The 176,568-nt window shown below is 71.4% G+C and carries 156 protein-coding genes, 1 tRNA gene and 2 pseudogenes; 57 read left to right on the top strand and 102 right to left on the bottom strand.

What is annotated here, in order from left to right; translation table 11 throughout:
- Positions 1–226: 226 nt before the first annotated feature.
- The gene (locus D3272_RS17275; protein ID WP_129220452.1) at positions 227–1,222 is read left to right on the top strand and encodes a hypothetical protein; all 996 of its coding nucleotides are present in this window, start codon (positions 227–229) and stop codon (positions 1,220–1,222) included.
- Positions 1,223–1,493: 271 nt separating this feature from the next.
- On the opposite strand, the gene D3272_RS17270 is transcribed toward D3272_RS17275, so the two are convergent.
- Together D3272_RS17270 and D3272_RS17265 are read right to left on the bottom strand one after the other, a co-directional pair.
- Positions 1,494–1,567 (bottom strand) — tRNA-Gly (locus tag D3272_RS17270).
- 86 nt (positions 1,568–1,653) lie between these two features.
- Positions 1,654–4,677, bottom strand: coding sequence for an SEL1-like repeat protein (locus D3272_RS17265; protein ID WP_129220451.1), 3,024 nt, complete (start codon positions 4,675–4,677; stop codon positions 1,654–1,656).
- A gap of 448 nt (positions 4,678–5,125) precedes the next feature.
- On the opposite strand from D3272_RS17265, the gene D3272_RS17260 reads away from it, so the two are divergent.
- The 6 genes from D3272_RS17260 to D3272_RS17235 all read left to right on the top strand — a co-directional run bounded on the left by D3272_RS17260 (position 5,126) and on the right by D3272_RS17235 (position 11,726).
- Complete coding sequence (locus D3272_RS17260; RefSeq protein ID WP_245496631.1) at positions 5,126–5,467, top strand: MerR family transcriptional regulator; 342 nt, start codon at positions 5,126–5,128, stop codon at positions 5,465–5,467.
- 337 nt (positions 5,468–5,804) lie between these two features.
- Positions 5,805–7,313, top strand: coding sequence for a UbiA family prenyltransferase (locus D3272_RS17255; RefSeq protein WP_165361387.1), 1,509 nt, complete (start codon positions 5,805–5,807; stop codon positions 7,311–7,313).
- On the top strand, positions 7,310–8,635 hold the full coding sequence (locus D3272_RS17250; protein ID WP_129220448.1) for an FAD-binding oxidoreductase: 1,326 nt from the start codon (positions 7,310–7,312) through the stop codon (positions 8,633–8,635). Before D3272_RS17255 ends, D3272_RS17250 begins: the two co-directional genes overlap by 4 nt.
- On the top strand, positions 8,632–9,420 hold the full coding sequence (locus D3272_RS17245) for an SDR family NAD(P)-dependent oxidoreductase (protein WP_129220447.1): 789 nt from the start codon (positions 8,632–8,634) through the stop codon (positions 9,418–9,420). Before D3272_RS17250 ends, D3272_RS17245 begins: the two co-directional genes overlap by 4 nt.
- Positions 9,421–9,431: 11 nt before the next feature.
- Positions 9,432–10,397, top strand: coding sequence for an NAD-dependent epimerase/dehydratase family protein (locus D3272_RS17240; protein ID WP_129220446.1), 966 nt, complete (start codon positions 9,432–9,434; stop codon positions 10,395–10,397).
- Positions 10,398–10,403: 6 nt separating this feature from the next.
- Positions 10,404–11,726, top strand: coding sequence for an NAD(P)/FAD-dependent oxidoreductase (locus D3272_RS17235; RefSeq protein ID WP_129220445.1), 1,323 nt, complete (start codon positions 10,404–10,406; stop codon positions 11,724–11,726).
- Positions 11,727–11,742: 16 nt separating this feature from the next.
- Here D3272_RS17235 and D3272_RS17230 read toward each other — a convergent pair whose 3' ends face one another.
- The gene (locus tag D3272_RS17230; protein ID WP_129220444.1) at positions 11,743–12,648 is read right to left on the bottom strand and encodes an NAD-dependent epimerase/dehydratase family protein; all 906 of its coding nucleotides are present in this window, start codon (positions 12,646–12,648) and stop codon (positions 11,743–11,745) included.
- A gap of 214 nt (positions 12,649–12,862) precedes the next feature.
- On the opposite strand from D3272_RS17230, the gene D3272_RS17225 reads away from it, so the two are divergent.
- The 3 genes from D3272_RS17225 to D3272_RS17215 all read left to right on the top strand — a co-directional run bounded on the left by D3272_RS17225 (position 12,863) and on the right by D3272_RS17215 (position 18,704).
- Positions 12,863–14,905, top strand: a complete 2,043-nt coding sequence (locus D3272_RS17225) for an SDR family NAD(P)-dependent oxidoreductase (RefSeq protein WP_129220443.1) — start codon at positions 12,863–12,865, stop codon at positions 14,903–14,905.
- 187 nt (positions 14,906–15,092) lie between these two features.
- Positions 15,093–15,518, top strand: coding sequence for a GtrA family protein (locus D3272_RS17220; RefSeq protein WP_129220442.1), 426 nt, complete (start codon positions 15,093–15,095; stop codon positions 15,516–15,518).
- A gap of 60 nt (positions 15,519–15,578) precedes the next feature.
- Positions 15,579–18,704 carry a rhamnosyltransferase WsaF family glycosyltransferase gene (locus tag D3272_RS17215; protein ID WP_129220441.1) on the top strand — a complete coding sequence of 1,042 codons (3,126 nt, stop codon included), beginning with the start codon at positions 15,579–15,581 and terminating at the stop codon, positions 18,702–18,704.
- A 133-nt stretch (positions 18,705–18,837) separates the two neighbouring features.
- Here the strand turns inward: D3272_RS17215 and D3272_RS17210 are convergent, their stop codons facing one another.
- On the bottom strand, positions 18,838–19,731 hold the full coding sequence (locus tag D3272_RS17210; protein ID WP_129220440.1) for a peptidylprolyl isomerase: 894 nt from the start codon (positions 19,729–19,731) through the stop codon (positions 18,838–18,840).
- 420 nt (positions 19,732–20,151) lie between these two features.
- Here D3272_RS17210 and secA point away from each other — a divergent pair, with 420 nt between their 5' ends.
- A complete protein-coding gene (gene secA, locus D3272_RS17205) occupies positions 20,152–22,992 on the top strand; it encodes a preprotein translocase subunit SecA (protein ID WP_129220439.1) in 2,841 nt (946 codons plus the stop codon).
- A 150-nt stretch (positions 22,993–23,142) separates the two neighbouring features.
- Here secA and betA read toward each other — a convergent pair whose 3' ends face one another.
- The 6 genes from betA to D3272_RS17175 all read right to left on the bottom strand — a co-directional run bounded on the left by betA (position 23,143) and on the right by D3272_RS17175 (position 29,269).
- A complete protein-coding gene (betA, locus tag D3272_RS17200; RefSeq protein WP_129220438.1) occupies positions 23,143–24,801 on the bottom strand; it encodes a choline dehydrogenase in 1,659 nt (552 codons plus the stop codon).
- Positions 24,802–24,940: 139 nt separating this feature from the next.
- On the bottom strand, positions 24,941–26,044 hold the full coding sequence (locus D3272_RS17195) for a GlxA family transcriptional regulator (RefSeq protein ID WP_245496630.1): 1,104 nt from the start codon (positions 26,042–26,044) through the stop codon (positions 24,941–24,943).
- Positions 26,045–26,211: 167 nt separating this feature from the next.
- Complete coding sequence (locus D3272_RS17190) at positions 26,212–26,877, bottom strand: TenA family protein (RefSeq protein WP_129220437.1); 666 nt, start codon at positions 26,875–26,877, stop codon at positions 26,212–26,214.
- Positions 26,878–26,929: 52 nt separating this feature from the next.
- Complete coding sequence (locus D3272_RS17185; protein WP_129220436.1) at positions 26,930–28,273, bottom strand: 8-oxoguanine deaminase; 1,344 nt, start codon at positions 28,271–28,273, stop codon at positions 26,930–26,932.
- Entirely contained in the window at positions 28,270–28,752 is a 483-nt protein-coding gene (locus D3272_RS17180) for a nucleoside deaminase (protein ID WP_129220435.1), read from the bottom strand. The genes D3272_RS17185 and D3272_RS17180 overlap by 4 nt, the downstream gene beginning before the upstream one ends.
- 76 nt (positions 28,753–28,828) lie before the next feature.
- Positions 28,829–29,269, bottom strand: a complete 441-nt coding sequence (locus tag D3272_RS17175; RefSeq protein WP_129220434.1) for a VOC family protein — start codon at positions 29,267–29,269, stop codon at positions 28,829–28,831.
- A gap of 204 nt (positions 29,270–29,473) precedes the next feature.
- Here D3272_RS17175 and D3272_RS27695 point away from each other — a divergent pair, with 204 nt between their 5' ends.
- On the top strand, positions 29,474–30,139 hold the full coding sequence (locus D3272_RS27695) for a hypothetical protein (RefSeq protein ID WP_207210236.1): 666 nt from the start codon (positions 29,474–29,476) through the stop codon (positions 30,137–30,139).
- Between the two features lie 14 nt (positions 30,140–30,153).
- Here the strand turns inward: D3272_RS27695 and D3272_RS17165 are convergent, their stop codons facing one another.
- Together D3272_RS17165 and D3272_RS17160 are read right to left on the bottom strand one after the other, a co-directional pair.
- Positions 30,154–30,903: a tRNA1(Val) (adenine(37)-N6)-methyltransferase gene (locus tag D3272_RS17165; RefSeq protein ID WP_245496629.1), complete on the bottom strand. Its 750-nt coding sequence runs from the start codon at positions 30,901–30,903 to the stop codon at positions 30,154–30,156.
- A complete protein-coding gene (locus tag D3272_RS17160; RefSeq protein WP_129220432.1) occupies positions 30,896–31,120 on the bottom strand; it encodes a putative signal transducing protein in 225 nt (74 codons plus the stop codon). Before D3272_RS17160 ends, D3272_RS17165 begins: the two co-directional genes overlap by 8 nt.
- Before the next feature lie 147 nt (positions 31,121–31,267).
- Here D3272_RS17160 and D3272_RS17155 point away from each other — a divergent pair, with 147 nt between their 5' ends.
- Complete coding sequence (locus tag D3272_RS17155) at positions 31,268–32,281, top strand: polyprenyl synthetase family protein (RefSeq protein ID WP_129220431.1); 1,014 nt, start codon at positions 31,268–31,270, stop codon at positions 32,279–32,281.
- A 2-nt stretch (positions 32,282–32,283) separates the two neighbouring features.
- Entirely contained in the window at positions 32,284–32,892 is a 609-nt protein-coding gene (locus D3272_RS17150) for an LOG family protein (RefSeq protein ID WP_129220430.1), read from the top strand.
- A gap of 46 nt (positions 32,893–32,938) precedes the next feature.
- On the opposite strand, the gene D3272_RS17145 is transcribed toward D3272_RS17150, so the two are convergent.
- From D3272_RS17145 to D3272_RS17105, 9 genes are all read right to left on the bottom strand, one after another.
- Positions 32,939–33,193: a Txe/YoeB family addiction module toxin gene (locus tag D3272_RS17145; RefSeq protein WP_129220429.1), complete on the bottom strand. Its 255-nt coding sequence runs from the start codon at positions 33,191–33,193 to the stop codon at positions 32,939–32,941.
- On the bottom strand, positions 33,190–33,435 hold the full coding sequence (locus D3272_RS17140) for a type II toxin-antitoxin system Phd/YefM family antitoxin (RefSeq protein ID WP_245496628.1): 246 nt from the start codon (positions 33,433–33,435) through the stop codon (positions 33,190–33,192). Before D3272_RS17140 ends, D3272_RS17145 begins: the two co-directional genes overlap by 4 nt.
- A 125-nt stretch (positions 33,436–33,560) precedes the next feature.
- Positions 33,561–35,117, bottom strand: coding sequence for a SpoVR family protein (locus D3272_RS17135; RefSeq protein WP_129220427.1), 1,557 nt, complete (start codon positions 35,115–35,117; stop codon positions 33,561–33,563).
- A complete protein-coding gene (locus D3272_RS17130) occupies positions 35,114–36,439 on the bottom strand; it encodes a YeaH/YhbH family protein (protein ID WP_129220426.1) in 1,326 nt (441 codons plus the stop codon). The genes D3272_RS17135 and D3272_RS17130 overlap by 4 nt, the downstream gene beginning before the upstream one ends.
- A gap of 29 nt (positions 36,440–36,468) precedes the next feature.
- A complete protein-coding gene (locus tag D3272_RS17125; protein ID WP_129220425.1) occupies positions 36,469–38,406 on the bottom strand; it encodes a PrkA family serine protein kinase in 1,938 nt (645 codons plus the stop codon).
- Positions 38,407–39,037: 631 nt separating this feature from the next.
- Positions 39,038–39,904 (bottom strand): 4-(cytidine 5'-diphospho)-2-C-methyl-D-erythritol kinase, encoded by an 867-nt coding sequence (locus tag D3272_RS17120; protein WP_129220424.1) that lies wholly within the window; start codon positions 39,902–39,904, stop codon positions 39,038–39,040.
- 61 nt (positions 39,905–39,965) lie between these two features.
- Positions 39,966–40,670, bottom strand: a complete 705-nt coding sequence (locus D3272_RS17115; RefSeq protein ID WP_129220423.1) for a lysozyme inhibitor LprI family protein — start codon at positions 40,668–40,670, stop codon at positions 39,966–39,968.
- 101 nt (positions 40,671–40,771) lie between these two features.
- Positions 40,772–44,287: a transcription-repair coupling factor gene (mfd, locus tag D3272_RS17110; RefSeq protein ID WP_129220465.1), complete on the bottom strand. Its 3,516-nt coding sequence runs from the start codon at positions 44,285–44,287 to the stop codon at positions 40,772–40,774.
- Between the two features lie 76 nt (positions 44,288–44,363).
- Entirely contained in the window at positions 44,364–44,648 is a 285-nt protein-coding gene (locus D3272_RS17105; protein WP_129220422.1) for an FAD assembly factor SdhE, read from the bottom strand.
- A gap of 190 nt (positions 44,649–44,838) precedes the next feature.
- Here D3272_RS17105 and D3272_RS17100 point away from each other — a divergent pair, with 190 nt between their 5' ends.
- The 3 genes from D3272_RS17100 to recG all read left to right on the top strand — a co-directional run bounded on the left by D3272_RS17100 (position 44,839) and on the right by recG (position 47,857).
- Complete coding sequence (locus tag D3272_RS17100; RefSeq protein WP_129220421.1) at positions 44,839–45,099, top strand: type II toxin-antitoxin system ParD family antitoxin; 261 nt, start codon at positions 44,839–44,841, stop codon at positions 45,097–45,099.
- Position 45,100: 1 nt separating this feature from the next.
- Positions 45,101–45,415 carry a type II toxin-antitoxin system RelE/ParE family toxin gene (locus tag D3272_RS17095; RefSeq protein ID WP_129220420.1) on the top strand — a complete coding sequence of 105 codons (315 nt, stop codon included), beginning with the start codon at positions 45,101–45,103 and terminating at the stop codon, positions 45,413–45,415.
- Positions 45,416–45,760: 345 nt separating this feature from the next.
- Positions 45,761–47,857 (top strand): ATP-dependent DNA helicase RecG, encoded by a 2,097-nt coding sequence (gene recG / locus D3272_RS17090; RefSeq protein ID WP_129220419.1) that lies wholly within the window; start codon positions 45,761–45,763, stop codon positions 47,855–47,857.
- 24 nt (positions 47,858–47,881) lie between these two features.
- On the opposite strand, the gene D3272_RS17085 is transcribed toward recG, so the two are convergent.
- The 8 genes from D3272_RS17085 to D3272_RS17050 form a co-directional block, all read right to left on the bottom strand.
- Positions 47,882–48,661, bottom strand: coding sequence for a glutamine amidotransferase (locus D3272_RS17085; protein ID WP_165361392.1), 780 nt, complete (start codon positions 48,659–48,661; stop codon positions 47,882–47,884).
- 53 nt (positions 48,662–48,714) lie between these two features.
- A complete protein-coding gene (locus tag D3272_RS17080) occupies positions 48,715–49,566 on the bottom strand; it encodes a BtpA/SgcQ family protein (protein ID WP_129220417.1) in 852 nt (283 codons plus the stop codon).
- Complete coding sequence (locus D3272_RS17075; RefSeq protein WP_129220416.1) at positions 49,563–50,465, bottom strand: PfkB family carbohydrate kinase; 903 nt, start codon at positions 50,463–50,465, stop codon at positions 49,563–49,565. Before D3272_RS17075 ends, D3272_RS17080 begins: the two co-directional genes overlap by 4 nt.
- Before the next feature lie 4 nt (positions 50,466–50,469).
- Positions 50,470–51,537, bottom strand: a complete 1,068-nt coding sequence (locus tag D3272_RS17070) for a phosphotriesterase family protein (protein ID WP_129220415.1) — start codon at positions 51,535–51,537, stop codon at positions 50,470–50,472.
- Positions 51,538–51,574: 37 nt separating this feature from the next.
- Positions 51,575–52,582, bottom strand: a complete 1,008-nt coding sequence (locus tag D3272_RS17065) for an ABC transporter permease (RefSeq protein ID WP_129220414.1) — start codon at positions 52,580–52,582, stop codon at positions 51,575–51,577.
- Positions 52,579–53,439, bottom strand: coding sequence for an ATP-binding cassette domain-containing protein (locus D3272_RS17060; protein ID WP_129220413.1), 861 nt, complete (start codon positions 53,437–53,439; stop codon positions 52,579–52,581). Before D3272_RS17060 ends, D3272_RS17065 begins: the two co-directional genes overlap by 4 nt.
- Before the next feature lie 38 nt (positions 53,440–53,477).
- Positions 53,478–54,419: an ABC transporter substrate-binding protein gene (locus tag D3272_RS17055; RefSeq protein ID WP_129220412.1), complete on the bottom strand. Its 942-nt coding sequence runs from the start codon at positions 54,417–54,419 to the stop codon at positions 53,478–53,480.
- A 116-nt stretch (positions 54,420–54,535) separates the two neighbouring features.
- Entirely contained in the window at positions 54,536–55,117 is a 582-nt protein-coding gene (locus tag D3272_RS17050) for a helix-turn-helix domain-containing protein (protein WP_245496627.1), read from the bottom strand.
- A gap of 137 nt (positions 55,118–55,254) precedes the next feature.
- On the opposite strand from D3272_RS17050, the gene D3272_RS17045 reads away from it, so the two are divergent.
- Positions 55,255–56,352: a M20 family metallopeptidase gene (locus tag D3272_RS17045; RefSeq protein WP_129220410.1), complete on the top strand. Its 1,098-nt coding sequence runs from the start codon at positions 55,255–55,257 to the stop codon at positions 56,350–56,352.
- Between the two features lie 54 nt (positions 56,353–56,406).
- Here the strand turns inward: D3272_RS17045 and D3272_RS17040 are convergent, their stop codons facing one another.
- From D3272_RS17040 to D3272_RS17015, 6 genes are all read right to left on the bottom strand, one after another.
- Complete coding sequence (locus tag D3272_RS17040; RefSeq protein ID WP_129220409.1) at positions 56,407–57,330, bottom strand: ketopantoate reductase family protein; 924 nt, start codon at positions 57,328–57,330, stop codon at positions 56,407–56,409.
- Between the two features lie 73 nt (positions 57,331–57,403).
- Positions 57,404–58,564 (bottom strand): AI-2E family transporter, encoded by a 1,161-nt coding sequence (locus D3272_RS17035; RefSeq protein WP_129220408.1) that lies wholly within the window; start codon positions 58,562–58,564, stop codon positions 57,404–57,406.
- Between the two features lie 103 nt (positions 58,565–58,667).
- A complete protein-coding gene (locus D3272_RS17030; RefSeq protein WP_129220407.1) occupies positions 58,668–58,916 on the bottom strand; it encodes a hypothetical protein in 249 nt (82 codons plus the stop codon).
- Between the two features lie 191 nt (positions 58,917–59,107).
- Positions 59,108–60,181, bottom strand: coding sequence for an ABC transporter ATP-binding protein (locus D3272_RS17025; protein WP_207210235.1), 1,074 nt, complete (start codon positions 60,179–60,181; stop codon positions 59,108–59,110).
- Between the two features lie 126 nt (positions 60,182–60,307).
- Positions 60,308–61,900 (bottom strand): ABC transporter permease, encoded by a 1,593-nt coding sequence (locus tag D3272_RS17020; protein ID WP_129220406.1) that lies wholly within the window; start codon positions 61,898–61,900, stop codon positions 60,308–60,310.
- Positions 61,900–62,919, bottom strand: a complete 1,020-nt coding sequence (locus D3272_RS17015; RefSeq protein WP_129220405.1) for an extracellular solute-binding protein — start codon at positions 62,917–62,919, stop codon at positions 61,900–61,902. The genes D3272_RS17020 and D3272_RS17015 overlap by 1 nt, the downstream gene beginning before the upstream one ends.
- A 313-nt stretch (positions 62,920–63,232) precedes the next feature.
- On the opposite strand from D3272_RS17015, the gene D3272_RS17010 reads away from it, so the two are divergent.
- Complete coding sequence (locus tag D3272_RS17010) at positions 63,233–64,042, top strand: hypothetical protein (protein WP_129220404.1); 810 nt, start codon at positions 63,233–63,235, stop codon at positions 64,040–64,042.
- Positions 64,043–64,126: 84 nt separating this feature from the next.
- On the opposite strand, the gene D3272_RS17005 is transcribed toward D3272_RS17010, so the two are convergent.
- The 5 genes from D3272_RS17005 to D3272_RS16985 form a co-directional block, all read right to left on the bottom strand.
- Positions 64,127–65,488: an NAD(P)/FAD-dependent oxidoreductase gene (locus D3272_RS17005; protein ID WP_129220403.1), complete on the bottom strand. Its 1,362-nt coding sequence runs from the start codon at positions 65,486–65,488 to the stop codon at positions 64,127–64,129.
- Between the two features lie 45 nt (positions 65,489–65,533).
- Entirely contained in the window at positions 65,534–66,466 is a 933-nt protein-coding gene (gene pyrB / locus D3272_RS17000; RefSeq protein WP_129220402.1) for an aspartate carbamoyltransferase, read from the bottom strand.
- Positions 66,467–66,564: 98 nt separating this feature from the next.
- Positions 66,565–67,317, bottom strand: a complete 753-nt coding sequence (locus D3272_RS16995; RefSeq protein ID WP_129220401.1) for a hypothetical protein — start codon at positions 67,315–67,317, stop codon at positions 66,565–66,567.
- Positions 67,314–68,162 (bottom strand): orotidine-5'-phosphate decarboxylase, encoded by an 849-nt coding sequence (gene pyrF / locus D3272_RS16990; RefSeq protein ID WP_129220400.1) that lies wholly within the window; start codon positions 68,160–68,162, stop codon positions 67,314–67,316. The genes D3272_RS16995 and pyrF overlap by 4 nt, the downstream gene beginning before the upstream one ends.
- Positions 68,159–69,064 carry a beta/alpha barrel domain-containing protein gene (locus D3272_RS16985; protein ID WP_129220399.1) on the bottom strand — a complete coding sequence of 302 codons (906 nt, stop codon included), beginning with the start codon at positions 69,062–69,064 and terminating at the stop codon, positions 68,159–68,161. The genes pyrF and D3272_RS16985 overlap by 4 nt, the downstream gene beginning before the upstream one ends.
- Positions 69,065–69,271: 207 nt before the next feature.
- Here D3272_RS16985 and ada point away from each other — a divergent pair, with 207 nt between their 5' ends.
- Positions 69,272–70,351 (top strand): bifunctional DNA-binding transcriptional regulator/O6-methylguanine-DNA methyltransferase Ada, encoded by a 1,080-nt coding sequence (ada, locus tag D3272_RS16980; RefSeq protein ID WP_129220398.1) that lies wholly within the window; start codon positions 69,272–69,274, stop codon positions 70,349–70,351.
- A 10-nt stretch (positions 70,352–70,361) separates the two neighbouring features.
- On the opposite strand, the gene D3272_RS16975 is transcribed toward ada, so the two are convergent.
- On the bottom strand, positions 70,362–71,129 hold the full coding sequence (locus D3272_RS16975; RefSeq protein ID WP_129220397.1) for an isocitrate lyase/PEP mutase family protein: 768 nt from the start codon (positions 71,127–71,129) through the stop codon (positions 70,362–70,364).
- Positions 71,130–71,149: 20 nt separating this feature from the next.
- Positions 71,150–72,508, bottom strand: a complete 1,359-nt coding sequence (locus D3272_RS16970) for a hypothetical protein (protein WP_129220396.1) — start codon at positions 72,506–72,508, stop codon at positions 71,150–71,152.
- A 230-nt stretch (positions 72,509–72,738) separates the two neighbouring features.
- Between D3272_RS16970 and D3272_RS16965 the strand changes: the two genes are divergently transcribed.
- Positions 72,739–74,316, top strand: a complete 1,578-nt coding sequence (locus D3272_RS16965; RefSeq protein WP_129220395.1) for a gamma-glutamyltransferase family protein — start codon at positions 72,739–72,741, stop codon at positions 74,314–74,316.
- A 39-nt stretch (positions 74,317–74,355) separates the two neighbouring features.
- On the opposite strand, the gene D3272_RS16960 is transcribed toward D3272_RS16965, so the two are convergent.
- Positions 74,356–76,170 (bottom strand): aminopeptidase P family protein, encoded by a 1,815-nt coding sequence (locus D3272_RS16960; protein ID WP_129220394.1) that lies wholly within the window; start codon positions 76,168–76,170, stop codon positions 74,356–74,358.
- Between the two features lie 239 nt (positions 76,171–76,409).
- Between D3272_RS16960 and thiD the strand changes: the two genes are divergently transcribed.
- Both thiD and hemH read left to right on the top strand, forming a co-directional pair.
- Entirely contained in the window at positions 76,410–77,228 is an 819-nt protein-coding gene (gene thiD / locus D3272_RS16955) for a bifunctional hydroxymethylpyrimidine kinase/phosphomethylpyrimidine kinase (RefSeq protein ID WP_129220393.1), read from the top strand.
- Positions 77,225–78,313: a ferrochelatase gene (gene hemH / locus D3272_RS16950; RefSeq protein ID WP_129220392.1), complete on the top strand. Its 1,089-nt coding sequence runs from the start codon at positions 77,225–77,227 to the stop codon at positions 78,311–78,313. Before thiD ends, hemH begins: the two co-directional genes overlap by 4 nt.
- A 6-nt stretch (positions 78,314–78,319) precedes the next feature.
- Here hemH and mtgA read toward each other — a convergent pair whose 3' ends face one another.
- A complete protein-coding gene (gene mtgA / locus D3272_RS16945; protein WP_129220391.1) occupies positions 78,320–78,973 on the bottom strand; it encodes a monofunctional biosynthetic peptidoglycan transglycosylase in 654 nt (217 codons plus the stop codon).
- Between mtgA and rsfS the strand changes: the two genes are divergently transcribed.
- Together rsfS and rlmH are read left to right on the top strand one after the other, a co-directional pair.
- Positions 78,893–79,525, top strand: coding sequence for a ribosome silencing factor (rsfS, locus tag D3272_RS28435; protein WP_428978002.1), 633 nt, complete (start codon positions 78,893–78,895; stop codon positions 79,523–79,525). The genes mtgA and rsfS overlap by 81 nt on opposite strands.
- A 9-nt stretch (positions 79,526–79,534) precedes the next feature.
- Positions 79,535–80,017, top strand: coding sequence for a 23S rRNA (pseudouridine(1915)-N(3))-methyltransferase RlmH (gene rlmH / locus D3272_RS16935; RefSeq protein ID WP_129220390.1), 483 nt, complete (start codon positions 79,535–79,537; stop codon positions 80,015–80,017).
- 37 nt (positions 80,018–80,054) lie between these two features.
- On the opposite strand, the gene D3272_RS16930 is transcribed toward rlmH, so the two are convergent.
- Together D3272_RS16930 and dnaA are read right to left on the bottom strand one after the other, a co-directional pair.
- Positions 80,055–80,879, bottom strand: a complete 825-nt coding sequence (locus D3272_RS16930) for a lytic murein transglycosylase (RefSeq protein WP_129220389.1) — start codon at positions 80,877–80,879, stop codon at positions 80,055–80,057.
- A gap of 245 nt (positions 80,880–81,124) precedes the next feature.
- Entirely contained in the window at positions 81,125–82,681 is a 1,557-nt protein-coding gene (gene dnaA / locus D3272_RS16925; RefSeq protein ID WP_129220388.1) for a chromosomal replication initiator protein DnaA, read from the bottom strand.
- 942 nt (positions 82,682–83,623) lie between these two features.
- On the opposite strand from dnaA, the gene copC reads away from it, so the two are divergent.
- From copC to grpE, 4 genes are all read left to right on the top strand, one after another.
- Positions 83,624–84,028, top strand: coding sequence for a copper homeostasis periplasmic binding protein CopC (copC, locus tag D3272_RS16920; RefSeq protein WP_129220387.1), 405 nt, complete (start codon positions 83,624–83,626; stop codon positions 84,026–84,028).
- A 2-nt stretch (positions 84,029–84,030) separates the two neighbouring features.
- On the top strand, positions 84,031–84,969 hold the full coding sequence (locus D3272_RS16915) for a CopD family protein (protein ID WP_129220386.1): 939 nt from the start codon (positions 84,031–84,033) through the stop codon (positions 84,967–84,969).
- A 200-nt stretch (positions 84,970–85,169) separates the two neighbouring features.
- Positions 85,170–87,974: a [protein-PII] uridylyltransferase gene (locus D3272_RS16910; RefSeq protein WP_129220462.1), complete on the top strand. Its 2,805-nt coding sequence runs from the start codon at positions 85,170–85,172 to the stop codon at positions 87,972–87,974.
- 88 nt (positions 87,975–88,062) lie between these two features.
- Positions 88,063–88,680, top strand: a complete 618-nt coding sequence (gene grpE / locus D3272_RS16905) for a nucleotide exchange factor GrpE (protein ID WP_129220461.1) — start codon at positions 88,063–88,065, stop codon at positions 88,678–88,680.
- A gap of 123 nt (positions 88,681–88,803) precedes the next feature.
- On the opposite strand, the gene D3272_RS16900 is transcribed toward grpE, so the two are convergent.
- Positions 88,804–90,615, bottom strand: coding sequence for an IlvD/Edd family dehydratase (locus D3272_RS16900; protein WP_129220385.1), 1,812 nt, complete (start codon positions 90,613–90,615; stop codon positions 88,804–88,806).
- Between the two features lie 167 nt (positions 90,616–90,782).
- Between D3272_RS16900 and D3272_RS16895 the strand changes: the two genes are divergently transcribed.
- Both D3272_RS16895 and D3272_RS16890 read left to right on the top strand, forming a co-directional pair.
- Positions 90,783–90,998 (top strand): hypothetical protein, encoded by a 216-nt coding sequence (locus D3272_RS16895; protein WP_129220384.1) that lies wholly within the window; start codon positions 90,783–90,785, stop codon positions 90,996–90,998.
- Positions 90,999–91,215: 217 nt separating this feature from the next.
- Entirely contained in the window at positions 91,216–92,040 is an 825-nt protein-coding gene (locus tag D3272_RS16890; RefSeq protein ID WP_129220383.1) for an SDR family NAD(P)-dependent oxidoreductase, read from the top strand.
- A 54-nt stretch (positions 92,041–92,094) separates the two neighbouring features.
- Here the strand turns inward: D3272_RS16890 and D3272_RS16885 are convergent, their stop codons facing one another.
- The 8 genes from D3272_RS16885 to rpmI all read right to left on the bottom strand — a co-directional run bounded on the left by D3272_RS16885 (position 92,095) and on the right by rpmI (position 99,337).
- Positions 92,095–93,303, bottom strand: a complete 1,209-nt coding sequence (locus D3272_RS16885) for an acyl-CoA dehydrogenase (protein WP_129220382.1) — start codon at positions 93,301–93,303, stop codon at positions 92,095–92,097.
- A 184-nt stretch (positions 93,304–93,487) separates the two neighbouring features.
- The gene (locus D3272_RS16880; RefSeq protein ID WP_281010965.1) at positions 93,488–93,883 is read right to left on the bottom strand and encodes a type II toxin-antitoxin system death-on-curing family toxin; all 396 of its coding nucleotides are present in this window, start codon (positions 93,881–93,883) and stop codon (positions 93,488–93,490) included.
- Between the two features lie 260 nt (positions 93,884–94,143).
- Positions 94,144–96,621 (bottom strand): phenylalanine--tRNA ligase subunit beta, encoded by a 2,478-nt coding sequence (gene pheT / locus D3272_RS16875; protein WP_129220381.1) that lies wholly within the window; start codon positions 96,619–96,621, stop codon positions 94,144–94,146.
- A gap of 33 nt (positions 96,622–96,654) precedes the next feature.
- The gene (locus D3272_RS16870) at positions 96,655–97,122 is read right to left on the bottom strand and encodes a hypothetical protein (protein WP_129220380.1); all 468 of its coding nucleotides are present in this window, start codon (positions 97,120–97,122) and stop codon (positions 96,655–96,657) included.
- Positions 97,119–97,439, bottom strand: a complete 321-nt coding sequence (locus D3272_RS16865; RefSeq protein WP_129220379.1) for a hypothetical protein — start codon at positions 97,437–97,439, stop codon at positions 97,119–97,121. The genes D3272_RS16870 and D3272_RS16865 overlap by 4 nt, the downstream gene beginning before the upstream one ends.
- 125 nt (positions 97,440–97,564) lie before the next feature.
- Complete coding sequence (pheS, locus tag D3272_RS16860; protein ID WP_129220378.1) at positions 97,565–98,647, bottom strand: phenylalanine--tRNA ligase subunit alpha; 1,083 nt, start codon at positions 98,645–98,647, stop codon at positions 97,565–97,567.
- A gap of 62 nt (positions 98,648–98,709) precedes the next feature.
- Positions 98,710–99,084 (bottom strand): 50S ribosomal protein L20, encoded by a 375-nt coding sequence (gene rplT, locus D3272_RS16855; protein WP_129220377.1) that lies wholly within the window; start codon positions 99,082–99,084, stop codon positions 98,710–98,712.
- 52 nt (positions 99,085–99,136) lie between these two features.
- Positions 99,137–99,337, bottom strand: coding sequence for a 50S ribosomal protein L35 (gene rpmI, locus D3272_RS16850; RefSeq protein WP_129220376.1), 201 nt, complete (start codon positions 99,335–99,337; stop codon positions 99,137–99,139).
- Between the two features lie 278 nt (positions 99,338–99,615).
- On the opposite strand from rpmI, the gene rpsT reads away from it, so the two are divergent.
- Both rpsT and D3272_RS16840 read left to right on the top strand, forming a co-directional pair.
- On the top strand, positions 99,616–99,894 hold the full coding sequence (rpsT, locus tag D3272_RS16845) for a 30S ribosomal protein S20 (RefSeq protein WP_129220375.1): 279 nt from the start codon (positions 99,616–99,618) through the stop codon (positions 99,892–99,894).
- Positions 99,895–100,091: 197 nt separating this feature from the next.
- Positions 100,092–101,699, top strand: a complete 1,608-nt coding sequence (locus tag D3272_RS16840) for an L-lactate permease (protein ID WP_129220374.1) — start codon at positions 100,092–100,094, stop codon at positions 101,697–101,699.
- A gap of 19 nt (positions 101,700–101,718) precedes the next feature.
- On the opposite strand, the gene D3272_RS16835 is transcribed toward D3272_RS16840, so the two are convergent.
- From D3272_RS16835 to glmU, 5 genes are all read right to left on the bottom strand, one after another.
- Positions 101,719–103,254 (bottom strand): cryptochrome/photolyase family protein, encoded by a 1,536-nt coding sequence (locus tag D3272_RS16835; protein ID WP_129220373.1) that lies wholly within the window; start codon positions 103,252–103,254, stop codon positions 101,719–101,721.
- Positions 103,255–103,539: 285 nt separating this feature from the next.
- On the bottom strand, positions 103,540–104,556 hold the full coding sequence (locus D3272_RS16830; RefSeq protein ID WP_129220372.1) for a hypothetical protein: 1,017 nt from the start codon (positions 104,554–104,556) through the stop codon (positions 103,540–103,542).
- A gap of 88 nt (positions 104,557–104,644) precedes the next feature.
- Positions 104,645–105,718 (bottom strand): threonine aldolase family protein, encoded by a 1,074-nt coding sequence (locus D3272_RS16825; RefSeq protein ID WP_129220371.1) that lies wholly within the window; start codon positions 105,716–105,718, stop codon positions 104,645–104,647.
- A 114-nt stretch (positions 105,719–105,832) separates the two neighbouring features.
- Positions 105,833–107,659 (bottom strand): glutamine--fructose-6-phosphate transaminase (isomerizing), encoded by a 1,827-nt coding sequence (gene glmS, locus D3272_RS16820; protein ID WP_129220370.1) that lies wholly within the window; start codon positions 107,657–107,659, stop codon positions 105,833–105,835.
- Positions 107,660–107,795: 136 nt separating this feature from the next.
- Complete coding sequence (glmU, locus tag D3272_RS16815; RefSeq protein WP_129220369.1) at positions 107,796–109,160, bottom strand: bifunctional UDP-N-acetylglucosamine diphosphorylase/glucosamine-1-phosphate N-acetyltransferase GlmU; 1,365 nt, start codon at positions 109,158–109,160, stop codon at positions 107,796–107,798.
- A 207-nt stretch (positions 109,161–109,367) separates the two neighbouring features.
- On the opposite strand from glmU, the gene D3272_RS16810 reads away from it, so the two are divergent.
- On the top strand, positions 109,368–110,933 hold the full coding sequence (locus D3272_RS16810; protein WP_129220368.1) for an OpgD/OpgG family glucan biosynthesis protein: 1,566 nt from the start codon (positions 109,368–109,370) through the stop codon (positions 110,931–110,933).
- Positions 110,909–113,143, top strand: coding sequence for a glucans biosynthesis glucosyltransferase MdoH (gene mdoH / locus D3272_RS16805; RefSeq protein ID WP_428978001.1), 2,235 nt, complete (start codon positions 110,909–110,911; stop codon positions 113,141–113,143). The genes D3272_RS16810 and mdoH overlap by 25 nt, the downstream gene beginning before the upstream one ends.
- An 8-nt stretch (positions 113,144–113,151) precedes the next feature.
- On the opposite strand, the gene D3272_RS16800 is transcribed toward mdoH, so the two are convergent.
- From D3272_RS16800 to eno, 9 genes are all read right to left on the bottom strand, one after another.
- A complete protein-coding gene (locus D3272_RS16800; RefSeq protein WP_129220367.1) occupies positions 113,152–113,376 on the bottom strand; it encodes a hypothetical protein in 225 nt (74 codons plus the stop codon).
- Between the two features lie 6 nt (positions 113,377–113,382).
- Positions 113,383–114,360, bottom strand: a complete 978-nt coding sequence (gene lipA / locus D3272_RS16795) for a lipoyl synthase (RefSeq protein WP_129220366.1) — start codon at positions 114,358–114,360, stop codon at positions 113,383–113,385.
- Positions 114,361–114,446: 86 nt separating this feature from the next.
- Positions 114,447–114,746, bottom strand: coding sequence for a GlsB/YeaQ/YmgE family stress response membrane protein (locus D3272_RS16790; RefSeq protein ID WP_129220365.1), 300 nt, complete (start codon positions 114,744–114,746; stop codon positions 114,447–114,449).
- A 51-nt stretch (positions 114,747–114,797) separates the two neighbouring features.
- Positions 114,798–116,240: a dihydrolipoyl dehydrogenase gene (gene lpdA, locus D3272_RS16785; RefSeq protein ID WP_129220364.1), complete on the bottom strand. Its 1,443-nt coding sequence runs from the start codon at positions 116,238–116,240 to the stop codon at positions 114,798–114,800.
- 103 nt (positions 116,241–116,343) lie between these two features.
- The gene (locus D3272_RS16780) at positions 116,344–117,804 is read right to left on the bottom strand and encodes a pyruvate dehydrogenase complex dihydrolipoamide acetyltransferase (protein WP_129220363.1); all 1,461 of its coding nucleotides are present in this window, start codon (positions 117,802–117,804) and stop codon (positions 116,344–116,346) included.
- A gap of 107 nt (positions 117,805–117,911) precedes the next feature.
- The gene (locus D3272_RS16775) at positions 117,912–119,384 is read right to left on the bottom strand and encodes a pyruvate dehydrogenase complex E1 component subunit beta (RefSeq protein WP_129220362.1); all 1,473 of its coding nucleotides are present in this window, start codon (positions 119,382–119,384) and stop codon (positions 117,912–117,914) included.
- A gap of 27 nt (positions 119,385–119,411) precedes the next feature.
- Positions 119,412–120,446, bottom strand: coding sequence for a pyruvate dehydrogenase (acetyl-transferring) E1 component subunit alpha (pdhA, locus tag D3272_RS16770; RefSeq protein ID WP_129220361.1), 1,035 nt, complete (start codon positions 120,444–120,446; stop codon positions 119,412–119,414).
- 213 nt (positions 120,447–120,659) lie between these two features.
- Positions 120,660–120,986 carry an FtsB family cell division protein gene (locus D3272_RS16765; RefSeq protein WP_129220360.1) on the bottom strand — a complete coding sequence of 109 codons (327 nt, stop codon included), beginning with the start codon at positions 120,984–120,986 and terminating at the stop codon, positions 120,660–120,662.
- 100 nt (positions 120,987–121,086) lie between these two features.
- On the bottom strand, positions 121,087–122,373 hold the full coding sequence (eno, locus tag D3272_RS16760; protein ID WP_129220359.1) for a phosphopyruvate hydratase: 1,287 nt from the start codon (positions 122,371–122,373) through the stop codon (positions 121,087–121,089).
- Between the two features lie 184 nt (positions 122,374–122,557).
- On the opposite strand from eno, the gene sseA reads away from it, so the two are divergent.
- Positions 122,558–123,409 (top strand): 3-mercaptopyruvate sulfurtransferase, encoded by an 852-nt coding sequence (gene sseA, locus D3272_RS16755; RefSeq protein ID WP_129220358.1) that lies wholly within the window; start codon positions 122,558–122,560, stop codon positions 123,407–123,409.
- A gap of 3 nt (positions 123,410–123,412) precedes the next feature.
- On the opposite strand, the gene D3272_RS16750 is transcribed toward sseA, so the two are convergent.
- The 5 genes from D3272_RS16750 to yajC are packed head-to-tail and all read right to left on the bottom strand — an operon-like array spanning position 123,413 to position 127,629.
- A complete protein-coding gene (locus D3272_RS16750) occupies positions 123,413–124,246 on the bottom strand; it encodes a phytoene/squalene synthase family protein (protein WP_129220357.1) in 834 nt (277 codons plus the stop codon).
- 19 nt (positions 124,247–124,265) lie between these two features.
- Positions 124,266–124,655: an Mth938-like domain-containing protein gene (locus D3272_RS16745; RefSeq protein ID WP_129220356.1), complete on the bottom strand. Its 390-nt coding sequence runs from the start codon at positions 124,653–124,655 to the stop codon at positions 124,266–124,268.
- Positions 124,652–125,623, bottom strand: coding sequence for a protein translocase subunit SecF (secF, locus tag D3272_RS16740; protein WP_129220355.1), 972 nt, complete (start codon positions 125,621–125,623; stop codon positions 124,652–124,654). The genes D3272_RS16745 and secF overlap by 4 nt, the downstream gene beginning before the upstream one ends.
- 13 nt (positions 125,624–125,636) lie before the next feature.
- Complete coding sequence (gene secD, locus D3272_RS16735) at positions 125,637–127,226, bottom strand: protein translocase subunit SecD (protein WP_129220354.1); 1,590 nt, start codon at positions 127,224–127,226, stop codon at positions 125,637–125,639.
- Between the two features lie 52 nt (positions 127,227–127,278).
- Entirely contained in the window at positions 127,279–127,629 is a 351-nt protein-coding gene (gene yajC, locus D3272_RS16730; protein ID WP_129220353.1) for a preprotein translocase subunit YajC, read from the bottom strand.
- Between the two features lie 254 nt (positions 127,630–127,883).
- Between yajC and D3272_RS16725 the strand changes: the two genes are divergently transcribed.
- Positions 127,884–128,765, top strand: a complete 882-nt coding sequence (locus D3272_RS16725; protein WP_245496624.1) for an ATP-binding protein — start codon at positions 127,884–127,886, stop codon at positions 128,763–128,765.
- Positions 128,766–128,820: 55 nt separating this feature from the next.
- Positions 128,821–129,441: an acyloxyacyl hydrolase gene (locus D3272_RS16720; RefSeq protein WP_129220352.1), complete on the top strand. Its 621-nt coding sequence runs from the start codon at positions 128,821–128,823 to the stop codon at positions 129,439–129,441.
- A gap of 162 nt (positions 129,442–129,603) precedes the next feature.
- On the opposite strand, the gene D3272_RS16715 is transcribed toward D3272_RS16720, so the two are convergent.
- The 9 genes from D3272_RS16715 to D3272_RS16675 all read right to left on the bottom strand — a co-directional run bounded on the left by D3272_RS16715 (position 129,604) and on the right by D3272_RS16675 (position 137,516).
- A complete protein-coding gene (locus tag D3272_RS16715) occupies positions 129,604–131,271 on the bottom strand; it encodes a LysM peptidoglycan-binding domain-containing M23 family metallopeptidase (RefSeq protein ID WP_245496623.1) in 1,668 nt (555 codons plus the stop codon).
- Positions 131,272–131,401: 130 nt separating this feature from the next.
- Complete coding sequence (locus D3272_RS16710; protein WP_129220351.1) at positions 131,402–132,055, bottom strand: protein-L-isoaspartate O-methyltransferase family protein; 654 nt, start codon at positions 132,053–132,055, stop codon at positions 131,402–131,404.
- 28 nt (positions 132,056–132,083) lie between these two features.
- Positions 132,084–132,848 (bottom strand): 5'/3'-nucleotidase SurE, encoded by a 765-nt coding sequence (surE, locus tag D3272_RS16705; protein ID WP_129220350.1) that lies wholly within the window; start codon positions 132,846–132,848, stop codon positions 132,084–132,086.
- 1 nt (position 132,849) lies between these two features.
- Positions 132,850–134,148: a serine--tRNA ligase gene (serS, locus tag D3272_RS16700; protein ID WP_129220349.1), complete on the bottom strand. Its 1,299-nt coding sequence runs from the start codon at positions 134,146–134,148 to the stop codon at positions 132,850–132,852.
- Positions 134,149–134,190: 42 nt separating this feature from the next.
- A complete protein-coding gene (gene tatC / locus D3272_RS16695; RefSeq protein ID WP_129220348.1) occupies positions 134,191–134,979 on the bottom strand; it encodes a twin-arginine translocase subunit TatC in 789 nt (262 codons plus the stop codon).
- A complete protein-coding gene (gene tatB, locus D3272_RS16690; RefSeq protein WP_129220347.1) occupies positions 134,976–135,566 on the bottom strand; it encodes a Sec-independent protein translocase protein TatB in 591 nt (196 codons plus the stop codon). The genes tatC and tatB overlap by 4 nt, the downstream gene beginning before the upstream one ends.
- Before the next feature lie 244 nt (positions 135,567–135,810).
- A complete protein-coding gene (locus tag D3272_RS16685) occupies positions 135,811–136,089 on the bottom strand; it encodes a twin-arginine translocase TatA/TatE family subunit (RefSeq protein WP_129220346.1) in 279 nt (92 codons plus the stop codon).
- Between the two features lie 166 nt (positions 136,090–136,255).
- Positions 136,256–136,768, bottom strand: a complete 513-nt coding sequence (gene ldtR, locus D3272_RS16680; RefSeq protein ID WP_129220345.1) for a transcriptional regulator LdtR — start codon at positions 136,766–136,768, stop codon at positions 136,256–136,258.
- Between the two features lie 277 nt (positions 136,769–137,045).
- Positions 137,046–137,516 carry a DUF6163 family protein gene (locus tag D3272_RS16675; protein WP_129220344.1) on the bottom strand — a complete coding sequence of 157 codons (471 nt, stop codon included), beginning with the start codon at positions 137,514–137,516 and terminating at the stop codon, positions 137,046–137,048.
- Between the two features lie 93 nt (positions 137,517–137,609).
- Here D3272_RS16675 and hemB point away from each other — a divergent pair, with 93 nt between their 5' ends.
- The 4 genes from hemB (at position 137,610) to D3272_RS16655 (ending at position 141,465) form a co-directional block, all read left to right on the top strand.
- Positions 137,610–138,665, top strand: a complete 1,056-nt coding sequence (hemB, locus tag D3272_RS16670) for a porphobilinogen synthase (protein ID WP_129220343.1) — start codon at positions 137,610–137,612, stop codon at positions 138,663–138,665.
- A 128-nt stretch (positions 138,666–138,793) separates the two neighbouring features.
- Positions 138,794–140,122 (top strand): branched-chain amino acid ABC transporter permease, encoded by a 1,329-nt coding sequence (locus tag D3272_RS16665; RefSeq protein ID WP_129220342.1) that lies wholly within the window; start codon positions 138,794–138,796, stop codon positions 140,120–140,122.
- Positions 140,123–140,180: 58 nt separating this feature from the next.
- Entirely contained in the window at positions 140,181–140,645 is a 465-nt protein-coding gene (locus tag D3272_RS16660; RefSeq protein WP_129220341.1) for an RDD family protein, read from the top strand.
- A 73-nt stretch (positions 140,646–140,718) separates the two neighbouring features.
- A complete protein-coding gene (locus tag D3272_RS16655) occupies positions 140,719–141,465 on the top strand; it encodes an arginyltransferase (RefSeq protein ID WP_129220340.1) in 747 nt (248 codons plus the stop codon).
- A 16-nt stretch (positions 141,466–141,481) separates the two neighbouring features.
- Here D3272_RS16655 and D3272_RS16650 read toward each other — a convergent pair whose 3' ends face one another.
- Together D3272_RS16650 and parC are read right to left on the bottom strand one after the other, a co-directional pair.
- Entirely contained in the window at positions 141,482–141,937 is a 456-nt protein-coding gene (locus D3272_RS16650; protein WP_129220339.1) for a hypothetical protein, read from the bottom strand.
- Between the two features lie 378 nt (positions 141,938–142,315).
- Entirely contained in the window at positions 142,316–144,565 is a 2,250-nt protein-coding gene (gene parC, locus D3272_RS16645; protein WP_129220338.1) for a DNA topoisomerase IV subunit A, read from the bottom strand.
- 352 nt (positions 144,566–144,917) lie between these two features.
- Here parC and D3272_RS16640 point away from each other — a divergent pair, with 352 nt between their 5' ends.
- Entirely contained in the window at positions 144,918–145,133 is a 216-nt protein-coding gene (locus tag D3272_RS16640; RefSeq protein ID WP_129220337.1) for a hypothetical protein, read from the top strand.
- A gap of 26 nt (positions 145,134–145,159) precedes the next feature.
- Here the strand turns inward: D3272_RS16640 and recO are convergent, their stop codons facing one another.
- Positions 145,160–145,897 carry a DNA repair protein RecO gene (gene recO / locus D3272_RS16635; protein WP_129220456.1) on the bottom strand — a complete coding sequence of 246 codons (738 nt, stop codon included), beginning with the start codon at positions 145,895–145,897 and terminating at the stop codon, positions 145,160–145,162.
- 127 nt (positions 145,898–146,024) lie between these two features.
- On the opposite strand from recO, the gene D3272_RS16630 reads away from it, so the two are divergent.
- Positions 146,025–146,624: a L,D-transpeptidase gene (locus tag D3272_RS16630; protein ID WP_428978003.1), complete on the top strand. Its 600-nt coding sequence runs from the start codon at positions 146,025–146,027 to the stop codon at positions 146,622–146,624.
- A gap of 8 nt (positions 146,625–146,632) precedes the next feature.
- The gene (locus D3272_RS16625) at positions 146,633–147,133 is read left to right on the top strand and encodes an OmpA family protein (protein ID WP_245496622.1); all 501 of its coding nucleotides are present in this window, start codon (positions 146,633–146,635) and stop codon (positions 147,131–147,133) included.
- A gap of 39 nt (positions 147,134–147,172) precedes the next feature.
- Here D3272_RS16625 and era read toward each other — a convergent pair whose 3' ends face one another.
- From era to rpoZ, 6 genes are all read right to left on the bottom strand, one after another.
- Entirely contained in the window at positions 147,173–148,114 is a 942-nt protein-coding gene (gene era, locus D3272_RS16620) for a GTPase Era (RefSeq protein ID WP_129220334.1), read from the bottom strand.
- Entirely contained in the window at positions 148,111–148,854 is a 744-nt protein-coding gene (gene rnc, locus D3272_RS16615) for a ribonuclease III (RefSeq protein ID WP_129220333.1), read from the bottom strand. The genes era and rnc overlap by 4 nt, the downstream gene beginning before the upstream one ends.
- Complete coding sequence (lepB, locus tag D3272_RS16610) at positions 148,851–149,699, bottom strand: signal peptidase I (RefSeq protein ID WP_129220332.1); 849 nt, start codon at positions 149,697–149,699, stop codon at positions 148,851–148,853. Before lepB ends, rnc begins: the two co-directional genes overlap by 4 nt.
- Positions 149,700–149,848: 149 nt before the next feature.
- Entirely contained in the window at positions 149,849–150,253 is a 405-nt protein-coding gene (acpS, locus tag D3272_RS16605; protein WP_129220331.1) for a holo-ACP synthase, read from the bottom strand.
- Positions 150,254–150,280: 27 nt separating this feature from the next.
- The gene (locus D3272_RS16600) at positions 150,281–152,548 is read right to left on the bottom strand and encodes a RelA/SpoT family protein (protein WP_245496621.1); all 2,268 of its coding nucleotides are present in this window, start codon (positions 152,546–152,548) and stop codon (positions 150,281–150,283) included.
- A 125-nt stretch (positions 152,549–152,673) separates the two neighbouring features.
- Positions 152,674–153,075, bottom strand: a complete 402-nt coding sequence (gene rpoZ / locus D3272_RS16595) for a DNA-directed RNA polymerase subunit omega (protein ID WP_129220330.1) — start codon at positions 153,073–153,075, stop codon at positions 152,674–152,676.
- Between the two features lie 459 nt (positions 153,076–153,534).
- Between rpoZ and D3272_RS16590 the strand changes: the two genes are divergently transcribed.
- Positions 153,535–154,149, top strand: a complete 615-nt coding sequence (locus tag D3272_RS16590) for a LabA-like NYN domain-containing protein (protein WP_129220329.1) — start codon at positions 153,535–153,537, stop codon at positions 154,147–154,149.
- A 30-nt stretch (positions 154,150–154,179) separates the two neighbouring features.
- Complete coding sequence (locus D3272_RS16585; RefSeq protein ID WP_129220328.1) at positions 154,180–154,866, top strand: uracil-DNA glycosylase; 687 nt, start codon at positions 154,180–154,182, stop codon at positions 154,864–154,866.
- A 12-nt stretch (positions 154,867–154,878) separates the two neighbouring features.
- Here D3272_RS16585 and smpB read toward each other — a convergent pair whose 3' ends face one another.
- Positions 154,879–155,355: an SsrA-binding protein SmpB gene (gene smpB / locus D3272_RS16580; protein ID WP_129220327.1), complete on the bottom strand. Its 477-nt coding sequence runs from the start codon at positions 155,353–155,355 to the stop codon at positions 154,879–154,881.
- An 87-nt stretch (positions 155,356–155,442) separates the two neighbouring features.
- Positions 155,443–156,345: a 4-hydroxy-tetrahydrodipicolinate synthase gene (gene dapA, locus D3272_RS16575; RefSeq protein WP_129220326.1), complete on the bottom strand. Its 903-nt coding sequence runs from the start codon at positions 156,343–156,345 to the stop codon at positions 155,443–155,445.
- A gap of 238 nt (positions 156,346–156,583) precedes the next feature.
- Here dapA and D3272_RS16570 point away from each other — a divergent pair, with 238 nt between their 5' ends.
- The 5 genes from D3272_RS16570 (at position 156,584) to D3272_RS16550 (ending at position 163,987) form a co-directional block, all read left to right on the top strand.
- Positions 156,584–158,938, top strand: coding sequence for a lytic transglycosylase domain-containing protein (locus tag D3272_RS16570; protein ID WP_129220325.1), 2,355 nt, complete (start codon positions 156,584–156,586; stop codon positions 158,936–158,938).
- Between the two features lie 108 nt (positions 158,939–159,046).
- Positions 159,047–159,976 carry an alpha/beta fold hydrolase gene (locus D3272_RS16565; RefSeq protein WP_129220324.1) on the top strand — a complete coding sequence of 310 codons (930 nt, stop codon included), beginning with the start codon at positions 159,047–159,049 and terminating at the stop codon, positions 159,974–159,976.
- A 113-nt stretch (positions 159,977–160,089) separates the two neighbouring features.
- Complete coding sequence (hemC, locus tag D3272_RS16560; protein WP_129220323.1) at positions 160,090–161,034, top strand: hydroxymethylbilane synthase; 945 nt, start codon at positions 160,090–160,092, stop codon at positions 161,032–161,034.
- 5 nt (positions 161,035–161,039) lie between these two features.
- Positions 161,040–161,741, top strand: a complete 702-nt coding sequence (locus D3272_RS16555) for a uroporphyrinogen-III synthase (protein WP_129220322.1) — start codon at positions 161,040–161,042, stop codon at positions 161,739–161,741.
- Positions 161,738–163,987 carry a primosomal protein N' gene (locus D3272_RS16550; protein ID WP_129220321.1) on the top strand — a complete coding sequence of 750 codons (2,250 nt, stop codon included), beginning with the start codon at positions 161,738–161,740 and terminating at the stop codon, positions 163,985–163,987. Before D3272_RS16555 ends, D3272_RS16550 begins: the two co-directional genes overlap by 4 nt.
- Before the next feature lie 227 nt (positions 163,988–164,214).
- Here D3272_RS16550 and D3272_RS16545 read toward each other — a convergent pair whose 3' ends face one another.
- Positions 164,215–165,126, bottom strand: coding sequence for a LysR family transcriptional regulator (locus D3272_RS16545; protein WP_129220320.1), 912 nt, complete (start codon positions 165,124–165,126; stop codon positions 164,215–164,217).
- Positions 165,127–165,233: 107 nt separating this feature from the next.
- Here D3272_RS16545 and D3272_RS16540 point away from each other — a divergent pair, with 107 nt between their 5' ends.
- Positions 165,234–166,025 carry an SDR family NAD(P)-dependent oxidoreductase gene (locus D3272_RS16540; RefSeq protein WP_129220319.1) on the top strand — a complete coding sequence of 264 codons (792 nt, stop codon included), beginning with the start codon at positions 165,234–165,236 and terminating at the stop codon, positions 166,023–166,025.
- Positions 166,026–166,097: 72 nt separating this feature from the next.
- Positions 166,098–167,084, top strand: coding sequence for an aldo/keto reductase (locus D3272_RS16535; protein ID WP_207210234.1), 987 nt, complete (start codon positions 166,098–166,100; stop codon positions 167,082–167,084).
- A 407-nt stretch (positions 167,085–167,491) separates the two neighbouring features.
- Here the strand turns inward: D3272_RS16535 and D3272_RS16530 are convergent, their stop codons facing one another.
- Entirely contained in the window at positions 167,492–167,887 is a 396-nt protein-coding gene (locus D3272_RS16530; RefSeq protein ID WP_129220317.1) for a helix-turn-helix domain-containing protein, read from the bottom strand.
- Complete coding sequence (locus tag D3272_RS16525; RefSeq protein WP_207210233.1) at positions 167,884–168,138, bottom strand: type II toxin-antitoxin system RelE family toxin; 255 nt, start codon at positions 168,136–168,138, stop codon at positions 167,884–167,886. The genes D3272_RS16530 and D3272_RS16525 overlap by 4 nt, the downstream gene beginning before the upstream one ends.
- Before the next feature lie 294 nt (positions 168,139–168,432).
- On the opposite strand from D3272_RS16525, the pseudogene D3272_RS16520 reads away from it, so the two are divergent.
- A pseudogene (locus D3272_RS16520) lies at positions 168,433–168,714 on the top strand (primosomal protein N'); the annotation flags it as partial.
- 300 nt (positions 168,715–169,014) lie between these two features.
- On the opposite strand, the gene D3272_RS16515 reads toward D3272_RS16520, so the two are convergent.
- The gene (locus tag D3272_RS16515; RefSeq protein ID WP_129220316.1) at positions 169,015–169,608 is read right to left on the bottom strand and encodes a hypothetical protein; all 594 of its coding nucleotides are present in this window, start codon (positions 169,606–169,608) and stop codon (positions 169,015–169,017) included.
- 1,212 nt (positions 169,609–170,820) lie between these two features.
- Here D3272_RS16515 and D3272_RS27985 point away from each other — a divergent pair.
- Complete coding sequence (locus D3272_RS27985) at positions 170,821–171,330, top strand: glyoxalase superfamily protein (protein WP_245496620.1); 510 nt, start codon at positions 170,821–170,823, stop codon at positions 171,328–171,330.
- Here the strand turns inward: D3272_RS27985 and D3272_RS16505 are convergent.
- From D3272_RS16505 to D3272_RS16495, 3 genes are all read right to left on the bottom strand, one after another.
- The gene (locus tag D3272_RS16505) at positions 171,327–171,944 is read right to left on the bottom strand and encodes a class II aldolase/adducin family protein (RefSeq protein ID WP_129220453.1); all 618 of its coding nucleotides are present in this window, start codon (positions 171,942–171,944) and stop codon (positions 171,327–171,329) included. The genes D3272_RS27985 and D3272_RS16505 overlap by 4 nt on opposite strands.
- A 26-nt stretch (positions 171,945–171,970) precedes the next feature.
- Positions 171,971–172,852: a transglutaminase-like domain-containing protein gene (locus D3272_RS16500; protein ID WP_129220315.1), complete on the bottom strand. Its 882-nt coding sequence runs from the start codon at positions 172,850–172,852 to the stop codon at positions 171,971–171,973.
- Positions 172,853–173,023: 171 nt separating this feature from the next.
- Positions 173,024–174,079, bottom strand: coding sequence for an MBL fold metallo-hydrolase (locus D3272_RS16495; RefSeq protein ID WP_165361385.1), 1,056 nt, complete (start codon positions 174,077–174,079; stop codon positions 173,024–173,026).
- 166 nt (positions 174,080–174,245) lie between these two features.
- On the opposite strand from D3272_RS16495, the gene ilvA reads away from it, so the two are divergent.
- The gene (ilvA, locus tag D3272_RS16490) at positions 174,246–175,823 is read left to right on the top strand and encodes a threonine ammonia-lyase, biosynthetic (protein WP_129220313.1); all 1,578 of its coding nucleotides are present in this window, start codon (positions 174,246–174,248) and stop codon (positions 175,821–175,823) included.
- A 37-nt stretch (positions 175,824–175,860) separates the two neighbouring features.
- Here ilvA and D3272_RS16485 read toward each other — a convergent pair.
- Positions 175,861–176,493 (bottom strand): annotated as a pseudogene (locus D3272_RS16485) (methyl-accepting chemotaxis protein); the annotation flags it as partial.
- Between the last annotated feature and the right edge of the window lie 75 nt (positions 176,494–176,568).

Genomic DNA, 176,568 nt, shown 5'->3' with positions numbered 1-176,568 from the left:
CAGACCCGATCATCTAAAACCAGCGCGCAGCCCACCGCAAACGCATCACCGTCGACCCCACTCCGACAGGCTGCTAGGGGAGTGCTGCCGTGCGGCACGCCACCGGCATGTAGCGGGACGACACGGTTATCTTCCGCTCTGCAATCAGCTGTGGTTAGGTTCATTCCTGTCGAGCACAGCTTGTGCGCTGATTCGACCCCCCGATAGGGGGCGAGCGGGAGAGCGGATGGCACATTGGCAGATCGCCGCCGGCTCGACCGGGCGTGACTATAGCTCGCGCTTCGTGCGGCACGGCTTGGCCTTCGTCGGGGGCGAATGGCAGTGCGATGCCATGGCGCAAGTCCAGCCCGGCGATGTCGTGATTCTCAAGCGTGGCAGGGGCCAGATCATCACCGTCGGCACCGTCGTGACGCGGGCAGGGCAGCACCGGGGTCAAGGTGACAAGCCCTGGCTCAGAGACTTCGATGGCTGGGATCTCGCCGCGTGGTGCAACGTCGACTGGCACGTGCCGCCGACACCGATCGCCGTCACTGGACTAACGAGGGCGACGATCCAGGGCGTCGGTCAGCAGCACCTAATCAAAATCGCGGATCGCGTGCTCACCGACACTCCGGCGCGCCTGGACTATGAACCCGAGCCTGTCCCTACCCAGGAGGTGAGCGAAGAGCACATGATCACGCATCTTGTCAGGCTCGGTCTACGACCGGGTGACGCCGACGAGCTGACGCAGGCCATGCGGCGGATTAGGCTGCTTGCCCGATTCTATCTCGGGCGCGACTGGGGTCTCACCAAGGAACACGAGACGCGCACGTTCCTGGTCGTACCATTGCTGATCGCCTTGGGCTGGGCCGAGCAGCGCATCCAGGTCGAGCTCGCGGTACCGGGCGTGGGACGTGCTGACGTGGCCTGCTTCCGAGTCCCTGTGACCCACGTCGATCAGGCAGGCGACTGCGTGATGCTGATCGAGACCAAGGGGCTGAGCCAGGGTCTCGACTACGCACCCAAGCAAGCTCACCGTTACGCGGAGAAATTCCCATCTTGTCAGGTCGTGCTCGTGACGAACGGGTACTGCTACAAGGCGTACAAGCGTGCGATCGACGGCACCTTCGCGCTTCATCCCTCGGCTTACCTGAACCTCATGCAGCCAAGGACGCGGTACCCGATCGACCCCGTGAACGTCGGCGGCGCACTAGACGTGCTCGAGATGCTCCTCCCTCGGTAGCGTCGGATGCCCCCGTCCCTCTCGCTTCGAAGCCGTCCCCGAGGGAGAAGCAAATGACCCGTACCGAGGATCATTCCGCAGCTTTTTTTCAGCCAGCCGCGATCGCTCTCCATCTACGCGAGCGTGGCGCTCGTCACGTCGAGGAAGGCATGGTGGATTTAGAGCGGCTGCGGATCTCGGCAAGACAACCTATAAGCGCAGAGCCTATAGAACTCCACCTGGTCCAGCCGATGGTTCGTTTGTCCACCGGGATGATTCGCGGCACAAGTGCTGGAGCGGGTGAAGGGAATCGAACCCTCGTATGCAGCTTGGGAAGCTGCCGTTCTACCATTGAACTACACCCGCGCGTCCCCACCCATAGAGGAGGCGCCCCGTCGTGGCAAGCGGTTCCGGATTCGGTGCACGGGCCCGCTTGCGTCAGACCGGCCCCGTCAGAGCTGGCTGACCTTCGAGGCCGTGCCGGAGGGGCGCGGGGCGAGGGCGGCGTCCCAGCCGCCAGGTGGCGGCGTGACCTCGTTGGCGGCGGGAGCCGCGGCCGCGGCGTGGTAGGCCTCGACCGTCGCCTTGGCGGCGGCCAGCGCGGACGGGTCGAGCTTTGCCGCCACCTCGTCGCGCTTCTTGCCGGCGTCGTCGTCGCCCCCGTTCGCCGCCACTGCGAACCACTTGTAGGACTGGGCGAAGCTCTGCTCGACCCCGAGGCCGCGGGCATAGAGGATGGCGAGGTTGAACTGGCTGTCCCGCACGCCGAAGGCCGAGGCCTTGCCGAACCACAGGGCCGCCTTGGCGTAGTCGGGCTTGCCGGCCGCACCCTCCGCCGACATCACGGCCAAGTTGTGCATGGCGCGGATGTTGCCCGCGTCGGCCGCCTTGGCGTACCAGCGCATCGCCAGCGCCGGGTCGCGGTCGGCCCCGACGCCCTTCTCGTAGGCCGAGCCCAGGCGGTACTGGGCCGGTGCTGAGCCCCGGGCAGCGGCCTTCTCGAACCAGGCCACAGCCTGGCGCGGATCGCGCGTCAGTCCGCGCCCCTCGGCATAGCGCAGCCCAACCTCGTACTGGGCGGCGGGATCGCCGGCATCGGCCAGGCTGCGCAGGCCTTCGCCGATGCCTTCGGCCGGCGCCGCGGCGCGCGCCGGGCCGGCCACGAAGGTGGGCAGAGGCGGCGCCGAGGGGGCGACGGCCGGCGGCAGGACGGCGGCGGGCGCCGCGGCGGCACGGGCCGGCATCGCGGGCTCGGAGACAGGCGCCGCCTCGCCGGCGGCGACGCGGGTGCGGGACGGGGCCGCGCCGTCCGAAGCACCGAGGCGCGGCGCGTCCGCCGGAGCGACGCTGAGCTTGACGACCTCGAGCGCCCCGACGAGCAGCACCAGGGCGGCGAGGCCGAGCAGGATCGGGCGGCGCTGGCGGGCGAGGAAGCTCCTGGCCCGGGCCACCGTCCCGACCCCGGCCGCCACCCCTGCCCCTGCCGGTCCGCCCGCGCCGTCCTTGCGGCGGCGCGCCGCCGAGGCCCGGGGAGTCTGGCGCCGGTCCGCGCCGGTGAGCGTGGCGGCGGAAGCCGCCGAGGCTTGGGCGGCCTGGGCGGCCCGGCGCGCCGCCGCGATGAAGCTGGCCGGGCCGTCGCCGTCCGCCGCGGGTGGCACCGCGCCCCCCGCCTGTGCCGAGGCCGGTCGTTCCTCGAGCTCGGGCTCGGCCGCGAAGCGCGGTTCGGCGCGACGAGCCTGAACGGGGGCGTCGCGGCCGAGACCGGGCTCGATCAGCAGGTCGGCCGGATCGGTCGCCGGCCGTGCCGCTTCCGTGAGGCCGGGCTCGGACCGGCGACGGCGTGGCTGATCGGCGGCCCTGGGGCCGGTTCCGGCGACCGGCAGCCCGAGCGCCAGCCGCTCGATCATCGCGCGGATGTCGGCCAGCGTGGTCTGGGTGCGCTCTTCGGCGGAAGCCTGCTTGGCCCGAAGGTCGTCGAGGCCGCGCGCGACCTGCTCGGCCAGCACGGGGCCATCGGCGCCGCGCGGCGCGAGACCGGGGTTCTGCATCGCCGCCCGCAGCGTGTCGCGGGCCGCCGTGCGGGCCGCGGTCTCGGCCGCGTCGATGGCGACCTGGCGGGTGACCTCGAACTGCGAGAACAACTCGCCCAAGGAATGTTCGACGCCGTCGAGCGCCTTGAGGCTCGGCTCGGACCGGTCGAGCCGCTCCGACAGGCGGGCGAGCTGGGTTTCGATGGCCTGCACGCCGCGGGGGTCGTTGCCGCCCGTGTCGAGCCGCGCCGCGACGTCGCGCACCGCGGCCTCGAGTTGCTCGACGTTGGCCGAGACCGCCCTGGCCTGCCCGAGCCGGTCGAGCACGCTGCGCACCAGGCCTTCCAGGGGCTTGGCGTCGAAGGGCGTCTGGTCGAGGCGGGAACGCAGGGACGTGTGGATCTCGTCGACGCGCTGGCTCAGGGTCTCGATCAGCCCCGCGGGGCCCTGGGCGTCGAGGCCGCGTTCCAGCCTGTCGGTGAGGTTTTCGAGCCGGCTTTCCATCGCGGCGAGCGTGGCGCCGGGCTTGAAGCCGTCAAGCAGCGCCCGCACATCGGCCATGGTCTCGGCGAAGCCCGGGGGCACGGCGGCCGCGGCCGGCTCGGACGGGCGACCCGCCCGGACGTCCTGCGCCGGGACTGCGGCGGGGCGGGTTGAGGCCAGCAGCAGGTCGCGCATCTCGCGCGTCTGATCGGACAGCCGCGCCACCGTGTCGGCGGCCGGCAGGGTGCCCACCGCCTTGCCGATCTCCTTCACCTGCCGGCCCAGCGCCGCGACGTCGGGCCGGGCGTCGGTCGCCAGGATGGCGGCGTGAAGGTCCTGGGAGAAGCGCGCGAAGGTCTGCGACACCTCGGAAGACAGCTCGCGGCCGGTCGGGGCGGGGCCGCGGGCCTCGCTCCGGGGCGGCGCGTCAGGGAAGGCCCGGCGCAGCATGCCGCGCCCATCCAGCGCGGACTCGCCGGGACCGCCTCGCCCGCCCGGCGCGAACTCGTCCGAACCGCCTCGCCCGTCCAGCGCGAACCCGTCCGGACCGCCGCGCCCGTCCAGCGCGAACCCGTCCGGACCGCCGCGCCCGTCCAGCGCGAACCCGTCCGGACCGCCGCGCCCGTCCAGCGCGAACCCGTCCGGACCGCCGCGCCCGTCCAGCGCGAACCCGTCCGGACCGCCGCGCCCGTCCAGCGCGGCCTGGCGCCGCGCGATCTCGGCCACGGCGTCACGGACCGCCCCGCGGGCGTCGAACCCATCCAGCGGGGGGCGGCTCCGGCTTCGCCGCGTGCCCTGGGCGGACTCGCCGGGCTCCGACAGGCGGGTGAGCTCGGCCGCGATGGCCTCCATGTCGGCGGAATGGTCGGCGCCGAGGATGCGGTCCGGTCGCGGCGACGCGGAAGCGGCGTCGCGGTCGCCGAAGTCGCCGTGGTCTACGCTTCGCGGAATCAGTGTGTTCATCGTCGCACCCGCAGACCGGAGCCTGTCAAAGAAGCCGCAACCCGTCACGGCTGCCGGACCTGGCCCCGTCACCCTTCGCCCCGATGGGGCCGATGCGCGAGCAGCCGGCCCCACACGAGCCCCTGTGGCCAGCCAACGTTTCGAATCGGGGTGCAGCCCCGGGCCGAAACACCTCTCTGTCCGCGCCACCGGACTTTCGTCCGACAGGGTAAACGCAGAGTTAAGTCGACCCGCCGGTCCGACCGGAAGCCGCCGCCGCCGTAGATTCGCGAGTTCCCCTTGCGGCCCCCTCAAACAATTGATAGTTGGAATCGTCACCTTCGTCCCTCGCGCCACAGAGGGGGCAACAGCTCCTCGCCCCCCATTGCAGGTTGAGTGCATGAGCATCATCGATTTGTCGCTCGTCCGGGAACCCCAGTCCCCCCAGGCCGCAGTCGGAGACGGCCTGATGACCATCGGCGACATGGCCAAGGCGTTCAACGTCAGCCAGCGCACGCTGCGCTTCTACGAGGACCGCGGCATGCTGAAGCCGAAGCGCGACGGCTCGTCGCGCCTCTACGGTGCGCAGGACCGGCGCAAGCTCGGGCTCATCCTGCGCGGCAAGCGCCTGGGCTTCACCCTGACGGAGATCATCGGTTTCGTGGCCGACAACGGCTCGGGGGCCAATGCCCTGGCGCTCGACCAGAACCAGATCAACCTGCAGATCGCCCACCTCGAACGGCAGCGGGAAAGCCTCGACACCGCCATCTCGGAACTGCGGGCGACGCAGGACAAGCTCGCGACGCCGTGACGTCTCGCGGCCTGCGCGCCGAGGCCCCACCCACCAGGGTCGCGGCGCGCGCCGAGGTCTGATCCGCCAAGGCCGCGGCGCGTGCGCCGCGGGCGCATCCCCAAGGGCCGCGGCGCGTGCGCCGCGGGCGGGCGGCCCGCATCGCCCTTTCGGTGCCGCGAGCCTTGGTGTATGTCGACGCGATCAGGGGCCTGGGCGGCACCGCTCGCGTCCTGAAGAACTGGGTCGCGGACCCGCGACCCGGCGTGGGCGCGGCACGCCTCCGAGGAGCGAGCGGGCGAGGGCCGCGGCTGCGAGCCCGGCGGGTCCGGACCCTGGCGTGGAGTTGCAGCGACCCGTGCAGACGACCGAAACCAGGGACACGGCCCAGACCATCGCCGGCCGGGACGCGGCCTCGCTGGCCATCGCCGTCCCGATCGCCGCCCCGGCCCTCGTGGTCGACCTCGACGGTGCGCTGTTGCGCGCCGACCCCTTGCACGAGCGGCTCTTCGCATTGCTGAAGGCCAAGCCCCTGGCGGTTCCCGGCCTGGCGGCGGCCGCGCTGCGCGGCAGGTCGGCGCTCAAGGCGGCGGCGCGGGACGAGGACGCGGACTTCCGGATCGGCACCTGCCCGCGGCGCCCGGCCGTCGAGCGCCTGGCCCGCGAAGCCCGGGATGCCGGCCGCAGCGTCACCTGGCTGACGCGCGAGTCCCCCGCCACCGAGGCCGACGACGACATGACGGACGCGCTCGGCCGCGACACCGAACGGCGCCGCCCCGAGCCGTCGCCAGAGGCGGAAGCCCGCTCGCTGGCGGCCCGCCACCCGGACGGATTCGCCTATGTCGGCCGCTCGGAGGCCGACCTGCCGCTGTGGCGCGCCGCCCGCGAGCGCTTCGGCGTCGACCTCAGCCCCGGCCTGCGGCGGCGCGCCGAAGCCGAGGGCCTCGGCATCGTGGAGCTGTCGCGTGCGCCCTCGCTCGGCCGCGCTGTGTTGCGCTCCATGCGGCCGCACCAGTGGCTGAAGAACCTCCTCGTCCTGGTGCCCTTCGCGCTGTCCATGGGGGCATTGCACGCCGGCGACGCCGGGCTGGCCCTCCTGGCCTTCGCCTGCCTCTGCGCCCTGACGAGCGGGACCTACCTGCTCAACGACCTCTTCGACATCGACGCGGACCGGCGCCACCCCCGCAAACGCAACCGCCCGATCGCCAGCGGCGACCTGCCGGTGGTGGTGGCGGTGGCGGCCAGCGCCGCGCTGGTCGTCGGCGCGCTCCTGTGCGCCTGCGCCCTGCGGCTGGCCTTCGCCGCCGCCCTCGGCAGCTACCTCGTCATCACGCTGGCCTATTCCTTCCGGCTGAAGCGCATGGCGCTGGTCGACGTGGTGGTCATCGCCATGCTGTTCACGCTGCGCATCCTGGCCGGCATGCTCTTGGTGAGCGAGAAGCCGTCGCACTGGCTGCTGATGTTCTCGATCTTCTTCTTCCTCAGCCTCGCCTTCATGAAGCGCGAGGTCGAGTTCAACGTGGTCAGCCAGGCCGGCCGGTCGACGCTGTCGGGGCGCGGATACGACCTCGCCGACCGGCTCTACGTGGTCTGCTGCGGCATCTCCTCCGGCATCGCCGCCGTGGTCATCTTCTCGCTGTTCATCACCGCCACCATCGAGCGCTCGCAGCTGAACTACCAGGCGCCCGAACTGCTGTGGGGCGTGATGGGGCTGGTGGGCTACTGGGTGCTGCGCATGTGGATGCTGACGACGCGCGGCCTCATGAACGACGATCCGATCCTGTTCGCGGCCCGGGACCGCACGAGCGTGCTGCTCGGCGCCGTCTGCGCCGTGCTGGCGGTCTGCGCCCAGGTCGTGCACCTGTGACGGAGGCGCCCCGCGTCGCCACGACGTCCTGGGGCCGCGTCGCGCGGTCCGCCAGCCACGTCGCCGAGCCGGCCTACCTCGACGACCTCGGCCCGGCGGTCCGGGCGGGCGCCACCCCGGCCCTGGCCCATGGGCTGGGGCGGTCCTACGGCGACGTGTGCCTCAACGACGGCGGCCGGCTGCTGCGCACCGGGCGGCTCGACCGCATCATGGCGGCGGACTGGTCCACCGGCGTGGTGCGGGCCGAAGCCGGGCTGACGATCGGCGGCCTGCTCGCCGTGGCGGTGCCGCGGGGCTGGTTCGTGCCCGTCACGCCCGGCACCAAGTTCGTGACGCTGGGCGGCGCCGTCGCCAACGACGTGCACGGCAAGAACCATCACGGGGCCGGCACCTTCGGCTGCCACGTCCGGGCGATCGGGCTGATGCGCTCGGACGGCGCCGTGCTCAAGATCGGGCCCGAGGCGCGCCCCCACCTCTTCGCCGCCACCGTGGGCGGCCTCGGCCTGACCGGCCTCATCGCCTGGGTCGAGATCCAGCTCCAGCCCGTGGCGTCGAGCGACTTCGAGGTGCAAACCTCCCGCCTCGGCGACCTCGACGCCTTCTTCCGCGTCGCCGGCGAGAGCCATGCCTGGCCCTACACGGTCGCCTGGGTGGATTGCCTGGCCTCCGGCCGGAAGCTCGGCCGGGGCCTGTTCAGCCGCGGCCGGCACGCGGCGGACGGCGCCCTCGTGCCCCATGCCGAGGCCGCCCGCCTCAAGGTGCCGCGCGACGCGCCCTCCGCCCTGCTGGGCCCCGCCACCGTGCGGCTGTTCAACGCCGCCTATTCGCGCCAGCCCGCGACCGGCGAGACGCGCCGCGTTCCCTACGGCAAGTTCCTGTATCCGCTCGACGGCATCACGGACTGGAACAAGCTTTACGGCGGCCGGGGCTTCTTCCAGCACCAGTCCGTCGTGCCGATGGCGGCGGCGCCGCGGGCGCTCCAGGCGCTGCTGGAGCTCACGTCGAGCGAGGGCCAGGGCTCCTTCCTGGTGGTGCTCAAGCTGTTCGGCCCCCGCCCCTCCCCCGGCATCCTGTCCTTCCCGCGCGAGGGCGCGACCTTCGCGCTCGACCTGCCCAACCGCGGGCCCGACACGCTGCGCCTGCTCGGCCGCATGGCCGAGGTGGTGCTCGAGGCCGGCGGACGCCTCTACCCCGCCAAGGACGCCACCATGTCGGCCGACCAGTTCCGCGCCGGCTTCCCGCGCTGGCGCGAGGTCGAATCCTATCGCGATCCCGGCATCTCGTCGGACTTCTGGCGGCGCGTCACCGGAGACAGACCATGACGACCCTCACGCCGACGAGCCGGGGCGGCGCCCCGGCCGCGGGCCGCACCGTGCTGGTGCTCGGCGCCACCTCGGCCATCGCCTCGGCCTTCTGCCGTACCCGGGCGGCGGCCGGCGGCCGCCTCGTCCTGGTGGGGCGTCACGAGACGCGGCTCGCCGCCATCGCGGCGGACCTCACGGCCCGGGGTGCCGCCGAGGTCGCCACCGTGACGACGGACCTCGGCGACATGGCGGAGGCCGAGGCCCGCTTCGCCGCCATGATCGCCCGGCTCGGGCCGCCCGACGAGGTGCTGCTGGCCTATGGCGTGCTGGGCGAGCAGGCCGCCGCGCAGGACAGCGCGGAGGAGACGCGGCGCGTCATCGACGTCAACTTCACCAGCGCGGCGCTGTGGCTGCAGCTCGCCGCCAAGCACCTCGTGGCGGACGGGCGGCCCCGCACGCTCGTGGTGATCGGCTCCGTGGCGGGCGACCGCGGCCGGCAATCCAACTACGTCTACGGCGCCGCCAAGGCCGGCCTCGACGCCTTCGCCGAAGGCCTCGCCCATCGCCTGCACCGCACCAACGTCAAGGTTGTCACGGTGAAGCCCGGCTTCGTCGACACGCCCATGACGGCGCATCTCGACCGCTCCGGCCCGCTCTGGGCCAAGCCCGAAGCCATCGCGAGCGCCATCGACCGCGCCGTGGCCTCCGGACAGCGCATCGTCTACGCGCCGTGGTTCTGGCGACCCATCATGACGGCGGTGCGGTTCGCGCCGCGCGCCGTGTTCTACAAGACCAAGCTCTAGGCGCCGAAGATTTGACCGATCAACAGACAGCGGGCAGCACGGGCCGGCGCGGGCGCGTCGTCGTGACGGGCGCGGCCGGCCTCGTGGGCCAGAACCTCATCCCGCGCCTCAAGGCCCGCGGCTATGCCGACATCGTCGCCATCGACAAGCACCGCGCCAACACCCGCATCCTGGCCGGCCTCCACCCCGACATCCGCGTCGTCGAGGCGGACCTCAGCCGCCCCGGGGGCTGGGAGGACACGTTCGCGGGCGCCGAGGCCGTCGTCCAGCTCCACGCCCAGATCGGCGGCCTCGACGCCGCCGTCTTCGACGCCAACAACGTCGTAGCTACCCGGCTGGTGCTGGCGGCCGCGGCGGCGGCCGGCATCGGCTACCTGGTCCACATCTCGTCGTCCGTGGTGAACTCGGCGGCCGTCGACCTCTACACCGAGACCAAGAAGGCGCAGGAAACGCTCGTCGACGCCTGCGCCATCCCCCACGTGGTGCTGCGCCCCACGCTGATGTTCGGCTGGTTCGACCGCAAGCACGTCGGCTGGCTGGCCCGCTTCATGAAGAAGGTGCCGGTCTTCCCCGTCCCGGGCGACGGCAAGTTCCGGCGGCAGCCGCTCTACGCGGGCGACTTCTCCAACATCATCATGAGCTGCCTCGAACGGCGCCTCACCGGCAGCTACAACATCTCGGGGCTGCGGACGCTCGACTACATCGACATGATGCGGGCGGTGAAGAAGGCTTCGGGCGCCGGCGCGCGCATCGTGAAGATCCCCTATGGCCTGTTTCGACGCCTGCTGCTGACCTATGCGCTGGTCGACAAGGATCCCCCGTTCACCGCCAACCAGCTCGCCGCCCTGGTGACGCCCGACCTCTTCGAGGTCATCGACTGGCCCGGCATCTTCGGCGTGATCCCCACGCCGCTCGACGCCGCCTTCCACGAAACCTTCAACGACCCGCGCTTCGCGTCGGTCGTCCTGGACTTCTAGATCACCATGCGCGTCGTCGTCGTCGGAGCGGGGGCCATGGGGCTCGCCGCCGCCTATCATGCCGCCAAGGCGGGCCACGCCGTCACGGTCGTCGAGGCCGGGACGGAGGCCGGCGGCATGGCGGCCCATTTCGACTTCGGCGGCCTGTCGCTGGAACGCTACTACCACTTCGTGTGCCGGCCCGACGCCCCGACCTTCGCCCTCATGGACGAGCTCGGCATCGGCGACCGCATGGTGTGGCGGCCCACCACCATGGGGTATTTCATCGACGGCGCGCTGCACAAGTGGGGCGACCCGGTCTCGCTGCTGCGCTTCCCGAAGCTCGACCTCGCCTCCAAGCTCCGCTACGGCGCCCTGATGTTCCTGTCCGCCAAGCGGCCCCGCTGGGACGCGCTGGAGCGCGTCTCCGCCAGGGACTGGATCACCCGCTGGTGCGGCCGAGCCGTCTACGAGAAGCTGTGGCGCCCGCTCTTCGCGCTGAAGTTCTACGAGCATGCCGACGACGTGTCGGCGGCCTGGATCTGGACCCGCATCCACCGGCTCGGCAACTCGCGCCGCTCGCTGATGCAGGAGGAACTCGGCCACATCGCCGGGGGCACCGAGACGCTGGTGACGGCGCTGGTCGAGAAGATCCGCGCCCTCGGCGGCACGGTGCGGCTCGGCGAGCCCGTCGACGAGGTGGTGGTCGAGCGCGGGCGCGCCACCGGCGTCCGGACCGCGGCGGGCACGATCCCGGCCGATGCCGTCATCTCGACCGTGCCGACGCCGCTGGTGTCGCGCATGATCCCCGGCCTCCCGGCGGAGGCGAAGGCGCGCTACGACGCCATCCAGAACATCGGCGTCGCCTGCCTGGTGTTCAAACTGAAGCGTTCGGTGACGCCGCATTTCTGGGTGAACATCGTCGAGCCCGACATCCCGATCCCCGGCATCATCGAGTTCTCGAACCTGCGCGACACCGGCGACACCATCGTCTACGTGCCCTACTACATGCCGGTCACCAACCCGCGCTGGTCGTGGTCGGACGAGGCGCTGGCGGACGAGGCCTTCGCGGCGATCCGCCGGGTCAACCCGGCCCTCACCGACGCGGACCGCATCGCCGTGCATGTGGCCCGGCTGCGCTACGCCCAGCCGATCTGCCCACCCGGCTTCGCCGACATGATCCCGCCCGTGCAGACGCCGGTGAGCAACCTGCAGGTCGCCGATACCTGCTTCTACTACCCCGAGGACCGGGGCATTTCGGAAAGCGTGCGCTACGGCAAGATGATGGCCGATGCGCTGGGCTACAACGTCCCCGAGCTCAAGAGCGAGATCGCGGCCCGGGCCGGTTGACCGGGCGCCGCTCGCGTCACCCGCCGCCCCAGCGCGGCGGCGCGAACCGGCGCGGCGCGTAGCCGAGGACATCGAGGCCCTCGGCCACGTCGAAGACGAGGTCCTGGTTCATGCGGGCGAAGACGGCGCTGCCGAAGCCGGTCTCGCGCAGGATGCCCACCCGCGCCGCGGCCGCGAAGCCCAGGCGCAGCCACGGCACCGGCAGGCTGACGAAGCGCGGCACGAGGCCCTGGCTGCGGAACACCCGCTCCGCCATGGCCCGGTAGGTCAGCACTTCGCCGCCCGCGATGTTGAAGGACCGGTCCGCGGCCCGCGGATTGTCGAGCGCCCCCAGGATGGCGCCCGCGACGTCGCCGGCGTGGATCGGCTGCCGCAGCCCCGAGGAGGGCCGCGCGATGGGCAGGACCCGGATCCGACGCACGAGGCGGATCATGCGGGCGACGTTGCGATCCCCGAAGCCGTCGTAGACCAGCGTCGGGCGCAGCACCGTCACCGGCACGCCATGCGTCCGGCCCCAGTCTGCCAGGGTGGCTTCGGCCCGTTCGAGCTTGCGGGCCGTGGCCCGGTCGGCGGCGTCGTCGCTGTCGGCCTTGGAGAAGAGGCTGGTCGACCCCACCGCGACGACGGCCCGCGCCCCCGCGAGGCGCGGCAGCGCGGCCGCCAGCAGCGCCAAGGGCAGCACGCTCACGACGGCGGCACCGGCGGGGGCGCGCCAGTCGCCCGGATCCTCGATGTCGACCCGGGCGAAGGCGACCCCGTCCGGCAGCGACACGTCGCGGCGCGCCACCGCGAGCGTGTCGAACCCCGCCGCGACGAGGCGGGGCATGAGCAGGCCGGCGATCATGTTGCCGGCGCCCAGCACGACGACGGGGCCGCCGGAGCGGGCCGGGCCGGATGTGTCGCCCTGCTGGATGAAAGCCATGCCGCGCCCGAACTCCCCGCGCCGTGACGTGCCGGCTGCCGGGCGCTTATAGAGAGGTCGCCCAGAGCCGGCCAGCGCCAAGAGCCTGCCGGCGCCCGCCGGGCCGGACCGGGCGAACACGGGATGCTTTCACCGGCGAGATCCGCTAAACCGGCGCTCGACGCTTGACGCCTCGGAGCCCTCGCCTGCGCTCCGGGCAGCCCCCAGGGGATCGATGACGACGCAACGCAACACGCCGGCCCTGTCGCAGTTCCTGAAGCGCGGCATCATCATCGCCCACGACCTCGTGGCGACGGCGCTGAGCTTCGGCGGCTGCCTGATCCTGCGCTACCAGTTCTGGCAGTTGGCGCCGATGGCCGACGAGATCGTCTGGATCATGCCGTTCTTCGTCGCGGTCGCGGCGGTCGTGTACCGCGTGTTCCCGCTCTACGCCTCCAAGTGGCGCTTCGCCTCGCTGCCGGACCTGTTCAACATCTTCAAGGCCGCGAGCCTGCTCGCCCTCATCATGCTGGTCGGCGACTACGTGCTGCTGGCGCGGGGGCTGACGCCCTGGCTGATGTTCGGCGAGAAGACCGTGGCGATCTATTGGCTGCTGCAGATGTTCCTGCTCGGCGGCCCGCGCCTCGCCTACCGCTACCTCAAATACATGCAGTCGCGCCGGGCGGGCGACCGCGAAAGCGCCAGCAGCGTCGTCATCCTGGGGCGTGCCACCGAGGCCGAGGTGGTGCTGCGCGCGCTGGAGACGGGGCTGCGCCGCCGCTTCGTGGCCCGCGCCATCCTGTCCCCGCAGCGCACCGACATCCGCTCCTCCATCCGCGGCGTCCCGGTGCTGGGCAATTACGGCGAACTCGAGCGCGTCGTCTCCGAAGCGCAGGACGGCAACCAGCCCATCGCCCGCATCATCGTGGCGCCGAACGAATTCGTGCCGGAGGCGGAATCCGAACTCCTGCTGGCGACGGCCAACCGCCTCGGCATCCCGCTGTCGCGCATGCAGACCGTCGAGGAAGGGGCGAGCGTCGCGGCGGCGCTCAAGCCCGTCAACATCGAGGACCTGCTGTTCCGGCCCAGCGTGGAGGTGGACCGCGCCATGCTGGCCGACCTGCTGCAGGGCAAGCGCGCCATCGTGACGGGCGGCGGCGGCTCGATCGGCTCGGAAATCTGCGCCCGGCTGATCGCCTTCGGCATCTCGGACCTGCTGATCCTCGATCATTCCGAGCCGGCGCTCTACAACATCCTGGAAGCGCTCGCCCCGCTCTGCACCGGCGCCGTGACGCTGGCGGGCAAGATCGCCGACGTGCGCGACCGGGACCGCATCTTCACCCTGTTCCGGGACTTCAAGCCCGACCTCGTGTTCCACGCCGCGGCGCTGAAGCAGGTGCCGTTCCTCGAGGTCGACTGGACGGAGGCGATCAAGACCAACGTCTTCGGCTCGGTCAACATCGCCGATGCCGCCGCCCAGACGGCCGCCGCCGCCGTGCTCATCTCGACCGACAAGGCCGTCGACCCGGTCTCGATCCTCGGCGCCACCAAGCGCTTCTGCGAGATCTACGCGCAGCTGCTCGACGCCGAAGCCGCCGCCGCCCTGAAGCCGGTGCGGCTCCTGTCGGTCCGCTTCGGCAACGTGCTGGGCTCGGTCGGTTCGGTCGTGCCGCGCTTCAAGGCGCAGATCGAGCGCGGCGGCCCCGTCACCGTCACGCATCCCGACATGGTCCGCTACTTCATGACGGTGCGCGAGGCCTGCGACCTCGTCCTCACGGCCTCGGCCCATGCGCTCGGCCGCAAGAACGCCCAGGCCGAACGGGCGTCGGTCTACGTGCTCAAGATGGGCCAGCCGGCCCGCATCGTCGACCTCGCGACCCGCATGATCCGCATGGCCGGCTTCGAGCCCGGCCGCGACATGGAGATCACCTTCACGGGCGTGCGCAAGGGTGAGCGCCTCAACGAATACCTCTTCACCGGCGACGAACCCGTGCTCGACATCGGCGTCGACGGCGTCACGGCGGCCCGCACCGTGGGCTACGACCGCGGCCGCATCACCCGCTGGCTCGAAACGCTGGCGGGGGCGATCGCTTCCGGCAGCCGCGCCGAAGCCGACCGCGTCTTCGCCGAAGCGATCCCGTCCTTCGCCAAGCTCCTCAAGGAGCGCGCCGGCGGCGTAGTGGTCGACCTACAGGCCGCGCGCGCGCTCGGGGGGGACCGGGCGCTCGGCGCCGAGCCCGAGGCCGGCACCGGCCTGGCGGGCGCGGCCCGCACCTGAGGCCGGTGACGGGTTCGCCGCTGGCACGACCGGCGCGACGCGGGGTTCCCGCGAGGGAGCAGCGGCATCGCGGTGCGGCGCGGGGCCACATCGAGGTGCCGTTGCGGCGTTGCATCGTTGCAACCCTCGTGCAAGGTGACTATGCGACAAGCCCGCGAACGCCTGCAACGCCGATGGGAGCCGCCCGATGAACCGCAAGTCCCTGGTCCACCGGTTGCGCCGGCCCGAGACGAGCCGCTTCGCGGCCTTCCTGCTCACCGGCGGGGTCGCGGCGGGCGTCAACGTGGGGAGCCGTCTCGTCTTCGGCCTCGCCATGCCCTACGAGGCCGCCGTCGCCCTGGCCTATCTCGTCGGCATGACCACGGCCTTCGTCCTCGCCCGCCTCTTCGTCTTCGCGGGCTCGGGGCGCAGCCTCCACGTGGAATACGGCCGCTTCGCCCTGGTCAACGTCGCGGCGTTGCTCCAGGTGCTGGCCGTCAGCGTCGGCCTCGCCAAGCTGGTCTTCCCGGCGATCCACTTCACCTGGAACGCCGACCTCGTCGCCCACGTCATCGGCGTGCTGAGCCCCGTGGTGCTCAGCTACCAGGGTCACAAGCGCTTCTCCTTCGCTTGACGGGCCGGGCCCGGTCGGCTTTCTGCCCGTTCCGGTCGATACGGGGCAGGTCCAGGCACGATGGTTGACAAGAACAGCGGTGCGCGGGCGCGCCTCGACGCGCTCGCCCGGCATCCGCTCGGCCGGCTCCTCGCGCGGGTGATCGGCAGCCCCGAAGACTGGGCCGACCTGCTCCAGGCCGGCCGGCGCCGGTCGCGCCGCGCGCTGCGCCTCGAAGCCCGGCGCCTCGCCGCCGCCGGCCTGGTGGCGCCCCGGTGGTATCGCGGCAGCCGGCCCGGCCTGTCCGGCCCGGCCGCCGAACACTACCTCCGGCACGGCGCGGCCGCGGGCCACGATCCCCACCCCGATTTCGACGCGCGCCGCTACGGGGTGCTGTTCCCCGAGGCCGACGCCGCGCCGGCCGCGCATTTCCTCGCCCGCGCGGAAGCGCAGGATGCCCTCCTGCCGACCGTGCTGCGGGCCGAGGTGGAACCGCTGCCGCCCTCGCTGCACACCGGCCTCGGAACCGCTCTCTTCATGCGGGGCTGGGCCTATCCGACGCGCGGCCGCACCCGCTTCCTCGACCTCTTCATCGGCGACGAGCGCCACCCGATCGTCGACCTCGGCCAGCCGCGGCCCGACGTGCTCGACGCCGAGATGGCGCACGACCCCGAAGGCAACAGCTTCTTCGGCGGCTTCGAGGCCGTGGTGGCCCTACCCGCCGTGACGGCCCCGTCGACGCGCGCGCTCCGCCTGCGCCTCGTCACCCATGACGGCACCGTGCTGGAGCGGGGCCTCGGCACTCTGACGCTGCTGCCCGGCACCGGCCGGGCGCCGGTCCCGGTCGTCTGGCCGGACAAACGCTCGGGCGAGGGGCCGCGCGTCGCCATCTGCATGGCGACCCACCAGCCGCCGCTCGACCTCTTCGCCGCCCAGGTCGCCTCCATCAAGGCGCAGACGCACGCCAACTGGATCTGCATCGTTTCCGACGACGCCTCGCCGGACGTCGTGGTCGCCCGGATGGCGCCGCTGCTCGACGACCCGCGCTTCGTTCTGCTGCGCAACCGCGACAGGCTCGACTTCTACGGCAATTTCGAGCGGGCGCTGCGCGCCGTGCCGGCCGATGCCGACCTGGTGGCGCTGAGCGACCAGGACGACAGCTGGCATCCCGACAAGCTCGCGACGCTGATCGGCGCGCTCGACGAGGGGGCCGAGCTCGCCTATGCGGACGTGCGCATCGTCGACGCCGAGGGGCGCGCCCACTCCGACACGTTCTGGGTGACGCGCCGCAACAACTTCACGTCGCTGCCGAGCCTCATGGCGGCCAACACCATCATGGGCGCCGCCAGCCTGTTCCGCACCGCCCTGCTGGAGCAGGTCCTGCCCTTCCCGGACCGGCTCGGCGCCGCCTACCACGACCACTGGATCGGCCTCAACGCCCTGGTGAAGGGTGGCATCCGCTACGTCGACCGGCCCCTGCACGACTACATCCAGCACGGCGGCAACGTCATCGGCCACAAGCGCGACGCCGACGCGCCGGGCCTCGCGGCGGCGGGCCGGGCCGTGCTGTCGGCGCTGCGGCACCGCGGGCCGCTCGGCCACACGCTGCGCGACATGACGGCGCGAGCCACGCAGGACCGCCAGTCGCTCGTGGCGCAGAAGGTGGTGCTGTCCCGCGTGCTCCTGATGCGCCATCCGGGGGCGCGGCCCGAACTCCGCCGCGTGCTGACCCGCCTCGCCGGCCTGACGCGCCTCGCCCCCGCGCTGCGCGAACGGCTCCTGTCCGCCCTGGAGAAGCGCCCGACGCTGAACCACGAGGGCCACTTCCTGCGGGCCGTGCTGATCTCGCGCTCGCGCCAGGCCGCCTATCGGGCGCTGCGGGGCGTGCAGGCGCGGCGCATCCGCCGCAAGCGCTACATCCACGGCCTGCGCCACCTGCTGGCCGGCGGCGATGCCGCCGCCCCGATCGACTTCCGCCATTCGGGGACGGGACGGGACATCGCCGCCATGGACTTCGGCCATGTGGGCTGGATCTTCCACAACGTGTCGCCGCTCGCGCTGCGGCCCTCGCCGGCCCATCCGCGCCGCGTCAACCTCCTGCTGGCGACGATCAATTTCGATTACCTCTTCGGCGGCTATATCGGCATGTTCAACCTCGCCTTGAGGTTGCGCCGGGACGGCCACACGGTGCGCATCGTGCTGCTCGACGAGACCGACGTGCAGCTCAACGCCTGGCGGAGCCGCATCGCCCGCTATCCCGGCCTCGGCGACCTCTTCGACGCCGTCGAGGTCGCCTACCGCCACGACCGCTCGCTGCCGCTCGACGTGTCGCCCGAGGACCGCTTCGTGGCGACCAGCGGCTGGAGCGCCCATGTGGCGCACAAGGCCGAGGCGGCGCTCGGGCGGGACAAGTTCCTGTTCCTGATCCAGGAATTCGAGCCCTTCTTCGGGCCGATGAACACCAACACGGCGCTGCTGCGGCAGGCCTACGACTTCCCGCAGTTCGGCCTCTTCTCGACCGGCATCCTGCGCGACTATTTCCGGCAAAACCGCATCGGGCTCTTCGAAGCGGAGGGCGGGGAGGACCGGTCCGCCGTCTTCTCCAACGCCATCCAGCGCTTCGCGCCGACCCGCGCCCAACTCGGGCGGCGCAGCCGCCGCATCCTGTTCTACGCCCGTCCCGAGGACCACGCGGCCCGCAACATGTTCGAGATGGGCATCGCCGCCCTGGTCGCGCTCTTCTCCGACCCCGCCATCGTGGCGGCCGGCTGGACGGCGCACGGCATCGGCTCGATCGCCACGGCGGACCGGCTGGAACTCGTGCCCGGCACCTTCCTGCGGATGGTGCCGAAGACCAGCCTGCAGGGCTACATCGACATGCTGCCGGGCTTCGACGTGGGGCTGTCGCTCATGCTCACGCCCCATCCCAGCCTCGTGCCGCTGGAGATGGCGGCGGCCGGGCTGCCGACCGTGACCAACACCTTCGCCAACAAGACCGCCGCGGCCCTGGCGGCGATCTCGCCCAACCTCGTCGGCGTGCCGCCCACGCTCGACGGCATCGTGGCGGGGCTGCGGGCCGCCATCGCCCGGGTCGACGACGTCGAGGGCCGGCTGGCCGGGGCCGAGGCCATGACCTGGCCGACCGACTGGGACGCGGCCTTCCCGCAGGACACCATGGACCGCGTCAACGCCTTCCTGCGCGGCTAGCAGGTGCCGAACTGCCGACACACGCCGGTTCGAGCGCGCCGGCGCCTTGCTTAGGGCTGTCTCGGGGAGCGCGGAGCAGCGTGAGCAGGCGGGGGAGCGGGCCGTCGTGGCCCGCTCCCCCGCCCGCACCTCGTCAGGGCTTCGGGGCCGCGGGAGCCGGCGTCGCGCCGGCGGGGGCGGGAGCGGCGGGAGCCGGAGTTGCCGGGGCCGGAGGCGCCGGGGGCGGCGTCATGCGCTCGATCTTGGCGGCCTCGCGCAGCTTGGTGATGTCGTCGCTCTGGGCCTTCTGCGCCACGTAGCGGGCGACCTGGTCCTTCACCTGCTCGAAGGGCGGGAAGGCCTTCTCGCGCTTGCCCTCGACCTTGATGACGTGCCAGCCGAACTCGCTCTTCACCGGGTCGGAGATCTGGCCGGGCTCGAGCTTGAAGGCGGCGGCGGCGAATTCCGGCACCATCTTGTCCTTGGTGAACCAGCCGAGGTCGCCGCCCTGGGAGCCCGGGTCCTTCGACACCTCGTCGGCGACCTTGGCGAAGTCCTCGCCCTTCTTCACCCGTGCCAGGGCGGCCTTGGCCTCCTCCTCGGTCGGCACCAGGATGTGGCGGGCGTGGATCTCGGTCTCGGGCGGCTGCGCCTTGGCGGCGTCGTCGTAGACCTTCTTCTCGGCCTCCGGCGTCACGGCGCCCTTGGCGATGTTGCCGAGCAGCGTCTCCATCAACACCTTGTCGTGGTAGTAGGCGAGCTTGCGGGCGAAGTCGGGCGCGTCTCCGAGCTTCTGCTGCGCCGCCTGCTGGGCGGCGAGCTTCAGGTCGATCAGGTAGTCGACCACATAGGCTTCCCGCGCCGGCCCCTGGAGCTGGGCCGGCAGCGAGGGGCCGAGATCGGCGGTGGCGACGCGCACGTCGTCATCGGTGATGTCCGAGCCGTTGACGGTGGCCAGCACCTTGGCGGAGGCCGGGGCCATCGCGGCGAGCGAGATGAGGGCGGCGGCCGCGAGGCTGCGCAGCGGGGCGTCGTATCGTTTCACCATGGGGACAGGTCCTCGGAGGATGGATGAGGGGGAGATGAGGCGCGCCGCCCGCGCGGGCAACGCTGCCGTGATGGATTTCCGGGCTCCCCGCGCCGTCCCGGCTGGCTTGCGCCACGCTCGCTCCCCCCGCGCCGCGGGCGGGATCGTCGTCCCTCGAACCTCCATGAGCGGCATGCTCGGCGGGGCGGCCGAGGGCACGACCCGCGATTGACGGGGTCCGGGGCGGCTCTTATCCGCCGGCGGCCCCGAAGGCTACCGGATTCTCGCCCCGCCGGCCCGGGCCGGCGCGGCGCCGTTGCAGGCGGCGGCCGCGCGGCTTACATGCGGGACGCCGTCCGGATCGTGCTAGAGAGTGCTCCGGATGGCAGGATCAGCCGCGCGCCTTCGGCGCCGTGCGGCGCAGACTGAGGTTTTCGACGGATGCTCGGCTCGCTCGCAAGCAAGATTTTCGGCACGGCCAACGGGCGTCGGTTGAAGTCCTACACGCCCAAGGTCGCCGCCATCAACGCGCTCGAGCCGGAGGTCGCGGCCCTGTCCGACGCCGACCTCGCGGGTCGCACCGGGATGTTCCGCGAGCAGCTCGCCGCCGGCAAGAGCCTCGACGACCTGCTGGTGCCGGCCTTCGCCACGGTGCGCGAGGCCGCCAAGCGCGTGCTCGGCCAGCGCCACTTCGACGTGCAGCTGATCGGCGGCATGGTGCTGCACGAGGGCGGCATCTCCGAGATGCGCACCGGCGAGGGCAAGACGCTGGTCGCCACCCTCGCCACCTACCTCAATGCCCTGCCGGGCAACGGCGTCCACGTCGTCACGGTGAACGACTACCTCGCCCGCCGCGACGCGGACTGGATGGGGCGGGTCTACAACTTCCTCGGCCTCAGCTACGGCGTCATCGTGCACGGGCTCGACGACGCGCAGCGCAAGGCCGCCTATGCCGCCGACATCACCTACGGCACCAACAACGAGTACGGCTTCGACTACCTGCGCGACAACATGAAGTACGAGCTGGACCAGATGGTCCAGCGCGGCCACACCTACGCGATCGTCGACGAGGTGGATTCCATCCTCATCGACGAGGCCCGCACGCCGCTGATCATCTCGGGGCCGTCGGACGACAAATCGGACCTCTACAATTCCATCGACACGCTGATCCCCGGCCTCGTGAAGGAGGACTTCGAGGTCGACGAGAAGCAGCGCACCGCCAACCTCACCGAGGCGGGCAACGAGCACATCGAGGCGCTGCTCGCCGAGGCGGGGCTGCTCACCGAGGGGACGCTCTACGAGGCGCAGAACGCCACGCTGGTGCACCACGTCCAGCAGGCGCTGAAGGCCCACAAGCTGTTCACCCGCGACAAGGACTACATCGTGCGCGGCGGCGAGGTCGTCATCATCGACGAGTTCTCCGGCCGCATGATGCCGGGGCGCCGCTATTCGGAAGGGCTGCACCAGGCGCTCGAGGCCAAGGAGCACGTCGCCGTCCAGCCCGAGAACGTCACGCTCGCCTCCATCACGTTCCAGAACTATTTCCGCCTCTACAAGAAGCTCGCCGGCATGACCGGCACGGCCTCGACCGAGGCCGACGAGTTCGCCGAGATCTACAAGCTCGAAGTGGTGGAGATCCCCACCAACCGGCCGGTGTCGCGCGTCGACGAGCACGACGAGGTGTACCGCTCCGGCCCCGAGAAGGTGCGCGCCATCGTCAAGGAGATCGAGGCCGCCAACGCCACCATGCAGCCGATGCTGGTGGGGACGACCTCCATCGAGAAGTCCGAGCAGCTCGGCGAGATGCTGGCCGAGGCGGGCTTCCGGCGGATCGACTTCTCGGATCCCTCGGCGGCGCTGAAGGGCCTCTATGCGGCGGCCCGCGCTGACGGGAACGAGCCGTCCAAGCTCTTCGCCATCCTCAACGCCCGCTTCCACGAGCAGGAAGCCTATATCGTGGCCGAGGCCGGGGTGCCCGGCGCCATCACAATCGCCACCAACATGGCGGGCCGCGGCACCGACATCCAGCTCGGCGGCTCCGTCGAGATGCGGGTCGCCCAGGAATGCGCCGACCTGGAACCGGGACCCGAGCGCGACGCCCGGGAGGCCGAGATCCGCGCCGAGGTGGCGCGCTTCAAGGAGAAGGCCATCGCGGCCGGCGGCCTCTACATCGTCGGCACCGAACGGCACGAGAGCCGCCGCATCGACAACCAGCTGCGCGGCCGCGCCGGCCGCCAGGGCGACAAGGGCCGCTCGAAGTTCTTCCTGTCGCTGCAGGACGACCTGATGCGCATCTTCGGTTCCGACCGCATGGACATGGTGCTGAAGCGCCTCGGCCTGCAGGAGGACGAGGCCATCGTCCATCCCTGGATCAACAAGGCCCTCGAGAAGGCGCAGCAGAAGGTCGAGGCCCGCAACTTCGACATGCGCAAGAACGTCCTCAAATACGACGACGTCATGAACGACCAGCGGCGCGTCGTCTTCGAGCAGCGCCGCGAGATGATGGGGCAGGACTCGCTCGAAGAGCTGATCGCCGAGATGCGCCAGGGCGTGGTCGACGACCTCGTGGGTCGCCACATGCCGCACGACGCCTATCCCGAGGCCTGGGACATCGCCGGCCTCAAGGAGGCGCTGCGCGACGGCCTCGCCATGGAGCCGCCCGTCGAGGATTGGGCCAGGGAAGAAGGCATCGCCGACGAGGAGATGCGCGAGCGGCTGCAGAAGGCGGTCGACGACCATTACGCCGCGCGCGTCGAGAAGAACGGTGCCGAACTCAGCCGCTACGTCGAGAAGCAGATCGTCCTGCAGGTGCTCGACCACCTGTGGCGCGAGCATCTCGTGGTGCTGGACCACCTGCGCCAGGTGATCGGCTGGCGCGGCATCGCCCAGCGCGACCCGCTGAACGAGTACAAGTCCGAAGCCTTCGACCTGTTCGACGGGCTGATCACCAAGCTGCGCGAGATCGTGACGGCGCAGCTGATGCGCGTCGAGGTCGCCTTCGAGCAGCCCAGCATCGGGGGCGACCTGCCCCCGATGTTCGCCACCCACCAGGACCCGCTGACGGGCGACGACGACATGGCGATCGCCGACATGAACGCGCGCCTCGCGGCGGGCGACTTCGGCGCCGTCTCGGCCGGCGGCCTGCTCACGACGCTGGAGCGGACCGAGCCCACGACGCGCGACCCCGACGACCCGGCCTCATGGGGCAAGGTGTCCCGCAACGAGGCCTGCCCGTGCGGCTCGGGCAAGAAGTACAAGCACTGCCACGGCACGCTGGCCTGAACCGCCGGCGCGGAGCCGCGGCGCTCCGCGCCAAGCCCCTCGCCGCCGGTCAAGCAGTATCGGTCGTCTCCGCCTCGCCTTGCGACTCCAAGCCCGTGGAACTGCCCTCGGTCCGGAAGCTGGAGCGAATCCCCCGAAGGCGAAAGCGCTTTAGCGCTGCGCCGTTTCCCAATCCGGCGCGCGGAAGAACGGCAGGTTCGACGGCGGCAGGAGCTGGCGGCCGCGGATGTGGTCGGAGGCCTTCTCGGCCAGCATGATGGTCGGGGCGTTCAGGTTGCCGGTGGTGATGGTGGGCATGATGGAGGAATCCGCCACCCGCAGCCCCTCGACGCCGATCACCCGCGTGTCCGGCCCCACCACCGCCAGAGGGTCGTCGACCGCCCCCATGCGGCAGGTCGAGCAGGGATGGTAGCCGCTCTCCACGTGGTCGCGGATGAAGGCGTCGATCTCGTCGTCGGTCTGGACCGCGGCCCCGGGCTGGATCTCCTCGGCGCGATAGCGGTCGAAGGCCGGCTGGGCGAAGATCTCGCGGGTCAGCCGCACCGCGGCGCGCATCTCCACCCAGTCGTCGGGGTGGCTCATGTAGTTGAACAGGATCGACGGCCGGGCCTGCGGATCGGCCGAGCGCAGCGCGATGCGGCCGCGGCTCTTCGAGCGCATGGAGCCGATATGGGCCTGGAAGCCGTGCTGCTCGGCGAGGTCCTTGCCGTTGTAGGAGATGGCGGCCGGCAGGAAGTGATATTGCAGGTCCGGCCAGGCGACGCCGGCCCGCGAGCGGATGAAGCCGCAGCTTTCGAAATGGTTGGTGGCGCCGAGACCCTCGCGGGTCAGCAGCCATCGCGCGCCGATCAGCGCCTTCGGCACGAGACCCATCGTGCCATAGAGCGTGATGGGCTCCCGGCAGGCGACCTGGAAGTAGAATTCGAGGTGGTCGGTCAGGTTGGCGCCGACCCCCGGCCGGTCCGCCACGACGGCGATGCCGTGCTGGCGCAGGTGGTCGGCCGGGCCGACACCCGACAGCATCAGGAGCTGGGGCGAGTTGATGGCGCCCCCGGCCAGGATCACCTCGCGGCGGGCCGTCACCGTCACGGGCTGGCCCTTGCGGCGGCAGGCGAGGCCGGTCGCCCGGCGCCCCGCGAAGGTCACGCGCTCGACCGCGCAGCGCGTCCAGAGCGTGAGGTTGGCGCGGCCGCGCGCCGCGTCGAGGTAGGCCCGGGCCGCGCTCCAGCGCACGCCCCCGCGGATCGTCCGGTCCATGCGGCCGAAGCCTTCCTGCTGGAAGCCGTTCACGTCTTCGGTCACGGGATAGCCGGCCTGCCGGCCCGCCTCGACGAAGGCCGCGAACAGCGGGTTCTCCATCGGGCCGTAGCTCGTGTGCAGCGGGCCGTCGAAGCCGCGGTAGCCGTCCCCGCCCTCCTCACGGGTCTCGGCCCGCTTGAAGTAGGGCAGCACGTCGGCATAGGCCCAGCCCCGGGCGCCCGCGCGGTCCCAGGACTCGAAGTCCATGGCGTTGCCGCGGATGTAGACCATGCCGTTGATCGAGGAGGAGCCGCCCACGACCTTGCCGCGCGGGCAGGTGATGCGGCGCCCGCCGAGATGGGGTTCGGGCTCGGAAAGGTCGTTCCAGTTGGTGCTCTTCGTCTCCATCGCGATGGCGAGCGCGCTCGGCATGCGGATGAAGGGCGACCAGTCGCCGCCCCCCGCCTCCACGAGCAGCACGGAAACGGAAGCGTCCTCCGTCAGCCGGTTGGCCATGACGCAACCGGCCGAGCCCGCGCCGACGATGATGTAGTCGTATTCGGTGGACACGTTGCATCGACCTCGCGGAGGGGCGATCGCGGCGCGTGGGAGGCGCCGCGGGCCACGATCATCCCGCGGCCGTTGCCGGCCTTCTGTTGTGCAGGCGACGCGTTCTGGCCTGCGCTCCGGCTCTGCGGTCGGAGCGGCGTTAACGGTTGCAGCGGCGTTCCTGGGAGGGCGTGCGGTCGAAATGCTCCGAGTAGCATTTCGAGAAATGCGAGGCCGAGACGAAGCCGCAGGCGAGCCCGATCGACAGGATCGGCATGGACGTCTGCAGCAGCAGCTGGCGGGCCCGGGTGAGGCGCAGGCCGAGGTAGTAGCGGGTGGGCACCTGCCCGATGTATTTGCGGAACAGGCGCTCGAGCTGGCGGGTCGAGAGCCCCGCCCCTTCGGCGAGGTCGACGCAGGACAGCGGCTGCTCGATGCAGCGCTCCATCTCGCCCACCACGCTGATGAGCTTGGGATGCGCCACGCCGAGGCGGGAGCGCAGCTCCATGCGCTGGCGCTCGTCGCCGTCGCGCATGCGGTGGTGGATGAGCTGGTCGGTGACGCCGGAGGCGACCTCCTGGCCGAGCTGCCGGGCGATGAGGGCCAGCATCATGTCGATCGCCGCCGTGCCGCCCGCACAGGTGAAGCGCGTGCGGTCGATCTCGAAGAGCTCCTCGGTGACGTCGATCTGCGGGAACTGTTCCCGCAGCGAATCCTGGTTCTCCCAGTGGATGGTGCAGCGGTGGTCGTCGAGCAGGCCCGCCCGGGCCAACACGTAGGTGCCGGTGCACACCGCCCCGACCGGGACGCCGCGCGACGCGAGGCCCCGCAGCCGGGCGGCGAGCTCGCGGTGGTCGAAGGTTTGGACGTCGACGCCGGAACACACGATGGCGGCCGTGGCGCCGCCGAGGTCGGCGAAGCTGCCCTGCACGGCGACCTCGACGCCGTTGGAGGCCGCGACCGGACGCCCGTCGGCGGACAGGACGCGCCAGGAGAAGGTGTCGTGGCCCTCGATGCGGTTGGCGAGCCGCAGCGGCTCCATCGCCGACGAGAAGGCGATCATCGAGAATGAGGGCACCAGCAGGAAGGCCACCGAGGTGATGTCCGCCATGGCGCGGGCCCTGGCGGCATCGGGACCCCGGCCGGCCGCCTCCTCGCCGCCGCGGCGGCTGCGGGCCGGCGGCGGCAGCGGGACGGAGCCCGGCGGGCGGCCCCGCCCCGTCCTGATCGACACCGCGCCGGCTTCCGCTTTGCTGATGGACATGAGGTGAACCGGGGGTGCAGCCTGGGGACGAGCGCGACGGGACCCGCGACGCTGGGCCGGATCTGCGTCGCGACTCTGTCCGGCGAGGATGGCCCAGGCCGGACGAATGTCAAATGAGCAAAAGGCTTGCCACCATGCGCCGGCCCCGGGCCGCGGCCGGCGGACCGTCACACCGGCCAGGACAGCCGGCGGTAGGCCGAGTCCCAGAACATCCATTCGAGCTGCATGGCGCGGGTGAAGGCGCCGTGCATGGCGGCGACGACAGGGGGCGCGGCGGCGGCGGCCAGCGCGTCGGTGGTGGCGATCATGGCGTCGACGGCGGCGGCGAAGTCTTCGCCGGCATAGGTGTCGATCCAGGCGCGGTAGGGATTGTCGGCCGCCGCGGTGGCGTGGATGTGGTGGCCGACCTCGCGGTAGACCCAGAAGCAGGGCAGCGCCGCCGCCGCGATGACCGGCAGGGGTTCGCGGAAGGCCGTGGCGAGCAGGAAGCCGGTGTAGTGGTGGCAGGCCGGCGACATGGGCTCGGCCGCCACCGCGGCGGCATCGAGCCCGAAGCGACCGAAATAGTCCTCGTGCAGGGCCCGTTCCACCACCACGGCCTCGCGCGCCGCCCCGGCGAACTGGACGATGTGGTCGGGATCGTCGGCCTTGGCGGCCGCCACCGCCAGGGCCTGGCCGAAGGCGACCAGGTATTTGGCATCCTGCACGATGTAGTGCCGGAAGGCGTCGAGCCCGAGGCGACCCTGCGCGAGCTCCCGGTTGAACGGCAGCGCCAGCGTCGCGTCGTAGAGCGCGCGGTTGCGCGTCCAGGCGTCGGCGGAGAAGGTCGACATGGGCGGTCCATCCATTGGGCCGGCTCCCGCGGCGCGGGAGCCGTCGGGCGTGTCAGGCGAAGCGCCGGGCGGCCTGGCGCTGGTCGGCGATCATCTTGGCGAGATCGAGCCCGACCGGCTGCCCGTCCTCCACGCGCCAGCGGCCGCCCACCATGACCCGGTCGGCCCGGTGGGCGTTGCACAGGATCAGGGCGGCGAGCGGGTCGTGGGCACCGGCGAAGCGCGTCTCGTCCAGCGTGAACAGCGCCAGGTCCGCCTGCAGGCCCGGCGCGATGCGGCCGATGTCGTCGCGCCCGAGGCAGCGGGCCGACCCCTCGGTCCCCCAGCGGATCACGTCGTGGTGCGTGACCTTCTCGGCGCCGTAGCGCAGGCGCCCGATCATCAGCGCCTGGCGCAGCGCTTCCATCATGTTGGAGGCGTCGTTCGACGCCGAACCGTCGACGCCGAGCCCGACCTTGACGCCCGCCGCCTCGAGCTCGACCGTGCGGCAGATGCCCGAAGCCAGCACCATGTTGGAGGCGGCGCAGTGGCACACGCCGACGCCGTGCCGGCCGAGCCGCGCCACCTCGGCGTCGTCGAAATGGATGCCGTGCGCCATCCAGGCGCGCGGCACGAGCCAGCCGTTGCGCTCCAGCAGGTCGACGGGGCGGCAGCCGTAGCGCGCCACGCAGAACTCCGTCTCGTCGGCGGTCTCGGCGAGGTGGGTGTGCAGCGGGCAGTCGAAGCGCTCGGCCAGCGCCGCCGTCTCGCGCAGCAGCCGCTCCGTCACGGTGAAGGGCGAGCAGGGCGCGAGGCCGATCTGGATGTCGGCGCCGGGCTTCGGATCGTGGAACAGGGCGAGCACGCGCTCGCTGTCGCGCAGGATCGTGTCCTGGTCCTGCACCACGGCGTCGGGCGGCAGGCCGCCATCCTTCTCGGACAGGTTCATGGAGCCGCGCGTCACCGTCATGCGCAGGCCCACCTCGCGGGCCGCCTCCACCTCGATGTCGACCGCCTGTTCGAGCCCGGCGGGGTAGAGGTAATGGTGGTCGGCCGCCGTGGTGCAGCCCGACATCAAAAGTTCGACGAGGGCGATCCGCACGGCGGCGCGCAGGTCGTCGGGCGTGAGCCGCGCCCAGAGCGGATAGAGCGCCTTCAGCCAGGGGAAGAGCGGCTTGTTGATCGCCGCCGGATGGGCGCGGGTCAGCGTCTGGTAGAAGTGGTGGTGGGTGTTGACGAGGCCCGGCAGCACGACGTGGCGGGACGCGTCGAAGACCGCGCAGGGCGCGCTCGGCTCGCCGCCGGCCGGGACCAGCTCGGCGATGGTGCGACCCGCGACGACGAGGCCGCGTTCGGCGCCGGGCGCCGCGACGGCCAGCGGATCCTTGATCCAGAGGCGGGCGGGCGCGGCGCTCAATACGACACCTTGTCGGTCTTCTCGGCCCAGGCGTGGAACGTGGCCTCGGCTTCGGGCATCGGCAGGTGGCGCGTCGGCAGGCGGCGGTCGAGCGGCGCCTTCGGCACCTCGTCGTAGAGGAAGGCGTCGTCGAAGCCGATGGCGGCGGCCTGATCGCGCGTGTTGGCGTAGACGAGCCGGTCCAGCCGCGCCCAGTAGATGGCCGACAGGCACATGGGACAGGGCTCGCAGCTCGAATAAAGCGTGGCGCCGGCGAGCGAGAAGTCGTCCACCGCCGCGCAGGCCCGCCGGATGGCGGTGACTTCCGCGTGGGCCGTCGGGTCCTTGGCGGAGGTCACGGCGTTCCAGCCCTCGGCGAGGACCACGCCGTCGCGCACCACGACGGCGCCGAACGGCCCGCCGTGGCCCGCTTCCATGCGGGAGCGCGACAGCGCCACCGCCTGGGCCAGGAAGGCCCGATCCTCGTCGTCTCGATCCATGCCGGTGATCTCCTCGCCCGCCACCGTGGCGCAGGACGGGCCGAGGCGCAATCGCCGGACGGATGCCGCCCTCAGCTCACCATTCGCCGGTGTTCTGCATGGAAGCCCAGGGCTCGGCGGGGGCTTTGGGGCCGCCCTTCTGCAGCAGTTCGAGCGAGATGTTGTCGGGCGTGCGGACGAAGGCCATGTGGCCGTCGCGCGGCGGGCGGTTGATGGTGACGCCGGCATCCATCAGCTTCTGGCAGAGGCCGTAGATGTCGTCGACCTCGTAGGCGAGGTGGCCGAAGTTGCGGCCGCCGGTGTAGGATTCGGGATCCCAATTGTGGGTCAGCTCGACGAGGGGCGCCTGCTCGGTCCGGCCGCTCTCGACGTCCTCGGAGGCGGCGAGGAAGACCAGGGTGAACCGGCCCTTCTCGTTGTCGATGCGGCGGGTCTCGGTCATGCCGAGCAGGGTCTCGAAGAAGTGCAGCGTCTTGTCGAGATCCGTCACGCGGATCATCGTGTGCAGGTAGCGCATGGGGCGGGCCTTCTGTCTGGGCCACGCCGCCCTTTGGAGGACGGCGCGGCATGGCGGACCGCAAACGCCGGCCGGGGACGAAAGGTGCCCGGGGGGTGAATGGAGGGTGAAAGCGCGCCTCAGAGGGCATTCAGGCGGCGGAGCCCACAACCGGCCCGACGATGCGGGCGGCCATGGGGGCCGCCCGCGCCACGGGACAGCGCCATGCACACCTTCACCACCTCCGCCCGGGGCGCCTTCAAGACCGTCACGACGGCCGGCGTCCTCGCCCTCACGGTGGCGGGCGCCACCGTCGCCACCGCCGAGCCGGCGGCCGCCCACCCGCGCCGAGGCGGCGCCTTCCACCACGGCGGCTTCGCGCACGGCGGTTTCGGCCACGGCGGCTTCGGGCACGGCGGCTTCGGGCACGGCGGCTTCTACCATGTCGGCGGTCGCCGAGGCGGCTTCGCCTATGGCGCCGGCCGGGCGTTCGGGGGCTACGGCTTCCGCCATCGCGCCGCCGGGTTCCGCCCCTTCGGCTTCCGCCGCTTCGCCTACGGGGTAGACGTCCCGTTCGGCGGCTACGGGCTGCGCCGCTGCGGCACTGCCCGCCACTTCGTCCCGGGCCTGGGCTGCCGCCTCGACGTCGGGTACCGCGCCGTGCCGCGCTTCGTGGGCACCCGGATCGGTTCTCGGCCCTTCGCCATCGGCATCCGCCGCGCCGTCCGCCCCTACGGCCTCCAGCGCCACGCCGGATACGGCTTCGGCCGCTTCGCCTACGGCCCCGGGCGGGACTTCGGCGGCTATCGGCACGGCTTCCACCTTGCCGGGTTCCACCATGCCGGCTTCCACCATGCCGGTTTCCGGCCCGGCGGGTTCCACCGCGGCTGACGGGCGCGCCTCCGTCAGAGCGTGACGGCGGCCTCGCCGCGGTGCACGGCTTCCGCCTCCGGCGTGAAGGCGCCGTCGGGCCCATGCAGCACGAAGGGCGGCGCGAGGCGCAGCGGCGCCCGGCTCCCCTTGGTGCCGGCGAGCAGGATGCGGATCGCGTCCCCGCCCGGCCGGGCCAGCACCGGGCGCAACACGAGGGCGCCGAGGCGACCCGTGCAGGCCGCGAGCAGTTCCGGCAGCGCGTCGGGACGGTGGATCGTGACGAAGCGACCGCGCGGCGCCAGGAGCGCCACGCAGGCCGCGAGCCAATCGCCGTGGCCCTGCCCGCCGAGCACATGGGCCCGGGCGCGGTCCGCGTCCGGCGAGGCCCTGACGACTTCGCGGGCGAAGAAGGGCGGGTTGGTGAGGACCAGCGCGGCGCGCTCGGGCGCCAGCGCGGCGGGCCTGTCGGCGGCCCGCGCGAAGAGGTCGGCCTCGACGACCTCGACCCGCTCGGCGAGGCCGTTCTCGACGCAGTTGCGCCGCGCCAGCGCGGCCGTGGCGCCGTCGACCTCGACGAGGAGGCCGCGCGCCCCGGGGCAGCGCCGGGCCAGCATCAGCCCGGCGCTGCCGACGCCCGACCCCACGTCGACGAAGTGGCCGTCCGCCGGGGCGTCGGCCGCCGCCGCCAGCAGCACGGCATCGGTGCCGGCCCGGTGGCCGCCCGGCCTCTGCAGCAGCGTGAGCCTCCCTCCCAGGAGCCGGTCGGCGACGGGTTCACCCACGTCGCAGCTCCTCGCCGAAGCCCGCATCGGTGAGCAGGCGGCGGGCGCGGGACTCGGCGTCCCGCTCGACCATGATGCGCCGGGCCAGGAACCCCGACGACCCCTCGATCACGCTCATGTACTGGTCGGCGACGAAATGGGCGATGCCCGACTCGTCGAGCAGCGACGCCACCACCGAAATCAGCACGATGTCGTTGGTGCGCATGATCTCGATCATCGGGAAGGCATCGTCCTGTCGGGGGGGGATCGGCGGCATGCAGGGCAGGCCTGCGCGGGGCGGCCCGGCCGCGCGGAAAGGCATGTTGCGGCTGGGCCACCCCGGCCTTATGGTCCGCGCGCGCAGCAGTGACAAGGAAGTGTGCCTTTGGGCGTGGTGATCCCCCTCGGTGAAGCGGCGTCCGACGCCGGCATCGGCAAGCTCTGGTCCCTGGTGCGGACCGACATGGACCGGGTGAACCAGGCCATCGTGGCCCGGACGGGGTCCGACGTCGCCATGATCCCGGAGGTCGCCAACCACCTGATCGAATCCGGCGGCAAGCGCCTGCGGCCCATGATGACGCTGGCGGCCGCGGGCCTGTGCGGCTACAGCGGCGACGGCCACGTGAAGCTCGCCGCCTCCGTCGAGTTCATGCACACCGCGACCCTGCTGCACGACGACGTCGTGGACCAGAGCGACATGCGCCGCGGCAAGCTCGCGGCCCGCATGCTGTGGGGCAACGAGGCCTCGGTGCTGGTCGGCGACTTCCTGCTCGGCCAGGCCTTCCGCATGATGGTGGAGGTCGGCTCCCTGCCCTGCCTGTCCGTGTTGGCCGATGCCGCCGCCGTGATCGCCGAGGGCGAGGTCATGCAGATCTCGGCCGCGAAGGACACCGCCACCACCGAGGACGACTACATCGCGGTGATCCGCGCCAAGACGGCGGCGCTGTTCGCCGCCGCCTGCGAGGTCGGGCCCATCCTGGCCGGGCGGCCCAAGGCCGAGATGGCGGCCTGCCGCGCCTATGGCACGAACCTCGGCATCGCCTTCCAGCTCATCGACGACGCGCTCGACTACGGCGGCTCGAGTTCGACGCTCGGCAAGAACGTCGGCGACGACTTCCGCGAGGGCAAGATCACCCTGCCGGTGGTGCTGTCGTTCCGCCGGGGTTCGGCCGAGGAGCGCGCCTTCTGGTCGCGCACGCTGGAGAAGGGCGAGATCACCGATCCCGACCTCGACACCGCCATCGCCACGATGCGGCGCCATCGCGCCATCGAGGACACGATCGAACGCGCCCGCCACTACGGCGCCATGGCGCGCGACGCGCTGGAGCTGTTCCCCGCCTCCGAGCACAAGGCGGCGCTGCTCGACGTCGTGGACTTCTGCATCCGCCGGGCGAACTGAGCGTGGCAGCCGCGACGGCGTCGCCGTCCCTCCGGCGGCTCTGCGTCTTCTGCGGCTCGAACCCGGGCCGGGACCCGCGCTTCCTGGCGGGGGCCCGGGACCTCGGCGCCCACCTCGCAAGCGAGGGGATCGGCCTCGTCTACGGCGGCGCTTCGGTCGGCCTGATGGGCGCCGTGGCCGATGCCGCGCTCGAGGCCGGTGGCGAGGTGATCGGAGTCATTCCCCAGGCGCTCGCCGACAAGGAGGTCGCCCACAGGGGCCTGACCGAGCTGCGCGTCGTCGGCTCCATGCACGAGCGCAAGGCGATGATGGCGGACCTGTCCGACGGCTTCGTGGCCTTGCCCGGGGGCGCCGGCACGTTCGAAGAACTCTTCGAGGTTTGGACCTGGGCGCAGCTCGGCTACCACGCCAAACCCTGCGGCCTGCTGGACATCGCCGGCTTCTACGGGCAGCTGACGGCGTTCCTCGACGGTGCGACCGCACAGGGATTCATGAAGGCCGAGCATCGCGACATGCTCGTGGTGGCCGAGGCGCCCGGCGACATCCTGACGCGCTTCCGGGCCTATGTGCCGCCCCGCGTCGGCAAGTGGATCACGGCCGACGAAAGCTGAGCGACCCCTCTACGGTCTGCCCGGTCACGACAGCAGTGTCGCAACGTCAGTAATGGTAACGGCATTGCGCCACGAGCAGCGTGTCATCCTCGACGCGGTACACGAGACGGTGTTCCTGATCGATGCGGCGAGACCACCAGCCTGAATATCGACCTCTCAGTGGTTCGGGCTTTCCGATCCCGGTGAAGGGGCTTCTCGTACACTCGCGCAGGAGACCGTTGAGGCGCGCCGTCATCTTCCTGTCCACTGCCTGCCAGTGGAGATAGTCGTCCCAGGCTGCCGCCTCGAACAGAAGCTTCAATCGATGATCTCGCGCTCTGTCCCCAGGCCTCTTTCCAGGTTCTCGATCGATCTCGCCAGTCGATCTGCGTTTTTCGGGCTCCGCAGCAAATAAGCGGTTTCCTCGAACGAGGCGAAGTCCTCGACGGAGATCAGGACGGCCGCCGGTTTCCCGCGGTCACGCGTCACCATGACCGGCTCATGATCGGCGTTCACGCTGTCGATGGTCTGGGCCAGATTGCGGCGAACTTCGCTGAACGACATGGTTCTCATGGTCGTCAGTGTACCCGGATGAGTACGCCGATACAAGGGCCTTTCCGAACCCGCGGTCGCGCGTCGGGCTCTGCCCTGAGCCCGCCCGCCGAAAGCTCGCCGACCCTCGGAAACCGTCATCCCCCCTGCAGGAAGGTCGCCCGCGCGCTGGCGCTGTGCTCCTTGAGCAGCTTGCCGGAGGCCTGGTCCACCTCCCGCATGTGCACGTCGTAGCCCCACAGGTCGGCGAGGTGCTGGAGCACCTCGCGCGTCTCGCGCTCGCTCATCAGCACGCCGTTGAGGACGTTGTGCTGCACCATGAGCCGGCGGTCGCCCGCGAGGTCGACGTCGATGACCTGGATGTCCGGGTCCTGCCAGGCCACGTCGTAGTGGCGCGACAGGGCGCGGCGCAGGCCCCGGTAGCCGCGCTCGTCGTGGATGGCGGCGACGCGCAGGTCCTTCTTGGGGTCGCCCTCGTCCTGCACGTGGAACAGCTTCCAGCGGCGCATCAGGTGCGGGCTGAGGAACTGCGACACGAAGCTCTCGTCGCGGTAATTGGCCCACACGTCCGCCAGCACCGCATAGGGGTCTCCCCGCCCGGCGATGTCGGGGAACCATTCGCGGTCCTCGTCGGTCGGCGCCACCACGATGCGCTCGATGTCCTGCATCATGGCGAAGCCGAGCGCGTAGGGGTTGATGCCGCCGAAGCGCTTGTCGTCATAGTCGGGCTGCATCACCACGTTGGTGTGAGAGCCGAGGAACTCGAGGTAGGAGCCTTCCGAGATCTGCCCCGTCTCGTACAGCTTGCCCATGATCTGGTAGTGGCAGTAGGTGGCGCAGCCCTCGTTCATCAGCTTGGTCTGGCCCTGCGGGTAGAAGTACTGGGCGATCAGGCGGACGATGCGGATGATCTCGCGCTGCCAGGGGGCGAGCCGGGGCGCGGTCTTCTCGACGAAGTAGAGGATGTTCTCCTGCGGCAGCTCCAGCAGCGCCTTGCGGCGCTCGTCGGACAGGTTGCCGGCGGCGCCCTTCTCCTTCTCGGGCACGGTGCGCCACAGGTCGTTGAACATCTGCTCCTGGTGTTCGCGCCGGTCGCGCTCGCGGCGCTGCTCGGAGGCGAGGTCGGGCTTGCGCTTGCGCGGGTAGCGGTGGACGCCGTGGCTCTGCAGCGCATGGGCGGCGTCGAGCACCCGTTCGACCGCCACATGGCCGTAGCGTTCCTCGCAGTCGGCGATGAAGGTCTTGGCGAAGTCGAGGTAGCCGAGGATGCCCTCGGCCTGCGTCCATTGCTTGAACAGGTAGTTGTTGCGGAAGAAGTGGTTGTGGCCGAAGGCCGCGTGGGCGATGACCAGCGTCTGCATCGTGGCGGAATTCTCCTCCATGATGTAGCTGACGCAGGGATTCGAGTTGATGACGATCTCGTAGGCGAGACCGCGCAAGCCCTTGCGGTAGGAGGCCTCGTGGTGGGCGAAGCTCTTGCCGAAGCTCCAATGCCCGTAGAACAGCGGCATGCCGACCGAGGAATAGGCGTCGAGCATCTGCTCGGTGGTGATGATCTCGATCTGGTTCGGGTAGGTCTTGAGGCCCATCTCGCCGTGGGCGATGGTTTCGCAGGCATCGTTGATGCGCTGGATGGTCTCGTAGGTCCAGTCGGCGCCGGTGAAGAGCAGGCGGTCGGGCGTCATGACGGTCATGCCGAGGCCCCCCTGGCGGGTTCGGAGCGCGCACCCCGCTCCTTGCGCTCGAAGAGCTTGCGGAACACGGGATAGATCTCGGCCCGGTGGCGGACCTTGCACATGGCGAAGTCCGATCCGGATTTCGCCACAGCCTCGTAGGTGCGCCACAGCTCGGTCTGGCGCTGCACGAAGCCCATGTGGGGCGTCTCGTTCTCGCGGCCGACCTCGAGATAGGCGAAATACTGGCACAGCGGCAGCACGCCGTCGCGCAGCGTGGTGGCGGTGCGCTCGGTGTCGCCCGACGAATTGTCGCCGTCCGACGCCTGCGCCGTGTAGATGTTCCAGTCGGCCGCCGGATAGCGCGCCGCCGCGACCCGCATCATCTCGTCGAGCGCCGACGACACCACGGTGCCGCCGGTCTCGGGCGAGGAGAAGAACGTGTCCTCGTCGACCTCCCTGGCCTCGTGCGTGTGGCGGATGAACACGATGTCGACGTTCTTGTAGCGCCGCCGCAGGAAGATGTAGAGCAGCGAGAAGAAGCGCTTGGCCAGGTCCTTCATGTGCTCGGTCATCGAGGCCGACGTGTCCATGAGGCAGAACATGACGGCCTGGGCGACGGGCTTGGGGACCGGGTTGAAGCGGCGGTAGCGGATGTCGATCGGGTCGACGAAGCTGACGCGCCGCGTGCGCTCGCGCAGCCGGGCCAGTTCCGCCTCCAGCACCGCCAGCCGGTCGGGATCGAGGCCCGAGGCCGCCAGCGCCTCGACCTCGGCCTCGATCTCCCGCACCTCCTCGCCCTTCGGCCGGCGCAGCGCGATGCGCCGCGACAGCGAGTTCCGCATGGTGCGGGTGAGCGACATGTTGGCGGGCGAGCCCGCCGTCGAATAGCCGGCCCGGGTCAGCGACACCGATTCCGCCGTCGCCAGCTTCTTCTTGGCGAGGTCGGGCAGTTCGAGGTCGTCGAAGAACAGGTCGAGGTATTCCTCGCGCGAAAGGACGAAGCGGAAGTCGTCCTCCCCCGAGCCGTCCTCCGCCCCCTCGTTGCCGCGCCTGCCCCCGCCGGAGGGGTCGCGCGGGATGGTGTCGCCCTCGACGAACCTCTTGTTGCCGGGGAACAGCCCTTCCCGCACGCCGCCCTGGGAGGAGCGGCGCAGGCGCGGCTCGCGGACGCCGTCGAGCGGGATGGACACTTCCCCGCCCTGGTCGAGGTCCTTGATCGAGCGGTCCTTCGAGGAGTTCCGCACCGCCTGCCGCACCAGGGTCTTGGCGCGGCGGAGGAAGCGCTGTCGGTTGGCGAGGCTCTTGCCGCTCGCATTCAGGCGACGGTCGACGATGTGCATGAACGTTCCCGCATCCCAGGGAGGGAGGATCAGCCGGCCTTCTTCACCCTCATGTACCATTCGACGAGGCGGCGCACCTGCCGCTCCGTGTAGCCCCGCGCCACCATCCGCTCGACGAATTCGCCGTGCTTCTTCTCCGTCTCGCTGTCGCGCTTGGAGGTGAAGCTGATGACGGGCAGGAGTTCCTCGACCTGCGAGAACATGCGCCGCTCGATCACGTCGCGCAGCTTCTCGTAGGAGGTCCAGGACGGGTTGCGCCCCGAATTGTGGGCGCGCGCGCGCAGCGAGAACTTGACGACCTCGTTGCGGAAGTCCTTCGGGTTGGCGATGCCGGCGGGCTTCTCGATCTTGGTGAGCTCCTGGTTCAGGAGTTCGCGGTTGAGCAGCTGGCCGGTGTCGGGGTCCTTGAAGTCCTGGTCCTCGATCCAGGCGTCGGCATAGTCCACGTAGCGGTCGAACAGGTTCTGGCCGTAGTCGTGGTAGGACTCGAGGTAGGCCTTCTGGATCTCGTGGCCGATGAACTCGGCGTAGCGCGGGGCCAGGTCGGCCTTGATGAACTCGCGGTAGCGCTTCTCGACGTCGTCGGGGAGCTGCTCGCGGCGGATCGACTGTTCCAGCACGTACATGAGGTGGACCGGGTCGGCGACGACTTCGGTCGTGTCGTGGTTGAAGGTCGCCGCCAGCACCTTGAAGGCGAAGCGGGTCGAGATGCCGTCCATCCCCTCGTCGACGCCGGCCGCGTCCTTGTATTCCTGCATGGAGCGGGCACGGGGGTCGACCTCGCGCAGGCTTTCGCCGTCGTAGACGCGCATCTTGGAATAGGTGTTGGAGTTCTCGTGCTCGCGCAGCCGCGACAGCACCGAGAACCGCGCCAGCATGTCGAGTGTGCCCGGCGCGCAGGGCGCCTCGGCGAGTTCGGACGAGCGGATCAGCTTGTCGTAGATCGCCTTCTCCTCCGTCACGCGGAGGCAGTAGGGCACCTTGATGACGTAGATGCGGTCGATGAAGGCTTCGTTGTTCTTGTTCTGCCGGAACGTCTGCCACTCGGCCTCGTTCGAGTGGGCCATGATGATGCCGGTGAACGGGATGGCGCCGATGTTCTCGGTGCCGACGTAGTTGCCTTCCTGCGTCGCCGTGAGCAGCGGATGCAGCATCTTGATGGGCGCCTTGAACATCTCGACGAACTCGAGCATGCCCTGGTTGGCCCGGTTGAGGCCGCCCGAATAGCTGTAGGCGTCGGGGTCGGCCTGGGACAGGCTTTCGAGCTTGCGGATGTCCACCTTGCCGACGAGGGACGAGATGTCCTGGTTGTTCTCGTCGCCGGGCTCGGTCTTGGCCAGCGCGATCTGGCGCAGGCGCGACGGGTTGACCTTGACGACGCGGAACTTGCCGATGTCGCCGTTGAACTCGTCGAGCCGCTTCAGCGCCCAGGGGCTCATCAGGCCGGTCAGGCGCCGGCGCGGGATGCCGTAGCGGTCCTCGATCTGTTCGCCCAGCGTGTCGGGGTCGAAGAGGCCGAGCGGGCTCTCGAAGACGGGCGACATCTCGTTGCCGGCCTTGAGCACGTAGACGGGGTGGTGCTCGATCAGCGCCTTCAGGCGCTCGGCGAGCGACGACTTGCCGCCGCCCACCGGGCCCAGCAGGTAGAGGATCTGCTTGCGCTCCTCGAGCCCCTGGGCGGCGTGGCGGAAGAACGAGACGATGCGCTCGATCGTCTCCTCCATGCCGTAGAATTCGGAGAAGGCCGGGTAGAGCCGCACCGTGCGGTTCATGAAGATGCGGCCGAGCCGGGGATCCTTGGCGGTATCCACCATCTCGGGGGCGCCGATGGCGGCCAGGATGCGCTCGGGCGCACTGGCATACATCATGGGGTCGGAGCGGCAGCCCTGCAGGTACTCGGCGAGCGACATGTCGGCCGCCCGCCGGGCATCGTAGGACCGCGCGAAGCTCGTGAACAGGTCGTCCATCAAAGGGCCCTCTCATCCGCGGACCCGGGGCGAAGGCCCGAGGTCGAAGAGTTGTCGAGATACGAACCAGACTGCAGACCGTGTGCCAGTTTCGGAGCGCCCCCGCCCGATCGGCACACCCATCAGTTAATGCGCGACGGATGTCCGTTCTATGGCGTGCCCCCTGCGATGTCTGAACGTTGCAGGGAGTGTGCGCTCCGTCGCGGCGACCATGCAAGGACAGTCTCGGCGCCCTGGCAAGCGCGAAGCTTGCCGGAAAGGCGACGCGTCGCGCGGCAAAAGGTGCCGCGGCGGCGGCGGCCGCATGGCCGGCACCGGCCGTCGCCTCAACTGATGCGGGACGCGAAGCGCCGCGCGTAAGCGGCTGATCCGGCCGCCGAAGCCTCGCCGGGCGGCGCCGCGGCAGTGGGGTCGAGCGCGCTTCGGGCCGCCCGCATCGCCGGGCGGCTCCCCGGCTCCCGCCCGGCGATCGGGACGGCGACGGCCGTCCGGCCCAGACCCGGAGCGGCAGTGTTACCGCGCGACTGCGACATGGGTGCAACAGCCGCGGCACCCGGCGCCGACCCGCGTGGCGGCGGCGCGGCGATGCTCAGGAATGAGGCAGGATGGGTGGGTGCGGGCTCCCCCGCCGTCAGCGCAGCGCCGTCGCCCGGATCCACCAGCCGGAACGGGCGCCGGCCAGCAGGTGGGCGGCGGCGCGGGCGCGGCGGCGGTCGTCGTAGAGGGCGAAACAGGTCGAGCCCGAGCCCGACATGCGGACGGTGCGGTGCCCCGGCGTGGCGGCGAGGGCGTCGATGGCGTCGCCGATCGCCGGGGCCAGCGACAGGGCGGCGGCTTCCATGTCGTTCCGCCCCCCCCCGACCAGCGCCAGGAACTCCGCGTGGCTCAGGTCGTCGTGCGGCACCGGATGGTCGCCGAGGTCGCGGCTTTCGCCGGGCTGGAAGCCCATCCGGGCGAAGACGGCGGGCGTCGGCACGTGGATGCCGGGGTTGGCCAGCACGGCATAGATCGGGCGGGCCATGAGCGGCCGGCCGAGCCGGTCCCCCGTGCCCGCCATCATGCGCGAGCGCGGCTCGACGCAGACCGGCACGTCGGACCCCGTGGCCCGCGCGGCCTCGACGACGCGGCCGTCGCCGGCCGGCAGGCCGTTCAGCCGCGCCAGCAGGCGCAGCGCCGCGGCGGCGTCGGAGGACCCGCCCCCGAGCCCGGCGCCGACCGGCAGGCGCTTGACGAGGTGGAACGCGCCGGTGCGCAGCCCCGGGACGCGCGCCGCGAGGGCGCGCGTGGCCTTGAGCACCAGGTTGCCGTCGGCGTCGCCGGCGGCGGTCGCGGTCGGCCCCGACACCGACAGGCCGAGCGGCCGGCCGGGGTCGAGGGCGAGGATATCGGAGACGCCGCCGAACACCACCAGGCTTTCGAGGTCGTGGAAGCCGTCCGGCCGACGCCGCACCACGTGGAGCGTCAGGTTGATCTTGGCGGGGGCGCGGGTCAGCAGCATGGGGTTCCATGGCCCGAAGCCGCGAAACACGTCAAGGCGCGGCGAAGCACGCCGGACCGCGTCAGGCGCCGCCGCAGCGGTGCTCGGCGTCGCCCTCCGACCAGCTCTTGCCGGTGCGCAGGTTGGTCGACGTGAAGTTCCGCCCGCGGTCGTCGCCCGGCGGGCAATGTTTGGGGAGCGCCGTCAGGCAGATCAGCACCGGGTCGCCGCGCCGCGACGTCACGATGCCGGGCACCTTGTCGTAGCTGACCTGGGACCCGCCGTTGGCGAAGTCGACCGACGCGCCGCTCGAGAAGGTCGTGTCGCCTTCGAGCCTGCCGCCGATGCCGGTGATGCGGCTGAGGGCGCATTCTCCCTCCCGCACCGGCATGGCCTTGCTTTCGGGCGGCACCCCCGCCGTCATGTCGGTGGCGGCGACCCAGGCGGGCACGGCGACGGTGGACCCGTCCACGGCGAGGTCTTCGAGCGCGCCGACATGGGCCGCCATCAGGCAGGCCACGTCGGCGCCGCAGCGCTGCTTGCGGGCGTTGAAGCTCCTGGCATCCGCCAGGGCATGGGCCTTGTCGGTCGGGTCCCCGGCGGCGCCCGGCGCCTTGTGGGCCTCGCCGTAGGCGCGGTCGACCAGCACGTCGAGGGCGGAGAGCTTGTCGTTCCGGCAGATCGCGACCTCCTCGAGCGCCGACGCCCGGGTGCAATCGAAGCTCGCGGCCGCGGCGGGGCCGGCCGAGACGGCGAGGCAGAAGGCGAGGAACGGGGCGAATCGCATCGATCGGTGCTCAAGGGCGCGCGGCGGAAGGCCACTATGGCACGAAGGCTGCCGGCCGCCGGCCGCCATGGCGCGCCGCTTGCGCGGCGATGCCGCGCCCGTCACGCCGCCTTCTTCTTCTCCCCGATGGCCACGAGCTTGCGCAGGATCTCGCGCGTGCCCTCCAGCCGGTCCTCCGGCCGGTCGAACTCGCGGGCGAAGGCGACGCGCATGTCGGGCCGCACCTTGGCGTAGTAGCGCGGGTCCTGGATCAGCCGCACGAGGGCGGTGGGGTTGGTGAAGCTGTTGTTGCGGAACCCCACGATGACGCCCTTGGGGCCGGCATCCACCTTCTCGACGTTGGCGCGCCGGCACAGGCCCTTGACGGCCATGAGCTTGAGGAGCTGGCGCACCTCGTCCGGCATGGCGCCGAACCGGTCCACCATCTCGGCCCCGAAGGCCGCGATCTCGTCCTCGTCCTCCAGGGACGACAGGCGGCGGTAGAGGTTCATGCGCAGCGCGATGTCGGGCACGTAATGCTCGGGGATGGTGACGGGGACCCCGATGGAGATCGCCGGCGACCAGGCTTCCTCGACGAGTTCGCCGTCGTCGCCCGACTTCAGCGCCTCGATGGCGTCCTTGAGCATCTGCTGGTAGAGTTCGAACCCCACCTCCTTGATGTGGCCCGACTGCTCGTCGCCGAGCAGGTTGCCGGCGCCGCGGATGTCGAGGTCGTGACTGGCGAGCTCGAAGCCGGCGCCGAGCGTGTCGAGCGACTGCAGCACCTTGAGCCGCTTCTCGGCCTGGGCCGTCGGGGGCTTGTTGGCCGGCAGGGTGAAGAGCGCGTAGGCGCGCGTCTTGGAGCGGCCGACCCGGCCGCGCAGCTGGTAGAGCTGGGCGAGGCCGAAGAGGTCGGCGCGATGCACCACCAGCGTATTGGCGCGGGGGATGTCGAGCCCCGCCTCCACGATGGCGGTGGCGAGGAGCACGTCGTAGTGGCCCTCGTAGAAGTTCGACATCTTCTCCTCGAGCTCGGTCGCCGACATCTGCCCGTGCGCCACCACCACCTTCACCTCGGGGACGGCGCGGGCCAGGAAGGCGGCGGATTCGTCGAGGTCCTCGATGCGCGGGCAGACGTAGAAGCTTTGGCCGCCGCGGTAGCGCTCGCGCAGCAGCGCTTCGCGGATCATCAGCTCGTCGAAGGGGAAGACGGAGGTCCGCACGGCGAGCCGGTCCACCGGCGGCGTCGCGATGATGGACAGGTCGCGCACCCCCGTCATGGCGAGCTGCAGGGTCCGGGGGATGGGCGTCGCCGACAGCGTCAGGATGTGGACCTCGGCCCGCATGTCCTTCAGCCGCTCCTTGTGGGCGACGCCGAAGCGCTGCTCCTCGTCGACCACGACGAGGCCGAGATCCTTGAACTGGATGCCCTTGCCCAGCACCGCGTGGGTGCCCACCACGATGTCGACGGTGCCGTCGGCGAGGCCCGCCTTCACGCGCTTCTGCTCGGCGGCCGGCACCATGCGGCTGACCTGCCCGACCTCGATGGGCAGGCCGGCGAAACGCTCCGCAAAGGTCTTGTAGTGCTGGCGCGCCAGCAGCGTCGTCGGCACCACGACGGCGACCTGCCGGCCGTTGATGGCGGCCGCGAAGGCGCCGCGCAGCGCCACCTCGGTCTTGCCGAAGCCGACGTCGCCGCAGACCAGCCGGTCCATCGGATGGCCCGAGGCGAGGTCGCCCAGCACCGACTCGATCGAGTTCAGCTGGTCTTCCGTCTCGTCGTAGGGGAAGCGGGCGCAGAACTCGTCGTAGAGCCCGTCGGGGGGCACGAGCTTCTCGGCCGCCTTGAGGGTGCGCTCCGCCGCGATCTTGATGAGGCCGTGGGCGATCTCGCGGATGCGGTTCTTCATCCGGGCCTTGCGGCCCTGCCAGCCGGCGCCGCCGAGCCGGTCGAGGAGCGCCTCGGAATCTTCCGAGCCGTAGCGCGACAGCAGTTCCAGGTTCTCGACCGGGAGGAAGAGCTTGGAATTGCCCTCGCCCGCATATTGCAGCTCGAGCAGGTCGTGCGGCACGCCGGCCGCCACCAGCGTCCGCAGCCCGATGAAGCGGCCGATGCCGTGGTCAACGTGGACCACGTAGTCGCCCGGGGCGAGGCTCGCGACCTCCTGGAGGAAGTCGCTGGCCCGCCGGGTCTTCTTGCGGGCCCGCACCAGGCGGTCGCCCAGGATGTCCTGCTCGCCGATGATGTCGACGTCGCCGGCCGAGAACCCCTGCTCGAGGCCCAGCACCGCCAGCGCCACGGCGGCCTGGGGCACGCCGAGCGCCTGGCCGAGCGAGCCCACCGGCTCGGTCTTCTTCAGGCCGTGCTCGGCCAGCACGCCGCGCAGCCTGTCGCGCGAACCCTCGCTCCAGGCCGCCACCACGACGCGCCGCCCCTGCCCCATCAGGTCGCGGATATGCGCCACGGCGGCGTCGAACACGTTGGCGCCCTCCTGCGCCCGCTCGGGCGCGAAGGAGCGGCCCGGCCGGCCGTCGCAAGCCACCGTCACGGCCGTGCCGAGCGGGGCCTCCTCGGGCGTGATGCGCGCCACCGGGGCGTGGTCGAGCTCGAGGGTCCAGTCGTCGCCGTCGAGGTAGAGGGCGTTGGGCGGCAGGGGCTTGAAGCCGTTGGCCTGGCCGGGCTGGCGGCGCGCCTCGACGCGCGCGTCGTGGTGATCGGCGACGACCGAGAAGCGCTCCGCGACGGCCTGGTCGTCAAGCGGGTCGAGCACGATGGGGCAGTGGCCGAGGTAGTCGAACAGCGTGCCGAGCTTCGGGTAGAAGAGCGGCAGCCAGTGCTCCATGCCGGGGTGGCGTCGCCCTTCGCTGACCGCCGCGTAGAGCGGGTCGTTGTGGGCGGCGCCGAAGGCCGTGACGTAGTTCTGGCGGAAGCGGCGGATGGAATCCGTGGTGAGCTGCACCTCGCTCATCGGCACGAGGTCGAGGGAGCGCAGCTGGCCCACCGAGCGCTGCGTCTCAGGATCGAAGGAACGGATGGATTCCAGCGTGGCACCGAAGAAGTCGAGCCGCACCGGCAGCGGCATGCCGGGGGCGAAGAGGTCGACGATGCCGCCCCGCACGGCATATTCGCCGGTGTCGCGCACGACGTCGGAGCGCAGGAAGCCGTTGGTTTCCAGCCAGGCGGCGAGGTCGTCGGTCGAGACGGAATTGCCCGGCGCGGCCGAGAAACTGTCCTTGGCGACGCTGTCGCGCGGCGGCACGCGCTGCAGGATGGCGCTGACCGTCGTCGACAGGATGCGGGGCTTCTCCGCCGACGAGCGCGAGCGGGCGAGCCGCGACAGCACCAGCATGCGCTTCGCCGCGATGGCGGCATTGGGCGACACGCGGTCGTAGGGCTGGCAATCCCAGGCCGGGAAATCCAGCACCTCGATCTCGGGTGCGGCGAAGGCCACGGCATCGCGGAAGGCCTGGGCGCGCTGGCTTTCGCGGGCCACATGCACCAGCACGGCCGGCCGTTCGGTGCCGGTGCGGGCCAGGGCGCGGGCGAGGTCGGCCACGACGAAGCCGTCGAACCCGTCCGGCACGCGGGCGAGCGTCACGTGCGAGTCGCCCCGCAGCGCCGCCACGGCGCGGGTCATCTCGGCCAGGGGCGCCGGGGGGCGGACGACGGGGGCGGGGTTCTTGGGCGGCGCGACGACGCGCCCCGCGACGGCCTTAGCCACGCAGCGCACCCGAGTTGGCGTGGAAGTCGCGGATGCGGGCCAGAAAGGCGGCATCGACGTCCGGCGGCACCGGCGCCTCGCCCGACACCCACTTGTAGAGGTCGGGGTCGGGCTGCTCCATCAGGGCCTCGAAACTGTCGAGCGCGGCGGCGTCGAGGCTGGCGAGTTCCGCATCGGCGAAACGACCCATGATGAGGTCCATCTCGCGGGTGCCGCGATGCCAGGCCCGGAAGCTGATCTTGCGGCGGCGGACCGCGTCCGCGTCGAGGGTGGTCATGGCTATAGGTCGCGCTCGCTCGTCGGGTCTTTGGCTTCGGGGATGGATATAGCCGGAGCGCAGGGGGCGTGCCAGATGGCGGACCAGCGCATTGCGGCGGCCAGCGGCCCGAAGGTTCGCCAGCATCGGTCGGGGCACGGTTGCCCGCTTCGGCGGCCCTCGCCATAGTGGCGGCGCGGAGATGCAGCCCATGGACATGATGGTTTCTCTCGATGACGAACTCGCGCGTTTCGTCGAAGGCCAGATCGCAACCGGGCGTTTTCGCTCGTCCAGCGATCTGGTGCGCGAGGCGCTGCGCCTGATGGAAACGACCGAACGGCGAGATGCCGACAACCTCCGATGGCTGCGCGAGGCGTGGCAGGACGGCCTCGACAGCGGCGACGCGGGCGAGATCGACTTCACCGCACTGAAGGCCGAAGCGCGCGGGCGGCGAACACCTTCGATATCGTGACGTGGGACGCGTGCGCTTCACGCGACGGGCAAGGCTCGACCTGCTCGACCTCTGGAGACATGTCGCGGCCCACGATTCTGGTCGTGCGGATGACCTCCTCGATCGCATCGAGGCAAGCTGCCGCGTTCTGCGGGATCATCCGCGCTTCGGTCGTGCCCGGCCGGATGTCGGCGAAGGGGCGCGGATGCTCGTGATCGAACGGTGGATCGCGTTGTACCGCATCGTGGGAGACGACGTGCAGGTGGTCCGCATCGTCGATGGCGCGCGCGACCTCGGACAGCTCGGATGGGCCGCAGCGGCCCCGCGCGGGGAGTGACGATGCCGGTTCGATTTGGGTCTTGAGACCCTCTATCTCAGACGAAATTGTCGAAGCGAACCAGTCACAACGAAACGGCGCGGAGATCGATGCGGCAGCTGACGACGGCCGGAAGGATCATGCGGCCCACACCCATCCATCACGCTCTTTGATCATGCCCGACAAAACGCCGGAGCGAGGCGGTTTCCGCATCTCGGCCGGTTCGTCGTCGAGCTTTCGCCACACGGGTTCGACCGGGTCAGGAAGCGACCGAGGCATCGACCGGTCGACTTTCAGGCCGGAACGGGGACCGGAGGCCGGCCCCCTTCCCGCCCCCGCGCCGGCTTTCCGTGCTATGGCGCCCCCATGCGACCCGAACTGCTCAACCCGCTTTTCGTCGAGGCCACCAAGCTGCGCGGCGTCGGCCCGAAGGTGGCGGCGGCGCTCGACCGGCTGCTCGGCGCGCCGTCCCGGCCCGCGCGGGTGCTCGACCTCGTGCTGCACCTGCCGATCTCGGTCGTCGACCGGTCGACCCGGGCGAAGATCCGCGAGGCCCCGCGCGACCAGGTCGTCACGCTCGAGGGCCGGGTGCGCGAACATTTGGCGCCGGCCAACGTCAAGGCGCCGTTCAAGGCCGTGATCGAGGACGAGACCGGCGACTGCACGCTGGTCTTCTTCCGCAGCAACGCCGCCTGGGTCGAGAAGGCCCTGCCCATCGGGGCGACCCGCTTCGTGTCGGGACGGCTGGAACTGTGGGACGGGCGGCTGCAGATGGTGCACCCGGATCGGGTGGTGGACGCCGAAGCCTTCGCCACCATGCCGCTGGTCGAGCCCGTCTATCCCCTGACCGAGGGGCTGTTCCCCCGCGTCCTCGGCAAGGCGGTCGAGACCGCGCTGGAGCGCCTGCCCGACCTGCCCGAATGGCAGGACCCGAACCGCTTCGTGCTGCGCGGCTGGCCGGGCTTCGCGGAGGCGCTGAAAGCCGTGCACCATCCCAAGAAGGCCGGCGACGTCGGCGCCGAGACCCCGGCTCGCCAACGCCTCGCCTATGACGAACTGCTGGCGAGCCAGCTCGCCCTGGCGCTGGTGCGCAACCGGCAGGTCGTCGACGACGGCGTGCCGCACGTGCCCACGGGTGCGATCTCGGCGAAAGTGGAGGCCGCCCTGCCGTTCCGCCTGACCGGCGGGCAGCGCAAGGCGCTCGACGAGATCCGGGCCGACATGGCGTCGCCGCGCCGCATGCTGCGGCTGCTGCAGGGCGACGTCGGCTCGGGCAAGACCGTGGTGGCGCTGCTGGCGGCGGCCTCGGCCGTCGAGGCGGGCACGCAGGCGGCCCTCATGGCGCCGACCGAGATCCTGGCGCGCCAGCACCATGCCCGCATCGCGCCCCTGGCCGAGGCGGCAGGCCTGCGCGTCGCGGTGCTGACCGGGCGCGACAAGGCATCGGAGCGCGCCGCGACGCAACGCGGCCTGGAAGACGGGACGATCGACCTCGTGATCGGCACCCACGCCCTGTTCTCGGAAACGGTGGCGTTCAAGGACCTCGGCCTCGTCATCGTCGACGAGCAGCACCGCTTCGGCGTCGCCCAGCGCCTGACCCTGGCCGAGAAGGGTCGCGCCGCGGAACTGCTGGTGATGACGGCGACCCCCATCCCCCGCACCCTGGTGCTGACGGTGTTCGGCGACATGGACGTGTCGATCCTGGCCGAGAAGCCGGCCGGGCGGCAGCCCATCGTGACGCTGGCCAAGCCCGCCGACGCCATGGAGGAGGTCGTGGCGGCGGTGGGCCGGGCGGTGGCGGGCGGGGCGCGCGTCTACTGGGTGTGTCCGCTGGTGACGGAAAGCGAGCACACTGACCTCGTCGCCGCCGAGGACCGGTTCCGCGCGCTGGAGGCGTATTTCGGGGACCGCGTCCGGCTGATGCACGGGCAGATGAAGGCGGCCGAACGCGACGCCGCCATGGCGGATTTCGCCTCCGGCCGGGCCAGCGTGCTGGTGGCCACCACCGTCATCGAGGTCGGCGTCGACGTGCCCGAGGCCAGCGTCATGGTGATCGAGCATGCCGAGCGCTTCGGCCTGGCGCAGCTCCACCAGCTGCGCGGGCGCGTCGGGCGCGGGGCCGCCAAATCCTTCTGCCTGCTGGTCTACAAGGGGCCGCTCGGCAAGACGTCGGAGGGCCGCATCGAGATGATGAAGCAGACCGAAGACGGCTTCCTGATCGCCGAGGCCGACCTCAGGCTGCGCGGCGAGGGCGAGCTCATCGGCACCAAGCAGTCCGGCCTGCCCGACTTCAAGCTGGCGCTGCTCGACGTGCACGGCAAGCTGCTCGAAGAGGCCCGCCGGGAGGCCGCCGGCCTCGTCGCCGACGACCCGAACCTGTCCGGCCCGCGCGGCCCGGCGCTGCGCATGCTGCTCCACCTCTTCGAGCGCGACGCCGCGGCACGGCTGCTTCAGGGGGGATGAGGCGCGCGCGTCGCGGCCGCCGCGTCAGGCTCCCGGCTTCGCCGTGACCCAGCCGAGCAGGTTCGTCCACAGCCTGGCATAGCCCGGCCAGTCGACGAAGGTCTGGGGCAGCCAGTGGGGGCCGATGTCGGAGGTCCACGCCGCCGTGCGCCCGGCGCCGTGCCGGCCCGTCACCAGCAGCGGGTGCCCGCCCTGGTCGGCCGGCAGGCGCGCCAGGACCTCGACGTCCGGCCCCGGCTTCACCTCCACCTCGTTGGCGCCGAGCAGCAGCGGCCAGTCCGTCCCGAGCCCGTCGAGGATCGGGTGGCCGGCCGGCCCCACGACCTCCGGCTTGAAGCCCTCGGGGATCTCCAGCCGGTCGTCGTAGGGCAGGCAGGTCACCGGCAGCGCCTCCTCGACCGGCGTGCGCCGCCAGCGCGCCTTGCCGTCGATGCCCTGGAAGGAGAAGTAGCCGCCCGCCATCACCAGGCCGCCGCCCCGCGCCGTCCAGTCGCGCAGCAGCTTCAGCCGGTTCGGATAGGTCCGGCCGTGCAGCCACACGTCCGGGTGCAGCAGGATCGAGTTGGCGCCGATGTCGGACAGCAGGATGGCATCATAGGCGTCGAGCCCCTCCGCCGTGGCGGGGAAGGCGTTCACGGCCTCGTGCGCCGGCATGTAGGTCAGGGCGAAGGCGCTGTCCTTCAGCGCCGCCACCAGGGGCTCGGCCCCGAGGTGGAACGTGACGCTGCCGAACTGGTCGAAGCCCTTGTAGTGGGTGGCGGAGCTGACCCAGCTCTCGCCCACCAGCAGAACCTGCTTCTTCATCATGCGTCCTTCTTTGCGCCCGGCGCCGGGCCGGGCTCCCGGGTGAAACGGTGTCAGCGGCCCGCGGCCGCGCGGCCGGCGGCCGCCGCGAAGGCCCGCACCCGCGCGGGCTCCACCGGGTTCCACCACACCCCGCCCTGCTTCAGCGACGAGGCCACGATCACGCCGTCGACGATGGCGAGGATGTCGGCGACATTGTCCGGCGTCACCCCGCTGCCGACCAGCGTCGGCAGGTGCGAGGCCTGCTTGATGGCCCGGATATAGCCGAGGTCGGCGGCGTGGCCGGTGCGCTGGCCGGTGGCGATGACGGCGTCGGCGTCGAAGAAGGCGAGGTCGCGCACCAGTTCCTCCACCGCCCGGTCGCCCGTGATGGCGTGGGCGCCGTGCTTCACGTGGGCGTCGGCGAAGACCCGGATGCCGTTCTGGCGCAGCGCGGCCCGATAGCGCATGGCGGCGGCGGCTTCCCCGTCGAGCAGCCCCTCGTTGGCCACATAGGCGTTGGCCCATTGGTTGACGCGGATGAACCCCGCCCCGCCCGCCGACGCGACGGCGAGGGCGGGGATCGGCGCATTGGCCAGCACGTTCACGCCCACCGGGCAGCCGCAGGCGACGCGGATCCGGTCGGTGATCACCGCCATGTGGGCCGCCACCTCGGGGCCGATGGCGTCGGGCTTGGCGAAGGGAACGTCGCCGTGGTTCTCGACGATGACGCCGTCGAGCCCGTTCTCCACATAGGCGCGGGCATCGGCGAGGCCGCGCTCGTAGATGGCGGCGACGCCGCCGCCGTCGTAGCGCGGCGCTCCCGGCAGCGGCAGCAGGTGCACGACGCCGATCAGCGCCTTGTCGCGGCCGAACAGGGCCGAGACGGCATCGCCCGCGACGGCGGAGACGGGATTCGGGCTCATGGGACGTTCCGGTCGAGGGTGGGGAGGGACAGGGCGGCGATCTCGGCCGCGCCCGGGCAGGAAGCGAGGGCGCCGGCCCGGGTGACGGACAGCGAGGCGGCCGCAACGGCCCGCGCCAGCGCGGTGCCGGTGGCGACGCCGCGCCACATCAGCCCCACCAGCACGCCGCAGAAGACATCGCCGGCGCCCGACGTGTCGCGTGCCGCCACGGCCGGGGCCGCCACCGCGATGGTGTCGTCGCCGGAGCGCAAGAGTGCGCCCTGCGGCCCGAGCGTCACCGCCACGGCGCCGGCGCCCCGTCCGAGCAGCGCATCCGCGCCCTCGGCGGGCTCTCGGCAGCCCGTCAGGGCCGCGAGCTCGCCGCGGTTCAGCACGGCGACGTCGACGGCGGCCCAGTCGAGCGCGCCTTCGGCGAAGACCGGGCTCGGGTTCAGCACCGTCAGCGCCCCGGCCCGCCGCCCCGCCGCCAGGCAGGCGCGGGTCCGCCCGGGGTCGAGGTTGCCCTGCATCAGCAGCACGTCGCCCGGGCCGAGGGCCCCGAGGTCCGGCACGGGATCGAAGGCGCGGGCGCAGGCCGTGGCGCTGACGATGAGGTTCTCGCCGTCGCCCCGCACCAGGATGGTCGACGTGTCGGTCGGCAGGTCGCGGCCGACGAGCCGCAGCGCGAGCCCGCCCTCCCCGGCCAGGGCGGCGGCGAGCGCCGCGACATCGGCGCCCGCCACCGCGGCGTGCAGCGTCGTCGGGGCGCCGGCGCGGGCCGCCGCCACGGCCTGGTTCAGCCCCTTGCCGCCGAGGCCGGAGGCGCTGCCCTCCGCCACCAGCGTCTCGCCCGGCACGGGGAAGCGCGCCACCGCGAGGCTCGTGTCGCGGCACAGGTTGCCCACCACGTGGACCCGCATGGCGTCATCCCGCCTTGAAGACCCGCACGGGATTGTCGCGCAGCATGAGGTCGATGGCGGCCTGCTCGATGCCGTGGCGCTTCAGCCGCGGCACGAAGTGCTTGAGGATGTAGCCGTAGCCGAAGCCCCCGAAGCGCGTCAGCATGATCTTCAGGAACACGTCCTGGCTCATCAGCACGCGGTCGCCGAAGCCCTTGCCGATCAGCGCCCGGATGGCACGGGCGTTCTCCTCGTCCGACGGGGACTGGGCCTGCTGGTCGGCGTAGTAATAATCCATGCCGATCATGTCGTATTCCAGGAAGGCGCCGCGCTTCGCCAGGGCCATCTGATAGTCGAGGTCGTCGTGGCTCGGGTTCATGTGGCACAGAACCGTGTGGGCGAGGTCCGCGCCCTCACTCTCCACGACGTCGAGAACGCGATGCGCCAGCCGTTCCCAGCCCGGGAGGTGGATCGACAGCGGCACGCCGGTGATGCGCGAGGCCCGGGCGGCGGCGCGCAGCGACTTCTCCTCGGCCGGGGTGAAGGATTTCGAGACGCCGACCTCGCCGATGATGCCGGCCATCGCGTCGGGCTGGGTCGGGCCGCCGCCGACGTCCGCGACGATGAAGGCCGTCGCCTCGTCGAGGTCCATGGCGGTGAACCAGGCCGGATGCGAGGGCTCGAGGTAGAAGCCCGATCCCATCACGATGTTCAGCTTCGTGCGGCGCGAGATGCGCTGCAGCGCTTCGGGGTCGCGCCCGATGCCGAAGTTCGTCGGGTCCACCACCGTGTCGCCGCCGAGTTCGGAAAACCGGCCGAGTTCGCCCGCCGCGAGGTTCACGTCGAGCAGGAAGCAATTGTCGCGGCTGAGGAACGGGTTCATCCGCAGCTCGCCGATGGTTTCGATGCTGACGGGCGCTTCCGCGATGGCCATCTCGGAAGCCTTGCAGGGGCATTGCCACAGCTTCGAGGCGTCGAGCAGGATGTGCTCGTGCATCAGCGTCACGCCCATCCGCTCGGCCGGAATGGGGCCCAGCACCGTCATCACGGTGCCGCTCTTCACCCCGACGGGATGGCGCTTCGTGTCGGTCATGGTGTGGCGCTCGCCTGCCGTCTTCGGGGACCGGACCTCACCGTTTGCGGCCCGCGCCGCGAAAGATGCGGAAGTTCATCCAGATCGCCACCAGGATGATCGATCCCGTGACGATGGGGGTGAGGAAGGGCGACAGATGCGCCAGGATCAGCCCGTTGCCGATGGCCGCCACCGTCAGGGCGCCGAGGATCGTCCCCACCATGGTGCCGCGCCCGCCGAAGAGGCTGGTGCCGCCCAGCACCACGGCGGCGATGACGTCGAGTTCGAAGCCCTGGCCGGCGTTGGACGAGCCCGAGCCGAGCCGAGCCGCCAGCACGAGGCCGGCCAGAGCCGCGAGGCTGCCGGACAGCACGTAGACCAGCAGCGTCACCCCCCGGGTGTTGACGCCGGCGCGGCGCACCGCCTCGGCATTGGCGCCGATGCCGGTGACGTAGCGGCCGAACGGCGTCTCGTTGAAGGTGACGAAGCCGACCAGCAGGACGGCGGCGGCGATCAGCGCCGGCAGCGGCATGCCGAGGATCCAGGCGCGCCCGAGGCCGACGAAGGCGATGTCGGAGGGGATCGGCACCGAATAGCCGCCCGTCATCAGCAGGGCCAGGCCGCGGATCACGCTGAGGCCCGCCAGGGTGACGATGAAGGAGGGGATGCCCTCGTAGGCGACGAAGAAGCCCTGGATGGCGCCGACCAGCGCACCGACGAGCAGCATCAGCACCATCACCAGCGCCCAGGGCAGGCCCGCGTGGATCAGGATGGCGCAGAGCGCGCTGGTCAGGGCCAGCACCGAGCCGACCGACAGGTCGATGCCGCCGGTGGTGATGACCAGCGTCATGGCGGTCGCGACGATCAGCAGCGGGGCCGACTGGCGCAGCACGTTGAGGACGTTGTCGAGGCTGAGGAAATCCTCCGTCGTCAGGGAGAACAGCGCCACGACGAAGAGGAAGAACAGCGCGATGGAGCCGACGCTGCCGTTGGCGAGGAACCGGTCCTTCAGGGTGCGGGGGCGCAGCCGCGACGAGGACGCGGCGGCCTGGACCGGGATCGTCATGGCGGGCTCGCTCCGGGGCTGTCGGACGGGCGGTCGGACCGCGCCGGGCGGGCCGTCTCCGCCGAGCGGGCGTGGCCCGCCGGGCGGGCGTGGCCCGCCGAGCGGGCGGTGAACTTGCGGCCGACGATGAGGTCGACGACTTCCTCGATGTCGGTGTCGACGATGGAGCGCTGCGCGATGGCCCGCCCCTCGTACATGACCTGCAGCCGGTCGCAGACGAGGAACAGGTCCTGCAGCCGGTGGGTGATGAGGATGACGCTGACGCCGCGGGCGCTGACGGTGCGGATCAGCTCGAGCACGGCCTCCACCTCCGCCACCGCCAGGGCGGCGGTGGGTTCGTCCATGATCAGCACCTTGGGGTCGAAGGAGGCGGCGCGGCCGATGGCGATGGACTGGCGCTGCCCGCCCGACAGGTTCTCGACCTGCACGGTGATGTCGGGCACCGAGATGCCGAGGCTCGTCAGCATGGCGGCGGCATCGGCCCGCATGCGGGGCTTGTCGAGGAACGGGATGCCGAGCACGCGCCGGCGCGGCTCGCGCCCGAGGAACAGGTTGCCGGCGACGTCGACCGTGTCGCACAGCGACAGGTCCTGGTAGACCATCTCGACATGCTGGGCCCGCGCCTCGGCGGGCGACGCGAAGGCGACGGCGCGCCCGTCGATCTCGATCGTGCCGGCGTCGGGCACGACGGCGCCCGACAGCACCTTGCTCAGGGTCGACTTGCCGGCCCCGTTGTCGCCCACGAGGCCCAGCACCTCGCCGGGCATCAGGTCGAGCGACACGTCGTCGAGCGTCTGGATGGTGCCGTAGCGCTTCGAGATGCCGCGCATCCGGACCCTGGGGACCCCGCCGTCCATCGCTCGCTCCCTGTCGCCCGGACCCGCCCTGCCTCAGCTCACTTGAACATGCCGCTGTACTGGCCGACGTTGGCCTTGGTGACGATCGTCACCGGGACGTGGATGATGGGGTCGACGGTGCCGCCCTTCTTGAGCTTGGCGAGGCTCTCGATGGCGATCTTGCCCTCGGTGAAGGGGTCCTGCTGAACCACGGCCGCGACCCAGCCCTCGTCGATGCCCTTCACGGCCTGGGCGGTCAGGTCCCATCCGAAGACCTTCACCTTGTCCTTGCGGCCGGCCGTGTCGACGGCCGAGACGGCGCCGATCAGCTGCGGCTCGCCGGTGGCGTAGATCGCCGTCATGGACGGGTTGGCGGTCATCAGGTTCTCGGAGGCCGTGAGGGCCACGTCCTGCACGTTCTGCCCGTCGACTGTGTCGGCGAAGGTGACGCCCGCCACCGAGGCGGTCTTCTTGAAGCCGTCGAGCCGCTGGTTCTGGATGAAGGAGTTGAGCGCCCCCACGATGCCGACCTTGGCCTTGCCGCCCATGTCCTTCTTCACGTAGTCGGCGAAGAAGCTGCCGATCTGCTCGCCCGCCTTGGCGTTGTCGACGCCCACGAAGGCGACGTTGTCGCCGCCCGGGATCTGGGCGTCCACGGCGATGACCGGGATGCCGGCCTTCTTGGCGGCCGTGATGGCGGGCTTCACGCCGTTGACGTCGATGGCGACCAGCACGATGCCGTCCACCTTCTGGGTGATGTAGGTCTCGATGGCGTCGTTCTGGGCGGAAGGCACGTTGTTGGCATTGAAGACCACGAGCTTGTCGCCCGCCGCATCCGCGGCCTTCTTGGCGCCGTCGTCGATCTGGTTGAAGAACAGGGCCTGCTGGTTGATGGTCACCACCGCGTAGGTGGCGGCCCGGGCTGCCGGGGCGGCGAGCAGGGCGGAAAGGGCGACGGCGCCCACCAGGATCGGGCGCGGCAGGGTGCGGGAGCGCGGCATGATCGTCGACCTTCGCGAGCCCCGGGCCGCGACCGGCCGGGGACCGGATCCCGCGGCGGAGCCCATCATTCAAGTGACTTGATTTTCTGTCAAGGACCCTGAATGGTCTCGCCATGTCAGAAGGTCGGCGGCGTGTTCACCCAGAAGATGCTGGCGGGCTCGCCCCCGGCGTTCCGGTAGGCGTGCCGCAGGTTCGAGGCGAAGACGAAGCTGTCGCCCTGCGACAGGCGATGGGTGCGGTCCTCGAGGATGAGGTCGACGGTGCCGCGCAGCACGTATCCCACCTCCTCGCCGACGTGCTGGATCGGGCCGGCGCTCTCGCCTCCCACGTCGATGTGGTGGATGTTGCACTGGAGCAGGTGGCCCGCCGCGTAGGGGATGACGCGCTCGAGGCTGATGCCCTCGCCGCGCCGCAGCGGGTCGAGCGCGATGATGGGCCGCTCGCCGGCGCGGAACACGATCCCGTCCTCGCCGTCGTTCTCCTCGAACAGCCAGCCGATGTTGGTCCCGAGCGCCTCGACGAGGCGGTGCAGCATGGGGAGCGAGGGCGAGGACTTCCCGTTCTCGATCTTGGACAGCATGCTTTCCGAGCAGCCGACCGCGTCGGCGAGGCCCTTCAGCGTCATGCCCTGCATCTGCCGCGCCAGCCGCAGCCGCACGCTCACGCCCCCGAGTTTCGGGGCATCTTCGCTTTGCATCGGTCTGATGGCACGCTCCATGGGCGCCGGGCGCCGGCGTATCGGGCCCGTGCCGTCACCTTAATCGCCTGCGTCGTCGCCACAACCACGGCGGTCCGCCGCGCCGGCCCTCGCTTTCCGCGCCACGAGTCCCCCCGATGACCGATGCCCTCGCCCTCGCCCAAGCCCTCGTGCGCCTCGACACGGCGGGGCCGGCCCCGCAGGAGCGTGCGGCGGTCGACCTGCTGGCGCCCCTGCTCGAGGCCGCCGGCTTCGGCGTCGCCGTCCATGACATGGCGCCCGGCCGGCCGTCCATGGTGGCTGTCCACGCCGGGGCCGGCGGGGACCCTCTGGTGCTGTCCGGTCACCTCGACACGGTGCCGCTCGGGGCCGTGCGGTGGCGACGACCGCCGCTGTCGGGCACGGTCGCGGGGGGACGGCTGCATGGGCGCGGGTCGACCGACATGAAGGCGGGCGTCGCCGCCATCGTCACGGCCGCGCTCGCCCACGCGGCTGCGGGCGGGCGCCGCCCCATCGCGCTGGTGCTGACGGCCGGCGAGGAGACGGGCTGCCTCGGCGCCGCGCATCTCGCCCGGCTCGGCGCCCTGCCCCGGGCCTCCGGGATCGTGGTGGCGGAGCCCACCGGCAACCGCGTCGGCATCGGGCACCGCGGGGCCCTGTGGCTGGAAGCCGCCTATGCCGGCGTCGGAGCCCACGGCGCGACGCCGCATCTCGGGCGCAACGCCGTCTACGCCGCCGCCGACGGCATCGTGCTTTGTCGCGACCAGACCTTCGACGACATGGACGACCCGCTGCTCGGCAGCGTGACGCTGAACGTCGGCACGGTGCGGGGCGGCCTCAACGTCAATTCCGTCCCCGATGCCGCGGCCTTCACCATCGACCTGCGGAGCACGGTGCCGGGCAGCCACGCCGGCCTCAGGCGCCACTTCGCCGACCTGCTCGGCCCGGACGCTCGGCTGGCGACGCTGCTCGACCTGCCCGCCGTCCGCACCCCGGCCGATTCGGCGCTGGTGCGGGCCTCGCTCGACGCCGTGGCGGGGGCGGGCGTCGCCGAAGTCCCGCCCCGGGCCCTGCCCTTCTTCACCGATGCTTCCGTGCTGGTGGAGGCTTGCGGGGCCGAAGCCGTGATCCTCGGGCCGGGCGATCCGGCCCTGGCCCACCAGACCGACGAGACCTGCGCGGTGGACGAGATCGCCGCCGCCGTGGCGATCTACGGGCGGCTCCTCGCCAGGTGAGCCTCAGGCGCCCCGCGCCGCCAGGCGCCCCGCGCCGTCAGGCGCCCGGCGCCGTCAGGCGCCCGGCGCGGTGCGCCGCGCGTGAACGGCGAGCGATACCGCGGCCGCGTCGAGGAGCGGCGTCGCCAGGCCGAAGCCGCGGGCCCGGGCCAGGAGATCGCCGAGCACGTGGTCGGCCTCCAGCGGCAGTCCAGCCTGCTGGTCGCGGTAGAGCGAGGACGTCATGGGCGAGCCGGCCGCCGTCAGCATGGCCCGGGTCGCCGCCACATAGGCATCGGCCGGCGGATGGCCGGCGGCCGTCGCCACGGCTGCGGTCTCGCCGACCAGGGCCGCCGCGACGGCGGGACCGCCCGGCGCCGCCGCGATCTCGCCCACCGTCCCGCGCATCAGGCAGGTCAGCGCTCCGAGGGCCGCCAGCATGATCCATTTGTCCCACATGGCCTGCAGGATGTCGGGCGTCGCCCGGGCGGTGAAGCCGCAGCCCTGCAGCGCGGCGTCGATGGCGGCGATGCGGGCCGAGGCGCCGCCGGACAGCTCGCCGAAGGTCAGCTCCTGGCCGGGCGCGAGCTGCCGGATGCGGCCCGACCCGTCGAGCATGGTGGCGACCTTGCAGACGCCGCCGATCACGAGGTCGCCGAACCGCTCCACCAGCAGGTCGATGTGGCGCATCCCGTTGAGGATGGGGAACAAGACGGTGTCGGGCCCCATGGCGGGACCGATGTCGTCGAGCGCGCCCGCCAGGGCATGGGCCTTGACGGTGAGCAGCACGAGGTCGAAGGCGCCGGCGATCTCCGGCCCGAGGACCAGCTTGGGCCGGATCGTCCAATCGCCGGAGGGGGACAGGATCTGCAGCCCGCCGGCGGCGAGTTCCGCGGCACGGCGCGGGCGGACCAGGAAGGTCACGTCGCGCCCGGCCGCCGCGAGGCAGGCCCCGAAATAACCGCCCGTGGCGCCGGCGCCGACGATCAGGATCCGCATGCTACCGCCTCCTCCATCCGGCTCCCCGCGCCCCGGGACGCCGCCCGCCGACCCGCCGTGCCGCCGCGGCGGCTCAGGAGAGCCCGGGCCGGGCGTCCGGGGCCGCCGTGCGGGCCCTGTTCTGCCCCCTGCCCTGCACGCCCTCGGTATATTCGCGCCACAGCAGGACGATCGCCGCCATCAGGGCCGGGCCGACGAAGAGGCCGACGAGGCCCCAGGTCTCGACACCGCCCAGGATGCCGAACAGCACCCACAGGAAGGGCAGCCGCGTCGTGCCGCCGATGAGCACCGGGCGGATGAGGTGGTCGGCCAGGAAGGCGAGGAGGCTGCCGCCGCCCACCACCAGCACCGCCGCCAGCACGCTGCCCTGGGCGAGCAGCACCCCGCCCACGACGATGAACACCACCGTCACGGCGAACGGCACCATGGCGGCGAAGGCCGTCAGCGCACCGAAGAGGATCGGGTGCGGCACGCCCGCGAAGGCGTAGACGACGCCCATGACGAAGCCCTCGCCGAGGCCCACCAGCACCAGCCCGTCGACGGTGCCGTGGATGGAGGCCACGACCTGCCGGGCGACACGCTCGCCCTTGGCGCCGAAGGCCTTCTGGCTCGCGTCGAGCATCTGGCGCACGACCTCGTTGCCCTCCTTGAACAGGAAGAACAGCGTCATCAGGGCGAAGAAGAACAGCACCGTGCGGTGGACGATCTGCCCGCCGAGGTTGCGACCGATCTCCGCCGCCTTGGCGCGGTCGACCCGTTCGGCGATGCCGTGCGCCTGGGCGCCGTTGGCGAGGTTGTCCTGCCACCAATGCGAGATGGCGTCGGCGCCGAAGGGCAGGTGCGCGATGAAGTCCGGCAGCGGGATGCCCGACGTCGTGGCGCGGCGGTAAAGGTCGAGGACCGAGTGGAACTCCCGCAGCGCTTCGAACAGCACCACGACCAGCGGCAGGCCGAAGAGCAGGCCGACGCCGAGGGTGAAGAGGCTCGGCATCAGCACGTTGTGCTTGCCGGGCGGGAAGCGCCGCAGGGCCTTCTCGTAGAGCGGCCAGAACGCCACGGCGAGGACGGCCGCCCAGGCCAGGGCCGGCAGGAAGTCGTGGATGGTCCAGAGCCCGAGCGCCACCAGCACCACCGCCAGCAACACGCGGGCGTTGCGCTGCCGCGCCCCCGGCACGGCTCCGTCACCGTCGCCGGCGAGCGCGTCGCGCCGCGGGGCCGTCTCGATCGCAGTCATGAGGGAGGCACAGTCATGATGAAGCTGAAGTCATGGGGAAGGCACCTCGGGACCGATCGGAGACGCTCGGGACCGCGCCGGACCCTTGTCCGGCGCGACCGGTTCAGCGGACGGTGCGGGTGGTGGTGACGGTGCGGCCCATGGGACCGCGGCGCATCACGCGTTTCGTCACGACGCGGCCGCCGAACGGCCCACGGCGCACGGTCCTGGTGACCACCATGGCGGCATCGACGACGGGCGCCTGGGCGGCGGCCGGGATGGCGGCGGCGGGGGCGAGCGGAAGGGCTTCCGCCGTGCCGGCGAGGCAGATCCCGGCGAGGCCGGCGAGAGCGAGGGTGGCGGCGAACTTCATGAGACGTTTCTCCTGCGTGACGGTCCGACGATCGGACCTGCCTGCGGGCCGATCCGTCGGCCTGCGACGAACCATCCCGCCCTGTCCGGCCCACCGGCCAGAGGCGAAACCACGGCGTCGCCCTGGAACGGTGTCCCAAATTCCCCAACGCCAATGGCCGCGTTCAAGTTTCAGCTTCACCGCCGTCGGCGTCACTCCGGCGGGAACACCATGGCGTCGCCGCGCACCTCGATGAGGACGGCGGAGCCCGCCTCGGGCGGCGCGGCCGCGACCCAGCAGGCCTGCAGCGCCACGGCGCCGCCCTCGGTCTCGAGATCGAGCCAGGTCAGCGGGCCCAGCATGGCGGCGTGGCGCACCGTGACGCGCAGGCCCGCGCCGGGCGCGGCGGCGACGACCTGTTCCGGCCGCAGCATCAGGGCGACGGGCCCGTCGGGGACGCCGTGGGGGTTGCGGACCGGCAGGCGGCCCAGCGCCGTCTCGGCGCTCGCCCCCGTCAGGGTGCCGTCGAGCAGCATGGCGGCGCCGGCGAGGCGGGCCGTGTCGAGGTCGACCGGCGCCCGGTAGAAGTCCGCCGGCGTGCCCCGCTGGACGATGCGGCCCGCCCGCATGACGGCGATCTCGTCGGCGACCGTGAAGGCCTCGTCGCGATCGTGGGTGACCATGAGGGCCGCGGCGCCGCCGCGCTTGAGGATGGCGCGGACTTCGGCGCAGAGCGTGCGGCGCAGGTGGGCGTCGAGGGCGTTGAAGGGTTCGTCGAGCAGCACCACGGCGGGCGACGGCGCCAGCGCCCGGGCGATGGACACGCGCTGCTGCTGGCCGCCGGAGAGTTCGTGCGGCATGCGGCGGCCGAAGCCCGCCATGCCGACGAGGTCCAGCATGGCCTCCACCCGTCCGGACCGCCGCCCGGCCGGCGACAGGCCGAAGCCGACGTTGGCGGCGACATCGAGGTGGGGAAACAGCACGCCGTCCTGCGGCACGTAGCCGATGCCGCGCCGGAAGGGCGGCACCCAGCAGCCCCGCCCCCCGGCCGGGCCATCGGCCACGGGCCGCCCTCCCAGCGTGACCGAGCCGGAATCGGCCCGATCGAAACCGGCGACGAGGCGCAGCAGCGTCGTCTTCCCGCAGCCGGAGGGGCCGAGGAGCGCCACGACGGCGCCGGGCGCGACGGCGAGGTCGATGTCGCGCAGCACGGGCGTGTCGCCGTAGGATTTGGCGAGGCCCGAGACCTGCAGGGCGGCGGCGTTCAGGATCGGGCACTCCGGCACGGCGTGGGCGGGAACGCTTCGCCTTCGGCGATGCCGCTCCGGCCCGGGGTCCTCAGGGCTCTGCCCTGAAACCGCCGGGACGCCAAGGTGTTTCCGGCGGCATCGCGGCTCCGGCGCCCTGCCGCGTCAACGGCGGCCGCGGCGTTTCTGCAGCTCGACCGTGGCCCAATAGGCCGGGGCGCCGGACACGAGGACGAGCAGCGCCGCATAGGGGGCGGCCGTGCCGTATTTCATCTGCGACGACTGGGCCCAGAGTTCCATCGCCAGCGTGCGGACGCCGGTCGGCGCCAGGACCAGCGTGGCGGTGAGCTCCTTCATGAGCTGCATGAACACCAGCAGGGTCGCGGCGCTGAGGCCCGGGAGGATGTTGGGCAGCGTCACGGTGAGCAGCACCCGCCACGGCGCCCGGCCCAGCGCCAGCGCCACCTCCTCCATGGCGGGCGGCACCTGCTCGACGGCGGGGCGCAACGCCGTCTGGGCCAGGGGCAGGAAGAGCAGCGCGTAGGCGACGAGCAGCAGCGCCGTGGTCTGGTAGAGGACGGGCGCGACGCGCAGGCAGAAATACACCAGCGCCAGCGCCACCACGAGCCCCGGCAGGGCATGGACCACGAAGGGCAGCCGTTCGGCGAGGACCGCCATGCGGCCCCGCCGCCGGAAGGCCGCCAGCACCAGCGACAGCCCGACCGCCGTGGTGAGCACGGCGCCGAGCGCCGCGAGCTGCACCGAATCGCCCACGGCCGACAGGATCCGGTCGAGCGGCAGCGCGGCCCGGCGGGCCAGCAGCAGCCAATAGGCCAGCATGGCGACCGGCAGGCCCAGGGCCAGGCCGAGCAGGGCGGCGAGGCCGGCGAAGGCCGGCAGAGTCGCGTGGCCGAGCCGCGCCGGCGCGTGGGCCGCGATGGCGCCGGACGCGGCGCGGGAGAAGCGGCGCCGGCCGCGCAGCAGCAGTTCGGCCGCCATGACGCAGAGACACAGCGCGATCAGCACCGCCGACAGCATGGCGGCGGCCGCGCCGTCGTAGCTCAGCTCGTAGGCCTCGTAGATGGCGGTGGTGAAGGTTTCCACCCGCAGCAGCGCCAGGGGGCCGAACTCGACCAGCATGTGCAGCGTCACGAGCAGCACGCCGCCCGACAGGGCCGGCACCAGCTGGGGCAGCACGGTGCGGCCGAAGATGCGCCAGGGGCCGTGCCCGACCGAGCGCGCCACATCCTCGAGCGCCGGGTCCATGCCGCGCAGCGCCGCCGCCACCGGCAGGTAGACCAGCGGATATTCGGCCAGCACCAGCACCAGCACGGCGCCCGCCATGCCTTCGACCCGCGGCGTCAGCGACAGCCAGGCGAAGGCCGAGACCAGGGCCGGCATGGCGAGCGGCAACGGCACCAGCACGCGCCACACGGACCGGCCGGGGAGATCGCTCCGCTCGACGAGCCAGGCCGCCGCCGTGCCGACCAGCACCGAGCCCAGCGTAACGGCGGCGGCGAGTTCGAGCGTGCTGGCGAGCAGCGCCGCCGTGAAGGGGCGGAACAGCAGCGCGGCCGAGCCAGCCCAGCCCACGGCCGCGGCCTGCCACGCCACATAGGCGAGCGGCAGCGCCGCCAGCAGCGCGACCGCGACCAGGGGCAGGACGAGCCAGGACGGCGCCGCGGAAGATCCGCGGCGCGCCAGCGCGGAGGACCCGCGGCGCCGCAGCGCGGAAAGGCTGAAGGCCGCCTCGGCCATCAGTTGATGCCGACGGCCCGCTCGAGGTCGAGGGCGGAGGCGGCGTCGCCGATCTCGGCCGCCGAGACCGGGGAAGGATCGAGCGACGCGAAGGGCTTGAGCGCCGTCGGCGAGACCACGCCCGGCCGCAGCGGAACGTCGCCGGCCGCCTCGGCCAGCACTTTCTGGCCTTCCTCGCTCACCGCATAGGCGGCGAAGCGCTCGGCCTCCGCCCTGTGGGGGGCGAATTTGGGGATGGCGAGGCCCGAAACCGTGAGCAGCGCGCCCGGATCCTTGTTGCCGATGTAGTGGACGCGGGCGTCGAGCGTGTCGGCGCCGCGCTCCTTGGCCACGGCGAGCCAGTAATTGTCGGCATTGACGGCGAGTTCGACCTCGCCCCGGTCGACGGCCAGCACCATGGCGGTGTTCTTGGGGAAGGCCTTGCCGTTGGCCTTGAGCCCGGTGAGCCAAGCCTTGGCGGCCTCGGTGCCCTTCTGCTTCTCGACCGCCACGACCATCTCGAGGAAGGCCGCGGCCCGCGGGTTGTAGGCGAACTTGCCCGCCCATTCGGGCTTGGCGAGGTCCATGATCGAGGCCGGCAGCTTGTCTTCCGCGATGAGCTTGCGGTTGAAGAGGAGCACGAAGCTCCGCGCCGTGACGCCGACCCAATCGTGCTTGGCGCCGTTGAACTGCGCCGGGATGGCGGCGGTGACGTCGCCCGGCAGGGGCGCCAGCAGGTTCTTGTCGGCCAGCGTGACGAGCGCTGTGGAATATTCGGCGTAGAAGATGTCGGCCGGGGTGTGGTCGCCTTCGTCGACGATCTGGCGCGCCAGCGCGGGCGCGCCGTTGTCCCGGAACGCCACCTTGATGCCGGTCTTCTTCTCGAAGGCGGCCGCCAGCGCCTCGACGGGCCCCTCGTCCTGGCTGTTGTAGATCGTCAGCGTCCCGGCTTCGGCCGCCCGACCCGGAGCCGCGCCGAGGAGGGACGCCAGGAGCAGGCCGCCACCGGCGACGGCTCGGCGCGAGCGCGACAACATCATGCAATCATCCCCTGGCCGCCGCGCCGAACCGCTCGTCTCCCGTCATGGGCCTGTATAGACCCCGGTCGAACCGCAGCGGCGACGCGCACGATCTATATCGAGAGCGGCCTTCATCGGTCAATTGCTTCGCCGCATGGCAAGCCTGCATTCGGATTGCTGTGTTTTATAATTATTCCATTGTGAAGCACCGTGCCGGGGGGACTTCGGCGGTCCATCGCGGCCCGGCGGGCCCGGGCGGGGCTTCACCGGGTCTTAACCAATCCGGGCTCCAATCGGGGCAAAGCGCGATCGGGCAGCGACGGACCGCACCACCATGAGGCTTTCCATTCCCTTCGGCGGCATCGCCGTCGCCCTCGCCCTCGCGCTGCCGGGCCCCGCCGCCGCCCAGGACGATTGCGGGCTCCTCTGCCAGCTCAACGGATACCTGTCGGCCGACCACATGACGGCGAGGCCCGGCGAAGCGAGCCCCACGCCGAACGCCCCGAAGCCGCACCGATCCCACGCGGCCGCCCACAAGCCGACCGCCAAGCCCGTCGCGGCGGGGCCGGCCCAGGCGGGTCGCGAGCAGGCCAGCGTCGAACACGCCAAGGTCGAGCCGGCCAAGGTCGAGCACGCCAAGGTCGAGCGCCCCACCCCCACACCGGTCCGGTCGGCGCAGGCCAAAACCGATGCCGCCAAGCCCGAGCCTGCCAAGCCCGAGACGCCGAAACCCGCGCTCGCCGAAGCTCATCCGGACAAGGCTCATCCGGAAAAGGCTCATCCGGAGAAGGCGCATCCGGTCCGGGCGGCTTCGGCCGTCAAGGCGGCCCCCGCGGTCGAGACCGCGACCGCGTCCGAGCCCCGCGCGACGAGACCCGTCCGGGCCGCGGCGGCGTCCGAGACGGCGCCGGCGCATCGAGCGGTCGCCCATGCCGGCGTGACCGTGCCGGCCGTCGCGGCTCCGGTGGCGGTGGCCTCCGGCACGCCGGCACCGGCCCACTCCCGGTCCCATCGCGTCGCCGCCGCCGCCGCCGATCCCGCCGCGACCCGCACGATGACGTTGACCGCCCTCGCCGCCATCCCGGGCAGCGCTCCCGCCATCTCGGCGGGCTTCCAGCCGCTCTCGAGCCCGGGCTTCCACTGAGGCCTGGCGAACCAAGGCCCTTGGCGCCGAAACCGCACGGGAAGCTCCCGCGGTTTCGGCGCCGTCAGGCTGCCCCGAGGGGCGTCACGCCGCCGGCGGCAGCACGGGCCTGTGGGCCGCGATCTCGTCGAGATGGGCGAAGTCCCGCCGCACCTGCGGGTCGATGGCGGTGATCAGGCGCGCCCCGCGGCCATAGGTGAGCCAGGCCCAGACCCAGTTCAGGTAGACGGTGATGCGGTTGCGCGCGCCGATCAGGAAGAACAGGTGCACGACGCTCCACAGCAGCCAGCCGACGAGGCCCGTCATCTTGACGCGGCCGCCGAGGTCGGCGACCGCGGCCGAGCGGCCCACCATGGCGAGCTGGCCCTGGTCGTCGTAGCGGAACGGCTGCGGCAGGGGCTCGCCGATCAGGCGCTGCATCAGCACCTTGGCGACATGCGCGCCCTGCTGCTTGGCGACCGGGGCCACGCCCGGCAGGCGGTGGCCCGCCGCATCCTCCATGTAGGTGCAGTCGCCGACCGCGTAGACGCCGTCGAGCCCCGGCACCGCGCAGTGTTCGTCGATCTTGATGCCGTTGCCCTTGCCGGTCTCGGCCCCGACCCAGGCGGCCACGGGCGTGGCGGCCGTGCCGGCGGCCCAGAGCACGTTGGCGGCGAAGATGCGCTCGCCGCCCGCCACCACGCCGTCGCGGTCCACCGTTTCGACCTGCGCGCCGGTCTTGACCTCGACGCCGAGGTCCTCGAGGTGGTGCCGGGCATAGGCGGACAGCTTGTCGGGAAAGCCCGCCAGCAGGCTCGGGCCGCCCTCGCAGAGAACGATCCGGGCCGAGTTCGGCCGGATGCGGCGGAAGTCGCGCGCCAGCGTGGCATGGGCGAGTTCCGCGATGGCGCCGGCCATCTCGACGCCGGTCGGCCCGCCCCCCACGATCACGAAGGTGAGCAGGCGCCGGATCTCGTCCGGGTCGGTGCGACTTTCCGCCCATTCGAAGGCGGCCAGCAGGCTGGAGCGCAGCGCCAGGGCCTGGTCGAGCGTCTTCAGCGTGAAGGCGTGGCGGGCCCAGTCGTCGTGGCCGAACCAGGAATAGACCGAGCCCGTCGCCAGCACGAGGTGGTCGTAGGGGATGTCGGGCACGCCCTTCACGTGGACGAGCTTGTTGTCCGTATCGACGCCCGTCACCTCGCCCATGAGGGTGCCGACCCGGGGCATGTCGGTGAACAGGCTGCGCACCGGCACGGCAATGTCGGAGGGCGCCAGCGCCGCCGTGGCCACCTGGTAGAGCAGCGGCTGGAACAGGTTGTGGTTGGTCTTGTCGATGACGGTGACGACGGCCGGCGCGAGGTTCAGCCCCCGCACCACTTCGAGGCCGCCGAAGCCCGCCCCGATGATCACGATGCGCGGGAGGCCCCTCGGCTGATGCGGGTCGTGCGTCATGGTGCTGGTCGGCATGCCGGTCCTCGTCGGGGGTCGGTCGGAAGAAGCGCCGCGCGCGCCCTATCCGCAGACCATCTGGAACAGGGCGGTGCGCAGCGGCGGGCCGTAATCGGCCTGGCGGAAATAGGCGGCCTGCGGCAGAGGATCCACGGCCAGCGCGATTTCCTCGTTGCGCGGCAGCGGGTGGAGGATGCGGGCGCCGGGCTTCATGCGCCGCGCCGTCGGCAGGTCCAGCACGAACCGGTCCTTGACGGTCTGGAACATGGCCTCGTCGGTGAACCACTCCTTCTGCGGACGGGTCATGTACAGGATGTCGACCGTCGGGACCAGGTCTTCCCAGTCGTCCGTCTCGGTATAGGGCACGCCCGCCCGGTCGAGGGTGTCGCGCACGTCGGCACCGACGCGCAGTTCCGGCACGGACACGAAATGCACCTTGGCGCCGGGGCAGCGGGCCAGCAGCGTCACGAGCGAGCGGACGGTGCGGCTGTAGCGGCAGTCGCCCACGAAGGCGACCTCGACGTCGCTGGTGCGGCCGAGCTCGCGCTGGATGGTATAGAGGTCGAGCGCCGCCTGGGTGGGGTGCTCGCCGGCGCCCGAGCCGGCGTTGAACACCGGCATGGCGAAGCCCAGGCGCTGCATGTTGCGGTCGACCACGACGGGCGCGTCCTCGTCGTGGTGGCGCAGCACGAGGGCCTTGGGGCGGTAGCCGGCGACGATGCGGGTCGTGTCCTCGAGGATCTCGCCCTTGGCGGCGGAGGAGAACTGCCCGGCATCCTCGGTGTAGATGACCTGCGCGCCGAGGCGGATGGCGGCGAGCTGGAACGACATGCGGGTGCGGGTCGAGGGCTGGTAGAACAGCATCGCCACGACCTCGTCGCGGAAGATCGGCTCGGGCCGGGCGTCGAGGAGCCGGGTGGTCCGCTCGGCGAGTTCGGCGAAGACGTCGGGCGTGAAGATCCCGGCATCGAGGATGGATCGTCCCTTGAGCGACATGTGAACTCCCGCGGCGTCTCGGCTGGCGGCCCCCTCTGCCACGGCGGCGGGCAAAAGGACACTGCCGGCGGGGCGAAAGGGCGGGACCGCGAGGGCCGTCACGCCCCCCTGCGCGCCGCCCCCATGGCGGCCGCGAGGCGCGGCCAATCCTTCTTGGGCGACCAGACGACGTTGAGCCGCGCCACGTCCTCGGCCACGGCCGCATCGCCCTGGGCGTACTGCCCGAAGGGCTTGTGCACGACCGCCACCACCGGCAGCACCAGGCCGGGGCGCGGCGCGTAGCTGTCGCCCACCGTCTCGGAGCGGTTGAGGAAGCACAGGATGCCGGCGACGCGGGCGCCGTGGCCCTCGATGAGGTCGACGAGCTTGGCCGTGGTCGAGAAGTTGTTGCACACGTCCTCGACGATGAACCAGCTTTCGCCCGCCTCCGGCTCGTGGCGCGAGAACACCATCTCGGAGGCCTCGCGCGCCGTCGCCGAGGCGGCCGCCGTGGTCCTCTTCTCGGGATAGATATAGCCCTTCCCGGCCTCGAGGCCGAGCTGGTAGGCGAAGGCCTTGCCGCCCTCGGGCGCCCCGATGAAGCCCGCGGCGCCGTCGAGGTCGAGCCCGCGCGCCCGGGCCAGGGCGACGAGCCGGCGGGCGAAGACCTGCAGCAGCGCCGGCCGGCGCTCGGCCCGGGCGAAATTGACGTAGATGTCGCCGACATACTGCCGGCCGTCCCCGTCCTTGCCGGCATAGCCCACCAGCGGCCCGGTGCGACGGCCCGCCTCGTCGCGCGGCGCCTCGTAGAAGGCGCCGGCGTCGCGCATGAGGTCGAGCGGGTCGAAGGCGGGGTCGGCGGCGTCGGTCATCGGTTGCAGTCCTGGATCTCGGCGGTCAGGCGCTCGGCTTCGGCGCGGGCCGCCACGGCGAAATCGTCGCCCTCCGAAGCGTAGAGGATGGAGCGGGACGCGCTGACGATCATGCCACGTCCCCGCGCGTCGCGCCCGGCCGCGACGGTGCGGCGGAGGTCGCCGCCCTGGGCGCCGATGCCCGGGATGAGGATCGGCATGTCACCCACGATGGCCCGCACCGCCGCCATCTCGTCGTGGAACGTCGCCCCCACCACGACGGCGCAGTTGCCGTTGCGGTTCCAGTGCTGGGCGACGCGCCGCGCCACGACGCGATAGAGCGGCTCGCCCGCGACGGTCAGGTCCTGGAACTCGCCGCCGCCGGGGTTCGACGTGCGGACCAGCACGATCGTGCCCTTGTCGCGGCGGCCGAGGAAGGGCCGCAACGCTTCCTCGCCGAGATAGGGATGGACCGTGACGGCGTCGGCGCCGAGCTGCTCGAAGGCGTGGTCGGCGTAGCCCTGGTTGGTCGAGCCGATGTCGCCGCGCTTGGCGTCGTAGACGACCGGCACGTCGGGCGCCACGGTCCGGATGTGGCGCATCACGGTCTCGAGCGCGGCGAAGCCCGGCGCGCCCTCGGCCTCGAAGAAGGCGGCGTTGGGCTTGAACGCGCAGGCGACGTGGGCGGTGGCGTCGACGATGGCGCAGCAGAACCGCGCGATCGCCGCCGCCCGGGCCTCGCGCGACGGGTGCGATCCCGCCGGTGCCGTGACGGCGACCGGCAGCCGGTCCCAGACGGGATCGAGCCCGATGCAGGCGAAGAGGCCGGCGTCCCAGCGCGCTTCGAGGCGTGCGCGGAAGCTCATGCCGCCACCCGCGAGGTGTGGGCCTCGCCGGCACGGCGGGCGAGGTCGCGCTTGACGATGCGGGTCGGCAGCCAGGGCGCGCGGAAGTGGATGGCGCCGTAGGAAACCGCGCGGGCCCCGAGCGCCCGCACGCGGTCGAGGTCGTCGAAGCCCATCACGCTCGGGGCGATCACCGGCAGCGCGCCCTCGGCGGCGATCTCCTGCACGGCCTTCCAGTTCAGCGCCTGGGCGGGCCGGCCCGACACGCCGCCGCCGCCGCCGCCGACCCGTTTCTCCAGCCGCCACAGGGGGCTGCGCCCCTCCGGATAGATCTGTTCCCAGGGCACGCTGTTGAGCGAAACGGCCTCGGCGAGACCCTTGAGCCCACGCGCGATGCCGAGGTAGTCCTGGCTGGTCGAGACCTTCACGATCACGGGGTGGCGCGAGACGCGCTTCACCGCTTCCACGCCCTGCACCACCTGGCCGGCATTGCCGAGCGCGTGGCCGGTGTTGGGACAGGACGGGTTCACCTCGAGCGCCGCCAGCGGGAAGCGGTTCAGCGCCGACGCCATGGCGGCGAGCTCGTCGTCGTCGCCGAAGATCGACACGGCGGTCCTGACGCGCTCCCAGTCGAGCTTCGGCCCGATGTCGCGGAGCCACCAGTCGAAGCCCGGGTTGGTGAGGCCCACCTTGTTGACCGAGCCGCCCGGCACGAGCCGCACGCAGGTCCAGGGCCGGTAAAGCTTGAGGTTGCCCTCGCGCGGCGCCCGCGTCAGGGTCTTCAGCACCACGGTGAAGAGGTCGGGGCGGATAAGGCCGGAGGCCACCATGGCGCGCTGCCAGGGCCAGCCGCGGCCGTCGAAGGCGAGGGAGCCGCTCGACACGACGTGGTCGAGGACGTGGCCGTTGGACAATCGGATCATCGCGGCCTCCGCGGCGGACGGGTTCGACGGCGCGGGCCTCGGGACGGATGAGGGTCTCGGCCGAACACCCGGTGCTGTAACAGGTCGGCGCCGAAAGTGAAGCTGTCGCGGCCGGCCGGCCCACGATGGATTGGACCGCAAGACCCGGAGTGCGGCGGCCCGCGCCGGGGCCTAGATCCCGAGGCGGGAAACGGGGGAGATGCCGCCATGGAAGCCAGCGCCATGCACCAGAGGGCCGTGCACCACGACGAGGACGCCACCCGCTGGGCCGCCGTGACGGCACGCGACGCCGCCGCCGACGGGCGGTTCGTCTACGCGGTCCGCACCACCGGGGTCTTCTGCCGCCCCTCGTGCCCGTCGCGCCCGGCGCGGCGCGAGAACGTCGGCTTCCACCCCGATGCCGCCGCGGCGCGCGCGGCCGGCTTCCGGCCCTGCCTGCGCTGCCGCCCCGAGGGGGAAAGCGCGGCGGACCGCCAGGCCGCCCTCGTCGACCGGGCCTGCCGGCTGATCGAGGCGGCCGAGCTCGAGCCCGACCTCGCCGCCCTGGCGCGGGACGCCGGCCTCAGCCGCTTCCATTTCCACCGGGTGTTCAAGGCCGCCCTGGGCGTCACGCCCCGGGCCTATGCGGCCGCGCGCCGGGCCGCGCGCGCCGCCGACGCCCTGGCCGGCAGCGAAACCGTGACGGAGGCCATCTACGCGGGCGGCTTCGAGTCGAGCGGGCGCTTCTACGCCGAATCGCCGGCGCGGCTCGGCATGACACCGTCGGCGCGGCGGCGGGGCGGCGCCGGCGAGACGATCCGGTTCGCCCTCGGCCAATGCTCGCTCGGGGCCGTGTTGGTGGCGGCCACGACCCGCGGCGTCGCCGCCATCACGCTCGGCGACGACCCCGGGGCCCTGTTGCGGGACCTGCAGGACCGCTTCCCCGCCGCCGATCTCGTGGGCGGCGACGCCGGCTTCGAGGCGACGGTGGCGCGCGTCGTCGGCCTCGTCGAGGCGCCGCGGGCCGGCTTCGACCTGCCGCTCGACATCCGGGGCACGGCCTTCCAGGAGCGCGTCTGGCGGGTGCTGCGCGCCATCCCGGCCGGCGAAACGCTGAGCTACGCCGAGGTGGCGGCTCGGCTCGGCGCCCCGCGCGCGGTGCGCGCCGTGGCGGGCGCCTGCGCCGCCAATGCCCTGGCTGTGGCGATCCCGTGCCACCGCGTGGTCAGGACCGACGGTGGGCTGTCCGGCTATCGCTGGGGCATCGCCCGCAAGCGGGCGCTGCTGGAGCGCGAGGCCGGGGCGTGAGCGGCCGCCGTCAGGGCAGGCGGCCCTCGGCGACGAGCCGGTCGACGAAGCCGTCGAAACTCGCATAGGTGGCGCTCGCCAGCGCCGCCCCGACGCTGACGCGGCGCACGCCGACCCCGGCGAGGTCCGCCACCGACAGGCCCGTGCCGGTGAGGTTGGCGTTGAGGGGCCGGTCGACCGACCGCACCAGGTGGGCGATGGCGTCGAGCCGCTTGATGCCGGGCGCGTAGAGGCAGTCGGCACCGGCCTCGGCATAGGCCCGCAGCCGCCCGGCGACCGCGTCGAGGTCGAGCGGGTCGACGAGATAGGCCTCGCAGCGCCCGACCAGCACGACGTCGGCCCCGGACGCGTCGATCGCGCGCCGCGCCGCCCGGAGGCGCGCCACCGCCTCGTCGCGGCCGAACAGGCGCCCGCCCTGCTGGTCCTCGATCGAAAGGCCGCTCACCCCCGTCTCGATGCAACGCGCGACGTTGTCGGCCACCCCCTCGGGCGTGTCGGCGAACCCGGCCTCGAAGTCCGCATTCACCGGCAGGTCCGTGACGCCGCACAGGAACCGAAGGTGGTCGAGCACGACGTCGACCGGAAGGTCGCCGTCCTCGCGTCCCAACGCCCAGGCGGCGCCGGCGCTGGTCGATGCCAGGGCCTTGAACCCCGCCCTGGCCAGCCGCACGGCGGTGCCGCCGTCCCACGGGTTGGGGAGCACGAAGCAACCGGAGCGATGAAGCTCCCGGAAGGCGGCGCGGCGTTGCGCCAGGACGGCAGATGACGGCTCCGGCATGGTTTCTCCCGATCGGCGGATCATTGCGATGGTGTGGCGGAAGCCGGCAGGTCCCGGCCCGTGACGATGAGGTCGACGGCCATGCCGGATCCGTTCGGCCCCACCGGGACCCGGCAGGGCCCGGCGACCCGGCAGCGGTCGACGCCGCCGCTCACCGAAGGCCCCGTCATGAACAGGCCCGACCAGCCGGCGTCGATCCGGGACAGGGCCGCATCGCCGAGCGCCATGAAGACCAGCAGGCCGGCGACGACGCGGAGCGACCGCACGTCGGCGCTCGATCCGGCGGCCAGCATGACGATGAGACAGGTGGAGGGGCAGAAGAAGTACCGGGCGCCGGCCCAGCCCCCGAGCAGGTCGTCGGCCTTGCCGAGCTGTCCGAAGGCGTTCACCAGGCCGACTTGCACAGCCGTGGCGGCGAGCGCCACGGCCAGGACGGCTCCGAGGCGATCGCGCGCCAGGACCGTGAGGATGCCGAGCCCCGCAAGACCGACGAGCGTCAGCTGCGCCGCCGAGCCGCCCCAATGCGGGCCGTGGGCGCGCAGGACCGCCGTCATGCTCTCGACGCCGTCGACCGGCAGGAAGCCGGCGAGCACGGTGTGCAGCACGAAGGCCGCCAGCGTCTGCGGCGTCAGCTGGAACTGGCGGTGGACCTGCCCGGCATGGGCCAGGATCACGCCGCATTGCAGGGCGGCGGCCGCCGCCAGGACGGCCGCCAGGGTGAACCGGTACCGGGTCGGCCTCAGCCAGGCGAGCGCCAGGAACAGCGGCAGGAGGATGCAGGACGGCGTGCCGGTCAGACCGCAGGCGGCGAGCGCGGCGTAGCGGCGCCAGGCCGGGGCGCTGGTCGCGCCGACGTCATCCTGCAGCGCCAGCAGCAGGGCGACGGCCGAACACACCCATTGGACGTTGGTGGCACTCAGGAACACCTCGTAGCCGGCGGTCTGCGCGGCGAAGAGCAGGCAGGCCACCGCCACCGACACGGCCGAGCAACCGCTCGACACCAGGACCCGGGCCATGAGGAAGGCGCCGTAGGCCGCGACGAGCAACGGAAGATAGGTCGTCGCCACGGCCGCCTGCCGCGGCGGCGACAGGATCGACAGTTCGACGAAGAGGTTGGTGAGGAACTGATAGTTCCCGTTGGCGACGAAACCCAGGGCGCCGAGCAGCGGCAGGTCGCGCATCGCCCGGAAATAGAGCGCTCCCTCCTCGGCCCAGAACCTCGGATGGCGGAACAAGTCCGGCGTCCGCACGGCGAGGCACAGCACGAACAGCCCCGTCCCCATCCAGGCCAGGGCCGTGCGCTGCGTGGCCGGTGCCGGGACCCTGCGGCTCGAGGAAACCGGGTCGGGTCCGCGCGGGACGCTGCTGGCCGCCACCATGAGACACTCTCGTCGTCGGTCGTTACCGGTCGGTTTCCATCACGCGTGGTGGCCGGGTCAAGACCGCGGCGGCGAGCGGACATGAAATCTCCAGAGATTCACCACAATCCAGGTCGCGCCGCCACCGTCTGGCCCGCCGGCACCGGTCGGGATTGCATGCGATCGTCTGGACAGGGCCTCCGCCGAAGCTAATGTCGCGAGGACCCTCCCGAACCCGGAAAGTCCCGTCCATGCGCGCCTTCAACCCCGTCGACCGTTCGCTCGCCATGGGCTCCAGCGGCATGGCGGCGACCTCGCACCCGCTCGCCACGCTGACGGCGATCGAGACCCTCAAGGCCGGCGGCAACGCCATGGACGCCGCCATCGCGGCCGTGGCGGTGCAATGCGTGGTCGAGCCCGCCATGACGGGCCTCGGCGGCGACTGCTTCGCCCTCTACGCGCCGCAGGGCGGCACCCCGGTGGCGCTCAACGGGTCGGGCCGTGCCCCGGCCGCCGCCACGGCGGACTGGTTCGCCGAGCGCGACCTCACGGCCCCGGCCCCGACCTCGCCCCATGCCGTCACGGTGCCGGGCTGCGTCGACGCCTGGTGCCGGCTCAACGCCGGCCATGGGCGCAAGCCGCTGGCCGAGCTGCTGCAGCCCGCCATCCGCATGGCCGAGGAGGGCTTCCGCGTGACGCCGCGCGTCGCCTACGACTGGGCGACCTTCCGGGACCGGCTCGAGCCCGACCCGGACGCGCGCGCCGCCTTCCTGCCCGGCGGCAGCCCGCCGCGTGAGGGCGACCTGTTCCGCCTGCCGGCGCTCGCCGCCACGCTGCGCCGGGTCGCCGCCGAGGGCCGGAAGGGCTTCTACGACGGCGCCGTCGCCGACGGCATCGTCGCCAAGCTGCGCGGGCTCGGCGGCCTGCATACGGCGGAGGACTTCGACGCGCAGCGGGCCGAGGTGGTGGAGCCGATCGCGACGCGGTTCCGCGGCCACGACGTCTACGAATGCCCGCCCAACGGCCAGGGCCTCATCGCGCTGATGATGCTGCGCCTCGCCGAGCGGCTCGACCTGTCGGGTGCGCCCGAGGCCGAGCGCATCCACCTCCTGGCCGAGATCACCAAGGCGGCCTACCTGGCCCGCGACACCTACCTCGCCGACCCGCGCCAGGTGGCGGTGCCGGTGGCGGAGCTGCTGTCGGACGCCTGGGTGGAGGCGATCCTGCCGCGGATCGACCGCGAGCGGGCGGGGCCGCCCGTCTTCTCCGACGAGGTGCCGCACCGCGACACGGTGTGCCTGTCGGTCGTCGACCGGGACCGCAACTGCGTGTCCTTCATCAACTCCATCTTCAACAGCTTCGGCTCGGGCCTCTACGTCCCGGACAGCGGCGTGCTGCTGCACAACCGCGGCCTCTCGTTCCGCTTCGCGCCCGGCCACGCCAACAGCATCGCGCCCGGCAAGCGCCCCATGCACACCATCATCCCCGGCATGGTGTGCCGCGACGGCCGGGCCCTGATGCCCTTCGGCGTGATGGGCGGACACTACCAGGCGACCGGCCACGTCGATTTCCTCAGCAACGTGCTCGGCCGCGGGCTCGACCCGCAGGACGCCAGCGACACGCCCCGCACCTTCGCCTTCGGCGGCGCGCTGCAGGTCGAGACCACCGTAAAGCCGGCCCTGCTCGACGACCTGCGCCGCCGCGGCCACGTCATCGAGCCCCAGACCACGCCGATCGGCGGCTGCCAGTCGGTGCTGATCGACTGGGAGCGCGGCGCCCTGTTCGGCGGTTCGGACCACCGCAAGGACGGCATCGCGCTCGGCTATTGAGCGGCGGGGGCGCGTGGCCCGGCCGGGGCGAGCGCCCCGTCACAGGGGCCGGGTCGCGCCCTCGAGCCAGGCGCGCACGTCAGGGGCGAGCAGCGGCGCCACGATGTCCCGCACCTCGGCGTGGTAGGCGTCGATCCAGGCCCGCTCCTCGGCGTCCAGCATGGCGACGTCGATGAGGTCGCGCTGGATCGGCGCGAAGGTCAGGGTTTCGAAGCCCAGCATGGGGCGCTCGCCGCCGGGGATGTCGCGCGCCTCGACAAGGATCAGGTTCTCGATGCGGATGCCCCAGGCGCCGGCGCGGTAGAGGCCGGGCTCGTTCGACAGGATCATGCCTTCGGCCAGCGGCGTCGTGCCGGTCTTGGCGATGCGCTGCGGCCCCTCGTGCACCGACAGGTACGAACCCACGCCGTGCCCGGTGCCGTGGTCGAAGTCGAGGCCGGCGCGCCACAGGTGCTGGCGCGCGAAGGGGTCGAGCTGGGCGCCCGTCGTGCCCGGCGGGAAGACCGCGCGGGCGATGGCGATGTGGCCCTTCAGCACGCGGGTGAAGCCGTCGACGAAGGCCGGTTCGGGGGGCCCGACGCAGAGCGTGCGGGTGATGTCGGTGGTGCCGTCCTCGTATTGCCCGCCGCTGTCGATGAGGAACACGCCGGGCCCGACCGGGAGGTCGGAGCCCGTGGTGACGCGGTAATGCGGGATGGCGGCATGGGGGCCGAAGCCCGCGATGGTCGGGAAGGACAGGTCCTTCAGCGCCCCGGTCTCGCGCCGGAAATGTTCGAGCGCCTCGACGCAGGAGATCTCGGTGAGGCCGCCCTTCGGCGCCTCGCCGGCGAACCAGTGCAGGAAGCGCGCGAAGGCGGCGGCGTCGCGCCGGTGCGCCTCGCGCGAGCCCTGCCGCTCGGCCTCGCTCTTCGACGCCTTCATGAGGGCGATCGGATCCGTCCCGACCGTCGCGGTGCCGCCGGCCGCCTCGAGCGCCCGCACGAGACGGTGCGGCACGGTGGCGGCGTCGAAGCGCAGCGCCCGCCCCTCCCGGCCGAGCCGGTCCATGGCGGCGAGCAGGCCGGCCGGAGGCGCCACCTCGGTCACGGCTTCGAGCGCGTCCCGCACGCTGTTCGACAGCTTGGCGCCGTCGACGTAGAGGATCGGCCGGCCGCTCCTCGGCACCAGCGCGTAGGCGAGCGGCAGCGGCGTGTGGCCGACGTCGGCGCCGCGGATGTTGAACAGCCAGGCCACGGCGTGGGGGTCGCTCACCAGCAGCGTTTCGCCCTCGGCGAGCCTGTCGCGGACCGCCGCCACCTTGGCGGCGCGGTCCTGGCCCGCGAGATGCTCGGGGTGGAGCGACACGGCACCGCACGGCGCGGCCGGCCGGTCGGTCCAGACCGCGTCGACCGGGTTGCTGTCGACCGGCACCAGGCGGGCGCCGGCCGCCTCCACGGCGCGCGACAGGCGCTCCACCTGGGGGGGCGTGTGCAGCCAGGGATCGAAGCCGATGGCCTGCCCGGGCACCAGGCGCTCGCCGAGCCAGGCCTCGGGCGGGTGGTCGAGCCAGGGCTCCGGCACGAAGACGGCGAGGTCGACCTGTTCGCGGATCTGCACCGTGTAGCGGCCGTCGACGAAGACCGCCGCCGCGTCGGTGAGGACGACGGCGATCCCGGCCGAGCCGGTGAAGCCCGTCAGCCAGGCCAGGCGCTCGGCCGCCGGCGGCACGTATTCGTTCTGGTGTTCGTCGGCGCGCGGCACCACGAAGCCGTCGAGGCCGCGCCGCGCGAGTTCGGCCCGCAACGCCGCGACCCGGGCGCCGCCCTGCGAAGGGTCGGCCTTCTCGTCGAAGGACTGAAAGCGGGCGTGCAACATGGAGGGCCTCCTCGCGACGGGCTCGGAGCGACGCGGCGGCGCGCGGCCGTCGGCCCCTCCCGGGGCCACGTTGTACCCGACGCGGCGGTGCGGCGCGACGCCGACGCGTCCAGCGAAACGGCAAAGGGGCCGGGACCATCGGCGACTGCCGATGCGCCTCCGCCGCCTCTGGGCGGGATCGCGTTTCCCTCCGGCGGCGGAGTGTTCTAAGGGCTCGACGCAACGAAGCGAGCGAACCCATGATCCCCAACCTCCTCTCCATCGCGGGCTCGGACCCGAGCGGCGGGGCCGGCATCCAGGCCGACCTCAAGACGTTCTCGGCCCTGGGCTGCTACGGCATGGCGGCGCTGACGGCGTTGACGGCGCAGAACACGCGCGGCGTCGTCGCCGTCCACGTGCCGCCGCCGGAGTTCCTGGCGGCCCAGCTCGACGCGATCTTCGCCGACGTGCGCGTCGATGCCGTGAAGATCGGCATGCTGGCCACCGGCGCCATGGTGCGGGTGGTGGCGCGCTGCCTCGCCGACCATCCCGGCCTCCCGGTGGTGCTCGACCCCGTCCTCGTGGCGACGAGCGGCGACAGCCTGGGCGCGCCCGACGTCGTGGACGCCCTGGCGGAGCTTCTGCCCCTCGCCACCGTGCTGACGCCGAACCTGCCCGAGGCGGCGCGGCTCGGGGACGTGCCGGTGCCGGAGGACGAGGACGCCATGCGGAGCGCGGCGGCGGCGCTGCAGGCGCGGGGCGCCCGGGCCGTCCTGGTGAAGGGGGGCCACCTTTCGGGCGGCGAGGCCGTCGACCTCCTGTCCGACCGCGACGGCATCCAGTTCTTCACGGGCGCCCGCATCGCCACGCGCAACACGCACGGCACCGGCTGCACGTTGTCCTCCGCCATCGCCTGCTATCTGGCGAAAGGCCTGGCCCTGGCCGATGCGGTGGGGGCGGCAAAGTCCTATCTGTCGGCTGCCATCCTCGACAGCGCGAGCCTCGACGTGGGGCACGGGCACGGGCCCGTCCACCATTTCCACGCGCTCTGGCCCGCCGGAGATTCAGAGGTCCGATGAACGTCCAGTCTCGAATCGATCCCGCCGCGCAGCTGAACGCCGCTGTGGGCCCGCTGCCGCCCGGCCACCCGGCCGTCAAGCCGCGGCGCATCGGCGTCCTGCTGACCAACCTCGGCACGCCCGACGCCACCGACTATTGGTCGATGCGGCGCTACCTCAAGGAGTTCCTTTGGGACCGCAGGGTCATCGAGGTGAACCGAGCGCTGTGGTGGGTGATCCTCAACGGCATCATCCTCACGGTGCGGCCGGGCCGCAAGGGCAAGGACTACGACACGATCTGGAACCACGAGCGCAACGAGAGCCCGCTGAAGACCATCACGCGCTCGCAGGCCGAGAAGCTCCAGGCCTCGATCGCCGACGGCCTCCTCGGCCCCGACGGCGCCGGCGTCCGGGTCGACTGGGGCATGCGCTACGGCAACCCGTCGGTCAAGTCCGCCCTCGAACGCCTGCAGGGCGAGGGCTGCGACCGCATCCTGCTGGTGCCGCTCTACCCGCAATACGCCGCCGCCACCAGCGCCACGGCCTGCGACAAGGCCTTCGAGGCGCTGATGGCCATGCGCTGGCAGCCGGCCCTGCGCGTCGCCCCCCCTTACGCCGACGACCCCGACTACATCGCGGCCGTGGCCGATTCCATCCGCGACGGGCTGGCGGGGCTGGACTTCGAGCCCGAGGTCGTCATCGCCTCCTTCCACGGCGTGCCGAAGGAATACCTGCTCAAGGGCGACCCCTACCATTGCCAGTGCGCCAAGACGGCCCGGCTGCTGCGCGAAGCGCTCGGCCTCGACGCCGACCGTTTCATGCTCACCTTCCAGTCGCGGTTCGGCGGCGCCGAATGGCTGCAGCCCTACACGGACGAGACCATCAAGGCTCTGGCGGCGCGCGGGGTGAAGCGCCTCGCCGTGGTGACGCCGGGGTTCTCGGCCGATTGCCTCGAGACCATCGAGGAGATCGGCGGCGAGAACGCGGAATATTTCCACCACGGCGGCGGCGAGAAGTTCGCCCGCATCGACTGCCTCAACGACAGCCCGGGCGGCATCCGCGTCATCGAGTCGATCGTCCGCCGCGAGCTCATGGGCTGGGTCTGACCGGCCTCACTCGACGCAGGCCACGTGCGGGCCGGCGATGCCCTGCATGTCGAGGATGCGCCGGGCGAGCTGCCGGTGGTGGCGCGACGGCTGGGTGACGCTGCGCAGGATGGGGTTCGGCAGGGCCGTGGCGAGCAGCGCGGCCTGGCGGCCCGTGAGGGCTGAGGCGCCGACGTGGAAATGGTCCTGCGCGGCGGCCTCGATGCCGTAGATCCCCTCCCCCCATTCGGCGACGTTGAGGTAGGCTTCGAGCACGCGTCGCTTGCCCCACAGCGCGTCGAGCAGGACGGCCAGGGGGATCTCGAGCGCCTTGCGCAGGTAGGAGCGGCCCGGCCACAGGAACAGGTTCTTGGCCACCTGCATGGTGATGGTCGAGGCCCCGCGCGCCGGGGCGCCGTCGCCGTCGGCGATCACCTCGCGCAGGGCCGAGACGTCGATGCCGTGCTCGTGGCAGAACTGGCCGTCTTCCGACAGGATGACCGAGGCGACGAGCTTGGGCGACACGGCCGCGAGGGGCACCCACCGCCGGTCGACCGGCTGGCCGGTGAGCCAGCGCCCCGCCATCAGCGTCGAGACCGGGTGGATGACGGTCTGCAACGCCAGGGCTCCGGCGGCGACCGCCCCGAGCAGGAAGGCGAGCCGCAGCGCCCATCTCACCATGCGGGCGTCCCGTGCGGGCGGGCCGCGGCAGCCGTTTCGGAGGAAAGAATCGTCACGGGATGCGGTCTGCGGATTGAAACGGGCTGGACATTACCGCATCTTCGAGGGGCACAGCCGTGCTTCCTCGGTTCAAACGGGACGGATCCACTGAACTCGACAGTTTTCGCGACAGCGGCGCAGCCGCTCCCCACGGCCCAAGGCGACATCGCCGCGGCCGACCCTCTGGTCCGGACGATACTCGACAGTCTCGACGATGCCAAAGCCGAGGATGTCGTCGCGATCGATCTCAGGGGCAAGACGTCGTTGGCCGACACGATGGTGGTGGCCAGCGGCCGCTCGACGACCCATGTCAGCGCCATCGCGGACCGCCTCATCCGGCAATGCAAGACCAACGGCACGTCGACGCGTGTCGAGGGGCTGAGCAACTGCGACTGGGTGCTGGTCGATGCGGGCGATGCCATCATCCACATCTTCCGCCCCGAAGTGCGCCAGTTCTACAATCTCGAGAAGATGTGGGGCGGCATGCGGCCGGACGAGCACCACGCCGACTGATACCGGCCCGTGAGGCTCCTGTTGGCGGGTGTCGGCCGCATGAAAGCCGGCCCCGAGCGCGACCTCCTGGATCGCTACGTCACGCGGGCCCGGGCGTCGGCCCGTCCGCTCGGCATCGCCGGCCTGGACCTCGTCGAGGTCGAGGAGGGCCGTGGCCGCTCCGCCGAGGAGCGCAAGCGCGAGGAAGCCGCCGCCCTCTCGGCCCGCCTGCCGGCCGGCACCGTGGTGGTGGCGCTCGACGAACGGGGCCGTTCGCTGCCCAGCCAGGATTTCGCGGCCCGGATCGGCGCGCTGGCCGACGCCGGCACACCGGCCCTCGCCTTCGTGATCGGCGGGCCGGACGGCTTCGACGAGGGCTTCCGGGCCGCCGCCCGCGACGTGGTGAGCTTCGGCGCCGCCACCATGCCGCACCAACTGGTGCGCGTCGTCCTGGCCGAGCAGATCTACCGCGCCGTCACGATCCTGACCCGGCACCCCTACCACCGCGCGTGAGGCGGCCCCCGATGCGGGCCGCCCCGCCGCATGGCGTTCAGTGGCTGGCTTCGTCGATCCGGGTCGCCAGCAGGGCGATGGTCTTGGAATAGATCGAGCTGGCGTTCCACTGCTGGATCACGGCGAAGTTGGGCTCGCCCGGCGCCCAGCCCTGGCCGGCCTGCCAGCCATAGGCCTGCAGGTACTTGGCGGTCGACGCCAGCACGTCCGGCACGCTGCGGAGCAGGTCGCGGCGCCCCTTGCCGTCGAAATCCACCGCGTATTTCATGTAGGACGAGGGCATGAACTGCGTCTGGCCGATCTCGCCCGCCCAGGCGCCGTGCATGGTGGCGGGGTTCAGGTCGCCGCGCTGCACGATGCGCAGGGCGTCGAGCAGTTCGGCCCGGAACTTGTCGGAGCGCCGGCAATCATAGGCCAGCGTCGCGAGCGACCGGATCGTGTCGAACTTGCCGATGAAGGAGCCGAAGTCCGTCTCAAGGCCCCAGATGGCGACGAGGACGGGGCCCTGCACGCCGTATTGGCTCTCGATGCGCTGCAGGAGGCTGCCGTATTGCCGGACGAGGGCGGCGCCCTTCTTGACGCGCGGCGGCACCATGCGGCCGGAGAACTGTTCGAAGCTCTGGTGGAAGACGCCCTGCCCGCGGTCGTGCTGGATCGTGTTGCGATCATAGGTGACGCTGTCGAGCGATTCCGAGACCACCCGGGGCGAGATGCCCTGCGAGGCCGCCTCCTGCTTGAACCCGTCCAGCCAGGCCGGAAAGCCGGATGCGTCGTTGCCGCAGGATTGGGCCAGGGCCGGCGCGGCCGGAAGCAGGAGGGCCGCGAAGGCCGCCGCGCGGGTGAACGAAACGAAGGGACGCATGGAACTCCTCGGCTGTGGCGGCCGGGCCGGAGACGGCGGGGTCGCGACTCGGGACGCGAGTCCGGCGAAGCACGCTCCGCCCCCGTCCCGGACCGACCCCTACACAACCGCGGCCGGCTTTGCACGTTCCTTCTGCCCGGGAGCGCCTCGGCCGTCGGCGCCTCCGCCCCGGCTCGGAAACGGGAGCAGTGTCATCGCGTTGGGGGCGCCGGGGCGGCGTCGACCGCCCCGGCGCCGCTTCGGCGTCAGTCCTGGAGCAGCCGCTTCAGCAGTTCGAGCTCCTCGGCCAGCGCCGCCTCCTTGCCGCTCAGCGCCTCGATCTTGCGCACGGCATGCAGCACGGTCGTGTGGTCGCGCCCCCCGAAACGGCGGCCGATCTCGGGCAGCGAGCGCAGCGTCAGCGCCTTCGACAGGTACATGGCGATCTGCCGGGGCCGCACCACCACGGCGGTGCGGCGCGACGACAGGATGTCGGCGCGGCTGACGTTGTAGTGGTTGGCGACGAGCTTCTGGATGTCCTCGATCTTCACCCGCTTGGGCTCGCGCAGGCGCACGAGGTCGCGGATCGCCGCCTCCGCGGTCTCGACCGTGTGGGCCGTTCCCGACAGCGTGGCATGGGCCATCAGCCGGTTCACGGCACCGTCGAGGTCGCGCCCATTGGTGGCGATGGCCCGCGCCACATAGGCCATCACGGCCGGCGTCAGGGCGAAGCCCGGGTGCAGGGCCCGCGCCGCCTGGACGCGGTTCTCCAGGATCTTGACGCGCAGCGTCTCGTCCAGCGTCTCCATCTCGACGCAGAGCCCGCCGGCCAGGCGCGAGCGCACCCGCTCGTCGAGGGATTCGAGGTCCGCGGGCGGGCGGTCGGCCGCCACGATGACCTGCCGGCCGTCGTCGATCAACGCGTTCAGCGTGTGGCAGAACTCGGTCTGGATGGACTTGCCCTGCAGGAACTGCACGTCGTCGATGATCAGGACGTCGATGGCGCGCAGCTTCTCCTTGAAGGCGATGGAGGTCTGGGCCTTCAGGGCCGCCACGAAGCCGTACATGAAGCGCTCGGCCGTGAGGTAGATCACGCGCCGGCCGCCGTCCGTCACGGCATGGGCGGTGGCCTGCAGGAGATGCGTCTTGCCGAGGCCGACGGCGGCGTGGATGTAGAGCGGGCTGTAGACCGGCGCGGCGCCCGGAGCGGCCTCGGCCACGCGCTGCGCCGCCGCGCAGGCGAGCTGGTTCGACCGGCCGACGACGAAGTTGCCGAAGGTCAGGCGACGGTCGAGCGGGGAGCCGCTCAGCGCATCGGCGGGCATCCCGGCCGGCGCGGCACCGCTGGCCTTGGCGTTCGACTCCCACTTGGCCTGGGCGGCGGCGCGCGGCGCCGAGACGGATTTCGCCTCCGGGGCGGCCTCGGCCGCCGCCGCCGAAACCTCGGGCTTCGGCGCGGCGGCGCGCGTCGAGGAGCGCAGCGCCACGATGCAGCGCTTCACCTCGGGGGCTTCGGCGGCCAGCGTGGCGCACAGCTTGTCGACGTAGTGCGACTGGATCCAGGTCTTCAGGAAGTTGGTCGGGACCGTGAGATAGGCGGTGTCGTCCTCGATCCGGTCGAGGTCGAGCCGGGCGAACCAGGCGCTGAACACGGCTTCGCCGAGTTCGGCCCGCAGGCGGCGGCAGGCGTTGGACCATTGCTCGGTACGGGTGGCCGGACTCAGGCCCCCCAGCGATTCACGGGAAGGCTGAAGCGGCGCGACGGTTTCGCGGAGATCGGCGGTCGGGTCCACGAAGCAGGGGGCATCGTTTCGCGCTGTCATGATGGATCGTATTCTTTCTGGCGTGGGATGTTTGCCGCATCTCAAACCGGAAAAGCGTTTGCCCGAAGCCCCTGCCGGGCTCGGGCGCCGTCTGGCGGCCGGGGCGCGCCGCGCATCGTCTCGGGTGGCCTTCCGAGACGGGCGCGGACGGCCCGGAGCCGCGGTCAGGCCAGGGTCGCGCGGGGATGCACCCGTCGGAACCGGCGAAGACGCGGAGCCTGTCGATGATGGACCATGCGCGCCTCCTCACGAATCACTGTCGAGAATCCGGCCTCGGACCTCAAATGATCGATCGACCCCTATCAATAACCCTAGACTCAGAAACGAATCTGACCCTCACCCTCCAACATCGTCCTCACCCGATAGAAGAAACCCCGAGTCATGGTCTTGGCCATGGACTGCGTGGGGCATCGTCACGATTCTGAGAGATCTGCCGTTGCGGGGCGGTGGCCGGCGCCGCGGCGATGAATTGAAGCTACACATGGGTCTGAGGGCAGGCAACCGGATCATGTCACGAATCCGTCGCGCCCGGGACCGCGCCGCCGATTCCCGGAAACCGCCCGCCTCCCGCCACAGTCCCTAACGGCCGCGATTCCAACGGGATAACGGCGGGCTGTGGTTGACATGCGACATTCACTCCCCATCGGCCATTGCGGCGCGGCGGGTCGGCGATTCCCGGCGGTCAATGCCGATCTTGGCGGGCTGAATCCGGCCTTGGCCGTTAACCGTCTGATTCAGCTGGTTTTCCCCTGCGCGGCCGGAACGGTTAACAAATCTTTCCACCGTTATCGTGAACGACCTGTTGATAACCCGCGACGGCCTCTTGGCATCCTCCGGAGCGGTTTCGGCCGGCGCGGCGCGCCGCCCGATCGTGTAGGACCGGCACGGCCCCGAGGGTGCGCCCCGGGCCACGACGCAGCATCGTGAACCCCAGAGCCCCCGATGAGCCTCCGCCATCTCCGCCGCGCCCTCCCCTCCTCCGGCACCCGGGCGGGTTCGCTCGCCCTCGCGGTCGCCGGCGCCGTCGGCTGGGCCGCCCCCGCCGCCGCCCACGCCCACCTCACCGCCGCCATCCCCGCCGCCGGCGGCACCGCGGCGGCGCCGGCCCAGCTCGTGCTGCAGTTCACCGAGGGGCTCGAACTCAGGTTCTCGGGCGTCGCCGTGACGGGCCCGGACGACGCCGCGGTGGCGACCGGGCCGGGACGCCTCGGCGACGGCGATCCCGCTCGCCTCACCGTCCCGGTGACGGGCCGGCTGGTGCCGGGCGCCTACACGGTGGAGTGGCACGCCGTCGCCACCGACGGGCACAGGACCGCCGGCCATTACCGCTTCACCGTCGCTCCGTGACCATGATCGCGTCCCCGACCGCGGCTCTCGCCCTGTGCCGCGCCGTCGGGGACGGGGCCCTGATGCTGGCGTTCGGCGCCGGCCTCTTCGCGACGGCGGCCGTGCCGTCGGCGCTCCGGCGCGACGCGGCGCGGCGGGCCGGACGGCTCGCGGCCTGCACGGCGCCCATCGCCCTCCTCGCCGCCCTGCTCCGCCTGCCGGCGCAGGCGGCCGCCTTCGATGACGGCTGGGGCGCCGCGCTCGATGCCGGGACGCTGCTCGCCGCCGCCTCCGGCACCGCGACAGGGCGGGCCTGGGCTGTGCAATGCGGCGCGACGCTGCTGTTCGCCGCCGCCGTGGCGCTGCGGCGAGACGCGCCCCTCTCGTCCGACCCGGCACCGTCCAAGACGGTCGCCAAAGACATCGTGTCGAGCAGTGCCGCCATGTGGACCCTCGCGGCCGGGCTGGCCCTGGCGAGCCTCGCCCTGTCGGGCCATGCCGCCGCCATGCCGGGCCGGAGCGTCGCCGCGCCGGCGCTGGCCCTGCACCTGCTCGCCGGCGGCGCCTGGATGGGCAGCCTGCCGGAAGTGCTGCGTCTCATGGCGCTGCTCGGGCGCGACCCCGGGGCCGGAGCGGCGGCCCTGGCCCTGCGGCGCTTCTCGGCGGCCGGCCACGGCGTCGTCGCCCTCCTCGTCGCCTCGGGCACGCTCGACGCCGCCCTCATCGGGGGCTGGCCCGGCGACCCGGTGGGCAGCGCCTACGGGCAGGTCCTGACGCTGAAGCTGCTGCTCGCCGTCGCCATGGCGACCCTGGCACTGGTGAACCGCTACCGGCTCGTGCCGCGCCTCGCCGCGGACCGGGATGCGGCGGCGCGCCTGACCGTCCAGACCCGGTGGGTGCTGGCCCTCGGCCTCGCCGCCGTCGCCGCCTCGGGACTGCTCGGCCTGCTCGATCCGCCCTGACGCATCCCGGGCCGGAGCGGCATGGCACGGGCGGCATGGCGCACCGGCACACGGTGTGGGAAGCTGGGGCGGCGGCCCGCCGGCCCGGGCTCCGCCGCCGGCCGGGGGCAACCCTCGCTGGCGTCCGACCCCGCGCTCGGGATAGAGGAAAGACGATGAGCCTCGCCCTGCAAAGCCCGAACGCCTATCCCGAACCCGACATGTCCGGGCTCGACCGCCCCCTCCTCGACGCCGCCATCGCGGCGCTTCGGGCCGAACATGCCGACGACGCCGCCTTCCGGCGGGCGGCGGTGGACAGGTTCCGCGGCGCGCTCGGCGACGGCCGGGCCGCCATCCTCAAGGACTTCGCCGAGGACCATGGCGGGCTCGCCTGCGCGTCGCGCCTCGCCGCCCTCCAGGACGAGATCATCCGCTCGCTCTACGACTACGTGGTGCGGCACGTCTATCCGCTGGAGCGCCCGTCGGCGGCGGAGCGGCTCTGCGTCGTGGCGGTCGGCGGCTACGGGCGCGCCACGCTGGCGCCCGGCTCCGACATCGACCTCCTGTTCCTGCTGCCCTACAAGCAGACCCCCTGGGGGGAAAGCGTGGTCGAGGCCATGCTCTACGTCCTGTGGGACCTGCGCCAGAAGGTCGGCCACTCGACGCGGTCGGTCGACGAATGCGTGCGCCAGGCCAAGGCCGACATGACGATCCGCACCGCGCTGCTGGAAGCCCGCTTCATCCTGGGCGACGCGGCGCTGTTCGACGAGCTGGTGCTGCGCTTCGACCGGGACGTGCAGGCCAGGACGGCGCGCGAGTTCGTGGCCGCCAAGATGGCCGAGCGCGAAACCCGCATCAGCCGCGCCGGCGCCTCGCGCTACCTCGTCGAGCCGAACGTCAAGGAGGGCAAGGGCGGCCTGCGCGACCTCAACACGCTGTTCTGGATCGCCAAATACACCTACCGGGTGCAGAACGGCGAGGCGCTGGTCGAGGCCGGGCTGTTCACCGCCAAGGAGTTCCGGCTGTTCTGCCGCTGCGAGGAGTTCCTGTGGCGGGTGCGCTGCGAGCTCCACGTCGTGTCGGGGCGCGCCGAGGAACGGCTGAGCTTCGACTACCAGCGCCGCATCGCGGCCCGCCTCGGCTACGGCACGGGGCCGAGCCTCAGCGGCGTCGAGCGCTTCATGAAGCATTATTTCCTGGTGGCCAAGAACGTCGGCGACCTCACCGCCATCGTCTGCGCCGCCATCGAGGAGCGCGAAGCGAAACAGCCCGCGGCGCTCGACCGGCTCGTCCAGGGCCTGCGCCGCCGCATGCGCGCTATCCCGGGCACGGGCGACTTCCAGGTGGAGTTCGACCGCATCACCGTGGCGCGGCGCGACGTGTTCGAGCGCGACCCCGTCAACCTGATCCGGCTCTTCGCCATCGCCGACCTCTACGGCCTGCCGATCCACCCCGACGCGACGCGGCTCGTCACGCTGTCGCTGCGCCGGGTGGACCGAAGCCTGCGGGAGAACCCCGAAGCCAACCGGCTGTTCATGGACCTGCTCACCTCGCGGCGCGCGCCCGAGACGGCGCTGCGCCGCATGAACGAGGCCGGCGTGCTCGGCCGCTTCATCCCCGAGTTCGGCCGCGTCGTGGCGCTGATGCAGTTCAACATGTACCACCATTACACGGTGGACGAGCACCTGCTGCGCGCCCTCGGCATCCTCGCCGAGATCGATGCCGGACGGAGCCGGGACGCCCACCCGCTCGCCAACGAGCTGATGCCGACCGTGGTGGGGCGCAACGCGCTCTACCTCGCGGTGTTCCTGCACGATGTCGCCAAGGGCAAGCAGGAGGACCATTCCGTCGCCGGCGCCGCCCTGGCCCGCCAGCTGGCGCCCCGCTTCGGCCTGTCGCCCGACGAGACGGACCTCACCGCCTGGCTGGTGGAACACCACCTCGCCATGTCCAACACGGCACAGAGCCGCGACCTCAACGACCGCCGCACGATCGAAACCTTCGCCGGCATCGCCGGCACGGTCGAGCAGCTGAAATGCCTGATGATCCTGACGATCTGCGACATCAAGGCGGTGGGCCCCGGCGTGTGGAACGGCTGGAAGGGGCAGTTGCTGCGCACCCTCTACACCGAGACCGAGACGCTGCTGGGCGGCGACAGCCCGGATTTCGACCGCAACACCCGCGTCCTCGCCTCGCAGGAGCAGCTGCGCCCGGCCCTGACCGAATTCCCCGCCGAAGAGTTCACCGCCTATGTGGCGCGCCACTACGCGCCCTACTGGCTGCGCACCGGCCTCGCCAACCGCATCCGCGACGCGCGCCTGATCCGCACGCTGTGGCAGGAGGGCAAGGGCTTCGCCAGCGACGTCGCGACCGACAAGTTCCGCTCCATCACGGAGATCACCATCGTGGCGCCGGACCATCCCCGCCTGCTGTCGATCATCGCCGGCGCCTGCGCCAGCGGGGGCGCCAACATCGTGGACGCGCAGATCTATACCACCAAGGACGGGCTGGCGCTCGACACCGTGAGCGTTTCGCGCGCCTTCGACGAGGACGCCGACGAGATCCGCCGCGCCGGGCGCATCGCTGGCGGCATCGAGCGCGCCATGCGCGGGCAGATCCGGCTCGGCGAACTCGTGGCGGCGAAGGATAGCCAGCCCAAGGGCCGAACCGCCTTCGCGCTGCACCCCAAGATCATCGTCGACAACGCGGCGTCGCGCCGCCACACGGTGCTGCAGGTCAGCGGCGTCGACCGGCCCGGCCTGCTCTACGATCTCACGCGCGCCCTCGCCGGCCTCAGCCTCAACATCGCCTCGGCCCATGTGGCGACCTTCGGCGAGAAGGCGGTAGACAGCTTCTACGTGTCGGACCTGACCGGCGCCAAGATCACCGACCCGGGACGCCAGGAGGTGATCCGCCGCGTGCTGGGCGACACGTTCGAGCGCGCGGGCGACCGGCCCGCTCCCGCGACGACCGGAGGGCCCGCGGCGGCTGGAGCACCCGCGGCGGCCGGAGGGCCCGCGGCTTGATTTTGGCCCGTTCGGCCCCGATATCGGGCGCGACCCGAGATTCCGCACCGGGGCGTCGCGCCCCGGCCTTTCCATTGGAGACCGCATGATGACCGACCCCGCCGACACCTTCACGCCCGAGGGGACGGCACCCGAGGCCGAGGACATGCCGCGCGAGGCGCATCGCGCCGAGGCGACCGCTGAGGCCGCCCCGCGCGCCGAAGCCGACGCCGCCGTGGAAAGCCTGCAGGCCGAAGTCGCGTCGCTGAAGGACCGCATCCTCCGCACCATGGCCGAGATGGAGAATCTCCGCCGCCGCACCGAGCGCGAGGTGGCGGATGCGAAGAGCTACGGCGTGACCTCCTTCGCGCGCGAGATGGTGGCGGTCGTCGACAACCTGCAGCGCGCCGTGGCCAGCGTGCCGGCCGAGGCCAAGTCCGAGGCCGGACCCGCCATCCAGTCCTTCCTGCAGGGGGTGGAACTCACCGAGCGCGACCTGCTCTCGCGCTTGGCGCGCTTCAAGGTGTCGCCGGTCGAGACCGTCGGGTCGCGCTTCGACCCCAACCGCCACGAGGCCCTGTTCGAGATGCCCGACGAATCCGTGCCGACCGGCACGGTCGTCCAGCAGGTCGAGACCGGATACGTCATCGGCGACCGCGTGCTGCGTCCCGCCAAGGTCGGCGTGTCGCGCGGCGGCCCGAAGCCGGACGCCGTCACCCAGGGCTGAGCCGCGTCGGAAATCCGTGGCCGAGAAACGAAACGGCGGGGCCCAGCCCCGCCGTTTCGCGTCGTGCAATGGGGGACGGGCCGCCGCCGGACTGCGGGGCGGACCGTCGGGCTCGGTCGCGCGTCAGTGGTTGTCGCGCGGCACGCCCATGCTCTGGGCGACGCGCTGGTACTTCACCGCCGGCTTCAGCACCATGCCCTCGTCGAACTGGTCGACCATGGCGCGCTGGATTTCCTGCCAGGGCGTCTGGTTGCCGGCATACTGGAACCCGCCCTGGCCCTGCAGGGCGGCGCGGCGGGCGTTCAGCTCCTCGTCGGACAGCAGCATGTTGGCGCTGCGCTTGTTGAGGTCGATCCGCACCCGGTCGCCGGTGCGCAGGATGGCGAGGCCGCCGCCGGCCGCCGCCTCGGGCGACGCGTTGAGGATCGAGGGCGAGGCCGAGGTTCCCGACTGCCGGCCGTCACCGATGCAGGGCAGCGCATGGATGCCGCGCTTGATGAGGGCGGCGGGGGGCTGCATGTTGACGACCTCGGCGCCGCCGGGATAGCCGATCGGCCCCGTGCCGCGGATGAACAGCAGGCAGTGCTCGTCGATCTCGAGGGCGGGGTCGTCGATGCGGTGGTGGTAGTCCTCGGGCCCCTCGAACACGATGGCCCGTCCCTCGAAGGCGCCCGGGTCGGACGCATCCGACAGGTAGCGGTCGGCGAACTCCTGCGAGATGACGCTGGTCTTCATCACGGCATTGTCGAACAGGTTGCCGCGCAGCACGATGAAGCCCGCGTCTTCGCGCAGCGGCGTCTCGATGGGCGTGATGACGTCGTGGTCGCGCGAGGCGATCTTGTCGTTGTTGGCGCCGAAGGGCTTGCCGTTGGCGGTGATGGCGTCCTCGTGCACGAGGCCGCGCTTCTTCAGCTCGTAGATCACGGCCGGCACGCCGCCAGCGCGATGGAACTCCTCGCCGAGATACTTGCCGGCCGGCTGCATGTTGACCAGCAGCGGCACCTTGTGGCCCAGCGTTTCCCAGTCGCTCATGTCGATCGGCACGCCGGCGTGGCGCGCGATGGCATTGATGTGGATCGTGGCGTTGGTCGACCCGCCGATGGCCGAATTGACCACGATGGCGTTCTCGATCGCCTGGCGGGTGATGATGTCGGAGGGCTTCAGGTCCTCCCACACCATCTCGACGGCGCGGCGGCCGGTCTCGTAGGCGATCTGCCCGCGCTCGCGGTAGGGCGCCGGGATGGCGGCGCAGCCCGGCAGCGTCATGCCGAGGGCTTCCGCCAGGGCGTTCATGGTGGAAGCCGTGCCCATCGTGTTGCAATGGCCCACGGAGGGCGCCGACGAGGTCACGATCTCCATGAACTCCTCGTAGTCGATGTGCCCGGCCGCCATCTCCTCGCGGCTCTTCCACACGATGGTGCCGGAGCCCGTGCGCTCGCCGTTGTGCCAACCATTGAGCATCGGCCCGCCGCAGAGCACGATGGCGGGGATGTTGACCGTCGCGGCCGCCATGATGCAGGCCGGCGTGGTCTTGTCGCAGCCCGTCGTCAGCACGACGCCGTCGAGCGGGTAGCCGTAGAGCGTCTCGACGAGGCCGAGATAGGCGAGGTTGCGGTCGAGGGCCGCGGTGGGCCGCTTGCCGGTCTCCTGGATGGGATGGACCGGGAACTCCATCGGCACGCCGCCCATCGCCAGGATGCCGTCGCGCACGCGCTTGGCGAGTTCGAGATGGTGACGGTTGCAGGGGCTCAGGTCGTTGCCGGTCTGGGCGATGCCGATGATCGGCTTGCCCGAGCGCAACTCGCCGGGCGTGAGCCCGAAGTTGAGGTAGCGCTCGATGTAGAGCGCCGTCATGCCGGGATTCTCAGGGTTGTCGAACCACAGCTGCGATCGCAATTTGCGCGAGCCGACCGCCCCGTTCACCGTACCGCTCATGGCTTCCTCCAGGATTTGATCTCTTCTAAGCCTGCCCGGTTTGTCAGACAAGTCGCGACATGCCGCGCCGGCCCGGGAGTTTCGGCCACATTTTTGCCCCACGCGGCGAACGGATCCGCCATTCGGGCGTTCGGCCTCCGGGACGTAAACCCGAAGAAGGACTCACCATGCGCAAGCTCATCATCGCGGCGACGGCCGTCACGCTGCTCGGATCCGTTTCGGTCTCGGAGGCCCAGGCCGGCTGCGTCACCGGCGCGATCGTCGGCGGCATCGCGGGCCACTTCGCCCATCACGGTCTCGCCGGGGCTGCCGCGGGCTGCGCGGCCGGCCATTACGCGTCGCGGTATCGCCGCACGCACCGCGTCTATCACCGGGCCTACTGACGTCCGATACGGGGGCGTCGCCGGCACAGTGTCGGCGACGCCATCGGCGCGGGCCGCAGGCCGGGCGAGGCGCCCGGGCTCGGACGGCCCGAGACCCTGAACGGGTCTCGGTTCCGCCCCGCCAGGCTCCGCGACGCGCGAGCCTTCAGCACAGAACGGAGCCGCCCCCACGCGATCGGCGGGGCGCGGGCGAGCGCCGTCGGGGGACTTCGACGCCATGCATTCCTCCCATCACGCCCTCGCCGGGCGCGTCGCCATTGTCACGGGCGGTGGGCGAGGCCTGGGCAGAGCCATGACGCTGGGCCTGGCAGCCGTGGGGGTCCACGTGGTCGCCACAGCCGCGCGAAGCCTCGACGAGGTCGCAGCCGTCGCCGCCGAGGGCTCGGGCGGGACGATCGTGCCGGTCAGGGCCGACGTGACGAAGCCGGACGATTGCGCCGCAGCCGTAGAGGCCACGCTCGCCCGCTTCGGGCGCCTCGACATCCTGGTCAACAACGCCGGTCGCGGCATGAGGCTCGTCAGCGACGCCTTCCTCACCGTGCCGACGCGCTTCTGGGAGGTCGCGCCGGAGGTCTGGCGCGACATCGTCGACACCAACGTCAACGGCCCCTTCCTGATGGCGCGAGCCTGCGCGCCGGCCCTGATCGCCTCGGGCCGCGGCCGGGTCGTCAACGTGTCGATGAACCACGAGACGATGCGGCGCAGCGGCTTCTCACCCTATGGGCCGAGCAAGGCCGCGCTCGAATCCGAGACGATCATCTGGGCGCAGGACCTGGCCGGCACCGGCGTGACCGTCAACGCGCTGCTGCCCGGGGGCGCCACCGAGACCGGGCTGATCCCGCCGTCCGTGGGCCCGGAAGCGCGCGCCGCCATGCTGCGCCCCGCCATCATGGTCCCGCCGCTGCTGTGGCTGGCGTCCGACGCGTCGGGCGGCTTCACCGGCCGGCGGATCGATGCCAAGCGATGGCGCTCCGACATCGACCCGTCCGACGCCGCGGAAGCCGCCTCCGAGGCGGCCGGGTGGAGCCCGGGGTCGAGCTGAGCGGACGGCCAGCGCTGGGGACCCCCGGGCGCCGGCAGCCCTCACCCGAAGGCATTACCCGAAGGCTTGCAGCCCCGTGATGGCGCGGCCGAGGATCAGCGCGTGGACGTCGTGCGTCCCCTCGTAGGTGTTCACGGTCTCGAGGTTCTGGCTGTGGCGCATCACGTGGTATTCGGCCGTGATGCCGTTGCCGCCGTGCATGTCGCGCGCCACCCGCGCGATGTCGAGCGCCTTGCCGCAGTTGTTGCGCTTGATGAGCGAGATCATCTCGGGCGCCATGCGGCCCTCGTCCATGAGGCGCCCGACGCGCAGGGACGCCTGGAGGCCGAGCGTGATCTCGGTCTGCATGTCGGCGAGCTTCTTCTGGATCAGCTGGGTGGCGGCGAGGGGACGGTTGAACTGGTGGCGCTCCAGCGTGTAGCTGCGGGCCCGGTGCCAGCAATCCTCCGCGGCGCCCATCACGCCCCAGGAAATGCCGTAGCGTGCCCGGTTGAGGCAGCCGAAGGGCCCCTTGAGGCCCGACACGCCCGGCAGCAGGGCGTCGTCGGACACTTCGACGTCTTCGAGCACGATCTGCCCCGTCACGGAGGCGCGGAGGGACAGCTTGTCGCCGATGCGCGGGGCCGACAGGCCCTTGGCTCCCTTCTCCAGAACGAAACCCCGGATGGCGCCCTCATGCGCGTCCGACTTGGCCCAGACCACGAAGATGTCGGCGATGGGGGCGTTGGAGATCCATGTCTTGGCGCCCGAAAGCACGTAGCCGCCGTCGACCTTGCGGGCGCGGGTGCGCATGCCGGCCGGGTCCGAGCCGGCATCGGGCTCGGTCAGGCCGAAGCAGCCGATCCAGGCACCGGACGCGAGCTTCGGCAGGTAGCGACGGCGCTGCTCCTCGCTGCCGTAGGCGAAGATCGGGTACATGACGAGCGAGGACTGCACGCTCATCATGGAGCGATAGCCTGAATCCACCCGCTCCACCTCCCGTGCCACGAGCCCGTAGGCCACGTAGGACGCGCCGGCGCAGCCGTAGTCGTCCGGCAGCGTCACGCCGAGCAGGCCCAGCGCGCCCATCTCGGCGAAGATCTCGGGCTCGACGGTCTCGTCGCGATAGGCCGCGAGGATGCGGGTCTGCAGCCTGTCCTGGGCGTAGTCCCGCGCCGTGTCGCGGATCATGCGCTCCTCGTCGGTCAGCTGCTCGTCGAGGAGGAAGGGGTCGTCCCACTGGAACGGCGGCGCCTTCGGCAGGACTCGATCGTGGGCGTTCATGGCGTGTCTCCCGAGCCGGGCTGTGCAGTCGCTCTGCTTCGGAAGCTAGAGCCTGTCAGGCTGGTGTTGAAGCGGAGCTTCGACTCAAGCCAGTGAACAGGCTCGCGGTTCAAAGGTGGCGTATTTCAACAGCAGCCTGACACAGGCTAGAGCCGCCGGGCGCCGAACGCCAGGGCGGGATAGGTCAGTCGATCGAATGCATGCGGGACCGGAGCCATGCCGCGAGCCCGGGCTCGGACAGCGCCCCTGAAGCCAGGGCTATCCAGGTTTCGACGTTGCCGATGTCATCGATCGGGATATCCGAACCGTTCAATCGCAGGAAGGTGACGCAGGCGACGAAGGAGATCCGCTTGTTGCCGTCGACGAAAGCGTGATTGCACGCCAGACCGAAGCCATATGCGGCTGCGAGATCGGCAAGGTCGGGCCGGCCATATGCAGCGATATTCAACGGCCGGGCGAGTGCGCTGTCTAGGGCGCCCTCGTCGCGAATCCCGGGCGGACCGCCATGCTCGGCGAGGAGCCGAGCGTGCATGTCCAGCACGGCACGCTTCGGGAGCCAGACCGATTCGCCTGATCTCACTTCGCCAAGGCGGCGAGAACCGAGCGATGGTCGCGCATGACATCGAGGCACACGGCCATGGCGCGCTCGTAATCGACGTCTTTGGTCTCGCCGCCAGGCTCGACCGTCGCCACACAGGCGACCGCTTCGCCGGGATGATCTGTAGGAGTCAGAGACTCTGTCAGGTCCGTGCCGTGCCCTCTCCCCCTGTCCATCAAGATCTACCTTCAGCTGTTGACTAGTTCCAACTGTAACATGGGCTCGATCGTCCCGACCGCAAATCACCTCGTTGCCGGAGGCGCCGTCGAGATCGTGGCGGACGAGGGCGAATCGGATCGTAGAACCCCGCCGACCTTCTTCGCCACCGCTTCCACGATCTTCGCGCTCACCGCCTCGAGGTCGGCCTCGGCCAGGGTCTTGTCGCGCGGCTGCAGCGTGACGGCGAGGCCGACCGACTTCTGTCCCTCGGGCACGCCCTTGCCGTCGTAGACGTCGAAGACCGACACGCCCGCCACGAGGGCCCGGTCGGCCCCCTGGGCGGCGCCCACGAGGTCGCCGGCCGGCACCTTGCGGTCGACCAGGAAGGCGAAGTCGCGCTCGACCGGCTGCAGGTCGGAGAGGACCAGCTTCGGCCGCGCCTTGGTGGGCCGCGCCTTCGGGGCCGGCAGCGCGTCGAGGACGATCTCGAAACACGCGACGGGGCCGGCGACGTCGAGCCGGCGCAGCACCTCGGGATGGACCTCGCCGCAGAAGCCGATCGTGGTCTTCGGGCCCATGCGGAAGGTCAGCGAGCGGCCGGGGTGGAGCCAGTCCGGCCCGCCCGGCACGACCTGGACGGCGGCCGGCGTGATGCCGAGCGCCGCGATCAGCGCCACGGCATCGGCCTTGGCATCGTAGAGACCGGCCGCCTCGGCCGGGCCGGACCAGTGGCGCCCGGCCCCGGCCGCCCTGGCGGTGCCGCGGCGAAGGCCGGCCGCGGCGATCCGCTGGTCGCCCTCGCCGTCCCCCAGGAACACCTGGCCGACCTCGAACAGCGCCACGTCGCCAGCCCCGCGCGCCGCATTGCGCCCGGCGCCCGCCAGGAGACCCGGCAGGAGGCTCGGCCGCATGGTGGACAGGTCGGCGGCGATCGGGTTGGCGAGCTGCAGTTCGGGCGCGCCACCGCCGAAGAGCCGCGCCTGTTCGTCGGACACGAAGCTCCAGGTCACGGCTTCGAGCAGGCCTTCGCCGGCGAGCACGCGCTTGGCGAGGCGCGTCCGCCTCTGCAGCAGCGTCAGCACTGGGCGCGGCACGCCGGGCTCTCGCGGCAGGGGCTGGGATTCGACGCGGTCGAGCCCCGCGATGCGGAGGATCTCCTCGACGAGGTCGGCCTTGCCGTGCACGTCCGGCCGCCAGGACGGCACCCGCGCCACGATCCAGTCGGCATTGTCGGGGTGGCCGACGAGGTCGAAGCCGAGCCGCTCCAGGATGCGCTGCATGTCGGAGACCGGCAGGTCGAGCCCCGTCAGGCGGTGGACCTCGCTCAGCGGGAAGTCTATGCGGTGGTCGGGCTTCGGCACAGCGCCGTCGAGCGTCAGTTCGGACGCCTCGCCGCCGCAGAGGTCGAGCACCAGCCGGGTCGCCAGATCGATCCCCGGGACCGTGAAGGCCGGGTCGACGCCGCGCTCGAACCGGTAGCGCGCGTCGCTGGACAGGCCGAGCTTGCGCCCCGTCTGGGCGATGGTCGTGGGGTCCCAGAGCGCGCTCTCGATCAGCACGTCGGTGGTGGCCTCGTCGCAGCCCGAAGCCTCGCCGCCCATGATGCCGGCGAGGGATTCGACGCCGGCGTCGTCGGCGATCACCACCATGGAGGCGTCGAGCGCGTAGCTGCGGCCGTTCAGCGCCGCCAGGGTCTCGCCCTCGCGGGCCCGGCGCACCACGACGGCGCCCTCGACCTTGGCGGCGTCGAAGACGTGCAGCGGGCGCCCGCGGTCGAAGGTCATGTAGTTGGTGATGTCGACCAGCGCGTTGATGGGGCGCAGGCCGATGGCGGCGAGACGCCGGCGCATCCATTCGGGCGCGGGCCCGTTCCTGACGCCGCGCACCAGGCGCAGGGCGAAGGCCGGGCACAGCGCCTCGTCGGCCTCGGCGAGCTCGCGCCGCAGCGGCACGGGCTGGGCGAAGCCGCCCCGGATCTCCGGCACCGGCGCCTCCTTGAGTCGGCCGAGGCCGACGGCGGCGAGGTCGCGCGCGATGCCGTGGACACCGGCGGCGTCGGGGCGGTTCGGCGTCAGCGCCACGTCGATCACCGGGTCGTCGAGGCCGGCGAAGGCGCCATAGGGCGTGCCGACCCGGGCATCCTCCGGCAGTTCCATGATGCCGTCCTGCTCGTCCGACAGGCCGAGTTCGGAAGCCGAGCACAGCATGCCGTTCGACGCGACGCCGCGGATCACGCCCGACGCGATCGTCATGTCCTTGCCAGGGATGTAGGTGCCGGGCGCCGAGAAGACCGTGACGAGCCCGGCGCGCGCGTTGGGCGCGCCGCACACGACCTGCACAGGGCTGCCCGCGCCGGTGTCGACCGAGCAGACCCGCAGCCGGTCGGCGTTGGGGTGCTGGCCGGCCTCGATGATGCGCGCCACCGTGAAGCCGCGGAACCGCTCGGCCGGATCCTCGATGCCTTCGACTTCGAGGCCGACGCGGGTCAGGGCATCGGCGATCTCGGCGAGGCCGGCCTCGGTGTCGAGGTGGTCCTTGAGCCAGGAGAGGGTGAATTTCATGGGAAGGGCGCCGGAGTGGGGTGGACGAGCGCGTCAGCGCGGTTTGGTGATGAGTTGGACGGCGAGGAGCAGGCGATCCTCCTTCGGCATGGCTCCGAGCGTTTCTATCGCGCTCTGGGCCTGGACGATGAAGTCGAGCGCCTTGCCGCGCGAGTAGCGGCTGCCGGGATCATAATCGGCGGCGTGACGGGCGGTCTGCAGTTCCAGGAACGCAGTTCCAACCTGCTTCAAGGCCGAAGGCGTCCCGTGTTCCCGGGTGAGGCGTTCGAACACCCTCCGCGCCGAACCATGATCGATCGACCGATGGATCGGGGTGACGATCTCCCAGTAGCGCGAAGAGCGCGGCGATCCCACCAGCCGCGCCACGCATTCTCCCGCCAGCGCATGAAAGACCGCGTAGTAGGCTGTGCTGATCGCCCGATTGATCGTTGCCTGCCGCGGATAGCCCGATCCGATCCGAAGGATGCTGCCGGCGAGTTCGATCAGGTGGTCGGGCCTCATGCGTCAGTCGGGATGTGATCGGGTTCAGGCGACTCGTCCCCTGCCCGTTCCAAGCTCAAATGCGGGAAGCGCTCGTCACCGTGATCGAGCAAAGCGTCACGTAACAGGCGTCTCAACTGCTCGAACCGCTTGGGATCGAAGGGTGCGGGCACGTCGCCCGCGACTCTCGCATCGACGAAGAGGGACGGGCCGTCGTCGTAGACGTCGCGCTGCGAAACCACGACGCCGCCGAAGTCGAGATCGGACATCTCGGCGCCGAGCACCCGATCCGCCAGAGCCTTGATGTCGTCGTTCGACAACCTGTGCGCAACCGCCATGGCTATCTCCTGGATGACGATAGTTCGAACTGCCGCACTCGCCCTGGTTCACGCCGGCGACTCCCGGTCCTGAATGGCGCGAGCGTCCCACGATGTCAGGTGTTTCCACCAGATGCCGATCCGCCCTACCCCGTCAGCCCACCCGCCAGCGTCGGGATGTCGAGCGGGCGGAAGCCGTAGTGGTTGAGCCAGCGCACGTCGGCATCGAAGAAGGGGCGCAGGTCCGGCATGCCGTATTTCAGCATGGCGATGCGGTCGATGCCCATGCCCCAGGCGAAGCCCTGGTACTCATCAGGGTCGATGCCGCAGTGGCGCAGCACATTGGCATGCACCATGCCGCAGCCGAGGATCTCCAGCCAGTCCTCGCCCTCGCCGAAGCGGATCTCGTCGCCGCGGCGGGTGCACTGGATGTCGACCTCCATCGAGGGCTCGGTGAAGGGGAAGAAGGACGGGCGGAAGCGCATCTTGACGCTCTCGACTTCGAAGAAGGCGCGGCAGAACTCCTCCAGCACCCATTTCAGGTTGGCGAGGTTGGCGCGCTTGTCGATCACGAGCCCCTCCACCTGATGGAACATGGGCGTATGGGTCTGGTCCGAATCGCAGCGATAGGTGCGGCCCGGGCAGACGACGCGGATCGGCGGCTTCTGCGCCAGCATGGTGCGAACCTGCACGGGGGACGTGTGGGTGCGCAGCAGGCGACGCTCGCCGTCGGGCTTCGGGTTGAAGAAAAACGTGTCGTGCATCTCCCGCGCCGGATGCCCGACGGGGAAGTTCAGGGCGGTGAAGTTGTAGAAGTCGGTCTCGACGTCCGGCCCCTCGGCGATGGCGAAGCCCATGTCGGCGAAGATGGCGGTGATCTCGTCCGTCACCTGGCTGATCGGGTGCAGGCGCCCGGCCAGCACGGGCGGCTCGCGCACCGGCAGCGACACGTCGAGCGTTTCGGAGGCGAGGCGAGCCAGCAGCGCCTGGGCGGCCAGGGCGTCGCGGCGCGCGCCAAGCGCGGCGGAGACGCGGTCCTTGAGCAGGTTGAGGGCGGCGCCCTTGGTCTTGCGTTCGTCGGGGCTCATGCGCCCCAGCGTCGCCATCAGGGCCGAGACCGACCCCTTCTTGCCGAGCGCCGCGACGCGGACGGCGTCGAGCGCCGCCTCGGTGTCGGCCGCCCCGACCTCGGCCAGGATGGACGTTTCGAGTTCGGCCTCGTCGACCATGGATGTCTCGCTGATCCCTGATGGAAGGGCCGCACCCCTGGTGCGGCCCGGTCTCGTGGCGGTCAGACGGCCGCGGGCGCGGCCGGGAGGGCCGCCTTGGCCTTCTCGACGATGGCCTTGAAGGCCTCGGGCTCCGAGATGGCGAGGTCGGACAGAACCTTGCGGTCGAGTTCGATGCCGGCCTTGTTCAGCCCGTCGATGAAGCGGCTGTAGGTGATGCCGAGCTCGCGCACGGCGGCGTTGAGGCGCTGGATCCACAGGGCGCGGATCGTGCGCTTCTTCACCTTGCGGTCGCGGGTGGCGTACTGCATCGACCGGTCGACCGCCGCCTTGGCGGCCCGGATCGTGTTCTTGCGCCGGCCGTAGAAGCCCTTGGCGGCGTCGAGTGTCTTCTTGTGCTTGGCGTGGGACGTCACGCCGCGTTTTACGCGGGCCATGGATGATCTTTCTCAGGTCTGGAAAGCGAGGATGTGGTGAAAAGCAGGTCGCTCAGGCGTGCGGCAGGAAGTACCGCTTGATGTTGTCGCCGTCCGTCTTGAACAGCACCGCGGTGCCGCGCAGGTTGCGGATCTGCTTGTTGGTCCTCTTGATCATCCCGTGGCGCTTGCCGGCCTGGGCGTAGAGCACCTTGCCGGTACCGGTGACTTTGAAGCGCTTCTTGGCGCCCGACTTGGTCTTCAACTTGGGCATTTGGCTCTCACGGGGCTGCGACCGACTCACGCCGGACAGCCCACCTTGGTTCGAGGACGAGCATAAGGATCGCCACGGCAGCCCTGGCAGGCCGGACGATCCAGTAAGGCGCGCCTTGTAGCGGGAGGTGGCCGGTGGAGCAACCTTTTTCGCGCGTCCGGCAGGTGGCGATTGACGCCGCGGGCGCGATGGCGCTAAGGACAGGGCTTCACGGCGCCACGGCGTCGACATCTGCCGTGGTCCTCCCCTCCGACGGGCCGCAGTTCGGGAACCCAAGAATGGCGAATACCTCCTCGGCCAAGAAGGCCGTCCGCAAGCTCGCACGCCGCACGGCCGTCAACCGCATGCGCCGGAGCGCGATGCGCACGCAGCTTCGCAAGGTCGAAGAAGCGATCGCCAGCGGCGACGCCGCCGCGGCCCGCGAGGCCCTGGTCGCCACGGAATCCGTCGTGATGCGCTCCGCCCAGAAGGGCGTCATCCCGGCCAACACGGCGTCCCGCAAGGTGTCGCGCCTGTCGGCCCGCGTGAAGGCCCTGTCGGCCCAGCCTGCCGCCTGACGCGGGTCGCGTCCGGGGCTCTGCGCGCCCGAGTCGCTTCCCCCCTCATCGGCATCCCATGAAAGGGCGCGTCTCCGGACGCGCCCTTTTGCGTGACGGGCCATCCCCGGCCGGCGCGCCTCGCGCGGCCGAGCCGCATTGCCAAGCCGCCACGCGTCGGACACAATCTCGCCCAAGAAGCTGAAGGGGGAGACACCGTGTTCCATCAATTGCTGACGCCCGTCGGCGACAGCCTCATCCTGTCGTTCCTGGTCGCGGCCCTGCCCATCGCGATCGTTCTCGTGCTGCTGGGCCTGCTGCGCCGCCCCGCCTGGCAGGCGTCCGGGGCCGGGCTCGTCGTGGCCTTCCTGCTGGCGACACTCGTGTGGCGGATGCCCGCAGGCTTGGCGGTCGCTTCCGCGCTAGACGGGATCGTCTTCGCGGTGTGGCCCGTCATGTGGATCGTGGTCAACGCGCTGCTGCTCTACAACGTGTCGGTCTCGTCGGGGCGGTTCGACGCCTTCCGCGACTGGGTGATCGAACACCTCCCCAACGACCGGCGCGTCGTCCTGGTGGTGATCGGCTTCTGTTTCGGCGCGCTGCTCGAGGGCATCTCGGGCTTCGGCACCCCCATCGCCATCACCAGCGCCCTGCTCATCCTGGTCGGCTACGAGCCCATCGAGGCCCTGACCTTCACGCTGATCTTCAACACGGCCCCGGTGGCCTTCGGCGCGCTCGGCGCCCCCGTGACGGTGCTGGGCCAGGTGACGGGCCTCAGCGACGTCACGCTCGGCGCCATGATCGGCCGTCAGTTGCCCTTCTTCGGCCTGCTGCTGCCGTTCTACGTCATGTACGTCTACAGCGGCCGGCGCTCGGTGGCGGCGCTGTGGCCCGTGCTGCTGGTCGCCGGCCTGTCCTTCGCGACCTCGCAGTTCGTCGCCTCGAACTTCGTCGACTACAGGCTCACCGACGTTCTGGCCTCGCTGGGCTCGCTCATCGTGACGATCGCCTTCCTCCAGGTGTGGAAGCCGCGCTTCGACCCGGCCTTCGCCATGGTGCGTCCGGCCGCCATGGGGGCACAAGGCACGCGCGGGCCCGTGGCGTCCTGGCAGGGCTGGATGCCCTGGATCATCGTGGCCGTCATCGTCATCCTGTGGACCAGCTTCGGCGTGCCCAGCATCGGCGCCCAGAAGTTCGAGTGGCCGGGGCTGCACAACGCCGTCTTCATCACGCTCTACGACAAGCCCTATGCGGCCGTTTACGTGTTCCAGCCGCTCACCGGCGGCACCGCCATCCTCGTCGCCACGATCATCACGGCGCTGGCGGTGCGGTTGCCGGTCTCCGAATTCGTGGCCTGCATCGGCCGCACGGCGCGCCAGACCCGGATCGCCATCCTCACGGTGGCGCTGATCGTGGGCTTGGCCTACCTGATGAACTACGCCGGCATGACCTATACGCTCGGCAAGGCCGTGGCCTCGGTCGGCGTCGTCTTCCCGCTGGTGTCGGCCTTCCTCGGCTGGGTCGCGGTATTCCTGTCGGGGTCGGACACGTCGGGCAACGCGCTGTTCGGCAACCTCCAGGCCGTCGCGGCGAACCAGCTCGGCCTGAACCCCGTGCTGATCGCCGCCACCAACTCGTCGGGCGGCGTCATGGGCAAGATGATCTCGCCCCAGAACATCGCCACGGGCGTGTCGGTGACGGACCTCAAGGGCCAGGAAGGCGTGGTCTTCGCCCGCACCTTCAAGCACAGCATCATCCTCACCGTCCTGCTCGGCCTCCTGGTGGTGTTCCAGCAGTACGTGACGCCCTGGATGATCCCGCGATAGGCGAGGGTCGCCCCGCCCTTTAGGCGTAGCCGGTCGGCAGGGCGTCCAGGAAGGCTTCCGCCTCGGCGAGGGTGGCGGCCTTGCGGGCGCCGTCCCAGCCGGCGAGGGTCTGGTACGGCATGGCGAGGCGGGGGTTGCCGGCGAGCGTCTCCGCGTGGCGGATCAGGAAGGCCCAGTAGAGGAGCGTGAACGGGCAGGCGCCCGGGCCGCTCCTCACCTTCGGGCTGTAGCGGCAGCCCCGGCAATAATCCGACATGCGGTCGATATAGGCGCCTCCCGCCGCGTAGGGCTTGGACGCCATCAGCCCGCCGTCGGCGAAGATCGCCATGCCGTGGACGTTGGGCAGCTCGACCCAGTCGTAGGCGTCGGCATAGACGCTGAGGTACCATTCCTCGATCTCGGCGGGGCGGATGCCCGCCAGCAGCGCGAAATTGCCCGTCACCATGAGCCGGTTGATGTGGTGGGCATAGGCCTGGGCGGCGGTGTCGGCGATGGCCTGGCGCAGGCAGTTCATCTCCGTCTCGCCGGTCCAGTACAGGGCCGGCAGGGCCCGCCCGGCGCCGAGCGCGTTGCTGTCGGCATAGTCGGGCATGCGGAGCCAGTAGACGCCGCGCACGAACTCGCGCCAGCCCAGGATCTGGCGCACGAAGCCCTCCACCGCCGCGAGCGGCGCCGTTCCGGCCTCGAAGGACGCGATGGCGGCGGCGCAGACTTCGCGCGCCGTGAGCAGGCCGGCATTGAGGTAGGGCGAGACCGTCGCGTGATGCAGGAAGGCTGCGCCCGCCACCATGGCGTCCTGCGTGGCGCCGAAGTGCGGCAGGCAATCCGCCACGAAATGGTCGAGCGCCGCCAGGGCATCGGCCCGGCTCACCCCCCAGCCGAAGCCGGCGAGCGTGCCGAAGTGCTTCGGGAAGCGCCGCTCGACCAGGGCCAGCACCTCTCGGGTGGCGGCATCGGGGGGGAAGCGCAGGCGCTCGGGCGGCCGCATCCCGGCGGGCCAGGGCCGGCGGTTCTCGGTGTCGAAGTTCCAGCGCCCCCCGGACGGGGCGCCGTCCCGCATCAGCAGGCCGGTGCGCTCGCGCATGGCGCGGTAGAAGGTCTCCATCCGGTACGCGTCGAGGCCCTCGGCCCAGCGGGCGAAATCCACCGTGGTGCAGAAGAAGCGGTCGTCGGGAAGCAGGTGGACCGGCAGGTTGAGCCCGCGGCGCCAGCCCTCGATCATCTCCAGCACCCGGTATTCGCCGGGCTCGGCGATCACGACGGCGTCGGGGAGATGGCGGCGCACCGCCCGCAGGAGTTCGCCCGTGAAGGAGCCGGTATTGGCCGGATCGTCGAGCCGCACATAGTCGACGGCGATGCCCTCGGCGCGCAGGCCGTCGGCGAAATGGCGCATCGCCGACAGGATGAAGGCGATCTTCTGCTTGTGGTGCGGGACGTAGGTCGTCTCCTGCGCCACCTCGACCATCAGGACGGTGTCGGCCTCGGCGTCGAGGCCGCGGAGCGTGGGGATGTCGCGGGTGAGCTGGTCGCCCAGGATGAAGCGGAGTGCGGCCATGAGCAGGGCGGATCCGGCGGGGACGGGTGCCGTCCTGGAGCAGCACGGGCTTCGACGGAACCGCCTTGGCGGTTCCAAGCCGACGAGACTGCTCCCGGATCGGAGCTGGAGCGCATTCGCCGACGGCGAAGCCTCTCAGGCTACCGCGCCGCGGCCTGTGCCGGCTCCGGCACGAGGTCGCAGCCCGGCCCTGCTCCACAGGCGCATGGGACTCGCGCCCGCATGCCCCCTACGTCACTGAGGCCCGCCTGGCTCTCGGCACGAGAGGCGGTCCTCCACGCAGCCTCAGTCGAGCGGCGCCACCGGCACGTCGGCGGGCTTGGGCGGCGCCTTCGCCGGGGTGGCGGGCGCCGGTACCGGACCCGGCGCACCCGTGATGCCGCTCGCGACGGAGCGTACCGGCCGGTTGACGGCCTCCCCGCCGGGGATCGCCAGCGGGTCGGCCATGCGTCGCTGTGCCGGCGCCGGCGCGGGGGCCGGTTCGGCGACGGGGGCTGGAGCGACCGCCGCGGCGGGGGCGCTCGCCACCGCGGGGGCGGGTTGCGGGACGGGAGGCGTCTTGGCGGGGGCGGGTTGTGGGGCGGGCGACGGCGCCGTCGCGACCGGGGACGGCGTCGCGGCGCGGGGTGCCGAGGGGACGAGCGGCGTCGCCTCGACCGCGCCCGGCTCCCGGCCCGGCGACGCCGGGACATCGGGCGTCCTCTCGACGGTGCGGGGGCGCGGCTTCACGGTCCGGATCGGGGGCGGATTGCGCCGCAGCAGGGGTGTTTCGACGCCCTCCGGGTCGGCCTGATCGGGCCTGCCGAGGTCGCCGAGGCGTTGCGGGGGCGCGTCGCGCTCGACCGGCCGGGCGAAGCGGCGGCCCACGTCGGGGATGTCGGCCGGAGGCACGAGCCCGCCATCGTCGCCGCGGGCCGCGAAGCCGCGTTCGGCGTCGCCGCCGCGCCGCATCGGGGCGGCGCCGTTGCCGTCGTCGACGAGGAAGCGCTGGAGGATCTGGGCATCGGCGGCCGCCACGATCAGGCGCTCGCGCTGCCCACGCCCGTCCACGACATCGGCCACGAAGACGCTGCCGTTGCGGCGGAGGGGCGCCAGCACGCGGAAGCCGCGCTGCGCGATGGAGCGGCGGACCTGCTGGGGCGACAGGCCGTCCCAGGTGCCGCCCTCGTCCCAGCCGCCCCAGCCGCCGAAGACCTGCGCCCGGGCCACGCCCGGCACCACGGCGACCGACAGGCCGAGCGCCAGACCGAGCGACAGGACGGCGGCGGCGCGAAGCGAGCGCTTGGCGCGACAATCGATCATGGTTGCGACTCCCTGCGACGCCGGCGACATGACCCGGGACCATGCCCGGGCAATGCGGCGAGGCTGCGATACCCTTTCAGATAGGGCGTCAAGCCTGAACCGCACCTGCACGGGCGGCGACGGCGACGAATTCGTCGACGGCCTCGTCCGCCGTGTCGAAGGCGCAGATCAGCCGCACCATGCGCTCCCCGGCGCCGGGCGCGTCCTGCGCGGCGAGCGAGCGCGTGGTCCAGGGATAGTAGCGCCCGCCCGCGGCCTTCAGCGCATCGTCGACCGCGGCGGGCAGGATCGGGAAGATCTCGTTGGCCTGCACGGGCCAGGGCATGCGGACCCCCGGCACGGCGGCGAGCCCGTCGGCGAGGCGCCGCGCCGCCCGGTTGGCGTGGCGGGCCAGGTCGAGCCAGTGCCCGTCCGTCAGGAAGGCCGCCATCTGGGTGCCGAGGAAGCGCCCCTTGGACACGGTGTGGCCGCCCCGCTTGCGCCGGAACAGCATGTCGCCGGCCCGGGCGGGGTCGAAGAACGTGATGGCTTCGCAGGCGATGGCGCCGTTCTTGGTGGCGCCGAAGGACAGCACGTCGACGCCGGCGCGCCAGGTGATGTCGGCCGGGGCCACGTCCAGCGCCGCCACGGCATTGGCGAAGCGGGCGCCGTCCATGTGCACGGCGACGCCGGCCGCGTGGGCCATGTCGCAGAGCGCGCGGATCTCGTCGGGCGTGTAGAGCGTGCCGGCCTCCGTCACCTGCGACAGCGACAGGGCCGCGGGCTGCACCTGCCGGACGATGCCGCGCGGGAAGCGGGCCAGCGCGGCTTCGAACCCGTCCGGCGTGATCTTGCCGCCCTCGCCCGGGATGCCGACCAGCTTGCCGCCACCGGTGAAGAACTCGGGCGCGCCGCACTCGTCCTCGATGACGTGGGCCTCGAGGTGGCAGAACACGGCCGTGCCGGGGGGCGCCAGCGCCGCCAGCGCCAGGGCGTTGCTGCCCGTCCCGGTGGCGACGAGCACGGCGGCCACGTCGCGCTCGAACACGTCCGACAGCCGCGCCTCCGCCTCCGCCGTCCATGGGTCCATGCCGTAGGGCGCCGCGACGCCCCCGTTTCCCGCCACGATGGCCTGCAGGATCTCGGGGCTGGCGCCCGCGATGTTGTCGCTGGTGAAGTTCATAGGACCCCATGCCGTTGGTCGGGAAGCCGCCGGTGCCGGCCCGGGACGTCGCCGTTCATAGCCGGTTCGGCCGCCCGACGACACCGGGCGTGCCGAACCGCCAGCGACAGCTCGCTATTCGACCGTGACGGATTTGGCGAGGTTGCGCGGCTGGTCGGCGTCCTTCCCCATGAAGACGGCCGTGTGGTAGGCGAGGAGTTGCACCGGCACCGCATAGACGATGGCGGCGAAGGTCGGCGCCATGTCGGGCATGACGATCGACGCGTGGAGCTTCAAGGCGGCGGCCTCGGCCCCGCCCTCGCCGCCGATCAGCACGATGCGGCCGCCGCGCGCCGCCACCTCCTGCATGTTGGACACGGTCTTCTCGAAGACGCCGTCCGGCGGCGCGATGACGATGACGGGGAGGTCCTCGTCGACCAGCGCGATGGGGCCGTGCTTGAGTTCGCCCGCCGCATAGCCTTCGGCGTGGATGTAGCTGAGCTCCTTCAGCTTCAAGGCGCCCTCCAGCGCCAGCGGGAAGGCCGTGCCGCGGCCGAGGTAGAGGACGTCGCGCGCCCGGGCGATGTCGTGGGCCACGCCCTCGATCTGCTTCTCGTGCTTCAGCGCCTCGGCCATCAGGCCGGGGATCGCCAGGAACTCGGCGAGGTGGCGGGCCTCGGCCTCGGCCGACAGGGTGCCGCGCGCCCGGCCGAAGGCCAGGGCCAGGCAGGCCAGCACGGCGAGCTGGCAGGTGAAGGCCTTGGTGGAGGCGACGCCGATCTCGGGCCCGGCCAGCGTCAGGGCCTTGACGTCCGATTCCCGCGCCATGGTGGACGAGGCGACGTTGACGACGCCGACGATCTTCTGCCCCTGCGCCTTGGCGTAGCGCAGCGACGCCAGCGTGTCTGCCGTTTCGCCCGACTGCGAGATCACCAGGGTGACGCCGCCCTGGCTCATGGGCGGCTCGCGGTAGCGGAACTCGGAGGCGACGTCGATGTCGACGGGCAGGCGGGCGATGCGCTCGAACCAGTATTTGGCCGCCAGCCCCGCGATATAGGCGGTGCCGCAGGCCACGATGGTGATGCGGTCGAGCGCCGCGGGGTCGAAGGGCAGGTCGAAGGGCAGCGCGATGCGGCCGGCCGAAAGGTCGGCGTAATGGGCGAGCGTGCGGCCCACCACTTCGGGCTGCTCGTGGATCTCCTTCGCCATGAAGTGGCGATAGTTGCCCTTGTCGATCAGGAAGGCCGAGGCCAGGCTCTTCTGCTTCGGCCGCGAAACGCGGCGGTTCCGCTCGTCGTAGAATTCCACCGACTGGCGCGTCAGCACCACCCAGTCGCCGTCGTCGAGGTAGGAGATCTCGTCGGTGAAGGGCGCGAGCGCCAGCGCGTCCGAGCCGAGATACATCTCGCCGTCGCCGTAGCCCATGGCGAGCGGGGCGCCGCGCCGGGCGCCGATGAGCAGGTCGGTCTCGCCAGCGAAGAGGAAGGCCAGCGCGAAGGCCCCGTGCAGGCGCGGCAGCGCCGCCGCCACGGCCTCGGCCGGCGCCTTGCCGGCGTCGAGCTCGGCCGTGACGAGGTGGGCGACGACCTCGGAATCGGTCTCGGTCGCGAAGTCGTGGCCCTGGGCGGCCAGCTCCGCCCGCAACTCGCGGAAGTTCTCGATGATGCCGTTGTGGACGATGGCGACCCGCGGGGTGGCATGCGGGTGGGCATTGGTTTCGGTCGGCTTGCCGTGGGTGGCCCACCGGGTATGGCCGATGCCGATGGCGCCGCGCAGCGGCTGGTTCGACAGGCGGACTTCGAGGTTCTTCAACTTGCCCGGGGCACGGCGGCGCTCGAGCGCGCCGTCCTCGAGCGTGGCGATGCCGGCCGAGTCGTAGCCGCGATATTCGAGCCGCTTCAGCGCCTCGACGATCTGATCCGCCACCGGGCCCGCGCCCAGGATCCCCACGATGCCGCACATGTCGAACCCTCCGGCCTCACTGCCGACCTGTCTACCCCCGGAAGGCGGCCCGGCGCAAAGTGCAACGGCTGCGATCGTGAACGACCGGTAGCGCCGCGCCCGCCCAGCCCCGCCGCACCGTCTCGGCGGCGGAGCCTCAACCCTGCCGCGCCGCCTTGGCGGCGGCGCGGGCCGCCCGTAGCGCCGCGCCGCGCCCGGCCTTGGTGGTCTGGCGGGCGCGGCCGATCGCGAGGGCGTCCTCGGGTACGTCCTCGGTGACGGTCGAACCCGACGCCACATAGGCGTTGCGGCCGATGCTGACGGGCGCCACCAGCGCCGAGTTCGAGCCGATGAAGGCGCCGGCCCCGATGGCGGTGTGGAACTTGCCGTAACCGTCGTAATTGCATGTGATCGTGCCGGCCCCGATGTTGGCGTCGGCGCCGATGCTGGCATCGCCGATGTAGCTGAGGTGGCTCACCTTGGCGCCCGCGCCGATATCGGCGCTCTTGACCTCGACGAAATTTCCCACCTTGGCGCCCTGCCCCAGCACGGCGCCGGGCCTCAGCCTGGCATGGGGGCCGACATTCGCCTGGGGGCCGACGCGCGCGCCTTCGAGGTGCGAGAAGGCATGGATTACGGCGCCCTCGGCGACGCTGACGCCGGGGCCGAACACCACGTGCGGCTCCACCGTCACGTCGCGCCCAAAGGCCGTGTCGTGGCTGAGGAACACCGTGTCGGGCGCCTGCAGGGTCACGCCGGCCCGCATGGCGGCGAGGCGCAGCCGGGCCTGGAAGGCGGCCTCGGCGGCGGCGAGCTGCACGCGGTCGTTGACGCCCATGGCGTCCCGCTCCGGGCAGGACAGGGCGAGGCAGCGGCGGCCGTCGGCGCGGGTGAGCTCCACGGCTTCGGTGAGGTAGAACTCCCCCTGGGCGTTGTCGCAACCGATGCGGCCGAGCAGGTCCAGCGCGGTCGCGCCGTCGAAGGCCATGGGGCCGGCGAAGCACAGCGTGACGGCCCGCTCCTCAGCGCTCGCGTCCTTGTGTTCGCGGATGGCGACGAGCGCGCCGTCGCGGGTGAGGAGGCGGCCGTAGCCGGTGGGGTCGGCGGCCGAGAAGCCCAGCGCCACGAGGCCGGCGCCCTCGGCCAGCCCGTCCCGCATGGCGGCCAGCGTCCCGGGCGCGATCAGCGGCACGTCGGCGAAGAGCACCAGCACGTCGTCGTAGCCGCGGGCGATCGCGTCCCGCGCCGCCAGCACGGCATGGGCGGTGCCGAGCCGCTCGGCCTGCACGGCGACCTCGGCGCCCGGGAAGGCGCGCCGCGCTTCCGCCGCCACGTCGTCCCGGCCGGGCCCCACCACCACCACCACGGCTTCGGCCGACGCTTCCGCAACCGCGGCGAGCACGTGGGCCAGCATGCTCCGCCCGGCGAGGCGGTGGAGCACCTTCGGCGTGGCGGAGCGCATGCGCGTTCCCTCGCCCGCCGCCAGCACCACCGCGAGGCACCGTCTCGCTTCCGCAACCATGTCGTCGTCCTCCGCGCCGCCGGACCCTTCTTCCCCCAAGGTTAACAGCGGATTGAGGCGAAGCGGGGCCGCCGCCCCGAGGCCGGGATAGGGTGAAGATTCGCCTCGCGGGGCGCGGGATATCGGCTATAGGATGGCCCGTGGCCGGCGGCGCCGGGTGGCGGCGCTCCGTCCGCGCTCGATCCGTGTTCTCCTCACAGATGGCCGATGCTGCTCCGCCGGGATCTCTTGAAATGGGCCGCCTCCGGGCTCGGCGCGGGTTTGACGCCGGCTGCCGCCGAATCGACCGCCGCCCAGCCGCAGGCCGGCACGGCGGTCGCGGCGCCGCAGGGCTCGACGCCCGCCGCCCCCGCCTTCGATTTCGCCGCCGTGGTCGACCGCGCGCGGGCGCTCGCCAAGGCGCCGCACGAGACGGGCGCCGCGCCCCTGCCGGGCGCCTTCGCCAACCTGCCCTACGACCAATACGTGTCGATCCGGCCGCGGGCCGGGACAGCCGTCTGGGCCGACGACAACGTCGGCTTCGCCATCGAGCCGCTGCACCGGGGGTTCCTGTTCACCGCCCCCATGGCCATCAACGTCGTGGAGGGCGGCACGTCGCGCCGCCTCGCCTATGCGGCCCACCAGTTCGATTTCGGCAAGGTGCAGCCGCCGGCCGACCTCGGCGACATCGGCTTCTCGGGCTTCCGCGTGCTCCACGCCCGCAGCGGCAAGGGCCTCGTCGATTCGGCCATCTTCCAGGGCGCGAGCTTCTTCCGCGCCCTGGCCAACGGCCAGAACTTCGGGCTCTCGGCGCGGGCCCTGATGATCCGCACCGCCGACCCGCGCGGCGAGGAGTTCCCGGCGATCCGCGAAGTCTGGATCGAGAAGCCGACCCTCGCCAACGACATGCTGGTGATCAACGCCCTCGTCGATTCGGAGAGCATGACGGGCGCCTACCGCTTCACGCTGCGGCCGGGCGAGATCGCCATCGTGGACACCGAATGCACGCTGTTCTCGCGCAGCGCGGCCGATTTCTACGGCCTCGGCGGCATGACCGCCATGTATCTCTTCGGCCCGACCAGCCGGCGCGGCAGCGAGGACGTGCGCCTCGGCGCCTATGACGTCACGGGCCTGCAGATCCTGAACGGCAACGGCGAATGGCTGTGGCGCCCCGTGTCCAACCCGGCGACCCTGCAGGTGTCGGTGTTCGTCGACGCCAACCCGCGCGGCTTCGGCCTGCTGCAGCGCCAGCGCAACTTCGACCTGCTGCAGGACGACGAGCAGCATTGGGAGCTGCGCCCCTCGCTGTGGATCGAGCCCATCAACGATTGGGGCGAGGGCAGCGTCGAACTGGTCGAGATCCCGACCGACACCGAGAACAACGACAACATCCTGTGCTTCTGGCGCCCGAAGGCGGTGCTGGATCCCGCCGCCGAAGTGTCCTTCTCCTACCGGCAGTTCTGGTGCTGGACGCCGCCCGACAGGCCGCCCCTGGCGGTCGTCACCGACACCCGCATCGGCCGGCTCGGCACCGGCAGGAAGCGGCGCTTCGTGGTCGAGTTCACCGCCGACATGTTCGCCGACCCCGCCCGCATCGTCGACATGAAGCCCGTGCTCACCGCCTCGGTGGGCGCGGTGACGCCGGCCCGGACGTTCCTGTCCCGGGAACACAAGACCTGCCGCCTGCTGTTCGACGTGGATTTCGGCGGCGACACCCTGTCGGAACTGCGGCTGGTGCTGGAACTGGGCGGCAAGCCCGTGAGCGAGACATGGCTGTATCGATGGACGGCGTGATGGACGCGGATCCGGGCCGAGCCGCGCCCGACGCCCAGCAGGACCGGCCCGTGATGGACCTCGATTCGATCCTCGCCGTGCCGGCCATGCCGGAGGAGCGACCGACCGAGATGCCGACGCAGTCGCTGCGGCACTTCGATCGCCGGAGCCGCCGCGGCTGGGCCAACCCCATCCACCGCTCCGTCCCCTGGCTCGCCCGCCTCGTCGTCTTCGGCGGCGGCGCGGCCCTGCTGGGGTTCGGCATCGAGGAGATGTGGCGCGTCGTCAACGTCGGCGAGGTGACGCTGCTGAAGTGGATCCTGGTGGCGCTCTTCGTCGCCAACTTCTCCTGGATCGCGCTGTCCTTCGCCAGCGCCGTCGTGGGCTTCGCCTGGCTGGTGTTCTTCGCCCCGCGCCGGCCGCCCATGCCGACGGCGCTGGGCGGCATGACGGCCGTGGTGATGCCGATCTACAACGAGGCGCCGAGCCGCATCTTCGGTGCCCTGCAGGCCATCTGCGAGGACGTCGCCGCGACCGGGCTCGGCGCGCACTTCCACTATTTCTTCCTGTCCGACACGACCGACCCGGATGTGTGGGTGGCGGAGGAACGCGCGCTGGTGGCGCTGCGGGACCGGCTGCGCGGCAAGGCCGAGGTTTATTACCGGCACCGCCCCAAGAACACGAACCGCAAGGCCGGCAACATCGCCGACTTCGTCACCCGCTGGGGCGGCGCCTATCCCCAGATGGTGGTGCTGGACGCCGACAGCCTGATGACGGCCCACAGCATCGTGACGCTGGCGGCCGCCATGGAGGCCGACCCCGACGCCGGCATCATCCAGACGCTGCCGCTCATCATCAACCGCAACACGCTCTTCGCCCGGCTGCAGCAGTTCGCCGCCCGCATCCACGGCCCCGTCATCGCCGCCGGGCTGTCGGTGTGGATGGGGCGCGACGGCAATTACTGGGGCCACAACGCCATCATCCGCACGCAGGCCTTCGCCGACCATTGCGGGCTGCCGCACCTGTCGGGCAGGCCGCCGCTCGGCGGCCACATCCTCAGCCACGACTTCGTCGAGGCGGCGCTGATCCGCCGCGCCGGCTGGGCCGTCTACATGCTGCCGGTGCTGGGCGGCTCCTTCGAGGAAAGCCCGCCCTCCCTCATCGACCTCGCGGCACGCGACCGGCGCTGGTGCCAGGGCAACCTGCAGCACGCGCGCGTCATGTGGGCCAGTGGCTTCCACCTCGCCTCGCGGCAGCACTTCGCCACCGGCATCATGGGCTACGTGGCCTCGCCGCTGTGGATGGCGCAGCTCCTCGTCGGCATCGTGCTGGTGCTGCAGTCCGCCTACATCCGCCCCGAATATTTCACGCAGGACTTTTCCCTCTTCCCCGCCTGGCCGCGCTTCGACGCGCAGCGCGCGCTCGACCTCTTCGGCATCACCATGGCGGTGCTGCTGGCCCCGAAGCTCTTCGGCCTGCTCATCGCGCTCGGCCAGCGCGACACGCGGCGCGGCAGCGGCGGGGCGCTGGGGCTCATCGTGTCCACGCTGGTCGAGATCGTGATGTCGTCGCTGCTGGCGCCCATCATGATGCTGATCCAGTCGGGCTCGGTGATGCAGATCCTGCTCGGCCGCGATACGGGCTGGAACCCGCAACGCCGCGACGACGGCTCGATCCCGCTCGGCGACATCGTGCGCCGCCACCGCTCGCACGTGATCCTGGGCTTCATCACGCTGGTGGCGGGCTTCCTCATCGCGCCCTCGCTGGTGGCCTGGATGTCGCCCACCATCGCCGGGCTGATCCTGGCCATCCCGCTGTCCTGGGCGAGCGGGCAGCGCTCCATCGGCCTGTTCCTCAAGCGCATCGGCCTGCTGCGCACGCCCGAGGAGACGACCCCGCCCGAGATCGCCGTGAGGGCCAACGTGCTGGCGCGCGAACTCGCCCAGGCCGGATACGACGTGACGGACGGCATCTCGGCGCTCCACGCCAGCCGCGAACTGCGCGTGCTGCACGAGGCCTACCTGCCGGCCGCCGCGCCCCGCAAGCGCGGCACCATCGACCACGACGCCGTGATGGCCCGGGCCAAGCTGGCCGACGCCCGCACGGTCGAGGAAGCCGAAGCCTGGCTGAACCGCAAGGAGCGCACGGCCGTGCTCAACGACCGGGACCTCATCGGCCACGTGGCCCGCCTACCCAGCGCCGACATGCAGGCGGCCGTCGCGGGGGAGTGACGGACCCGTCACGTGGGGCGGGTGATGCGGTGGACCAGGTCGGCACGGTTCCAGCCGAGGTGGACGTCGGCGATCTCGCGCGAACCGGTCGACGAGGCCTTCGTCGACGGGCAGGCGGCGAGCCGGACGGCGGCACCGCTCAGGTTCTGTGGTGGACCCCGACCCGTACATGACGGCCCGCCGGAAACGTCGAGATCAGCCTCGTCGTTTCCCGGAAGCGGGCATTCGCTCACGCCCCCTCAGGCCGCCGCCCGCTCCCGCCGCGCCGCCTGGAGACGCTTGAAGTCGTCGCCCGCGTGGTGGGACGAGCGCGTCAGCGGCGAAGCCGAGACGACGAGGAAGCCCTTGGCCAGCGCCACGGTCTCGTAGGCCTTGAAGGCGTCGGGCGTGACGAAGCTCTTCACGGGGTGATGCTTCCTGGTCGGCTGCAGGTACTGGCCGATCGTGAGGAAGTCGATCTCGGCCGAGCGCATGTCGTCCATCACCTGCAGCACCTCGGTGCGCTCCTCCCCCAGGCCGACCATGATGCCCGACTTGGTGAAGATGCCGGCGTCGAGGTCCTTCACGCGCTGCAGCAGCCGCAGCGAGTGGAAGTAGCGGGCGCCGGGGCGGACCGAGAGATACAGCGACGGCACGGTCTCGAGGTTGTGGTTGAACACGTCGGGCCGGGCCTCGACGACGGTCTCCAGCGCCCCGGGCTTACGCAGGAAGTCCGGCGTCAGCACCTCGATGGTGGTGCCGGGCGCGAGGCGGCGGATGGCCCGGATGGTGCGGGCGAAATGCTCGGCGCCGCCGTCGGCGAGGTCGTCGCGGTCGACCGACGTCACCACGACGTGGTGCAGGCCGAGCTTGGCCACCGCCTCGCCGATATGGTCGGGCTCGGCCGCGTCGAGCGCGCCCGGCAGGCCGGTGCGCACGTTGCAGAAGGCGCAGGCCCGCGTGCAGGTGTCGCCCATGATCATGAAGGTGGCGTGCTTCTTGGTCCAGCACTCGCCGATGTTGGGGCAGCCAGCCTCCTCGCACACCGTGACGAGCCCGTGCTCCTTCACGATGCCGTGGGTTTCGGCGAAGCCCGCCGAGCCCGGCGCCTTGACGCGGATCCAGTCGGGCTTCTTCAGCACGGGCTGGTCCGGACGATGCGCCTTCTCGGGGTGACGCGGGGCGGCCCCGCCACTCCTGTTGCGCGGGTCGCCGTTGAGAAGATCGAGCACCAGCATGGGGAAGCCTCCACCCCTTATCTAAGCGACCGCAAGCGCCGCCACCACCACCACGACGGCGCCGAGCGTCGCCATGACGACGTCCGTCACCAGAGCGCTTTCGCCTTCGGCGAATCCGCTCCAGCTCCAAGTCGAGAGCAGTTCATCGGCTTGGAGCCGCCGAGGCGACCCGGAGAAAGCCGATACTGCTCCAGCGGGTCGCGGAACGGCAGCACGACGCCGAAGGCCCGGAGCAGGACGGCGCCCACCACGGCGCCGACCAGACCCGTGACGAGGTCACGCCACAGGCCCCCGCCGCCCAGGCTGAGGCTGGCGAGCCAGCCTGCCACGAGGCCGATGAGCAGGATGGCGACGACGTTGGTGGTGTGGAGCGAGGCGAACAGCATGGGTCCGGTGGGTCGGTGAGGGCGGGCCGGCGGGGATGCGGCCGCACCCGGTCAGGTGTGGACCACGCGGCCGTAGGCGTCGAGCACCGCCTCGTGCATGGTTTCCGACAGGGTCGGGTGCGGGAACACCGTGTTGATGAGGTCTTCCTCGGTGGTCTCGAGGTTCATGGCGACGACGAAGCCCTGGATCAGCTCCGTCACCTCCGCCCCCACCATGTGGGCGCCGAGGAGCTGCCCGGTCTCGGCGTCGAAGATGGTCTTGACCATGCCCTCGGGCTCGCCGAGCGCGATGGCCTTGCCGTTGCCGACGAAGGGGAAGCGGCCGACCTTGAGCTTGTGGCCGGCCTCCTTGGCCTTGGCTTCGGTGAGGCCCACCGAGGCGATCTGCGGCTGGCAATAGGTGCAGCCCGGGATCATGGCGCGGTCGAGCGCGTGGGTGTGCAGGCCCTTGATGGTTTCGACGCAGATCACGCCCTCGTGCTCGGCCTTGTGGGCCAGCATGGGGGGGCCGGCGATGTCGCCGATGGCGTAGATGCCCGCCACGTTGGTGCGGCCGTGGCCGTCGGTCGCGACGGTGTTGCGCTCCACCTTCACGCCGAGCGCTTCGAGCCCGAGGTTCTCGGTGTTGCCGACGACGCCGACCGCCGAGATCATGCGGTCGGCCGTGATCCGGGACGTGCCGCCCTTGCCGTCGTCGACCGTGGCGGTGATGGAATCGGCGCCCTTCTCGACGCCCGTGACCTTGGCGCCCGTGATGATCTTGATGCCCATCTTCTCGAAGCGCTTGCGGGCGAAGGCCGCGATCTCGGCGTCCTCGACGGGGAGGATCTGCGGCAGGACCTCGACGATCGTGACCTCGGCGCCCATGGCGCGGTAGAAGTAGGCGAACTCGACCCCGATGGCCCCCGAGCCCATGACGAGCAGGGACTTCGGGAAGCTCTTCGGCACCATGGCCTCGTAATAGGTCCAGATCAGCTTGCCGTCCGGCTCGAGGCCGGGCAGCGCGCGCGGGCGGGCGCCGGTCGCCAGGATGATATGCTTGGCCGTGTAGGTGCCGGCCGCCTTGGCGCCCTTGGGCGGGGGCACGGGGGCGCCGCCGAGCGCCGACCTGGTCGCGGGCTTCACGGCGATCTCGCCGACCTTGGCGACCGTGGCCTCGCCCCAGATGACGTCGACCTTGTTCTTCTTCAGCAGGAAGCCGACGCCGCCCGACAGCTGCGCCGACACGCCGCGCGAGCGACCCACCACCTTGGACAGGTCGAAACCGACGCCCTGCGCCGACAGCCCGTAGGCCTCGGCATGCTGCATGTTGTGGTAGATCTCGGCCGAGCGCAGCAGCGCCTTGGTGGGGATGCAGCCCCAGTTGAGGCAGATGCCGCCGAGGTGCTCACGGTCCACGACGGCCGTCTTGAAGCCGAGCTGCGCGGCCCGGATGGCGGTGACGTAGCCGCCGGGACCGGCCCCCACCACGATGATGTCGTATGCGTCAGCCATGGCGTCGCGCTCCCGGGCGATGTTCGGATCGTCGTCGAAGAGATGGAGATGATCGGGGGCCGCTGGGAGACGGCCGGCGCGCGGCGCGCACCGGCCATGCGTCTCAGACCAGCATGCTCATCGGATGCTCGATGAAGTCCTTGAAGGCGCTCATCAGCTCGGCGCCGAGGGCGCCGTCGACGGCGCGGTGGTCGGTCGAGAGCGTCACCGTCATGACGGTGGCGACCTTCGGCTCGCCGCCCTTCACCACCACGCGCTTCTCGCCGGCACCCACCGCCAGGATGGTGGCGTGGGGCGGGTTGACGATGGCCTGGAAGTTCTTGACGCCGAACATGCCGAGGTTCGACACGGCGGTCGTGCCGCCCTCGTATTCCTGCGGCTTCAGCTTGCGCGTCCTGGCGCGGGCGGCCATGTCCTTCACCTCGCCCGAGATGGTCGACAGCGTCTTGGTCTCGGCGGCCCGCACGATGGGGGTGATGAGCCCGCCCGGGATCGACACGGCGACGCCGACGTCGGCGTGCTTGTGCTTCAGCATGGCGGCATCGGTCCAGCTGACGTTGGCCTCGGGCACGCGCTTCAGGGCGAGCGCCAGCGCCTTCATGATGAAGTCGTTGACCGAGAGCTTGAAGGCCGGCTTGCCGTCCTTGTCCTTCGGGGCCGAGCCGTTGACCTGCTCGCGCAGCGCCATCAGGGCGTCGAGCTCGCAATCGGCCGACAGGTAGAAATGCGGGATGGTCTGCTTGGCCTCGCTGAGGCGGCGCGCGATGGTCTTGCGCATGCCGTCATGCGGCACTTCCTCGAAGGAGCCGGCCGGGAACATCTTCCTGACCTGCTCGTCCGACGCGCCGGCGGGCTTCGGAGCGGCCGGGGTCGCGGGCGCCGCAGCCTGGGAGGCGGGCGCCTGAGATGCCGTCGCCTGGGGAGCGGCCGCCGGAGCGGATTTCGGCGGGTTGGCCACGGCGGCGCGGACGTCGCGCTCGACGATGCGGCCGTGCGGGCCCGAGCCCTTCAGCGACGCGATGTCGAGCCCGGCCTCCTTGGCGACGCGGCGCGCCAGCGGCGACGCGAAGACGCGGCCGGAGCTGGCGGCGGGCGTCGCGCCGGCGGCCGGCGCCGCGCCGGCGGCCGGCTTGGCGTCGACGGGCTTCAGCTCGGGCGCGCGCTCGTATTGGTGGCCCTCCGGCACCGTGAGCGTGCCGGCCGGGGCGGCCTGCGGCGGGGCCGAGCCGTTCGCGGCCGGAGTCGAGGCCGCCGCGGGCGCCTTGCCGGCGTCCTTGGCGGCATCCTGGGCACCGCCCGACGCCACCGCCGATACGTCCTCGCCGTCGGCCGCGATGACGCCGATCAACTCGTTGACGGGGACGTCCGCCGTCCCCTCGGGCACCACGATCCTGGCCAGCACGCCCTCGTCGACCGCCTCGACCTCCATGGTGGCCTTGTCGGTCTCGATCTCGGCGATGACGTCGCCGGACTTGATGGCGTCGCCCTCTTTCTTCAGCCACTTGGCGAGGTTGCCCTTCTCCATGGTGGGAGACAGGGCCGGCATCAGGATGTTGGTGGGCATGGAGGCCTCGGACGGAATGCCAAGCAGCCTGGCTGCTGCGAATCGAACGGAGCGGCAGGCCCGGAGGAGCCTGCCGAAGGCCCGGCGGAGGGCGCCGGGCTGGAACCTCACCGGTAGGTGACGGCCTTGACGGCCTCGATCACGTCGCCGACGTGGGGCAGAGCCAGCTTCTCGAGGTTGGCGGCATAGGGCATCGGCACGTCCTTGCCGGTGACCCGCACCACCGGGGCGTCGAGGTCGTCGAAGGCCAGTTCCATCAGCCGCGCCATGATCTCGGCGCCGACGCCCGACTGGGCCCAGCCCTCCTCCACGGTGACGCAGCGGTTGGTCTTCTTCACCGACGCCACCACGGTGGCGATGTCCATCGGCCGGATGGTGCGCAGGTCGATCACCTCGGCATCGATCCCCTCCTTGGCGAGTTCCTCGGCGGCCTTGAGCGCGTAGGTCATGCCGATGGACCAGGACACGATCGTCACGTCCTTGCCGGGGCGCGCCACCTTGGCCACCCCGATCGGCACGGTGAAGTCGTCGAGCTCCGGCACCTCGAAGCTTTGCCCGTAGAGAATCTCGTTCTCGAGGAACACCACCGGGTTCGGGTCGCGGATGGCGCTCTTGAGCAGGCCCTTGGCATCGGCCGCCGAGTAGGGCGCCACCACCTTGAGGCCGGGCACGGAGGAATACCAGGCCGTGTAGTCCTGGCTGTGCTGGGCGCCGACGCGCGCCGCGGCGCCGTTGGGGCCGCGGAACACGATGGGCGAGCCCATCTGCCCGCCCGACATGTAGAGCGTCTTGGCGGCGGAGTTGATGATGTGGTCGATCGCCTGCATGGCGAAGTTGAACGTCATGAACTCCACGATGGGCTTCAGGCCCGCCATGGAGGCGCCGACGCAGATGCCGGCGAAGCCGTGCTCGGTGATGGGCGTATCGATGACGCGCTTGGCGCCGAACTCCTGCAGCAGGCCCTGCGTGACCTTGTAGGCGCCCTGGTATTCGGCGACCTCCTCGCCCATGACGAAGACCTTGGGCTCGCGCCGCATCTCCTCCGCCATGGCGTCGCGCAGCGCTTCGCGCACCGTCATCGTCACCATCTTGGTGCCGGCCGGCACCTCGGGGGCCTGGGCCTGCGGGGCGCCCCCCGCCAGAGCGTGGTCGGCGGCATCGGTCGTGGGTCCGGGTCCTGGCTGGCCTGGGGCCTTGGGCTTGCCCTGGAGGTCGGGCGCGCCGGGCTTGGCGCCGTCCGGCGTCGCGCCAGCCCCGGACGCCCCGTCGGCTTTCGGCGCCTCATCGGCCTTGGGCGACCCACCCGCCTGGGCGGCCGGCGCGGCATCGGCCGCCTCGCCTTCCGCCACGATCACGCCGATCGGCGTGTTCACGGCGACATTGTCGGTGCCCTCCTCGACCAGGATGGCGCCGAGCGTGCCCTCGTCGACGGCTTCGACCTCCATGGTGGCCTTGTCGGTCTCGATCTCGGCCAGGATATCGCCGGACTTCACCTGGTCTCCGACCTTCTTGACCCATTTGCTCAGCTTGCCCTGCTCCATCGTGGGGGACAGGGCGGGCATCAATACGTTGGTGGCCATGTTTCTTCCCTAGGTCGCCGGCGTCGGTCAGAGCGTGATGTCGGTCCACAGCTCCGACGGATCGGGCTCCGGGTCGGATTGGGCGAAATCGGCCGCCTCGGTCACGATGGCGCGGATCTTGGCGTCCACGGCCTTGAGGTCCTCCTCGGTGAGGCCGTGTTCCTTGATGAGCCGCGTGCGGACCTGCTCGATGGCGTCCTGCTGGTCGCGCATCTTCTGCACTTCCTCGCGGGTGCGGTATTTCGCGGGATCCGACATGGAATGGCCGCGGTAGCGGTAGGTCTGCATCTCCAGGATGAAGGGGCCCTTGCCCGAGCGGCAATGCTCGGCCGCCCGCTGGCCGGCGTCGCGCACCGCCCGCACGTCCATGCCGTCGACCTGCTCGCCCGGGATGTTGAAGGAGATGCCGCGGCGCGAGAAGTCCGTCTGCGCCGAGGAGCGCGTCACCGACGTGCCCATGGCGTAGCGGTTGTTCTCGATGACGTAGATCACCGGGAGCTTCCACAGCTCCGCCATGTTGAAGCTCTCGTAGACCTGCCCCTGGTTGGCGGCCCCGTCGCCGAAATACGCCACCGACACGGAGCCGTCCTCCGCATATTGGCTGGCGAAGGCGAGGCCGGTGCCGAGCGCCACCTGGGCGCCGACGATGCCGTGGCCGCCGAAGAAGTTCTTCTCCTTGGAGAACATGTGCATGGAGCCGCCCTTCCCCTTGGAATAGCCGCCCCGCCGCCCGGTGAGTTCCGCCATCACCCCCTTGGGGTCCATGCCGCAGGCCAGCATGTGGCCATGGTCGCGGTAGCCCGTGATGACCTTGTCCTGGGGGGTCGTCGCCATCTTCATGCCGACCACGACGGCTTCCTGGCCGATGTAGAGGTGGCAGAACCCGCCGATCAGGCCCATCCCGTACATCTGGCCCGCCTTCTCCTCGAAGCGGCGGATCATCAGCATGTCGTGATAGCTGTCGACCTCCTCCTGCTTGGTGAAGGCGGCGAATTCGTTCCGCTGCCCGACGACGGCATGAACCTCGTCGTCGGTGCGGGACTGCTGTGCGGCTACGGCCATGAGCGCTCCTACATGCGACTGCGGCGCCACGATGGACGCCGATCACATTTCGAGCGGTAAACTAGCGGAGCCGACGGCCGAAAGCGAGGGGGTGGAGGCCCGTTCCACGGCCATTCAACCCGCTGTTTTGCATAGGCATTCTGCGTCTGCGACATGCTGCGCCGCACCAAATTCCTGTTGCGGTGCGGTCACATGCAGAAACGCCGGACGGGTTCAGCGTTTGCGGTTGGCGTCCGTGAAGATCACGAGGTCGCGCGGGTCGACGTAGCCGAGCTTCAGGCGGATCTCCTCGCTGGCGAGGTCGCGGTCGACGGTGTCGCTGCGCATCAGCGTCACCCGGTGCTGCCACCCCCACCGCTCGGTCTTGAGGCGGTCGAGGTCGGCCCGGAGGTCGGCGATCTGGACCTTGTACTCGTCCTTGGTCCGGAGACCGCGGTCGCCGTGGATCGCCGTCTGGATGAAGTAAGCCGACATCGCCCCCGACACGACGTAGAGGAGGAGCGGCGTGAGGATGGCGCGGAGACGGGTGCGGACGACCATGACGGCACCCTGCCCCGACGAGGTTGACGCCGGGTTAAGCTCGCGGGGGCGGGCGGCCTGGTCGGCCCGGTCGGGCCTCGGTCGTCCAGAGCCCGGCCGATCAGGCTTTGGCGAGGGCCTTGAGGGCGGCGCGGCCGGCATAGCGCGCCTGCGTGCCGAGATGCTCCTCGATGCGGATCAGCTGGTTGTACTTGGCCAACCGGTCCGACCGGGCCAGGGACCCGGTCTTGATCTGCCCGCAGTTCGTCGCGACCGCGAGGTCGGCGATGATGGCGTCCTCGGTCTCGCCGGAGCGGTGCGACATGACCGACGTGTAGCCCGCCGTCTTCGCCATCTCGACGGCTTCCAGCGTCTCGGTCAGGGTGCCGATCTGGTTGACCTTGACGAGCAGCGAATTGGCGACGCCGCGGCGGATGCCGTCGGCGAGCCGCTCGGTGTTGGTGACGAAGAGGTCGTCGCCGACGATCTGGCAGCGGTCTCCGATGAGGTCGGTCAGGGTCTTCCAGCCGGCCCAGTCGTCCTCCGCCATGCCGTCCTCGATGGAGGCGATCGGGTAGTCGGCGGCGAGCTTGGCGAGGTATTCGGCCTGCTGCTGCGAGGAGCGCACCACGCCCTCGCCCTCGTAATGGTAGCTGCCGTCCTTGAACCAGTCGGTCACGGCGCAGTCGAGCGCCAGCACCATGTCGGTGCCGGGCTTGAAGCCCGCCTGCCGCACCGCATCGAGGCAGAAGTCGAGCGCGGCCTCGGCCGAGGGGAGGTTGGGGGCGAAGCCGCCCTCGTCGCCGACGTTGGTGTTGTGGCCGGCCTTCTTCAGCGCGCCCTTCAGCACCTGGAACACCTCGGAGCCCCAGCGCACCGCCTCCTTCAGCGAGGCGGCCCCCACCGGCATGATCATGAACTCCTGGAAGTCGATGGGGTTGTCGGCATGGGCGCCACCGTTGAGGATGTTCATCATCGGCACCGGCAGGACGTGGGCACCGGCCCCGCCCACGTAGCGGTAGAGCGGCAGGCCCACCTCCTCGGCGGCGGCGCGGGCGGCGGCGAGCGACACGCCCAGGATGGCGTTGGCGCCGAGCTTGGCCTTGGTGGGCGTGCCGTCGAGCGCGATCATGGCGCGGTCGAGCTCGACCTGGTGCTCGACCGGGATCCCCTTCACGGCCTCGAAGATCGGCTTCATGTTGCCGATGGCGCGCGTCACGCCCTTGCCGCCGAAGCGGCTCTTGTCGCCGTCGCGCAGTTCCACCGCCTCGTAGGCGCCCGTCGAGGCGCCCGACGGCACGGCAGCGCGGCCCAGCACGCCGCTTTCGAGCCGCACGTCGACTTCCACGGTCGGGTTGCCGCGGCTGTCCAGGATCTCGCGGGCGACGATGTCGACGATGGCGGTCATAGGGGCCTCGGGGGCTGGCACATTCGGTGCCGTCGTTCTAGGCGAGCCGCAAAGGCTTGGAAAGCCCGCGCCCGCCGCCGGCGGGCCGGCGGGCCGGCCGGCCGGCCTGAACCTGCCGGGCCCCGGGGACGTTTCCGCCGGGCGGGGCGCCCGAGGGCGGCGCCCATCGGCCTGGAGCCTGCACATGACGGACGACATCGCCAAGCTGGTGAGCGCGGAGTGGCTGGCCGGAGAACTCGACAAGCCCGACCTCGTCGTGGTCGACGCCTCCTGGTACCTGCCCTCGGCGAACCGGGGCGGCCACGCGGAATACCTGGCCGGCCACATCCCCGGCGCGGTCTTCTTCGACCAGGACAGGATCGTCGATCCGGCGAGCGACCTGCCCCACACCCTGCCCTCGCCCGAACTCTTCGCCGCCGAGGCCGGCAAGCTCGGCATCGCGGCGGACAAGCGCATCGTCGTCTACGACGGTGCCGGCATCTCGGCGGCGCCGCGCGTGTGGTGGATGCTGGGCGTCTTCGGCGCCAAGGACGTCGCCGTGCTGGACGGCGGCTTCCCGGCCTGGATCGCCGGCGAGCGGCCGGTCGAGACGGGCGAGTCGAACCGGCTCGGCACGCATTTCGAGGCGCAGCCCCATCCCGAGGCGGTGGCCGATGCCGCCGCCGTGCAGCGGGCGCTCGAGGCCGGGAGCGCCCAGGTGGTCGACGCCCGCCCGGCGTCGCGCTTCAAGGGCCTGGTGGCGGAGCCGCGCCCCGGCCTGCGCTCCGGCCACATGCCGAAGGCGCTCAGCGTGCCGATGACGGATCTCGTGCAGGACGGCAGGTTCAAGCCGGACGACGCCCTGAGGACGGTCTTCACCGAGGCCGGCGTCGACCTCGCCCGCCCCGTCATCACCACCTGCGGCTCGGGCGTCACGGCGGCCGTCCTGGCCTTCGGGCTGACCCGGCTCGGCGTGCCGGAGGTGAGGCTCTACGACGGCTCCTGGTCGGAATGGGGCGGGCGGGCCGACCTGCCGGTCGAGACCGACGCGGCCTGACCGTCACAGCGCGCCGCCGCTCCGGGCGGCGCGCCACAGCCGCCACTGACGCCGCCAGGCCGCCACCTCCGGCAAAGGCGCGAGCGGGTCCGCGGCGCGCTCCGAGGCGGCGAGGCGCGGCGCCACCGTCGCGGCGCACAGGAAGGCCGCGCCCGCCTCGCCGAAGCTGCCGCGGCGGCCCCGCAGGGCGGCGAGCCGCGCCCGCGCCTCGGCCCTGAGATCGGCGAGCACGGCCCGCAGGGCCGGCGTGGCCTGGCCGGCCTGCGCGTCGGCCCGCCGCGCGCCATGGCGGACGAGCAGCGCTTCGGGCAGGAGGACGGCCTGCTCGCCGACGGCGCCGAGGAGTTCGGCCAGCCCCAGCGCCGTGCCGGCATCGTCGGCGGCGGGGTCGAGCCCCGGGCCGCCGCCCAGCACGCGGGCGGCGAGGCGCATCGGCGTGCCGTGGGTCGCCGCCAGCCGGCGCGCGAGCGCGGGCAGGTCGGCCGGCGATTCGTCGTAGAGGCCAATGCGGAAGGCGTCGATCATGTCGCCGACGGGTGCGGCGGGCAGCGCGGCCCGCGCCATCGTGTCGACCAGCGCCGCCGCCACCGGATGGGCGGCGGCCTCGCCGGCGCGGGTCCCGTCCACCACCTCCTGCCACCATTGCAGGCGGATCTCGCCCGCCACCGCCTGGTGGACGCGCTGGCGCACGTGGCGGAGTTCGAGCGCGAAGGCCGACAGCGCGTGGAGGTGCGGCCGCGAAGCCGCGGGCGCCAGCAGCGCGGCCAGCCAGGCGTCCCGGTCCTCCGCGCGCAGCAGCGCCTCGCAGGCCGCGTAGGCGGGGGCGAGGTCCGTCACGGCACCACCGCCCGCGCCCTCACCCGACCGCGATCAGCGCCACGGCGACGCGGCGGCGTTCGCCGAGCAGGATGTTGTAGGTGCGGGCCGCCGCGCCCGTCGCCATCGGGTCGGACACGATGCCGGCGGCCTTGAGCGCCGCCCTCAGCGGCGCCGGCAGCGGCACGAGATCGGGGCCGGTGCCGACCAGCAGGAGTTCGACCGTACCCTTGGCGGCCGCGAAGACCGGGGCCAGCGACTCCGCCGTGATCTCGGAGGGCCGCGTCGCCGACCAGATGTGCACGCCCTCCGGCACCATCAGGAGGGAGCCGCGATGCGACATGTGGCCGAAGTTGAAGCCGCCCGCGCCGTAGCCGTCGATCGTATATTGCCCGGCCACGTAGCCCGAGCCGAACGAGGGCTCGCTCATCCGGCCGCGACCTTCGGCGAGGGATTGCGGCCGCCTCCGGCGCCCGGCGTGCCGGCCTGGCTCTCGCTCTTCTGCTCGTTGCGTACCCCGAGGTAGATGAGGATCGGCGAGCAGATGAAGATGGACGAGTAGGTGCCGACGAAGATGCCCCACATCATCGCGAGCGAGAAGCTCTTGATCACCTCGCCGCCGAACAGCACCAGCGCCAGCAGCGCCAGGAACACCGTCGTGGCGGTCATGATGGTGCGGGGCAGGACGGCGTTGATCGACATGTCGATCATCTCGGCGGTCGACAGGCGCTTGTACTTGCGCATCACCTCGCGGATGCGGTCCAGCACGATGACGGCCTCGTTGAGCGAATAGCCCACGATGGTCAGGATGGCGGCGATCGAGGTCGTGTTGAACTCGAGGTGGGTGACGGAGAAGAAGCCCACGGTGAGCAGCAGGTCGTGCATCGTGGCGATCACGGCGCCGACGGCGAACTGCCATTCGAAGCGGAACCACAGGTACATCAGCACGGCGAAGATCGACACGACGACGCCGATCGTGCCGGACTGGACGAGTTCGCCCGACACGCGCGGGCCCACGACCTCGACGCGGCGGAACTCGTAGCGGTCGGCGAGGGCCGACTGGATCTTCTTGACGGCGCCCTCCTGGGCGGCGTCGCCGCCGGGCTGCACGCCGAAGCGCAGCGTGGCGTCGGTCCGGTTGCCGAAGCCCTGCACCTCGATGTGGCCGAGGCCGGTCTGCTCGCCAAGGGCGCGGAGCTGGGCCAGGTCGGCGTCGCCCGTCTTGGCGCGGACCTCCATGAGGGTGCCGCCGGCGAAGTCGATGCCGAAGTTCATGCCCACGAGCAGGAACATCAGCACCGACACGATCGAGAGCACGGCCGAGAAGGGGTAGCTCCAGCGCCGGAAGCGCATGAAGCCGAACTTGGTGTTTTCCGGAGCGAGGCGGAGGAGGGGCATGGGGGACGTCTCCTCAGATCGGCAGGCGCTGGGGCCGCTTGGCGCGGTACCAGAGGGCGATCATCATCCGCGTCATGGTGACGGCCGTGACGATGGAGGTCAGGATGCCGAGGCCCAGCGACACCGCGAAGCCGCGCACCGGCCCCGAGCCGAATAGGTAGAGGATGAGGGCCGCCACGAACAGGGTCACGTTGGAGTCGACGATGGTGGCGAAGGCGCGCTTGAAGCCCGAATCCAGCGACGCGATGACGGAACGGCCGGCGTGGTTCTCCTCGCGGATGCGCTCGTAGATCAGCACGTTGGCGTCCACCGCCATGCCGATGGTGAGCACGATGCCGGCGATGCCGGGCAGCGTCAGCGTGGCGCCCAGCAACACCATGGCGGCGAAGATCAGCATGATGTGCACGGCGAGCGCGATGTCGGCGAAGACGCCGAACACCCCGTAGGTCACCAGCATGTAGGTGACGACCAGCACGCCCGCCACCAGCGAGGCCCGCTCCCCGGCGTCGATCGAATCCTGGCCGAGGCCGGGTCCCACGGTGCGCTCCTCCACCACGGTGAGCTTGGCGGGCAGCGCACCGGCCCGGAGCAGAACGGCGAGGTCGTTGGCCTGGGCGACGGTGAAGTTGCCCGAGATCTGGCCCGAGCCACCCGTGATCGGCCCGAGGATGCGCGGGTCCGACACGATCTGGTTGTCGAGCACGATGGCGAAGGGCTTGCCGACGTTCTGCGCCGTCACCTCGCCGAACTGCTGGCCGCCGCGCAGGTTGAAGCGGAAGTTGACCACCGGCTCGTTGGTGCGCTGGTCGAAGCCCGGCTGGGCGTCGGTGAGGTCCTCGCCCTGCACCATGACGCGCTTCTCCACGGCCTCGGTGCCGGGGCGGCTGTTCTTGTAGAAGGGCAGCTGCTCGACGTCGGCGGGGCTGGCGCCGGGGTCGGCGACGAGGCGGAACTCCAACTTGGCGGTGGTGCCGAGCAGGTCCTTCAGGTGCTGCGTGTCCTGCAGGCCCGGCACTTCGACGAGGATGCGGTCGTTGCCCTCGCGCTGGATGGTCGGCTCGCGCGTGCCGGAGGCGTCGATGCGGCGGCGCAGCACCTCGATCGACTGGTCGACGGCGCGGTGGATCTTGTTGGCGATGCCGGCGTCGGTGAGCTGCATCTGCACGAGCCCGTCGTCGGTTTCCGTGACGGAATAGTCCTGCACGGCGCCGGTGAGGGCCGCGCCGAGCGACTGCGACGTGTTGCGCAGCGCCGTGACGATCTTGGCGCGGTCGGCCGCGTCGGGCACGCGGAACTGCACGCCGCGGTTCTGCACGCCGATGCCGCCCGTCAGCCGCACGTTGTTCTCGCGCAGCAGGCGCCGGGCATCGTCGCGCAGGTTGTCGACCTGCTGCTTGGTGAGCGAAGGGGAGTCGACCTCCAGCAGCAGGTGGGCGCCGCCCTGGAGGTCGAGGCCGAGCACGATCGTCTTGGCCGAAACCGGCAGCACGCGGTCGAGCGCCGCGCGCGCATCCGGCGACAGCAGGCTCGGCAGCACGATGAGGGCCGCGACCAGCGTGCCGAGGAGGATCGTGACGACTTTCCAGGTCGCGAAACGCATCATGGCTGTTGTTCTTCGCTGTTGAGGCGGGGCGCCGGTCCCGGCGCCCCAGGGGTCAGACCTTGGCGGCCGGCACAGCGTCCTTCACGGGCTCGCCCTTGGCGCGCACTTCCGTGATCATGGCGCGCGACAGGCGCACCCGGACGTTGGCGGCGATCTCCACCTCGACTTCGGTGGCGTCCGTCGCCTTGGTCACCTTGCCGATGAGGCCGCCGGCCGTCACCACCGTGTCGCCGCGCCGCACGGCGCCGATCATCTCCTGGTGAAGCTTCTGCTTCTTCTGCTGCGGGCGCAGCAGCAGGAAGTACATGATGACCAGGATGGCGGCGAAGGGCGCCACCTGCATGAGGATGTCGGTGCCGCCGCCGAAGGCGCCGGCGGTCTGGGCAAAAGCAGGGGTGAACACGCGGGATCTCCGGGGCCGACGCCCGGCTTTCCCCGGGTTTGGCGGCTGGGCTGCCTCTTAGCCCTCCCGGTGGGGCGAAGCAATGGCGGGCGGCCTGCGACACCGACGGTGGTGGCGGGGCGTTCTGCACCCGAAGGCGGAGCCGGCCGCCCGTCGCCGCGGCGGCGGGGCCTGCCGGGCCCCACCTTGACAGCGCGGCGGGCCGGCCAGCACAAGCCCGCCACCCTCCCCCATTCCCGCACGGAGCGCGCCCCTTGGCTTCCATCCCGTCCGACGCCGCGACCCTGGCGACCCTGGAGCGCATCGCCCTGGCGCTGGAGCGCCTCGCCCCGACCGCCCCGCCCCGCCCCGATCTCGACGGCGCCGACGCCTTCGTGTGGTCGTCGGCCGGCACCCTCACCCCGGTGCCGCAGGTGAACCGCGTCGACATCGCGCTGCTGCGCGGCATCGACCGCGTGCGCGACCAGTTGCTCGACAACACCCGGCGCTTCGCCCGCGGGCTGCCGGCCAACAACGCCCTGCTATGGGGGGCGCGCGGCATGGGCAAGTCGTCGCTGGTGAAGGCGGCCCAGGCCGCCGTCAACGCCGAGCTGCCGGCCGGGGCGCCGCGCCTCAAGCTCGTCGAGATCCACCGCGAGGACATCGACGGGCTGCCGGCGCTGATGTCGCTTCTGCGCAACAGCCCTCACCCATTCGTGCTGTTCTGCGACGACCTGTCGTTCGATTCCGACGACACGACCTACAAGTCGCTGAAGGCCGTCCTGGAGGGCGGCATCGAGGGCCGGCCCGCCAACGTGCTGTTCTACGCCACCTCGAACCGCCGGCACCTGATGCCGCGGGACATGATGGACAACGAGCGCGCTACCGCCATCAACCCGGGCGAAGCCATTGAGGAAAAAGTGTCTTTGTCCGACCGCTTCGGCCTGTGGCTCGGCTTCCACAAGTGTTCGCAGGACGAATACCTCGACATGGTGGCGGGCTATGCCGACCATTTCGGCCTCGGCCTGACGCGACAGGCGCTGACCCCTGAGGCGCTCGAATGGTCCACGACGCGGGCGTCGCGTTCGGGCCGCACCGCCTGGCAGTTCATCCAGGACCTCGCGGGTCGCCTGGACAGGAAGCTGTCTCAAACCTAAGGTTCGCGTCGCCACGGTTCGACCGGATTTCGGCCATGCGGAGCACGATTCACCCATGATGTTGAACCGTTTCGGGCGGGCGCTGGCCGCGGGCCTCCTGGCCTGCGGCTCTGCCTCGCCGCTTCTCGCGGCCGACCTGCCGGCCCGCACGGCGCCGCTCCCCACCTTCGTGGCACCGTCGCTCGTGCCGGCGAGCCCCTACGGCATCCTGTCGGAAGTGCGGTTCGGCGTCCTGGCGCACGGCGTCGACGAGCACGAGTTCGGCACCGTCGACGTCAACGGCGAGATCCTCACCGTCAAGCCCACCCACCTCCAGGGCGCCTGGGACTACCTCGTCCCCCGCTTCCACCTCGGCGGCAACCTCAACACCTCCGGCCGCACCAGCGACGTCTACGGCGGCGTCACCTGGCAGTTCCCGGTCTACGGCCGGTTCTTCGGCGAACTCGGCTTCGGCGGCGACCTCAACGACGGCAACACGTCCAAGGTCTTCCCCAAGGGCAACACCGACATCCGCGTCGGCTGCGTGGCCAATTTCCGCGAATCCGCCTCGCTCGGCTACCACCTCGACGACCATTGGAACGTGATGGCCTTCGCCGAACACGCCTCAAACGCCGGCCTCTGCGCCCACAACGAGGGCATCACGGCCATCGGCGGCCGCGTCGGCTACGTGTTCTGAACCCTTCGGGCCCCGGGCCCGGCGTCGTCCGTCCTGACATGTCGAAAGGCGGCGGGCCTGTCATTGGACCCGCCGCCTCCGATCGCACGCCCAACAGTGTCTCGCGGCTGGGCGGCTTGGCTGGCCCCGGCCTGACGGCGGGGCCGTATCTCGCGGCGCCGGTCAGGTTCCGGCGAGGAAGCCCGTCGGGTCGATCGGCGTCGAACCCTTGCGGACCTCGAAGTGCAGCTGCGGCGACGACACGTTGCCGCTCTGACCCGACTTGGCGATCATCTGGCCGCGCTTGACGGTTTCGCCGCGCTTGACGTCGATCTCGCCGTTGTTGGCATAGGCCGTCACGTAGCCGTTGGGGTGACGGATGAGCACGAGGTTGCCGTAGCCCTTGAGCTCGCTGCCCGCATAGGCCACGACGCCGCCCTCCGCGGCCTTCACGGCCGTGCCCTCCGGCACCGCGATGTTGATGCCGTCGTTGCCGCCGGTGCCGCCCTTGAAGCCCTGGATGATGCGGCCGTGGGCGGGCCAGCGGAACTCGGGACCGGTGGATTCGGCGCTCGCCACCGGGGTGGCGGCGGCCGCTGCCGGCGTCGCGGCGGGCGGGACGCTGGCCGTGGTGGTGGTGTCGACGACCTTCTTCTCCACGGCCGCGACCTGCTCGGGCTTGGCGGGGACGGGCGCGGCCTTGGCCGGCGTCGCCGCCGCGAGCTTGGCGGCCTTGGCGGCGGCCGCGGCGGATTTCTGCGCCTCGGCCTTGGCCTTGGCGGCCTCGTGGTCGGCGGCGAGCTTCTGGGCCGCCGCCTGCTTCTCGGCGAGCGCCGCCTTCTGGGCTTCGGCGCGGGACGCCGCGTCCTTGCCGGCGGCCTTGTGCGCCGTCTCGGCCTTGGCGAGCTTGGCCTTCTCGGCCTCGGCCACCTTCTCGGCCGCGGCGGCCTTGCGGATCGCCGCGACCCTGTCCATCTCGGCCGCCTTCTCGGCCGCCGAAGCCTTCTGGGCCGCCGCGATCCTTTCGGCCGACGCCTTCTCGGCCGCGGCAGCCTTTTCGGCCGAAGCCTTCTCGGCCGCGGCCCTGTCGGCGGCGCGCTGGGTCGCCACGATGCGCTGCGCCTCGGCGTTGCGCTCCGCCAGGGTTTGGGGCTTGTCCGCCACCCTGAAGGGGAGGCTCGGCGCCCTGTGGGCGGGCTCGGCCGGCTCGGCGCGGGCCACCTCGGGCTTGGCCGCATGGGCCGGCGCGGCCCTCACGGGTTCGTCGGGCTCGATCGGCTCGGAGCGGACGGGGGCCGCCTGCGCGACCCGCGCCGATCCCGGCCCGGTCGCGACGGCATTGTAGATCGGCACCACGATCGTGCCGCCCGGCTGCACATCGGCGGCCGCGTGGAGACCGTTCACCTGCAGCAGCACGTTCAGCGGCACGCCATAGCGCTCGGCGAGCTTGGCGGCGGTGTCGCCCTGTCCGACCTGGACGGAAGCGCCGCCCTGGCCGGTCCATCCGCCGAAGGAGGCGCCGGGCACGGCATGGGCCGGCCCGATGGATCCCGTGGTCTCGTGCGACACGGCGAGGGGGGCGGCGCGGACCGGGGCCGCGCTGGCCAGCTGGCCGTTGCGGGGCGGCAGCGCCGAAGCCGTCACGGGCGGGGTGCGCCCGGTACCGACGTTCGACGTGGTGTGGGCCACCTTCTTGGGCTTCTGCACCGAACCGGTGGCGAAGGGGTTGCCGAAGGCGTCGCCGAAGCGGCTCGAATCGGCGGAACAGCCGCTCATGAGTGCCGCCACGGCCGTCATGGCGCAGATCTGAATGGCGATCCGGCAGTGCCCGGGCGTCAACAGCTTACTCATCAGCGGACCATCCACTCAACGCGGGCTCAATAGAAGCCATGTAGAGCCATGCCGGTTAAGGGACGGTTTAAGATGAATCGCGCTGCCCAGATTTCGCCCGGAACCTAAACCCACGGCTTCGCCCCGGCCGTCACAGCCCCAGGGACGGCCCGTCGTAGAGGGGGCGGAGGCGGCAGGGACCGAGGGGCCCGAAGGACCAGTCGCCCTCGCCATCCCGCCGCGCCGCGACGAGCTCCTGGCGGGCGCCGGGGCCGGCCGCGCGCCCGAACACGACCGTGCCGCCGGGCGCCAGCAGGTCGGCCACTTCGGCCGGCACGTCGCCGAGCGCCGCGTGAATCAGGATGCGGTCGAAGGGGCCGCGGTCGGCCGGCACCGCCAGCCCGTCGCCCCACACCACCGTGGCGCCGACCGTGCCGAGCCCGGCGAGCCGGGCCTGGGCGCCCTGGGACAGGGTGCGGAACCGCTCGACGCCCAGCACCTCGGCGCCGAGCCGGGCCAGGATGGCGGTGGCATAGCCCGAGCCGGAGCCGATCTCGAGGATGCGGCAGGCGGGCGTCGCCGCCAGGCCCTCCATCATGCGGGCCACCGCGCTGGGTTCCGCCATGGTCTGGCCGCAGGCCAGCGGCAGCGCCACGTCCTTGGCGGCGAGGTCGGCGTAGCGGTGGGGCACGAAGACGTGGCGCGGCACGGCCTCCATGGCGCGCAGCACCGCGAGGTCCCGGATGCCCCTGGCGCGCAGCCGGAACAGGAACTCCGCCTTGGCTTCGAGGCTGCCCGTGCTCATGCGACCCGCCGCGGCCCCGGGCTGCGCCTCAGCCGAAGGCCTTGACGTAGCGCGCGTGGGTGTCGCGGTCGGTGAGGTCGAGGCGCAGCGGCGTCACCGAGATCCTGCGGTGGCGCAGCGCTTCGAGGTCCGAACCCTCGACCGGCGTGAACGTCCCCCGGGCGAAGCCGATCCAGTAATAGGGATTGCCGCGCCCGTCCTCGCGCGCGTGGACCTGCATCAGCGCCGTGTCGCGCAGGCCCTGGGTCGTCACCTCGAGGCCCGCCACCGCCTCGGCCGGGCAGTTCGGGAAGTTGACGTTGACCAAGGTGCCGGACGGGATGCCGACGTCGAGGATGCGGCGGACCGTTTCGGCCGCATGGGCTTCCCCGCAATCCCAGTGCGGGTTCTGGCGGCCGGTGTCCGGGCCGTAGGCCTGGCTGAGCGCGATCGACGGCACGCCGAGCAGCGTGCCCTCCATGGCGGCCGCGATCGTCCCCGAATAGGTGACGTCCTCGGCGACGTTCTGGCCCCGGTTGATGCCCGACAGGATCAGGTCGGGGCGCCGGCCCTCGAGGATGGTGTTGACCGCCATGATGACGCAATCGGTGGGCGTGCCCTTGATGGCGTAGCGGCCCTCGGAGACTTCGCGCAGGCGCAGCGGGTCGTTGAGCGACAGCGAATGGGCGACGCCGGACTGGTCGGTCTCGGGCGCCACCACCACGACGTCGTCGCTCAACTGGCGGGCGACGCGCTCCAGCACGGCGAGGCCCGGCGCGTGGATGCCGTCGTCGTTGGTGATGAGGATGCGCATCTCAGCCCCTGCCCTTCGCCGGCACGATGCGATCGAGCCCGCCCATGTAGGGGCGCAACACTTCGGGGATCGCCACGGTGCCGTCCGTCTGCTGATAATTCTCCAGCACCGCCACCAGCGCCCGGCCCACCGCCACGCCCGAGCCGTTCAGCGTGTGGACGAAGCGCGGGCCCTTGGCGCCGGCCGGCCGGTAGCGCGCCTCCATGCGGCGGGCCTGGAAGTCGCCGCACACCGAGCAGGAGGAGATCTCGCGGAACGTGTTCTGGCCGGGCAGCCAGACTTCGAGGTCGAAGGTGCGGCGCGACGCGAAGCCCATGTCGCCCGTGCAGAGCAGCATGCGGCGGTAGTGCAGCCCCAGCCCCTCCAGCACGTCCTCGGCGGCGCGCGTCATGCGCTCGTGCTCGGCATCGGAGGTTTCGGGCGTCGTGATCGACACCATCTCGACCTTGGCGAACTGGTGCTGACGGATCATGCCGCGGGTGTCGCGCCCGGCCGAGCCCGCCTCCTTGCGGAAGCTGTGGGTCAGCGCCGTGAAGCGCAGCGGCAGTTCCGCCTCGTCGATCACCCGCTCGCGCGCGAGGTTGGTCAGCGGCACTTCGGCCGTCGGGATCAGCCAATGGTCCTCGCCGGCCCGGAACTGGTCGTCGCGGAACTTCGGAAGCTGCGCGGTGCCCACCATGGCGGCGTCGCGCACCAGCACGGGCGGGTCGACCTCCTCGAAGCCATGCCGGTCGACGTGCATGTCGATCATGTACTGGCCGAGCGCGCGGTGCAGCCGCGCCAGGGCACCGCGCAGCACGACGAAGCGGGCGCCCGACATCTTGGCGGCGCTCTCGAAATCCATGAGGCCCAGGGCTTCGCCGATGGCGTCGTGCTCCCGCGGCGCGAAGCCGTCGGGGAAGCCCGGCTTCTGGCCGGCGCGGTGGATCTCGACGTTGTCGTGCTCGTCGGCCCCGGCCGGGACGTCGGCGTGGGGCAGGTTGGGGATCTCGATCAGGGCCGCGTCGAGCGCCGCGCTCGCGTCGCGTTCCTCGGCCTCCAGCGCCGGCGTCTCCGCCTTGAGCCCGGCGACCTCCGCCTTGAGGCGCTCGGCCGTCTCGGCGTCCTTGCGGCCCATGGCCTGGCCGATCTCCTTCGCGGCGGCGTTGCGCCGCTCCTGCACGACCTGCAGGCGCAGGATGGCGGCCTTGCGCCGGTCGTCGAGCGACAGCAGCGCGGCGCTCAGCGGCTCCAGCCCGCGCGACCGGCGGCCGGCGTCGAAGGCATCGGGGTTGTCGCGGATCCACTTGATGTCGAACATGATCGGCCCAGCCTTGAGCGACGCGGCCGCGTCGCCCCGGCGTCAGATCGCGGGGTCGGCGCTCGCGCGGGCGCGCCGCTTCTCCATCGTCCGTACCGTGACGATCGCGCCTTCGTAGAGAAGCAGCATGGGCAGCGCAAGCGAGCCCATGGAGATGACGTCGGGCGGGGTGAGGATGGCGGCCGCCACCACCACCACCACGATGGCGTAGCGGCGCTTCTCGCGCAGGAAGGTCGAATCGATGATGCCGACCTGACCGAGCAGCGTCAGGACGACGGGTAGCTGGAACGCCACGCCGAAGGCGAAGATCAGCGTGGTGATGAGCGACAGGTATTCGCTGACCTTGGGCAGCAGCTCGATGGCGGCCTGCCCGGGCTCGGGCGTCTGCAGCTGGTGCACCGAGAACTGGATCAACAGCGGCATCACGACGAAGTAGACGAGCAGGCCGCCCATCAGGAAGAACACCGGCGTCGCCACGAGGTAGGGCAGGAAGGCCTTGCGCTCCGTCTTGTAGAGGCCCGGCGCCACGAACATGTAGATCTGCGTGGCGATGACCGGGAAGGCGATGAAGGCCGCGCCGAACATCGACAGTTTGAGGTTGGTGTAGAACTGCTCGAGGAAGTGGGTGGCGATCAGCGTCGCCTTCTCGTAGCCCACGATGCGCACGTAGGGCTCGACCAGGATGTTGTAGATGCCGTGGGAGAAGTAGAAACAGAACAGGAAAGCGACCAGGAACGCCGCCAGCGACTTGATGAGGCGCGACCTGAGCTCGATCAGGTGCTCGATGAGCGGCGCCTTCGAGGCTTCGATGTCGTCGACGTGCTGGTTCATGGACGGGGGTCGCGCCGCGGGGGGAGGAAGGGACGGCCGCGCCCGGCCGCCGCCGCGGGGGCGCCCAGCCGGTCGCCCGGCGCGCGGCGCTTCGGCACCAGGATGCGGCGGCGGCGCCCGGCCTCGCCGTCGGCCTCGACTGCATCCACCGCGCCCGCGAAGGTGGCCGGGGTGACATGGGCGGGTTCGGCGGCTTCGAGCATGACGGGCCCGGCGGCCGGCGCGATGGACGGCACCGTCTCGGCCGCTGCCGGCATGGCGACCGGCGCCGAGGCCGTGCCGCCTTCGAGCGCCGTCGTGGCGCTGCCGACGGCCTTGGTGATCTCGGCCCGGACGTCGGCGAGGGGGTTGAAGTTCACGTCGAGCGACGCCGTATCCTTCAGCTTGGTGACCTCGTTCTTGAGGTCCTGAAGGTCGGCCTCCTTCATGGCCTCCATGAACTGGCCCTGGAACTCACCGGCCATGCGGCGGACCCGGGTGACCATCTGGCCGACCTGCCGGAGCACGCGCGGGAGGTCCTTGGGGCCGATCACGATCAGCGCCACCACGCCGATGATCAGCAGCTTGCTCGCGTCGAAATCGAACATGGGTCCGGGGTCTTGGGCACAAGGCCGAATGGGGCAAAGGGCCGAATGGAGCGAAGGGCCGAACGTCAGGGAGAAGGGCCGGATCCCGGCACGTGCCACGCAGGACCCGCCCACCCGCGGCCGTGCGGCTGCGCGCCGCACGCAAAGGCGCCCGGGGGCGGAGCGGCCCCAGACGCTTCACCGTGGACAGGACGCGTCCCCGTGGACGGGGCGGCCCCGCGCGATGCGGGGCGCCGCGGCCGGATCAGCCGACGCGGCGACCGTCCGTCGTGGTCTCGACCGTCCCCACCGGGCGGTGGTCGATGGTGCGGACCGGCTGCACGGTCTCGCCCACGGGGCGGACCGGCTCGGCCACGACGACCGGCTTGGCCGGCACCTCGTCCTCGTCGGCCATGCCCTTCTTGAAGCTCTTGATGCCCTTGGCGAAGTCGCCCATCAGGTCGGAAACCTTGCCCTTGCCCCCGAACAGGAGCAGCAGCACGCCGCCCACGATGATCCAGTGCCAGATGCTCATGCCACCCATGATGACCTCCATGCCGTCACGGCCGTACCGCCGTCCCCGCCCGTTGGGTGGAACCTATGCGCCGGCCCCCCGGAACACAAGTTGTCCAGCCCCACCAATGCGGCTCATCCCCTGCAAGGGCGGCCCGACGCCGCGGGCGGCGCCACCGAGAACCGGCGGCGGAGGATCAGAGGCGATACTTGATCTGGTCGGTCCAGAACCGCTCCAGCCGCACCAGGGCCTGGTTGACGCGCTGGAACTCCTCGGTCGAGATGCCGCCGATCTGCTCCACGGTGAGGACGTGCTTCTCGTAGAGCGACGCCACGATGGTGTGGACCTCGGTGCCCTTCTCGGTGAGGCTGATGCGGACCGAACGGCGGTCGATGCGCGACCGGGCGTGGTGCAGGTAGCCGGTCTCGACCAGCTTCTTGACGTTGTAGGAGACGTTGGAGCCGAGGTAGTAGCCGCGCGTCCGCAGCTCGCCGGCCGTCAGTTCCTTGTCGCCGATGTTGTAGAGCAGCAGCGCCTGCACGGCATTGACGTCGCCGCGGCCGCGCCGGTCGAACTCGTCCTTGATGACGTCGAGCAGCCGGCGGTGCAGGCGCTCCACGAGGGTGAGGGACTCGAGGTAGACCGGGCGGACCTCGCCCAGGCGCTCGTCCCGATCCTGTGCGGCTTCGACCTTCATGGCTTTGCTCATCTGACGCCCCGTCCGTGGCTGGCTGTCCGCGCCGGTAAGCCGGCCGCTTCTCTGTATGGCCAAGTTAGGGCGGAGCCGATGAAGACGAGTTTAAGCGACAGCCTGAATGGGCGGTTTACTTCTTACCGTCAATGGAAGCTAAAGATCAGAAGGCCCAGCGGGCGTCCGTTCCGAATCGACTTAATTTGTATAAACCTTGCGGCGCCGCGACCTATCCACAGCCGGACTGGATGAGGCCGGCAGTAGACTTGGGAGGATGGAAACCTCCCGTTCACCGTCAGGCCTCGCCCTCGGCCACCTGGGCGGCGAACCACACGAGCGCCAGGTAGGCCGCCATCAGCGCCACGTCGACGAGGCCGGTGGCGAGCGGGTGCTCGAAATAGCCGGGCATCACCACCAGCACGAGGATCTGCGCCCCGACCGCCACGAGCCAGATGACGCCGCCCCAGGGGGCCGCCAGCCACAGGCCGACCGAGGCGATGAAGTCCACCACGGCGAAGAACACGGCCGCCACCATGGCGGCGGGCGCCAGCGCGGCGAAGGGGCTGAGCCCGTCCGGCCCGGTGGTCAGCACCGACGCCCATTGCAGCAGTCCCTGCCCGATCCAGATCGCGGCCGTGACGCGCATGAACACCATGAGGGCGAAGCCGAAGCGCGTCCGGTCGTCGCGACCGCCCGGCGCCTGCAAAACGATGGCGGCCTGGGGGGCCGCGGTGGCCACGCGGCGCTTCGCCGTGGATCTCTGCATGGCGTCTGTCTCGCTGTCGGGCGGCGCCGGCTTTCCCGCCGGGCCGGCGCCGTGATAGCGTTGCCCGACCGACACAGGAAACGTTTTTCAGCCATGGCGCCACCTTCCCCGGGGTTTCCGCAGGCCGACCCGACCGCGTCCCCCACCCCTGCCGCGCCGAGCCTGGGGCTCGTCCACCGCCCCCGCCGCAACCGCAAGGCCGACTGGGCACGCCGCCTGGTGCGCGAGGCCGTCCTCACAACCAACGACCTCATTTGGCCCATCTTCGTGATCGACGGCGAGCGCCGCCGCGAGCCCGTCGCCTCCATGCCGGGCGTGGAGCGCCTGTCGGTCGACGAGGCCGTGCGGGCCGCCGTGCGGGCCGCCGAACTCGACATCCCGGTCCTGTCGCTGTTCCCCTTCACCGAGCCGGGCCTGCGCGACCCGCACGGCTCGGAAGCGCTGCGCGACACCAACCTCGTCTGCCGGGCCTGCCGGGCCATCAAGCGCGAGGTGCCGCAGATCGGCCTGCTCACCGACGTCGCGCTCGACCCCTACACGAGCCACGGCCACGACGGCCTGCTCGAGGGCCACCGCATCGTCAACGATGCGAGCGTGCGGGTGCTGGTGGAGCAGGCGCTGGTCCAGGCGCGGTCCGGCGCCGACATCATCGCGCCCTCGGACATGATGGACGGGCGCGTCGGCGCCATCCGCGCCGGCCTCGACGCCGAAGGCTTCGAGGACGTGCAGATCATGAGCTACGCGGCCAAATATGCCTCGGCCTTCTACGGCCCGTTCCGCGACGCGATCGGCACCTCGGCGGCGCTGATCGGCGACAAGAAGACCTACCAGATGGACCCCGGCAACGGCACCGAAGCGCTGCGCGAGGTGGAACTCGACCTCGCCGAGGGCGCCGACATGGTGATGGTCAAGCCGGGCCTGCCTTATCTCGACATCGTCCAGCGGGTGAAGGCCCGCTTCGGCGTCCCGACCTTCGCCTACCAGGTGTCGGGCGAATACGCGATGATCCAGGCCGCCGCCGAAAACGGCTGGATCGACGGCGACCGCGCCATGACGGAAAGCCTCGTGGCGTTCAAGCGCGCCGGCGCCGACGGCATCATGACGTATTTCGCCCCCCGCGTGGCCGAGCGGCTGCAGCGGGGCCTCTGACCCGGCCGCCGCCGGGCCCGTCCCGGTGGCCCGCGCCGCCTGTCGGCGACGGCGACGGCGCCCGGCGCTCCGGCGGGCTGCGACGTCGCCCCTACCGCCGCACCCCGCATCGGCGCTATCGTAGCGGCATGCGCGGCCTCCGCTCCCTCCTCATGCTGGCGGCCCTGGCGCCGCTCGCCGGGGGCTGCGCCCTCACGGCGGACCGCGACGAGGCCGCCGCCTGCGCCAGTGCGGCAGCCGGCCTCGCCGCGCCGGTGCGGCTGCGCGTCGGCCACGCCACGCCCCTGCCGGCGGATGCCCAGGGCCGCGCCGGCCTGCGCGTCGACCTCGCCCCCGAGGACCCCGACGTCGGCCTGCCCTGGCTGGACTGCCGGTTCGCCCGGACCGGGCGAACCCCGGAGATCGTCGCCCTGGCGCGACCTTCGGGCCCGGTCGACGACACCCACCTCTTCTTCCTCAAGCGGTTCTGGCTGGGGTCGGAGGCGGCGGCCGAGGCGGCGGCGCCGGACGACGAGGCGCCCCTGCCCGACCTGCCCTTCGGGCTGGCCTACGCGCTCCAGCAGGCGCTCGACGCCCTGCCCGACGCCGCCGTCTACGGGCTGCTCGCCGCCGCCTATTCGCTGGTCTACGGCCTGTCGGGCCGCATCAACCTCGCCTTCGGCGAGATCGCGGCGCTGGGCGGCATCGCCGCCGTGACGGGCGCGGTCGCGATGCGCGATGCGGCGCCCGGCCCCCTCCTCGGCCTGGCGCTCGGGCTCGGCGTCTGGACGGCGATGCTGCACGGCGGCGCCGTGGAGGCGACCGCGCTGTGGCGTCTCCGCCGCGCTCCCGGCCAACAGGCGCTCGTCGCCACGCTCGGCGTGGCGCTGGTGCTGCGGGAATATGCGCGGCTCGCCACCGGCGCCCAGCCGAGATGGGTCGCCCCCGTCCTCGCCGAGCCGGTGCGCCTCGCCCGGGCGGGCGCCTTCGTCGTCACCGTCACGCCCATGGCCCTGCTGCTCGCCGCCGGCGCGGCCGCGACCTCGGCGGGGCTGCTGCTCCTGTTCCGGCTGACGCGGTTCGGCCGTGACTGGCGCGCCACCGCCGACGACCCTCTGGCGGCGGCGCTGATGGGCATCGACCCGCGCCGCCTGTCGCTGCAGACCGCCCTGCTGGCCGCCGCCGTCGTGGGGGCGGCGGGCGCCGGCGTCACGCTCCACTACGGCGGCATCGGCTTCGACTATACGACGGGGCTCGGCCTCAAGGCGCTGATCGCCGCCATCGTCGGCGGCATCGGCTCCGTACCGGGCGCCTTCCTGGGCGGCGTCGGCATCGCGGCCTTCGAGGCGCTGTGGTCGTCGGCCCTGCCGGTCGGCGACCGGGACCTCGCCCTCGACGTGCTGCTGGTGGCGGTGCTGACGCTGCGGCCCGGCGGCCTCTTCGGCGCACGCGAGCCTCTGCCGCGGCGCATGCCGTGAAATGCCCTTGCGGGCCGGCCCCGGCGCGCCCAAATTCCCGGGACGGCAGAGGGACGCCATGGCCTACACAACCACAACCACCCAGGATCTCAGGCCCGCCGGCCCCGCCGGGTTGCCGCTCGGCATGGTCGATGGCGTCCGCCGCCGGCGGATCGCGGCCGTGGCCCTCGACCTCGTGCTGGTGTCGATCGTGGCCTTCGGCCTGTGGCTGGCGCTGCTGGTGCTGACCTTCGGCCTGTCGCTGGTCATCCTGCCGCCGCTGTTCCCCTTCGTGGCCTTCTTCTACAACGGGCTGACGGTCTCGGGCCCGTCCATGGCGACGCCCGGCATGCGGCTCTGCGGGCTGGAACTGCGGACCGACGCCACCGGGGCCCGCGTCCCCTTCCTCAACGCGGCGCTCCACGCCGTGCTGTTCTACTTCTCCTGGACGGTGCCGCCCATCCTGCTCGTGTCGCTCGTCACGCGGGACAAGCGCTGCCTGCATGATATGCTGTCCGGCGTCATCGTCGTGCGACGCCTGTGACGGGCGTGGGACGGGACGTTGGGGGAGAGCCCCGGGCCATGATCGATCGCCGTGACGCGCCGGAGAGGCGGGCTTGACGCGGGAGCCGCGCGACGCGCCGCAGTTCTACCTGACGGCCCCGTCGACCTGCCCCTACCTGCCGGACCGTTTGGAGCGGAAGGTGTTCACGCACCTGATCGGTCGGCGCGCCGCCGGCATCAACGACGCCCTCACCCAGTCGGGGTTCCGGCGCTCCCAGACCATCGCGTATCGGCCGGCCTGCGAGATGTGCCGGGCCTGCGTGTCGGTGCGGGTGCTGGTCGACGAATTCGCGCCCTCGAAGAGTTTTCGCCGCGTCGAGGCCCGGAACGAGGACCTCGTCTCCTACCCGGTCGACGCCAAGCCGACGTCGGAACAATATGCGCTGTTCCGCTCCTATCTGGCGGCGCGCCACGGCGAGGGCGGCATGGCCGACATGAGCATCCTCGACTTCGCCATGATGGTCGAAGACTCGCACGTCGAGACAAGGCTGGTCGAATACCGCCGCCACGGGCCCGACACCGCCATCACCAAGCGCGGACAGGGACCCCTGGTCGCCATGTGCCTGACCGACGTTCTGGCCGACGGGCTGTCCATGGTGTATTCGTTCTACGATCCCGAGCAGGCCGACCGGTCGCTCGGCACCCACATGATCCTCGACCACATCGCCCGGGCCCGCGCCCTGGGCCTCCCCCACCTCTACCTCGGCTACTGGGTCGAGGGCTCGCGCAAGATGGCCTACAAGGCGCGCTTCACGCCCCAGCAGCGGCTCGGCATCAACGGCTGGGAGCGCTTCGCGTGACGGACTGCGGGGCCGGTCAGCCGCAGGTGGGATAGTAGCGTTTGAGGATGTCGTAGCGCATGAACTGCGGCCGGCCCGACGGCAGGCCGCCGAAGTTCACCTTCAGCCACTGCCGCACGAAGGGCGGGTAGGTGTCCTCCATGGCGGTGCCGAGGTCCGTCGTGGCGACGGTCCGGGCGTTGCTGTAGAAGGGCTGGTGGAAGCCGAAGGAGGCGTTCGGCCCCACGCAGATCCGGTCGCGCGGCAGCGCCAGCACCAGCGTGCATGCGGAGATGCAGCTCCCCATGACGCGAATGTGGCTCCCCGAATCGCCGTAGTCGATCACCCGGGAGGCATGCAGCGAGACATTGCCGCCGTTCTGGTTCTCGATGGTCACCTCGGCGGCCGCCGGCGGCAGGTCCACGCCCTGGTTTCTCGTGCCGCCGTTCGCCGCCAGGGCGATCACGATGGCCAATGTGTCCGCCATGCTCATGCGACCGTGCCTCGTCCCGGCGACCCCTCGCCATGACACCAAGCTAGAGCACGATCGGATGCGCCGACACCGCAGCGGCGGTTGCAACCCGGTGAAATCCCCCCTTTTGCCGAATCGGAGTGAATCCACCGGCCCGTGTCATGCTGTGGCCGGAACATGCCAGCTTGCACATGCGGGCCTGTTCACAGGGGGGACGTCGAAGCATCGCGTGTCGACTGTGCGACAACCGCTACCACGCGTTCGCCTTCGGCTGATCCGCTCCCGCTCACGATCGAGGACAGTCCCGTCGGCGTCGATCCGGCAAGACGGGTCAGCCCCGACTGTCGCCGGGCGGTCACGCTCCAAGGTCAGGTCCGCCTCGCCTGTCCTGCGGCCGCGTCAGTCCCCGAAGCGGTTGTCGCGCCGGAAGCCGCGCGGCGGCAGGCGCCCGCGGTCGGCGCGGTTGCCCATCCAGGGCAGGATGTCCTTCTGGGCGAGGACGTGGTCCTTGCCCGAGCCGTCCTGCCACGGCAGGCCGTCCGCCAGGGTGAAGACGCGCAGGTCCGACAGGCCCGCGACGGCCCGCTGCAGCTTGACGCCCTTGCCGCGCGCCATCTCGGGCACCTGGCGGAGCGGGAACACCGCCATGTGGCGGTCGTTGCTCACCACGGCGACGTGGTCGCCCCGCGCCGGGACCATCAGCCTGGCCTTGGCGGGGGCGGTCGGCGACATCAGCGCCTTGCCCTTGCGGGTGCCCACGACGAGGTCGGCCATGGCGGCCACGAAGCCGCGACCGTCCCCCGTCGCCACCAGCACGCGCCCGCCCTCCTCGAAGGGCAGCACCGCCGCCACGTCCTCGCCCTCGCCGAGCTCCGCCATCAGCCGCAGCGGCTCGCCGAAGCCGCGCCCGCCGGGCAGCTTGGCGACCTCCAGCGTGAACACCTTGCCGTCCGTCGCCAGCACGACGACGCGGCCCGTCGTTTCCGCCGGGAAGGCGAGGCGCAGCGTGTCGTCGCCCTTGAAGGACAGGGAGGAGAGGTCGGCGCCATGGCCCTTCAGCGTGCGGATCCAGCCCTTGTCGCTGACCACCACGGTGACGGGCTCGCGCTCGACGAAGCTCTGCGCCGAGGCTGTGGCGTCGAAGAAGGGCAGCGCGGCGAAATCCGTGCGGCGCCGGCCGAGCGGCGTGTCGGGCCCGTAGGTCTTGCGCACGTCGCGGATCTGCGCCGCCACCGAGCGCCACTGCTGGGCGTCGCTGCCGACAAGGCCGAGCAGCGCGTCGCGCTCCTTCGTGAGCTTGTCGTGCTCCTTGCGGAGTTGCATCTCCTCGAGCCGGCGCAGGGCGCGCAGCCGCGTGTCCAGCACGTATTCCGCCTGGAGTTCGGTGAGGCCGAAGGTCGCCTTCAGCTGGGCCTTCGGCTCGTCCTCCTCGCGGATGATGCGGATCACCTCGTCGAGGTTCAGGAACACGATCAGCATGCCGGCCAGCACTTCGAGCCGGCGCTCGATCTCGGCGAGACGGTGGCGCGAGCGCCGCACCAGCACGGTGCGACGGTGGTCGAGCCATTGCCGCAGCGCTTCGCCGAGCCCGACCACGCGCGGCACCACGCCGTCCACCAGCACGTTCATGTTGAGCGGCACCCGGACTTCGAGCTCCGTCAGCCGGAACAGGTGCTCCATCATCACGGCCGGATCGACGTTGCGGGCGCGGGGCTCGATCACCACGCGCACGTCTTCGGCCGATTCGTCCCGCACGTCGGCGATGAGCGGGCTCTTCTTCTCGTTGATGACCTCGGCCAGCCGCTCGATCAGCCGCGACTTCTGCACCCCGTAGGGGACCTCGGTGACCACCACCGTCCAGGCGCCGCGCTCGCCGGGCTCGACGGCCCAGCGCGCCCGCAGCCGGAAGGAGCCGCGGCCCGTGCGGTAGCTTTCGGCGATCGAAGCCGCGTCCTCGACGCAGATGCCGCCGGTGGGGAAGTCGGGCCCGCGGACGAAGCCGACGAGCGCGCCGTTGTCGGCCTCGGGATGGGCGATGAGGTGGAGCGCGGCGTCGCAGAGTTCGACGATGTTGTGGGGCGGGATGGAGGTCGCCATGCCCACCGCGATCCCCTGGGCGCCGTTGGCGAGCAGGTTGGGGAAGGCGGCCGGCAGCACCACCGGCTCCTCCTTGTCGCCCGAATAGTTGGGGCGCAGGTCCACCGTGTCGTGCTCGATGCCGTCGAGCAGGAGCTTGGCGAAATCCGTCATGCGGGCTTCGGTGTAGCGATAGGCCGCCGCCGGATCGCCGTCGATGTTGCCGAAGTTGCCCTGGCCGTCGACCAGCGGATAGCGCGACGAGAAATCCTGGGCGAGGCGCACCAGCGCGTCGTAGATGGCCTGGTCGCCGTGCGGGTGGAAGTCGCCCATCACGTCGCCGACGATCTTGGCGCACTTCTTGAAGGCCGTGGCGGGGTCGAGCTTCAGGACCTGCATGCCGTAGAGGATGCGGCGGTGCACCGGCTTCAGCCCGTCACGCGCGTCGGGCAGCGCCCGCCCCATGATGGTGGACAGCGCATAGGCGAGGTAGCGTTCCTCCAGCGCCTCGCGCAGCTTCACCACCACGGGCTCGGACGGCGGTGCGGGCGGTGTGGGGGCGGTCCTGGCCATCGTGTCGCGGCGTCCTTCGGTTCGGGTTCGCGGATGTCACCGCGCAGATGTACTTCTTTTGTTCCCGTCGCAAGGGGCTGTCCCGGCGTCGGGAGTCGAGGCTCGCGTCGAGGCTTTGGGTCGAGCCTTGCCATGTCGGAATTGCGGCAGGCTTGCCACCGCTGTGGGAACTCCGGCGGCGCGGGCGCATTCTGAACCTGAAGCCTGACTGTTGCGGGCCTGCACTAGCCGGTCCCGGTCCCCGGGCCTAGTCAGGTCCCCCACGGTCGACCACGACCCGGTGCGCGAGGCCTTGCGCCCGGGTGCGGGACACCCGGTGCGCCAGGCGGCGCCGTGTTTGTGCGGGAACCTCATGACCAACAAAGCCATCCTCGGCCTGTCTTCGGGCATCGCCGCCGTCGTCGCGACCCTGATCGGCGTGGCCCTCGTCAACCCGCCTCAGGCCGCCGACGCCGCCGTGATCCACGGCACGCTGGTGCCCTGCCCGCTGGCCGAAGTGTCGCTCGATTCGGGCTACGGCGTGAGCTCCAAGGCCCTGCGGCCGGTCTGCGCCCACGCCGTCGACTGACGGGTCGGTGCCGGCCGCCGCGGCGCCTAGGCCGCGCCGGGCCCGGCGCCGAGCGTCGCCAGATAGGCCCGGCGCGACGGGGTCGGGGCGATGTGGCGGGGCCCGAAGACGTCCCGCGACAGGAAGTGATCGGTGAGCCGGAACGCCGCCGCGAGGTCCTCGGGGGGGACCGGGGCGGCCCCGCCGCCGGGCCGCAGGAAGCGCGGCAGCGTCAGCAGCCGGTCGGCGTAGATGCCGGCGGCGCCGAGCGAGACGGCCCGGCCGGTCTTGGGCGACACGAAATGCAGGTCCTCGCTGGCCCCGGTCGCCGCGCAGCTGGCGAGGTCCAGCCCGAAGCCGAGCGCGGCCAGGAAGGCGAGTTCGAACTGCAGCATCTGCAGCGGCAACGCTTCCCGCTCCTCCACCCCCTCCATCATGGCGTCCAGCATGGCGTGCAGCACCGGCTGGGGCTCGCGCTCCGGCAGCAGGCGGGCGAGGCCGCAGAGGTGGTTCACGGCGTGCAGGGCCGCGGCGCTGTCCATGATGCGGGCGGCGCGCAGCGCCAGGCCCTCGATCAGGAAGGCGCCCATGTGGTGGTCGATGCGGGCCCGCCAGGTGGCGGCGACGGCGTTGCCGGGCTGCAGCACCGGGCGCAGGCGGCGCGAGCGCCCGCCCTGCACGAGGCCGAGGTGTCGGCCGTGCTCGGCCGTCAGCAGTTCGACGATGACGCTGGTCTCGCCATAGGCGCGCCCGCCCAGCACGACGCCGCGATCCTGCCACTCCACCTGTGTCCCTCCCGCAACGGCGGTCATGTAACGGATTCTCAGCCACCGTGGCGACACTTTCCGCAGGCGACATGGTGTCGGCGATACGGCTGGAGGAGAACGAATTTTGGCGATCACGCGCCGCGCGATGCTGGGCGGCTGCGCCCTGTTGGGCTTCACGGCGCGCCCCGCCGCGGCCGCCTTCGACCCCAGCCCCTATTTCGCGGGCACGGCCCGCGACCACGGCTTCACCTACAACCGCTCGAACGTGGCGGCCCTCGACCCGGTGTGGCACCGGCAGCTGGTCGAACACCGGCATGACGAGCCGCCCGGCAGCGTGATCGTCGACACCCAGAACCACTTTCTCTACGTGACGTTCGAGAACAACACGGCGCTGCGCTACGGCGTCGGCGTCGGCCTCGAAGGCTTCAAGTGGTTCGGTCGCGCCTCGGTGGCCCGCAAGGCCATTTGGCCGGGCTGGACGCCGCCGCCCGAGATGCTGGCGCGGCGCCCCGACCTGCCGCACCACATGGCAGGCGGCCCCGACAACCCGCTCGGCCCCCGCGCCCTCTACCTGTACCGCGACGGCAAGGACCTCGGCTATCGCCTGCACGGCACGCTGGAGCCCTGGACCATCGGCACCGACGCCTCGTCGGGCTGCGTCCGCATGCTGCCGGAAGACGTGATGGACCTCTACCAGCGCATCCCGGTCGGCACGGCCGTGCTGGTGCTGAAGCACATCCATTGAGGACGCCCGTGAAATCCCTGCCCCGCCTCGCCGCCGCGGCGCTGTCCGCCGCCGCCCTCGCCGGCTGCGGCGCCTTCGGCGGGTCCTCGGCGCCGAGCGTCAACGGCGACACGCCCATCGCGACCCTGCTCGACGCGCCGCGCGGCAGCCCGTCCGACTTCGACGTGAACGTCGGCCGGCGGGTGTTCTTCGCGCCGAACTCGGCGGATCTGTCGGACACGGGCCGCGTCACGCTCGACAAGCAGGCCGCCTGGCTGAAGCGCTTCGCGCCCTACCGCATCGTGGTCGAGGGCTATGCCGACGAGCCGGGCTCGCCCGCCGCGAACCTCGACCTCGGACGCCGCCGCGCCGCCGCCGTCGCCGCCTACCTCGAGCGTCGCGGCATCGGGGCCGGGCGGGTGAAGACCGTCAGCTTCGGCAACACGCGGCCGGTGCGCCGTTGCCCCGACGCCTCGTGCTGGTCGCAGAACCGGCGCGCCGTGACGGTGCTGGACTCCGTCGCGTCCTGAGCGCGGGCCCGGCGGCGGGACGTCGCCGCCGACGGGCCGTCAGGCCTTGCCCTTCGGGAACTCCAACCCCATGCCGCGGAAGCGCTCCGGGTCGTCGAGCCAGTTCTCGCGCACCTTGACGTGCAGGAAGAGGTGGATGGTGCAGTCGGCGGCCTCGCCGATCTCCCGGCGGGCCGCCTTGCCGATGGACTTCAGGGTCTGGCCGCCTTCCCCGATGACGATCTTCTTGTGGCCGTCGCGGGTCACGAAGATCGTCTGCTCGATGCGGGCGGAGCCGTCCGGCAGGGTCTTCCAGCTGTCGGTCTCGACCGTGGTCTGGTAGGGCAGCTCCTCGTGCAGCCGCTCGAACATCTTCTCGCGCGTGATCTCGGCGGCGAAGAGGCGCAGCGGCGCGTCCGTGACCTGGTCGGCCGGGTACAGCCAGGGGCCTGGCGGCATGGCGTCGGCGAGCACGCCGAGGAACTTCGCGATGCCGTGCCCCTTCAGCGCCGACACCATGAAGGTTTCGGCGAAGGGCAGCCGCGCGTTGACGGTCTCGGCCAGCTTCAACAGCTTCTCGACCTCGACCGTGTCGATCTTGTTGAGGACCAGGAAGCGCTTGGCCTTGCTCTCGGCCAGCCGGGCGACGATGCCCTCGTTGTCGGGATCGAGGCCCTTGCGGGCGTCGATCAGCAGCGCGACGGCATCGGCGTCGCCGCCGGCGCCCCAGGCGGCCTGCACCATGGCCCGGTCCAGCCGGCGCTTGGGGGCGAAGATGCCGGGCGTGTCGACCAGGATCACCTGGGCGTCGCCGTCGACCGCGATGCCCCGCACCGGCGCCCGCGTGGTCTGGACCTTGCGCGACACGATCGACACCTTCGAGCCCACCAGGGCGTTGATGAGCGTCGACTTGCCGGCATTGGGCACGCCGATCAGCGCCGCGAAGCCGCAGCGCGTGGGTCCGGTCGGCTGGGGCGCAGCCGCGGGAGTCTGGTCGCTCATGGGTCCTGTCCTTCGGCCGGGGCGGGCGCGGGCGGCAGCGGCCCGAAGCCTTCACGGCGCATGAATGCCTCGGCGGCGTCCTGTTCGGCGAGCCGCTTCGAGGTGCCGACCCCGGCGGCGCCCTCGCAACCCTCCACCGCGACCGTCACGACGAAGCTGGGCGCGTGGGCGGGGCCGCTGCGCTCGGTCTCGCTGTAGACCGGCGTCGGCTTTCCCCGGGCCTGGGCCCATTCCTGCAGCGCCGTCTTGGAGTCCTGCAAGGCGCGGCGGGGCGACAGCATGCGGGGCTCCCAGGCGCGGCGCACCAGCCCGGCGGCGGCCTCGAAGCCGCCGTCGAGGAAGACGGCGCCGATGAGCGCCTCGCACACGTCGGCGAGGATCGCCTGGCGCCCCCGCCCGCCGGACTGGACCTCGCCGGGCCCGAGCCTGAGGTAGGGGCCGACGTCCCACGCGGCCGCGACCTCGGCGCAGCTTTCGCGCCGCACGAGGTCGGCGAGGCGCCGCGACAGCTCGCCCTCCGTGGCATGCGGGAACTCGGCGTAGAGCATGGCCGAGACGGCGAGCCCCAGCACGCGGTCGCCGAGGAACTCCAGCCGCTGGTAGCTGCCCGAGCGGGCATTGGCGCCGCTCAGGCCCGAGATGTGGGTCAGCGCCCGGCCGAGCAGGTCGGGCGTGGCGAACCGGTGTCCGAGGCTCGCCTCGAGCCCCGACCGGTCGGCCCGGCCGGCGTGCCGGTTCATCGAACGAGCGAAAACAGGCGGCTCCAGCGCACGTCCGTCGGCCAGCGCCAGAAGGCCCAGAACGGCGTGTCCTCCCTGATGGAGAAGAAGATGATCTCGGCGCGGCCGACGAAATTCTCGAACGGCACGTAGCCGACGCCGCCCTGCTCCACCGGCACGCGCGAGTCGAGGGAATTGTCGCGGTTGTCGCCCATCATGAAATATTCGCCCGGCGGCACCACGTAGACGTCGGTGTTGGAGGCGAGCCCGCCGTCGTCGCCGTCGAGCTGGATGATCCGGTGGGTGACGCCGCCCGGCAGCGTCTCGTTGTAGGTCGGCACCTCGACCTCGTTGCCGAAGCGGTCCCGGGTGGTGACCTTCTGGGTGGGCTCGCGCGGCGCCACCTGGCCGTTGATGATCAGGCGCGCATGCGTCACCTGGATCCGGTCGCCCGGCAGGCCGATCACCCGCTTGATGAAGTCGGTGGTGTTGTCCGACGGCGTCTTGAACACCGCGATGTCGCCGCGCTTCGGCGAGGTGGCGAGGAAGCGGCCCGACACGAGGTCGCGGTAGTCCGGCGGCCGCGGCACGTGCAGCAGGTCCGAGATCGTGCCGGACAGGTCGGGGAAGGAGTATTTGGAATAGCCGTAGGAATATTTCGACACGAAGAGGTAGTCGCCGATCAGCAGCGTCGGGATGAGCGACCCCGAGGGGATGTTGAAGGGCTGGAACAGGAAGGTGCGCACCACGAGGGCGATGAGCAGGGCCTGGACCACGACCTTGACGGTCTCGCCGAGGCCGCCCTCCTGGGAGGCCTTGCGCCGGCGTTCGGCCTCCTTGCCCTTGAGGCTCACGGGCTCCGTCATCGTGTCTGGTCCGATCGTCCTGTCCGGCGCCGCCGGGTGTCCATCCGCGGCGCGGGAGGCCGCGAGGCGCGCCGCCGCATGCGGGATCGCGTGCATATAGCGGCCCGGCCCCGGGACGCCAAGCCTGACGGGCGTGGCCGGCGCGTCCCTCAGGCGGCGGCCGCCACCGCCTCGATGACCACGAAGGCCTGGGCATAGGGGTGTTCGTCGGTGAGGCTGAGGTGGATCACGGGTTCCATCCCGGCCGGCACGATGGCCATGAGGCGGCGAAGCGCCCCGCCCGTGAGGGCCAGCGTCGGCTGTCCCGACGGCCGGTTGATCACGCCCATGTCGCGCCAGAACACGCCGTGGCGCAGGCCGGTGCCGAGCGCCTTGGCGCAGGCCTCCTTGGCGGCGAAGCGCTTGGCGTAGGTGCCGGCCCGGTCGGCCCGGCGCTCCGCCTTGCCGCGCTCGACGTCGGTGAAGCAGCGGGCGGCGAAGCGCTCGCCGTGACGCTCCAGCACCGCGGCGAGGCGGCGGATGTCGCACAGGTCGCTGCCGATCCCGACGATCATGCCGCGCTCCCGGCGCGGCCGGCCCCGTCATCCATTGACCCGCTCCACGCGCGAGATGGTCTTCTGCGCCCGCAGCTGCGCCATGATGGTGCCGAGCTGCTTCAGGTCCCACACTTCGACGTCCACCAGCACCTCGCGGAAATCCAGCGAGCGCGACATGACGCGGAGGTCGTCGATGTTGCCGCCGTGGTCGCCGATCGCGGCCGTGATGGCGGCCAGCGCCCCGGGCTCGTTGATGGCCGTGACGGCGATCTGCGCCGGGAACAGCTCCTTGCGCGAGGGGTCGATGTCCCAGCGCACGTCGAGCCAGCGCTCCGGCTGGTCGTCGAAGGCCGTCAGCGCCGGGGACTGGATCGGGTAGATGGTGATGCCCTCCCCCGGCGTCAGGATGCCGACGATGCGGTCTCCCGGCACGGCCCCGCCGTTCGGCGCGAAGCTCACCGGAAGGTCGCCGGACTGGCCGCGGATGGGGATGGGCCGCATCGGGCCTTCCGCGTCGCCCGGCGCCTGCGGGGCGCCCGGCACCTTGAAGCGGAAGTTCTCGGCCTTCTCGAGGCCGAACCAGCCCGGCTCCCCCGCCGCCGGCGGGGCGCCGGCCTTGCGGGGCTCGGCGATCTCGGGGTGCACCGCCCGGATGACGTCGCCCGAGAAGATCTCGCCGCGGCCGACGGCCGCCAGCACGTCCTCGAAGGAGGTGCGGGCGAGGCGCGGCAGCGCCGTCCGGAGCTTCTCCTCCGAGAAGGTCTTGCCGTTGCGCTCGAAGGCGCGGGTGAGGATCTGGCGGCCGAGCCCCGAATATTGCGCCCGCACGGCGTCGCGCGTCGCCCGGCGGATCGCGGCCCGGGCCTTGCCGGTGGCGACGAGCGACTCCCAGGCGGGCGGCGGCACCTGCCCCTCGGCGCAGGCGATCTCGACCTCGTCGCCGTTGGCGAGCTCGCTCAACAGCGGCGCCATGCGGCCGTTGATCTTGGCGCCGACCGCCGTGTTGCCGATGCCGGTGTGGATCGCGTAGGCGAAGTCGATGGGAGTGGCGCCCTTCGGCAGCGCGATCAGCTTGCCCTTGGGGGTGAAGCAGAAGACCTGGTCGTGGAACAGCTCGAGCTTGGTGTGTTCGAGGAATTCCTCGGCGCTGTCGGCATCGGCCAGCATGGCGATGGTGCGGCGCAGGCCCGAATAGGCGCGGCTTTCCCCCGCCGCGATGCCGACGTCGAGCGCCCCGCCGTCCTTGTAGAGGGCGTGGGCCGCGATGCCGTTCTCGGCGAGGTCGTGCATGGCGCGGGTGCGGATCTGCAGTTCCACGCGCTGGCGCCCCGGCCCCACGACCGTGGTGTGCAGCGAGCGGTAGTCGTTCTGCTTCGGCGTCGAGATATAGTCCTTGAACCGGCCCGGCACGCTCGGCCACTGGGTGTGGATGATGCCGAGCACGCGGTAGCAGTCCTCGATCGACTCGACGAGCACGCGAAACCCGAAGATGTCGGACAGCTGCTCCAGGGCGAGGTTCTTCTGCTCCATCTTGTGCCACACCGAATAGGGCTGCTTCTGCCGCCCCTTGACGCTGGCCTTGATGCCGCTCTGGGTGAGCCGCTCGGACAGCTCGGTCTCGATCTTGGCGATGAGCGAGCCGTATTTCTCCGTCATGTCGTCGAGCCGCGACACGATGGAGGCGTGGGCTTCGGGCATCAGGGCCGCGAAGGAAAGCTCCTCGAGCTCGTTGCGCATGCCCTGCATGCCCATGCGGCCCGACAGCGGCGCGTAGATGTCCAGTGTTTCCTGGGCGATGCGGGCCCGCTTGGCCACCGGCACGTGGTGGAGCGTGCGCATGTTGTGCAGCCGGTCCGCCAGCTTCACCAGCAGCACGCGGATGTCGTCCGCGATGGCGAGCAGCAGCTTGCGCAGGTTCTCGCCCTGGGCGGCCTGTTTCGAGACGAGGTCGAGGCGCTTGATCTTGGTCAGGCCGTCGACGAGGCTGCCGATCTCGTCGCCGAAGAGCCGGTCGATCTCCTCGCGGGTGGCTTCCGTGTCCTCGATCGTGTCGTGCAGCACGGCCGCCACGATGGTGGCGTCGTCGAGCTTGAGATCGGTGAGGATCGCGGCGACTTCGAGCGGATGGGAGAAGTAGGGGTCGCCGGAGGCGCGCTTCTGCGTGCCGTGGGCCCGCATGGCATAGACGTAGGCGCGGTTCAGCAGGTCCTCGTCGGCCTCCGGATTGTAGCTCCGGACACGGTCGACGAGTTCGTATTGTCGCAGGATCTTCACGGGCCCCGGGCGGCGCGGGGCGAGGGTGGCGAGCGTCATGCCCTGGAGTATCGGCATCGCGGCCGGCCGGGGCAAGCCGGAACGGCGCCGCGAGGGCTAGAGTCGCAAGGGCCGGCGCCGCGAGGCGTGGTGCCTCGAGGGCCGGCGCCGGATGCGTGAGGCGACTACTCGCCCTCGTCCTCGGTTTCGGCCGGGGGCACGAGGCCTTCGAGGCCGCGCAGCAGGTCTTCCTCGGTCATGCGGTCGAACTGGATGTCGGGGCTGGCCTCCGGATCGGCCAGGTTCTTGACGGTGGACGGCGTCATGGCGGGCACGGCCTCGGGCTCGGGCTCGTCGACCTCGACGTGCTTCTGCAGCGAATGGATCAGGTCCTCGCGCATGTCCTCGGGCGCGAAGCGCTCCTCGGCGATCTCGCGCAGCGCCACGACGGGGTTCTTGTCGTTGTCGCGGTCGAGCGTGATGGGCGAGCCGGACGAGATCAGCCGCGCGCGATGGCTGGCCAGGAGCACGAGGTCGAAGCGGTTCTCGACCTTGTCGATGCAGTCTTCCACGGTGACGCGCGCCATGTCGATGTCCTTCGAAAGCGGGATGGGGGGTGTTTCCCGCTGCGGTAGCCCGCGCGATGCCGCGACGCAAGCCCCCTGCACCGATTCGGGCTTGACGCGGGTGCGATGTCCGGCGCAGCCACGGCGGGCCGCGCGGCGGCCGGGCCATGGCGGGCAGATCGTGATGGGCAGGTCGTGATGGGCAGGTCGTGATGGCAGGGCATCGCGTCGGCCCCGCGATGGAGCGGGAAAAAGACCCGCGATTCCAGACTGCGTCACGATGTGGACGCGTTGGCGTGTCGCACTATAATCCCGGGATGGCTGACGGCGCACCGGAGCTTAGGGCTTCGGCAGCGGGGTCCCGAGCGCATCGCGCCAGTACGGACCGATCCGGAGCCGAGGGCATGGTCGCCCGGAGCGTCGGCCCGACCGACCGGACGTCGCCCCATCACTCGATCATCGACCAAGAGCACAACCTGTATGGCCGACCCAGAACGCACTGCCCTCTTCATCGACGGCGCCAACCTTTACGCGACGGCGAAGACCCTCGGGGTCGACATCGACTACAAGAAACTCCTGCGCGAGTTTCAAAGCAAGGGTCGCCTTATCCGTGCGTTCTACTACACGGCCTTGGTCGAGGATCAGGAATATTCGTCGATTCGACCGCTGATCGACTGGCTGGATTACAACGGCTACGCGGTGGTGACGAAGCCCACCAAGGAGTTCGTCGACTCGATGGGGCGCCGCAAGGTCAAGGGCAACATGGACATCGAGCTGGCCGTCGACGCCATGGAGATGGCCGAGAACATCGACCACATGGTGCTGTTTTCCGGCGACGGGGACTTCCGCTCCCTGGTCGAGGCCGTGCAACGCAAGGGCGTGCGCGTGTCGGTCGTGTCGACCGTGACGACGCAGCCGCCGATGGTGGCCGACGAGTTGCGTCGCCAGGCCGACGAGTTCATCGACCTCGTCCACCTCATCGCCAAGGTGGGCCGCGACGGCGAGCGGCCGGAGCGTGCGCCGCGGGTGGAGCGGCGCTCCATCGCCCGCGACTACGTGCCGGCCCCCGAGGACGACGGCTCCGGCGTCGCGTGACGGCGGCCTCCCGATGACCGGGACGGTCCCATGACGTTCGGCGTCACGACGGCGCGGGTCGCCGCCGTCGGGGTCGCCGAGCCGCACCCCGATTGCCCGCTCTGCCCGCGGCTCGTCGCCTTCCGCGACGCGTGCCGGTCGCGCGACCCCGCCGGCTACAATGCGCCGGTCCGGTCCTTCGGGCCCGCGACGGCGCGGCTCCTCGTCGTGGGGCTGGCGCCGGGGCGCGACGGCGCCAACCATTCGGGCCGGCCCTTCACGGGCGACTGGGCCGGGGACCTGCTCTACGAGACGCTGGCTTTGGCCGGTTTCGCGGCCGGCACCTACGACGAGCGGCCCGACGACGACCTCGCCCTCGTCGACTGCATGGTGACCAATGCGGTGCGCTGCGTGCCGCCCGCCAACAAGCCCGTGCCGGCCGAGATCGCCACCTGCCGGACGTTTCTCATCGAGCGCATGGCGGGGTTGCCCGAGCTCACCGCCGTGCTGGCCCTCGGCCGCATCGCTCACGAAAGCGTGGTGCGGGCGCTGGGCCAGCGCCTCGCGGCCGTCCCCTTCGGCCACGGCCGGCAGCACGCCGTGAGCTTCGCCGGGCGGGATCTACAACTCTTCGACAGCTATCACTGCTCGCGCTACAACACCAACACGGGCGTACTGACGACCGCCATGTTCCGCGCCGTCTTCGCGCAGGTGAGGGCCTTCCTGGACGGGGCGTGACGCTCCGGAAAGCTACTCGCGGCCCTTGTCGCGCATCAGGCGAGATTTTTCGCGGTTCCAGTCCCGCTCCTTCTCCGTGGCGCGCTTGTCGTGGAGCTTCTTGCCGCGTCCGATCGCCAGGGTCAGCTTGGCGCGGCCCTTCTCGTTGAAATAGACCTTGAGCGGCACGAGCGTCATGCCCTCGCGCTCGATGCCCTGGGTGAGCCTGGCGATCTCGCGCGACTTCAGCAGGATCTTGCGGGGCCGCTTCGGCTCGTGGTTGAAGCGGTTGCCGTGGCCGTATTCCGGGATGGTGGCGTTGATGAGGAAGATCTCGCCCTTCTCGGCGGACGCGTAGCTTTCCGCGATCGTCGCCTTGCCGGAGCGCAGGGATTTCACCTCCGTGCCGGTCAGCACGAGGCCAGCCTCGTAGACGTCGCCGATCTCGTAATTGTAGCGCGCCCGACGATTGTCGGACACGACCTTGAAGTTCGTCTCATTCTTGGCCAAATTCGGACCCGTTTCCACTCAAGCTTGCGTTGCACCCGACCGTCCTGAGATGGCGATCGGGGCCGACGGGTCAACCACGCGACGGCGTCAGCCGTCGATCGATCCGGCATCCAGCAGACCGGCATGCGCCATGGCGCGGTCCATGAGGCCGCGGGCGGTGGGCGTCGCCGGCAGCATGGGGAGACGCAGCTCGTCGCGGACCCGCCCGAGGCGGGACAGGCCGTATTTCGGTCCGGCGGGGCTCGGCTCGGCGAACATGGCGGCGTGGAGCGGCACGAGCTTGTCCTGCAGGCGCAGCGCCGCCCGGTAGTCCCCGCCGAGCGCCGCCTCCTGCAGCGCCGCGCAGAGCTTCGGGGCGACGTTGGCCGTCACCGAGATGCAGCCGTGGCCGCCCGCCGCCAGGTAGGCCAGCGCCGTCATGTCCTCGCCGGACAATTGCACGAACTCCGGCCCGAGCGCCTGGCGCTGCGTCGACACCCGCGCGAGATTGCCGGTGGCGTCCTTCACGCCGGCGATGTTGTCGAGTTCATAGAGGCGCTGCATGGTCTCGATCGACATGTCGACGACCGAGCGCGGCGGGATGTTGTAGATGATGATCGGCAGGCCGATCGCGTCGTTGATGGCCTTGAAATGCCGGTACAGCCCCTCCTGGCTGGGCCTGTTGTAGTAGGGCGTCACCACCAGCACGGCATCGGCGCCGCAGCCTTCGGCATGGCGGGCGAGCGCGATGGCCTCGGCGGTGTTGTTGGAGCCCGCGCCCGCGATCACCGGCACGCGGCCGCGCGCTTCGCGCACGCAGACCTCGACCACGTGCATGTGCTCGGCGTGGGTCAGGGTCGGACTTTCGCCCGTCGTGCCGCAGGGCACGAGCGCGTGCGACCCTTCGCCGATCTGCCAGTCCACGAGGGCGCGAAAGGCGTCCTCGTCGACGGCACCGTCCTTGAAGGGCGTGACGAGCGCCGGTGCAGATCCCCTGAAAGTCGCAGCCATGGGACGTATCACAACCTCAGACTCGATGCCGCCCTCCACGCCACAGCCCCATGCACGCCGCATTTCGATGGCCTGTGAAGGTGGCGGACGGTCTAGCGCGCCCGAAGGGGCGTGAAAAGACCTTTACAAGAGCGCCGGCCGGGGCGCCCTCGCCCCCGCATGGTTTAGTTTTCGTAAAGCTCGCGCGTGCAGCATCGGCGGCATGACAGCGATCATCTCCCGTCGTCCTGGTGAGTGCATGGCGTATAAGGGTATTGGAACCGTCCTCCTGGCCGGAACGGCTCTGGCCTGCGCGGCGCTTCTCGTCCCCTTCCTGCGGCATGGGCTGGAGCGGACCCCGCACCGCTGGTTCGCGCAGCGGGCGCCCTCGCGCCTCGCCCCGGCGCCGGGCGGGCTGTGGCTCGCCGCCACGCGGCCGGACCTGCACGGGCCCACGGGGGCGGGCAAGGGACCGGGCAAGGGGCCGGGCAAGTCGACGCTGCGGGCCGAACCCATCGCGCCGACAGCCTTCGGCGTCCTGGCCGACGCCATGACGGCGGCGGATCCCCAAGGCGGTGCGGGACAGGGCGGCACGGGACAGGGCGGCATGGGACAGGGCGGCGCGGGACAGGGCGGAGGCGGTGCCCAGCCCGGCCCGGCCGACGGCCCCAGCCAGCCCGGCACCGCCACCGAGACCGGCGCCCCGACCGGCCCGTCGATCGCCGCCAAGGACGCGGATGCGCCGCTGCTGCGCCAAGCCATCGACAGCTATCGCCGCAACGACGTCGCGGGCGGGGACGCCGCCGCGCGGGGACTCACGAACCCGGTGGCGCGGCTCACGGCCGAGTGGACGGCCGTGCGGCTCGACTCGCACCTCGTCGGGCTCGCCCGGCTCGACGCCTTCGTCGGCGCCCACCCCGATTGGCCGGCCCTCGCCTGGGTCAACCGCCGCGTCGAGGAGGCGGTGGCCGCCACGCGCGACCCCGCCCTCGTCACGGCGCGCCTCGGCCCGGCCCCCAAGACCGTCGCGGGCCGCATCGCCCTCGCCCAGGCCGACCGCGGCCTCGGCCAGCCGGAGGCCGCCGCGCGCCTCGTCCACGCCCTGTGGCGCGACGACGACCTGACGCCCTGGCAGGAAGCGACGCTCGCCCACGACTTCGCCGACGTCATCGACCGCGAGGACCACAGGCTGCGGGCCGAGCGCTTCCTCTACAAGGAGAAGGTCACGGCCGGCCTGAAGGAGGCGGCCCTGGCGGGTCCCGACGTCGTGGCCCTGGCCAAGGCCCGCGTCGCCGTGATCGGCAATTCCCCGCTGTCGGACGTGACGCTGGCGGCCGTGCCCAAGGCGCTCCAATCCGACCCGCTGGCGCTGTTCTCCCGCATCCAGCGGCTGCGGCGGCAGAACCGCGCCGAGGAAGCCGCCGACCTCATCCTGGCGGCGCCGCGCGGCGCCGAGATCGTCGACGGCGACGAATGGTGGACGGAGCGCCGCATCGTCCTGCGCAAGCTGCTCGACCTCGGCGACCCGCAGAAGGCCTTCCGCCTCTGCGCCGAGATCGGCGAAGCCGGCACGGCGTCGCGGATCGAGGCGGCCTTCCACGCGGGCTGGATCGCGCTCCGCTTCCTCCAGGACCCCAAGGCGGCCGCGCCCCAGTTCGACACGATCGCCAAGCTCGCCGAGACCCCGATCTCGAAGAGCCGCGCCGCCTATTGGCAGGGCCGCACCGCCGAAGCCGCCGGCCAGGCCGACGAGGCCCAGCGCCGCTACGACGAGGCCGCGCAATATTCCATCACGTTCTACGGCCAGCTCGCGGCCGCCCGCCTGGGGCGCCCCGTGACGCTGCACACGGTGGCGCCCGCCACCGGCGAGGCGCGGAGCGAGGCCGTGCGGGTGGCCGACTACCTTTACGGCCTCGGCGAGCGCGAGATCGCCCTGCCGCTGGCGCTCGACATCGGCCGGAGCGAGCCCTCCGACGCCCAGGTCGGCGCGCTCGGCGAGGTGCTGGAGCGGAGCCGCGACGCCCGCACCACGCTGACGGTCGGCAAGGCCGCCACCCAGCGGGGGCTGGCGCTCGACGACACCGCCTTCCCCACCTTCGGCATCCCGTCCTTCAACCCGCTGCCGAACTCGGCCGACCTGTCGGTCGTCTACGCCATCGCCCGCCAGGAAAGCGAGTTCGACCAGCGCTCGCTGTCGTCGGCGGGGGCGAAGGGGCTCATGCAGATGATCTCGTCCACGGCCCGCATGACGGCGAGCCGCGCCGGCGTCGCCTACGACGACGGGCGCCTGTCGAGCGACCCCGCCTTCAACGCCCAGCTCGGCGCCGCCCATCTCGGCACGCTGCTCGACGAACAGAACGGCTCCTACATCCTGACCTTCGCCGCCTACAACGCGGGCGGCCGGGCGGTGCACGACTGGATCGCCGCCTACGGCGACCCGCGCAAGCCCGGCATCGACGTCGTCGACTGGATCGAGCGGATCCCCTATTCGGAGACGCGCAACTACGTGCAGCGCGTGATGGAGAACCTGCAGGTGTACCGCGCCAAGCTCGGGCGCCCCGCCATGCTGCTGGTGGGGAACGAGCCGCCGCCGCCCGCCCGCAAGGGGACCTGACCGGGCGGACCTGATCGGGCGGATCCGGACCGGAGATCGACCGGCCGGGGGAAGCCGGCCGCCGCCGCCGACCTGCGCCGACCTGCCGACCCGCATGAAAGGACCGCCATGAGCGACGCCGACACCGCCAGCCGCTTCGTTCCCGCCGCGGACGGCCTGCGGCTGCATTACCGCGACGTCGGGCGCGGCGCGGCCGGCGCCCTGCCGGTGGTGTGCCTGCCGGGCCTGACCCGCACCACGGCGGATTTCGACGTCCTGGCCGCCCATCTCGCGGGCGGGGGCGCGGCCGGCCCGCCGCGCCGCGTCCTGTCGCTCGACTATCGCGGCCGCGGCGGCTCGGACCACGACCCCGCGCCCGCCAACTACAGCGTGCCGGTCGAGGCGGGCGACGTCCTGGCGGTGCTGGCCGCCGCGGACGTGCCCGAAGCCGTCTTCGTCGGCACGTCGCGCGGCGGCCTCATCGCCATGGTGCTGTCCGGCATCCGCCCCGGGCTCGTCCGCGGCGCCGTGCTGAACGACATCGGCCCCGTCCTCGCGCCCGCCGGGCTGGAGCGCATCCGCGGCTATGTCGGCAGGCTTCCGCCCCCGCGGGACTGGGACGACGCGGTGCGGACCATCCAGGGCTATGCGGGCGCGCAGTTCACCGGCCTGTCGGCCGAAGACTGGCTCCACTTCGCCCGCACCACCTACGTCGAGCGGGACGGCGGCTTCGCGGGCCGCTACGACCCGGCGCTGGCCGAGGGCCTCAGGGCGCTCGATCCGTCGAAGCCCCTGCCGGTGTTGTGGGACCAGTTCGCCGGCCTGTCCGCCGCGCCGCTGCTCGTCGTGCGCGGCGAGAACACCGACCTCCTGTCGGAGGACACCGCCGCCGAGATGCTGCGGCGCCACCCCGATGCCGCGCTGTTCACCGTGCCGGGCCAGGGCCACGCGCCGCTGCTGACCGACCCGGCCACGCTGGCCCGCATCGCGGACTTCGCGCGCCGCTGCGACGAGGCCCGGCCCGAGGCTTCCGCGGCCCCCTCGGCCCGCCTATATTAGCGCGCGCGGGCCCGTCGGGCCCGCGTCGACGGCCGGGGAGGTGGCGGACAGGATCGTCGCATGTCGCCGTCGTGATCAACGGGTCCTGCGGGACGATGCGGAAGCGGGACGGCATGGCGGGCGAGGCGATCGTGCTCAGGCTGGGCACACGGGGCAGCCCCTTGGCGCTGGCCCAGGCCCACGAGGCGCGGGCGCGGCTCGCCGCCGCCCACGGCTGGAACGAGGAGCGCCTCGCCGTCGTGGTCATCGCCACCACGGGCGACGCCATCCAGGACCGGTCGCTGTCGGAAGCCGGCGGCAAGGGCCTGTTCACCAAGGAGCTCGACATCGCCCTGATGGCGGGCGACATCGACGTCGCGGTCCATTCCGCCAAGGACCTGCCGACCCGCCTGCCGGAGGGCATCGCGCTCGCCGGCTTCCTGCCGCGCGAGGACGTGCGCGACGCCTTCATCTCGCGCGACGGCGCCACGCTGGCGGGCCTGCCCCAGGGCGCCGTCGTCGGGTCGGCCTCGCTGCGGCGCCAGGCCCAGCTCCGCCGCCTGCGGCCCGACCTCGACGTGCGGCTGCTGCGTGGCAACGTGCAGACCCGCCTGCGCCGGGTCGATGCGGGCGACTACCACGCCACGATCCTGGCCATGGCGGGCCTGAAGCGCCTCGGCCTGACGGACCGCGTCACCGAGCGACTGGCGCTCGACGCCTTCCTGCCCGCCGTCGGCCAGGGCGCCATCGCCATCGCGGCCCGGGCGGGCGACGCGGCCACGGCCGACGTCCTGCGCCCCATCCTCGACCGCGACACCGGCGCGGCGGTCGCCTGCGAGCGCGCCTTCCTCGACGTGCTCGACGGCTCCTGCCGCACCCCCATCGCCGGCTATGCGCGGGTCGACGCGGGCGGGATCGTGTTCAGGGGGGAAGTGCTCGCGCCCGACGGGGCACGCTCGGTCGAGGCGGTCGTGCAGGGAGACGCCGGGACCGCCGACGCCATCGGCCGCGCGGCCGGCCGGGACATCCTGTCCCGCGCCCCGGCCGACCTTCTCGCCGCCTTCCGCGGCCCGCACTGAGCGCCATGCTGGTCCTCGTCACCCGGCCCCTGCCCGATGCCGAGCGCACCGCGGCCGCCCTCGCGGCGCGCGGCCACGCCGCCCTGCCGGCACCGGTCAGCGCCATCCACCCCACCGGTGCCGCCCTGCCGGCCGGGACCTTCGACGCCGTCACGGCGACGAGCCACCACGCCTTTCCGCCACCCGACGGCCTCGACCGCCGCCTGCCGGTCTTCGCCGTGGGGGCCCGCACCGCGGCGGCGGCCCGCGCGGCCGGCTTCCGCGACGTCCGGGTGGGGCGGGGCGACGCCGGGGCCCTCGCCGACCTCCTCCGCCTCACCCTGCCGCGCCCGGCCCGGCTGCTCTTTCTGGCGGGCCGCCACCGCAAGCCCCTGCTCGAAACCTCGGTGACGGAGGCCGGCTACCGGCTCGACACCCTGGAGGTCTATGCCGCCGAGGCGCTGCCGGCCTGGCCGACCGCCGCCGTCGAAGCGCTGCGCGCCGGAACGGTCGGGGCCGCGCTGCATTATTCGCGCCGCAGCGTGGAGCTGGCGCTCGCCCTCGCCGACGACGCCGGCCTGGCCGACGCCGTCGTGACGCTGCGCCACCTGTGCCTGTCGGACGATTGCGCCGAACCGCTGCGGGGGTGCGGCGCCGCCGCCGTCGCGGTCGCCGGCCGGCCCGAGGAGGATGCCCTGCTGGCACTGCTCGACGCGCCGCCGCCATGACGGCCGACCCGGCAGCGCCGCCAGCGGCGCCGGCGCCGCAGCCGACCGTGGTCGACGTGCTGATCCCGGTCGCGGTCGACACCGCCTATTCGTACCGCGTGCCCAAGGGGCTGGCCCTGGCGCCGGGCGATTTCGTCGTGGTGCCGCTCGGCACGCGCGAAACGCTGGGTGTCGTGTGGGACGCGCGCGGAGCGGGCGGCGACAACCTCAAGCAGGTGCTGTCGCGGGTGGACTGGCCACCCGTGCGGGCGCCGCTGCGCGGCTTCGTCGACTGGCTCGCCGCCTGGACGCTGAGCCCGCGCGGCATGGTGCTGCGGATGGCGGTGCGGGCGCCCGAATTCGCCGGTGCCGAACCCGTGCGCTTCGGCCTGCGCCGGGCCGGGCCGCCGCCCGCCCGCCTGACGCCGGCCCGCGGGCGCGTGATGGGCGTGTTCGACGCCGCCGAGGGTGAAGCCGTGCTGACCAAGCGCGCCCTGGCCGAGGCGGCGGGCTGCAGCCCGGGCGTCATCGACGGGCTGGTCGACGAGGGCACGCTCGAGACCGTGGCGCTGCCGCCCGACCCGCTGCCGCCCGCGCCCGACCCCGAGGCCGGCACGGTGGCGCTCGACCCCGCCCAGGCCGAGGCGGCGGCCCGGCTCGCCGAGCGTGCCGCCGAGCGCCGCTTCACCGTCACGCTGCTGGAAGGCGTGACGGGCTCGGGCAAGACCGAGACCTATTTCGAGGCCGTGGCGGCGGCCCTGCGCGCCGGTCGGCAGACGCTGATCCTGCTGCCCGAGATCGCCCTCACGGCGCAGTTCCTCGACCGCTTCGCCGCCCGGTTCGGCACCCGCCCCTCCGAATGGCATTCGGGCGTGTCGGTCCGGCGCCGCGCGCGGGCTTGGTCGGGCATCGCGTCGGGCGACATCAAGGTGGTGGCGGGCGCGCGCTCCAGCCTGTTCCTGCCCTTCGCCGACCTCGGCCTCATCGTCGTCGACGAGGAGCACGAGGCCGCCTACAAGCAGGACGACGGCGTGAGCTACCATGCCCGCGACATGGCGGTGATGCGCGGCCGCTTCGAGGAGGCCGCCGTCGTGCTGGCCTCGGCGACGCCGTCGCTGGAAACGCGCGTCAACGCCGAGACGGGCCGCTACGGCCACGTGAGGCTCGACGCCCGCTATGCCGGCCGCAGCCTGCCGGCCCTCGCCGCCATCGACCTGCGCCGGGACGCCCCGCCCCGCGGCCGCTGGATCGCCCCGAAACTCGTCGAGGCCGTGGCCGAGACGGTGGCGGCGGGACGGCAGGCGCTGCTCTTCCTCAACCGCCGCGGCTACGCGCCGCTGACGCTGTGCCGCTCCTGCGGGCACCGCTTCACCTGCGGCCAATGCTCGGCCTGGATGGTGGAGCACCGCTTCCGCGGCGCCCTCATGTGCCACCATTGCGGCCATGTGGAGCGCAAGCCCGGCCATTGCCCGCGCTGCGGCGAGGTCGACGCGCTCGTGGCCTGCGGGCCCGGGGTGGAGCGCATCGCCGAGGAGGCGGCGGCGCTCTTCCCGGACGCGCGCCAGCTCGTGCTGTCCTCCGACATGCCGGGCGGCACCGAGCGGCTGCGCCAGGAGCTCGATGCCGTGGCGCGCGGCGAGGTCGACATCGTGGTGGGGACGCAACTCGTCGCCAAGGGCCACAACTTCCCCAACCTGACGCTGGCCGGCATCATCGACGCCGATGTCGGCCTCGCCAACGGCGACCCGCGCGCCGCCGAGCGGACCTTCCAGCTGCTCCAGCAGGTGACGGGCCGGGCGGGCCGCGGCGAGGCGCCCGGCCGGGCGCTGATCCAGACCTTCCAGCCCGACCATCCCGTGATGCGGGCGCTTCTGACGGGCGACGTCGAGCGCTTCTACCGCACCGAGATCGAGGCGCGACAGCAGGCCGGCCTGCCGCCCTTCGGCCGGCTCGCCGCCCTCATCGTCAGCGGCACCGACCGCACAGCGGTCGAGACCCATGCCCGCGCCCTGGCGCGCGCCGCCTACGGCATCACGGGCGGCGACCCGCTCGCGCTCGCGCCGGGCGACGCCCCGCGCATCGAGGTCTTCGGCCCCGCCGAAGCCCCCATCGCCATGATCCGCGGGCGGTACCGCTTCCGCCTGCTCGTCAAGGCGCCGCGCTCGGCCGACCTGCAGGGCTGCCTGCGCGCCATCCTGGCGGCGGGGCCGAAGGCGACGGGCAGCCTCAGGGTGGCGGTCGACGTGGAGCCGCAGAGCTTCCTGTGAGGCGGCGGGTTCGGGGCGGCCAGTCGCCGCGGGATCGAGGCCGTGACGTCGGGAGGGGGGCGGAACAGCCGCTCTCGGTCCGGATCCGGTCGAAAGCGGACGTGCGGGCTCGGTGAGGGGGGCTGCACCAGCCTTTTCGGCCGGGTCCGCCCCGTCCTCGATGGACGTCGGCTTGCAGCCGCCGACGCGACCTGGAGAAAGCCGATACGGCTCTCGCGGCTGCGGGTTCAGGCCAGGGGCTGGAGCCCGTTCTGCCGCCTGACGACGTCGATCAGCCCGCGCAGCGCCGGATGGCTGTGGCGCCGGCCCGGATAATACATGTGCAGGCCCGCGCCGGTGGACGCCCAGCCCGGCAGCACCACCCGCAGGGCGCCCGCCTCGATCTCGCGCACCACGCGCCGCTCCAGGACGTAGGCGAGGCCGATGCCACCGACGGCGGCGTCGAGCGTGGTCTGCGTGTCGTTGATCGTATAGGGCCCGGCGGCCTCGATCCTGACGAGGCGGTCGCCGTCCCCGAGCTCCCAACGATAGGCCGTGTTGTCGCCCAGCAGGAGGCGCAGGCACCGATGGCGCGCGAGGTCGGCCGGCGTCGCCGGCTCGCCCTCGCGCTCGAGGTAGCCCGGCGCGCCCACGACGACCCAGCGCAGCGGCGGCGTCAGCGCGACCGCCACCATGTCCTCCGGCACGGCGTCGCCGAAGCGGATGCCGGCGTCGTAGCCCTCGGCCACGACGTCGATCGGCCTGTCCTCGACCACCACGGTCAGGTCGACGTCGGGAAAGCGGGCCGCGAAGTCGGGCAGCGCGGGACCGATGAGGAGGTGGGCGGCGTCGCGGGGCACATTGAGCCGGATCGCGCCGAAGCGCGACGCGTCGTCGAGCCGGGCCAGGGCCGAGCCGATGACCCCGAAGCCCCGTTCGAGGTCGGCCGCCAGGGCGAGCCCAGCCGCGCTCGGCACCACGCTGCGGCTCGTGCGGTTGAGAAGGCGTGCTCCGACCCGGTCCTCGAGTCGCCGGATGGCGTGGCTGACGGCCGAGGTGGTGACGCGAAGCTCGACGGCCGCGGCCTTGAAGCTGCAGCGCCTCACCAGCGTGGTGAAGGTCATGAGGTCGGGGAGGTCGGAACGGTCGAAGGCCGGCATCGATGAACTCGCCTCGCGGTGACAATGAATTTAAATCACCTCTGAGCACGTGTGCGCGGCGCGGCAAGGGCTATCGTGTTCCGGCGAATGAACACGGGAGGACCGGGATGGACGCGACACCGACGATGGACGGCCTGAGAGTGCCCGATCTCGGGGGCAAGGCCGTGCTGGTGACGGGCGCCTCGACGGGCATCGGGGCCGCCGTGGCGCGCGCCTTCGCGGCCCAGGGCGCCCGCATCGCCGTCCACTACAACGCCAGCGGCGACGAGGCCGCGCGCCTGCTGGACAGCATCGCGGCGGCCGGCGGCGAGGCCGTGCTGGTCCAGGGCGACATGTCGGCCGACGGGGTGAGCGAGCGCGTCGTCGAGGCGGCGGCGCAGGCCTTCGGCCGGCTCGACGGCCTCGTCAACAACGCGGGCGGCATGCTGGGGCGCGTGCCGACGGCCGAGATGACCGACGAACACTACCGCCGCGTGATGGACCTCAACGCCCGCTCGGTGCTGGCGGCGACGCGCGCCGCCCACCCCTGGCTCAAGCGCCAGGGCGGCTTCGTCATCAACACCACCTCCATCGCGGCCCGCAACGGCGGCGGCAACGGGGCCATCCTGTACGCCGCGGCGAAGGGTTTCGTGTCCACCGTCACCCGCGGGCACGCCAAGGAGTTCGTGGCCGACCGCATCCGCGTGAACGCGGTGGCGCCCGGCGTGATCGCGACGCCGTTCCACGACCGCTACACGAACGCCGAACAGCTCGAGGCGCAGCGCAAGACGATCCCGATGGGCTACGTCGGCACGTCGGAGCATTGCGTCGGCGCCTACCTGTTCCTCGCCTCGGAAATGCTGTCCGGCTACATCACCGGTCAGGTCATCGAGGTGAACGGCGGCCAGCTCATGCCGTGAACTGGGGCATGTCGAGTTCGAACGAATGCAGACGCGACATGGGAACGAAGGCATGGGAATGAAGTCATGGGCATGAACAAGAGGCGGTTCGGGCGGACGGGCTGGGAGGTGTCGGAGGTCGGCTTCGGCGCCTGGGCCATCGGAGGATCCTGGGGCGACGTGTCGGAGGACGGGGCGAAGGCGGCGCTGCACGCGGCCCTCGACGCGGGCGTCGACTTCCTCGACACGGCGGACGTCTACGGCGACGGCCGCTCCGAGCGCATCATCCGCGACGTGCTGCGCGAGCGCGGCGGCGCGCGCCCCGTGGTGGCGACCAAGGCGGGGCGGCGGCTCACCCCCCACGTCGCCGACGGCTACACGCGCGCGAACCTCGAAGCCTTCGTCGACCGCAGCCTCGCGAACCTCGGCGTGGACGCGCTCGATCTCGTGCAGCTCCACTGCCCGCCGACGGAGGTCTATTACCGGCCCGAGGTGTTCGACGCCCTCGACCGTATGGTGGCGACTGGAAAGCTGCGCCACTACGGCGTGTCGGTCGAGAAGGTCGAGGAGGCGCTGAAGGCGCTCGCGTACCCGAACGTCGCCTCGGTCCAGATCATCTACAACCTGTTCCGGCAGCGGCCCGCGGAGCTGTTCTTCCGGGAAGCGCGGGCGAAGGACGTCGCCGTGATCGTGCGGGTGCCGCTGGCCAGCGGCATGCTGACCGGCAAGATGTCGGCCGGCTCGACCTTCGCGGCCGACGACCACCGCAGCTTCAATCGGCACGGCGAAGCCTTCGACGTGGGTGAAACCTTCTCGGGCGTGCCCTACGACGTCGCCCTGGCCGCCGTGGAGGAACTCCGGGGCCTCGTGCCGGGCGAGGCCACGATGGCGCAGTTCGCCCTGCGCTGGATCCTGACCGACGAGGCCGTGTCGGTCGTCATCCCCGGCGCGAAGGACCGCGCCCAAGCCGAGGCCAACGCCGCTGCGGGCGGCCTGCCGCCGCTCACCGCCGACGCGCTCGATCGAGCCCGCGCCGTCTACCGCGAGCGCATCGCCCCGCACGTTCACCAGAAATGGTGAGCGTGCATCGTCGCCGCGGGTGACGTCCTCGGACGCGCCGATGAGGACCGCGCCGGCGGCAATCGACGCCGCCGGCCGAGTCCGAGGCGCGCGGCGACTTGAGGTGCGACCAGGTTCACGAAGCTGGACGGACTGGCGAGAGCAGTATCGGCTTTCTCCGAGTCGCCTTGGCGGCTCCAAGCCGATGAACTGCTCTCGATTCGACGCTGGTGCGAATTCGCCGAAGGCGACGGGAAGCCTCAGGGTGGCGGTCGACGTGGAGCCGCAGAGCTTCCTGTAATGCGGCGGGGGTTCGGGCGACGTGTCGCCAAGGGATGAAGGCCATGACGTCGGGAGGCGGTGGACAGCGGCCGATCCGCCACGACCGGGCTGGGTGGGATGCGGATGGCCCGCTCCCGGTTCCCAGCTCACTCGGCTTCGAAAAACAATTCGTCGACAGGAACTTTGAGCGCCGCAGCGAGAGCCCTGAAAGCCTGAACAGACCCCGGCTTCTTTTTGCCCTCGATCTCCGCAAGATAACTGCGGGAGACACCGGCTGCGTCAGCAAGAGCCTGGGACGTCAGACCACGATGCTCCCGCCAGATCCGAATGGGATGTTCTCTGTCGAGCAGCCTTCCGACGAGTTCGTCGGATAGGTTGTCGGCACGAGCTGCATCCTTGCCCAAGACCTTCTCTCGTGCTTCGGCGGTGTACAGCGTTGCGATGTCCTCGACATCCTCCGCCGCCGCGATCAGCGCTTCGTAATCCACAAGGCGCAGCGTTACGGTGTCTTCGGTGCGAGCGATGGGTTGGATGGCGTTCATTTGTAGACCTCGTCACGCTGAGCGATGATGTCGACGATCATCTCGTCTGTCGTGTGGTCCAAGCGGTAGACTGCACGCCAATCCCCCTGTCTGGCCCGGTAGCCGGGCTGATCGGTCAGCCGCTTGGCCCATGGATACGGGCCGAGCGGGTCAGCAGCGACCTCTTGAAGCTTGGCCCGGAGAGCCGCCATCTCCTTGGCAGGTCCCTTGCGGAGAGCCTTCAAGGCGGAGGGGGAGTAGGTCAGTCGCATGCCCGATCTGTCGCTGATAGCGAAGCGTCGATCAAGTGCTATTTGTCGCTGACTGCGAATGCGTCGGCCTTGCCGCACCAGGCTCCGGCACTCCTCAGACGATGGCAAGGCTCACCCAGCCGGCGTCTCGCTGAAGTCACGCGTTGGAGGGGCGTACGCACACCTGCAGGCCCGTTTGCAATCGACAGGTGACGTGGCGCTTGTCACCCTCCGCCTCACCGCGCCAGTCGTTGTATCGCCTCTCCTAGGTCGAGGTCTCATCGGCCCACACTGCGCCGACGGCGATAGGAGCCCCTCATCGTCAGCGGCACCGACCGGGCCGCGGCCGAGACCCATGCCGCCGCCCTGGCGCGCGCCGCCTACGGCATCACGGGCGACGCCCCGCGCATCGAGGATTTCGGCCCCGCCGAAGCCCCCATCGCCATGATCCGCGGGCGGTACCGCTTCCGCCTGCTCGTCAAGGCGCCGCGCTCGGCCGACCTGCAGGGCTGCCTGCGCGCCATCCTGGCGGCGGGGCCGAAGGCGACGGGAAGCCTCAGGGTAGCGGTCGACGTGGAGCCGCAGAGTTTCCTGTGATGCGGCAGGGGTTCGGAGCGACGCGTCGCCGCGGGATCGAGGCCGTGACGTCGGGAGGGGGTGGACAGCGGATGGGCTGCTTTCAGGTCAAGGCAGCAGGTGAACGGACGTTAGGTGCCGCTCGCCATATTCGCTCGATGAACCCGAGCCCGCTCCGGCCGGTTCGGTTTGGGTACACTCTAGGCGAACTGCCGTGCTCCGGCGCGCACCATGCGGGACACGCCGTCGAGGCCGCCGTCGCCTCGCCCACGGCCCTATGGAAAGGCCATGGCAAGTCGCACGGAGTGCCAGGCGTTCGGCTCAGTTGTGAGAACCGTACGTATAACCCGTTGAGGCATCATAATATGTGCTCGCGTGATAATATGATCCAGTATGAGGAACATAAGCCCCGCTGTATCCTCGCTCGAACGTCCTATCGCTGTATTCATTTCTGTACGATCCGTTGTCGTAGCTATATGAACTGGCCTTTGTTAAACCGCCGGTGGAGTAACCCCCGTTTTTGACAGAGTAACCGGACTCATAGAAACTGCCGGACGTAGCATATATCGGCTGCCCGTTATAAAACTGTGAGAATGAAAGTCCGCTCGCGTCTCGCACAAACTCGTTGCTGGAGTAGTATGTCGTACCATCAGATGAGTAGCTATAGGATGTCTGTATCGCGTAATAACTTCCGCTATGATGATAAAACTGCCCGAAGATGCTGCCGTTCTCGTTTTCGTGTAGATATTCGCTGCGTTGCGACGAGCTAGAGGTGAAGGTGGAGCCCGGCCCAGACAGGTACTGCGCAGCTTCGCTGTTCAAATCGAAGTATGCCGGGCCGAGCTGATCGTAGTAGCCGTAGCCTCCGCCATACCCACCGTAGGTGCCTGCCTCGTAGCCGTATCCCGACATCATTCCCTCCCTCCGCCTGAACCTGCCAACCCAGCGTTAGCGAACGGTGAGGCGAAATTGAAGCGGCGGGGAGCAATGCTTTACCAGAGCACGATTTCGGGCTCCTCCGGCCCCGCCGTTCTAGGGCGCGCACTAGCCGGCCGTCGAACGAGGCGAGTCGTCCCATCAGGGTCGATTTCGACCAACTAATCTGGCCAAGACACCTGAGCCACCTTCACGGCCCGACGCAAGTCGGCGACGGTGAAGTGGGCAGGGCGGTTCACCACCTCAGGTTCCTGCCGGCAATCTCGCTATGGAGGCCCATTATAGATATGCCCGTAGGAGACCGCTTCGGCCCGGCTCCGAGGGCCCGCCTGGAGCGGTTCGGTTTGGGGACGCCTAAAGCGAACCAGCGCATTCTGCAAAAACAGACCTGGCCGAGGTCACGCGTATCACCGCTCGCACGGCAGACCGGATCGAGGGCGTCGCGGCGATCAACCGACCGCCACCGTCGCCTCGGGCGTGGCGGGTGCATGGTGCGAGGTCCTGACGTCATGTACCCGCAAGGCGTCTACCTGCGACCCATGCTGCTTCTCTCCCCGATTGGGGCTATGCCGGATTGCGATAGTCTGCCGGCAAGCCTGACAACGGCCGTCGAGTGGGGACCGGATATGAGCTACGGATATTACGGCTACGGTGCGTCCTATCAGGGACCCGGCGCTGTCTCGCAGCTGGATGGCTTAGGTTCATCCGCCGCCGTGCAGACCGCCTACCACGGCAGTTACGCGTACGAGTCACAACGAGGTGGTATTTACACGTCCAATTTCACGTATAATAAGAACGACTTTGTCAGTAATTCCGGCTACACATACATGGGGTCTGATTATGGCACCAGATCCAATAACTTTTATCATGACTACACAAGTCATACTCTTAATAGCCCCTATTCAGATTACTCAATAGGAGCTAATTACGCTTCGTACCCTTCAAACGATTACCTAACTCAAAACGACACATCATTCATAGGAGTATATCATTATTCAGGTAGTAACGAGTATCTTGATTGGACAACGCGGACATCGAGCTATAGATCAAACGGGTACTCTTCATACAGCTACACGCACGACACATTCGAGCGCACGGACGGACAATTCGATGCGGGATCGCAATACATCTACTATACCAAAAGCGTGACGGACCCATACGGCTACACAAGTTCGAATTATCACACGATCCATGGCTGAGTCCAAAGGTGCAGTGTACCTGACCGGTGAAGGTGTCGGCTTCAGGCAGGCATGCCTAACCCTCCGCATCTTCGACGAGGCAAAGTCTAAGCAGTCCGATCTAAGATTTCTCGGCTTCAGCCTCGAACCGGAGCACCGCTTCGGCATTGGCTTTCCGCTCTACACCCAGGTGTCCCGCGCTGGACTCTCTGCGGTCGCACGCCGGTTCGTTTTGGGCATGCCTAAAGCGAACCGGCTTGCCAGTCCGTTTTGGATCTCAAGACCCCCTACCCGAACCGAACTTTGCAAAACGAACCACCTCAATCGAATTGGCTATCACTCGCCTGCCGAAGCGCTGCTGATCCTCAACGGCTGCTTCCGGACGAATCAGCCCGGTGCCAGACGGCGCGTTCGGGTCGGAAGCGGCCGGTCCTCCGTCATGAAGGACGTCACATCCCGCTGCCAGACAGCACCGTCACCTCCGGCCCTCGACCCCCGCCAGAACTTCGGCAGCCCACGCTAGGCATTCGCCCCATAGCCGAGGCCGCGCATCTGATCGATGACGCGCGCGATCTCCTCGTCGGGCAGCACCGGCGGCTCGCCCAGCACCAGCGCCTGGACGTAGAGCCGCGCCAGGGTCTCGACCTCGACGGCGAGGGCCAGGGCGGCGGCCGGGGTGGCGCCGAGCGCGATGGTGCCGTGCTGGCCGAGCAGGCAGGCGCGGCGGCCCTCCAGGGCGGCGAGGGCGTGGTCCGACAGGGCCTGGGTGCCGAAGGTCGCGTAGGGGGCGCAGCGGATCGTCGGGCCGCCCGCCACCGCCACCATGTAGTGGAAGGCCGGGATCGGCCGGTGGTGGCAGGCCAGGGTGGTGGCATAGACGGAATGGCTGTGCAGCACGCAGCCGACGTCGCCGCGCTCGCGCAGGATGTCGCGGTGGAAGCGCCATTCCGAGGAGGGCCGCCGCGCCCCTGCGTGGCCGCCGTCGAAGCCCATGGCGACGAGGTCGCCGGGCTCCATGGCGTCGTAGGGCAGCGACGTCGGGGTGACGAGGAAGCCCTCGGCGTGCCGCGCCGACAGGTTGCCCGACGTGCCCTGGTTGAGGCCGGTCGCGTTCATGCGGCGGCAGGTGTCCACCATGGCGCGGCGGAGGTCGGCCTCCGCGGTCAAGCGGCGGGCTCGGGGACCACGGGGTCGATCGACGCGGCGAGCGGTGCGGCGGAGGCCGCCGCCGGAGCCGCCTCGACGATCTCGTCGGTCCACACCCGGAAGTCGCTGAGCCAGCTCGACCCGAAGGTGTGGGTGAGCGACACGTCGGCCGCGTCGCGCCCATAGGCCATCAGGATCCGGCCCTTGCGCGGGGCGTTGTTGCGCGGGTCGAACATGTGCCAGCGCCCGCCGAGATAGACCTCGATCCAGGCGGCGAAATCGCCGGGGCCGAAGGGCGGCACGAGGCCGATGTCGCTGATGTAGCCCGTGCAGTAGCGGGCCGGGAAGTTCATGGCGCGGCAGAACGCGACCGCGAGATGCGCATAATCGCGGCACACGCCCCGGCCCTCGGCATAGGCGATAGCGGCGGTGCGCGACACGCTGGCATCCTGGTAGTCGAAGGCGATGTGCCGGTGCACGAAGTCCACAATGGCCTTGACGCGCTTCCACCCCGGCTCCGTCCCGCCGAACAGCCGCCAGGCCTCGTTCGACAGGTCGTCGCTCTCGCAGAAGCGGCTCGCCAGCAGGAAGCCGAGCGTTTCGGTCGGCAGCTCCTCGACGGGATGCTGCGCGGCGGTCTCGTCGACGGCATCCCACGCGCCGCCGTCGCGGATCACGCCGTCGACCGTGATGGCGAAGCGCCCCGCCGGCGCGACGAGGCGCGTGCAGCGGTTGCCGAATGCGTCGTCGAAGGCTTGCATCGGCACGGCGGGTTCCGTGACGATGGCGTCCCGCACCTCGAGGTCGCCCTCGCGCGAGGGGTGGACGTTCAGCAGCATGAGGATGGGCGTCGGATAGGAGAGCTGGAACGCCAGTTCGCAGCCGATGTGAATGCGCATCGTTGGCCCTCGCGACGGCGGGCTCCTGAGAAGCGAATGCCGCCATGCGCGACCCGGCCGCGGTATGCGGCGGGCGACGCAGGCGCGGACCTATGCGCGATTCATGCCGTCGCCGTCAGGTTAATGCGGGGCGCGCCCCCTGTCGCGCGGAGATTGGGCGGCGGCGGCGGCTCAGGACGGCGCGGAAGGGGCCAGTCCCGCGGGTGCCCGGCGCCACCGCCGCACGCCGCCGTCCTGCACGGAAACGAGCTCGCGGCGCCGCGCCATCATGTTGACGTGGGCCAGCGTCTCGCTGAAGGCGAACCAGAACTGGTGGGCGTCGAGGTCCAGGGTGAAGAGCAGCGGCACGATCTCGGCCGCGGTGAGCGGCGTCGCGGGGTCGCAGAAGCGCGCGATGTCGGCGCAGCGGGCGGCGTGGTGGTCGACGAGTTCGGCGCAGCGCCGGTGCAGGCCGAAGAACGGCAGGCGGTGGCCGGGCAGCACCAGCGTGCGGTCCGGCACGCGCCGCGGCAGCGCCTCGAGCGACGCCACGTAGCGGCCGAGCGGGTCGTCGTCGGGCTTGTCCTCGGCCACCGACACGTTGGGCGAGATCTGCGGCAGCACGTGGTCGGCGGCGAAGAGCAGGTCGTGGCCGGGGACGTGGAGCAGCGCCTGGGCGGGCGAATGGCCGGCGAGCAGCATGGCCTCGGCGTCGAAGGGGCCGACGCGCAGGCGATCGCCGTCGCGCAGCGGGGCATAGCGGCGCGGCAGGGCCGGCACCACGGAGCGGTAGCGGTCGAGCCGCTCCGCCATGCGGTCGAGTTCGGCGGGGCCGAGCCCGTGTCCGGCATAGAAGCTCCGCTCGCCCGCGAGGTCGTCGGCGGTGGCCAGCCGATGCACCCGCGCCGTGAGGTATTCGGTCTCACCCATCACGAGTTCGGCCCCGGTGCGCTCGCAGAGCCAGGCCGCGGCGCCGACGTGGTCGGGATGGTAATGGGTGACGATCAGGCGCCGCACGGGCCGGTCGGCGAGGATCCCGGCCAGCACCCCCTCCCACAGCGCACGGGCTTCCGGCGTGTCGACGCCAGCGTCGATCACCGTCCAGCCGTCGTCGCCGGCGACGAGGTAGAGGTTCACGTGGTTCAGCCGGAAGGGCAGCGGCAGGCGCAGCCAGTGCAGCCCCGGCGCGATCTCGAGCGTGGCGCCGGGTTCCGGCGGCCGGGGGAACGGGAAGTCGAGCGCGATCACGGGCATCATCCTCGGGCGACGGCCCTCCATGGCGGGGTCGCGTCGCCCCCGTCAAGGCGAGGCACCGTCGAGGCGGGGGTGCCGGCGTGGCCGCGAGGGTTGCATCGGCGGGCTTTCGGGCGCACCACCCTCGGCCATCCCCGTCCGAGCCCCCGCCCGCCCGCCCATGACCCTGCACCTGCCCCGGTCGAAGCCCCGACCCGACGCCGTCGACCTCAATGACTACGCGCGCCGCATCTTGAACGCGAAGGTCTACGACGTCGCCATCCAGACGCCGCTCGACCCCCTGCCGGCGCTGTCGCAGCGGCTCGGCGTGAGGGCGCTGCTGAAGCGCGAAGACCTGCAGCCGGTGTTCTCCTTCAAGATCCGCGGCGCCTACAACAAGATGGCGGGCCTGCCGCGCGAGGCGCTGGAGCGGGGCGTCATCTGCGCCTCGGCCGGCAACCACGCCCAGGGCGTCGCCTTCGCGGCGCAGAAGCTCGGGGTCGCCGCCACGATCGTGATGCCGCGCACGACGCCCGGCATCAAGGTGGCGGGCGTGCGGGCGCGCGGCGGCGACGCCGTCATCGCGGGCGACAACTTCGACGAGGCCTACCGGCATGCCCAGGCGCTCTGCGCCGAGCGGGGCCTCACCTTCGTGCATCCCTACGACGACCCGGACGTCATCGCCGGCCAGGGCACGGTCGGCATGGAGATCCTGCAGCAGCACCCGGGGCCGATCGCCGCCATCTTCGTGCCGGTCGGCGGCGGGGGGCTGGCGGCGGGGGTCGCCGCCTTCGTCAAGTTCCTGCGGCCGGACGTGAAGGTCATCGGGGTCGAGCCCGACGACGCCGCCTCGATGAAGGCCGCCCTCGCGGCCGACGAGCGGGTGGTGCTGAACCGCGTCGGCCTCTTCGCCGACGGCGTCGCGGTGCGCCAGGCCGGGGCCGAAACCTTTCGCATCTGCCGCAGCTGCCTCGACGAGGTCGTCACCGTGACGACGGACGAGATCTGCGCGGCCGTGAAGGACATCTTCGACGAGACGCGTGCCACCTCGGAGCCGGCCGGCGCCGTGTCGCTGGCGGGGCTGAAGCGCTACGCGGCCGACCACGGCCTCGAGGACTGCACGCTGGTGGCGATCAATTCCGGCGCCAACCTCAACTTCGACCGGCTGCGCCACATCGCCGAACGGGCCGAGATCGGCGAGCGCCGGGAAGCCCTCGTCGCCGTCACCATCCCGGAGGAGGCGGGCTCCTACCGCCGCTTCATGCAGGTGCTGGGCCCGCGCTCCATCACCGAATTCAACTACCGCCAGACGGGGCCCGGCATCCCGGCCCACATCTTCGTCGGTGTCGAGCTGCGCAACGGCGAGGCCGAGAAGCGCGACGTGCTGGCGACCCTGGCGGCCGCCGGCTATCCCGTCGAGGATCTCAGCGACAACGAGATCGCCAAGACCCATGTGCGCTACATGGTGGGAGGCCGGGTCGCCGGGCTCGAACACGAGGCGGTGCTGCGCTTCCAGTTCCCGGAATATCCCGGGGCGCTGCTCAACTTCCTGAACAGCCTCGGCCAGTTCTGGAACATCACGCTGTTCCACTACCGCAACCACGGCGCCGACTACGGCCGGGTGCTGGCGGGGTTCGAGGTGCCCCCCGGGGACCGCGAGCGGTTCGCCGCGGCGGTCGAGGCGCTGGGCTATCCCTATTGGGACGAGAGCGACAACCCGGCCTTCCGGCTGTTCCTCGACGGCGGCGCGGCGGCCTGAAGCCGCGCCGGGCGGCCCGCTCCCCCGCGGGCCCGGCTCAGAACTCCGCCCAGTCCGCCTCGGCCTCGGGCCGGCGGGCCGCGCCGCCGCGGCCGACCGGCTTCAGCATCGGCTGCGGCGCGGCGGCGGGGCGGCGCTCCATCCTGACCACCGGGGCGGGCCCGCGGCGCGCGGTCTCGGCGCCGGCCTCCAGCCGGAACTCGCCGATGAGGCGGGCCAGTTCGGCCGTCTCCTGCGACAGCGTGTGGCTGGCGGCCGTCGATTCCTCCACCATGGCGGCGTTCTGCTGCGTCACCTGGTCCATCTGGTTGATGGCGGTGTTCACCTGGTCGAGGCCGGACGCCTGCTCCTGCGCCGAGGCCGCGATCTCGCCGACGATGCCGTCGATCTCGGCGACCTGGTCGACGATGCGGATCAGCGCCTCGCCGGTCTGGTCGACGAAGGTCACGCCCTGCTCGACCTGGGCGCCCGACGTCGAGATGAGGGCCTTGATCTCCCGGGCGGCCTCGGCCGAACGCTGGGCCAGGGCCCGCACCTCGGACGCCACCACGGCGAAGCCCCGGCCGGCATCGCCGGCCCGCGCCGCCTCGACGCCGGCATTGAGCGCCAGCAGGTTGGTCTGGAAGGCGATCTCGTCGATCACGCCGATGATCTGGGTGATCTGGCGCGTAACTACCCAGGGGGTGCGCAGGTCGGCTGAGGGCTGTTAGGCGCCGATGGTGCCCAGCACGGTGCTGAAGGTGCT

The sequence above is a fragment of the Lichenibacterium ramalinae genome (assembly GCF_004137085.1).
Classification (GTDB): Bacteria; Pseudomonadota; Alphaproteobacteria; order Rhizobiales; family Beijerinckiaceae; genus Lichenihabitans; species Lichenihabitans ramalinae.
The sequence above is the reverse complement of the archived record's forward strand: the minus strand, read 5'-3'. Positions and strand labels throughout refer to the sequence as shown.

Bases quoted from the DNA above. Each gene is read 5' to 3' on its own strand.
- D3272_RS17275 (WP_129220452.1), top strand. From the start codon at position 227: ATGGCACATTGGCAGATCGCCGCCGGCTCGACCGGGCGTGACTATAGC.
- D3272_RS17265 (WP_129220451.1), bottom strand. From the start codon at position 4,677: ATGAACACACTGATTCCGCGAAGCGTAGACCACGGCGACTTCGGCGAC.
- D3272_RS17260 (WP_245496631.1), top strand. From the start codon at position 5,126: ATGACCATCGGCGACATGGCCAAGGCGTTCAACGTCAGCCAGCGCACG.
- D3272_RS17245 (WP_129220447.1), top strand. From the start codon at position 8,632: ATGACGACCCTCACGCCGACGAGCCGGGGCGGCGCCCCGGCCGCGGGC.
- D3272_RS17235 (WP_129220445.1), top strand. From the start codon at position 10,404: ATGCGCGTCGTCGTCGTCGGAGCGGGGGCCATGGGGCTCGCCGCCGCC.
- D3272_RS17230 (WP_129220444.1), bottom strand. From the start codon at position 12,648: ATGGCTTTCATCCAGCAGGGCGACACATCCGGCCCGGCCCGCTCCGGC.
- D3272_RS17225 (WP_129220443.1), top strand. From the start codon at position 12,863: ATGACGACGCAACGCAACACGCCGGCCCTGTCGCAGTTCCTGAAGCGC.
- D3272_RS17220 (WP_129220442.1), top strand. From the start codon at position 15,093: ATGAACCGCAAGTCCCTGGTCCACCGGTTGCGCCGGCCCGAGACGAGC.
- D3272_RS17215 (WP_129220441.1), top strand. From the start codon at position 15,579: ATGGTTGACAAGAACAGCGGTGCGCGGGCGCGCCTCGACGCGCTCGCC.
- D3272_RS17210 (WP_129220440.1), bottom strand. From the start codon at position 19,731: ATGGTGAAACGATACGACGCCCCGCTGCGCAGCCTCGCGGCCGCCGCC.
- secA (WP_129220439.1), top strand. From the start codon at position 20,152: ATGCTCGGCTCGCTCGCAAGCAAGATTTTCGGCACGGCCAACGGGCGT.
- D3272_RS17195 (WP_245496630.1), bottom strand. From the start codon at position 26,044: ATGTCCATCAGCAAAGCGGAAGCCGGCGCGGTGTCGATCAGGACGGGG.
- D3272_RS17190 (WP_129220437.1), bottom strand. From the start codon at position 26,877: ATGTCGACCTTCTCCGCCGACGCCTGGACGCGCAACCGCGCGCTCTAC.
- D3272_RS17180 (WP_129220435.1), bottom strand. From the start codon at position 28,752: ATGGATCGAGACGACGAGGATCGGGCCTTCCTGGCCCAGGCGGTGGCG.
- D3272_RS17175 (WP_129220434.1), bottom strand. From the start codon at position 29,269: ATGCGCTACCTGCACACGATGATCCGCGTGACGGATCTCGACAAGACG.
- D3272_RS27695 (WP_207210236.1), top strand. From the start codon at position 29,474: ATGCACACCTTCACCACCTCCGCCCGGGGCGCCTTCAAGACCGTCACG.
- D3272_RS17160 (WP_129220432.1), bottom strand. From the start codon at position 31,120: ATGATCGAGATCATGCGCACCAACGACATCGTGCTGATTTCGGTGGTG.
- D3272_RS17140 (WP_245496628.1), bottom strand. From the start codon at position 33,435: ATGTCGTTCAGCGAAGTTCGCCGCAATCTGGCCCAGACCATCGACAGC.
- D3272_RS17135 (WP_129220427.1), bottom strand. From the start codon at position 35,117: ATGACCGTCATGACGCCCGACCGCCTGCTCTTCACCGGCGCCGACTGG.
- D3272_RS17130 (WP_129220426.1), bottom strand. From the start codon at position 36,439: ATGCACATCGTCGACCGTCGCCTGAATGCGAGCGGCAAGAGCCTCGCC.
- D3272_RS17125 (WP_129220425.1), bottom strand. From the start codon at position 38,406: ATGGACGACCTGTTCACGAGCTTCGCGCGGTCCTACGATGCCCGGCGG.
- D3272_RS17120 (WP_129220424.1), bottom strand. From the start codon at position 39,904: ATGCTGCTGACCCGCGCCCCCGCCAAGATCAACCTGACGCTCCACGTG.
- D3272_RS17115 (WP_129220423.1), bottom strand. From the start codon at position 40,670: ATGCGATTCGCCCCGTTCCTCGCCTTCTGCCTCGCCGTCTCGGCCGGC.
- mfd (WP_129220465.1), bottom strand. From the start codon at position 44,287: ATGACCCGCGCCGTGGCGGCGCTGCGGGGCGACTCGCACGTGACGCTC.
- D3272_RS17105 (WP_129220422.1), bottom strand. From the start codon at position 44,648: ATGACCACCCTCGACGCGGACGCGGTCCGCCGCCGCAAGATCAGCTTC.
- D3272_RS17100 (WP_129220421.1), top strand. From the start codon at position 44,839: ATGGACATGATGGTTTCTCTCGATGACGAACTCGCGCGTTTCGTCGAA.
- recG (WP_129220419.1), top strand. From the start codon at position 45,761: ATGCGACCCGAACTGCTCAACCCGCTTTTCGTCGAGGCCACCAAGCTG.
- D3272_RS17085 (WP_165361392.1), bottom strand. From the start codon at position 48,661: ATGAAGAAGCAGGTTCTGCTGGTGGGCGAGAGCTGGGTCAGCTCCGCC.
- D3272_RS17080 (WP_129220417.1), bottom strand. From the start codon at position 49,566: ATGAGCCCGAATCCCGTCTCCGCCGTCGCGGGCGATGCCGTCTCGGCC.
- D3272_RS17075 (WP_129220416.1), bottom strand. From the start codon at position 50,465: ATGCGGGTCCACGTGGTGGGCAACCTGTGCCGCGACACGAGCCTCGCG.
- D3272_RS17070 (WP_129220415.1), bottom strand. From the start codon at position 51,537: ATGACCGACACGAAGCGCCATCCCGTCGGGGTGAAGAGCGGCACCGTG.
- D3272_RS17065 (WP_129220414.1), bottom strand. From the start codon at position 52,582: ATGACGATCCCGGTCCAGGCCGCCGCGTCCTCGTCGCGGCTGCGCCCC.
- D3272_RS17060 (WP_129220413.1), bottom strand. From the start codon at position 53,439: ATGGACGGCGGGGTCCCCAGGGTCCGGATGCGCGGCATCTCGAAGCGC.
- D3272_RS17055 (WP_129220412.1), bottom strand. From the start codon at position 54,419: ATGCCGCGCTCCCGCACCCTGCCGCGCCCGATCCTGGTGGGCGCCGTC.
- D3272_RS17050 (WP_245496627.1), bottom strand. From the start codon at position 55,117: ATGCAAAGCGAAGATGCCCCGAAACTCGGGGGCGTGAGCGTGCGGCTG.
- D3272_RS17045 (WP_129220410.1), top strand. From the start codon at position 55,255: ATGACCGATGCCCTCGCCCTCGCCCAAGCCCTCGTGCGCCTCGACACG.
- D3272_RS17040 (WP_129220409.1), bottom strand. From the start codon at position 57,330: ATGCGGATCCTGATCGTCGGCGCCGGCGCCACGGGCGGTTATTTCGGG.
- D3272_RS17035 (WP_129220408.1), bottom strand. From the start codon at position 58,564: ATGACTGCGATCGAGACGGCCCCGCGGCGCGACGCGCTCGCCGGCGAC.
- D3272_RS17030 (WP_129220407.1), bottom strand. From the start codon at position 58,916: ATGAAGTTCGCCGCCACCCTCGCTCTCGCCGGCCTCGCCGGGATCTGC.
- D3272_RS17020 (WP_129220406.1), bottom strand. From the start codon at position 61,900: ATGGCCGAGGCGGCCTTCAGCCTTTCCGCGCTGCGGCGCCGCGGGTCC.
- D3272_RS17015 (WP_129220405.1), bottom strand. From the start codon at position 62,919: ATGATGTTGTCGCGCTCGCGCCGAGCCGTCGCCGGTGGCGGCCTGCTC.
- D3272_RS17010 (WP_129220404.1), top strand. From the start codon at position 63,233: ATGAGGCTTTCCATTCCCTTCGGCGGCATCGCCGTCGCCCTCGCCCTC.
- D3272_RS17005 (WP_129220403.1), bottom strand. From the start codon at position 65,488: ATGCCGACCAGCACCATGACGCACGACCCGCATCAGCCGAGGGGCCTC.
- pyrB (WP_129220402.1), bottom strand. From the start codon at position 66,466: ATGTCGCTCAAGGGACGATCCATCCTCGATGCCGGGATCTTCACGCCC.
- D3272_RS16995 (WP_129220401.1), bottom strand. From the start codon at position 67,317: ATGACCGACGCCGCCGACCCCGCCTTCGACCCGCTCGACCTCATGCGC.
- pyrF (WP_129220400.1), bottom strand. From the start codon at position 68,162: ATGAGCTTCCGCGCACGCCTCGAAGCGCGCTGGGACGCCGGCCTCTTC.
- D3272_RS16985 (WP_129220399.1), bottom strand. From the start codon at position 69,064: ATGATCCGATTGTCCAACGGCCACGTCCTCGACCACGTCGTGTCGAGC.
- ada (WP_129220398.1), top strand. From the start codon at position 69,272: ATGGAAGCCAGCGCCATGCACCAGAGGGCCGTGCACCACGACGAGGAC.
- D3272_RS16975 (WP_129220397.1), bottom strand. From the start codon at position 71,129: ATGCCGGAGCCGTCATCTGCCGTCCTGGCGCAACGCCGCGCCGCCTTC.
- D3272_RS16970 (WP_129220396.1), bottom strand. From the start codon at position 72,508: ATGGTGGCGGCCAGCAGCGTCCCGCGCGGACCCGACCCGGTTTCCTCG.
- D3272_RS16965 (WP_129220395.1), top strand. From the start codon at position 72,739: ATGCGCGCCTTCAACCCCGTCGACCGTTCGCTCGCCATGGGCTCCAGC.
- D3272_RS16960 (WP_129220394.1), bottom strand. From the start codon at position 76,170: ATGTTGCACGCCCGCTTTCAGTCCTTCGACGAGAAGGCCGACCCTTCG.
- thiD (WP_129220393.1), top strand. From the start codon at position 76,410: ATGATCCCCAACCTCCTCTCCATCGCGGGCTCGGACCCGAGCGGCGGG.
- hemH (WP_129220392.1), top strand. From the start codon at position 77,225: ATGAACGTCCAGTCTCGAATCGATCCCGCCGCGCAGCTGAACGCCGCT.
- mtgA (WP_129220391.1), bottom strand. From the start codon at position 78,973: ATGGTGAGATGGGCGCTGCGGCTCGCCTTCCTGCTCGGGGCGGTCGCC.
- D3272_RS16930 (WP_129220389.1), bottom strand. From the start codon at position 80,879: ATGCGTCCCTTCGTTTCGTTCACCCGCGCGGCGGCCTTCGCGGCCCTC.
- dnaA (WP_129220388.1), bottom strand. From the start codon at position 82,681: ATGACAGCGCGAAACGATGCCCCCTGCTTCGTGGACCCGACCGCCGAT.
- copC (WP_129220387.1), top strand. From the start codon at position 83,624: ATGAGCCTCCGCCATCTCCGCCGCGCCCTCCCCTCCTCCGGCACCCGG.
- D3272_RS16915 (WP_129220386.1), top strand. From the start codon at position 84,031: ATGATCGCGTCCCCGACCGCGGCTCTCGCCCTGTGCCGCGCCGTCGGG.
- D3272_RS16910 (WP_129220462.1), top strand. From the start codon at position 85,170: ATGTCCGGGCTCGACCGCCCCCTCCTCGACGCCGCCATCGCGGCGCTT.
- grpE (WP_129220461.1), top strand. From the start codon at position 88,063: ATGACCGACCCCGCCGACACCTTCACGCCCGAGGGGACGGCACCCGAG.
- D3272_RS16900 (WP_129220385.1), bottom strand. From the start codon at position 90,615: ATGAGCGGTACGGTGAACGGGGCGGTCGGCTCGCGCAAATTGCGATCG.
- D3272_RS16895 (WP_129220384.1), top strand. From the start codon at position 90,783: ATGCGCAAGCTCATCATCGCGGCGACGGCCGTCACGCTGCTCGGATCC.
- D3272_RS16890 (WP_129220383.1), top strand. From the start codon at position 91,216: ATGCATTCCTCCCATCACGCCCTCGCCGGGCGCGTCGCCATTGTCACG.
- D3272_RS16885 (WP_129220382.1), bottom strand. From the start codon at position 93,303: ATGAACGCCCACGATCGAGTCCTGCCGAAGGCGCCGCCGTTCCAGTGG.
- pheT (WP_129220381.1), bottom strand. From the start codon at position 96,621: ATGAAATTCACCCTCTCCTGGCTCAAGGACCACCTCGACACCGAGGCC.
- D3272_RS16870 (WP_129220380.1), bottom strand. From the start codon at position 97,122: ATGAGGCCCGACCACCTGATCGAACTCGCCGGCAGCATCCTTCGGATC.
- D3272_RS16865 (WP_129220379.1), bottom strand. From the start codon at position 97,439: ATGGCGGTTGCGCACAGGTTGTCGAACGACGACATCAAGGCTCTGGCG.
- pheS (WP_129220378.1), bottom strand. From the start codon at position 98,647: ATGGTCGACGAGGCCGAACTCGAAACGTCCATCCTGGCCGAGGTCGGG.
- rplT (WP_129220377.1), bottom strand. From the start codon at position 99,084: ATGGCCCGCGTAAAACGCGGCGTGACGTCCCACGCCAAGCACAAGAAG.
- rpmI (WP_129220376.1), bottom strand. From the start codon at position 99,337: ATGCCCAAGTTGAAGACCAAGTCGGGCGCCAAGAAGCGCTTCAAAGTC.
- rpsT (WP_129220375.1), top strand. From the start codon at position 99,616: ATGGCGAATACCTCCTCGGCCAAGAAGGCCGTCCGCAAGCTCGCACGC.
- D3272_RS16835 (WP_129220373.1), bottom strand. From the start codon at position 103,254: ATGGCCGCACTCCGCTTCATCCTGGGCGACCAGCTCACCCGCGACATC.
- D3272_RS16830 (WP_129220372.1), bottom strand. From the start codon at position 104,556: ATGATCGATTGTCGCGCCAAGCGCTCGCTTCGCGCCGCCGCCGTCCTG.
- D3272_RS16825 (WP_129220371.1), bottom strand. From the start codon at position 105,718: ATGAACTTCACCAGCGACAACATCGCGGGCGCCAGCCCCGAGATCCTG.
- glmS (WP_129220370.1), bottom strand. From the start codon at position 107,659: ATGTGCGGCATCGTGGGGATCCTGGGCGCGGGCCCGGTGGCGGATCAG.
- glmU (WP_129220369.1), bottom strand. From the start codon at position 109,160: ATGGTTGCGGAAGCGAGACGGTGCCTCGCGGTGGTGCTGGCGGCGGGC.
- D3272_RS16810 (WP_129220368.1), top strand. From the start codon at position 109,368: ATGCTGCTCCGCCGGGATCTCTTGAAATGGGCCGCCTCCGGGCTCGGC.
- mdoH (WP_428978001.1), top strand. From the start codon at position 110,909: ATGGCTGTATCGATGGACGGCGTGATGGACGCGGATCCGGGCCGAGCC.
- lipA (WP_129220366.1), bottom strand. From the start codon at position 114,360: ATGCTGGTGCTCGATCTTCTCAACGGCGACCCGCGCAACAGGAGTGGC.
- D3272_RS16790 (WP_129220365.1), bottom strand. From the start codon at position 114,746: ATGCTGTTCGCCTCGCTCCACACCACCAACGTCGTCGCCATCCTGCTC.
- lpdA (WP_129220364.1), bottom strand. From the start codon at position 116,240: ATGGCTGACGCATACGACATCATCGTGGTGGGGGCCGGTCCCGGCGGC.
- D3272_RS16780 (WP_129220363.1), bottom strand. From the start codon at position 117,804: ATGCCCACCAACATCCTGATGCCGGCCCTGTCTCCCACCATGGAGAAG.
- D3272_RS16775 (WP_129220362.1), bottom strand. From the start codon at position 119,384: ATGGCCACCAACGTATTGATGCCCGCCCTGTCCCCCACGATGGAGCAG.
- pdhA (WP_129220361.1), bottom strand. From the start codon at position 120,446: ATGGCCGTAGCCGCACAGCAGTCCCGCACCGACGACGAGGTTCATGCC.
- D3272_RS16765 (WP_129220360.1), bottom strand. From the start codon at position 120,986: ATGGTCGTCCGCACCCGTCTCCGCGCCATCCTCACGCCGCTCCTCCTC.
- eno (WP_129220359.1), bottom strand. From the start codon at position 122,373: ATGACCGCCATCGTCGACATCGTCGCCCGCGAGATCCTGGACAGCCGC.
- sseA (WP_129220358.1), top strand. From the start codon at position 122,558: ATGACGGACGACATCGCCAAGCTGGTGAGCGCGGAGTGGCTGGCCGGA.
- D3272_RS16745 (WP_129220356.1), bottom strand. From the start codon at position 124,655: ATGAGCGAGCCCTCGTTCGGCTCGGGCTACGTGGCCGGGCAATATACG.
- secF (WP_129220355.1), bottom strand. From the start codon at position 125,623: ATGCCCCTCCTCCGCCTCGCTCCGGAAAACACCAAGTTCGGCTTCATG.
- secD (WP_129220354.1), bottom strand. From the start codon at position 127,226: ATGATGCGTTTCGCGACCTGGAAAGTCGTCACGATCCTCCTCGGCACG.
- D3272_RS16720 (WP_129220352.1), top strand. From the start codon at position 128,821: ATGATGTTGAACCGTTTCGGGCGGGCGCTGGCCGCGGGCCTCCTGGCC.
- D3272_RS16715 (WP_245496623.1), bottom strand. From the start codon at position 131,271: ATGAGTAAGCTGTTGACGCCCGGGCACTGCCGGATCGCCATTCAGATC.
- D3272_RS16710 (WP_129220351.1), bottom strand. From the start codon at position 132,055: ATGAGCACGGGCAGCCTCGAAGCCAAGGCGGAGTTCCTGTTCCGGCTG.
- surE (WP_129220350.1), bottom strand. From the start codon at position 132,848: ATGCGCATCCTCATCACCAACGACGACGGCATCCACGCGCCGGGCCTC.
- serS (WP_129220349.1), bottom strand. From the start codon at position 134,148: ATGTTCGACATCAAGTGGATCCGCGACAACCCCGATGCCTTCGACGCC.
- tatC (WP_129220348.1), bottom strand. From the start codon at position 134,979: ATGAACCAGCACGTCGACGACATCGAAGCCTCGAAGGCGCCGCTCATC.
- tatB (WP_129220347.1), bottom strand. From the start codon at position 135,566: ATGTTCGATTTCGACGCGAGCAAGCTGCTGATCATCGGCGTGGTGGCG.
- D3272_RS16685 (WP_129220346.1), bottom strand. From the start codon at position 136,089: ATGGGTGGCATGAGCATCTGGCACTGGATCATCGTGGGCGGCGTGCTG.
- ldtR (WP_129220345.1), bottom strand. From the start codon at position 136,768: ATGAGCAAAGCCATGAAGGTCGAAGCCGCACAGGATCGGGACGAGCGC.
- D3272_RS16675 (WP_129220344.1), bottom strand. From the start codon at position 137,516: ATGCAGAGATCCACGGCGAAGCGCCGCGTGGCCACCGCGGCCCCCCAG.
- hemB (WP_129220343.1), top strand. From the start codon at position 137,610: ATGGCGCCACCTTCCCCGGGGTTTCCGCAGGCCGACCCGACCGCGTCC.
- D3272_RS16665 (WP_129220342.1), top strand. From the start codon at position 138,794: ATGCGCGGCCTCCGCTCCCTCCTCATGCTGGCGGCCCTGGCGCCGCTC.
- D3272_RS16660 (WP_129220341.1), top strand. From the start codon at position 140,181: ATGGCCTACACAACCACAACCACCCAGGATCTCAGGCCCGCCGGCCCC.
- D3272_RS16650 (WP_129220339.1), bottom strand. From the start codon at position 141,937: ATGAGCATGGCGGACACATTGGCCATCGTGATCGCCCTGGCGGCGAAC.
- parC (WP_129220338.1), bottom strand. From the start codon at position 144,565: ATGGCCAGGACCGCCCCCACACCGCCCGCACCGCCGTCCGAGCCCGTG.
- D3272_RS16640 (WP_129220337.1), top strand. From the start codon at position 144,918: ATGACCAACAAAGCCATCCTCGGCCTGTCTTCGGGCATCGCCGCCGTC.
- D3272_RS16630 (WP_428978003.1), top strand. From the start codon at position 146,025: ATGCTGGGCGGCTGCGCCCTGTTGGGCTTCACGGCGCGCCCCGCCGCG.
- era (WP_129220334.1), bottom strand. From the start codon at position 148,114: ATGAGCGACCAGACTCCCGCGGCTGCGCCCCAGCCGACCGGACCCACG.
- rnc (WP_129220333.1), bottom strand. From the start codon at position 148,854: ATGAACCGGCACGCCGGCCGGGCCGACCGGTCGGGGCTCGAGGCGAGC.
- lepB (WP_129220332.1), bottom strand. From the start codon at position 149,699: ATGACGGAGCCCGTGAGCCTCAAGGGCAAGGAGGCCGAACGCCGGCGC.
- acpS (WP_129220331.1), bottom strand. From the start codon at position 150,253: ATGATCGTCGGGATCGGCAGCGACCTGTGCGACATCCGCCGCCTCGCC.
- D3272_RS16600 (WP_245496621.1), bottom strand. From the start codon at position 152,548: ATGACGCTCGCCACCCTCGCCCCGCGCCGCCCGGGGCCCGTGAAGATC.
- rpoZ (WP_129220330.1), bottom strand. From the start codon at position 153,075: ATGGCGCGCGTCACCGTGGAAGACTGCATCGACAAGGTCGAGAACCGC.
- D3272_RS16590 (WP_129220329.1), top strand. From the start codon at position 153,535: ATGGCCGACCCAGAACGCACTGCCCTCTTCATCGACGGCGCCAACCTT.
- D3272_RS16585 (WP_129220328.1), top strand. From the start codon at position 154,180: ATGACGTTCGGCGTCACGACGGCGCGGGTCGCCGCCGTCGGGGTCGCC.
- dapA (WP_129220326.1), bottom strand. From the start codon at position 156,345: ATGGCTGCGACTTTCAGGGGATCTGCACCGGCGCTCGTCACGCCCTTC.
- D3272_RS16570 (WP_129220325.1), top strand. From the start codon at position 156,584: ATGGCGTATAAGGGTATTGGAACCGTCCTCCTGGCCGGAACGGCTCTG.
- D3272_RS16565 (WP_129220324.1), top strand. From the start codon at position 159,047: ATGAGCGACGCCGACACCGCCAGCCGCTTCGTTCCCGCCGCGGACGGC.
- hemC (WP_129220323.1), top strand. From the start codon at position 160,090: ATGGCGGGCGAGGCGATCGTGCTCAGGCTGGGCACACGGGGCAGCCCC.
- D3272_RS16555 (WP_129220322.1), top strand. From the start codon at position 161,040: ATGCTGGTCCTCGTCACCCGGCCCCTGCCCGATGCCGAGCGCACCGCG.
- D3272_RS16550 (WP_129220321.1), top strand. From the start codon at position 161,738: ATGACGGCCGACCCGGCAGCGCCGCCAGCGGCGCCGGCGCCGCAGCCG.
- D3272_RS16545 (WP_129220320.1), bottom strand. From the start codon at position 165,126: ATGCCGGCCTTCGACCGTTCCGACCTCCCCGACCTCATGACCTTCACC.
- D3272_RS16540 (WP_129220319.1), top strand. From the start codon at position 165,234: ATGGACGCGACACCGACGATGGACGGCCTGAGAGTGCCCGATCTCGGG.
- D3272_RS16535 (WP_207210234.1), top strand. From the start codon at position 166,098: ATGAACAAGAGGCGGTTCGGGCGGACGGGCTGGGAGGTGTCGGAGGTC.
- D3272_RS16530 (WP_129220317.1), bottom strand. From the start codon at position 167,887: ATGAACGCCATCCAACCCATCGCTCGCACCGAAGACACCGTAACGCTG.
- D3272_RS16525 (WP_207210233.1), bottom strand. From the start codon at position 168,138: ATGCGACTGACCTACTCCCCCTCCGCCTTGAAGGCTCTCCGCAAGGGA.
- D3272_RS16515 (WP_129220316.1), bottom strand. From the start codon at position 169,608: ATGATGTCGGGATACGGCTACGAGGCAGGCACCTACGGTGGGTATGGC.
- D3272_RS27985 (WP_245496620.1), top strand. From the start codon at position 170,821: ATGGCTGAGTCCAAAGGTGCAGTGTACCTGACCGGTGAAGGTGTCGGC.
- D3272_RS16505 (WP_129220453.1), bottom strand. From the start codon at position 171,944: ATGGTGGACACCTGCCGCCGCATGAACGCGACCGGCCTCAACCAGGGC.
- D3272_RS16500 (WP_129220315.1), bottom strand. From the start codon at position 172,852: ATGCGCATTCACATCGGCTGCGAACTGGCGTTCCAGCTCTCCTATCCG.
- ilvA (WP_129220313.1), top strand. From the start codon at position 174,246: ATGACCCTGCACCTGCCCCGGTCGAAGCCCCGACCCGACGCCGTCGAC.